We start from the raw sequence: 182,343 nt of genomic DNA, 5'->3' as shown, positions 1-182,343 counted from the left end.
AGTTCCAGTGCCACCTGCCGGCAGCTCACGCCTGGGTGGCGAGTCTGTTCCACGGCCTCATGCTTGAACTCGGGACTGTACTTTCTACGCTTACTCATAAACACTCCTTTGGCATAGTGTGCCTCTTTTTAGAAGTGTCCGCAGTAACGGGGTAGAACCCCTTGGGTAAACTGTCACCTTTTTCGTGCTGCGCAACAAAAAGCCGCTATTTAACCCAAGCCGCAACTACAGGCGTTAAAACTCTTATGAAAAAGTGCTGCAATAGATTTCTAATTCCTAATATTAAGTACAAGGCTAGTATCATTGATTCCATCGGCCTTACGATACTGCTCAGCTTCTTTTTAGGTATTGCTTTCCTTGTTGCTTGGCTTGGGGCTGCATCTCTAGTTTCATCAGTAGAGGATGGTTCTATTTCAGAGAGGGGGGTTTTACGTCGCCGTACTATTCCGGGCGGCGTAATCGTCTTAGTTTTCCTGTACTACCTTCTCCCCAAGTTTATAAATGCTTGTAGTTATCTGATTAGCTACAAGCTCAAAATTAGTTCGATATGTAAGTCCTGTGGAGAACAGCATGAACTTGCAAGTTACTCAAAATCAGATGATCCGTTTTAACAAGGCCAGTCATAATCGCCAGCAAGATGGCTGTGCCTCCGCTGCATTGCTTGGTTTGTGCTTTAACGCTAGGCTGGCACATCCCAAGCAACACAGCTCCGGCCTGTGCTGGGGGCGTTATGTTGAAGACTTACCCACGTTTAGTAGACACTCTGTATAGTTAGGTTTCGGCCCACCAAGTTGTTAACGTGACTGCATAAGCTCATTGGAGATGCTGCTGGCCTAAGCACTTGCCGGGTCATCCCGCCAGTAGTGTTTCTGGTATTTGATACGCAGTTCTTTGCATGCCTGCTGATAGCTATTGGCCCAGCATCTCTCCTGATTACGGATGACCTGTACCGCCCCGCGGGCGGGTGAGAGCCGGTGAATCATCAAGGGAAACTCGCGGTTCAGAATGGTGGGCGTCCTCGCCTCCCAGAGCATCTCCTGGCGGTGAAGCGGCAGCGCTGGGATGTCGGCAGCGTAGTCGATGCCCGTCCGGGAGCCGCTGTTCACGCTCAAATATGCGGGTAGCGTTTGGTCCAGTTTCTGCTGCAGTCGCTGTGCAGCATGGCCTGAGGATGCTCTTCATATCCAGCTACTCGAGCGGTTCCAGTTTGCCATATCGGTAAGGTGGGGCGGCAGCCACTCTTCTAATCTTTCCATCAGGTATTCATCCTGCCAACCCGGCAGGGCACCGTCATTGGCAGCTGAGGATATTCCCTGACTACCCGGTACCGGAACTGTATCCGCCGGCTCAGGGCATTCGTCTCTTTTTCTTCATGGCAGAATTTGCAGAGCTTTCCGGCAGAAGTTGCAGCCCTATCTGGTGGATGACACGGTGCAGGCCTTGATGGCATTCAAGTGCTATCGCAGCTTCTTACTCGAAACAGTAATTTTGAGATGTGCAGACGCTGTAATTTAACAATTCGGTTCGGTTACAATCCCCGGTCACGGATAAGTCAATCATCGGTAAGGGTTTCTACAGAAGCAATGAATTTTATCCAACGCTACTCCCGTGACGGTGGTTTCGCCATACGGGGGATCCTCGTTGCGGTGATCGCACTAAACATCCTGTTTGGTGGCTACGCGTTTATTTTGAACGAGTGGGAACGCTACCCCTTGTATTTGCTTACCCATCCTGCGTGGGCGATGTGCTTATTCTTATTTCTTTACCCAAGAATCAATGTAATGCCCATCATTACGGGATTGATGCTGTTGTCGCTGCCACAGGTGTCGGTGGTTTGCTATCAAGTCGTTGACTGGTTGATCGATTTTATTGTCCCCCATGACTCCGGCTACAGATTTAACCACTTAAGTGACCTGGTGCTCTCCAATGCCTATGCGCCTCTATGGGAGCAATTGGACTACTGGTCGATTGGCAGGCACTATGCTGGTGCGCCGGATTACGGGATGTTTATCTCCTTCCTCAATATTGCCATGCTTTTTGGTTGGTTATTTTTCTATGGGCTTTTGCCGCAGGAGGCCATAGAGTCACTGGCCGCTGATCGTGATATTGAATTCTCTTACGGCTTGCACTATATGGTGATCCGGTTGTTGACGATGGGTGGTTTTTTCTACATCGCCTTTCCGCTGTTTGAATTCACAACTGACCTGCCGCTTGGGGTTCAACAGCTGACCCTTTGGACACTGCTTTTGATCCCGTTGTATGGGACCAGCCTGTCAACGTTTAACTGGGCCAATACCGCCAAGGATAAAGTGGCTAAAGGTGCGATTCTCTTTGGCGCTCTGGTTTTGGGGGGCATCACTCTCTACTACACCGCCCTGCATACCCGTGAGTTAGCCCAGGCTCTTGTCGCGCTGACGCAAGGAGATTGGCTTCAGGCTCGGCCGTTGCTGTATCTGGGGAGTTTGCTGTTCGTGGCCTATATGCTGTTTGGATTGATGTATACCCCAAAGGGGGAAGGCCCTGTCATTGCGGATCAAAGGGCGGCGTGAAGCTGGGGCCAATACCCTGGGGAGAATAATCAACGGTTATGTGTGATCTTTTTGCGGCTTCACGGACACCAGAATCAAACGGGCAAGGTGTCCGTTAAGACGGAAGAAGATCATCAGTAGGCACCCTGTGCAGATAGGTTTCCAGATAGGGTTTCGACCTGCGGAGCCACTAACGGGATTCCATGCGTTTTTTGGTGGTACTGGTAGCCTGGGCGCTGGTCGGGTCATCCGGCCAGTAGTGTTTCTGATATTTGATGCGCAGTTCTTTGCGTACTTGCTGATAGGTATTGGCCCAGAAGCTCTGCAGGTCGCGGGTGACCTGTACTGGTCTGCGGGCCGGTGAGAGCAGGTGAATCATCAAGGGGAACTGGCCGTTGAGAATGCTGGGTGTCTGCGCCTGCCCAAACATCTCCTGCAGGCGCACTGGCAGCACCGGGATGTCCGCAGAGTAGTCAATGGCCACACGGGAACCGCTCGGTACTGTCAGATGGGCAGGTGCCAGTTGGTCCAGCTTCTGCTGCAGCGGCCAGTCCAGCATGGCCTGCAGGATACTCTCCATATCCAGCTGCCTGAGCTGTTCCAGCTTGCTTAGGCCGGTGAGGTGGGGGAGTAGCCACGCTTCCAATGTTTCCAGCAGGGTTTCATCCTGCCAGTCGGGCAGGGGGCAGTCATTGAGTAGCTGCGGATATTCCCCCGCTACCTGATACAGGAACTGTATTCGCTGGCGCAGTGCACTCGCTTCTTTACGCCATGGCAGAATTTGCAGACCTTTCTGACGGATGGCATCGAGCAAGGCGCGGCTCAGTAATTCCGGCGCTATGTTCTGGGCGGGCACCTCGCTCAGTACCAGCTTGCCGAGATGGGTGCGCGTGCTGGCGATGGCCCGCCCGCTGGCATCATCCCAGCGAACCTGAGTTTCCTCGCGGATGTGATCGGCAAAAGCCCGCCTTATGGCCTGCTCGGAGATGCGTGCCGCCAGTTGGATTCTGGCATCGCGCCCCTGGCCATCCAGTTCGGCAATGACCAGATAATTCTCCACCGCCAGGTCGTCATCGTGGCTGAATCGGGCGCCGCGGCCTCCCGCTAGCACGAAGCGGTGTTCCCGGTCGCGCCGGCTGCGGGCAATACGGTCTGGGTAGGCCAGCCCCAGCAGCACCCCGGTGTTGTCCAGAGTATCAAAACCAGGTTCTGTCAGCGCATTGCCAGTGACAATCCGCCCCAGCTGGCGCTGCCAGGTTGCGGCCTGCTGGCGGATGCGCTGCAGTGCACCGCGATCAGTACCTGTCGCTCCAGCCCGGCCACACAGAACATCCATACGGCGCTGAATGTCTCGATTCCAGCGGGCTTCACCACGAAATGGGTCACGCTCGGAAAGCAGCGCTGCCAGAAGGCAGGCGTCCTCACTCAAACCCCACCTGAGACTGTGAATCATCATATGGGCCAGCCGGGGATGGGTGCCAAGCGACAGCATGGCGCTGCCGTGATCGGTGATGCGTCCATCCGGGGTAATCGCATTCAGTTGCAACAGCAGCTCCTGTGCCTGGGCGACGGCACCCGGCGGTGGCAGATCCAGCCAGCGCAGTTCATTGACATCACGCACACCCCACTGCGCCAGTTCCAGTACCAGGGGCGCCAGATCACTGAGGAGGATTTCCGGCGTGTTTTTAGCGGCCAGCGTATCTTGCTGGGACTCGCTCCACAGCCGCACGCTGACCCCCTCACTCAGTCGCCCGGCGCGGCCGCTGCGCTGGGTGGCGGAAGCGCGGGAAATGCGCGTTGTTACCAGCCGGTTCATGCCGCTGCTCGGATCGAAGCGGGATTCCCGCATCAGGCCTGTGTCCACGACGATACGGATACCTTCGATGGTCAGGCTGGTCTCGGCCACATTGGTGGCCAGCACCACCTTGCGTTTGCCACTGGGGGCGGGGGCAATTGCGGCGTCCTGTTGCTCCCTCTTCAGGTCGCCGTAGAGGGGGGCGAGAACAATCTCGTCGTCATCAATGTGGTCATTGCCCAGCTTTTCCCGCAGCAGTGTTTCCACCTGCCTGATTTCACCGACCCCGGGCAGGAAGGCCAGCAGGCTGCCTTGTTCTTTCTGCAGCCACTGGACAATCTGCCGGGCGGTGAGGGCGGGCATCTGTCGATCATCCTGCGGTAACTGCTGTGGCGGCAGATAGTGGATATGCACCGGATAACTTCGGCCTTCGCTGGTCACTACCGGCGCGTTGCCAAGCAGCGCGGCCACGGCGTCGGTTTCCAGCGTTGCGGACATCACCAGCAGCTTGAGATCTTCGCGCAGGTACTCCTGCGACTGCAGGCAGAGCGCCAGTGACAGGTCGCCCTGCAGGTTGCGCTCGTGGAATTCGTCAAAGATCACCAGCGCGGTATCCGCCAGTTCCGGGTCCGACTGCAGCAGGCGGGTGAGGATACCTTCGGTGACGACCAGAATACGGGTGGTCTTACCCGATTTGCGCTCGGCGCGAATCTGGTAACCGACGGTCTCTCCAATCGGCTCTCCCAGTATGGCGGCCATGCGTGCGGCTGCACTGCGGGCGGCGAGCCGGCGCGGCTCCAGCATGATGATTTTCTTGCCGGCGAGCCAGTCGCAATCCACCAGCGCCAGCGGCACTGCGGTGGTTTTGCCGGCGCCCGGTGGCGCCTGCAGGACCACATTGCGGTCGCGGTTCAGTGCTTCTCGCAGCTCGGGCAGGATAGGGGTAATGGGTAACTCTGACATGGCGGGGATTATAGCGGCTTCGCTTTTGCGTGAGGATGCGTGTTGCGATGACGAACACAGGTGAGCTGGAATCGCAGGTGTGGCTGCGACCACATAGGCGGCTACTACGGCTACTAGCGGCTACTAACTAAATGTACCGATCATATGGCCGCCATTTGTGAGCGCGGGGGTGGCGGGGTAGGCGGCTCCGGAATGGGAACTGAGGCGATACGGTGAAGAGGTGAAGAGATGAGGGGGCGGAGGGCTGTGGAGGGAAGAGGGCAGAGGCGAGGGGCTTTCACCCCGCAACCGGGGTCAATACAGCCCATTACCGCAGTGATTAATTTCGGCTGAGGTACAGGATAGGGAGAGGCCAGGATAGGGAGAGACGCAGCATGGGGATAACTGCAGCGGTCTCAGGGGAGTGGCCCCTCGGCTTTTTGTCTTGCGCTGGCGCTCGTGCGGCACCCTGGGGTCTGTGTCGGGCCTGTCTCCTGCCTGTCCAGAGCCCTCAGCCCAGCGAAAACTGTCTGCCTGCGGGAATCCTCAGCTGAGGGTGGCCAATTGCTGGCTGAGCCATTGCTGGAACTGCTGTTTCGGCAGGGCGCCGGAGAGCCGCGTCACTTCCCGCCCCCGGTGGAACAGCATCAGTGTCGGAATCGAGCGAATCTGGTAACTGGCCGCAGCCTGCTGGTTGGCCTCGGTGTCCAGTTTCACAAATACCGCCCGGGGAGAAACCTCTCTGGCGACCTGCGCGAAAACCGGGGCAAACTGCTGGCAAGGGCCGCACCAGGGCGCCCAGAAATCCACAATAACCGGCAGGTCGGACTTTTGTATAAAGCGCATGAAATTCTGGTCGGTCGCACTGACAGGCTGCCCGTTCAGCAGGGGATTGCGGCATTTGCCGCAAACCGGGCCATCAGCGAGGCGGTGGCCGGGTACCCGGTTGATGGCGCTACACACTGGGCAGACCACCTGCAGTGGGGCTGTGTCGGTCATTGGCGGTTCTCTCTGATCGCGCTTGTTGCTACATAGAGGCAAGATAGAGGCTAGATGGTTGCGGCGGGCAGGTTTTTCAATTCCCCACTGAAAGAAAGCGTGAGCGGCAGATAGGTTTAGTCGCTACACAGCAGCCACACGTGTTGCGCCGCCGGTACCAGGCCTTTGAGACCGCCCGGCAGGGCTCTGCCTTCCAGCCTGCGCAGCTGATAGTCGCCTTGATAGTGGCGCTCGACTTCCTCGTCGGTTACGGAAAAGGGCGGCCCGGACATCAGCATCTGGGGGTAAACAAAGGTCACCAGCAATTGTGTGGCATGGCCGGTAATTGCCGTCAGATGCCTGCAGTAGCGCGCCCGTGTTGGCGCCGGCAGTGCCACCAGGGCGGCGCGGTCAAAAATGGCATCCACCGGCCCCAGCGCTTCGGCAGTCAGGTCGAAGATGTCCCCGCAGAAGATGTCGAGATTCTCCGCGCTGTAGCGTTTCTGCTGGCCCAGCTCCGTCACTTCCGGGGTGACGCCAAGTTCATCAAAGAGCTGCGCCACCGCCATTTCGCTGAGTTCTGCGCCCGCCACCCGGTAACCCTTCGACAGCAGCCAGCCAATATCGAGGGTCTTGCCGCACAGGGGTAAAAAGAAACGGCTGTGCGGGCGCAGGTTCAACAATTCGATATTGCGGATCAGCACCGGATTGGCCTTCGGCTCGTGAAAACCGATGGCATTGTTGCGCCAGATCTGTCGCCAGAATTCCGCTTCCATCTGTCCCGGGCCCTCTTCGGTTGGCGACTCTATTCGGTTGGAGACTCTATTTTGGCCGGAGTTTTCTTTTTTGGCTAAATTTCTGCTCTGGCCGAATCGCTGCGCGCCAGCGGTGGTGGAGCTGCGCCCGTGAGGTCTGCCGCTGCGGCTTGATGATGGACGTGGGCGTGGGCGTTGGAGTGGACGTGGGTTGTAGGCGTGGGTTGCAGCTGCGACCTGCGGGCGGGATCTTGCGGCGAGGGAAGGGGAACACAGAGGCCGGCTGGCCGGCCTCTGTGGTGGGCGGAATTCAGGATTCCCGGGCTGCCAGCACGTCGCGCAACTGCTCCGCCATGCCGAGCAGCAGTTTCTCGGTGGTGTCCCAGTCGATGCACTTGTCGGTTACCGACACGCCGTATGCCATCTGGCTGTGGTCGTCGAGAATCTTCTGGTTGCCGGCGCTCAGATTGCTCTCCACCATGATGCCGATGATGGACTGGTTGCCGTCCAGAATCTGGTGGGTGACGTTGTCGACCACAAGCGGCTGCAACTCATGATTCTTGTTGGAGTTGGCGTGGCTGCAGTCGATCATGATGTTCGGGTGCAGACCGGCCTGGCGCAGCTCCTGTTCGCACATGGCGACGCTGACGGAATCGTAGTTGGGCTTGTCGTTGCCGCCGCGCAATACCACATGGCCATAAGGGTTGCCGGCGGTGTGGATAATGGCAACCTGGCCTTCCTTGTTGATGCCGAGGAAGCGGTGCGGGTTGGCGGTGGACTGCAGGGCGTTGATGGCGACTTCCAGGCTGCCGTCGGTGCCGTTCTTGAAGCCCACGGCGGAGGAGAGGCCGCTGGCCATCTCGCGGTGGGTCTGCGACTCGGTGGTGCGCGCGCCAATGGCGGACCAGGAGATCAGGTCCTGCAGGTACTGGGGGGAGATCGGGTCCAGCGCCTCGGTGGCGGTGGGCAGGCCCAGCTCGGCGATATCCAGCAGCAGCTTGCGACCGATATGCAGACCGTCCTGAATCTTGAAAGAGTCGTTCAGGAAGGGGTCATTGATCAGGCCTTTCCATCCCACGGTGGTGCGCGGCTTTTCAAAATAAACGCGCATGACAATCAGCAGGGTATCGGATACCTGATCGGCGATCTTTTTCAGGCGGCGGGCATAGTCCATGGCCGCGTCCACGTCGTGCACGGAACAGGGGCCGATAACCACCATCAGGCGGTGATCCTTGCGATCCAGCACATCGCGCACCGCGGCGCGACCGGCGGCAACGGTGGCCTCTGCAGCCTCGCTGACCGGAAGCTCGGCCTTGAGTTGCTCTGGGCTGATCAGTACTTCTTGGGAGACGACATTCAAGTCGTCGAACTGCTGCTTGGTCATTTCTCTACGTCTTTCAGTTGTGCCTCAATGACGGTAAGTCAATGAATGGGAGGCGTTATCCTACTGGCCCCGGCAGATTGCGGCGAGCGTTTCATTTGAAACCATAATGCCGCTTGCGGCGAGCGGCGGTCAACCGCAAACCGGCTCCATCGATCGCGGGGATTTTAGGAGCCGCATTGCCAGCGGTTGCCTTTTCAGTCCCTTGGCGATGCCGGTGAACCGAATCCGTTCTTCTGTGGTTCTGCTCTGGTTGTGCTCTGGTTCAGCCTGAGCTGTGTCAGATTCCAGTCACAGCTCCACAAACTCCTGCACCAGCGGAAAGTAGAGGGCGCAGCGAATCTTTTTTTCCCCGCGCTCGAAAAACAGCCGGCGATAATTCTCCAGCTGCCCCCGGTAGTGTTCGACCTGCTCGGCAATAAACGCTTCACGACTCTGTCCGTCGGCGGGCTCCGCAGTTTTATAGTCGACGATCCAGCGCACGTTATTCTCGTCGATAAAGGTGCGGTCGATAATGAAGCGACGCAGCTGGCGGCCGCCGCTATGCAGTTCCAGTTCGCAGGCGGACTCCCGGTGACGGTTGTCGAGAAGCCATCGCCCATGTGGGCAATGGAGCGCATTGTGCACCGCCTGCTGAACTTGTTGCGTGGCCGATGCCAGTGCGCTGCCGGACAGGCCCAGCTGCCGCAGTCGCGCCTGCCAGAGTGGGACTTGCGCGGCGATGCGGTTGTTGTCCCACGGTTCAATTCCCCTGTCGGCGTCGCTTCCGGCAGCATTCACAGGGCTGCTCTCTGTGTGACTTTCAGCACCTCTCTCAGCACCACCCTGGGCAATGGTGGCCAGCGTTTCGTGGGCCACGGTACCGGCGTGGCGGAACCAGCGCTGGGCCACTTTGCCCAGCTCCGGCAGGTTCGGCTCCCCGGTGTCTTTTTGATCCTGCGCCTGGTAATCCGGCATACGGTAGGGAGCCAGCCGCTGCACTTCGGGCAGCTGTTGCGGCTGCCATTGATTGTCCAGGTGCAAAAAGTAATCCCTGCTTGCCTGGCTCGCCGCTGTGGTTGTCTCGATGGAGTCGTTTTCGTTTTCCAGCCAGTGGCACCAGTCGTGCTCTTCATGGATGGCAGGCCAGATGCCCGCCAGCAGTGAGGCGCTGCCGGGGCTCTTGAGACCGGGCTTTTTCTCCTCCCGTTCCAGGCACGCCAGCAGGTGCAGGGAGTGAATGGCGCGGGTGCAGCCCACATAGAGCAGCCGCGTGCCTTCGAGGCGCTCGCGCTCGTTGTTGTCGAACTTGAGGAAGTCAAACAGCGGGTCGCGGTCACCGCGGGCACTCTTGGGGGCGAGCAGGAAGCGGGTTTCGCCGCGGCTGTTGAGCCAGTCGGCCCAGCGCAGCAGCTGGTCGCCGCCGGGCTTGCCGCCCTGATCGAGGCCGGGGATCAGGACATGCTCGAACTCCAGCCCCTTGGATTTGTGAATGGTCATCACCTGCACCCGCGCCTCCTGTCCGGGGCGCGCAAACAGCTGCTCCAGCGCCAGTTGGAAAGCCGTCCAGTCGCTGATTTGGCCGCCCTGATCGTAGCGTTCGAGCAAACGCAGGTAATCGGTGACGTTGTCCAGCTCTTCTCTGGCCACACAGGCCGGCCCACCGAGGGCGAGCCACAGGCCCTCAATCCAGATCCGCAGCGGTTTGCGCCCGCGCCCATGCCAGGCATCCAGCAGCAGGGGCGCGATGCGATTGAGGCGCTCGCGACCATCTTCACTGAGGCCGGAAACCTGCTCGCGGTTTGCCAAGCTATGCAGCAGAGGGCGCACGGCGGCGTCACCGGCGTGCAGTTCGGCATTATCCCAGTTGGCCAGACAGTGCAGGTCGGCCCAGCAAAGTCCGCACCAGGGGGCGCGCAATACCGCCAGCCAGCTGAGGCGGTCGCTGGGGTCGAGCAATGCGCGGGTCAGGCTGAGCAGATCGATGATGGCCATCTTGCTTGCCAGCGGCGCCAGTTCCGGGGCCTGGTAGGCGAGGCCGGCGGCATCCAGAGCGGGCAGAATCTGTGCCAGGTGGCGTTTCTTGCGCACCAGAATGGCGATGCGCGCCTGCGGCTCCGCAGCACTCAGTTCCCGCACCAGGCGGGCGGCCTGCTCGGCTTCCCGGTGCCGCTCGGGATCGTCGATACAGCCGTAAAACTGCACCGCCGGGCCGCCCTGCGGTTTGCCTTCGCGAAAGGCGACCGACTCGAGATAGCGCACCGCGCCGCGACCGATATTGTCGCGGGCGGGAAAGGCCTGTTTGAAGGTGTGGTTGACCCAGTCAACCACCGCGCGATCCGAGCGGAAATTCACCTGCAGGTCCAGCGGCGTGAGGCGCACCTCGCCGATGCCGCGGGCGCGGGCATCGAGAAAAATGCCCACGTTGGCGTTGCGGAATCCGTAACAGGATTGCATGCCGTCGCCGACGATAAACAGGGTGCGGCCGTCACCGGGCTGCCAGCCGGCGGTGAGTTTTTCCAGTAACTGCAGCTGCAGCTGCGAGGTGTCCTGAAATTCGTCGACGAGAATATGCTGGATTTGAATATCCAGCTTCAGCGCCAGATCGGTGGGCGCGTCGCTGCTGCCGAGGGCGATCAGGGCGGCCTGGGCCACCTCGGTGTAATCGGTCGCCCCCAGTTGCTGGAACACCAGCTTCAGCTGTGCCACAAGCCTTGGCAGCACCTCGGCCATTGCCTGCAGCAGTTGCCACTGGCCTTCCTGCAGGGCTGAGGGCAGCTGGCGGACTTCCGTGATCGCGGTCAGCAGTTCGTCTTCTCCTGCCAGCTCTGCCAGAAGTGCTTTCATGCGCGCCTTGTATTCCTGGGCGCGGTCGTAGTCCGGGTCTTTCTTGGCCGGGGAGATAAACCCGAGCCGCTTGTTGAGGCCGCCGGCTTTGCGCAGGTCACCGGTACTGGTCACCAGCAGTTCCGTCAGGGCCAGCCAGTCCGGCAGGCCGGGGGAGGCGGTTGCCGGCAGTCCGCTGCGTTCCGCCCAGCGGCACAAGGGGTGGGCGGGGTTTTCGCGCTGCAGGTTTTGGCCGGCATAGGCGGCCAGTTCGCAGAGTTCTCCGGCGTAGCTGCCCAGGGCAGTTTGCAGCGCCTGCAGGTTCTCCGCCACCAGCTCATCGATGACCTGGTGGAAGTAGTCGCGGGATTCCTCGTGGCCGACTCCGAGCAGCTGCGCCAGCCATTGCTCGCGCTTTTCCAACAGCGTCTGCAGCAGCTTGTTGAGCTGGCCGAGGTCGTTGTCCAGATGCAGCAGCAGGCGGGCGAGGGCGGAGTCCGGCTGCTCCGCGTCCAGCCCCTCCAGCAGTTTGCTGACTGAGAGCTCGAAGGCGATGCTGGATTGCTCCAGTGGCTCGCCCGGAGCGCCGAGGCCGCTGTCGATGGGCAGCTGGCTGGCGAGGCTGCGGCACAAACCGTCGATAGTCTGGAAGCGCAGGCGCTGCGGCGCCTGCAGCAGTTGCCAGTTGTGGCGCTGATCCTGTTCCAGCAGTGCGCGCGCCAGGTCCCAGGTCACGGCATCGTGGGGGTTGTCGGGGCGCGGTTCGTCCCGCGCCTGCAAGAGTGCGTGCAGCAGGCGCTCGCGCATTTCCCCGGCGGCTTTGCGGGTAAAAGTGATGGCCAGCACTTCCTCCGGTTGCTGGCAGTGGGCGAGCAGTTTCAGTACGCGCTGGGTCAGCAGGCCGGTTTTGCCGGAGCCCGCCGGCGCCGAGACGGCGAAGCTGCGGCTGATATCCAGCGCTGTGGCGCGGGCCGCCGCGTCAACGGGGGAGGCGGTTTGTTTGATGCCGGCGTTTTCGATCACGGGTTCCTCAGTTGTCATTGGCCCGATTGCTCCTTCTCCGGCCAGCGGTTCAGGGGCCAGAGCTCCCGGTTATTGTCGGCGGGGCGGTCGAACTGCAGGCGGGCGTCACCGCTGCGATACTCCTCCGCCAACTGGCTAAGGCTGTGCTGCCAGTGTTCTGAGAGTTGCTGCCAGGTGGCAAAGGGACCGTCTTTCTGCAGGTCCGCCACCGCCTTGACGCCGTCGATCGGCTGCTCCAGATCGCCGGCGCCTTTCCACTTGCAATCCCCCCAGCGCACCTGGGCGAAAGCGGTGCCGCGCGCCTCGGCCTGGGTCAGGGCGTAGAGCGGTAGCTGTGGCTCCCGCACCCGTTCCTGCAGCCAGTCACTGACGCTGGCCTGGCCGGTTTTGTAATCGATCACGAGTTGCGAGCCATCGGCGAGGCGGTCGAGGCGGTCGAGTCGCAGCTGCATCTGCAGGCCGCCGATGCTGGCTTCCTGTGCCCACTCCACTTTTTCCACGGTGAAGGCGGGGCGCGAAAGCTCCAGTTCGAGCCACTGCTCCAGCAGCCTCTGCAGGCGCTGCTGCTCCAGCAGCCAGAAGCCCCGGGGCAGGTGGCTGTGGTAACGGCGCATGGATTCGATTGCCCCGGCACAGGCGCGACTGATTTCTGCGCTGCGCGCTTCGCTGGCGAGTGCGGCGAGGGCGGCGGAATTGCCGCAGTGTTGCCAGAACAGCGCCAGTGCCTCGTGCACCAGTTTGCCGCGCTCGGCGGGGTTCAGGCCGAGAGTTGGTTCGCTGTAGCGGGTGGCGCCGAGCCGGTAATGCAGCTGTGCATTGAGGGGGCTCAGTGCCTGGGCCTTGAGCACCCCCGAGCCGCCGCGCACCGGCTGGCACTCCTGTGGCTGCAGGGGCGGGAAGCACGGGTCGTCCTGACGCTTGAGCTTTCCCTGCCGCAATAAAGTTTCCCGGTGGGCCTCTAACGGGCCGGTGCCGGTGTCGGTGTCGGGATCGCTGTCGGGATCGCTGTCGGGATCGCTGTCGAATGTGGCCGCCGTGGTTTCAGGTTCAAACGCAGAAGCAAGCGCAGAATCAAACAGGCTGCTCAGGGTCTGTTCCACCCCGTCCGCTTCGCGGGCGAAGCTCACCACCACATCGCCGCTGGCATCCAGCAGGTCGCGGGTCAGCTGTCGCGCCAGTTCCAGTTCGCGCTCGGCGCTGGCGCGGGGCATTTGCCAGTGTTTTTGCCACTGTACCGGCAGCAGGGGGTTCGGAGCCGGTGCCGGCGGCCACTGCTGCTGGCCAAAGCCCACCAGGCGCAGGTGATCGAAGGACAGGCCGGCGGCCTCCAGTACGCCGAGTATCTGCAGCGGCCCGTCGCGGGTCTCCGCCTGGAAGGGCGTGCGGCTGGCAATACGGCGCAAGTGCTGCAGGGCCTGCGGCAGGGTGAGGTTGCCGGCATAGGGGGTCAGCGCGGCGAAATCCTCCAGCGCCTGCTCCCACAGCTTCAGCTGCTGGTACTCCTGACTGTCCGGGTTGCGGTTGCCGGGCCAGTGCAGGCTTGCCAGCGTCTGTGAGAACCTCTGCGCCCAGACTTCCGCAGGAGCCTTGCGCCAGCGCCGGGCGCGATCGCCCAGCAGTTCCAGCTGGCGGGGTAATTGCGGTGCCTCGCTGCCGATTCTGCTGGCGACTTTTTCCGCAGTGCTGCGCAATACATCGCCGCGTATGGTGCGCAGCTCCTTTTTTTCCAGCGTGCGGAACAGGGCGCTGCGCAGCCACAGTTCGTCCTGCACCTGGCCGGTTTCCGCCCCCGTGGACTGTGCCTGCCCCCAGAAGGGGCTGAACAGCAGGTTGCGCAGCTGGGGGTAATCCCATTCATCCTTGAGCAGTTCCAGCAATTGAAGGGCGCCCGCGCCGACCGGTGTCTGCGCCAGCGGGGTGCCGGCGGAAAAGTTGAAGGGCAGGGTGTAGCGGGCGCGGCGAGGATCGAGGGCCTGGGGCTCCAGCACTCGGGTGAACACGCTTTCCACTTCGGCGCGGCACTGGCCGAGATTGTTCACGACGATGCCGATGCTGGTGTGGGGGTCCTGTTCGAGCAGGCGTGACGCCCACCGCGCCGCCTGGTACAGCTCGCTCTCTAGATCGGCACAGGGGGCGCAGGCGATGCTGGCCCTGCGCTGAACCTGCCCGTGCTCCACAACCTTTGCCGCGGCCAGCTCGATAATATGGCGGGCCAGCGGGGGCATCTGGGCAAATCCCGCCAGATGGATTTCGCCGAGCGTTCCGCTGGCGCCGGAGCGAAATGCCTCGGCAATGAGCAGATCGCGCTGATCCGGGGTGATGGCATCTTGCGCCTTGAGTTCCGCGGCAAAGGCCCGGATCAGGTCGAACAGGGGGTAATCCTGCCGCGCCAGGCCGAACTGCTCCAGCGGCGCGGCGATGGCAGTGTCGAGCGCATCCAGGTCGTCCAGCAGTCGCCATTGAAACAGCTGTGTCAGTGCCCCATCGGCGTCGCGGCAGAGCTGCTGGCTGTTCAGCAGTTGCCGTTCCAGGGTCTGGTCGAGGGCGCGCTGCCACAGCAGCTGGCGCTGTTCCGCATTCAGCACCGGTTTCCAGGCCCGCTCCCAGCCGGTTTGCTGCAGTTGCTGCCAAACCAGATCCAGCCAGCCGCGCAGGGATTCCACTTCAGGCGGTGTCCAGTTGCCACGCTGGCCCTGCTCGTAGGCGTAGACCTGCTGACAGCGGTTGCGCAGGCGGTTGTTGGGGGTCAGCAGCAGGCTGTTTTGCGGCAGCTGCGCAAGAATCTCGAGAGCGGCGAATGCCGGTTGCAACATACTGTTTTCCCCTGGGGAGTGCGCTGTTTTTCTTGGTGTTGTTCTTGGCGTTGTTCTTGGTGTTGCTCTTGGCGTTGTTCTTGTAGGCCTGCCGATCAATCGCAGTCGATCGATCGCTATCGGCCGGTCGCTATCGGCCGGTCGCTATCGGCCGGTCGCAGAGGCCGCGTTAATCCGGGTCTGCGAGTGTATTCACACCCGGCGGGCAAGTGAGCAGGGTGCCCCCGCTGAGCGGGAACTCCGCAAAGGCCGCGCAGACCGTGCTCAGGCCATCTGCGGCGGTGCACAGCAACTGCCCGGTGGCTGCGGTTTGCGGCTGCACCAGTTGCAGTTCCTCGAGCCACCACTGTACGCGCCGGGCGATGGCGGCACCGGAGTCGAGCCACTGAATTGGTCGCGGCGCGAAGCGGGCCAGCTCATCCCGCAGCAGCGGGAAGTGGGTGCAGGCGAGCACGGCGGTGTCCACCCGTTCGCCGCCGGGTACAGCGAAGATGCGCGTGAGGACCGCTGCCAGCTGTTCCCCGGTGATCGTTTCACCGCGCAGCTTGGCTTCGGCGAGGGTCACCAGTTCCGGCGCGGGCACATTGATCACCTGGGTGCCGTTGGCAAACTGGCTGATCAGTTCGCGGGTATAGTGGCGGTTCACCGTGCCCTCGGTGGCGATCAGGGCGATAGTGCCGCTGTGGCTGGCGGCGGCGGCGGGCTTGACGGCAGGCACCACGCCGACGACTGGCTCTCGCAGACGTTCGCGCAGGGCGGGCAGGGCGAGGGTGCTTGCGGTATTGCAGCCCACCACAAGGATGTCGGCCCCGCAGGCCGCCAGCATGGCGGTGGCGCATTCCACGATGCGCGGGCGCAGGGCCTGTTCGGTTTTGTCGCCGTAGGGAAAAAAGCCGTTGTCGATGCCAAAGTGCAGGGTGAGGCCGGGCAGCCGCTGGCGGATCTCCCGGGCGATGCTGATGGCTCCGACACCAGAGTCGAAGATCAGTGCACTTGGGGACGGATTCCCGCCCTTGCTAGAATGCGCGCTCGTCAAAGCCACTACAAAACCACTACCCGCAGTTGTCCTGCGGAAAGGATACCAAAATCCCGCACACTTGAGGTTGCCGAATAGGCCCTCGGGGATTCCTACAGAGATAATTTATGGCCTATTTTCCGCTGCAGATCACTTTTGAAATCGCACTCGCCGGCGCGCTGGTACTTGTGGGGCTGCTGGTGGCGACCGCCGCACTGGCCCGCGGCCGGCTGGCGCGCGGGCTGCAGGAGTGTCGGGCCGAGCTGGGCGCGAATCAGGCGCGGCTGGAGAGCAGCCGCGAGCGGGAGGCGGCACTCTCGGCGGAGTTGGAGCGGCTGCGGGTGGAGCTGGCGCACAAGGCGCAGAAGCTGACCCGCAGTGAAGTGCTGGTCGAAAAGAATGAGGCCGCGCTGGCGGAGCAGCGCCAGCTCTTGGAGCAGACCCGCAAGAGCATGACCGAGCAATTCGAAAACCTCGCCAACCGCATCTTCGAGGAGAAACAGCAGGCCTTCGCCCGGCGCAGTGAGGACAACCTGCGCAAAACCCTCGACCCGCTGGAGCGTCAGCTGGGGGATTTCCGCAAGCGCGTGGAGCATGTCTACGACCGCGAAAACGCCGAGCGCAACAGCCTGCTGGGGCAGATCAAGGCACTGCGTGAGCAGACCCACCGCATCAGTGAAGAGGCATTGAATCTCACCTCGGCGCTGAAAGGGGATCGCAAAGTGCAGGGCAACTGGGGCGAGGTGGTGCTCGAACGCCTGCTGGAGGAATCCGGGCTGCAGCGCGGGCGCGAATACGATACCCAGGTCAGCTTCAGCAGCGATGGCCGCCGCCGACAGCCGGACGTGATTGTGCGCCTGCCGGAGAACAAGGACCTGATTGTCGATTCCAAGGTGTCGCTGGTGGATTACGAGCGCTACTGCTCGGCGCAAACCGATGAGGAGCGCGAGCTGGCCCTCAAGCAGCATGTGAACTCCCTGCGCGCGCATATCGCCGGCCTGAATAAAAAGGCCTACGAGCAGCTGGAGGGGGTGCGCACCCTGGATTTCGTGTTCATCTTCGTACCCATCGAGGCCGCCTATATGCTCGCCATGCAGGCGGACCCGGCACTGTTCCGGGATGCCTATGACAAGCACATTGTGCTGGTGAGCCCCACAACCCTGATGGCGACCCTGCGCACGGTGGAGAATATCTGGCGCTACGAAAAGCAGAACAAGAATGCGGAGAAGATCGCCGCCGAGGCGGGCAAGCTGCACGATCAGTTCGCCATGGTGCTGGAGTCTCTCGATGAGCTCGGCAACCGGCTGCGTCAGGCGGAAGAGGCCTACGACCAGACCTGCAAGCGCCTCGCCACCGGCCGCGGCAATGCGGTCAAACGCATCGACAGCCTGCGCAAGCTCGGCGCCAAGACGCGCCGGCAACTGGATGCGGACCTGCGGGAAAGGGCCAGTGAAAACCACAAGGCCGCGCTGCCGGAACCTGAAGCCGAGGCGGATACCGCCGTGGAGAGTGAATAAGCCCCATGGAGACTTTCGCTTTTGCGCTGTCGGTTACCGGCCCGATTTTTCTGACCCTGCTGATCGGCTACGTCCTCGCCCGGGTGGGCCTGCTCAGTGATTCCTTTGTCGATGATGCCTCGCGGCTGGTGTTTCTGATCACCCTGCCGGTGCTGCTCTTTATCAAGATATTCACCGCGCAGTCGTCACTGCTGGGCGAGTGGCCGCTGCTGCTGGCGGCGGCACTGGGTACCCTCGTCACCATACCGCTGGCCTGGCTGCTGGCGCGGCCGCTGAATTACGGGGACCGCAGCACGTTTATTCAGGGTGCCTTTCGCGGCAACCTCGGCATTATCGGTCTCGCCTGGGCGGCCAAGGCCTATGGCAGCAGTGGTCTCGCTCAGGGGGCGCTGCTGATGGCGGTGGTCACCATCATTTACAACCTGACCTCGGTGGTACTGTTTGCGGTGTACAGCCAGAGTCAGCGTTTCAGCTGGCGCAGGCTGCTGCGGGATATTGTCCAGAACCCATTGATTGTGGCCATCGTGCTGGCGCTGCTGGCAAAACAGCTGGGCCTGGTGGTGCCGGGTATTCTGCTGCAGACCGGCGATTATCTCGCCTCGATCACCCTGCCGCTGGCGCTGCTGTGTATCGGCGCCAGCCTGGACTTCAGCCTGCTGCGGCGCAGCTCCGCGGCGGCCTTTGCCGCGTCCGGGTTCAAGCTGATGCTGGTGCCGGTGGTGCTGGTCGGGTTCGGCTGGCTGCTGAATCTGCCCGCTCAATCCATGGGCGTTCTGTTTCTGATGGCCGCCGCGCCCACCGCCACGGTTTCGTTTATCATGGCGCGCGCCATGGGTGGCAACAGCCAGCTGGCCGCCAATATTGTGGCGCTCTCCACGCTGCTGTCTAGTGTCACCGCCAGTATTGGTCTGGCACTGCTGAAATAGGTTGTTTAGGTAGGTTTTTTCTATGTCCCAATTCCCCGTATGGCTGCTGGTTGTGGCGGCGCTGGTGATCTTTATTCTCGCCGCCATTGCGGGATTTTATCTGCGCAAATTACAGCTGCAGCAGCGCAGGCAGGCGCGCCAGCTACAGGAACTGGAAACCGCGGCGGCAGAGCAACGGCAGCGGGTCAACAACAGTATTCAGATTATTGCGCGCACGCTGCTGGATGAGGGACTGGGGCTCACGGAAGCCGCCATCCGTTTGCGGGTGCTTCTGGATGCCCTGCAGGTGGAGGACAGTGTGCGCGAGGAATTCGTGGTGTTTTACACCGTGGCGGACAAGGCCAGCCATATTCCGATCCTGAAAGAGTGGAAGGCCCTGTCTCGCAAGGAGCAGTTCAAGTTCGAAAAGGAAATGGCCAGCCTGGAGGTGGAATACCGGGACTTTGCCCTGGATGCGGCGCAAAGGCTGCTCGGCCGCCGTTTCTGATTCCGCACCGCTAGATCTCGCTCCAGCCCGGGGCCCTGCAAACTGAGTTTTCAGGGCGCCGTTTTCAGGGCACCGCTACTCCCCGTTATTTTCTCACCAGCAGCAGCCCCGACTCCGTGTGGTCCGTGTAGGGGAACTGGTCAAATAACGCAAAGCGCTCAATGCGGTGCGTCTTGGTGAGTTCTGCCAGGTTTTCCAGCTGCGTGTGCGGGTTGCAGGAAATATAGAGAATGCGCGAAAACCGGGCCACCATGGCGCAGGTGTCCGGGTCGAGGCCGGCCCGCGGCGGGTCCACCAGCACGGTGGAAAAGTCGTAACTGTCCAGATCGATATCCCCCAGGCGCCGGAAGGGTCGCACCTTGTCAATCGCCTGGGTGAATTCCTCGCTGGACAGGCGCACGATATCCAGGTTTTTCACCCCGTTCGCGCGGATGTTGTCCTGTGCCGAAGCCACGGACACCTTGGAGATCTCCGTCGCCAGCACCTTGCGGAATTGCCCCGCCAGGGGAATGGTGAAATTGCCATTGCCACAGTAGAGCTCCAGCAGGTCGCCCTCGTCGTCCGCGCACGCATCCATGGCCCAGCCGATCATGGCCCGGCAGATTTCTCCGTTCGGCTGGGTGAAACTGCCTTCCACCTGTTTGTACTGATAAGTCCGGCCGTGAATGTCGAGCTGCTCGGTGACATAGTCGCGCTCAAGCACGACTTTCTGCTTGCGCGAGCGGCCGAGGATGGGGAAACCGAGCTTTTCCTGCAGGGCCTGCGCCTCCGCCCGCCACTGCTCGTCGAGCTTCTTGTGGTAGATCAGGGTAATCAGCGCGTCCCCGCTCAGGGTGGTGAGAAACTCAGCCGAAAACAGGCGCTTTTTTAACACTTCACTGGCATTGACCGCTTCGAGCACCTTGGGCATCAGCTGGTTGATGAGTTCTGAGCCTACGGTGAATTCGTCGATCACAAAGGGCTTTTTATGCTCGCCCTCGCGGTACATGGCGTAGTGCGCGCGCCCCTGCTCGTGCCACACCTTGAACTCCGCCCGCAGCCGGTAGTGACTGGGCGGGGAGGGGAAGATTTCAGGCTCCAGATCGGTATAGGGACGATAGGCCTCCTGCAGGCGCTGCGCTTTTTCCGCAAGCTGCTGGCGATAGTCGTCGGTGTTTACGCGGTGTAGAGCCATATCAATGCGTCCAGTCTCGTTAACGGGCGGGCGCGGATTATAGCCGTCCCGGCCGTTTCCGTATAACGCCGTCATGCGCACTGTCAGCTTAGGAGCTCAGGGGGCGTCACTGCCGGTTGGGCAATTCGAAAGTCTAGTGCGCGGGCTGGGTGTGGGCGAATTCAACCCTCAGGCAGCCCATGCCTGACCTCCGATGTGGACCCTGACTCTAGTAGGGAAGCGCTAGCGAGGTGATAACAGGGGGCGTGTCATAGGGAGGGTGTGATAGGGAGGGTGTGATAGGGGTGGTGATAGGGGTGGTGATAGGGGGCGGGTGGGATAGGGCGATGTGATAAGGCGTCTGGCAGATGGCGCCGATCAGGGACAAGGCCGTAACCCGAAATCAACCGGCACACAGCGTCATCCCCCATGGTTGAGGGATTTCAGCATCCACAGCCACAGCTGATGAGCGGCTGAGCAGCAAAGCAGTAGAGCGTTTAGCGCAGCGGCTCAATCGTCACCAGATCACCGGGCTGTGCTGGCCCGCTGTCCTGCGGGAGGACGATAAAACAGTTGGCGGCGGCGAGACCTGAGAGAATGTGGCTGCCCTGTAATCCCACTGGATCCACCACCAGTCCGTTGGCAGCATCATTTTGAAAGATGCCACGCTGGAAATCCGTGCGCCCCGGTTTTTTCTTTAGCGGCTGCTGTAGCTTTGCCTGAAGGGTGGGAGGGGCTGTCCAGGTTTTGCCCTGAATGTGGGTCAACGCGGGTACCACCAGCTGGTAAAACGTCACCAGTGCGGATACCGGGTTGCCGGGCAGGCCAAAAAACGGCGTATTGCCCAGGCGCCCGAAGGCAAAGGGTTTGCCGGGCTTCATGGCAACTTTCCAGAAACTGATTTCACCCTGTTCCTCGAGGACTTCGCGGGTGTAATCCGCTTCCCCCACCGATACTCCGCCAGAGCTGATGATTGCGTCCGCCTCGCGGGCCGCCCGTTGCAGGGCTTCGGCAATGGCCGCTCGTGAGTCCGGCAGAGTGCCAAGGTCGAGAACTTCAAGATGCATTTCTGACAGTGCCGCCCTCAGCGCAGGGCGGTTGCTGTCGTAGATATCCCCGGCCCGCAAAGGTGTGCCGGGCTGGCGCAGTTCGTCGCCGGTTGAAAACAGGGCCACTTTGGGCCGTCTTTTAACGGTCACGGTGTGGACACCGGCAGCGGCCATCAGCGCGATGTGGGCGACCGTGATTCGGGTGCCGGGCGCCAGCAGTGCATCGCCATCGCGAATGTCCTCGCCGCGCTGGCGGATATGGTCGCCGACAGAGACCCGGCCGGATACGCGGATGAATCCGCCTTCCGCTTCGGCCTGTTCCTGCATCACCACCGTGTCGGCCCCGTCGGGCAGTACCGCCCCGGTCATGATGCGCACGCAGGTACCCGGATTGACGCTACCGGTAAACGGCGTGCCAGCGAATGCGCGGCCGATGACCTCCAGCGGCTTGCCGCTTTGCAGGTCGGCGAAACGTATCGCGTAGCCATCCATTGCGGAGTTGTCGCAGGGCGGCAGGTCGAGGGTGGAGGTGACAGGCTTTGCGACGATGCGTCCCGCCGCCATGGCTGTGTCCACACATTCCTCGTCAGACACTGGCTGCAGTGCATTGAGCAGTTTTTCGCGGGCTGTGGCGACCGGCAGGAGGCCGGGTTGACTGCAGCAATCGGACATTGGATGTACCTTTTTGAAGAAATTAAGCGCTTGCCGCTGAGCACTCAGGCGGAGGCTAAGCCCCGGGGAAGACATGGCCCCATGAGAAGACTTAGACCCATGAGAAGACCTAGACCCATGAGCAGACGCTGAGTTTTTGTCGGTACTTCACCTTATCTTCGTCGCATACCCCTGTGCGACATACATCAACGCAGCTTACAGCTGCGTAACTTACATCTACCTACATACATCGGTTCGACTTGTATCTGTGCGACCTGTGTCAGTGCGACCTGTGTCAGTGCGACCTGTGTCAGTGCGACCTGTGTCTGTGCGACTTGCGTTTGCCATTTGCGTGGCCTGATCAGGGCTGGCAGAAAGGCTGGCAGAAAATCAGCGCCATAACATGCCTGATTGCGCCAGTGCCCAAGGGAGACAACTGGCCCGGCGAAAAGCCAGGTAGGCGCCCCGGGGACAGGCGAACAAGTGCCGTGGAGAGAGTTTAGGTCAGCCCCTGAATTCTGGCGAACTTGCCGTGGTGGTGAATCACAATCGCTGGATTGACATTTCCGTTTCCATTTCCATTTACAGTTAACTCAGCGGGTTTTGGCTGGGCCGGCACAGGAACGGTGTCGGCTCGAAATTCTCAACGCCGGCATTGTCATGATTAAAGATAGGCTATTCACACTGGCGACAATTTCCGTGTCTGTCAGGCCGGCCGGGTGAATTTTTACCGCCTGTTATTCTGTCTTGCCCGGCTATGCGATGGCCGCTCAGATCAGCCCGTTGGCGGCAATGGCGCGGTGAATTTTCTGACACAGGCGGCCGAATTTATTCACCTCCCCAAGTGTCGGTACCTCGCCATTATCCAGCCTCTGCTCCCACTCCACGATCTCGCCGTCCAGATACTCCAGCAGTTTCTTTGAACAGCTGCCGCAGGGCCCCGCACACAGTTCTGCCGCAGGCATGCTGAATGGCAGGGTTTCACGGGCCTGGGCGATAATCTGGCGGATCGCGGTTCTGGTATCCGGTTTTTTATCGCCCTGGGCCGTAGGTCTTGAATCTGGCTTCATTAGCGAGTCCAGTGCGGTATCGAGCCTGGGGTGGTGGCTGGAGTGCGATGGTATCTGTCAAGGGAGCGCATCCCGCCGCCGCTGCAGGGGCGGGCGTTGGTACACGTGTGAAGCTGCCTGCGAATACCATCGTCAGCGTGTCATTCACAATTTTAGTGTCGGCTAATGAGTCGGGTAGGGTGCTGGGAGGAATCGGGTGGGATTTGGCTGATGAGTCAGCAGGTAGGAAATGGCACCCGTTAATTTGCGAGAGGTCTCTAAACCAGATCAGCCAGCAAGGCTAGTGTCAGTATGGCTAGCCACTAGGGGAACAGATGGACATGCAGCCGATACGGGTAATCATTGGTTGAGGTTAAGCGGAACCTTCCAGAGGCCGCCGCCGGTTGCTGTGGTGGTACAGCAACCGGCGGGGCTTGGCGGTCTGTTTGACTGTCGCCCTGTTTAATTGTCGGGCTATTTGATGTGAGGGCGGATCACTTCCAGTCAGTTCACTGGCTTCCGCGTGATCGCGCCCACTTTAAAAGCCGCACCCTACTGGATTTACGACTTCGTATTACCGCGCTCCACATCGTAGAGCAATCCGTTTCGTCCAGAATAGTAGTGCCAGGTGAGTACCAAGCAAATCACATAAAAGATCAGGAATCCCCACAGTGCCGCAAGGGGAGAACCGGTCAGTTCAATGGAGGTGCCGTAGCCCTTGGGAATAAAGAAGGCGCCGTAGGCTGCGATGGCACTGGTGAACGCAATAATGGCTGCGCTCTCCCGATCCACCTGGCGCTGGCGGTCGTCGCCTTTTAACCCGGGCATTAAGCGCGGCACTTCCTTGGACATGATGACCGGAATCATCTGGAAGGTGGAGGCATTGCCAACACCGGTGAGGAAGAACAGCGCAAGAAAGCAGGAGAAGAAGCCCCAGAAAGCGCCAGCAGCGTCACTGTTGGACAGGAAGTAAATGACTCCTAATACAGCAATGATCATGCCGATAAAGGTCCAGAAGGTCACTCTGGCACCGCCGTATTTGTCAGACATCCAGCCTGTGGCTGCGCGACTCAAGGCACCCACTAAAGGCCCGAGGAAAACCAGCTGCAGCGCGTTGACTTCCGGAAACTGCAGGCGGGTCAGCAGCGGGAAGCCGGCCGAGTAACCAATAAAGCTGCCGAAAGTGCCTGTGTACAGAATGCACATCAGCCAGTTTTGTTTGCGTTTGAAAATGACGGCCTGTTCGGCGAAGCTCGATTTCGCGTTTGCAATATCATGCATGCCAAACCAGGCTGCGGCGGCCGCGGCAATGATGAACGGCACCCAGATAAAGCCGGCGTTTTGCATCCACAGGAGCGTGCCATCGCTGGTCTCTTGTGGCGCACCACCGACCGCGCCAAAGATTCCGGCGGTAATAGCCAGCGGCACCAGGAACTGCATGGCTGAGACGCCGAGATTCCCGAGGCCGGCATTGAGGGCCAGCGCATTGCCTTTTTCCTTTTTGGGGAAAAAGAACGCAATATTGGCCATCGAGGAGGCGAAGTTACCGCCGCCCAGACCACATAGCAGTGCCAGCACCAGGAAAATAAGGAAGGGGGTATTGGGGTTCTGCACCGCATAGCCCATACCGATTGCCGGCACCAGTAGTGAGGCGGTCGACAGGGCCGTCCACATACGCCCACCAAAGATGGGCACCATGAAGCTGTAGAATATGCGCAAAGTGGCCCCGGACAGCCCCGGCAGCGCCGCCAGCCAGAACAGCTCCGCCGGGGTGAAATCGAAGCCGATGGCGGGCAGGCGCGCGACCACGATCGACCACACCATCCACACGGCAAACGACAGCAGCAGTGCGGGGATGGATATCCACAGGTTCTGTTTGGCGATGGCCCGGCCATGGCTCTCCCAGTAGGCTTCATCCTCCGGACGCCAGTCTTCCAGAACCCGATGTTTGGCTGCGGCCTCTTTTGTCTGTGGTGCCTGTTTCTTCGGCTGCTGTCCCTGTGCTGCGGCTTTTATATTTGCTGGGGCTGCTGTTGCGGCTGTTTCCGTTGCTGTTGCCTCAGCTGTTTGCGGATGCTCCTTTTGATGTTCCTTTTCCGCTTGAATCGACAGATGCATCCACACCAGTGAAAACACCACGATGATAAACAGCAGTACAAAGCAACTGGTGTAAATACCGGTAAGATCCAGCAGCACACCGAAAACAATCGGCAGGATAAAGCCGCCGAGGCCGCCGATCATGCCCACAAGCCCGCCCACAGCACCGATATGGTTGGGGTAATACACGGGAATGTGTTTGTAGATCGCCGCCTTGCCCAGGCTCATAAAGAAACCCAGCGTGAATAGCAGCACGACAAAGGGCCACAGGCTGACTTCGGTGCTGAAATTCAGTGTCCCGGTTTTTGTGGTAATCACGTATTCAGTGGGCGGGTAGGACAGCATGAACAGCAGCACCAGCGAAAAGCCGAATGTCCAGTACATGACCGCGCGCGCCCCGTAGCGGTCTGAAAGATGGCCGCCATAGGCGCGAAACAGCGAGGCTGACAACGAAAAGGCCGCAGCCGCCATGCCCGCCGTGCGCACATCCACGCCATAGACTTCGATCAGGTAGTGCGGTGCCCACAAGGCGAGGGCGACAAACCCACCAAACACAAAAAAGTAATACAGCGAGAAACGCCATACGCGAAGGTCATCGAGCGTCTCGAATTGTTGCTTGAAGGAGGGCATCGGCCTGCCGGATTCCTTCTGGGCCACCCACTGTGGATCATCCTTGGCGAATATGTAGAAGACGATGGCCATCACCACCAGTGCGGCTGCCCATACATAGGCCACCATATGCCAGCCAAAAGCCACCAGGATAAACGGTGCAATAAACTTGGTTACCGCAGCGCCGACGTTACCTGCGCCGAAAATTCCCAGCGCGGTGCCCTGTTTCTCCGGTTCAAACCACCGTGCGACATAGGTGACTCCAATAATGAACGAGCCTCCGGCAAGGCCAATGCCCAGTGCCGCCAACAGGTACATGGGATAGGTTGATGCGTAGGTGATCAGCCAGGTCGCCAGTGCGGTCAGCAGCATCTGTAGCGTAAAGACAAGCCGGCCGCCGTAGCGCTCAGTCCAGATACCGAGAACAATGCGGACCACGGAGCCCGTGAGGACAGGGGTAGCCACCAGCAGTCCAAACTCGAACTCACTGAGCCCGAGTTCTTTTTTGATGGCGATGCCGATGATCGAGAAAATCGTCCACACCGCAAAACACGCGGTGAAGGCGATGGTACTCAGGCTGAGTGCCCGGACCTGATCGGAGTGAGAGGCAACAGGTGATGAGGACATAATGGGCTTTCCTCTGTCCTTCGACTTAGGGGATCAAAAGAAAAATGGCAATGAGTATGCAGACGATGGTGACTATCGCCCAAACCCGTGGCCAGAAACGGTTTTTCGCGGGTGTGACGGAAACCGTTTCCATCGGGTCGTGCCCTTCCTGGTCCGGTCCGTAGGTGTCATCGTGTACCGCATGCAGGTCCGGGTTGAGGTGTGCGTCTTTTGGGGGAGTCTTCTCACTCATGATGCTGGGCTCTCACTGTCATGGGCCTTTGGAGAATATTCACTGGCTGCGCTCAAGGTAATAGGCGCATCAGGGTCATGTGTTGTGTCTGTCTGTTCTTCAGAACCGAAAGTGTCCAGCGGCGCCAGTTGCACGCCCTCGATCTGCGCAGTACGCGACAGTTCGGCAATATACTGTGATGCGGAGGTCACCCAGGCCCGGGCTTCCAGCATGTCGAGGATTTTTTCCCTGACCAGATCAAACGGCAGGGTCTTTCCCTCGATCCGTCGGTGTAGACGCACCACATGCCAGCCATAGCGGCTGCGCACCGGCTCCCGTGCTGTGCTGCCCTCTGTCAGCGCTTCCAGCGCCTGTTGTACAACCCGGTCAAGCTCGCCGCGGCGGACCTGTCCAAGTGATCCGTCCTGCTGGCCTGTGGGGCAACCGGAAAGCTCTCGTGCAGCGGTGGCAAATTGATCTTGATCATCCCCAATCTCGGTGGCGAGCGCCTGCGCCTGCTGTCTCGCTGCCTGCCAGGCTTCGTCGGTATCCTCTTCGGGTTCAATCAATATATGCGCAGCTTCGAAAAGCTCCGGTGTGTGGAAGCGATGCGTGTGGCCATCGTAATATCGGCGGCATTCCTGCTCGGAAATTGAAACTGCCGGCAGCTCGCGATCCAGCAGGGCGCGCACTTTTGCGTCCTCTTCTGTCTCGCTGCGCTCCCCGGCTTCGCTCTCTGCCTCGATATCGAGTGCCGTGGCTGTCTGCAATAAAAGCTCCCTAACCGCAAGTGCCCGCGCCGCCTGATGCCAGGCGGCTTCGCCATTTTCCGCCGGATGGTGCTGCATCTCGCGGGAGATATTTTCCTCGGCGATTTCCACCCCATTGACGAAAACCGGCGCAAATGCGGGCATGGGCACGACTGTGGAAGCCCCCCCGGTGCTGCAGCCGCAGCCACCTGTTTCGCAGGCGGAAGGCATCACCGGGTTGCTCGGGGTCGCGGCCGCGCCGTTGGGGGGCAGCTCGATAAACTGTATTGCCTTATCCTGGCTCATGATCAGGGCTCACTTTGTTGCCGGGCCAGTAGTCGGCGTGGGGCGGGGGGTTCTCGGTTCCGGCATCGGTGTAGTCGAGCGTCTGGCGAGTCTGCGTGATCTCACAATCTGATAACCGGGGCGCAACAGGTAAGCAAAGGGCGCGCTCCAGATATGCACAAGGCGTGTAAATGGGGTAATCAGGAACAGCGTCAGGCCGAGAACGATATGCACCTTGTAAACCAGCTGCGTATCAATAATCAGGTCGGCGGCTTCGGGGTTGAATGTCAGCACACCCTGTGCCCAGCCCATAAACAGCACCATGGCTTCACCATCCAGATGATCCACGGTCCAGACGGTGGTGGCCAAGCCGATCAGAATTTGCAGCCACAGCAATGCCAGTACCAGAATGTCTCCGATCGAAGAACTGTGGCGAATGCGCGGGTAGTAGAGCCTTCGATGCAGCAATATGGAGCAGCCGATAAACGCCAGCACCCCGGCGATACCGCCCACAACCAGCGCCATCAGCTGTTTGAAGCTGTGACTGATGCCGAAGAAGTCAAACACTCCGATGGGTGTGAGCAGTCCGACAAAATGGCCAACAAACAGGATCAGCACGCCAAGATGAAACAGGTTGGAGCCGATCATCATCTGTTTGCGTCGCAGAAACTGCGAAGACTGCGACCGCCAGCTGTACTGACCCTTGTCAAACCGGATGATGCTGCCAAGTATCAGGACGGTGAGAACCACATAGGGATACCAGCCAAATAGCAGGTAATTGATCACGCTGTTCATGGGGGTAACTCTCTAGTCTTTCCTAAATATTCCCAGTCTTTCTCTGGTCTTGTGAGCGCCGTGGGCCAACCCGCTCAGCTATCGCTGGAGGAGGAAATCAGTTTTCCCGCGGCCTTGAGGCGGTCGACGATGCCGCTGGTCCTGGTTTTCGGTGGGGTGGCCATGAAAGTGATCGGTTCCTCCTCCCACTCTTCATCAATGGATTTCTCCTCGGCCTTTTTATGGCGCGCGATGAGTTCCTGAACTGCCTTGGCATCAGGCTTGATGCCGGCGAACTTGAGCAGTAAGTGAAATAACCCCGCGTAGGCGGATTTGTGCTCATCGAGACGCTGCGCCAGTACAGCGAACACATGCGCCGGCTGTGACAGCCAGTCGCGGGCATCGGCATCTGGAAGGCAAGACACAAACTCGAGAAACATTGGAATGTAATCCGGTAACTCGTTTCTCTGCATGTAGTAGCCTTGCTGCATATATTCTTCGCCAAGATCCAGCATCGCCTGGCCGCGCTCACTGTTGTCGCCGTGAATGTGCTCGAACAAATTCAGTGACATGGTGCGTGAACTATCGAACACATCGCTGTATGTCACCTGTAGTTCAAGCAAGGTGTCCCTCTCGAAGCTGACCAGCAGCGGCTCAAGCATTGCCCGTTCCTTGGCGGACAGTGACGGATCGCTGTTCAGGTCCTCGCGGACCTCGCTGATATGGGTTTTCAGCTCTTCACTGGGGTAATCCAGTAGTAGCGCAATCGCGCGCAGGATTCTTTTCATCAGGGAGTGTCCGTGTAGCGTCTACTGGGCATGCGCTTGGGTCCACCAAACAGATCCTTGTGCTTGGTTCTTCCATTGTGCGGTTCGGTAAAGCTGAAACCGACGGCGCCGCGCAGGTGATAGGCATTTTCTTCCGTCTCGCGGTGGCTGGTGGGAACCACATAGCGATCTTCGTAGGCCGCCAGCGCCATATAGCGATACATGTCCTCGATATGCGACACACTCAGCCCGACGCTTTCGGCGATGCTTGCATCGGTGACGCCGTCGACGGTTTTAGCGCGCATAAAGGCCCGCATTGCCAGCATCCGCTCCAGCGCGCGGGCTACCGGAGCCTCGTCGCCAGCGGTCAGCAGGTTGGCCAGGTAACGCATGGGTATGCGCAGAGAACGGACGTCCGGCATGCCGTTGTTGACGGCAATTTTTCCGGCCTCCGCGGCGGATTGTATGGGTGACAGTGGCGGGATATACCAGACCATCGGCAGCGTGCGGTATTCCGGGTGTAGAGGGAAGGCCACCTCCCAGTCCATCACCATCTTGTACACCGGCGAATTCATTGCCGCGTCCAGCCAGGCCTCGGGTATGCCATCGCGGCGGGCCTGTTCCTGAATCTTCGGGTCGTGAGGATCGAGGAATATTTCCCGCTGGGCCGGGTAGAGGTCTTTTTCATTTTCTACCGAGGCGGCCTTCTCGATCTGTTCGGCGTCGTACAGCATCACGCCCAGGTAACGGATTCGTCCGACACAGGTTTCCGAGCATACGGTGGGCATGCCGGCTTCTATGCGCGGATAGCAGAATATGCACTTCTCGGATTTTCCGGTGGACCAGTTGTAATAAATTTTCTTGTAGGGGCAGCCGGAAACGCACATCCTCCAGCCACGGCACTTGTCCTGGTCGATCAATACGATGCCGTCTTCCTCGCGCTTGTAAATGGCGCCTGAAGGGCAGGACGCGACGCAGGCCGGATTCAGGCAGTGCTCGCAAAGCCGGGGGAGGTACATCAAAAAGGTCTGTTCGAACTGACCGTAAATTTCCTTCTCGATGCCGGAGAAGTTGTAGTCCTTTGAGCGCGCGCTGAATTCACCGCTCAGGTCATCTTCCCAGTTGCCACTCCATTCGATCTTGGTCATGGCGTCACCGGTAACCAGTGACCGGGGCTTGGCAGAGGGCTGTGCCTGCAGTTCAGGCGCTTTCTGCAGCCAGTCGTACTCGAAGGTATAAGGCTCGTAGAAATCGTCGATTTCCGGCAGGTCCGGGTTGGCAAAGATGTTAGCCAGCAGTCGCCATTTGGAGCCGGCCCGTGGCTGTAGCTTGCCGTTCGGCTTGCGAATCCAGCCGCCTTTCCAGCGGTCCTGATTTTCCCAGTCTTTGGGATAACCAACCCCTGGCTTGGACTCCACATTATTGAACCAAGCGTATTCAACACCCTCGCGATTGGTCCACACGTTCTTGCAGGTGATCGAGCAGGTATGGCAGCCGATACACTTATCGAGGTTCAGGACCATCCCCACCTGGGCACGGATTTTCATTGCAACTTCCTGTATTGTGCTTACGTCGATCAGTTCTCGGAGGCTTATACTTCCTTGTCGAACCAGTTGATTTCGTTCATCTTGCGAACTACGACAAACTGATCCCGGTTGGCGCCGACCGTGCCGTAGTAATTGAAACCGTAGGCCAGCTGACAGTAACCGCCGATCATATGGGTGGGCTTCATGTTCACCCGGGTGACCGAGTTGTGAATGCCGCCGCGTTGGCCGGTAATTTCAGAGCCCACGGTGTTGACGATTTTTTCCTGAGCGTGATACATGATGGCTGAGCCGGGCATGATGCGCTGGGAAACGATGGCGCGGGCAGTGAGGGCGCCATTGATATTGAACGCCTCAATCCAGTCGTTATCGTGGATACCGGCTTTTTCCGCATCCTCTTCACTGATCCATACCACCGGTCCGCCTCGGTTGAGGCTCAACATAATCAGGTTTTCGCTGTAGGTGGAATGGATGCCCCATTTCTGGTGCGGTGTCAGGATGTTGAGCTGAATTTCCTTATTGCCGTTGGGGATTTTTCCCAGCACCTGCTTTACTGAGCGGGTATCGATGGGCGGACGCCAGGTAACAAAGCCCTCGCCGAATGCCCGCATCCAGGCATGATCCTGATACAGCTGCTGACGGCCGGTGATGGTGCGCCAGGGGATCAGCTCGTGCACATTGGTCCAGTTGGAGGTGTAGGACACATGCTCACTCTCGATCCCGGACCAGGTGGGAGAAGAAATAATTTTGCGCGGTTGTGACACCACGTCGCGGAAGCGGATTTTTTCCTCTTCCTTGCCTTCGGCCAGATGGAGATGATCGAGCCCGGTACTTTGGCCCAGTGCCTCCCAGGCCTTAACGGCGACTTCGCCATTGGTTTCCGGGGCCAGCATCAGAATGGCCTCGCAGGCCTCGATGTCGGTTTCAATTTTCGGGCGCCCGGAGTACTCACCGGCTTTGACGGTGCCGTTCAGGCTTGCCAGGTTGCCGATTTCCGTTTCTGTGTTCCAGCTGATCCCCTTGCCGCCATTGCCTTTTTTATCCAGCTCGGGGCCAATTGCCGTGAATCGCTCGTAGGTGGCCGGGTAATTGCGCTCGAGCACCGCGATGCTGGGCATGGTGACACCCGGTACCGGATCGCATTCACCACTTTTCCAGTCCTTGGGTTCATAGGGCTGGGCAATCTCTCCAGGGCTGTCGTGCTGGATGGGTGTGAGCACGAGGTCCTGCTCAATACCGAGTACTTCGGGGCATACCTGGGAAAACTTCTTGGCGATGCTTTTGAAGATGTCCCAGTCGCTGCGGCATTCCCATACCGGGTCCACCGCCGCGGTGAGCGGGTGGATAAAGGGGTGCATGTCGGAAGTGTTGAGATCGTGCTTTTCATACCAGGTGGCAGTGGGCAGCACGATATCGCTGTACAGGCTGGTGGTCGACATGCGGAAGTCGAGATTCACCATCAGGTCCAGCTTGCCGGTGGGCGCTTCATCGTGCCACTTCACCTCGGTGGGGCGGCCGGCCTCGGCCGGGTTTTCTTCGCCCACCACGCCGTGCAGTGATCCGATAAAGTGCTTGAGGAAGTATTCGTGACCTTTGCCGCTGGCGCCCAGCACGTTGGATCGCCAGAAGAACATATTGCGCGGCCAGTTGCTTGGGTTGTCCGGATCTTCACAGGCAAATTGCAGTTCTCCGGATTTCAACTTCTTGGGAATCGCCTCCAGCGGGGACTCGCCAGATTCGACGACCTCTCGGGCCACATCGAGAGGGTTGCTGGACAGTTGTGGTGCGGATGGCAGCCAGCCCATGCGCTCTGCGCGCACGTTGTAGTCGATAATCTCCCGGTTCCAGTCCCCCTCCGGTGCCAGCGGTGAAAGAATGTCGGAGGTTTTCAGGGACTCATAGCGCCACTGATCGGTGTGCGCATAGTAGAACGAGGTACTGTTCATCTGGCGCGGAGGTCTGTTCCAGTCCAGTGCAAATGCCAGCGGCAACCAGCCGGTTTGCGGGCGCAGTTTTTCCTGACCCACATAGTGGGCCCAGCCGCCGCCGGATTTGCCCATGCAACCGCACATGATCAGCAGCGAGATAATGCCGCGGTAGCTCATGTCCATGTGGTACCAGTGATTGAGCCCTGCACCCAGTATCACCATGGAGCGGCCTTCGGTGACTTCGGCATTGGTGGCGAATTCCCGCGCGACATGGATGATGTCATTCCGCTTTACGCCGCAGACAGTTTCTGCCCACGCCGGGGTAAACGGCACATCGTCGTCGTAGTCCTTGGCCACGTTGTCGCCACCGAATCCGCGATCAACGCCGTAATTGGCGAGATACAGATCGAATGTGGAGGCCACGTGGCAGGGGCCATCTTTGAGGTCAATTTTCTTGACCGGTATGGTGCGTGTGAGGACGGTGTCGTGGCCGGTGGCGACAAAGGTATCCGGGGCGTCGGCACCGAAGTAGGGGAAGGCGACTGCTGCGCGTTCATCGGAGAGTTCTTCCAGGCTCAGCAACAGCCGTGTGTCGCGGCCCTCGCTGTCTTTTTCTTCCAGGTTCCAGTTACCCTTCTCACCCCAGCGGTGGCCGGCGGTACCATTGGGGCAGATGATTCCCCCGCTGATTTCATCGTAGGCCACCGGTTTCCAGTCGGGGTTGTTCTCCTCACCCAGAGCGTTCGCAAAGTCAGCCGCCCGCACCAAACGGTCCGGTACCAGGCGTCCATCTTTTTCCACCAGTTTGACCAGGAAGGGCAGGTCGGTGAACTGACGGGCATAGTCGAGGAAATAGGGGACCTGACGCTTTACGTAGTATTCACTCAGTACTACATGGCCGAGAGCCATGGCCAGGGCAGCGTCTGTACCCTGCTTGGGGTGCATCCACAGGTCAGCGAACTTGCAGGCTTCACTGTAGTCCGGTGAAACCACCACGCTTTTAGTGCCCTTGTAGCGCACCTCGGAATAAAAATGTGCATCCGGTGTGCGTGTCTGTGGGACATTGGAGCCCCACACCAGCAGATAGCCGGAGTTGTACCAGTCGGCGCTCTCGGGTACGTCGGTCTGCTCTCCCCAGGTCTGCGGGGAGGAGGGGGGCAGGTCACAGTACCAGTCGTAAAAACTCAGCAGTACGCCCCCGAGCAGTGACAGGTAGCGGCTGCCGGCCGCATAGGACACCATCGACATGGCGGGAATCGGCGAGAAACCAGCCACCCGGTCAGGTCCGTATTTCTTGATGGTATAGGCGTTGGCGGCTGCGATCAGTTCGGTGACTTCGTCCCAGCCGATCCGCACAAAACCGCCACGGCCACGCCGGGAAACCCAGCTCTTACGTGTTTCCGTGTCTTCTACAATGGATTTCCACGCCGCGACCGGAGAGTTGCCTGCACGCGCCTTGCGCCAGGCCTCCACCAGCCTTGCCCGCACCAGTGGGTATTTCACCCGTGTGCCGGAATAAAGATACCAGCTGTAGCTGGCGCCCCTTGGGCAGCCGCGCGGTTCGTGGTTGGGCAGGTCCGGACGGGTGCGCGGATAATCTGTCTGCTGGGTTTCCCAGGTGACAATTCCGCCCTTCACATAAATCTTCCAGGAGCAGGAGCCCGTGCAATTAACGCCATGGGTGGAGCGCACGATCTTGTCGGCGGCCCAGCGCTTGCGATAGGCATCTTCCCAGTCGCGGGATTCTCCTGTGACCATGCCATGGCCGTCGGAGAAGGTTTCGGTACGTTGACGAAAAAAAGTGAGGCGGTCTAGGAAATGACTCATTTGCAAGTATCCCTGAGCACATGAGCTGATTGACTGTAGAACTCAAACATAGTTAAGAATTGGGCGGCAGCAAGTAGAGGCGGTGGATTTGTACGCGAAGAAAAATTTTTTCTTCAGGCAGACTTTTCCCGCGCTGATACACTAATTTCAGTTTAAACACCGAGTCCCGTCGCCTAAACGGTCATCGCCGCAAGGCAACGGGACCGTGGCCGGACTGGCCACCGGGGTGGTGTGGGAAACCGTGCCGCCTCCCCAAACTGGAAAGGCGTTTAATGTTACAAGACCGTTATGGGCGCAGGTTTTATTACCTCCGTTTATCTGTGACCGACATTTGTAACTTCCGCTGTAACTACTGTCTGCCCGATGGTTATCAGTGCGAGAAGTCGCTGTCACGGGAAAACCCACTCAGTGTCACCGAGGCGGGTACAGTCGTGCGCGCCTTTGCTTCCCTTGGCACGGAAAAAATCCGCCTGACCGGTGGCGAGCCATCGTTGCGCAAGGATCTTGCACAGTTAATCGAAACGGCTAAGTCCATCAGCGGAATTCGTCGCGTCGCGATTACCACCAATGGCTATAAGCTCCCCGGGGAAATCGACAGTTGGCAGGGTGCCGGGCTGGACCAACTTAACGTCAGTATCGATAGTCTCGACCCGCAACAGTTCAGGGCGATCACGGGTCACGACAAGCTGCAAACCATTCTGCGTGGCATCGACCGAGCGCTTGAACTGAATATTCCCACCAAGGTGAACGCTGTTTTGCTGAGGGAGCACAACCTCGGTACGTTCAACGAGTTTCTTGAATGGATCAGGAGCACGCCGGTTAGCCTGCGTTTCATTGAGTTGATGCGCACCGGCGACAATCGCGAATTTTTTGCCAGCAACCATGTTGCCGGCAGCGATATCGAAAACCGATTGCTGCGGGATGGCTGGTCACTGGTAGAACGCGAGCGGGACGCCGGTCCGGCAAAAGAATTCGCACACCCTGACTTCGCTGGCCGCATCGGTCTGATCATGCCCTACAGCAAGGATTTCTGCGCAACCTGTAATCGCTTGCGTATTTCCGCACAGGGCGCGCTGCACCTGTGCCTGTTTGCGGAGCAGGGCGTTGACCTTAGAGCTGCGATCGCCGCTGGGGATCACCTGGCGCTGGCGGAAAAAATCCGCGAAGCCGTGTGCGGTAAAAATGCCAGCCATCAGCTGCAAGATGGTTTTACCGGCGGTACGCGCAATTTATCCATGCTGGGGGGATGACGGTGTCATTGCCGCATGCAAGCTTTGGAGTGGTATTGGCTGGGGGGCGCTCCAGCCGTATGGGGCGAGATAAATCCCGGTTGCCTTTGCCCGGCGGGGAGCTCTTTCTTGAGCGTGCTATCGGCCTGTTGCGTGCGCTGCCACTGGCTGAGGTATTTGTCAGCGGAAACCATGCCGACGGCATACCCGACCTGATCCCCGGTAGGGGCCCTCTCGGCGGGCTATATTCTGTCACCAGTGTGATCGATACCGGCGCAGTGCTGGTGATACCCGTGGATATGCCGCTATTGAATGCCGAGCTTTTAACGCGGCTGCTCAGGGAAGGCGAAAGTAGTGGGTGTGCCTGTTACTTCGGCGACTTCTATTTTCCGTTTTGGTTGCCGCTCTCGTCAGAGGTTCGTGTATTCCTGCGCGCGGTCGTGGAAGGGCGGGGGCCTCGTTCTGTCGGTGCTCTGCTGCGGCATGTGGGGGCCAGGCAACTGCCGATGCCAGCCTGCCAACAGGTCTTTAACAATATCAATACCCCCGCTGAATACACGGCGAACTATCCCCAGGTGAACTATCCCAAGGCGAACTAGCCCCGGGTGAACTAAACCAGCAGTAATCGTTAATAACACACAATGGATGGATGCATTATGACCGGACATGCTGCCCAGGAATTTGAACCTCTCAGTATCGCGGTGTTGACTGTATCTGATACCCGCACGGAAGCCACCGACACCTCAGGTCAATATCTGGTAGAAGCACTTAAAGCCGAGGGGCACAACTTGGCGGACAAGCGCATTGTGGCGGATGACGTATATCGATTGCGCGCCACCGTATCGTGGTGGATTGCGGATGACTCCATTCAGGTGGTTTTGGTTACCGGAGGCACTGGCTTTACTGATCGGGATTCCACCCCGGAGGCGCTTGAGCCCCTGTTCGACAAGACGGTCGATGGCTTTGGTGAACTGTTCCGGCAGGTTTCACATCTGGAGATCGGCAGTTCAACGGTGCAGTCACGGGCACTTGCCGGGCTTGCCAATCACACGCTCATTTGCTGTATGCCAGGCTCCACCGGCGCCTGTCGAACCGCGTGGGAAAGCATTTTGCGCGAGCAGCTGGACGCACGTCACAGGCCATGCAATTTCGTGCCGCATATTCGACGCTCACAAGCAGCCTGTGTATCCAGAGGTTGAGCATAATGACCGGGTTAACGCATCTCAACGACCGTGGCGAAGCCAATATGGTGGATGTCACGGAGAAGTCCGTCAGGGAACGCAGCGCTCGCGCTGCCAGTTGCGTACGCTTGAATGACGAGGCTTTTTCACTATTGGTTGCCGGAAATATCAAGAAGGGAGATGCGCTGGCAGTCGCGCGTATTGCCGGGATTCATGCGGCTAAAAAAACTGCGGAACTCATTCCACTGTGCCACCCGCTGGCTCTGACCAAAGTGGAAGTGGATTTTGATCTAGACCCCGATGAGGGCTGTGTACAGATACAGACGTTCTGTCGCCTGGCCGGCCGCACAGGTGTCGAGATGGAAGCGCTGACGGCGGCCTCCATCGCCGCGCTGACTATTTATGATATGTGCAAGGCTGTAGACCCGGGCATGGAAATCGGCCCCACGCGACTGCTGGAAAAATCTGGTGGCAAGCGGGGGTACTGGGAGAGCGGGGTGAGTACCAAAATGGAGGTTGACCCGTGATCAAAGTCCTGTTTTTTGCCAGCCTGAGGCAACAGCTGGATACCGCCGAATATCAGCTGCAGAATTTTTCCGGCTCTGTACAGGACTTGCGTGCACATCTCGCCGAGTTGTTTCCCAGCTGGGAAGTGCACCTGCAGGCGGATAATGTGCAGGCAGCGATTAATCAGGAGATGGTCACTGGCAATGCGGCGGTCGCAGATGGTGATGAGGTCGCGTTTTTTCCACCAGTCACCGGAGGCTGATATGCATGGATACCATTGAAGTGCGTACAGCGGCAATATCTGTTACAGATGAATTTCAGGCGCTGCGAGAAGGTAATCGCAGCGATGGTGCCACGGCGATGTTTGTTGGCTCGGTACGTGACTTCAATGCCGGCGCTGGCGTGGACGGGCTGACGCTGGAGCACTATCCGGGCATGACCGAAAAGAGTCTGCAGCGTATTGTAGATAGCGCACGCGCCCGTTGGGATCTGGGGCGGGTACGAGTTATACATCGTGTCGGCGCCATGCAGGTGGAAGACAGCATTGTCTTTGTAGGTGTGACCTGTGCTCACCGACAGGCCGCATTTTCCGCTTGCCAGTACCTTATGGACCGCCTTAAAACCGAGGCGCCATTCTGGAAGCTGGAATCCAGAGAGACGGGAAAAGCCTGGGTTGCCGCAAGAGACAGCGACAGGCTGGAGTTGCAAAAGTGGTCTTGAAAAGGCTGCTGCTGGCCTGCCTTTGTCTTGCACCTGCTGTGCAGGCTGCCGCCTGTGAACTGCGCGTGGCGGTCGCTGCAAGTTTTCGTCCGGCGCTGGAAGTTCTACTGCCGGACTTTGAGTCCAGCGCCCGCTGTTCCGTTCGCATAGCCAGCGGCAGCTCCGGCGCACTGTATCAGCAGGCGTTACACGGCGCGCCTTTTGATCTGTTTCTCTCCGCCGACCGTGCACGGCCTGAGCTGCTTGAACAGCAGGGCCGGGTGCTGGCGGAAAGCCGCCAGACCTATGCATTGGGGTTGCTGGCCCTGTGGATGCCGGATGCCAGCAGGAAACCCGAAGAACTGTTGCGGGAGTGGAATGAGCGCATTGTGGTTGCTGACCCCAGAGTTGCACCATTTGGCGTTGCTGCCAGGCAAGCACTCGAGGGGCTGGGGTTGTGGGAGGGGAAACAGCAGCAGATAGCCCGTGCCCATAACGCCGGCCAGGCCTATCTGATGCTGGATACGGGGAATGCGCAGGTAGGTTTTGTCGCCGCCAGTCAGATAGTTTCTGGCGGGCGGGCAAGCTACTGGCTGGTCCCGCAGTCACTCTACCAGCCTATCGAACAGCAACTGGTGATTCTGCGGCAGAGTCAGCGCCCCCGTGAAGCAAAAGCGCTGGCGAATTACCTGTTGAGCCGCGCCGTCGGCAGGCAGTTGGCCCGCCTGGGCTACGGCGCGCAGCCACAGCAGCCGGAGCAGCCGGAGCAGCCGGAGCAGCCGGAGCAGCCACAGCGTCCAGCGGAGGGTATGTGACTATTGGTGCGGGGGAGTTTGAAGCGCTGTGGCTGACGCTGCGCCTCGCAACGGTAACCACGTTAGTGCTCTTTGTTGTCGGTGTACCCCTGGCCTGGAAGCTTTGTCGTTGGCAAAGCCGCTGGCGTCACAGTGTTGAAATACTGATCACCCTGCCATTGGTATTGCCTCCTACGGTATTGGGCTTTTATTTGTTGCTGTTGTTCTCGCCTAATTTTGCCTTGGGAGGATGGATTGCAGAAACTTTAGGACAGCCACTGGTTTTTTCTTTTGCTGGTCTTGTGGTCGCCTCGGTAATTTCCTCCCTGCCATTCATGGTGCAACCACTGATGGCTTCATTTAGCCAGAACGGCAGCCGACTCGCGACTGCGGCTTTGTCTCTCGGTATGCCACCGGTAGTTGCGGTGTTACGGGTTGTGTTGCCGGCTAGCCGGACTGCCATCGTCAGCGCCTGCGCCCTGACCTTTGCGCATACGATGGGGGAATTCGGCGTAGTGTTAATGATCGGTGGGGCCATTCCGGGTGAGACAGAAGTGGTATCCATTGCCTTATTCCAGCATGTGGAAGTGGCAAACTACGGTGCCGCCAACCGGCTGGCATTGGTATTGATTATCGTGACAACGGGGTTGCTACTGCTTGCCCGCTGGCTGGGGGCCGCGAAAAGTTCATCCTCTACAGAGGCTCGAACACTGGGTGTGGCGAACACATGAATATCTCATTGCCGCTTCCGCGGGAATGTTCGCATGCGGCGCAAGGGGCGGGTGTGGAGTCTGGCCTGTCGGTCGGGTTGCTTCGCACGGCAGTCAACCCGGAGACACCCTGGCAATTCGAGCTGCCAAAAACCGGGATCTTTGGCTTAACTGGCCCCTCTGGTGGTGGCAAGAGCACCCTGCTTGAGGCTTTGTCGGGTCATCGTTGCTGCTCAGGAATCGTCAAATTTTCTGGAACTGTTTGGCAGGATGGCAAGAAGAAGATTCCCTCTTATAAAAGAAACCTGACGCTCGGCTTTCAGGATGCCAGGCTCTTCAACGGCCAGACAGTCTCTGCGAACCTGGCGCTTGCGCATCGTTTCAGCCGCCGGCCTCTGAGTACTGACAATCGGCAACAGCTGACGGACGCTTTTGAGATTAGTGATCTATTGGCGAAACCTGTAGAGACACTTTCCGGCGGCGAGAGCCAAAGGGTCGCATTAGTGCGCCAGTTGTTCAGCAATGCCGCAGTGCAGTTTTTTGATGAGCCATTATCAGCGGTCGACCGCCCCAGGGTGCTTAGAAGGCTGATCCCCGTATTGAAGGCCTTCTGGTCCCAGAATCCATCGCTGGTATTGTGGGTGAGCCATGATCTTGATGAGATCCAATTGCTTTCCGGGAAATGTCTTTATATGGAGGCCGGAAAGTTAGACGGGCCAGATTCCACCACAGAAAAAGTGCAAAACCTGCACTCCGCGGGTTTTGTACAGGGAGTCAGCTGTCGCCTGCAGGCAAGGGTGATTTCATGTGAACATGGAATATTGACTCTGGCTCTGGGGCAGCATCGGCTCTACGCAGATCGGTTCATCACATCCTACAAACCTGAAGATGATGCTACGTTCCTCATTAACTCTGGGGAAGTTAGCCTCAGCATAGAGCGGCCTGGCCTTTCCAGTATCTTGAATTGCCTGCCGGTAAAGCTGTTGGGCATGGTGCCGATTACAGAGGGCAGAGTCCGGCTCAGAATTTCAGTCGCTGAGCAGGAGTTTTGTTGCGATATATCTCGACTATCCCAGCAGAGGCTCAATTTGCGCATAGGTGATCATTACTATGCGCAGTTCAAGGCCGGTAGTCTGGTGGGGCTTTAGGTTGCCGCTGAGAAATAACCGTGGAGAAATAACCATGATCAGCCCCAAAGAACGCATTCGCTATAGCCGCCAGATCATGTTGCCGCAGATGGGGGAGGGTGCACAGGCTAAACTGGCGAAAGCCAGAGTCATGGTGGTTGGGGTTGGAGGGCTGGGATGTCCGGTGGCGCTGTACCTGGCAACTGCGGGGGTTGGGACGTTGCATCTGGTCGATGGTGACAGTGTCGAGCTCTCCAATTTACAGCGCCAGGTGCTCTATAAAACCAATCATGTACATAAGCCTAAAGTAGTGATGGCGGCTCAACAGCTTCAGGCTGCCAACCCGGAAATGCGCATTGTTCCCCATCAAAGGAATGCCAGTGAGAAATGGCTTGCCACCAACATGGCCAGTATCGATCTGGTACTGGATTGCACGGATAACCAGAAGATTCGCAAGGTCATCAACCGGGTTTGCCAGCAAAACAAAGTCCCAGTAATTATGGCCTCGGTGCAGGGGTTTTCCGGGCAGTTAATCACGCTGGACTATCGTCTCCCAGATTCACCTTGCTACTCCTGTATTTTTCCCAATGCTGAGCAGCAGCAAGGAACGAGCTGTAACTCATCAGGTGTTATTGGCCCCGCACTTGGCGTTATCGGCAGTGCCCAAGCGCTTGAAGCGATAAAGTTGCTGGCCGGTTTAGCCCTCGGCAGCCTGAATACCTTACAACTCTTTGAAGGCGAGACTCTTGAGTGGCGCCGGCTATCGCTGGGTAGCCGGCGGTGTGAGACTTGTGCGGACCAGAAAGAGGGGGTTCATTGATACTGCCATTTGATATTAGCCCGCAGTCTTCAGGTGACCTTACCCCGCAGCTTTCAGGTGGCCTTACCCCAATAAAACGGGCATCCACAAAGCCCTGAACTTGCTCAAGGCCGGGAGCCAGAATGTTAGGCCAGGCCACCACAACAATCCCGTCATTTTTTCGAGCAATATGAGCAATATGACAAAGGAAGCATGCCCAGGCTTGCTGAGCTTTCGTGATTCGACGAGCCTCCAGACAAGTCATCATCCAATCCAAAAAGCTTACCCAGAGCGGCCCATACAGCTAAGCCACTAGCTAAGCCACTTGGGGCATGCCCTGAGGGCGGTGTTCAATGAATCGGCAGGACCGGCAAATAACTCAATCTACACAATGGGCAGAGCCGTCAGAGGTCTAACCTGGCAGGTTCAGCAGCTGAGATAGCTTTCGCTCACAGGCAGTTGGTGGGTTTTGGCAGCCCGGCGATTTTACTGGCGATACGGGCCGGGCTGGGGGGGAAGAGTTGCATCAGGTAGATGCTGCGGCCTTTTTCTGCCCCCAGCTGCTGGCCTACGTATTTGACCAGCGGGCGCATGGCGGGGGAGAGTTCGAACTGTCGGTAAAAGTCCTGCAGCAGGTTCAGTACTTGCCAGTGGGCCTCGGTGAGTTCAATGCCTTCGGCATTGGCCATGTATTCGGCTACTGCCGGGCTCCAGTCGTCCAGACGGCGAAGATAGCCCTCCTTGTCCAGGGGGATCTCGCGGCCATCGATCTGTACAGTTTCACTCATGTTCAAAACCAGCTGACGATGGGTGTGTGCTGTACACAGAGGGTAACCCAGTGATCGTCATCAATCTGCGGGATCTTCTCGGACACTGATACGCCTCGCGCCTTTGCATCGGCCTTGAGGCAGTAGGTCTCGGCCGGTATGGGCTTTTCCATTGGCAATGCCGCAGGGGTCATGCCTGCGGCATAAACGGCGTCCTCGATCAGCAGCAGTGCATCGCCCCCGGCCATGGCGGCGAGGCAGTCGTTCAATGCGCTGGAGCGGTAGGGGGATTGATTGACGATATGCAGGGCCATAGGGGGAAACTCGCTCAGAAGCTCAGTACATGCTGGTAGCGGGCGATCAGGGCGCCGGTATCCTCCACCAGCGTCAGCTCCAATCCCGGCAGTGCGATAGCGTCAACACCGATACCGCGCCGGTTCAGGCTCTGCTGGCAGATATGGATACGCTCAACCCCGAACAGGGGCAGGGCCTGCAGGTTGCGCAACAGGCTCTTCTGCTGGATTTCTTCCGGTGCCTGGTTATCCAGCAATTGGAAGATGCCGTCGCCGCTAAACAGCAGGTCGGGTATCTGGTCCATGGCGGCGCTGGCAAGGGCCGCTTCCAGTCCTTCGCGGGCAAGGGCGCTGCCATAGGGGGCGCGACGGCAGAGGATCAGTGTTTGTAGGCTCACGCCGGGCCTCCAAACGTCACCAACCGGTCCGAGTGCGCGCTGGCATCCGCCAGCTGGCCGAGGCCGCCGAGTTCAAAGCCCTCGGCGAGGTTGGCCGCAGGGCGCTCCAGGCGCTTTGCCTCGCTCTGGCTCAATACGCCGCGCCGCTGGGCTGCGGCAATGCACACCACCAGCTCCACTCCGGTTTCCCTTTGCAGCAGCTGCCAGGGCCTCAGGAGGTTCTGCTCGTCCTGAGGTGGCGCCGGCAATGCGCTGCCGTTATGCACACCGTCGGCATAGAAGAATACCCGCAGAAGCTGATGGCCCTGGCGCGCCACTGCCTGCGCAAACCGAAGGGCCGTGGCAGCAGATTCGCCGGCATGGGGGGCTGAGTAGACGACGAGGGAGAACTTCATCGGAGTCCGTAAAATTTGGGGGCAAAAAACTAAAATGCCCCGCTGAGCGGGGCATTGAACGTTCCGTTCTCTGCTTGGGATCAGTCGTCGGAAGCGAAGCCGATGATGTGCAGCAGAGCGGTGAACAGGTTCAGAATGTCCAGGTACAGCGCGGTGGTGGCCATCAGGTAGTTGGTCTCACCGCCGTTGATGATGCGGCTGGTGTCATACAGGATAAACCCGGAGAACAGCAGGGCGATCGCGCCGCTCAGTGCCACCTGTGCAACGGGCATATACACGCCGAAGAAGCCGGCGATCATCATGCCAATGGCGCAGACCAGTACCGCGATCAGGCCCACGAACAGGAAGCCGCCCATAAAGCTGAAGTCTTTGCGGGTGGTCAGTACATAAGCGGAGAGGGCGAAGAAGACCAGTGCGGTGGTGCCCAGTGCCTGCATGATGATCTGGCCGCCGCTGGCCATACCCAGGTAATGGTTCAGCAATGGGCCGAGTGAGGCGCCCAGCAGGCCGGTGAAGGCGAATACCACACCCACGCCGGCGGCGGAGTTGGCGGTGCGCGGGAGTACGAACCACACCAGGACGATGGCGGCGAGCGAGCAAATCAGGCCCATTCCACGGCCCATGCCGATCGCCATGGCGATACCGGCGGTGAACGCGCTGAACAGAACTGTCATGGCCAGCAAGGCGTAGGTGTTACGCAGTACTTTTGCCGACTCCGAGCGATCCACTGCGCGGGACTGTGTATAAACTTGCGGCTGCATTATTAGCGACTCCTGCTATTGAACGATTGAGATGAATCATATAGCTGCTGGATTCGACCATCAAGCCAGATAAAGGTTCATGGCCTTTCTAATCCCACAAACGGGCTATTCTGTGCTGCCAGCGTCATTCCCCTGGTTTTCCTGTGGTTTTTTCCGCGGGGGCAGTTGGATGTCGGCGACCAGCGGCAGGTGATCGGACGCGACCCGGGTCAGCTGGGTGTTGGGCACCTGAATTTTCCTTACGCGCAGCTGGCGGCTGGCAAAGACATAATCGATCCGCGCCTTGGGCATGCGGCTGAAGTAGGTGCCCAGGGGCCTGTGGCGAGGTGAATGCAACTGGGTGTCGCGCAGCTGTGCGCACACTTTTTTGTACTCGGCGGAATTGGGCAGGGCATTGAAGTCCCCGACGAGAATTTTCGCCCCAGTGCAGTCCGGGTGTCCGAGCCATTCAGGCCCCAGTAGAGCCTCCACCTGCGCCAGCCGCTCGGCTTTCTGCAGCCCCAGGTGGGTATTGAGAAGCTGTATCTTCTCGCCGTTCAGGTCTATCTCCACCCACAGGGCCCCCCTTGGCTCGTCGACTCTGGGCAGGAAGCGGTTACCGCTGCCCTCGGGGGGACCGGGCAGAATATCCCGTTTTACCAGCCGCATGGGCAGGCGGGAGAGAATGGCATCGCCGTAGCGTTCTTCCTCCAGGTGCAGTGCCGGGTGGAAGTGGAATTCCATTTTCAGCAAGTGGGCGATCTGCCCGGCCTGATCGATACCGCCGCTGCGCGGGCGGCTGACGTCCAGTTCCTGCAGGGCGACCACATCCGGCTGGTAGCGGGCGATAACCCGTGCGATACGTTCCGGCGCATAGCGGCCATCGAGCCCGCGACAGCTGTGCACGTTGTAGGTCATAACGCGAATGGTGCGCTCGGCGACGGGGCGCGGCGGTGGCGAGAGGGGCTGTGCCCGCTGCAGAAACGCCAGGGCTGTCTCGCGCAGATCCTCGGCGCGCCAGTAGCCCTTGCGCGGGGTGCGAATGTCCCCGGGCAGCAGGGCGAAGGCATGGGTCTCGTTGGGGCCCGGCCCGCCGTGACTGCCATTTTCCACGGCGAAGGTCATCGGCTCTTCCCCCGCGCACCAGCCGGACATGAGAAAGTCTCCGGAGTCCGGGTGGCGGACCAGTTTTTCCAGGTCGGCGGCGGTTTCATCCGGGAAGGGGTGGGCGTCGCCCATCAGCCGGTGCCCGTCTTTGGGCAGTTCCACCGGTCCGCTGCGGTGCCAGCCACGCACCGGTGCATTTTCCCCCTCGCCATCCTGATACAACACCAGCGGTACAAAGGCTTTCTCAACGATCAGTCGCGCCACTTCGGCGCGCTGCGCGGGTTTTACCGGCAGGTTGTAGAGCATTGCCAGCGGCCCAAGTCCGGTCACGGCCATCGGCGACTGTTCCTCAGACTTGTCGTTGCCATCATCGGGGATCAGCTTTTGAATCCACTCGCTGCCAAACAGCCTTGCCCGCTGCAGCTGGTGGCCCTGTTTACCCGCGCTGCGGTAGTGGTCGGTATCCGCGGGCAGCTCCGCCAGAGCGGCGCTGACGGCCTCGCCGATACCCCTGCCGTAGCGCGACTCGTAGGGTTCCGCATGCTCCTGTCCGTGGTCGGAAATGATCCACACATCGTACTGGCGCCGCTCGGAGCGGTGCGCGGCCCGCCAGATGCGCGCAATGGCATCGTCGATGCCTTTCAGCGTCCAGTGGGCGAAGGCGGAACTGGGTCCACGCCGATGCGACTGTTCGTCGTAGCCAAGCAGGTTGATGTAGATAATGGGCAGGCCGCGGGCGATATCGATTTTTACCCCGAAGGTAGACAGCTCCCGCATCAATATCGTGACGGCCACGCGGGTGGGAACAAACATCAGTTCCCGCCACAGATCCTGCCCGCCAACCACGCCGCGGATCGAGTCGATCAGGGCCAGAAAGGTCTCCACCACCAGCAGTGTGCCGGTGCGCACCAGCCCCCACAGGTTGCTTAACAGCAGCACGATCACGGTCCAGGGGCTGGCTTGCCGAAGCGCCGGCCCCCAACCGCGGGAGGCGGGGCAAAAGTGGGCTTCGCCATCACTGGTGCCGGCGCGGAACAGACTCAGGTAACTGCTGCCGCCGCGAAGGAGCGGCCGCTGGCCGGAATTGTCCAGCCGCTCCTCCACCTTGATGGCGGTCGATGGCTCGTACATGCGCACCAGCTCATTGGTGTCGCGCATCATGAAGCCGAAAGCGGGCACTACAGCGCGGACGCCATAGAAGAGTTCCGCCTGCACCGCCGGGGTCGTCGAGGGAACGCCGGGAAACAGGTGATGAAGGGCGTAGTGCTCCTTGCGGATCAACCGGCGCAGAAAAGGCATTTTGCGTTTGGCCAGCGCTTTTTCCAGCTGCGGGTAGGCGAGGCCATCCACCTGGATGATGATCAGCCCGTAGTCGTTGGGGTGGCTGTCGCTTCTCGGCAGCTTGAGCAGCCTGGCCATCCACTCACTGCGGGAGAACTTTCGCCGCCAGCGTCGCAGTGTGGTCTCGATCCGCGTCATCATGGCGGGAAGGACCGGGGTTGCGTGGCGTTAAATGCCGCGCCGGCGGCGCTGGTGACGCCTTCGAGAATATCCCACTGCGCGCCGATGAGGTTGCGCAGGCGCATCCACTGGGCATAGAGGGAATCGTCGATCATCCACTGCTGTTTGAGTAGTGGCTGGTACAGGGCCAGAGCCCTGTCGGCACACTTCTCCATGGAGAAGGTTTTTGCGGTCTGCAGTGCTGCATCGCGCAGCGCCTGCCGCTGCTCGGGTCCCTGCTGGTGGAGCCAGGCGATTGCGTCAACAAATTCAGCGGCGTTGGCGCTTTTTACCAGGCAGCCATTGATGCGGTCCTCGACCACCTCGCGGGTGCCGTTGGCGTCTAGGGCGATCACCGGCGTACCGCCAGCCATGGCCTCGGTCAGCACCATCCCCTGTGTCTCGCTGGTTGAGGCAAAAACAAAAGCGTCCATCGCCCGGTAGGCATTGCGCTGGGCCTCCCCCTGAAGCGTTCCCGGCGTGTGCAGGCGTTCAGCCAGGCCACGGGACTGGAACAGACTTTTGACGGCCTGCTCACTGGGCCCGCTGCCCACCAGCAGGAAGTGGCTGTTTTCCTCCTTCAGCATAAATTCCACCACCGCGCCGGCGAGAAAATCGAGGTTCTTCTCCGCTGCCAGCCGCCCCAGATGGCCAAGCAGAAAAGCGTCTTCCGGGATGCCGTATTGTCGCCGCGCGGCAAGGCCATCCGCTGGCTGGAACTGTTCGGCAGAAACCCCGGTGGGCAGTTCGGCAAGAGGGGAGGTCACGCCGCGGGAGCGCAGGAGTTCGGCGATGCTGCGGCTGGGCGCGAACACCAGGCTCGACAGGTTGGCGTAGCGGGTCGCCAGCTCGATTACAAAGCGCTTCAGCACCTGTGAATCCGCCGGTACATAGTGGGTATAGCGCTCATACAGGGTGTGATGGGTAAACACCAGCGGCAACTCCCGCGAGCGGGCCAGGCGCAGCGCCGTCATGCCCAGCAGGAAGGGGTGGTGGGAGTGCACTATGTCTGGCCGGAATGCATCGAGCTGTTCGGTGAGGTCGCCGGAAAAAGGCAGGGCAACCGAAAAATCACTGCCATTGAAGTTCTGCAGGGCGTGAATACGCAGCACGTTTTTTTCGTCCGGGTCGACATGCGCGAACGTCGGCGCCACCACCAATACTTTGTGCCCACGCCTGCGGTACTCCTCACTGAATGCCGCGACCGAGCGGGCCACGCCACCCACATGGGGCAGGTAGGTATTGGTGAACATGATGATATTCACAGCGCAGTCAGCTCCACACTGGTTTGCCCGTGTCGTACCTCCACCGCAGCGTATCCGAGGGCTCGCACGACCATCAAGGGCTCGCCGCGATACCAGTTGGCCTGCCAGGAAACCCTCGGTGAATCCCCGGGCTGAATTTCCAGTGACACCACGCCGAAGCGTGTCAGCGCCGGCCCGAAGCGAATGGGCTGCTCCGCCCCAGTATCTGCCAGCCATGCCGGGGGCAGGCCACTGGCGAGAACCAGAAGATCACCCTCCTCACGCACGAAACAATTGCGCTGCATGGCCACCCATTCCGCCGCCGCCCAAGCGTGCTGGCCGTCACCCATACAGCCGCCGAAGGAGTGCGGGTGGATGGCCTCCGGCCACTGGCCGGTGGGGGAGGCCAGCTTGGCCACACTGCGCATCAGCTCTAAGCAGCGCGCATCACCGGCTCTGAGCAGGACCTGGGCGATATGCAGAGTCAGATAGGCATTGATGCCCGAGTGGATCATGTCCTGAAAAAAACCACCACTGACGAAGCATTTCTCCATCAGGAATTCCGCCAGGTCCAGCAGTCGCGGGTCATGTTCAGGATAGAGCTGCAGGGGGTAGCCGGCGGCAATGGAGCCGATGGCCCCGGCATCCAGTCGTCGGTTGGGGGAGGCGGGCATGGCGGCGCGGCCCAGGCGCTCGGCGCAGGCGGCCAGGCTTGCGTCAATGGTGTTCTGGAAGTCCTCCGCCTGTGCGGCGAAGGTACAGGCCTCGTCACTCAATCCGAGTCTGTCGCACATTGCCGCCGCCGCACGCTGGCCCGCCACGCCCCAGAAATCATCCCAGTAATAGCAGTCATTGGGGCCCAGATGTTCGGCACTGAAGCCGGCCGGCAGCAGGCCGCCACAGCGGGAGCCATCTTTTTCTTGCCGCTTGTTGTGGATCCAGCGGGCGCCGCGCAGTACGGGTTCTTGCCAGGCAACCTTGAGCGGTTTGTTGGTCAGTTGGCCGAAGAGATTAAAAATCCACAGCGCTTCGCCGTTGGAGTCCCACTCGCCGTCCTGGGAATGAAAAAAGCCATCGCGCTTCTGTCGCTTGGGGAACTGATCCAGAGCCCGCTCAGCCCGATCGCTGAGCCCGGCATACAGCAGGGACTGGATCATAAAGGCGGCGTCGCGGAACCAGAAGCGCTTGTAGGTGTAGGGGCCGGGGTAAACGTCTTTGGGCGAATGCAGAATCAGGGTGCGAATCGCCGCGTCGTACATAAACTGCAGCTGCGCATCCGGCACCTGCAACCGGCAGTGGTCCTGCAGGCTTTCGCGCCAGCCGGGTGGCCGCGGTGATTCTGGCTGGCTGGTATTACGATGTCCGAGCTTCTGATGCCCGAGATATCGGTGCCCGGCGTTTAAGGGAATACTGACCGAGAGATTCAGCGGCTGCCCGGGTTCGGTGCGGAACATCGCCGCCGCCGTGGCCATCCCCACTTCGCACTCGGCATGGGTCTTGCCGCCGCTATCGTTGAGGTCGAGGTAAACATCTCCCTGGTGATAGTCCGATGCCAGGTGATGCTCCACGGGCCGGTCAAATTCCACCGCGGGCTGGTCTTCCACCAGCCATTGCCTGCGATTTTCATCCAGGCGCACCTTGTGCAGGAAACTGACCCCCTCCGGGTTGTAGGGGCGCAGGGAAACCACCAGCCAGCCAGCGGTGGGGCACTGCCCCTGCAGGTGCAGCCGGCACACACTGCCGCTGTTTGCGCGCTCGACCAAAACCGTCTGCTTGAGCTGCATTTCCTCCATGGCGCTCTCGGTAGTGACAGCGATGTTGTCAGCGCGAATATCCAGCTGCTGCTGGCAGTCTTTCAGCTTGGACGGAATCAGGATCTGCCCGCTTTCGCTCATCAGCCAGACATCGATAGACCATCCGTCATAGTGGGGTGTCAGCAGCCCGCGGGGGTCGACTATAGGCATTTCCTCCACGTCCGGCATACCCACGGCCGTCCAGTTGCGGTGGCTGAGGTTGCAGTGGGTGATGGAAAAGGCACGGGGAATGAAGGATTCATCGGCCGGGTCGAACTGCCGCTCTACCCAGTAAGGCCAGACCCAGTCGAGGTTGTGCTGGATCACCTTGCTGTTCATCAGCGCCCGGGCATGGAAAATCACCCCGGCGCGGAGAAGCTCAATGGGCTCCGCCACCTCCGAGGGCTGCGCGAAGCGCTGCAGTCTCGCCATCACGGAAAGCGGGTCCAGAAATCCATGCGAAGTGGCAAACTTGCGCACGAAAAAACGCCAGGGTAGCCATTTCATCCAGGGCATCACAGGTCCTCTTGGTCAATTTTTTCTGCCAGCGCGCGCCGCGCCATACGCGCCAGGCCGATCAGGGCGAGTACCGCCAGTACAAACCCCGTTCCGTAAAGCACCCACTGCACCGGCGTTCGCTCCGACCCAGCCTGTCCGAGCGTTGTCAGGTCCGCGGCGATAGAACCCACATACACACTGTTAATGGTGAGCGGAATGATTCCGATAAAATTGCCGATCACGAAATCCTTGAGGCGCACCGGAGTCAAACCAAAGAAATAATTGGAGAGCTTGAAGGGGAACAGCGGCACCATCCGCGTCATCATGATCATGCGCCAGCCCTCGCGGCGCATCACCTCGCCAAGGTTGGACGGGCGCACATGGGACATCAGCCAGCGCGAGGGGCGCTCGCCAAAAAGATAGCGGGCGATGAGGAAGGCGAGGGTGGCCCCCAGAGTCGTGCCGATCACCACAAATAAGGTCCCCTTGACCACACCAAAAACGAACCCGGCCCCCATGGTGAAGATCACCCCCGGGGCCAGCACCACCACCGCCAGCGCCATGATCAGGATAAACACAAGGCTGGCCTGCCAGCCTTGGCTCTCCAGCCACTGCAGCAGCCCGATCAGCTGGTCGTCAAGGTCGAAATAGAGCAACAGCCCGACCGCCAGCGTCACAACCAGCACGCAGCCTGCGAGAAACAATATGTATCTATGCTTTGCGGTCATTATTCGGCTTTGGAATGAGTCCTGGCGCTGAGTGTTTCGGGGTTGCCAACTAATAGACTAGCCAACCAATCGCAGCTCGTTGTATGAGGCGCAAGGGGATTGCATGGCAGAGTAGGGCATTGAGAGGCAATGGCTTGTAGGGGGGTGACCGGCTTTATCAATGAAGCTGTCGGGGCATTAAGGAGGATTGCGCACTTTAAGCGGTGGGTAGGCCAGATAGGTTTGGAGGCTGTAGGCTGTGACGGGATTGCAGCGTGGAGCGTGGTGATGCCGTATCAGCTATTCAGGCAGTGTCTGGAACGTCACAGCGCTTGCTCATCACCAGATGGTGTAGACACTGTGCAGATAGTGATCTGCTTGATACTGAATTGGGTGTCAGAATTGTACTCTGACCACAGTTTTCCTTGTGCGCTTTATGTGCGAAAATTGTCGCGAAGCGACCACGCATAAAGTGCGCAAAGTTAGGCGTCAGTCTGCAGCGCATTGTTAGAGGTTTTTCTCAGCGCGCATTGGTAGACCTACCTCTCGGGCCACCTTTTCAGCGAAGCTCAAGGCTTCGCTCTTCCCAGCGCTAGACCTTGGATATATGGCCAACAACATATTAATATCAAAACCACCAGAATAATCGTTAGTTGTATTTTTTCCAACTAAGTTAACCTCATAAAATCCCCGCGAGTGATCATCAGCAGAAGGACCGTGAGAATTCTCGATTACTCTTACATACTTATATAAACTCAATGGAATCTGTGCTTCCAACTCAATAAAGAACCATTTTTTAAAATTTATAACAGCTTTTTTTTCTGTATCTATGAATTTTTCAGCCTTACCAAAAAATGTGATCACGCCAATTGAAGTGATTATTAACCCTGCAGTCAAAAATCCCACACTCCCCGACGTGATCCCAGGAAGAAGAAAGCCTACGCCTCCGAACAGGATTGCAAATACGCCTAAAAACTTTGGCATCGAATTCTTCGCGGGATGATAAATTTTCATTTTTTGACAATTACGATTTCTAACGACTCAAACACAGTCTTGGTGAAGTTGGCGGATTTTTTGGAAAAAAAGGACAGCTTCACCTCCCGTGTTAGGCCGAAACCTAACTATATAGACTGTCTACTAAACGTGGTTAAGTCTTAAATCTAAAGTTAGCAATAACCGGCATTTTGTAGTGGTGTTAAAGCTGCGCCAGGCTCTTTTAGCACAGCTCTAACACCGCGGAAAAATGTCTGTGTTTATTGCCATTGTTATATTTAATCTTTTTTCAGCCGATCTATCCGGGATTTTATTGAGGTGTTATTTCTTAACTCTAATGACATTTCATACTCGTGAATTGCATTTTCAATGTCTTCTAATCCTTCGTAAGCAAGTCCCTTGTTATAATGTGCTGATGCTCTTAATAGTTTTACTTTCCCATCACTAGGAGTGCAGTCTCCTTAATAGCAAGGATGTTTTTCTGTATCTTTAATTTCACCATCAGAATATTCTAAAAGCTTATCTAGAAGTTGAATAGCTTCGCTTTTTTTCCATTCTTCAGATAGGCTAAGGATAAATTATTTGCATCTGATAGTTTTCTTTCGCCATTCATGGCAAATGCGTTCCAGTAATATATTTCAGCCAGGGCGTAATCTTTCTTATCATATGCCTTTTTAGCCAAATCCATGTATCCCCCAGAACTATTGTCTTTGCAGAACTCGCACTCAAAAGAGCTTCCATCAAAATACAACACATTGGCCGTATAAATTATATTTGTTCTATGACCGCCCCAAGTGTAATTGATTAACCTGTAATATCCGTTTTTCTTCTCAGCAGATGTATTAATTGCACCTCCATTTAGATTTCCTATATTCTTAAACCCATTTTCTTTGGACGAAACTATTGTAGTGACGGAGGTGCACCGTCTCCCCCAGTCAGCGGTAACATAGAACTCGCATTTCATATCGCCATTCAGATCTACAGGTTTAATTTCAATTTCAGGAGAGCAGTCTGGATAACCAAAATATTTTTCATTGATTTTTGCGATTTCTTCATCAGAAGCTGTACAGCTAGTATCTACATTTACTATCTTGGGATATTGATACGGAGCTGCAACAACAGCTGAAGCGAATAATAGAAATGCTAAATAATATAATTTCACTTAAATTTTTCTCCTCTAAATATAACGCCGCCAGCAGGGGCAGCTTACCTTGTGCGTGTTTTGCGCGAAAATGGGAGCGCAGCGACCTGCGTAAAATGCGCACAATGTAAGCTGTCCCGCGGAGGGCCGAAGGCCCGGAGCTTTACTGCCTGGCATTGTTATAAGCGACCTCCATGATGCACTCATTGGTTTCACTGACTTGGAAACCGCACGAAGCCCCCTTCACGCTACATTTGTACCTGACAATGAACACTTCATAGCCATTTTTATTACACTTTTCCGTAGCAATCTCAACCACGTAATCTGCTTCCTTACGTGAGATTCTCCAGATTTTATCTCCTAACCCTTTGGGTAGTGCGCGCAGTGGAATACCCGAAACCGAAACAGTGGCACCTTTATTAAAGTACTCAATGAGTTCATCAGACTGCTCCTTGGTTACCTCTCCCCTATGTATTGGAGATGCCTGGCCGGAAACTGAGAGAAAAATAATTGCTACAAACAGTGCTAGTGACTTCATGGTTTATAACATTTGTATCGTAGTCGTCAGGACTGATATCCCACTGACTCATATCCCAAAATAGATTTCCCACCAGAATGCGCTGAAAGTCCCGCTTGGTCAAGGCAGGGGTGAATTACACACGATTACGCTGCTGGAAATAGCAGTCGTCACGACGTCTAGCCATATGCAGAGGGCTAGGGCATAACCATCTGATTTGCAGCTGGTTTTTATCGGGCGTAAGTGGTTAGTCAGGATAACAGTCGCTAGGATTATTTTGTCTGAGAAATTGGTGTCAGCACAGTAAGTTTTTAACAGCGCACCCCCTCGACCAATATCCGATTTCAGATCGTGTATCCATCTTTATAACAATGCTGCAGGGCGGGTCGCTAAGCTTAAGTCTGTTGCGCTACATGTGCCCTTGGGGCTGCAGGAAAGAGCTGTATAGGTTTAATTTGGCAGCTTGCATGGAGTGCAAGCAGGGCTTGGGTCACAGTGCTAGCGGGTTATTCGGACTTTGCCGCCTCCGGCTCGGCTGAGAGGCGTTTTGCGGGGCTGCTTAGTACCCATATAAAAAAACCCGGCAATGAGCCGGGTTCTGTATATGGCGGTGGGGCAGGGATTCGAACCCTGGGACCTGTTACAGTCAACGGTTTTCAAGACCGCCGCTTTCGACCACTCAGCCACCCCACCAGATTGTCCGGCGCATTATACCGGTCGCTGTGACCGGTACAAGTGCGTCGGGGATTTTTTTAATGAGTTCAATGGGTTAGCCGCTTTTTTGAGCAAAATAGCGGCTAACCCCGACGGTCAACTAACCTCTGCGTCACTGGCGCTGTCATTGGCCTGTTCGGCCTGGCGGGCGACGCGGGGGTCGTTGGCCGGGCGTTTCAGGGGCCGTGGCTGATGCTGGATGTTGGCAGGCTGTGCCGTGTCCAGCGGGCGCAGTTCGCCGAGATCTCGGTGCTCGGTAATGATAACGAGTTCGAGCAGGGGCTTGGGATTGACGCGGGGGTCGTTCTTCGGCCGTGTTACTTCGCCCGCAGTACTCTCAGCATTGGCTGCGCTCTCGCTGGTCAGGGGCATGGCCTCTTCTGCGGCGACGTCCAGGGCAAACTCTTCGGCTTTGGTGTCGGCGTAAGCTGCCTCAGCCGTAGTGGTCTGCTGGGCCTCGGTTTTGGCCTCGACAGATGTCTCCGCGATAGAGGGTTCTGCCTGAGAGGGTGCTTCAGTTTGCGAAACCTGAGCTGCCTCTTGGGACTCAGTGGCAGTGGCTGTGTCTTGACCTGCAGGCTCTACAGATTCGACAGGCTCAGTGCGCGGAGTTTCCTCGTTGGCCGCTGCGGCTTTTTCTGCCTTGGGCTCAGCTTTTGGCTCTGGTTTGTATTCAGTTTGCTCCTTTTGCGCAACTGGCTGCGCTTCCTCGGCGCCGGCGGTTACCTTCTTAGCTGCCTGCGCTACGTCTGAGGGCGCAGATTCGGCTGCTGCCTGTTGCCCGCCTTCGGCCTGTGCGGTTTTCGGGGATTCCGCGGCGCTTTGCTGGCTGTCGCTGCTGCCGAGTTCCTTTTCGGCGGAGACTTTGGCTTCACTTTCGGCCTCGTCAATCGCTTCATTTACCTCGCGGTTCAGCTCCTCCTGGCTTTGGGCAACTGCTGCGGCCGCTGCGTTGCCACCACGGCGGCCACGCCGGCGCGGCTGCGGGCGGCCGCGGGCATCCCTTGGGCGGCGGGCTGGGCGCTGCTCATCGGAAGCTTCCGCAGTATCCTGCTCGACCTCCGCCGGGCTGCTCTCCAGGGTTTCGGTTGTGACGGATTGCTGGTCCTCGCGGCGGCGACGGCCTTCGCCACCGCGACGGCGGCGACGGCGGCGCTGGCCCTGAGACCTGTCGGCGTTAGCCTCGGTGGACTCTTCGCGCTTGTCCTCTTTGCGCTCTTCCTGCTTTTCCCCGCGCTTGTCGTCGCGGGTCAGTTCGCGCTTGTCGCTGTCATCGCGCGCTTCGCCACGCCCTTCGCCACGGCTGCGATTGCCGCGGTTGCCGCGGCCTCCCCGGCGCTGGTTGCGGTTGCGCTGTTGCTGGTAGTTTTTGCCACGGGCGTTGGACTTGCTGTGTTTCTTGTCGCTTTCTTCTTCGGAGCCGAATAGGGCGGCGATAGCGTTGAGCAGGCGCTTAAGTAGCCCTGGCTCGGCCTTGGCCTTGCTCTTGCCTTTTGCCTTCTTCTCTTTCTTTTCTTTCTTCTCCACAGGGGTGGGAGCCGGAGCTGTGTGGGCAATCTGCTGCACCGCCGGCTGGGCGATGGGGCGCAGAGGCTCTTCTTCCGCCTTGGAGGTGTCTTCTATGGTGCCTGAAATCTTGTAGGACGTTTCCAGGGTGGAGGCGTCATCATCACGCAGGCGCAGCACTTCGAAGTGTGGTGTCTCCAGCTCCGCGTTGGGAACGACTACGACGCGGGTCTTGTTGCGGGACTCAATCTGGGTGATTGCAGCACGCTTCTCGTTAAGCAGGTAGGTGGCGACGTTCACCGGGCAGATGGCCCGAATCTCGGCGCTGCGCTCCTTCTTGGCTTCTTCTTCCACCAGGCGCAGGATGGACAGAGCCAGGGATTTGGTGCCGCGAATGGTGCCCTGGCCGCTACAGCGCGGGCACACCCGGAAGGTGGTTTCACCGAGGGACGGACGCAGGCGCTGGCGCGACATCTCCAGCAGGCCGAAGCGTGAGATTCGGCCAATCTGTACCCGGGCACGGTCCATGCTCAGGGCTTTGTCCATGCGCTTTTCAACTTCGCGCTGGTTGGACTTGTTCTGCATGTCGATGAAGTCGATAACGACCAGGCCACCCATGTCGCGCAGGCGCAGCTGGCGGGCGATTTCGTCGGCGGCCTCCAGGTTGATATTGCGGGCGGTCTCCTCAATGTCGCCGCCTTTGGTGGCGCGGGAGGAGTTGATGTCGATAGAAACCAGGGCCTCGGTCACATCGATGACGATGGAACCGCCGGAAGGCAGCTTCACTTCGCGCTCGAAGGCAGTTTCGATCTGGCTCTCGATCTGGTAGCGGTTGAAAAGGGGAATGCTGTCCTCGTAGTACTTCACCTTGTTGGCGTACTGCGGGATAACCTGGCGAGCAAACTCAGCGGCCAGCTGGTAGGCGGCTTTGTCATCAACGATGACTTCGCCGATGTCATCACGCATATAGTCGCGAATCGCGCGGATGATGACGTTGCTCTCCTGGAACAGGAAGTGGGGAGCTTTGGAGTCGTCGGCCTCCTGCTTGATCTTGTCCCAGAGCTGCAGCAGGTAGTTGAGGTCCCACTGCAGTTCTTCGCCACTACGGCCGACACCGGCGGTGCGAACGATAATGCCCATGCCGGAGGGTACATCCACCTCAGACAGCGCATCGCGAAGCTCGGAGCGCTCGTCACCTTCGATGCGGCGGGAGATACCGCCGGCCCGTGGGTTGTTCGGCATCAGCACCATGTAGCGGCCGGCCAGGCTGATAAAGGTGGTGAGCGCAGCTCCTTTATTGCCGCGCTCTTCCTTATCTACCTGGACGATGACTTCCATCCCCTCTTTGATCACGTCTTTGATTTTGACGCGACCGTCGATGTCTTTGGGCTGCTTAAGGAAGTATTCGCGGGAGATTTCCTTCAAAGGCAGGAAGCCGTGGCGCTCCTCGCCGTAATCCACGAAGGCGGCTTCGAGAGAGGGTTCTACGCGGGTGATTTTGCCTTTGTAGATGTTCGCCTTTTTCTGTTGGCGGGTGCGGTTCTCGATGTCCAGATCGTAGAGCCACTGGCCATCGACCAGGGCAACGCGCAACTCTTCTGGTTGAGTTGCGTTGATCAGCATTCTCTTCATGCGTGTCGTAAGTCCTTGCTTTGCGCCAAGGTAAGACACTGAAATTCGCAGGCTTCTTGTAACCCCGCACCAGGGGCGCGGGGCGGGCAGGGACAGGCCCGTTTCCGTCCTCGGCCAATGGCTGACGGAATCCTGGCAGTCTCACTGCTGTAACTCCGGGCGTGTGCGACATCGCTACGCCCTTGGGTACCTTTAGCACCAGTGTGTCAGTACTACCCGGTTTCGCTCCAACTTCTCGGAGGGGTTACTCCCGGGCGCCGCCCTTAAATCTTGGTAATCCGGGCGGCGAGGTTTACGTCCTTGCAAGGCTCTGTTCCGGCTGGCTTTGGGCCGGGGCTTCTGGTCCAGTATTTTGTGTCACCGGAAGGCGTGTTACCGATGCGTTCCGGGTTGCCAGTGCGGTCGCTGGCATCTGTCGACAGAGCGGGACGTAAGTAATTGAGTCTTTAATTCAAGCGCTGCGGGCTTCAGCCCGTCTTACCTTCGCATACTAACCCGCCGTAAAGCGGGGCCTTGTGGCCGGCGAGGTGCTCCGAAATCTTCTCGTCGGAGTGACCTGACCGGCAGAGTTTTGTTGATGACGCGCTATTGGCGCTCACCGGCCGATTGGCGGTATTTTCTCTGGAACGATGCCTGTGGCTAAACTCTTAATGCCGCACATCGCCGAAAACCAGCCCAATTCAGGCCGGCCGAATATAGCACGGGGCTGGGCGCGCTTCAATTAGGCGGCTGCTGCCGGTATCATTCCTCGATGAGAAGTAAACACCCCCCCAGTCGGTCCGCCAGGACCGCCGAGCCCCATACCCGTGCGGAACCCGCCACCTCCAGTGTCCAGTTATTGACTGTTCCAGAGGAGCTGGCCGGCCAGCGGATCGATAATTTCCTGCAGGCGCGCCTGAAAGGTGTGCCGCGCTCGCGCATTTACCGGATTCTCCGCAAGGGGGAGGTGCGTGTGAACAAAGGGCGCATTAAGGCCGAGTACAAGCTGCAGGCGGGCGATGTGGTGCGGGTGCCGCCGATCCGCACCGCTGAGCAGGCGCCAGCCCCTGTGGTGGGTGATCAGCTGCGCCGGCTGGTGGAGGCGTCCATACTCTATGACGATGGCGGCCTGCTGGTGATCAATAAGCCCGCCGGGCTTGCAGTTCATGGTGGCAGCGGTGTGCGCCTCGGGCTGATTGAGATTTTGCGCCAGATGTTTCCTTCCAGTCCATTTATGGAGCTGGTGCACCGGCTGGATCGGGATACCAGTGGGGCGATTTTTGTTGCCCGCAAGCGCTCCGTGTTAAAGCACGTGCAATCAGAGCTTCGGGCTGGGCGTATGGAGAAGTCCTACCTGGCTCTGGCGGCGGGGAAGTGGCCCCGGGGCAGGCGCACGGTGGAGGCGCCGCTAAAAAAGAACACCCTTAAAAGCGGCGAGCGCATGGTTTCCGTCAATCCGGAGGGCAAGGCGAGTGAAACCCGTTTTCAGGTTGTTGAGCGTTTTTCCGGTGCCACACTGGTGGCCGCTGAGCCAGTGACCGGTCGTACACATCAGATCCGGGTGCATGCGCAGTTTGTCGGCTGCCCGTTGGCGGGTGACGCCAAGTATGCAACCGATGAAATCAATCGGGCTTTTCGGGATGTGGGTCTGAAAAGGCTGTTTCTGCACTCCGCAGTTGTCGGCTGCTCCTTGCCTGACGGCAAGCGGGTCAGGGTGGAGGCTCCTCTCCCTGGGGACCTCGAGGCGGCGCTGTCGGCCCTGCGTGCCGGCGCGCAAGTGCAGGGGTAGGGTTTTGTGTGAGCGGGTGGGTGGCGCTGATTGGCGCTTGATACGCTGTCCCGGTGGGGGCAGCTTGGTGATGAGGTCAGGCAGATGCTGGTGATTCTCGACTGGGACGGTACCGTCTGTAATTCCGAAGCGCGTATCGTGTCGTGTATCCAGCGTGCGGCGGACCGTGTGGGGTTGCCGGTTCTTCACCCTGAAGTGATCGGAAACATTATCGGCCTGGGCTTGCCTGAAGCAATCAGCACGCTGTTCCCGGAGGCTTCCATGGGGCAGCGGGACAGCATGCGCCAGCTCTATGCGGAGGAGTGGATGGCTGCCCGCTCCGAGCCTCTGCCCCTGTTCGATGGTGTGCTGGAAACTCTGGACAGTCTGCAGACGGCCGGGCATCAGCTCGCAGTGGCAACTGGCAAGAGTCGGCGCGGCCTCAATCGGGAGTTTCTGGATCACGGGCTCGGCGGCCTGTTTGTCGCCAGTCGCTGTGCCGATGAGACGGCGTCTAAACCGCATCCGCGTATGTTGCAGGAGCTGCTTGGGGAAACGGGGGTGTCGGTGTCGGAAGCGGTCATGGTGGGGGATACCGTCTATGACCTGCAGATGGCCGCGGCTCTGGAAATGGCGGCCATTGGCGTGAGTTACGGAGTTCATCATCCGGAGCGCCTGGAGGCCTGCAAGCCACACGCTGTGATCGATCATTTCTCCGAGCTGCTGAACTGGCCGCCTCTGGTGCCCTGATGCCAGGCTGGCGGATGTCTGGCTGAATTGGCGGTCGGGCTTTTGGGGGCGAGGCTTGGATGCCCCTGACTGCGCTCAATGTCTTCGGCCTCCTTTAATGTCTTTTCAGTTCCCTTCCAGTGGGCTCACTCCAAATTCCTGCAGCAGGCTGATCAGTCGAATTAATGGGAGGCCTATTAATGAGTTGTAGTCTGATCCTTCCATTTTTTCGAAAAGAGTGATCCCCAGGCCTTCCACCTTGAAGGAGCCGGCACAGTCGAAGGGCTGCTCCCTCTGCAAATAATTCAGGATCTGTGACTGTGACAGCTTGCGGAAGAGTACGGTGAACGGCTCGACCTCCGTGCGCTGGGTGCCGCTTGCGGTGTCCAGCACGCTGACGCCTGTGTGGAAGGTTACCCGCTTGCCGCTGCAGGCGCTCAGCTGTGCCTGGGCATTGTGCAGGTTGCCGGGCTTGCCTTGTGCCTGGCCGTCGAGCTCCGCCACCTGGTCTGAACCGATAATCAGGGCATTCGGGAATTGGTCGCTGAGGGCGCGGGCCTTTTCGCTGGCGAGACGTCGGGCGAGAGCCGAGGGGGTCTCGCCGGGTTGTGCCCCTTCATTTATATGGGGGCTGGCTGATGTGAACGTCAGTCCTAGCTGCTGAAGCAGCTGGCGGCGGTAAGGGGAGCTGGAGGCTAGAATCAGGGAGCGGGGCATGGCGTTCTCTTGCTGTGGTTGCCGGAATCGGGCCATTTCGGGGGCAATGTAGCCGCGGATGAATTGTTTTGACAAGGGTATGGCGAGTCCATAGAATTGCGCGCTTATGTCGATACCCCCAGTGTTCGCGCTGTACCAAGAGGTGCTGCTGGCCACTCAGAGGGGCCCTTACCGCTGGTATTCAGGGAGGCTCTGAGAATGGTGCAAAGTAGTAGGCAGCAGGTGGATGCCATCCCCAAAATCGTGGACGCCCGCAAGCTGGTCCAGCGAGAGCAGCAGCTCTCGGGTTCGGTTCCCGCTGAGGCTCTCGAGAGATTGGCGGCGGTGGTTGAATCTGTTGATGATGGCGTTCAGGTCGAGCTGAGTTTTGGTCGCGACCTGAATAGGCACATGGTGGTTGAAGGTAGGGTGCGCTGCGATGTTCAGCTTCTCTGCCAGCGCTGCCTCAAGCCGATGCCTGAATCTGTTGATGCTGGTGTGCACTGGGGAATTGTTTGGTCCGAGGAGCAGGGCAAGTCACTCTCCAAGGATCTTGACCCTGTGATACAGGAAGGCGATGAGCTCAACCTGTACCAGGTTCTGGAAGATGAGATTTTGCTCAACCTGCCCATGGTGGCTTATCACGAAGAGGAGTGTGTCCCCCGGGACAAATTCCAGTTTGGTGATGCATCCATGGAGGAGGGAGAGCAGCGGGAAAACCCCTTTAAAGTGCTGGAACAGTTGAAGGGTTCGTCGGGTAAATCCTAGTGTTTGCCGACGGGTTGGGCTCGCCGGTAGGCGCCCCGGTTCCAGTGTAATTAGTTTATTTTAGGAGCAAGCCATGGCTGTTCAGCAAAACAAAAAGACTCGTTCCCGTCGCGGTATGCGTCGTTCCCACGATGCTCTGGGCGCGGGCGCGACTCTGTCCGTCGATCCGACTACCGGCGAAAAGCATCGTCGCCACCACGTGACCAAGGACGGTTTCTACCGTGGTCGCAAGGTGATCGATGTCGGCGGCTCTGAAGAAGAGTAAAGTTTGTCCAGCCAATTGCGATTGGCCGTGGATGCGATGGGCGGGGACTTAGGTCCCCGCTCTGTCGTTCCGGCCTGCATAAGATTTCTCCAGCGGTTCCCCCAGGCAACGCTGAAGCTTTTTGGTCCTCAGACCCAGCTTCAGGATCTGCTCCGTGAATTCCATTCCTCCCCTGTAATAGAGCGGCTCGAGGTCGTACCCTGCGAGCAGGTCGTGACCCAGCAATGTAATCCAGTGCAGGCCCTTCGCCGCAAGCGCGAATCCTCCATGGCGCGCGCCCTTCAGGCCGTTGCGGCGGGGGAGGCGGATGCCATGGTGACCGCCGGCAACACCGGCGCACTGCTGGCGCTCGGGCGCAGCATTCTCGGCACTGTCGAAGGGGTGCGCCGTCCAGCTTTGGGTAAATCCCTGCCGGCGGAAACCGGCTCCTGCTTCTTGCTTGATCTGGGCGCAAATATTGATTGCTCTGCCGAGGACCTGCTGCAGTTTGCCCGCATGGGTATCGAGGCCCAGCGGGTCCATACCGGCAAGCGGCAGCTTAAGGTTGCGCTGCTCAATATTGGCGCTGAGCCACACAAGGGGACCGAAGAGGTTCGGCGTGCCGCTGAACTCTTCAAGGCGCAGCCGGACATTGATTACTTCGGCTTCGTTGAGGGTCACGATATCTTCACCGGTGTGGTGGATGTTGTGGTCTGTGATGGATTGATGGGGAATGTGGCGATGAAATCCGCCGAGGGCGTGATTAGACTGATGGGTCAAAAAGCGTTCACCATTGAGAGAAAGAGTTCTTTTAAGCGGTTTTTTGGCCAATTGGCCATAAAATTGTTGCGAAAATGGCGTACACAGGTAGAACCCGCTCGCTATAATGGCGCCAGCTTTTTGGGGGTCAAAGGCAATGTGATCAAGAGCCATGGAGGCGCCAGCAGTGAGGCGTTTTACCGGGCCATGATCACCGCCAAAGAGTGTGCCGAAGCTGATCTCGCCAGCCGATTGAGTAAGGCCTTGGCGGTATCGCACGGTTAGCGTGAATAAGCCCCCGGTTTCGCCAATCAGGTTTAAGGATGTCCCATGACCAGTGCTCGGCTTGCATTTGTCTTTCCTGGCCAGGGTTCGCAGCAGATCGGCATGCTCGCGGATGCGGCCAAAGATTTTTCCGAAGTCTCGACTGCATTTGCAGAAGCTTCCGAGGTGCTGGGTTATGACCTCTGGGATCTCTGTCAGAATGGCCAGCAGCAGGATATCAATCTCACCGAGCGTACCCAGCCGCTATTGCTGACAGCCAGCGTCGCGCTCTATCGCGCGTGGGTTGCCCGGGCTGGCGCTGTACCGGCTCGGATGGCCGGGCACAGTCTGGGTGAGTGGTCTGCGCTGGTATGCTCCGGTACCCTGGCTTTTGCCGATGCCGTACGCCTTGTGCGTGAGCGCGGCCGCCTGATGCAGGAAGCGGTCCCGGCGGGTGAGGGGGCCATGGCCGCCGTCATCGGTCTCGATGACGCCGCCGTGGAAGCCGCCTGTGCGGATGCGGCGCAAGGTGAGGTGGTTGCCGCAGTCAATTACAACTCCCCCGGTCAGGTGGTGATCGCAGGCAGCGCGGCGGCTGTGGCTCGGGCAATTGATGGGTGCAAGGCGGCGGGCGCCAAGCGGGCGCTGCCATTGCCGGTCAGCGCACCTTTCCATACCGAGCTGATGCGCCCCGCGGCAGATAAACTTGCGCCGCAGATTGAGGCCACAGAGTTCAAATCCCCCGCTATCCCCGTTGTGCACAATGTGCATGCGAAAACCGAATCCGATCCCGTCGCAATCAAGCAGTTGATGGTCGAGCAGATCTACAGTCCCGTTCGCTGGACAGCTTGCGTGCAGGCGATGGTTGCCGACGGTGTTGATACGCTGGTCGAGTGTGGTCCCGGCAAGGTGCTTGCCGGACTGTCGAAGCGAATCGATCGCACGCTGACCACCTATAACATCGAATCACCGGAGCAGCTGCAGGAAGCGCTGCAGGCGACCGCAGAATAATTCCGCCTTAGCGGCAATGGGAGAAACAATGACGATGATGACCTCTTTGAAAGGCCGTGTAGCGCTGGTAACCGGCGCCAGCCGCGGTATTGGTGCCGCCATTGCCGATATGCTGGGCGAGCAGGGTGCCACGGTAATTGGTACCGCTACCAGCGAATCCGGTGCGGAAAAAATCACTCAGCGTTTTGCTGAGAAGGGTATTGCCGGTAGTGGTCGAGTGCTGGATGTGACCAGTGCCGAAAGCCTTGCGGACCTGCTGGGCGCGGTGAAAGGTGAGTTCGGTGCGCCAACCATCCTGGTCAACAATGCCGGCATCACCAAGGATAACCTGCTGATGCGCATGAAAGACGACGAGTGGGCATCGGTCCTTGAGACCAACCTGACCGCCGTTTATCGCGTGAGCAAAGCCTGCCTGCGGGATATGACCAAGGCGCGCTGGGGCCGCATTATTAATATCAGCTCGGTGGTAGGCAGCATGGGTAATGCGGGCCAAGCCAACTATGCGGCCACCAAAGCCGGTGTTGCCGGCTTCAGCCGCTCGCTGGCGGCAGAGATCGGCTCCCGTGGCATTACTGTCAATACGGTGGCTCCGGGCTTTATCGATACGGATATGACCAAGGTACTGCCGGAAGAGCAGCGTGAAGCCCTTATGGGCAAGATTCCCCTTGGCCGCCTCGGCGCGCCGGAGGAAATCGCCTCTGTTGTTGCTTTTTTGGCCAGCGATGCGGGCGGCTATGTCACCGGTGAGACCATTCATGTAAATGGTGGCATGTATATGGCTTGAGCCTCTCCCCGGAAAGGTTGCCTAAGTCATTGATGAGTAAGGTTTTTTAAGAGTTGCAGATGGCCGTGTGAGGCGATGCATTACATCCCGAAAAAATCAGGGTACAATGCCGCCTCGCATTATCCAGAAGCTGTGTGAGCCGGTCGTTAATTTTTTTGTCAAAAACATTAAGAAAGCATTGGCGACCAAAACAGATTTTTATCCACTAGGAGTTAAATTGAATCATGAGCAGCATTGAAGAGCGCGTAAAAAAGATCGTTGCTGAACAGCTGGGCGTTAAGGAAGAAGATGTAAAGCCTGAAGCCTCATTTGTTGAAGATCTTGGCGCTGACTCTCTCGACACAGTTGAGTTGGTAATGGCTCTCGAAGAGGAATTCGAAACCGAAATTCCCGATGAAGAAGCTGAAAAAATTACAACTGTCCAGCTGGCCATTGATTACATCAAGGAAAACCTTGGTTAATCCCCGCTGGGAAGTTCAGGCTGCGGGTTGATATATCGGATATAGCACCCGCAACCGAGTGTACTGCGAGAGCCGTCCTATGTTACATAGAACGGCTTTCGTTTTATTGGCGCCAAGCGAAAATTACTGCACTATGGCGCAAGGCCCGGCTCTGCCGGTAGTTATTATTGGTGTAGTGCATTGTAGATATTCGGGGGAAGACGAGTGTCGCGTAGAAGAGTAGTCGTTACCGGAATGGGAATGGTGAGCCCGCTGGGGAACACTGTAGAGGAGACCTGGTCCGGAATCCTCGCTGGCACCAGTGGTGCCGCGCCAATCGAATCGTTTGATGTGTCCGCTTTTTCCACGCGTTTTGCGGCCACGGTGAAGGGGTTTGACCCCACGCCGTATATGGCAGCCAAAGAAGCCCGCAAAATGGACATGTTCCTGCAGTATGGGATGGTGGCTGCCATTCAGGCGGTGGAAGACAGTGCGCTGCAGGTCACCGATGAAAATGCGCCCCGTGTCGGTGCCTGCATTGGTTCCGGCATGGGTGGTATTGCCGCGATCGAAGAGAATGCGATGCTGATCGCGGAAAAAGGCCCTCGCCGGGTGTCGCCGTTTTTTGTCCCCGGGGCCATTATCAATATGGTTTCCGGCAATATCTCGATCAAGTACGGTATGAAGGGCCCCAATCTCTCCACGACTACCGCCTGTACCACCGGTACCCATGCCATTGGCCTGGGTCTGCGCACTATCCAGTATGGCGATGCCGATGTGATGGTCTGCGGCGGTGCTGAAATGGTCACTACACCGGTTGGGCTGGGCGGCTTCTGTGCTGCTCGGGCACTCTCTACCCGCAACGATGATCCGCAAGCGGCCAGCCGTCCTTGGGACCGGGATCGGGATGGTTTCGTGCTGGGGGAGGGGGCTGCAGTGCTCGTTCTCGAGGAGTATGAACACGCGAAAGCCCGCGGCGCCAAGATTCTTGCCGAACTGAGCGGTTTCGGCATGAGCGGCGATGCCTACCATATGACTTCACCGCCAGAAAACGGCGCTGGCGCTGCGCTGTCGATGCGCAACGCCCTCAAGGATGCGCAGCTAGGGTCTGATGGTATCCAGTACATCAATGCGCACGGGACCTCGACCCCGCTCGGCGACAAGGCGGAAATCCAGGCTGTGCGTTCCGTGTTTGGAGCTGACCTGGAGGGGCTTGCAGTGAGTTCAACCAAGTCCATGACCGGCCATCTGCTGGGAGCGGCTGGTGCCATTGAGGCGATTTTCTCGGTGTTGGCGATTCGCGATCAGGTGGCGCCGCCCACCATCAACCTTGAAAATCCCGATGAAGCCTGTGCCGATGTCAACCTGGTGCCCGGTGAGGCCCAGAAGCGGACCATTGATGCCGTGCTGTCCAATTCTTTTGGCTTTGGTGGCACCAACGGCTCGCTGATCTTCAAGCGCGTCTGATCTGCAGTGCCCGCCTTTATGGGCGGGCGCTCTTTCCAGGTCCTTGCGCATGGATTTCCCCCTGTTGTTTGTTCGTGGCCAGAGTGTCCCGGTTCTTCTCCCGGATGCCGTGATAGATTCTGGCCCCACCCCCGGCCTCTTGGAAACCATGCGCGGAGCTGCCGGCAGGGTGCCCCTCTGGCCTTACCACCGTGCCCGTCTTTTACGCGCCGGGCGGGTGGCGGCGGCATTGCTGGAGGAGATCGAGTCTTTCCTCTCGGCGATTCTGCCCTCTCTCAACGAGCGCTGCCTGCGCCTGCGCCTGCGCTTGGGGCACCTGCAGTTTGACGAGCCCCCTCACTGGGATCTCTCTATCGAACCCTTGTCTGCACCTGTAGCCATGGATAACGGCATTACCCTGCATCTTTGCCAGACACGGTTGCCGAAAATGGATGGCCCCAATCCGGGCTGCAAAGAACTGGCTCGCTCGAGATATAATCGCGCCATGAGCGAGCTGCCAGTCAGCGACCTGCTGCACGATGGACTGTTGCTGGACGAGCAAGGTGATCTGGTGGAGACCTTGCGCTGCAATCTATTGCTCCGGTTCGCCGGGCGCTGGCACACGCCAGATTTGTCCCGCTGTGGTGTGCGGGGGGTGATGCGTGACTGGCTGGCCGAGCGAACCCCCATTGATGAGTGCCCTCTCAATCTCACTTCCCTGACATCTGCAGAGGAGGTGGCGGTCTGCAACAGTGTCAGGGGGGTGCTGCCAGTGCGCGCTCTTGCGGGTATAAAGGTCTGGCACCCGGGGCCGCAGGTTAAACATTTACAGAATTTGGTGGCTGAAGAGTTGTGGTAGAGAAGAAAAAAACCAAAGTGAATAAGCTCGGCAGGAAATTCCTGTTCGGAGGCTTGTTGTTATTTGTTGTCGCTACTGCTGTGGCCTTTATCGCCGTGCAAAAAAGTCTGCTTCAGCCACTTTCCGTTGAGGACGGCGGCCTGCGCTTCCAGGTGGAGAGCGGGGGCAACCTGTCGCGGGTTTTAAGGGATCTTGAGCAGCAAGGTGCTGTGAAATTGCCTCGTCTGGTACTGCTTTATGCCTATTGGCGCGAGCAGACAGCGATCCATGCCGGTGAGTATCTATTGCCGCAGGGCACCAATGCGATGGATCTGGTGGATCGCCTCCACCGTGGCGATGTGACCCGCTACCGCGTGACCCTCGTTGAGGGCTGGACCGCGCGCGAGGCTCTGGAGCAGATCCGCGCTGGGCGCAATATCGTGCAGACTGACGCTGGCAAGTCCATTGAGGCGGCAGCTGCCGCCTTGGGACTGGAGGCGACGAATCTCGAGGGCTGGATATTCCCGGATACCTATATTTACCGTTCGGGCACTACGGATATCGAACTGATGAAACAGGCCCATGAACGGATGCGCAATGTGCTCAACGAGGAATGGCAGCAGCGCAGCGAGCCGCTACCGTTCGATACGCCCGAGGAGGCGCTGGTTCTCGCCTCGCTGATTGAAAAGGAGACCGGTCAGCCTTCTGAACGCGATGAAATCGCCGGTGTGTTCGTACGCCGTCTCCGCAAAGGGATGCGGCTGCAGACGGACCCGACCGTGATTTATGGGCTTGGTGAGGGCTTTGACGGCAATCTTCGCCGCCATCACCTGCGTCAGGCCACTCCCTACAACACCTATGTGATCAAGGGGTTGCCGCCAACCCCGATAGCATTGCCGGGGCGCGAGGCGATTCGCGCAGCACTCAACCCCAAGGACGGCGATACGCTCTATTTTGTCGCCAAAGGCAATGGTTATCACCATTTCTCCGCGACTCTGGATGAGCACAACCGTGCGGTCAGGGAATACCAGTTGAAGCGCCGTGCGGATTACCGCTCCAGCCCCGCCGGAGGCAGAGAGTGAGTATGGCGCGGGGAAGATTTATTACTCTCGAGGGCGGGGAGGGCGTCGGCAAGTCCACTAATCTGCTTTTCATCACCGATTGGATGCGCTCCCGCGGTATCGAGTTTGTGCAGACCCGAGAGCCCGGTGGCACCCCCCTGGCGGAGCAGTTACGAGCCCTGCTGCTGGAACATCGCGAGGAAACGGTAGATCCAACGGCGGAGCTGCTGATGGTTTTTGCCGCCCGCGCCCAGCACCTGGCCGAGGTCATCCGTCCGGCACTGGCTCGTGGGGCCTGGGTCATCTGTGATCGTTTTACCGATGCCACCTACGCCTATCAGGGTGGCGGACGCGGCCTGGATCTCAGCCTCATTGCACAGCTGGAGCAGACCGTTCAGGGGCCACTGAGGCCCGATCGAGTGCTGCTACTGGATCTCGACCCCGCGCAGGGGCTCGCCAGGGCGGCGACCACCGGTGCCGCGGATCGGTTTGAGAGTGAGAGACTCGACTTTTTCCAAAAAGTCCGCGAAGCCTATCTGGCAAGGGCTGACGCAGATCCGGGTCGCTATGCGGTACTCGATGCGGCGCGCCCTCTTGCGGAGGTTCAGCAGCGCCTCGAGGTTGAACTGCAAAGCCTGCTCGGCTAGCGCCGGGCCAACCATATTTTTCAGTGCTGCCAATGGCAGTATTTTGCAACCCATAGGGCATTCAGTCTCGTGTCACAATCTGATCCTCTGCACGCTGCCATTCCTTCGCCACTGCCCTGGCAGCGCGAGGCGTGGACTCGCCTCGGCGGCCAGTGGCATGCCGGGCGCTGCCCTCATGCGCTGCTTCTGAGTGGCCAGCCGGGGCTGGGTAAGCGGCGCTTTGCCGAGGCGTTCGTGGCGATGGTGCTCTGTGATGCGCCCCGCCAGGGGCTCGCCTGTGGAGACTGCCGGGGTTGCAAGCTCTGGCGAGCCGGATCGCACCCGGACTTTCTGCGCGTTCAGCCGGAGAAGGACGGCGGGCCGCTGAAGGTGGAACAGATTCGTCAGCTCGGCGGCTTTGTCGGGCGAACCAGCGGCAGGGAGGGGGCCAGGGTGGTATGGCTGGCTCCGGCCGAGGCGATGAATGTCAATGCGGCCAACGCCTTGCTAAAGAACCTCGAAGAACCCGCATCGTCGGTTATTTTTCTGCTGATCAGTGATGCCCCCTCGGGTCTGTTGCCTACCATTCGCAGCCGCTGCCAGACGGTGGCGTTTCCGGCGCCCAGTGAAGAGTCCGCATTGCAGTGGCTGAAAGATGGCGGCTTGCAGGGCAGTGCCGCGCGCAGTGCCCTCACTGTAGCGGGCGGGGCGCCGCTCAGGGCGCTGGCTCTGGCGGAACCGGAATCCCTCGAGCTGCGGCAGCAGTTTCTCGCCGATCTCGCGCAGCTCTCGCAGGGGAGCAGCTCAGCGGTGACCCTGGCCGGGCGATGGGAGTCGCCGGGGGAGGGCTGTGACTTAACCGAACTGCTGCTGTACTGGCAGCAGTGGGTGGTACAGCTGCTTAAGGCCCGCAGCAGCGATACCGGGGTGGATGAGCAGGTTGGTGTCTTCCTGCAGAGATTACCCGGCGAGGGTGGGGAGGCGGTCAGGCCGTTATTTCTTTTCTACGACCAGCTGCTCCAGGCCCGCCAGGCCCTGTCCAGTGGTGCCAACCCGAACCGGCGCCTGCTGATCGAGGAGTTGTTAATACGCTGGTCACGGCTCTATCGGTGAGTCACCAGTGATCTCTGGCAGTCAGTCAGCTCTGGCAGTTCTGTGTCTGTGTCACTACAGAAGTCGCTATAAGAAGTGCTACAGAAGCCGCTATGCAAGTCGCTATAGCTATAGAGAGCGCGAGGTTGGCTTTCAGCTCAGCAGCCTGTGGCGATCGCGAGTACCTGAAGAGTACCTGAAGAGTATCTGAAGAGTGCCTGAAGAGTACCTCAAGGGCACCTCAAGTGCTGATGGCTACGCTGGCTTGCTGGCATGGTGACAGCTCAAGACCTGAAGTCCGCATCTGGACACGGTCTCTGCGCTCGGATAACTTAACGGCAATAACAAAACAACGAGGTCAGGCCATGAAAGGCATGGGGGGCGGAGCCCGAAACGGTATCCTATCGCTGAAGATTCAGGACAAGTCCGTGCTGTACGCGGCCTATATGCCGTTTGTGAAGAATGGTGGTCTTTTCATCAGCACTGACAAGGCCTATAACCTCGGTGACGAGGTGTTTCTCCTGCTCAGCCTGATGGACGAGCCTGACAAAGTGCCGATAGCCGGCAAAGTGGTCTGGATCACGCCCGCTGGAGCTCAGGGCAACCGCACACCGGGCATCGGCGTCCAGTTCGGCGATAAGGACAATATCGCCCAGGCCAAGATCGAGACTCTCCTGGCTGGCTCCCTGGAGTCCAGCCGGCCGACGCATACGCTGTAATTCTCTCCTGAAATTGAGGTAACCAAGTGTCATCTGATTCCAGCCAGCCGCAAGCTGACGTCCCATCGGCAGCAGGCGATAGGCCTCCGCAGCTTGTGGATTCTCACTGTCACCTGGACCGTTTAAAGCTGGATCAGTTTGATGGCGACCTGGATGCTGCCCTGGACTTCGCCAGGGGCCGGGGAGTCAGCAAGTTCCTGTGTGTGGGAATCAGTCTCGACAATGTGGATAGCGTTGTCTCCATTGCCGCCCGGCATAGCGATGTTGTCTGTTCCGTTGGGGTACACCCACTGGACGTGGATTCCGGCCTGGCGGATGTCGAAAAACTGCTGACTCTCGCCGATATGCCGGGAGTGGTTGCCCTCGGGGAAACCGGGCTCGATTACTACTACAGCACCGACTCCCGCGAAGTGCAGCAGCGGAGCTTTATCGCCCACCTGCAGGCCGCAGCCACAGCCGGTCTGCCGGTGATTGTGCATACCCGGGATGCCCGTGCAGACACCATCGACCTGATCCGTGCCCATGGCAGCCGAGAGCATGCCGGCGTGCTGCACTGCTTTACCGAGAGCTGGGAAATGGCCAAGGCTGCGCTGGACCTCAACTATTACATCTCGCTCTCCGGTATCGTCACCTTTAAAAACGCGCAGGAGCTGCGTGACGTGGCGAGTAAATTGCCTTTGGATCGGCTGCTGGTGGAAACCGATTCCCCCTATCTTGCCCCGGTGCCATACCGGGGCAAGCCGAACATTCCGGCCTACGTGCGCGAGGTGGCGGAGTTTATAGCCGAGCTGCGAGGCATCCCCTACGGGCAGCTCGCCGAAATCACAACTGAAAATTTCTATCGACTTTTCCCCCGCGCGAAGTGATGCGCGCACAGGTGTTCCCATGATGAAACAACAATTGCAGGTGATGCTGCAGCTGCAGGATGAGATTAACTCCGTGGTCAACAGCGACTGGCGCGGACAGCAGTTCCCCTGGTATCGCGCCATCTGGGTGGAGAGTGCCGAGCTGCTGGATCATTACGGCTGGAAGTGGTGGAAGAAGCAGAGCCCTGAAATGGACCAGGTCAAGCTGGAGCTGGTGGATATCTGGCATTTCGGCCTCAGTCTTGAGCTTCAGCATGGTGCTCCCGCTGCTGTTGCCGAGCGTATGCTGGCAGAGCTTGATACTGTGCCCCCGGCAGCCGGAGATTTCCGCGAGCACCTGGAGGCCTTCACACTGAACACGCTGGCAAGCCGCAGCTTCGACCTCGGCGGTTTTGCCCAGCTTATGGCCGATGTGGAGCTGAATTTTGCCGAGCTTTACCAGCGTTATGTAGGCAAGAATGTGCTCAACCGCTTCCGGCAGGATAACGGCTACAAAGATGGCAGCTATGTAAAAAACTGGCAGGGGCGGGAAGACAACGAACATCTGGCCGAACTTTCCCGCGCACTGGACAGTGCCGCCGCGGATTACAGCGAGCAACTGTATCTGGCACTTGAGGCACGATATCGGTCGATGGCAGTGGCCTGACAGCCCGACCAGCCCGGGTTTCCGCGTGTTCCCGGGCCTGTCTTCCGCACCACAAGACGCTAGGTGAAATTTGCCCGTAAGTCTCTATAATGCAGGCCGCTCACTAACTAGGGAGAACTAAAGTGAAAGCACCTGTTCGAGTTGCTGTTACCGGCGCCGCCGGCCAGATCAGTTATTCTCTGCTGTTTCGAATCGCATCTGGTGAGATGCTGGGTAAAGATCAGCCGGTTATCCTGCAGCTGCTGGAGATTACCCCGGCGCTGGAAGCTCTGAAAGGCGTGGCTATGGAGCTGGAGGACTGTGCCTTCCCGCTGCTCGCCGGAATCGTTCAGAGTGATGACGCCACTGTCGCATTCAAGGATGCGGATTATGCGTTGCTGGTTGGCGCCCGTCCTCGTGGCCCGGGCATGGAGCGTAAGGATCTGCTGGAAGCCAACGCGGCTATTTTCTCCGCGCAGGGCAAAGCTCTGAACGATGTCGCCTCCCGCGATGTGAAAGTCCTGGTAGTGGGCAACCCGGCCAATACCAACGCACTGATCGCCCAGCGCAATGCGCCGGACCTGGATCCCCGCAACTTCACCGCCATGACTCGCCTCGACCACAATCGTGCCCTGTCTCAGCTGGCCAACAAGACCGACTCCTCCGTCAATGACATTACCCACATGACCATTTGGGGTAACCACTCTTCCACCCAGTACCCAGACCTGCACCAGGTTAAGGTTAAGGGCGAAAGCGCGATGGGTAAGGTGGAGCAGGACTGGTACGAGAACGACTTTATCCCAACCGTGCAGCAGCGCGGAGCGGCAATCATCAAGGCTCGCGGTGCTTCTTCCGCTGCCTCTGCCGCTAATGCCGCCATTGACCATATGCGCGATTGGGCGCTGGGCACCGCCGAAGGTGACTGGACCAGCATGGCTGTATACAGCGACGGCTCCTATGGCATTCAGGAAGGTTTGATCTACTCCTTCCCTTGCACCTGCAAGGGTGGGGATTGGACCATCGTTCAGGGCGTGGACATCAATGACTTCTCCCGTGAGAAGATGGCCGCGACCGAGAAGGAACTGGCAGAAGAACGCGATGCGGTAGCTCACCTGCTGCCATAAGCGAAGTTCGCTGAAGCCGATGAAAACCCGCGCCTGCCGCGGGTTTTTTTATATCTGAAACCCCCGAGTTGTGCAGGCTGCCCCTGTATTACTCGCCCGTCTGGCGCTAAGCCTGGCCATAGACTGCAGCAGTTATCAGTATTCCGGCTTTCAATTAGGCGCTTTCAGCCCGGGCTCCCAGATAGGAGCCGTAGTTGGGAAAAGGCAGGAGTGGACCTAAGGGGGGGGGTAGGGAAGGGTAACGCCGATGCTCGGTTATGCCGCCCGGTCGTGCCTTGAGGAGGCGCCTCTCAAAAAACCCGGTGGCGCAATTTTTAACCAGCCTTGTGCCTGTCTACAATGAAGAAACCAGTCCACCGGGTTGCACTGTTATGGTTACCGAAGTCGGCCGCGTATCCCGCAAGAATGCCTGCATCCTGCTTGCTCCAAACCAGTCACTTTCGCTATCCGGGAATTTGTGGGTGTTTGTATCCCTGGTTGCTGTATCTCTGGGTATCAGTATCGCCTTCGCTTTCGCTGGTGCCTGGATGGTGTTGCCGTTTGCTGGTCTTGAGGTGCTGTTGCTTGGCATTCTCCTGGCTTATGTGTACATGCAGGGTACCCGGCGGGAGGTCATCCGTATCAGCGGTGAGCGCGTAGTACTGGACTGTTGCCGTGGCCACCGCCAGGAGAGCTTTTACCATCGCGAGTTCGCTCGCGACAGCCTTTCTGTGTTGGTGCGGATGGGCAGCAGTGCCACAGAACCCGCCTCTGTATGCCTCACCGGGCCTGAGGGTTGTTTGGAAGTTGGTGGTTTTCTGACCGATGGCGAGCGTGCCGCGCTGGTGCGGAAGCTTGGCGACTGTGGAATTATTGCGCGCCGTGAAGCCGGCTATAAGGTTCAGGATTTTTAGCCCGGTTCGTACAGGGCCAGCGTCTGCTTCGAATACCGGGGGCTGCAAGGGATTTTTCAGGGCGTTCCAGAGCTTCTTAGAGCTTCCCAGGGCGTAAAGTGAGCGAAGTTACCCTGAACAAGGGAAGCGGCTCAATAAGGAGGCTTTTAGGGCGAGGTTTAACTTATTTTTTAGCGTTAGCGTTAGCGATAGAGTTAGTTGTTAGCCTTTGTCCTTAGTCCGCATGTGCACTGCTTTTGGCTGCGATTCTGCGGGGTATTGATAAGCGCAGCAATGGTAACGGTAATAGCAATATCGAATACAGATCGGCAGAATGCCGGCCTTACGCATTAAAGTATCCAGAGGGGGTAATCATGTCATTTCCGAAGATTGGCAATCTCGCGCCGGCTTTCACGCTGACTAACCAGAAAGGTGAAAAAGTCAGCCTGAAAGAGTTTCGCGGCAGCAAAAATGTTGTGCTGTATTTCTATCCCAAGGCCTTAACCCCCGGTTGCACAACCCAGGCCTGTGGTATTCGCGATGCCGCCAAGGAATTCTCAGAACTCGATACCGTGGTTCTCGGGGTTAGCCCTGACCCCGAGGCCAAGCTGCAGAAGTTTATCGACAAGTATGAGCTGAATTTTGACCTTTTGTCCGATGAAGGTCACAAGATCGCCGACAAGTATGGTTGTTGGGGACTGAAGAAGTTCATGGGGCGCGAGTTCATGGGGTTGCTGCGCACGACTTTTATCATCGACAAGGAGGGGCGCCTGCGGCATATCATCGACAAGGTGAAGACCAAAACACACCATGATGATGTCTTGAACTGGATAGGTGAGAACCTGTCCTGATGCGGATAGTGCGCTATAGCGGCCTCATGGCCGCTTCGATGCGTTCAATGCAGCAGCTTCCATTTTTTGACGCGCTAGTCATTTTTCTGTCAAAATCCAAAAAAAATTTGCTGTCGTCCCTTGCATTATCGAATCTTAGTCTATACTCGGTGGTGTGAAGGAAAGGTGCGCCGATACAGAGTTGTATCCTCAGGGACGTGGTCGGCGTTATTTGTTTGAAAATCATACAGCTCTGTAGCAAGCATTCTATGTCGGTATTCGGTGTATCCCGGCACCCGGGTAGTAGCCCGCTCTACAAGAAGTAAACGGGGCAGGTTGAGGAAAAGGGGTTCGCAGGAAGCGGACAAAGAATAACAACTGCGGCTCATGGAACTTAAAAGGAGCAGCTCATGAACCAGATTCAGCCAGATCAGGATTCCCTCAAGGAAGATAAGCCTCTTCAGCAGGCGAGGCTCTCCGGCGATCCAAACATTCTTAACCAGTTGCTCGCGCCACCGGAAGCAACCAGTTTCGGCATCGCTGCGCGAGTAATCGATGTGCTAGAGCAGAGAATCGGCAAGGCGTCACTGGCCATTCGCCCGGTGGCATCGGACCTGAGTATGTCGACGCGCACACTGCAGCGTCGCTTACAGGAGCACAACCTCAGCTTCGCAGCTCTGCGGGACCACGTGCGCTTTCGTCACGCGGTGCACTTCCTCAAAGACACAGCCCTCAGCGTTGATGGCATCTCGCGTATCCTCGATTTTTCGGATCGCACCAGCTTCACCAGCGCCTTCAAGCGCTGGACCGGTATGTCTCCAACCGGTTATCGCCGGCAGGTACGTCAGCGCTTTTAATCTGAGGGGGCCGGTGCTGTAGTTCGCCGGCCCCATAGATTGCCTACGCCCTTTAAACCCGTTAGAGTTGGCCCCAATTTATTGGCTGACTTCTTGAGGTTTTGCATGAACTTTTTCATTCCCGCCGCAGTAGCACAGGAAGCCGCGCCGGCCCCTCAGGGTAACCCGATGGTTACACTGATAATGTTTGCCGGCCTGTTTGCTTTCATGTGGTTTTTCATTATTCGCCCGCAGCGTAAGCGTCAAAAAGAGCACCAGGAGCTGGTCGGCGCTCTGAAGAAGGGCGATGAGGTGGTGATGACCAGTGGAATGCTGGGCCGCATCGAAAAGGTGGATGACGATTACATCGTCCTTGAGGTGGCGGACAACACCCAGTTGCGTTTCCAGAAGGTCGCCGTGCACGCAATCCTTCCCAAGGGAACCATTAAAAAGATCTGATCAGGATCTGAGCAACCGGTAAGACCGGAAGCAGAGAAACCCGGCGACAGCCGGGTTTTTTATGTGCCATGAAATGACGGGCCTCTACTCCAAAAGGGAATCACGATGCCGATTGACTACCCCAGCAGAATCCCTCTCGCGAGACTGCCGACACCGCTGCAGCCACTTGATCGCCTTACGGAGAAATATTCCACCCCCCATGGGGGGCCGAGGCTGTGGGTAAAACGGGACGATCTCACCGAGTCGGGGATGTCGGGCAACAAGCTTCGCAAGCTGGAGTTTATTGCCGGGGCCGCACGCGAAGGGGGCTGCGACACGCTGATCACCTGTGGTGGCATTCAATCCAATCATTGTCGCACCACGGCGCTGGTGGGTGCCCGGCTGGGCATGCGCGTGCAGCTTATCCTGCGTGGCGAGCACAGTGGCACTTCTGACGGCAACCTGCTGGTCGATCAGCTCGCGGGCGCCTCCTGTGCATTTTACTCCCCGCGGGAGTACTTTTCGCGACAGGCTGAACTATTTGACTACTGGCGGGATTTTTACCAACAAAGGGGCCACCGCGCACTTTGTATCCCCACGGGGGCAAGCGATGGGCTCGGCATCTGGGGCTATATTTCCGGTGCCGAAGAATTGCTCGGCGATTGCCGCGAAGCCGGGTTTGAGCCGGGTCAGATTGTCTGTGCTACTGGCAGTGGGGGAACACAGGCTGGCCTGACCCTGGGTTGTTACCTGCTGGGAGCAAGCACTCGGGTCACAGGGTTTGCCGTCTGCGACAGCGCGGAATATTTTCAGGAAAAAGTCCGGCAGGATGTTGCCGAGTGGGCAGATGGCCGTGAGGGTGGCGTGGACCCAGCGGCACTGGACGTCAATGTCAACGCGGACTACATCGGACCGGGTTATGCCATTGCGGAAGAGCCGGTCTACCGCACCATCGCCGAGGTGGCGAACCTGGAGGGGATATTGCTGGACCCCGTCTATACTGGCAAGGCGTTCCATGGATTGCTGCAGGAGTTGCACCGCGGCAGCTACCAGGGTTGCGAAAACCTGGTGTTCGTTCATACCGGCGGGCACTTCGGCCTATTCCCCCATCGCGAGCATTTTGGGTTTCTGCAGTGAGGCTCAGCCTTACTGTTATAAATACCCTGAAGCTGCTAACCTGCGGCGCAAAATTGACAGGATTTTCTGTCTGTAAAACAAGCAAAATGAATAAAGGTAGTGGGGGTCAGCTTGGAATCCTTTAATAACATTCTTTTGTCGCTGGATGGGATGCTGGGGTCTGCCTGGTGGTTTCCCTATCTGCTGTTGGGTGTCGGTGTTTTCTTCACCCTGTACCTGGGCTTCCCGCAGCTGCGATATTTTGGTCATGCCATCAAAATTCTGCAGGGCAAGTATGACAAGCCCGGTGACCCCGGTGATACCTCCCATTTTCAAGCACTCTCTACCGCACTTTCCGGCACCGTCGGAACCGGCAATATCGGCGGTGTTGGCCTGGCAATCTTTCTGGGGGGGCCGGCGGCGCTCTTCTGGATGTGGGTGACAGCCTTCCTGGGCATGACAACCAAGTTTGTCGAGGTGACCCTGTCGCACAAGTACCGCATCAAGGCTGCCGATGGTTACTATGCGGGCGGGCCCATGTTTTATATGGAGCGCCGGCTGAATATGAAGTGGCTGGCGGTGATGTTCGCCATTGCCACCGTGATCTGTTCCTTTGGTACCGGCAGCCTGCCGCAGGTCAACAATATCGCTCAGGCGATGCACGATACTTTCGGCATCAATAAGGCATTGACCGGAGGTGTGCTCGCTATTCTGCTGGGTTTGGTGATTATTGGCGGCATTAGCCGAATTGCCAAGGTGACTTCCACGATCGTGCCAGTGATGGCGGTGATCTATGTTATCGGTGCCCTGGCGGTCATCCTGTATAACTACGAGAATATTATTCCGTCATTTGTGGCCGTTTTCAGTGATGCCTTCAATGGCTCCTCGGCGGTGGGCGGCTTCCTCGGTGCCAGCTTTGCCTATGCGTTTAACCGCGGTGTTAACCGTGGCCTTTTCTCCAATGAGGCAGGTCAGGGTTCAGCCCCGATCGCGCACGCCGCAGCCCGAGCCGATGAGCCGGTTTCAGAAGGTATGGTGTCTCTGCTGGAGCCGTTCATCGACACCATCATCATCTGTACGCTGACAGGCCTGGTGATTCTTTCCTCCGGTGCCTGGACCGAAAAGCACATGAACCGTTTCGAGCGTGCTGACTTGGTCGCGCTCGCTGGGGATTACACCGATGAAAATCCGGAGCACGTTGCTCAGCTGTTCAACTTCCTGAGCGGCGGTGAGAGCAAGATTGAACGCTTTACCGGCACTATTGTTGTTGCTGACGGCCGCGCCCTGAATGAGGATGAATACACCCTGATCAATGCGCGCTCTGTTGCTGAAGATGTCGTATACCGTGTTGCCGGTGATGATTTCAGCGGAACGCTCAAGGTGGTGGATGGTCGATTCCTCAATGAGGATATCAATATCTGGGGCAACTCTCTTGTCCACTCCGTGGCGCTGACCAACATCGCTTTCCAGCGCGGCTTCTTCGGTGATTACGGTAGCCTGATTGTGACGCTGGGCATCCTGATGTTTGCCTTCTCCACGGCAATTGCGTGGTCCTACTATGGTGACCGCTCGATGATCTATCTGTTTGGTCCCAAGTCGGTTATGCCGTACCGGTTGGTCTATGTGGTGGCGTTCTTCTGGGCGGCTATTGAGGACACGACTGTGATCTGGAACCTGTCCGCGGTTGCGATCGTGATTATGACTCTGCCCAACCTCTTTGGTATCACTATCCTCGCTCGTGAAATGAAAGACACGGTGAAGGAATATTGGAGCGATCCCAGCCACAAGTAATCTCCCGGCTGTATGCCGGTGGTTAACCGCCGGCACAGTTTATTGATAAAGCGTTTGGTGAGGTTTTCGAGATTGCCGAGCAATGTGCAGGCCCTGTTCCCAGCTCCATGCTGACCACGCAGGGAAGGGTTTAGTTGGCAACCCGGTTCGCGGGCTGGGTCCTCTCCAACTCTTTGCTCGTGAATGAGCCGGGAGGGCGGACATCCAATTATTGGCAAGGCGCTCGTGTTACCCGGTGAATAGGCCAAGCTGGTGGGATTGATCCCCTGCTTGAAAGAAGTGTCAAAGTACGATCCGCGAAAAATAAAAAAAGGCAGCCAGGGCTGCCTTTTTTATTTTTGAAAAGTTATTTGCCGATCAGACATTCAGCAGCAGGTATTCCCGCTCCCAGGAGCTGATCACGCGGTTGAACTCTTCATACTCATCGCGCTTGATGGCGCTCCATGCGCGTACGAACTTCGCGCCAAACATTTCCTCGGCCTCTTTGCATTCCAGAAGCAGGCTAAGGGCATGCTCCTGTGTGCGCGGCAGGCTGATGGGCTCGGAGGAGCAGTCGCCCTCGTAGGGAGGGGTGGGCTCGATTTCATTGATCATGCCCAGATAGCCGCAGGCGAGGGAGGTGGCAATGGCCAGGTAGGGGTTGCAGTCAGCACCTGGGAAGCGGTTCTCGAGCCGTTTTGCCTGTGGCGAACTGTCCGGCACGCGCAGCCCGGTGGTGCGGTTGTCGTAGCCCCAGTGCAGGCTCGTGGGTGCGGCAATCTCCGGTGTAAAACGCCGGTAGGAATTTACATTGGGCGCAAAGAAGCTGATAAAGCCCGGGGTGTACTTCTGCATGCCGCCGATAAAGTGCTTGAAGCGCTTATTCTCGCGGCCATCTTCATCGACAAAGATGTTTTTGCCAGTCTTGCTGTCAACGATGCTCTGGTGAATATGCAGGGCGCTGCCGGGCTCCTCCTCCATGGGTTTGGCCATGAAAGTGGCATAGATGCCATGCCGCAGTGCGGTCTCGCGCACTGTGCGCTTGAAGGTAAACACCTGGTCGGCAAGCTTGAGAGCGTCACCGTGCAGGAAGTTGATTTCCATCTGCGCAGTGCCGGACTCATGAATCAGGGTGTCTACGTCCAGGCCCTGTGCCTCGGAGAAGTCGTACATGTCCTCGATGATGGCTTCGTACTCGTTGGCCGCATCAATACTGTAGGACTGGCGTGTCTTTTCGGTACGGCCCGAGCGGCCAACCGGTGCGGACAGCTTTTCATCGGGATCCAGATTGCGCTTGATGAGATAGAACTCCACCTCAGGTGCGACAATCGGTGTCCAGCCCATGGCTTCATATTTTGCCAGTACAAACTTGAGAATGTTGCGTGTACTGATAGGGTGGGGCTGGCCATCCCGGGTATAGCAGTCGTGAATGATCTGCGCGGTCGGTTCGTTGGCCCACGGGTTGAGGCGGATGGAGTCCGGGTCGGGTACCAGCAGCATATCGGTATCTGCCGGGTCAACGAGTTCGTTGTGTTCGTCTACATAATCGCCGGTGACAGTCTGAACCAGGATGCTCTCGGGTAGCCGGCTGTCCTGGGTAAGGAACTTGTCGGTGGGGGTAAATTTGCCCCTCGCGTTGCCGGACATATCGGGCACCAGACACTCCACTTCGGAGATGTTATGTTCCGCGAGCCACTTTGTAATCTTGTCCATTTTACACCTTGGTGAAAGGAATCCCCCTTTTGGGGTGTTTGATTATACCTCCGGATCAGAAGGTGCCGTCGCTGCCGCCTTGCGGTGCCGACACCTATTTTTAGTGTGCATTGTGCCCGATCCGGGGGCAATCTAGTGCAGTAACCAGATTGCAGGCTTTGATTATGGCAATAAACCGAATTATTATTCAATTATAAATTGAACTATTATTCGGTTTTTAGGCCGCTATCTGAGCCTAATGCAGTTGGAGAAGAAATAATGAGAAACGACGGTACGGTCAGCAAACTGGTCGGGCACACCGACTCCTATTACGCAGTCAGTGCAAACGCCGCGCCGCTGCATCCCCAGCTTGAGGGCACGGTGGAGGCCGATGTCTGTGTGATTGGGGCCGGTTATACCGGTCTGTCGTCTGCGCTGCATCTGGCGGAGCGCGGCTACAAAGTCGTGGTGCTCGAGGCCGAGCGCGTTGGCTGGGGCGCATCCGGTCGCAATGGTGGCCACGTCGGTGTGGGCCAGCGCAAGGGGCAGGAAGACCTGGAGAAGATGCTGGGGTTCGATACCGCCAAGCAGCTCTGGGATATGGGTGTCGAGGCTGTACAGCTGGTGGAGTCTCTGATTGCAAAGCACGATATCCAGTGCGATCTAAAACGCGGCATCATGCACCTGGCAGCCAAGCGCAGCCATAACGGCGGCCTCGAGCGCGAGGTGGAGATGCTGCGCGAGCGTTATGGCTACGAGCAGATGCGCTATGCGGGTGAGGAGGAAGCCCGCAGTCTGGTGGGTTCCGATCGCTATTACGGCGCACAGATCGATAGCGGCTCCCTGCATCTTCACCCGCTGAACTACGCGCTGGGCCTCGCGGATGCCGCGGCGGCTGCCGGGGTTCAGTTCTACGAGCACAGCCGGGTCACCAGTTATCGCGGCGGTTCGCCCTGCGTGGTTGAAACGGCAAAAGGCCAGGTCAAGGCGGGTAGTGTGGTTCTGGCCTGCAACGGCTACCTGGGCAACCTCGAGCCTCGCATGGCCGGCAAGATCATGCCGATCAACAATTTCGTACTGGCCACCGAGCCATTGTCTGACAGCCTCGCCAAAGAACTGATTGCCAACGACCACGCCCTGCAGGACACTCTGTTCGTAATCGACTATTGGAAGCTGTCTGGAGATAACCGCTTGATCTTTGGTGGTGGCGAGAATTACACATCGCGCTTCCCGCAGGATATTCGCAGCTTTGTCCGCAAGTACATGTTGCGGGTTTACCCTCAGCTGGCGGATACCCGCATCGAATACGGGTGGGGCGGTACGCTGGCTATCACCCTGAATCGTATGCCGCACCTGGGGCGCTTGGAGCCGAATATCTATTACAGCCAGGGATACTCTGGTCACGGGGTGCCGACGGCCACATTTGCTGGTAAATTGATCGCCGAAGTGGTGGCGGGCACTGAAGAGCGCTTTGATGTGCTGGCAAAAATCCCAACGCCGAGCTTCCCTGGTGGCACACTCCTGCGCTGGCCGGGGCTCGTGGCGGGAATGCTCTACTACAGCATCAAGGACAAATTGGGTACCTGATCTGGAGGCAAACCGGTGTCAGGGCAACAGAATCCACTGAACCTTAAAGAGAATTTGAATAATCATTCGGTTTGTGGGATAACAAGGGTGCAAGTTTATCATTGGGTGCTGCCATCAGCGGTATCGGGTGAGCAACCCTGCATAAAAACAACACGGGGACGACCATGCCTGTAAACGAAAAAAACGTGTACACCAAAAAGAACGCCTTGGCCTCGGCTGTGGGTGCCGCAGTTATCGCGGTGAGCGCTGGCGCCAGTGCTGCGCAGATCGAGGAAGTGACGGTTACCGCGCAGATGCGCGCCGAGTCACTCAAGGATGTGCCGATGGCGGTTAGCGCCTTTACTGGTGAGACCATCAAAAACGGCAACATGAGCGACTTCAAGGATCTGTTCGCCCTCACGCCCGGTGTTTCCGGCGAGACCAATGACTCCTTCTTTGACGCCGTTTCTGTTCGCGGCGTCAACAACAATAGTTTCGGCAGCGGCAGCGACCCGGCACTGGGGATTTTCCTCGACGGCGTTTACCAGAGCCGTACCGGTGCTACCCCCAGCATGTACGATCTTGACCGCGTAGAAGTGGTCAAGGGCCCGCAGGGCACTCTGTTCGGTCGCAACACGGCTTCCGGTGCCATCTCCATGACCACCCGCAAGCCTGGCGATACCCTGGCCGGCGATATTTCCGTGGGTGCCGGCCAGTATGGTCGCACCGAGTTTGAAGGCGGGTTGGACTTGCCGCTCACAGAAGACCTCTCTGTGCGCTTTGCCGGCAAGCACTTCCAGGAAGATGGTCATGTAGAGAACCTGTTCGGTGGCCGCGATCTGGGCGCCAGTGAACTGAGCGCCATGCGCATCACCACTGTTTACGATGGCTTTGACAACACCACCGTCACCCTGATGGCCCAGTACGAAGACCGCGTCAGCGATGGCACCATCTATCGCGCTTTCGACAATGATGCAGGTTACAACTACGAAATTCGGGAAGGTGATTACGATCAGGTCTACAACGATCAGATTGGTAAGGACGAATCCGAGATCGGTGATGTAATCCTGACCATTGAGCACGAGCTGGCAAGTGGCGCCACCCTGGCCTCTATCACCGGTTACAAAACGCATAACTACACGTACATCGAAGATTTCGACGGGTCCGAGCATCCCATTGATACCTATGTGCGTGATCAGACCGGCAACTTGTTCAGCCAGGAGTTCCGCCTGACGTCCAACAACTCCGGTCCGTTTAACTACGTGCTGGGCGCCTCCTACTATAATGAGGAAGTCAATGCCGACTTCGCCGGCATCGACAACGAAGACTTTATCTGTGACGGCATTTACGCCGACGAGTATGATGGAGGGCTGGACAGCTTCGTTACCTGTGACGCCTTGCCCCAGGATGTACTGGATGATGCGTTCGGCTTCGAAGGCGATCCCTGGGAGTACGCCCCGGATGGCCTCTCCATTGAGGCTTCAGATACCGTAGGCGAGTATTCCGGCTGGGGTGTGTTTGCCAATACCACTTATGATCTGACTGAATCCACCAGCCTGGGCCTTGGTGTTCGCTACACCGAAGACGAAAAACAGTACAGTGTGGATTCTCCCTGGCCTGACACCTGGACCGGTGGCTGGAACTACCAGTCCATGTACACCAATGGCCCGATTGTGGCGGACAATACCTGGGACAACCTGTCCGGCCGTGCCACTCTGACCCATATCTTCAGTGACGAGCTGACCGCTTACGCCAGTGTTGCCACGGGTTACAAGTCCGGTGGTTTTGACTACCTGTCTTACCACATCACCGATCCGGCCTACGGTACGACGGAAGACAGCCAAGGCGACTGGCTGGACGAGCAGGGCTACGAGGTGGACTCCAGCAATGCCGAGCCTGCCCGCTTCGACGAGGAAACCGTGCTGTCTTACGAGCTGGGCCTGAAAGCTCGCCTGCTGGACAACCGTTTGGCGCTGAACGCGGCCGCTTTCCAGTACACCTACGAAGACCTGCAGCAGGCGTTTTTCGTCGGCGCGGCAGCCATTACCCGCAATGTGGGTGAGTCTCAGGGCCAGGGCCTCGAGCTGGATGCCCGCTGGCTGCTGACCGACAACCTGGACCTGTACCTGGGTATGGCCTGGCTGGATACCGAGTTTTCCGGCGCACCCGTGGAGTTCTGTGAATCCTGCGACGGCAACGAGATGGCGTTTTCGCCGGAATTCTCCTCTGCCGCCGTGCTGACCTACACCCGTTCTACCGGCCTGGGCGAGCTTTCTGTCTCCGGTGAGTACACCTATACAGGTGAGCAGTGGTCCGACCTTGAAAATACCGATGATGTGAAGCTGGATGCGCGCAATGTGGTCAATATGCGTGTGGCTCTCACCGCCCCGAGCGAAAGCTGGACTGCGGGTATCTATGCGGAAAACCTGACTGGCGAGGAGTACTACCACTGGGGTTACTCAGAGGCTCTGTACAATCTGCCGGCCACCAAGACTGATCCGTCCCGCGGGCGGGTGGTTGGTGTCAACCTGGACTACCGTTTCTAAAAATGGTTGCTTCCTGAAAAAAAACCGGTGCCCTGCGCCGGTTTTTTTTTGCTTTCAATTAATCCGCTACGCAGAGTAGTCAAAAACAATAATAGGTAGTGAATGATGATAAAATGGCGGAAACATGGAGGGGGAAGGGCATAATGGAAACCGGCCAGAAAAAACGTAAAAGCCAGCTGGCACCCCGGCGTGAGCCTGTGCAGGCGCGAGCCCGTGAGCGCACCCGGCAGATACTCGATACCACCGGACGGTTATTGGAAGAAGTGGGGCTCGACGATCTGACCACGATCCTGATCGCCAAGGAGATCGGTGTTTCCGTTGGGTCTCTTTATCATTATTTTCCCAATAAGCACGCCATTCTCTACGCAATGGGGGAGCAGTGGCTCTCCAGCATGACGGCAGCGCTTGAGGAACTCGCCGAAGCCGACCTCGAGAACATGACTTTGGAGGCATTTATTGCCGAGTTGCTGGAGCGCCTGCTTGGGGTGTATCGGGAGCAGCGCGGCCTTTTGCCGCTGGTGCAGGCCATGTGGGGCATCCCGGAATTGCACGAGCTGGATGCCCGCCATGATGAGCTGGTTATCCGGCACCTCACCAAGATGTTCCGCCGGCTCAAGTTCCTCTGCCCACCCAATGAGATGAATCGACTTGCGCGGGTAACCCTCGAGACTTTCCACGCTGTCTTCCTCGTCATCGTCAACCAGCAGGGTACCCGCGCACTGCGTTCCCGCGTCGACTTACAGCAAATGCTGCTGACGTTACTGGTTCGCAACCGCAATGAAGAAAAACCTTCCGGGCTTGATGACGTGGAGGCCCCCTGACATGCAGCTCGCCCATAAGCTGGTGATCGCCATTTCCTCACGCGCCCTGTTTGACCTCAGGGAAAGCCATCAGGTTTTCGAGGAGCAGGGGCTTGAGGCGTTCTCGTCTTACCAGATTGAGCGGGAAAATGATGTTCTACCGAAGGGGGATGCTTTCCCTCTGGTGGAGAAGTTTCTGCAGATCAACCAGCGCCTTGAAGGAGAACCCAAGGTCGAGGTCATACTGCTCTCTCGCAACAGTGCCGATACCGGCCTGCGGGTTTTTAATTCCATTGAACACTATGGACTGACAATTACCCGTGCGGCTTTCTGCAACGGTGAGAGCCCCTATCGCTACATTGCCCCGTTCGGCTGCGACCTGTTTCTATCCAGTGATGGCCGCGATGTTCGTCACGCGCTGGAGCAGGGCGTGGCAGCGGCGACCCTCATTGCTGGTGGTTCAAGGCAGCGGGCGGACGATACCCTGCGCTTTGCCTTCGATGGTGATGCGGTGCTGTTTTCCGATGAGGCGGAACAGGTCTTCAAGCGACAGGGCCTGGAGGCCTTCACCGCTTCCGAGCGCGCATCTGCCCAACAGCCCCTTGGGGGCGGACCCTTCAAGGGGTTTCTGGAGGCCTTGCAGCGTCTTCAGGCGGAATTTGACCCTGACAGTTGCCCGATCCGAACTGCCCTGGTCACCGCCCGCTCCGCTCCAGCCCATGAACGGGTGATTCGCACGCTCAGGGCGTGGAATATCCGCCTCGATGAATCCATCTTCCTTGGTGGTCTGCCGAAGGGGGAGTTTTTGCGGGCATTCGGTGCCGATGTTTTCTTTGACGATCAGCCCACCCACTGCGCTTCGGCGGCTGAACATGTGGCTACAGGCCATGTGCCCCACGGCATCGCCAACGAGGAGTCTGCCTGAGGCGGCCTAACCGTGATTTTGCTGGCGCAAAAATTCCTGAATCAGCCAATTCTTCTACTTGGCTCCCCTAAGCCCCGACTGCTATTCTGTTCTCGCATAACTTGATGGTGTTTTTATAACTCCGCACCCAGGTGCGGGTACCAGTTGCCGAAGAGACAGGGAGAATCCATGAAGCTGCAGCAGTTGCGTTATATCTGGGAGGTGGCACACCACGACCTTAATGTCTCGGCAACCGCACAGAGCCTGTTTACCTCCCAGCCAGGAATCAGCAAGCAGATCCGCCTGCTGGAGGATGAGCTCGGTGTCGAAATCTTCGCCCGCAGCGGCAAGCACCTCACCCGGGTAACGCCAGCCGGCGAGGCCATTCTGAAAACCGCCGGTGAAATTCTGCGCAAGGTGGATAACATCCGGCAGGTTGCCCAGGAGTTCAGTAACGATCAGAAGGGCAGTCTCTCCATTGCGACAACCCATACCCAGGCGCGCTATGCGCTGCCACCGGTCATCAAGTCTTTTATCAGCCGCTACCCGGAAGTTTCCCTGCATATGCACCAGGGCACGCCGATGCAGATATCCGAAATGGCCGCCGATGGTACCGCAGATTTTGCCATTGCCACCGAAGCGCTGGAGTTGTTCAGTGACTTGGTGATGATGCCGGTCTACCGCTGGAACCGCTGCTTACTGGTACCCAAGGATCACCCCCTGTGTCAGGTGAGCAAGCTGACTTTGGAAGAGGTAGCTCAATTCCCCATCGTCACCTATGTATTTGGTTTCACCGGTCGTTCGAAGCTGGATGAGGCTTTTCTGGAGCGCGGGCTGTCTCCCAAGGTGGTGTTCACGGCGGCGGATGCGGATGTGATCAAAACCTATGTGCGGCTTGGCCTTGGTATCGGTATTGTGGCAGACATGGCGGTGGACGAGGCGGATGAGGATCTCGTCGCGCTGGATGCCAGCAGCCTTTTCGAGTCCAGTGTTACCAAGATCGGCTTTCGCAAGGGGATATTCCTGCGCGGTTTTATGTACGAGTTTATTCAGCAATTCGCCCCACATCTCACCCGTGAACTGGTTGATCAGGCCGCTCACGTCTCGTCGCGGGCGGAACTTGACGAGCTTTTTGCCGGGCTGGAGCTTCCTGTTTACTGATGATGCAGGCTCATTGGCCGGGCTTGTGGGTTCACCGCGTAGAGCCGTGTGGAGGTTTCGGGGGGACTAAATCCAGCGGTGCAGCCCGTGGTGCAGGCCCGCTGCCTGCACCGGCTCTTTAGGGGGATCTGTGAGGGGAGTCTAAACGAGGGACTTAAGCGGAAAGCGGGCGCAACACCTCTTTCACAAACTTGAAATACACGGTGTATACCCGCGGCTCCTGGCCTTCTTCTTCAACCAGGAAGAAAGGCGCCCTGTTGACCTGATGCTCCCGCGCCAACGCAAGACCGGGACTGTCACTATCCCGCTCATCGGCGATGATGGTTTCATCGATCAGCCGCAGCTGATCATTCTCCCGCAGTTTCTCTTCCACATCCCGGCACTTGGCGCAGGGGCTGCCGTCCGCGAGAATCTTCTTGACCAGGGTAATGCGCATTTTTTAAATCCTTCAGCGACTACGGGGGCCGTCACGCTTTAGAGGCGGCTCCTCCTTTTGCGGCACAATCTAGCAAGGCTCAAGCCCGCCGTGAAATACCAATGGGGGATATTTCTATAACTGAAAGAGTGGTTGCGCGCTGCGGCGGTCGCACGCAGTTCACACAGCCCAAATAGGTATTACCCCGTGTGTTGCGTGGGGTTCTGATGAAAATTTTCCAGTGTTGAGAGCAGCAGGCCGACTTTGCTGAGACATTCTCGATACTCCGCAGCCGGGTTGGAATCTGCCACGATACCGCCACCTGCGGCGCAGGTCAGTTGCTCGCCGTCGGCGGAAAAAGTGCGGATGGCAATATTACTGTCCGCCCGCCCGCAGCTACTCAGGTAGCCGATACTGCCGCAGTAAAGGCCGCGGGGGCTGAGTTCCTGCTCGCGGATAATCTCCATCGCACGACGCTTGGGGGTTCCGGTGATTGAGCCGCCGGGAAAGCAGGCCTGCAGCAGTTCGGCAAATCCGCATTCTTCGGGCAGTTCGCCGGTGACGGTGCTGACCAGGTGGTGAACATTGGCAAAGCTTGCCAGCTCAAACAGATTGGGCACACGCACACTGCCTCGCTGGCAGCACTTGCCGAGATCGTTGCGCAAAAGGTCGACGATCATCAGGTTTTCTGCGCGGTCTTTCTCGCTTCGCTGCAGGGCGGCGGCAACTTGCCTGTCCTCGGCAGCATCGTCCACCCGCGGTGCGGTGCCCTTGATGGGCTGGGTCTGTACATGGCTGCCATCCGCGGAAATAAACCGCTCCGGAGACAGGCTCAGCACATGGCCGCCGTTGGGAATGCCCATGAATGCGGAGTAGGGGCCGGCGACGGTGCTGCGCAATGCCAGATAGGCCTGAAACAGGTCACCTTCGTAGCTGGCGGCAAAGCGCTGAGTGAAGTTGGCCTGGTAGATGTCTCCGGCTTTGATGTAGTCGAGTACACGCTCTACACGTTGCTCGTAATCCCCCTGGCTCATTTCGTGGGCAAAGGGTTTCAGCAGGCGAAATCTCGCCCCCCTGGGCGCAGTCTGCCAGCGAACGGCGGTGAAGCGTGCAATCAGGTCGGCAACCTGAACAGGGGTGGATGCAGGGTGAAAGACCAGGTGGGTCGCCTGCAACTGGTGATCCACGATCAGTGCCCAGGTATAGAGCCCAAAGAAACCGGCAGGCAGTGGCGTCGGGCGCACATCCGCTGGCAGGAAGTTGCCCGCCATACCCAGCTCATAGCCGGCATAGCCCATGACCCCGCCGCAAAAGGGTAATTGTGCATCGCGATCCACCTGGCTCAGCTCACACCACAAGTCGTCGATTGACTCAAAAGGGGCCGGGCTGTCGGCTGTCAGCTCCAGAGTGTTGATGGGATCGGCGCTGATAATATCGTAGCGGCCACCGGGCGCCACCGGGCGCCCGCTGTCAAGCCATACAGGCGCAGGAAGGTCCGCGATAGCCTGGAAGGCTGCCGGCGTGTTTAGGGAGTAGGGGAGGGATACGATCTGTAAAGACTTCATTCCAGCTTCGTTTACACCTGCCGCCGGCAACGGTTTACCGGCGGTTTTCCTGAGAAGGATAAAAGGCGGCTACTTTAACCGATACGGCGCTCAATACCAGCCTGTGACATCAATCGTGTCGCCAGCTCCTCCACAGAAAGCTGGGTTGCGTTCAGGCACGGGATCTGCGCCCGTCTCAGCATCTGTTCAACCTGCCGGACTTCAAATTCACACTGCTCCAAAGAAGCGTAGCGGCTATTGGCGCGGCGCTCCTGACGGATGCTCATCAGGCGCTCCGGGTCAATGGTGAGGCCGAACAGCTTGTGGCGATAGGGGCGCAGGATCTTCGGCAGTGTGGTGGAATCCATATCCTCTTCGGTGATGGGGTAATTCGCTGCGCGCAGGCCAAACTGCAATGCCAGGTAGAGACAGGTGGGTGTTTTTCCGGAGCGGGAAACGCCGACAAGTATGAGGTCGGCGCGGTCGAATTCCCTCACGCGGCGGCCGTCGTCATTATCCATGGCGAAATGTACGGCTTCTATGCGCTCGCTGTAGCGGCGATCATCGGCGATGCCATGGGAGACGTTGACACTCTGGGCGGGGTCGCGGCCGAAGAGATTCGCCAGTGGTGTCAGGTAATTCTCGAAGACATCCAGCATCAGTGCTGAACTCTGATGTAGCTGCCGGCGGATCTCGTTAGAGACAATACTGGTGATGATAATGGGCTGCAGCCCCGACTCCACTGCTGCCTGCTCGATGCGCTTTAACACCAGCTGCAGCTTTTCCGCCGAGTCGACATAGGGAATGGTGACCTGTTCTACCTGCTGATCCCGAAACTGTGCCAGCAGGCTGTGGCCAATGGCCTCTACCGTCAAGCCGGTGCCGTCTGAGATGAAAAATGCCGTGCGTTTGTCTTTTGCCATGATCCCGCTTTCCAATTTTGAACCCGGTCAGGCAGGCTGAAGAGCTGCGCCCACCTCTGTTGTAGAAAAACTACATTTTCAGCGATTTTTACCGGGTATTTTTTACAAAATGCATCCTTATAATCAGCGCCAGATTTCCAGCAGCTGAGGGCAACCGCGTGACGAACTTCACCATCGAATTCGCACAGTTGGGTATGGGCGACGTCGACAAGGTCGGCGGCAAGAACGCATCATTGGGTGAAATGATTTCTTCACTCGCCGGTGCCGGAGTTCATGTTCCCGGTGGCTTTGCCACCACCGCCGAGGCCTTCCGTGCCTTCCTGGCCCACGAGGGGCTCGAGCAGCGTATCGCCGACCGGTTGCAGACGCTCGATGTTGCCGATGTTACCGCATTGGCGGCCGCCGGACAGGAAATCCGCCAGTGGATTATCGATACTCCATTCCCCGAGGAGCTGGATAAAGAGATCCGGGCCGGCTACGAGGCGCTGGGTGGCGGTCAAACTGCGGTGGCAGTGCGATCCTCCGCAACCGCGGAAGACCTTCCCGATGCCTCATTTGCCGGTCAGCAGGAGACTTTCCTGAATATTCGCGGTATCGATGCGGTGCTGCAGGCGGTGAAAGAAGTCTTCGCCTCCCTCTATAACGATCGCGCCATTGCCTACCGGGTACACACCGGCTACGCCCATGCCGGCGTGGCACTTTCCGCGGGCATCCAGCACATGGTACGCAGCGAAACTGGTGCGGCAGGGGTCATGTTTACCCTGGATACCGAGAGCGGTTTCCGCGATGTGGTGTTCATTACCTCGTCCTATGGCTTGGGCGAGACAGTGGTGCAGGGCGCGGTTAACCCGGACGAATTCTACCTTTACAAGCCCGCCCTCGAGGCCGGCCGCCCCGCCATCCTGCGCCGCAATCGCGGCAGCAAGGCGATCAAGATGGTTTACGACGGCAACGGCGATTGCGGCCGTTCCGTTAAGACTGTGCCGGTGGCCGAGGAAGACTCCCAGCGTTTCTCCCTCACCGACGAGGAATTGACCAGCCTTGCCAAGCAGGCCTGCCTGATTGAGGCCCACTACGGCCGCCCCATGGATATTGAATGGGCCAAGGACGGTGACACCGGTGCACTGTTTATTGTGCAGGCGCGCCCGGAGACTGTGCGTTCCCGCGACCAGGGAACCAGCCTGGAGCGCTACCACCTGCGTGAGCGGGGCGAAGTGCTCTGTGAGGGCCGCGCCATTGGTCAGCGTATTGGCGCCGGCAAGGTGCGCGTGCTGGAGTCCGTGGAAGACATGGCCTCAATGCAGGACGGCGAGGTTCTGGTAACGGATATGACCGACCCGGACTGGGAGCCGGTACTGAAAAAGGCCAGCGCGATTGTCACCAACCGTGGCGGTCGCACCTGTCACGCCGCCATCATTGCCCGCGAGCTGGGCATCCCGGCGGTAGTGGGCTGCGGTGATGCCACCGACAAGCTCGCCACCGGCACTCCGGTAACCGTCTCCTGTGCCGAGGGCGATACCGGTTTTGTGATGGCCGGCGAACTGGACTTCGAGCGCGAAGAAACCGAAGTCAGCGACATGCCCGATCTGCCATTCAAGATCATGTTGAATGTGGGCAACCCCGATCGGGCGTTTGCGTTCAGTCACCTGCCCAACCAGGGTGTGGGGCTGGCGCGGTTGGAGTTCATCCTCAACCGCATGATCGGCATCCACCCCAAGGCATTGCTGGAACTGGACACACTGCCGGATGAACTGCAGCAGAGCATCCGCAAGCGTATCGGCGGTTACGCCTCTCCGGAGGACTTTATTGTCGAAAAGCTGGTTGAGGGAATCTCAACCCTGGCAGCGGCTTTTGCTCCCAATCGGGTCATTGTGCGTCTGTCCGATTTCAAATCTAACGAGTATGCGCACCTGCTGGGTGGCCAGCTGTATGAGCCCAGTGAAGAAAACCCCATGCTCGGTTTCCGCGGTGCGGCCCGTTACCGCTCCAAGGATTTCCGCCAGTGTTTCGCTCTGGAGTGCAAGGCGCTCAAGAAAGTGCGCGATGAGATGGGCCTGACCAATGTAGAAATCATGGTCCCGTTCGTGCGCACGCCGGATGAGGCCGCGGAGGTCATTCAGCTGCTGGCCGACAATGGCCTCAAGCGTGGCGAGGCCGGTCTCAAGATCATCATGATGTGCGAGCTGCCCTCCAATGCGTTGCTGGCCGAGGAGTTCCTGGAGCATTTCGATGGTTTCTCCATCGGCTCAAACGATCTCACCCAGTTGACTCTGGGGCTGGATCGGGATTCCGGCCTGGTTGCCGACCTGTTCGACGAGCGCAATCCAGCGGTCAAGGTGCTCCTCTCCCGGGCCATTCAGGCCTGCCGGAAAGCGGGCAAGTACGTGGGTATCTGCGGGCAAGGGCCCTCGGACCACAAGGACTTTGCGCGCTGGTTGATGGATGAGGGCATCGATAGTGTTTCACTGAACCCGGATACGGCAGTGGACACCTGGCTGTTCCTCGCCAACCAGGAAATCTGAGTCTGAAAAAGCGGCCCGCAGGGGCCGCTTTTTTTTGCCTGCTGCTCCCCGGGCATTGTTTACCGTGATCAACCCCTCACCAAAGTTCACTTTTCATCACCTCATCACCTCATCACCTCATCACCTCATCACCTCATCACCTCATCACGCCAAGTTCTGCCGAGCGCTTATCTCCCTCACTTTCGCACGCCAAGTGAATTTTTTACCTGATTAAGCTTTTGTCGGGTAAGAAGAATTTGGTCTAAGCGCGGGATTTTGTGGCCATAAAATCTAAAAAGCTCCTCCATGCCCAGGTTTTTATGGGAGCGGACTTAAGAGAACAGTAATGATTTTTCCACTGGAATTTCAGCTAGGACTGTTCAGGGAGACTTTCTGGTGTGCTCAAAGCTGAACCCGATACACAGTCATGCCCGAGACACAGCCGCGGCTGTTGCCCGGTAGAGAGAGCACTCATCATCCGCTACCGATTCTCTCCTGGGCCATTTTGGAGCCGTGCCCTGAGACGAGTGAGGTAGACCATGCAAGCGATCAGATTGAGTTTTCAGCAGTGGTATTTGACGGTTTTGATGTTCTGTCTGCTCGCTTTGCTCGCCTCCGAACGCGCCGAGGCCAACACCCGGGGCGTTAACTGGTTTGATGAGAATGCCGCTGCCAACACTTCCGGAGCGACTTCGATTCACATCAATCTCAGTGAGCAGCGCGCATACTTTTACAAGGGCGGAAGACTGGTCGGTGTTTCTAAGGTTTCTTCCGGAAAGCCGGGTTATAGCACCAGACCGGGACACTTTCGGGTGCTGTCGAAACACCCAAACCATCGCTCCAGCATCTACGGTAGCTTTGTCGACAGGCAGACCGGGCGCGTGGTGAAGGCCGATGTGAACACTCGCAGGGATCGGCGCCCCCCTGGCACCTATTATCGTGGCGCCAAGATGAATCACTATATCCGCTTCAACGGCGGCATAGGGTTGCACGCGTCCGGGCATGTGCCGGACTACCCGGCTTCCCACGGCTGCGTTCGCATGCCACCACATATGGCTGAAAAATTTTACCGTTATGCCCGCGTTGGCACACCGGTAAAGGTCAGCTGGTAAAGATGAGCTGCTAAAGATGAGCTGGTAATGGCTGGGCTGAATGATCAAACCGGATGGGTTTAACGGCCAAAGTTCAGCTGCTCAGGACAACCCCCCTTTACCGTCGCTGACGCTTTATCAATAGCGCCTCTCGCTGGCTTGACCTTCCGTTAGCGCTTAACGCCTTAGCGGCAGGATTATCAAAGTGGTGAATACCGGCCATTTCTTGCCAGCCAGTATTACAACGCTAGAATCAGCTTGGCTATATTTGGGCATATTGGCACGTATAAAATTGGCGTATTAGGCCGAATATTTACCTCGTTGCGGTTTAGGCCCACCTGCTTATGAAAGCAACAGCCGGTTGAAATATTTGTTTTTGATGGTTTCAACCGGACAAGAACAAATTAAGACGCAAGAACAATACCAGTAGCAGATAAAAGGCAGCAGAGATGATCAGCACTCCGGATATATGTGATGCCCATGGTGACAAGGTTCGGGTTCTCGAACCCATGATGATTAATTTTGGTGGCAGGGAGAGTTTCGGGGGCCAGATTGTCACCATCAAGTGCTTCGAGGATAACTCCTTGGTCCGCGAGCTGGTGGCGGAACCCGGACAGGGCAGGGTGCTGGTGGTGGATGCCGGAGGCTCCATGCGTCGAGCCTGCCTCGGGGATATGCTGGCAGAAAAGGCCTGTAAAAATGGCTGGGAGGGAATCCTGATGTACGGCTGTATTCGGGATGTTGACGAGATCGGCCAACTGGATATCGGTGTGCAGGCGCTGGGAGCGCACCCGATGAAGACCGAGAAGAAAGGCATTGGCGAGCGCGATATTGCCGTGCACTTCGGCGGCGTGACTTTTACGCCCGGTGAGTTCGTCTATGCGGACAACAACGGGGTCATCGTTGCCCGCGAATCACTAATCTAAAATGCCGCCTCCGATCATGGGGGCGCCCCCTTACCTAAAAGCGGTTACGAACCACCGGGTGGTGGTTTGTTTATTTTTAGTCTCCCCGCTGCGTTCCGCATGTCTTGTCTTCAGGCCCTCTCTTCACGCCCTGTCTCCCGGGTTTTGCCACTCCCAGGTATGGCTGTCCACGCCGGGCGGGCGCCCCCTGAGCAACCTAAGGCACTATTCCTGAGCGCTACCCGCAGTCTGCAGCGACGATGGGTTTATACGCCTCCGGCCGCTGTCAGCCGCCAGCGATGTACCGCCCCGAACCTCAGTACTGTTGGTGGGGAGGCTGCCCCGCCAATCCTCCACTCCGTGACCGGGCCGACGACCATTGCCCACCTCTGTCGCCTATTATTTGAGCTGAATACGATCTCTACTCTGTGACGATTTTGAGCCTGGTATTCATTGCCCGTCACTTCCCAGGCGGCACAAATCGCGCAACATACACACGCAACGCGGGGGCCTTGCATATGAGTGATCTGCGCAAAAGATGGCTGACCGGTCCGCTTCTAAATCTGATCAAAAAGGTTTTACCGCCCATTTCCGAGACTGAACGGGAAGCCATGGAGGCCGGTGAGGTCTGGTGGGATGCCCAGCTACTCTCAGGCAAGCCCGACTGGGACCAACTGCTCAATATGGGGCCGCCTCAGCTGACCGATGAGGAGCAGGCTTTTATCGGCGGTCCGGTGGAAAAGCTCTGCCAGATGATCGATGACTGGCAGATCAGCTTTGAAGATCGCTGTATACCCGACGAGGTGTGGGCATTCCTGAAGCAGGAGCGCTTCTTCGGCATCATCATCCCCAAGGAGTATGGCGGCCTCGGTTTTTCCCCCACCGCCCATGCGGATATCGTCACTAAAATCTCGACTCGCAGCACCAGTGTTGCCGTGACAGTCATGGTCCCCAATTCGCTTGGCCCGGGCGAGCTGCTGATGGCCCATGGCACCGATGAGCAGAAGAAACACTATCTGCCGCGCCTGGCCGATGGACGTGAGATTCCCTGCTTTGGCCTGACCGGTGTCGAAGCCGGTTCAGACGCCGCTTCCATGACCGATACCGGAGTCGTCTGTTATGGCGACTATAAAGGCGAGAAGACACTGGGTATGCGGGTCAACTGGCACAAGCGCTACATCACCCTCGGCCCGGTGGCGACGATTCTCGGTCTGGCTTTCAAACTCTACGACCCGGACCACCTGCTCGGTGAGCGGGAGGAACTCGGGTTCACCGTTGCCCTGGTGCCCACCGACACCGCAGGGGTAACCATCGGCCAGCGCCACCTGCCGGCCATGCAGGCATTCCAGAATGGCCCCAACTGGGGTAAGGATGTGTTTATTCCAATGGAGTGGATTATCGGCGGGCAGGAAAATGTCGGTCGTGGCTGGCATATGCTGATGAGCGCACTGGCGGCGGGGCGGGGGATTTCCCTGCCTTCACTCTCCACCGGTGGCGCCAAGATGGCGGCACGGATGACCGGAGCCTATGCCCGAATTCGCGAGCAATTCAGTATCCCGATTGGCCGCTTCGAGGGGGTGCAGCGACGGCTGGCAGAGATCGCCGGCATTGCCTATGTGCTCGACAGCGCCCACAAGACGACGACTCGCGCCCTGGATAAAGGGCACAAGCCAGCGGTGGTTTCGGCGATCATGAAGGCCCACGCCACCTATGGCCTCAGGGACGCCATTAACGATGCGATGGATATCCATGCCGGCAAGGCAATCATGGACGGGCCCCTGAATTACCTGGGTAACGTCTACCGGGCCGTGCCGGTTGCCATTACCGTGGAGGGGGCGAATATTCTCACCCGCAGCCTGATGATTTTCGGTCAGGGGGCTATTCGCTGCCACCCGTATCTTCTCGATGAAATGATGGCGGCGGAAAACCCCGACGCCGAAGCCGGCGTAGAAGCGCTGGACAAGCTGCTGCCCAAGCACCTGCTGTTTCAGATTAAAACGCTCCTGCGGGGTGTGTTCCATGGCTGGACCGTGGGTATTTTCGCCAGCAGCCCCAAGGGGGGCGGCCACGCCGCCAAGTACTATCGGCAGCTCAACCGCTACTCCGCCGTGCTGACCCTGGCGACGGAAATATCACTGATGTCCCTTGGCGGCGAGCTGAAGCGCAAGGAGCTGATCTCCGCACGCCTCGGCGACGTTCTCAGCCAGTTATACCTGTTGAGCTGTACCCTCAAACGCTTCAAGGATGATGGCGCCCCGGAGGGGGATCGTCCGCTGCTGGATTTTGCCATGCGGGCGGGCCTGCACAAGGTAGAGACCAGCCTGCTGGAGGTTTACCAGAACTTCCCGCGGCGTTTTCTCGGTCACCTGATGCACTTCCTCACCATGCCTTGGGGACACAGTGTACACACCGCATCAGACCGCCAGGCCAGGGAGTGCGCGGAACTGCTGATGAAGCCCTCCGAGAGTCGCGACCGTCTCACCAAGGGGGTATTTCTGGGCAATCCCGGTGATGGGGTCGACCTGGTCGAGCAGGCTTTTCGCAAGGTATGCGCCAGTGAGGCTGCGCGGGATAAGCTCAAAAAGGGCGGTATTCGCCTGTTGAGCCACGACACCATCAAGGAGGGGCTCGAGCGCAAGCTCATCAGTGATGAAGAGGCGGATGAACTGCGCGATGTGGCCGATGCGGTTTACATGGCAATTCAGGTAGACCACTTCGATGACCTTGGCAGCAAGTGTGCGGGCAAGGGCAAGTGAAACTGACTGAGGCAAGCAGCGATGGGAAATGGCGAGAGTGCGCAACCCCAGCGTTTTGACAGTGCGGAAGCCTGTGCAGATGCGGTGATCGCGGAGGTCGGCAAAAATATCGTTCTCGGCCTGCCGCTGGGCATTGGCAAGGCGAACCATTTTGCCAATGCTCTTTACGCCAGGGCAGAGCAGGACCCTTCGATATCTCTGACGATTTTCACTGCGCTGACTCTGGAACTGCCGCGAGGGCACAGCGCTATCGAGCGCCGCTTTATCCAGCCCCTGCTGGACCGGCTTTACCCCGACTACATCGACCTTGCCTATACGGCAGCCCGGCGCAATCACTGTCTGCCGGACAATATCGAGATTTGCGAGTTTTTCCTGCTCACCGGCGCGTACCTGAATAACCCGGTGGTGCAGCGGGATTATGTGAGCTCGAATTACACTCATGTGCCCCGCGACCTGATGGATCGTGGAGTCAATGTGATCGCGCAGGTGGTGTCTCCCGCTAAAGACGGCCAGCGCTTCAGCCTGAGCAGTAATCCCGACCTCACCTTGCCGCTGCTGAAGCTGGCCCGCGAGCAGTGCGATCAGCGGGTTTTTCTGGTCGGTGAGAGCAACCCGCAAATGCCATATATGCCGGGAGATTCGGAACTGGCGCGGGAGCAGTTCGACTTTCTGCTGGAGGGAAAAGATTTCGATACGGCATTGTTTGCCGCACCCTCTCCGCCAATCGGTTTAACTGAATACGCCCAGGCATTTCATATCGCCAGCCTGATCAGGGATGGCGGTACCTTGCAGGTGGGCATCGGCGCATTGAGTGATGCCATCTGCCATGTGCTCGGGTTGCGGCATAGCCACAATCCAGACTACCGGGAAATGCTGCGGGATCTCACCGCAGATGACTCGTTGCAGTTCCGCGAACGGCTTCCGCTGGAAGAGGGACGCTTCGAGCGTGGACTTTACGGGGCCAGCGAAATGGTTCCGCCGGGATTTTTACACCTGCGGCACCTCGATATTTTGCGGCGTGAGGTCTATGCGGACGCGGCGCTGCAAAAGCTGATCAACCAGGGGGAAATCACCACGAAGGTCACGGGGGACACCCTCCTTGCCCTTGCGCGCTGCGGCAGAATCAGCAGCCCCCTGACCCGTGAGGATACCGAGTTTTTACAGAAGTTCGGCATCATTGACCCCAGCTATTCATGGCGCGGTCACCGCCTGCTGAGCCCTGAAGGTGAACAGGAAGACTGTGACCTGAACAGCGAGAGCGGGCGCCGGCGGCTTTTGGGTGCCTGCGCCAACCAGCCTCTCGATGGCGGAATCTGGCTGCACGGGGGGTTTTATCTCGGCCCCGCGTTTATGTACCAGGAATTGCGCGAGATGCCAGCGGCAGAGCTTGCGGGCATCAATATGACGGCGATCGATTACATCAATGACCTGCAGGAAGAGCGGGAGCTGAAAGTCGCCCAACGTCAGGAGGCCCGTTTTGTGAACTCCGGAATGATGGTCACCCTTGGCGGTGCCGTGGTTTCGGATGGCCTTGGGCAGGGGCAGGTGGTCAGTGGCGTCGGTGGGCAATATAACTTTGTCGCCCAGGCCCATGAACTAAAAGACGGCCGCTCCATCATTGCCGTGCCCAGCACCCGCATCAGCGGCGGTGAGGTCCAGAGTAATATCGTCTGGGAATTCCCCCACACGACGATTCCCAGACACCTGCGGGATATTGTCGTCACCGAATACGGTGCAGCGGATCTGCGCGGCAAGACCGACCGCAATGTGATGGTGGCGATGCTGGCCATCTGCGACTCCCGTTTTCAGGAAGCGCTGCTGGCTAAAGCCAAGGCCGCCGGAAAAATCGAACCGGATTACACGATTCCGCCGGAGTTTACCCGCAATACCCCAACTCGCATCCATGCCGTGTTCAGTGACCGGCAGCGCCTATCCCTGCTGCCTTACTATCCGCTGGGCAGCGATTTCACCGATGAGGAGGCCATGCTGGCCATAGCCCTGAAGCGGCTCAAGGGCCACAGCCGCAAGTGGTGGAAGATGTTGCCGTTGATTCTGGCGGGGCGAGCTGCCTACCGGGATCGCTCGGAGCGTGCGGCCTATGTCCATCGCTGCCTGCAAAGAATGGGCTTTGAGGGTACCGACACCTTCGAGCATCGCCTCGAAAGCTATGCCGTGGCCGGCGCCGTAAGGAAATTCGTAGACCTGCGCAGGCCCCTTCGCCCCCTTCGCGGGAGTTGCCCCGGCAAATGAATTGGCGCCGCGCAGATCGAAATGATTGAGACCAGCGAGGCTCAGAAAACTCAGTCAAATCGGAAAGCGCAATAGCCGGGGCTGTGTGAAACCCGTTTAGTGCGAAGCCTGAATCGCCGTGAGGGCGATGGTGTAGACGATATCGTCCACCAGCGCGCCGCGGGAGAGGTCATTCACCGGTTTACTCAGCCCCTGCAGCATGGGGCCGATGCTGACCAGTTCGGCGCTGCGCTGCACCGCCTTGTAGGTGGTATTGCCGGTGTTGAGGTCGGGGAAGATGAACACGGTTGCGCGGCCGGCAACCGGGCTGCCCGGCGCCTTGGCCTCGGCCACGGTTTCCATGATCGCGGCGTCATACTGTAACGGCCCATCAATGACCAGGTCGGGCCTCTTTTCCTTGGCGATGCGCGTGGCTTCCCGCACTTTCTCCACGTCCGAGCCCGAACCGGAACTGCCGGTGGAATAACTGATCATTGCCACCCGCGGCTCTATGCCGAAGGCCTGTGCGGAATCCGCAGACTGAATGGCAATGGCCGCGAGCTCCTCTGCGTTGGGATCGGGATTGATGGCGCAATCCCCATAGACCAGCACCTGATCGGGAAGAAGCATGAAAAACACCGAGGAAACCAGCGGGCTTCCCGGTGCCGTGCGGATAAGCTGCAGGGCGGGGCGGATGGTGTTGGCGGTGGTGTGTACCGCGCCGGAAACCAGTCCATCGACTTCCCCCTCGGCAAGCATCATGGTGCCGAGTACCACATTGTCCTGCAGCTGCTCCCGGGCAACCACCTCGGTCAGCCCCTTTTTCTGGCGCAGCGTCACCATTGGTTGCACGTAGCTTTCCCGCACATCTTTCGGCTCGATAATTTCGACTTTATCGGTCAGGTGTACACCCTGCTGCTCCGCGACCCGGCGTATGTCCTGCGGGTCTCCCAGCAACACCGGCCGGGCGATGCCTCTTTCGGCGCAGATCATCGCCGCGCGAATAGTGCGCGGTTCGTCGCCTTCCGGCAGGACGATGCGCTTGTTGGCCTGTCGGGCCAGTTCGGTGAGCTGGTAACGGAATGCCGGTGGCGAGAGACGTTTCGGTCGCGCTGAAGCGACACTGAGGGATTGCACCCACTGATGGTCCAGATGCCCGGCGATAAAGTCCTGCACCCGCTCGATACGTTCGCGATCGTCGGTGGGGGTTCTGGTATTGAAAGTTTGCAGGCGCATGGCTGTCTGCCAGGTATTGCTCTGCACCAGAATCACCGGCAGGCCGGTTTCCAGCGCCGGAGTACAGAGCTTGCGTACCATCGGCTGCAGGCTGTAACCACCGGTCAGCAGCAGGCAGCCAATCTTGACGCCGTTCATCGCCGCCAGGCAGGCGGCGACAATCACATCGGAGCGGTCTCCCGAGGTGACCAGCATGGCGCCAGGCTCGAAACGGTAGACCATATTGCCCAGAGAGCGGGAGCAGAAGGTGATGCTGTGCAGCCGGCGACTCTCCAGCTCTCCCTCGCTGATGATCTCTGCATTGAAGTGCCGGGCCAGGTCGACCGCGCGGGGGGACAGTAAATCCGCATTCCAGGGAATACAGCCCACAATACGCAGCGGACTTCTGCCATAGAGTGACAGAATATCCAGCTGGCTGTTGCGTCGCGAGGCATGGGCGAAGACCCCGTTGATATCCGCACCCGGCGCATCGGGCATCTCCGCTGGCGCACCGACTTTGTTGATGATGCAACCAACGATCTGCGAGGACTTGTCGCCACCAAAGACCGCCTTGGCAAACTCCAGGCGTTCGCGCAGTTGCTGGGTTGAATCGCGGTTTGGGCAGACGACGAACACCACTTCCGCATCCAGTGTCTTGGCAACCTGATGGTTCAACTGGTTGACGAACTGGCTGTCGGTTGCCGGCAGCACTCCCTCGATGAGTACCACGTCGGCGGTTTTTGACCCTTCTCGATACCGCGCCAGGATTTCCTCCAGCAGCTCCGAAAACTTGCCGCTGGAAATCATCGAGTCGGCATACTCGGGGCTGAAGCTGTCGAGAATATCCAGGTCGGAAGCATTGCGGAGCATCTCGGTAGATCGCTCGCTGCCGCCATCGGTAATGGCGGGCTCAGTCACGGGCTTGAAAAATGTCACGCTCACCCCGTTGCGTTCCAGGGCCCGAATAATACCCAGGCTCACAGAGGTGATGCCGACCTGTGCACTGAGTGGAACCAGCATAATGGTGCGGGACATCAGCGAAGTCCTCCGGTAACAATGGCCGCGGCATCCCGGGCGATGATCCATTCCTCATTGGTGGGAACCACCAGCGCCACTGGGGTTCCAGAGCGGCTGATAGGCCCCTCGGCCCCGAAGCGCGTTGCTTCGTTTTGCTCACGGTCGAGCTCATAGGACAGGGCGCCGAGCCAGTGCATGGTCCGCTCGCGTATCCAGCTGGAGTTTTCGCCGATGCCGCCGGTAAACACCAGCGCGTGTACATGCCGAAGGGGCAGGGTGTAGGCGGCGATATACTTGGCCAGGCGGTAACAGAAGATTTCCAGCGCCAGCTTTGCGCCGTGATGGCCTTGCGCCGCCGCCTGTTCCAGTTCCCGGCAGTCGTTACTGAGTTCGGATATCCCCAGCAGGCCGCTTTCCCGGTTTAATAAATTCTTGAGCTTGTCAGTTGAGTGATTGAGGCTCTCGGCAAGGTGAATCAATACGCCCGGGTCCAGGTCTCCGCAGCGCGTCCCCATCACCAGCCCCTCGAGCGGGGTCATCCCCATACTGGTATCCACACTGGCTCCGCCTTGCACCGCTGTGATCGATGCCCCATTGCCCAGATGCGCGGTGATGGTGTTGGTCTCAGCCAGAGGGCGCCCCAGCAACAGTGCGGCGCGCTCGCTGACAAACTGATGACTGGTGCCGTGCATGCCATAGCGACGAATGCGCTGGTCGCGGTAGAGCGAATAGGGCAATGCATAGAGATAGGCGTGCTCCGGCAGGCTCTGGTGAAATGCGGTATCGAATACGGCGACCTGTGGCAGTTGTGGGAATTCATCCATGGCCGCCCGAATGCCTTTCAGTGCCGGTGGGTTATGCAATGGGGCGAGAGAGGCGCATTGGTCGATTGTGTTGATGACCTGCTGATCTATCAGCACGGAGCTGGAAAAGTATTCCCCTCCGTGTACCACGCGATGTCCTACGGCAATCAGCTCCTCGCTCAGTACCGGTAGCTCGCCAAGAATCTGCTCCACCAGTATCTCGATCACGCTGTGGTGCGAAGCACCGGCATCCAGGCGGCAATCCTGCTCAACCCCGTCGTGTACCCACTCCATCCGCGGTGAGGCGCTGCCGAGTGCCTCGCCGATTCCGCTCAGCTGCTCTTTGCCGCTTAGCGGATCGACGATGGCAAATTTCAACGAGGAGCTGCCGGTGTTGATAATCAGAACTTGACTGCTATGGCTCATGGTTACCGCTGTTTAACAGACCCATGTCATAAGGCTAGACGCTTTAACACGATTGCAGTGGATGCGAATGGGAAGTTGCTCTGGGCCGTTGATATACGCTTTTGATATGGGCGCAGGGAGAGGGTCGCAGGGAGAGGGTCGCAGGGAGAGGGTCGCAGGGAGAGGGTCGCAGGGAGAGGGGAGAGAAACGGGGACTAGAGCGCGAAAAAAAGGCCGCGGTGCGGCCTGAAAGCGTGAAGTGAATTGTCTGAGGTGGTCGAGGCAGCCCCTGGTGCTGGCTTGCTTCGACCACCGGATAAGGCGGATTGTGCTTCGCCTTATCCTCTCAGCGGCTGATGAGACAGTGGATCAGCCGAACTGGTTCATGGTGTTGTCTTTGCCCGCGGCTTTCAGTGCGGCCTCACCGGCAAAGTATTCCTTGTGGTCATCGCCCATGTCGGAGCCAGCCATGTTCTGGTGCTTGACGCAGGCAATCCCCTGACGGATTTCCTTGCGCTGTACGCCCTCAACGTAGCCGAGCATGCCCTTATCGCCGAAGTACTCCTTGGCCAGGTTGTCGGTAGACAGGGCCGCGGTGTGGTAGGTCGGCAGGGTGATGAGGTGGTGGAAGATTCCCGCATCGCGGGCCGCGTCCATCTGGAAGGTACGGATCTTGTCATCCGCAGCCTTGGACAGCTCGGAATCGTCGTACTCGGCACTCATCAGGTTGTCGCGGTCGTATGCGGAAACATCCTTGCCTTCTTCCTTCCAGGCATCGAATACCTGCTGGCGGAAGTTCAGGGTCCAGTTGAAGGACGGGCTGTTGTTGTACACCAGCTTGGCGTCGGGAACCTGCTTGCGGATTTCGTTCATCATTCCGCCGATCTGGCCAACGTGCGGCTTCTCGGTTTCAATCCAGATCAGGTCGGCGCCATTCTGCAGGGAGGTGACGCTGTCGAGTACGCAGCGCGCTTCACCGGTACCCTTGCGGAACTGGAACAGGTTGGAAGCCAGGCGCTTGGGACGCAGCAGCTTGCCATCGCGATTGATGATGACATCGCCGTTGGCGAGATCGCCCGGGGCCACTTCCTCGCAATCCAGGAAGGAGTTGTACTGGTCGCCCAGGTCGCCCGGCTCTTTGGTGACGGCGATCTGCTTGGTCAGGCCGGCGCCGAGGGAGTCGGTACGCGCAACGATCACGCCGTTATCAACTCCCAGCTCGAGGAAGGCATAGCGCACCGCGCGAATCTTGGCCAGGAAGTCTTCATGGGGAACGGTTACTTTACCGTCCTGGTGGCCACACTGCTTCTCGTCGGAAACCTGGTTTTCGATCTGGATACAGCAGGCACCGGCTTCGATCATTTTTTTGGCCAGCAGGTAAGTCGCTTCCGCGTTGCCGAAACCGGCATCAATATCGGCGATGATCGGCACGATATGGGTGACATGGTTGTCGATTTTGTCGATCACGGCGGCTTCAGCGGCCTTGTCGCCAGCTTCGCGGGCGGCATCCAGCTCGCGGAACAGGCCACCCAGCTCGCGGGCATCCGCCTGGCGCAGGAAGGTGTACAGCTCTTCAATCAGGCCGGAAACCGCGGTTTTTTCGTGCATGGACTGATCGGGCAGGGGACCGAACTCGCTGCGCAGGGCGGCAACCATCCAGCCGGACAGGTACAGGTAGCGGCGATCGGTTTTACCCTCGAAATGCTTTTTGATGGAGATCATCTTCTGCTGGCCGATAAAACCGTGCCAGCAACCCAGGGACTGGGTGTACTTGCTGCTGTCCTGATCGTAGGCCGCCATGTCCTTGCGCATAATATCGGCGGTGTACTTGGCGATATCCAGACCGTTCTTGAACTTGTTCTGCAGGCGCATGCGCGCAACAGACTCAGGGTTGATGGCGTTCCATGAGCTGCCGTTGGCCTTGCAGAGCTCCGCTGCTTTTTCGATTTCCTGGGCGTAGGTTGACATGACTGGTTTCCTCGAAAAGGTTACTGCATTTATGTGTTGAGAATCCTAATGTGGATGGCATAATTTGGCTAATTTATTGCCATTATTTCCGCTATCAGTCAGATGAATAACAAATGAACCTAGAAAGAGCCGATCTGAACCTGCTGGTCTACCTCGATGTGCTTCTGCGGGAGCGCAACGTGACCCGGGCCGCAAACTATCTGGGGCTGTCACAGCCCGCCATGAGTAACGGCCTGAAGCGCTTGCGCGAACTGTTTGACGATCCACTGCTGGTGCGCACCCGCGAGGGCATGATGCCCACTGAGCGCGCGCTGGAGTTACAGCCGATGGTGCGCGAGGCCCTGGCCTCTATTGATCGCGTGATCCAGCCCAATCGGGATTTCAAGCCAGCAGATACGCGGCGAACCTTTCGCATCATGGCCAGCGACTACGCCGAGTCCACCCTGATTCCTCCGCTGCTGAAGCAGTTGCGGGAGCAGGCTCCCGGTATCAGTCTCGACATCATGACACCAAGCGATGTGAGCTTTGTTGATGTAGAACAGGGAAAGGTGGATATGGTCATCAACCGCTTTGACAGCATGCCGCAAAGCTTTCACCAGGCCACCGTGTGGCGGGACAGCTTTTCCTGCGTGATGCGGGCGGACAACCCCATCCTCACAGACTACAGCCTGGCCAGCTATCTGCGCGCCCAGCATATCTGGGTCAGCAAGACCGGCATGGGGGTCGGTGTCGGGGTAAACCCGGAGGATGTGCAGCGGCTCGGCTGGGTGGATGAGGCCATCGGGCGCCTGGGGGAGAAGCGCGATATCTCCGTTTTCACACGCCACTATCAGGTGGCCATGCTGCTGGCAGAGCAGAGCGACTTGATTGTCACAGTGCCCACCCGCCTGGCACAGCTGGCCGAGGGTAACGCCCGCATCGTGCGCCGTGACCCGCCCCTGGAGATTCCGCCACTGGAACTTAAGATGGCCTGGAGCCCGCTGCTGCAGCAGAGCGCGCCGCACCGCTGGCTGCGCCGGCTGATCCTGGATATCGGGCGCCAACTTTAATGCGTGAACCTTGACTGCCACGGCTTCAGGGAACGCTTTGCCGTGAGCCGCGAGCTCAACACTCATTGGGAACAGAGCTTGGGCATATAGAGAGCGGCAATGCGCGGGGATATTCTGGAGTGTATCGCCATATTTTCAGGCTGCACCAGTATATTTTCTGTGAATGCTGGAAATAGCGCCTATAGATTGGTGTTATGATCCGGCGACCGTTTAAAATCCCGCAACAAGATTTAACAACCTATTCAGCAAGAGGCTTGGATATGACGGAGCGAGTCCAAATCGGAAAACTGCAGGTGGCCAAAGTTCTGCAGGAACTGGTCAACAAGGAAATCATTCCGGGGACCGGTGTTAGCGAAGAGCGCTTCTGGAGCGAATTTGAAAGCATTGTCTCCGATCTGGCACCCATCAACCGCCAGCTGCTGGAAAAGCGCGACCAGATCCAGGCCCGCATCGATGAGTGGCACCGGCAGAACCCGGGGGCCTACCGCGACCTCGACCGCTACAAGTCATTTCTGAAAGAAATTGGCTACCTGCTGGACGCGCCGGAAGATTTCACCGTGGAAACGCAAAACGTCGACGAGGAGATCGCCACTATGGCCGGACCACAATTGGTGGTGCCGGTTATGAATGCCCGTTACGCCCTCAATGCCGCCAATGCCCGCTGGGGCAGCCTTTATGATGCGCTGTATGGCACCGACGTCATCAGCGAGGAGGGCGGTGCGGAGAAGGGTTCCGGCTACAACCCCGCCCGCGGCGCCAAGGTGATTGCCTTCGCCCGTCAGTTCCTGGACGAGGCTGCTCCACTTACCCAGGGCAGCCATGTGGATGCGGAGGAGTACCGGGTCAACGGTCAGCTGGTGGAAGTGCAGCTGAACAACGGCAAGATCGCCACCCTCAAGAGCCGCGGCCAGTTCCTCGGTTTTCGTGGCGACAACTGCAACCCGGAAGCCATCCTCCTGCAGAACAACGGCCTGCGCTTTGAGGTTCAGATTGATCGTGAGAGCCCGATTGGCAAAACCGATGGCGCCGGAGTCAAAGACATTCTGATGGAAGCGGCACTGACCACCATCATGGACTGCGAGGATTCGGTTGCAGCGGTGGACGCCGAGGACAAGGTGCTGGTGTACCGCAACTGGCTCGGCCTGATGAAGGGTGACCTGCAGGAGTCGCTGGAGAAGGGCGGTAAAACCGTGATCCGCACGCTCAATGCAGACCGCACCTATATCGACCGGGAGGGCGAGCCGCTGACCTTGCCGGGGCGCAGTCTGATGTTCGTGCGCAACGTCGGTCACCTGATGACCAATGAGGCGGTTCTGGATGCGCAGGGCAATGAGGTCCCGGAGGGGATTCTCGACGGCATGATCACCAGTCTTATCGCGCTGCATGACCTGCGCGCCAGTGGCGACATCCGCAATTCCCGCGCCGGCAGCGTGTATATCGTCAAGCCAAAGATGCACGGGCCAGAGGAAGTGGCCTTCGCCAATACACTGTTCGATCGCATCGAAGATGCCCTGGGCATGGACCGCAACACCCTGAAAATGGGCATCATGGATGAGGAACGCCGTACCACCGTGAACCTGAAAGGCTGTATCGAGGCGGCCAAAGCGCGGGTGGTGTTTATCAATACCGGCTTCCTGGATCGCACCGGCGATGAGATTCACACCTCCATGCTGGCGGGCCCGATGATTCGTAAGGGTGAAATGAAACAATCCGCCTGGATCAGCGCCTATGAAAACTGGAATGTGGATGTAGGCCTGGCGGCGGGACTCAAGGGGCGCGCCCAGATTGGCAAAGGCATGTGGCCGATGCCCGACCGCATGGCGGAAATGATGGAGGCCAAGATCGGTCACCCCATGGCGGGCGCCAATACCGCCTGGGTGCCATCACCCACGGCCGCCACCCTGCACGCGCTGCATTACCATAAAGTGAATGTAGCCGAGCGGCAGGACCAGTTGGCGGGCCGCGAACCGGCAAAACTCGATGACATTCTGACGGTGCCGGTGGCCGAGAAGCCGCAGTGGACCGCCGAGGAAATCCAGTGGGAACTGGACAACAATGCTCAGGGAATCCTCGGCTATGTGGTGCGCTGGGTGGAGCAGGGCGTGGGTTGCTCCAAGGTGCCGGATATCAATGATGTCGGGCTGATGGAAGATCGCGCCACCCTGCGTATCTCCTCGCAGCATATTGCCAACTGGCTGCAGCAGGGCATCGTCACTCGAGAGCAGGTGATGGAAACCCTGCAGCGCATGGCAGCGGTGGTTGACCGGCAAAACGCGGGCGATGCGGCGTATCGGCCGATGGCGCCGGACTTTGACAGCAGTATCGCGTTCCAGGCCGCCTGCGAACTGGTGTTCGAGGGCGCGGCACAGCCGAATGGTTACACCGAGCCGGTGCTCCACCGCCGCCGCCGCGAGTTCAAGGCCAGGCAAGCCGGTTAGGAGTCAGCTCCCTGGGAGCAGGGGGCCCGGTGACAAGCACCTGAGGACAAGCGACCCGGGGACAAGCGACCCGGGGACAAGCGATCCGGGGACAAGCGATCTAGCGGCAAGGCATCCGGGCCTGAGGCACTTGAAAGCGAGAGGCCCGGGCCTCCGCTGCTCTAGCGCAAAAGGCTGGGGGCGGGGGTCAGACCACCAGCCGGCGCAGGCTGGCATCCCGCACCGCGAGGGGCCAGTCCTCCTCGAAGGCGTCCCGCAACTGCCTGACTCGCACGCGATCATCGACATGATAGAAGCCGAGCCACTGCTCCCGGTCTTCCCGCAGCAGCGACAATCGATCGTCACCGATGACGAATTCATTGCTGGGTGTGTGCGGCGTTGGCTGCAATTTTTTGAGCTCTATATGGGAGGCCAGGCGCTGAATCAGCGGCAGCAGACGGTGGTGCTGCCGCAGCATCGGTTCGCTGTCACGGATCAAGATGCGCACGCGGGTATTGCGGCTGCGCCTGGCAAACTGAGACACCGCCTCCACAACGGCTTGCCGGTGATAGAGATCCCTGTCCAGCTGATGGGAGAAGATACACACTTCCCGCCTGGCATTTGCGAACAGATCGAGCAGTGCTTTTTCAAACCCGTCCAATTGCTCCAGAGGCAGGCGCAATCCGCTAGCCGGCTCACCACTCTCATTGATCTCGTGGTCAATTTCCATCAAATCGACGCTCCATCTTGATGTGCGGGATCCCCGCCTCCTCAAATTCATCGCCGACAACCTGAAATCCGCACCTGACGTAAAAATCGCGGGCGTGACACTGTGCGTGCAGGTACACCTGCCGAAGGCCTATTGAGCGGGCATGTGCGCAGAGGGTTTCCAGCAGTTTTTTGCCGATTCCCCGGCCGCGATAAGGACTCAGGACCGCCATGCGACCAATCTTGCCGCTGCGGGTCAGCCGCCCGGTGGCAACCGGCTCTCCCTGCAGTCTCACAAGAAAATGCGTCGCACTGGTTTCCTGATCATCCCACTCGATGGCGGGGTCAACCTTCTGTTCACGGATGAATACGGCCTCGCGCACCCGGCGGATTGAAGTCCGCTCCCGCTCCCAGTCTGCGATGGCAATGTCTACGGGCTCCATTCAACAGGTCCCTCAAAAAACCCTCAAAAACTTTCTAACATACTCTGTCAAAAATTCTCTCAGAAGTCCTCGGGTGGATAGATCAGTGTGCCCTGGCTGACCAGCGTATCGATAAGCCCGTTTTCGGCGGCGATTTCCGGGTAGGCTTCCACATCCTCCAGCGTCAGGCAGCGCTCGGCGCAGAAGTCCATGGCGAAGCCGGTATTGACAGGCAGTGCCTCACCGTCGACAAACAAGGTGCCCGGGTCGCTGGTGAACGCACAGCGGGAGGCCGGATTGAGAACCAGCGTCGCGCCCTGATCCAACTGCTCACGCCAATCGGATGCCTCGCCCGCATCCAGCTCAACGGTTTCCGGATACTTGGCTTCGGTCATTACCGCGCCCAGCCACTGGGCTATGTGCTGCGGCTGGTCGATCCATGTGCGCAGCTGTTCCCGCAGGCGGTTGACGGCTTCCGGGTCTATTTCGTCCGGGTTGGCCACCGGCGACAGGCCGGCATCGGTGTAACGGGTATGCTCGGGAAGGTTTGCGGCCAGTTCCGAGGCCAGGTCTTCGAGGATATGCCTGGCGGACGGCGCCCGGAAACCCACGGAAATAGTGGTGCAGGCCCCATCGGCGACACCCCAGTGACTGTACTGGGGTGGCAGATAGAGCATGTCGCCCGGCTCCAGCAGCCAGCTGTTTTCCGCTTCAAACTCACGCAGGATATTCAGCCGGGTTCCCTCCAGGCGGGGGCTGTCGTCATTGGCTTTGGGCCCCTGCTGCCAGAGGCGCTTGCCCTCGGCCTGCAGCAGGAATACGTCGTAGTGATCGAAATGCGGCCCGACGCTGCCCTGATCGGCTGCGTAACTGATCATCACGTCATCCAGGCGCCACTCCGGCAGGAAGCGGAAGTAACGCTTCAGGTCGGCGATCTCACCCACCCACTGATCGACAGCCTGCACCAGCAGTGTCCAGTGGCTGGCGGGCAGGGCGAGAAACTCCTCTTCAGTAAAGGGCCCCTGGCGCAGCTCCCAGGGCCCCTCGTCTCCGTGCTCCAGCACCAGTCGGGATTCCACAGCTTCCTCCAGTGCCATTCCCGCCAGTTCCTCACCGGAAATCGGCGCGACGAAATCGGGAAAGGCGTTACGGATCAGCAGTGGCTTCTGTTGCCAGTACTCCTTGAGAAATTGCTCGATCGGCATTTCCCCGAGGTGAGTGAGAGGTCTGTTCATGTGGTTGACGGTGCTCACAGCGTTGAGAAAAAGGGTGAAAAGGATTTGGGGCCCGTATCAGGTCAAGGCAGCCAGCCAATAACAGCGTAGACCGAAGCAGATGGCCGTAGGCTTAGGCTCTTCAGGCCAAAAAAGATTGGCAGCAACCCTAACAGACGCAGAGGGAGAGGGTGGGAAAGAAGGCGGGGCCTTGCGGCCGCCGCCCTGCGCACTCGGGCGCCACTCAGATGTTCTGGGCCTGCTCCACGGCATTGCCAATGTAGGAGGCGGGCGTCAGGGCGTGAAGCGCTTTCTTCGCCGCCTCCGGGATTTCCAGGCCATCGATAAATGTTTTCAGGGTTTCCTGGTTGATACCCTGTCCGCGGGTGAGGGCCTTCAGCTTTTCGTAAGGCTCCTCGATGTTATAGCGGCGCATTACCGTCTGAATCGGTTCCGCCAGTACTTCCCAGGCGTTGTCCAGGTCTTCGCTTAGGCGGGCGCGGTTAATCTCAAGTTTGCTCAGGCCCTTCAGCGTGGCCGCGTAAGCGATTACGGAATAGCCGGCGCCGACCCCCATGTTACGCAGCACGGTGGAGTCGGTAAGGTCGCGCTGCCAGCGGGAAACCGGCAGTTTAGCGGCCAGGTGCTGGAATACCGCATTGGCCAGGCCCAGGTTGCCTTCGGAGTTCTCGAAGTCGATGGGGTTGACCTTGTGGGGCATGGTTGAGGAGCCTACTTCACCGGCAATGACTTTCTGCTTGAAGTAGCCGAGAGAAATGTAGCCCCAGATATCCCGGTCGAAATCGATCAGGATGGTATTGAAGCGGGCGATGGCATCGAACAGTTCGGCAATGTAATCGTGCGGTTCTATCTGGGTAGTGTAGGGGTTCCAGCTCAGGCCCAGGGAGGTAACGAAGGCTTCGGCATTGGCAGCCCAGTCGACCTCCGGGTAGGCGGAAAGATGCGCGTTGTAGTTGCCGACCGCACCATTGATTTTACCCAGCAGCTCAACCTCGTGAATCTGCTTTACCTGCCGGCGCAGACGCGCCACCACGTTGGCCAGCTCTTTGCCCACGGTGGTGGGGCTGGCGGTCTGGCCGTGGGTGCGGGACAGCATCGGCACGTCCGCGAAACTTTTTGCCAGTTCGGCGATTTCGCTGATGATCTGATTCATCGCCGGCAACAACACCTGGTCGCGGCCGGAGCGCAGCATCAGGGCGTGTGACAGGTTGTTGATATCCTCGGAGGTGCAGGCGAAGTGGATAAACTCACTGACTGCGGCCAGCTGTGCATTGCCGCTGACTTTTTCCTTGAGGAAATATTCCACCGCCTTCACATCGTGGTTGGTGGTGCGCTCGATATCCTTGATGCGCTGGGCATCCTCCAGTGAGAACTTTGCCACGATATCGTCCAGCAGCTGGCTGGCGCCGGCATCGAATGCGGGCACCTCGGTAATTTCAGGATGCTTGGAGAGTTTTTGCAGCCAGCGCACCTCCACCTCGACGCGGGCCCGGATCAGGCCGTACTCGCTGAAGATTTCACGCAGCGGTGCGGTTTTGCTCTCATAACGCCCATCAATTGGGGAAACCGCGGTGAGGGCGGATAGCTCGACAGTCATGGATATTCTCCGAAAATCAGATATTGGGTGATTCTAGTTCCGCGATGAGCGCCTCAGTCGCGGCCAGTAGTTTCTTGCGCTGGAAGATCAGGTGCAGCCGACTGCCTCCCAGTTGCCGCCAGAGGGTCGCAGCACGCACTCCTGCGAAAAGCATGGTGCGGATCTGGTTCGCGATCCGCTGCTGCTGCAGAAAATTGAAGTCACCGAGCACCTGAATGCGGAAACGGAAGGTGCTCAGCGTATCGCTGTAAATGCTGGCGAGGTTGGAAAATACATTCTCGTGGGTAGGGGAGAAGTGCTCCGCCTGTACTCTGGCCTTTTCCAGCCGCGCACCGATAATCGCAAGCAGATCGGCGCTCTTGCCCAGCTGCCGCTGCAGGTAAATGATGGAGAGTACGTAGCGCAGACAGTCGGCGTACTCCGGGTGGCGGCGGGTCTTCAACAGTTGCCGGGCGACTCGCAATCCGGGCAAAACTTTCTCGGCCCCGCCAAACACATCCTCTGTTCGCGCAGGGTTCAGCTGGAAGAGGCTGTGTATTGCGGTCTCCAGCTCATCCTGCGGAGCCGTTCCAGTTTTGGCCAGGCGCTCAACCAGCACAGCTGCCTGGAATATGCCCGCGAGGGCTAATGCCTGTTCCCGCCACTTGCTCAAGCTGTCTCCTTATCTTCTCGCTCGGGTTTAGCCGGTTTTGGCTGTTTCCGGTTTGCGGAGCTGCCGCTGTCGTTCAGCGGTTAACTTCAACACCGACGCCAGTGGCCCGCTCAATCACTGCGCCACCGAGGCACACTTCACCATCGTAGAGCACCAGCGACTGGCCTGGCGTTATGGCCCGCTGTGGATCATCGAAGGACACCGTAAGGCTTCCATCGGTAGCAACCTGAACTTCGCAGTCCTGGTCCGCTTGCCGGTAGCGCGTCTTGGCGCGGGCGCGGAACCGCTCGCCGGGTACGGCCCCATTGATCCAGTGGGTCTGGCTCGCTTCCAGTCCGGTGGCGTAGAGCAGGGGGTGGTGAGCGCCCTGGGCGACTATCAGCACGTTGCGCGCCAGGTCCTTGCCCACCACATACCAGGGCTGATCGCCGGCACCTTTGACTCCGCCGATTCCAAGCCCCTGCCGCTGGCCGATGGTGTGGTACATCAAGCCGGCATGGCGCCCCATCACTTCACCTTCCGGGGTTTCCATATCCCCAGGCTGGGCGGGCAGGTACTGCTCGAGGAAGTCCTTGAAGCGGCGTTCGCCGATAAAGCAGATCCCGGTACTGTCTTTCTTGTCGTGGGTGATAAAGCCGTTTTCACCGGCGATACGGCGCACTTCCGGCTTTTCCAGCTCACCCAGAGGGAAAAGCGAGCGCGCGAATTCGGCCTCGCCCACCGCATGCAGGAAGTAGCTCTGATCCTTGTTGTTATCGAGCCCCTTCAATAAATAGGTGTGGCCGTCCATATCCCTGCGCCGGGCATAATGCCCGGTGGCAATCAGGTCGGCACCGAGCATCTCCGCATATTCGAGGAAGACCTTGAATTTGATTTCCCGGTTGCAGAGGATGTCGGGGTTCGGAGTGCGTCCGGCTTTATATTCCGCCAAAAAGTACTCGAAGACATGATCCCAGTACTCGGCGGCGAAATTGGCGGTATGCAGCTTGATCCCCAGCCGCTTGCAAACCGCTTCCGCATCGGCAAGATCGGCCTTGGCGGTGCAGTATTCCGTGCCGTCGTCCTCGTCCCAGTTCTTCATAAACAGCCCTTCCACCTGGTAGCCCTGCTGGATCAGCAACAGAGCGGCAACGGAAGAGTCGACACCGCCGGACATACCGACGATGACACGCTTTTCACTGGGGTTGGAATTGGTAGCTGACATAAAGAGAGTCAATCGGGATTGGCACAACTATAAAAATGGGGGCGAATTTTACCCGTGATTGGCCTCCGGCACCAACTTATCCGGCCGCCTAACCGCCCGATCATTCATTCGAGCGTTATCAGGCCCGAAATTGGCGCCAGGTTCGAAGTTGCGAGTTGACTACCTGGGACGCGAGCGCCTTCGGCCGCCGGCGGGCTTCCTGGGCGCCAGCGGGGAATGCACCTCGGTGACTGAATAACTGCCGGGCATGAGCTCACCGAGACGCCAGTTACCGATGGAGACTCTGATCAGCCGCAGGGTGGGGAGGCCCACAGCCGCAGTCATGCGTCGAACCTGGCGGTTGCGCCCCTCTGTAATGCTCAGCTGCAACCAGGAAGTGGGCACATTCTTGCGCTCCCGGATAGGTGGGTGTCGAGGCCAGAGCTTCGGAGCGGCAAGAGTGCCAGCTTTGGCCGGTGCGGTTCTTCCATCCTTGAGGTCAACACCGGCGCGCAACTTTGCCAGCGCCTCCCCGTGGATCTCCCCCTCTACCTGCACCCAATAGGTCTTTGCCAGCTTCTGGCTGGGATGGCTGATCTGGTGTTGCAGGCGACCGTCGTCGGTGAGGAGGAGGAGCCCTTCGGAGTCGAAGTCGAGCCTGCCCGCGGGGTAGACGCCGGGGATGTCGATAAACTCGGCGAGGGTGGGGCGGCCATCACCATCAGTAAATTGGCTCAACACGCCATAAGGCTTATTGAAGAGGATGATTTTGCTCAAAAAGGCTCCGCTCGATGGTGGCTGGGGGACAGAATCCACGTGCGTGAAGCGGTTTTCGCGAGGCTTCAGCAGGGTCGGCATTGTAATGCAACTACAAAAACGGGTGGATGCTGTTATAATCCCGCCGTTTTTCATCCCGCCCCGCTGGATTTGGGGTAGGGTCAGGCAACAGCAAACCTAAATAAGACACAGGTTTTGGGAGTTTAAGCAATATGGGTCATATCCAGGTGCCGGCAGACGGCCAGAAAGTCACAGTCAATTCCGACGGTTCGCTGACCGTTCCTAATCGCCCCATCATACCCTTCATCGAGGGTGATGGTATCGGCGTGGATATCACTCCTGTAATGCGCAAGGTTATCGACGCTGCTGTTGAAAAAGCTTTCGGCGGTGAAAAAGCCATCTCCTGGATGGAAGTCTACTGCGGTGAGAAGGCGGCCGAGACCTACGCTGGCGACTGGTTCCCGGCAGAAACTCTGGAAGCCCTGAAAGAGTACTCCGTCGGCATCAAGGGCCCGCTGACCACCCCGGTGGGCGGTGGCTTCCGCTCCCTGAACGTGGCCCTGCGCCAGGAGCTCGACCTCTATGTATGTCAGCGCCCGGTGCGCTGGTTCACCGGCGTTCCCTCCCCGGTCAAAGAGCCGAACAAGGTGGACATGGTGATCTTCCGTGAGAACTCCGAAGACATCTACGCCGGCATCGAGTGGAAAGCGGATACTGATGATGCCAAGAAAGTCATCAAGTTCCTGCAGGAGGAAATGGGTGTTAAGAAGATCCGTTTCCCGGAGCACTGCGGTATCGGCATCAAGCCGGTTTCCGAAGAGGGCACCAAGCGCCTGGTTCGCAAGGCCATTCAGTATGCCGTAGATCAGGATCGCGACTCTGTGACCCTGGTGCACAAGGGCAACATCATGAAGTTCACCGAAGGCGCATTCGCAGACTGGGGTTATGAGCTGGCTCGTGACGAGTTCGGCGCTCAGCCTCTGGACGGCGGCCCCTGGCACAGCTTCAAGAATCCGAACACCGGCAAAGAGATCATCATCAAGGATGTTATCGCCGATGCCATGCTGCAGCAGGTACTGTTGCGCGCAGACGAGTACGACGTTATTGCCACTCTGAACCTGAATGGCGACTACCTGTCCGACGCTCTGGCTGCACAGGTTGGCGGTATTGGTATCGCGCCGGGCGCGAACATTTCCGACGAGGTTGCCCTGTTTGAGGCTACTCACGGTACTGCACCCAAGTATGCGGGCCAGAACAAGGTAAACCCGGGCTCCCTGATCCTCTCCGCCGAAATGATGCTCCGCCATCTGGGCTGGAACGAAGCGGCAGACCTGGTTATCAAGGGTATGGAAGGCGCCATTGAGGCCAAGACCGTAACCTACGATTTCGAGCGCCTGATGGATGGTGCCGAGCTGAAATCCTGCTCTGAGTTTGGCGACGAAGTTATCAAGCACATGGCCTGATAATCTCGCACAGGGAGGGGGTCCCCTCCCGAGCCAACAAAAAAGCCCCGCCAATTGGCGGGGCTTTTTTGTTGGCTTTACTGGCCTTGCTGGCTGATGCCAGGCCTGTTGGCATCAGCGGCGCTGCAGAGGTATTCGCCCGCGCGGAACGCTGAAGCCGAGGTGTCAGTAGAGGCCTTGTCACAGTTAAGAGCGAACTCTTATTTAGCCTCGGTGACCCGAGCCAGGGCAGCCATGCTTCAGCCGACTATGACGCTATGTCACCATAAAGAAAGCAGCTGATAACAAGTCGCTGCAAGCAGTCCTGTCTCGGGCAAAACCGCAAAAAGCGGACAGGTGTGCAGAACCAGGCGCCGAATGCAGGGTGGGGGCGTACAGAAACGCAAGGCTTCCGCTCAGCAGAGGTATCACCGCTTGATGCGTGGCTATTCAGTGATTTAAGCGGGAAAGCGCCATGGTGGCTGCCTCCCCAATCAGCGAAACCCGCTACTCTAGGACTTCGGCTTCACGCTCTCGCTGGGAGGTCTGCTCGCTGTGCTCGGGGCTGGAGGTGTCGGAGCGGCTTTCACTGTCACTTAAGCTGATATTCGCAGCGTGAAAACCCTTGTCTCCCTTGATGATATCGAAAGAGACCTGTTGGCCAGCTTTCAGGGTGCGGTACCCCTCCATCTGGATAGCCGAGTAGTGGGCAAAAAGGTCTTCTCCCCCCTCGTCGGCCAAGATGAAACCATATCCCTTGGCGTTATTGAACCATTTGACGGTACCGGTAGGCATTGCGAAATCCCTCTAATTGCCCGGGCGACTGCAGGCCGCCTTACAGAGTCTGCTTTTATAGTTATCCAATCAGGGCACCCGGCTGCTTCCTGCCGGCGAGTGAACCTGACACTTAGTTACTATCCTCTTGTAGCCAAGTGCTCTGTGAATGTCAAGTCATGCTGCGCCACGCTGTGCGGCAACGCAAATGGGGTTACAATGAGCGCCCGCTAAACCCTGAGCCCCCTGGCGGGCATATTGCCCTCCAAGCTCCGGGTCTCCGCTAGCACTTCAGGTAATTCTCGATAGAGCTTCACTATGAGTATCTCTCTGGCTATTAAAGTACACTCCAGCGGATCTGAAGATGACTCATATCCGTACGACATGGAAGGAGACCTCGCTCTCCAGGAGGCCGCTCCCAAGCTTAAGCCGCCCCCCATGTATAAGGTCGTAATGCTGAATGACGACTACACGCCGATGGATTTTGTTGTTGAGGTACTGGAGACCTTCTTTGGGGTTACCCGGGAGCACGCCACTCAGCTAATGTTGCAGGTGCACACAGAGGGAAAAGCCATCTGTGGTGTCTATACTCGAGATATAGCGGAAACAAAGGCCGCGCAGGTCAATCAATTCGCCAGAGAACACCAGCACCCCCTGCTGTGTGAAATCGAAGCGGACGACAGAGAGAGCGATTGACACCAAGGGTCCCGTCGCCTGAAAGGAATCAGGTACACGCAAGACGCCGTCGTCCGGCGTTCGCCCCGTGGAACTGGCGGGTGATTTTGGCGAATACGTTTTGAGGTTCAGATGCTCAGCAAGGATTTAGAGGTAACGCTCAATCTGGCGTTCAAGGGTGCGCGAGCCAAGCGACACGAGTTTATGACCGTGGAGCACCTGCTGCTGGCACTTTTGGATAACGAGTCCGCCGCCGACGTGCTACATGCATGCGGCGCTGATCTCAGCGCACTGCGCAGGGAGCTTCTCGAATTCGTCGATTCCACAACACCCTTAATACCCGAAGCCGATACGGAGCGGGAGACCCAGCCGACGCTCGGTTTTCAGCGTGTGCTGCAGCGTGCGGTGTTTCACGTCCAATCCTCCGGCAAGAAGGAGGTTACCGGTGCCAATGTGCTGGTTGCCATCTTCTGCGAGCAGGAGAGTCAGGCGGTCTATTACCTCAAGCAGCAAAGTGTTGCGCGCATTGATGTTGTCAACTACATCACCCACGGCATCTCCCGGGTGGGTTCCAGCGGCAACAACCATCACAACCCCGAGCCCTCAACGGAGCAGACCGACGAGGAGATCGGGACCGGCACAGAGTCCGGCGGTTCCGATCCGCTGGAAAGCTATGCCACAAACCTCAATCAGGAAGCCATCCTCGGGCGTATCGACCCGCTGGTAGGGCGCGCCCCGGAGGTAGAGCGAGTTACCCAGGTGCTGGCCCGCCGGCGCAAGAACAATCCGCTTCTGGTCGGCGAATCCGGTGTCGGCAAGACAGCCATCGCCGAGGGTTTGGCGCGGCGTATTGTGGATGAGGATGTCCCCGAACCGCTGCGGCAGAGCACCATTTACTCCCTCGACCTGGGGTCCCTGCTCGCCGGCACCAAATATCGGGGCGACTTTGAGAAAAGGTTCAAGGCACTGCTGGCCGAGCTGAAGAAGCGCGAACATGCAGTACTGTTTATTGATGAGATTCACACCATCATCGGTGCGGGCGCAGCCTCAGGCGGCGTCATGGACGCATCCAATCTGCTCAAACCGCTGCTTTCCAGTGGTCAGCTGCGCTGCATCGGCTCCACCACTTTCTCGGAGTACCGCGGCATCTTCGAGAAGGACCGCGCACTGTCGAGGCGGTTCCAGAAGATCGACGTCAATGAACCCAGTATTGAGGAAACGGTGCAGATCCTGCAGGGCCTGAAGACCTGCTTCGAGGATCACCACAAGGTCCGCTATACCGATGCTGCCCTGGAAGCTGCCGCGCAGCTGTCGAGCCGACACATTACTGAGCGCTTCCTGCCAGACAAAGCCATTGATGTGATCGATGAAGCCGGGGCCTACCAGGCACTGTTGAGCCCGGAAGATCGCAAAGATGTGATCGGTATCCACGAGATCGAGAATGTCATCGCCAAAATGGCGAGAATCCCCGCCAAGAGCGTTTCCGCTTCCGACAAGGAGCAGCTGGCCAAACTGGAAGATAACCTGCAAATGCTGGTGTTTGGGCAGGACAAGGCGATAGGCGCGCTCAGCACCGCCATCAAGCTGAGCCGTGCCGGTCTGGGCTCAGAGGAGAAGCCGATCGGTTCCTTCCTGTTTGCCGGCCCCACTGGCGTCGGTAAGACCGAGCTCTGCCGCCAGCTGGCGAAAGTGATGGGTATCGAGCTGATCCGCTTTGATATGTCGGAGTATATGGAGCGGCACACCGTCTCGCGCCTGATCGGAGCCCCCCCAGGCTACGTGGGCTTTGACCAGGGTGGCCTACTCACCGATGCGGTGACTAAACATCCTCACAGCGTGGTATTGCTCGATGAGATCGAAAAGGCCCACCCGGAAGTCTTTAACCTTCTGCTGCAGGTTATGGATCACGGCACCCTCACGGACAACAACGGCCGCAAGGCGGACTTCCGCAATGTCATCCTGATCATGACCACCAATGCCGGTGCCGAAATGATGAGCCGGCGCTCCATTGGCTTCACCAGTCAGGATCACTCCAGCGACGGCATGGAGGAGATCAAGAAAATGTTCACGCCGGAGTTCCGCAACCGTCTGGATAGTATTATCCAGTTTGGCGCGCTGGACCTGGATGTGGTCAAGACGGTGGTCGATAAGTTTATCGTCGAACTGCAGTCACAGCTTGATGACTCCCGCGTGACTCTGGATGTAGATGACGAGGCCCGCGAATGGCTTGCCGTTCACGGTTACGACGAGAAAATGGGGGCGCGCCCCATGGCCCGATTGATTCGCGACAAGCTGCGCAAACCACTGGCCGAGGCCGTGCTCTTTGGAGAGCTTGCGGAGGAGGGGGGCAGAGTCGAGGTCTGCGTTGAGAATGACGAGCTGGTAATCCGCACCGCGGTGACCGCCAGCGCCTGAGCTGAAGCATGCGGGAAGCGAGCTGCGGCTCGCGCCCCGGGCCGCCGCTCAGAATCGCCCTGAGTCAATTTGACCACACCCCCCCACCAGAGCCCAAACGAAAAAAGCCACCCTGGGGTGGCTTTTTGCTTTCCGGCTTGCGGGCAGAGCTTGGGATCCAGTCAATTCGACTTGTCACCTGGCCTCTGGAGAGGGCGGTGAACTGCCCGGAGACCGATCAGCGCGCTCGGTAGGTGATGCGACCCTTGCTCAGGTCGTAGGGGGTCAATTCTACCTTGACCTTGTCACCAGTGAGGATGCGGATATAGTTTTTGCGCATCTTTCCGGAGATATGGGCGATGACCACATGTCCGTTTTCAAGCTTTACGCGGAAAGTCGTGTTCGGCAGGGTGTCGATCACCTCGCCTTCCATTTCAATGTAATCGTCTTTTGCCATGCGGCAGTAACCTTTACCAATGCTTTGTTCATGCTTCCGCGCCGGCACGGCCGCGGTACGACGGGCGTGCATTTTGCACGAAAAGCCGCGATAGAGCAAAGCCTCCCGCAGTGAATCAGGATGCGCCGAGGGACCAGCGGTTATCACGCAGGAATTCCGCAGGCTCAAACTGACGCTTGTAAGACATTTTATGGCATTCCTCGATCCAGTAGCCGAGATAAAGACTGGAAAGCCCAAGCCTTTTCGCACACTCGATTTCATAGAGGATGCAGTAACTGCCAAGGCCTCGATGAGACTCATCCGGGTCGAAGAAAGTATAGATAGCCGAAATACCCGCTGTCAGAACATCCGCCACCGCGGTTGCCACCAACCTGCCTGACACGCGCAATTCGATATAGCTGGTACTGCCCCAGGCGGGAGTCAGAAAGCTTTGGAACTGGTCGCGGCTGGGCGGATACATCTCCCCATCCTGGTGCCTGTGCTCTATATAGCGGGCATAGAGATCGTAATGCTCATCCGTATTGATGCTGTCCACGTGGAAGACTTCCAGGTCCCGGTTGCGCTTCCAGCAGCGGCGCTGGCTGCGACTGGGGCGAAACAGGCCAACCGGCACGCGCACAGGCACACAGGCCCGGCAGTTCGCGCATTGCGGGCGGTACAGGTAGGTGCCGCTGCGGCGAAAACCGAGGTCTGAAAGCTGACTGTACAGCCGCTGGTCAATCGGGGTTTGAGGGTCCACGAACACCGTGGTCGCCTCCTCATCGGGGAGATAACCACAGGGGTGAGGCAAAGTGGCCAGCAGTCGCACGGAATCCAGCTTGGAATAATTACTCATGATTCCAGGTCAGGGTCCAGGGCTTGGGGAACGGGGGCATCTTGAGTCCGGATTCGAGATTGCTCTCGAAAATCTCACGAGTCACCTCTACCGCTCCGAGGCTTAACAGGTGTGGATTGCTCACCTGGCAGTCGATCATCGCGCAGCCCCACAAGTCTAATTGCCCAGCCAGGCAGGCAAAAGCGACTTTTGACGCATCCGTGACCCGGTGAAACATGGATTCACCAAAAAATATCCTGCCGATGGCTACACCATAAAGACCGCCGACCAGCGAGCCTTCCTGCCAGACCTCAACAGAGTGAGCGTGTCCGAGCTGGTGCAGAGTGCAATACGCCTCGGCCATTGCGTCGGTAATCCAGGTTTCGTCGGCATAGGCCCGCGGTGCTCTGCAGGCTGCAACAACCTCCGCAAAGGCCCGATCCAAAGTGATTACAAAGCCGCCTCTGCGCAGGGATTTGCGCAGACTTCGACTCATTCGAAAATTCTTTGGGAAAACGACGCAGCGGGGAGAAGGGCTCCACCACAGAATGGGCTGCCCCTCGGAAAACCACGGGAAAATCCCCCGGCGATAGGCCGCCAGCAGCCACTCTGGCGTCAACTGCCCGCCAATGGCAAGAAGCCCGTTGGGGTCATTCAGGGCGTTTGCCGTTGCCGGAAACTCGATCTGGTGCTTGTCGAGAAGGGTGAGTCGCCCCTGGGCGTTTCCGCTCATTGTATGTCTCCGTGGCGCGATCGAGACAGGGGTAGGGCGCCGCCGTTAAAACGCCGCCCTTGCGGGCGGCGCTGATGGGAATGGGCGATCAGTCGGAAAGCGAGTCGAGGTAGCGCTCCGCATCCAGTGCCGCCATACAGCCGGTGCCTGCGGAAGTCACCGCCTGGCGATAGATATGGTCGGACACATCACCGGCAGCAAAAACACCCGGGATGGAGGTTTGGGTGGCGTTTCCGTCAAGACCGCTCTGGACAACGATATATCCACCGTTCATTTCAAGCTGGCCCTGGAAGATGTCGGTATTCGGCTTGTGACCAATGGCGATAAACACACCGGAAACATCCAGCTCCTTTGTGGAATCGTCCTGGGTGCTGCGCAGGCGCACGCCGGTCACGCCGTTGTCATCTCCCAGCACTTCGTCCAGGTTCTGGTGCCAGCACACATTGATGTTGCCATTTTCAACCTTGTCCATCAGCCGGTCCTGCAGGATCTTCTCGGCGCGCAGCTCGTCGCGGCGATGGATCAGGGTGACTTCACTGGCGATATTGGACAGGTAGAGTGCTTCCTCGACGGCGGTGTTGCCGCCACCAACCACAGCAACCTTCTGGTCGCGGTAGAAGAAACCATCACAAGTGGCACAGGCGCTGACACCACGCCCCTGGAATGCCTCCTCTGAGGGCAGCCCAAGGTACTGGGCGGAGGCACCGGTGGCGATAATCAGGGCGTCGCAGGTGTAGGTTTCATTGCCCTTCAGCACGAAGGGGCGCTGCTTGAGGTCGACGGAATCGATGTGATCGAAAATGATCTCGGTCTCAAAGCGCTCCGCATGCTGCTGCATCTGCACCATCAGATCGGGACCCTGGAGGTCAGCAACACCACCAGGCCAGTTCTCAATCTCAGTGGTGGTGGTCAACTGGCCACCCTGTTGCATGCCCGTAATAACGACGGGCTTCAGGTTGGCTCGTGCGGCGTAGATGGCCGCAGTGTAACCGGCAGGGCCAGAGCCCAGGATGACGAGTCGGTGATGGTTATTGCTCATGAAACACTCTTCAACAAACTGATGAACACAGTGTACGCGCAATCGGCGTACCCGGCTCGCGTAGCAGCCTCTGCCCAGCCCCTCCGTTCAGTCAAGGACTGACAGTTTGCTCAACGCAGTTTAGTTCGAGTGCGTCTGAGCAGGCTGGGATGGGCGGACTGACAACAGCCTGGCGCGAGCCTACGGAGTCAGCGCGTATCATAGGGGATAGCGAGGGGGCGACGAAATAGTTTGACTCTATATCGCTGATTGTCTGTGCAGACATCTCCCTGCGCAAAATTCGACGCACCTGAAGCCGCCTTATAGATCACATTAGGAGTGAGCGCTAGAGGATTGATTCTAAAAGATATATTTCACAATTCCTGGGGGCGCGGCGGGCTCTGCGGTAGCATTTCCTCCGGCGCTGTAGTACACAGTCGCCTGTTGTTGCCAGCCCAACACTTATAGGCTGTGGTCCTGTAGAATCGCGTAATCCTGTAAAACTCCGGCTGACAACTGAGTCAACCGGCGGTAAACCGCATTCTGGCAGAGCCCCGCCGCCTTGAGCCGGGCCAGAACGATAACTAGAGGTAAGCCATTGAAGGCCGACAGCCCAAGCGCTCAGTCTAACCGGGATGCCGGGTCTGAGCCGGAATCCCTGATTGCCAGATTTCTCCGCGAGGGAGCCCTCATCTCACTGCTCGCGGGGGCGCTGCTGCTCGCCATCAGCCTCCTCAGCTATGACGCTCAGGACCCGGGCTGGTCGCATACTGGCTTTGGCGGTGACATCCACAACGCCATCGGCCCCGCCGGAGCCTGGCTTGCGGATATCTGCCTCTCTCTCGTGGGCTGGATGGCCTACCTGTTCCCGGCCCTGATTGGCTGGCGTGCTGTGGCCATGTTGCGGGATCGCAATTCGCGCTTTCACGGCCCCCTGTTCGCCCTTCGTATCGCCGGCCTGATGGTGCTGCTGGTTACCGGCGCCGGCCTTGCCACGCTCTGTTTTGCCGAGATGGATCAGCCCCTGCCATTCTCCAATGGCGGCATCATCGGCGCCGCACTGGCCACTGCCGGTGAGGGCAGCCTCGGATATGTGGGAGCCACCATTCTTCTGCTGGCCCTGTTTGCCATTGGCGTGACGGTGTTTACCGGTCTTTCCTGGCTGCGACTGGCAGACAGCATTGGCCAGAACCTGCTCGGATTGATCAGCTGGCTGGGCAGCAGGATTCAACGGGCGCGCCAGCGCCGCGCAGAGGCACGTGCGGCACGCGAAGCGCTGGTAGTCCGCAAGGCCGCCGTGCAGGAGGAAAAACAGCGCACCGCAAAGCGCATTCCGCCCAAGATAGAGCCGGCAGCGCCAGCCCCCAAGCCGAGCCCCCGCGCAGCCAAGGAAAAGCAGGGCGAACTCTTCGTCAACGGCCCGGTCACTGGAAAGTTGCCGCCCCTTGAGTTGCTCGATCCGGCTGATCAGAACAAGAAAGCGGGCTTTTCCCGCGAGTCCCTTGAGGCCCTGTCGCGCCTGCTGGAGCTCAAGCTCAAGGATTTCGGCGTAATTGCCGAGGTGGTTTCCGTACTGCCGGGCCCGGTGGTGACCCGCTTTGAAATCCAGCCCGCTCCCGGGGTCAAAGTCAGCAAGATCAGCAACCTGGCCAAAGACCTGGCCCGCTCGCTGGCGGTGATCAGCGTGCGCGTGGTGGAGGTGATTCCCGGGAAGTCGGTGGTTGGGATCGAAATCCCCAATGAAAACCGCCAGATGGTGCGCCTGACCGAGGTGCTGTCGGCGGATGTCTACGAAAACAGCAAGTCCCGCCTGACTCTCGCGCTCGGCCATGACATCTCCGGCCAGCCGGTTGTCGCCGATCTCGCCAAGATGCCGCACCTGCTGGTGGCCGGCACCACCGGCTCCGGCAAATCGGTCGGCATCAACGTCATGCTGCTGAGTCTGCTGTATAAATCCACACCGGAGGAGGTTCGCCTCATCCTCGTCGACCCCAAGATGCTGGAACTGTCTGTTTATGAGGGCATTCCCCATCTGCTCACCCCGGTCATCACCGACATGAACGACGCCGCCAACGGGCTGCGCTGGTGCGTGGGTGAGATGGAGCGGCGCTACAAGCTGATGGCGGCGATGGGCGTGCGCAACCTGACGGGCTTCAACCGCAAGGTGCGTGAGGCCGAGGAAGCGGGTACCCCGCTGACCGACCCAACCTGGCAGCCAGATCCGCTTTCGAGCGTGCCGGAGTCGGAGCAGACCGCACCGAATCTGAAGACACTGCCGGCCATCGTCGTGGTGATCGACGAGTTTGCCGACATGATGATGATCGTCGGCAAGAAGGTTGAGCAGCTGATCGCGCGCATCGCTCAGAAAGCGCGGGCAGCCGGCATTCATCTGCTGCTGGCAACCCAGCGCCCGTCCGTGGATGTCATCACCGGCCTGATCAAGGCCAATGTTCCCACCCGCATCGCTTTCCAGGTGTCCTCCAAAGTGGATTCGCGCACAATCCTGGATCAGGGCGGGGCGGAGCAGCTGCTCGGGCATGGTGACATGCTCTATCTGCCGCCGGGCAGTGGTGTCCCGGTACGGGTGCACGGCGCCTTTGTTGATGATCACGAGGTGCACAAGGTGGTGGCGGACTGGTGTCGCCGCGGCGAACCCGACTATATCGATGGCATCGTTGACGACAGCAACAACAGCATCCCGGTACCGGGCATGCAAACCGAAGGCGGCGAGGGCGACGATCCCGAGTCGGACGCGCTTTACGATGAGGCGGTGGCGTTTGTCACCAAGTCCCGCAAAGCCTCCATCTCTTCGGTGCAGCGTCAGCTGCGCATCGGCTATAACCGCGCGGCGCGGATTATCGACGCCATGGAGGCGGCGGGTGTCGTCTCCGCCGCGGGTCACAACGGCAACCGCGAGGTGCTCGCGCCGCCACCGGCCTGATCATGCAGGCGCAGCGACATTCAGGAGGAGTTCACCGGCCTCCGCCTAGTCTGTAGTGACAGTCCCGAAATGGATATCTGAGATGAAAAACCTTTTACGTAACACCCTGCTGGCCTTGAGCCTGATTTCCACCGGGGTACTGGCCGATGCAACCGATGATCTCAGCGGCCTGCTGCAGCCCCTCGGCTCTATCTCGGGGGCATTCCAGCAGAGCCTGACCGACGAGCGTGGCGAAGTACTGCAGAACAGTAGCGGCACCTTCTCCGTGCAGCGCCCGGGCAAGCTCCGCTGGGAGACCGGCGAACCCTTTCCCCAGCTGCTGGTAACCAACAACCGGGAACTGTGGCTCTACGATCCCGATCTGGAGCAGGTGACCATCCGCCCGGTAGACGATCGCCTCAAGGAGACGCCGGCGCTCCTGCTGGGTGGCAAAGTCGAGGAAATCCGCAGCTCCTTCGAGGTCAGCAGCAAGAACGGCAGCTACCATCTCAAGCCCAGGCGAGCCGATGCGCCCTTCAAGGCGATGGAGATTCGCTTCACCGAGCGGGGACTGCCGGCGGCAATGACCGTGCGCGACGGCATGGGCCAGACCACCAGCATTCAGTTCTCCAAGGTACAGGCGAACCCGAAGCTCTCGGACCTGCTGTTCAATTTCAAACCGCCAGCGGGGACGGACATCATTCGCGATGAGTGATCTGTTTTCCAGCAATTCCCGACATCAGCCACTTGCCGCCCGTATGCGGCCCGACTCACTGGCCCAGTACGTGGGCCAGACACATTTATTGGGTGCCGGGAAGCCGCTGCGCGAAGCGGTAGAGCGGGGACAGCTGCATTCCATGATCCTGTGGGGGCCTCCGGGAGTGGGCAAGACAACCTTTGCCCGCCTGCTGGCACATGAGTGCGATGCCCGATTCTCGACCCTCTCGGCGGTGCTCGCCGGCGTCAAGGAAATCCGACAGGCGGTGGCGGAAGCCCAGCAGCACAGCGCCCAATATGGACGTGGCACCATCCTGTTTGTGGACGAGGTGCACCGGTTCAACAAGGCCCAGCAGGATGCTTTTCTCCCATACGTGGAGGAGGGCACGGTCACATTTGTCGGTGCAACCACGGAAAACCCGTCTTTTGAACTCAACAACGCACTGCTTTCCCGCTGCCGCGTTTACCTGCTGCGCAACCTTGCCGAAGACGAACTGCTCGGACTGCTCCACCGCGCACTGGAGCAGGATGAACTGCTTTCGGCACGCAATATCACCGTCACGGGGGAAACCCTGGAGAAACTGGCGCGGGCCGCAGATGGCGATGCCCGCAGTGCCCTGAACCTGCTGGAGATCGCCTGCGACCTCGCCATTGAAACAGACGGTCAGTGGTGCATTGACGAAACGGTGCTCGCGGAAGTGCTCAGCGCCGATGTGCGGCGCTTTGACAAGGGTGGAGACCATTTCTACGACCAGATCTCCGCTCTGCACAAGTCGGTGCGGGGGTCAGACCCCGACGCCGCCCTCTACTGGTTTGCGCGCATGATCGATGGCGGCTGCGACCCGCTTTACATCGCCCGCCGCGCTGTTCGCATGGCCAGTGAGGATATTGGCAATGCAGACCCGCGCGCACTGCAGATTGCCCTCAGCGCCTGGGATGTCCAGGAGCGGCTCGGCAGCCCCGAGGGGGAGCTGGCGATTGCGCAAGCCATTGCCTACCTGGCGGTGGCACCGAAGAGTAACGCCGTTTACAGCGCCTACAAGCGTGTGTTGGCGGATGTGCGCAGGGACCCCAGTTACGAGGTGCCGATCCACCTGCGCAATGCGCCCACAAAACTGGCCAAAAGCCTCTCCCATGGGGCGGAATACCGCTACGCCCACGACGAGCCGGATGCCTTCGCGGCCGGTGAGAACTATTTGCCCGAGCCAATCGCGGCGCGCACTTATTACCAGCCGGTACCGCGGGGCCTGGAACTCAAGATCAGCGACAAACTGGATAATCTGCGCAGGCTGAACCGGGAGAGCTCCAAACAGCGCTACCCGACCAATAAAGACTCATAAAAAACACTTAAAAATCCTGACGCGGCATTAGTCGCGCTGGGCAGGGGGATACCAACATATGCAGTTGGCAGCAATTGCTTTGGGTGGCGCCATCGGCGCCATCCTGCGACATCTGGTCGCGGTCTGGACTTACCCGGTCTTCAACGGCAAGTTCCCGCTGGGCACTCTGCTCGTCAACCTCGCTGGCTCTTTTCTTATCGGCGTGGTCTATGTCTTGATCGTGGAGCGGTCAATGCTCTCGGAAGAGTGGCGGTTGCTGCTGATGACGGGGCTGTTCGGCGCTCTCACAACCTTCTCCACCTTCTCGCTGGAAAGCCTGTTGTTGTGGCACAATGGCCAGCCTCTCACGGCACTGGCCTATGTGATCAGCAGCCTGGTGCTGTGCCTGGGTGCCACTGCCGCCGCATTGGCACTCAGTATGAAATACCTCTGAACCCGCAAGATTAACGAAGTAGCAGGAGCCTGCACGCAGGCAAACGAAAACGATGCTGGACCCCAAACTGATTCGCACCGAAATGCAACAGGTCGCCGAGACCTTGAAGAAACGCGGCGTGGCACTGGACACCGACCACCTGCAAAGCCTCGAGGAGCGCCGCAAGGAGCTCCAGGTGCGCACCGAGAGCCTGCAGAACGAGCGCAACAGCAAATCCAAGAACATCGGCCGTGCCAAAGCGGCTGGCGAAGATATCGCCCCGCTACTGAAGGAAGTCGAGTCCCTGGGTGGCGAGCTGAATGAAGCCAAGCAGGCACTGACCGAGCTGCAGGCCGAGCTCGACAGTATTCTCTCGGCGATTCCCAACCTGCCCGATGCATCGGTGCCGGAAGGTCTGAGCGAAGATGACAACGTTGAGGTGCGCAGCTGGGGCCAGCCACGCAGCTTCGATTTCCCGGTGAAAGATCACGTGGATCTGGGGGCAGAACTCGGCGGTCTGGACTTCGAGGTCGCCACCAAACTGACCGGCTCCCGCTTTGCGGTGATGACCGGCCAGGTGGCCAAGCTGCACCGCGCCCTGGCGCAGTTCATGCTCGACGTGCACATCGAAGAACACGGTTATCGCGAAGCCAATGTGCCGGTCATCGTCAATGCAGACTCGCTGTACGGCACTTCACAGCTGCCCAAATTCTCCGAAGATCTCTTCAAGCTGGAAGACGAGCGCGGCTTCTACCTGATCCCCACTGCGGAAGTGCCGCTGACCAACCTGTACCGGGATGAGATCGTCGAGGACGCGGAATCACTGCCGCACAAGTATGTGGCCCACACCACCTGCTTCCGCTCCGAGGCGGGCTCCCACGGCCGCGATACCCGAGGCATGATTCGCCAGCACCAGTTCGAGAAAGTCGAGCTGGTGTGGTTTGCCCGCCCGGACCAGTCCGAGGAGGCGCTGGAGATCCTGACCGGCAATGCGGAAACCATTCTGCAAAAGCTCGAGCTGCCGTATCGCACGGTCATTCTCTGTGGTGGTGATATCGGCTTCTCTGCTCGCAAGACCTACGACATCGAAGTGTGGCTGCCCTCACAGGAAAAATATCGCGAGATCTCCTCCTGCTCCCTGGTTGGGGACTTCCAGGCCCGTCGCATGAAGGCGCGCTTCCGCAACCCGGAAACCGGCAAACCGGAACTGCTGCACACCCTCAACGGCTCCGGTCTCGCCGTCGGACGAACGCTGATCGCCGTGCTGGAAAATTACCAGCGCGAAGATGGCAGCATCGAGATTCCGCAGGCCCTGCGCCCGTATATGGGTGGCAAAGAGTCCATCGAGCCGCAGAAGAACTGAGCCACCCCATCCATTTTTACAACCTGCATGCCGTTACCGGCTGGCGCTGGCATTCTCCCTGCTTAGGGTTGAATGCCGGGGCTTGCCGGTTTTTGCGCAAAAAGTTCCGGGCCGCCCACCGCGACCACGTTACGGAGATTTCGCTCGGTGCGATACCTGCCGCTCGCCTTCGATGTCCACAATCGCCCCTGTTTAATCATCGGTGGCGGCACTATCGCCACCCGCAAGGCCCGGCTGCTGAGAAAAGGCGGCGCGCGCCTGATCGTCGTTGCGCCGGAAATTGGCGAGGAGTTGCGCGTCCTTGTGGCTGAAAGCGGCGGCCAATTGTTCGAGGCCGAGTACCAACAGGAGTTACTGGCAAGCGGAGACCTTGTGATCGCGGCCACCTCTGATCCCGCAGTCAACGCCCGGGTCTCGGCGGACGCCCAGGCCCGACGACTGCCGGTGAATGCGGTGGATGCCCCGGATCTTTGCACTTTCACCTTCCCCTCGATTGTCGAGCGCGGCCCCATTTCCATTGGCATCAGCACTGGTGGCGCCGCGCCGGTGCTGGCTCGCGGTATTCGCGCACAGCTGGAGGCACTGCTGTCACCGAGGCTCGGCGACCTCGCTAATATGGCCGCCGCCATGCGCGATGCCGTCAAACAGGCCATGCCCGAAAAGGCCCGGCGGGCTTTCTGGGAGTGGGTTTTTTCCGGACCGGTGGCCGCCGAGGTTGAGGCGGGCAGGTTAGGGGAGGGCGAGCGCCTGCTTGCGGAGGCCCTGCAACGCCCGAGCTCGCAGCCGGCCAGTCGCGGTGAGGTTTACCTGGTCGGAGGCGGCCCCGGTGACCCCGATCTGCTGACATTCCGCGCCCTGCGATTGATGCAGCAGGCTGATGTGGTGCTTTATGACCGGCTGGTGTCCGACCAGGTCCTTGAGCTGGTGCGCCGGGACGCGGAACGGATTTACGTCGGCAAAAAGAAGCAGTTTCACTCGCTACCCCAGGATGACATCAATCAGCGCCTGGTGGATCTGGCCCGCGAAGGCAAGAGAGTACTGCGTCTCAAGGGTGGAGACCCGTTTATCTTTGGTCGCGGCGGCGAGGAAATCGACCAGCTCGCTGATGCCGGTATTCCGTTTCAGGTTGTTCCCGGCATCACTGCAGCCTCCGGTTGCGCCAGTTATGCCGGAATCCCCCTCACTCACCGCGATTACGCCCAATCTGTGCGCTTTATCACCGGCCACCTGAAAGAAGGTGAGCTGTATTTACCCTGGAACGAGCTGGCCAGCCCGGGACAGACCCTGGTGTTCTATATGGGCCTGACGGGCCTTGCCACCATCTGCCGGGAGCTCTGCGAGCACGGCCTGCCAGCATCCACACCGGCGGCGCTGGTGGAGAAGGGCACAACCAGCGCGCAGCGAGTGGTGGTGGGTGACCTGAATTCACTGCCGCGGCTCGCGGAGGAAAAATCCGTTGAAGCACCCGCATTGACGATTGTCGGTGGAGTGGTTGGCCTGCACAAAAAATTGAACTGGTACAAACCCTGACGGCTGCCTTCCGGGTCCGCATCTATACTGCAATTGAAGTGAGAAAGCGGTGTGGATTATGTGGCTGGCCTGGATCCGGTTTTATTGCACACTTTTAGTGCGCACCTTCCTCCCCCGGGAGAGTGAGATCTGTTTGCCCGACCCGGAGGACTCTCATGCGCGGCGCTACACTCGCCGCTACCGCCACAAACGTGGCTGGGTGAAGAACCTCTGGATTGCTGCTGGCGTACTGATGGTGTGCTTTCCGCTGCTGCCCGTGGTATTGCCCCTGGGAATCCTGACCTCATTCCTCTCGTTTGCGCTCCTCGACGAGACCACCTAGAGATGCGGGCAACCAGGAATCCCGAGCGCCCAGAAACTTGAGCGGATAGAGACAGGGGCGATTAGAGGCAGGAGCACCTAGAAGCGGGAGATTCTGGAAACGCCGCCCTGACGGGCAAATAGCCGGGAGCATAACCGGCTATTTGCCTGCCATCTATTTGCCCCCCTATTGATGCGCCTCTCAGCGTCCTGCCATCTAGAGCTTGTAGAGCTTGCCGGTCTATACAGAGCTATACAATACAACCCGTACCTAGTGTACCGGAGCGGCTGGACCGCTCCGGAGAAGGACTTTATTGAAGAATCAGGCGATAGCTTGCAGCCTGCTCCTTCAGCGGTGAAGGCCGCCCCTCAACCCAGTCCCGGTGTCCATTGCCGAAAAACGGCGACAGCGGGTGCGCGCTTTGTCCGGTAGCCATATGGAAGATCGCCGCATCGGTTCTGCCCGGGGAAACCACCAGCCGCTGTGACGCTCCGTGGGTAGGGGACTGGAAACGCGGCATATGGGTGTCTCCACTGAGCTGGTCCTGCGGCATGGCGATAAACCAGTTCACCAGTTCCACCGCTTTGCCAAGGGGGTGCTGGATACGGGCGGTGTTCTGCACGCCCCAGGTCTGCTGCTCCAGTGGCAACCCGCTCTCCGCCATTTCCGCCAGCGTCTGCTCGAGTGCGGCGCGCTTCAGAGTCTGCCAGGATTCGAAATCCGGGTTTAACAGGTGCGCCGGCTCGCGGGTCGCCATTTCCCAGAGGCTGTATTCAAACTGGCGCTTGGTCGGCCCGAAGGAAAAATCCGGCTGGAAGCGGCGCATATAGGTCAGGATTGGGGCGGTGGTCAGCTCCATAAACTTGAGGCGGTAATTGCGCACGATACGGTACCCGACTGAGTCGGCGGCCGCGTGGGCGCCCCAGTCGGCCACCAGCTGATAGACGTCCTGATACTGATCATCCCCCTCGAGAAGGTTCAACAGCTGCTGCTGCCAGCGAGCGAGGAACAGGGCGCGATCATCCAGCTGAATGTCCAGCAGGTCCTGTTCGTCAAAGTCGCTGCGCGCCATCAGGGCATCGCGGATTTGCTGTTGGCGGGCGCCGAGAGCGTAGCCGTGGTCGCCCATCAGTCGCAGGAATTCCCCGTCCATGGTGCGCGCATTGGCGGTCCAGATCCGGTGGGTGGGTGGATTGTAGATGCGCGGGTGCTCCTCCAGCGGCAGGTAACCATCCCAATAGGCATCGCCATCTGCCCAGGACACAGAGCGGTCACCGGCCAGACCTACACGGCGTGGCACAGCGCCGCCGACAGTCCAGCCAATGTTGCCGTCACTATCACCCACCACCAGATTCTGGTGCGGAATGCCCAGCTGCGGGCCGAGATCCAGAGCCTCTTCGGCGGAGCCTGCCAGCTCCATCTGCAGCAGGTTCAGGTTGCCACCGCGCACATCATGGGCAACCCAGCGGTAGGCGAGGGGAGTTCCACGGTGGTTTTCCGCCACCACCGGACCCCAGATCGTTTTGCGTACTTCGATCGTCTCGGCTGGCGCGCCCTTGACCACAAGCTGCTCGCTGGCGATCTCGAATTCCCGCCAGCCCTCCGGGGTGCGATAGCGCAGCCCATCGTCGCTGACCTCAAGGGGAATCAGGTCGCCCCAGTCCGCCGTCGTATTGGTAAAGCCCCACGCCACCACACCATTGGTGCCAACCACGGCAATGGGGCCGCCGGGCAGGGTGGCGCCGCGCATGAACCGGGAGGTGCCGGGAATGGTCCAGCCGGCCCGGTACCAGATATTCGGCACATTGAGACCCAGATGCATATCGTCGGCGAGAATGGCACCACCGTGTTCGGTAAGCGCACCGCCAACCACCCAGTTGTTGCTGCCGTAAATCTTGTCTTCGCTTTCGCTGGGCTCATAGGCGAGGGAGTCTCCCTCATTGAGCAGCGAGGCTATATGGGTTTCCGGGAGGGTCACAGGACCGCGGGCATCCCCAACAAGAGGCGCATCCCACTCGCCGCCATCGGGAAAATAAAACGCATAAATGTCCGCCGGCAGCAGTTCGGCCAAAGCCGTGTCGCGCAGCTCGTACTTGCCGATAGGGCTCTGTAGCGTGAGGTACATGCTGAAAATGGTCAGCATGCTGTCGGCCTCTTGCCAGGGCTCTGGCTCAGTGCCCAGCAATGCGTACTCCCAGGGCGCGCTGCCAAGCTGCGCCAGTCCAGTATTGACTCCCTCTACGTAGCTGCTGAGTACGCGGCGATGCTCCTCAGACATAGCCGCCACATTGCGCTCGGCGCGGGCGCGGAACTGGTGCACACGCACTTCCCGGTCGTGCTTGAGGGCAGCTTCGCCTACCAGCGCGGCGAGCTCGCCGGCGGAGTTGCGGCGCAACAGGTCCATCTGGAAAAAGCGCTCCTGGGCGTGCAGGAAGCCCAGCGCAAAGGCGATATCCGACCGGTTCTCGCCGCTGATGAGCGGGATGCCCTGGGCATCGCGAACGATCTCCACCGGAGCGGATACGCCCCCGGCGTCCATTTTCCCATCGAGAATCGGCAGGCTCTGGCGCAGCCAGATCCACAGCGCAGCAAATAAAACAGCGGCAAGGGCCGCTAACCCAAGCAGCAGGCGCATGGTGCCGCGTGCGCTAAACAGTTGACGAAGCATAGGAGGTTCCACCGCTAAGTTATTCATTTTCATACAAATTACATCGAATCACTGGCGCATATTAACAAGTGCCCAGGGCGCGAAATAGTTACTCTGGGACAAAGAACAGTCACAGATAATCGTTTAAAGATGAATTTAATGCCATTAAAGTTCACGGGACTCTTGGGTCATCGGGCCGAACTGAACAAGAACTGACCAGTCACAACAAAAAAGTCACAAAGCCTTTTAAAAATGAAAATAGCGCCGTAAGATGGCGCGGAATAACAAAAATACGAAAACATCACGCTTTTCTGATAACAACAAACGCGAGGACGCGATGATGCACAACGCCGATCAGACAACTAAAACCCGGCAATTCAGCCTGTCCGCACTCTCCGGTGCCATTGCCATTGCCACTGCCATCAGCAGCGGTACCGCCTACAGCGCGGAAATCGAGGAGGTGGTGGTAACCGCGCAGAAGCGCGCGGAAAACCTGCAGGATGTTCCCATTGCCATTTCAGCCTTCACCGGCGACAACATCAAGAAAATGGGTGCCCAAAACCTGACCGACCTGGGTAAATCCACCCCCGGCGTCGAGATGAACAACGACACCGCCCTGCAGCCGACCTATAACATCCGCGGCATCCAGACGTCCGACTTCACCGTGGGCTCCGACCCCGCGGTTGCCGTCTACGTGGATGACGTTTACACCGGCCGCGGCGCCGGCGCCGAAGTGCCGCTGGCAGACATCGAGCGGGTAGAGGTGCTCAAGGGCCCGCAGGGAACCCTGTTCGGCCGCAACGCCACCGGCGGCGCCATCCATATCGTTACCAAGCGCCCCCTGAACGAGGACCAGACCGAGGTCTCTCTGACGGCTGGTAACTACGGCCGCATGTCCTCAGACGTGATCATCAACCGTGCCATTAACGACAAGGCTGCGGTGCGCCTCACCGCCTCCACCAACAAGCGTGATGGCTACTACCCCAATGCCGAAGACGGCGCCGACTGGGGCGGCCAGGACACTCAAACCCTGCGTGCATCCTTGTCCCTGATGCCCAACGATGACACCGAGATTCTGTGGCGCGCCGAATACAGCCGCCTGGATCAGAACGGCGCCACCCGCGCCTCCGTCAATGAAAACATCTCCGTTGGCGACGGCACCGTTTTCAGTGACCAGGCTTTTGATACCGGCAACCATGAAGAGCGTGACCTGTACGCCACCTCATTGAAGATCACCCACGACTTCAATGACATGACCCTGACCTCCATCACGGCTTACCGCACATTCGAGTCCTATCTGCTGCAGGACGAGGATGGCACCAACAACCCCGACTTCTATTTCGCCTCGGCCAACTTCGACGACCAGAAGTTCTTCTCCCAGGAGTTCCGCCTCAACGGTGAAACCGACAGCCTGAAATGGACCCTCGGCGCCTCCTACTCCCAGGAAGAGCTGGTACACGATACCGAAGCGTTCTTCACTCCGAGCACCTTCGAGACCTTTGCCCTTTACACCGTGATGAAGGAAAGTCCGGAGCAGCTGGCCGCTCTGGGTGTATCGCAGGGGCAAATCGATGCGCTGGCCGCCATGAGCGACCTTGAGGTTTCCAAGCAGGTACCGGGGTTCCGTGAGCTGCTGCGCAACACTTCGATCCCGCTGGCCCCAGGCCTGAATGCCAGTGGTGACGGCCTGATGGTCGCCAATTTCTACGGCAACTATCTGCTGCCCAGTCTGGTGGAAAATGTCATGCAGTCCTCACCGGAAGCGCAACAAGCATTCTTCAGCAACTTCAACTGCTCATCGCAACTTCAGACTTATATGGGCAGCGGCGATGACAGCCAGCTTAACGCGTGCCTTCTGTTAGGTGCCAATGCCTTCGTACAGGGCAAAGAGGGCAACTGGCGCGAGAACGTGCTGAACACCGGCGATTACCGCTCCGCCGCCATCTACGGTGATGCCACCTGGGCGGTCACCGATCGCATGAACCTGACCTTCGGCGCCCGTTACACCCAGGATGACAAAGACTTCACCATCGACACCGCCTATCAGAATGAGCTGTACGGCATCCCGTTCGGCATGGCCTTCTTCAGCGGCGGCAACCCGGCGATTTCCCAGTCTTCCTCTGACAGCTGGTCCGACCTGTCCGGCCGTGTGGTACTGGACTACCAGTGGAATGACGACGTCATGACCTATGCGTCCATTTCCAATGGCTTCAAGGCTGGCGGCTTCAACAGCCTGAACTACGGCGACGACATCGATAACTCCTTCGACCAGGAGACGGTGGTCAACTTCGAGGCGGGCATCAAGTCCAACCTGCTCGACAACCGCATGCAGCTGAACGCCTCCGTATACGCCTACGAGTACGACAACCTGCAGGAACTGAGCCTGATCGGCTTCCCGATCCCCAGCTACAACCTGCGGAACGCCGATGCTGAAGGCCAGGGTGCGGAAGTGGAAATGCTGTTCGCCGCCAGCGACAACCTGCTGATCGGTGGCAACTACTCCCACCTGAAGACCGAGTACACCCGCTACCAAGTCATTGAAGCGGCGGGCGAGACCGCTGAGGATGATCGCACCGGCGATCCTCGCGTGGGCACCCCGGAGAACAAGATCAATCTGATGGCGGAATACACCATCGGCCTGAACTCCGGTGCAGACATCGTGCTGCGCGGTGACTACAACTGGACCGATGAGCGCGTTGGCACCATCTCCGATCCCTCCCTGGTGGTTCCGGATTACAACCTGCTGAACGCTCGCGTTGCCTTCAACAGCGCCAGCGACACTTACACCGTGTCAGCCTGGGTCCAGAACCTGACCGACGAGGAGATCGTAGGCGATTTCGGTGGCCCGGGTAATGCCATCGGCGCCGAGACCGGCTGGCGCTTCCAGCCGCGCATGTTCGGTGCGGATTTCACCATGCGCTTCTGATCATCACCTGTGACGATCTGCGCAGAAAAGGCCGGCTTTTGCCGGCCTTTTTTTTGCTTAGTGCAAACATAAAAAATCTGGCGACAGAGCAGGGGATTAGAACGCCAAATTCATGGGGTTGCCGCCAAAACTGCGTATGATCTTTTGAAGTCTGACGCGGATAACAGGGCATGACACTTCCAGCGCCTGAGGTACCCAAAGAAACCCAGTTCGACCTCCTCAGCCGCTACCGAAGTGTTCGCGCAGAAACCGAACAACTGGCGACCCCGCTCTCCGCCGAGGATATGCAAATCCAGTCCATGGCGGATGCGAGCCCCACCAAATGGCACCTGGCTCACACCACCTGGTTCTACGAAACCTTCATCCTGCGTGAGTTAAACCCGCAATACCGGGTGTTCGACCCGCGCTATCACGAGATCTTCAATTCCTATTACCACTCACTTGGCCAACCCTTCAGCCGCCCCCTGCGCGGGCTGCTCTCACGGCCCTCGATTGACGAGATCTACGCTTACCGCGCCTATGTCGATAGGGCCATCAGTACGGTTTTGCAGGGAGGAGGGGAGGAGCGCAGGCTCAACAACCTTGTGCTTCTGGGATTGAACCACGAACAGCAACACCAGGAATTGCTGCTGACCGACATCAAGCACGCACTCTCCATCAACCCCTTGCTGCCGGCCTATATAAACAATGCGGATGCTGGCAGCGGGGAAAACGGCCAAAAGGTGGAAGCATTGGAGTGGATCGCGGTCAATGGCGGCATCTTTAATATCGGCGCCAGCGCAGGCGGCGATCAGGCTAACGAGGGTGACAACTTCTGCTTCGATAACGAAACCCCCTCACACCCCCTGCTGGTGCAGGATTTCAGAATCGCCTCACGGCTTGTGACCAACGGTGAATTCCTTGAATTCATCGAGGATGGCGGATATCGCCAGCACCGCCTCTGGCTCTCTGACGGCTGGAGTTGGGTGAATACACATTCTGTGCAGCATCCACACTACTGGCGGCGGGTTGACGGCAGCTGGCAGCAATTCACCCTCTGCGGCCTGCAGCCTCTCGCCTACGCCGAACCCGTATGTCACCTGAACTTCTATGAGGCGGACGCCTTCGCCACCTGGGCGGGCTTTCGACTTCCGACGGAATTCGAGTGGGAGGTGGCGGCCTGCCAACTTTGCACCCCCGATGACCTCGCGGCTGCCAACCTGCTGGAAAAGCGCCACTGGCACCCAGCCGCCAGCCATCAGCAGCGACAATTACTTGGCGATGTCTGGGAGTGGACATCCAGCGCCTACCAGCCCTATCCCGGTTTCCGGGCCAGCGGCGATGCCGTGGGGGAATACAACGGCAAGTTTATGTGTAACCAAAAGGTGCTGCGCGGCGGCTCCTGTGTCACACCGTCGAGCCACATCCGCAGCAGCTACCGCAATTTTTTCTATCCGCACCAGTTCTGGCAATTTACCGGCATCCGGCTGGCAGGAGACGCACTGTGAATATGGCCGCACAACCGCCCGCTGATAAACGCGATGAGAGTGACAGGGGTGAGAGTGACCGGAATGAGGGGTGCCGGCGCGGTTTTCTTGAGGATGTAATCCGGGGCCTAAGCGAGCTGCAGAAAACCCTGCCCTGCAAGTATCTTTACGACGAGGCCGGCTCGGAGCTGTTCGAGCAGATCTGTAAACTTGAGGACTACTACCTCACCCGTACAGAGGCGCAAATTTTTTCCGACCACCTGGCAGAAATGGCGCAGGCTATTGGCCCCGATGCCGTGATTATCGAGCCGGGCGCGGGCAATTGCGCCAAAGCCGAACCGCTGCTGGCGAGCCTTGAGCGGCCAGCGGCCTATCTGCCAATGGATATCTCCCCGGAAATATTGCTGGCTGCCCGACGGCGCATTCATACGCACCTGCCGAACCTCGATATCCACGCTGGGGTAGGGGACTTCACAGAGGACGAGACCTGGGCGGCACAGCCGCCAATGGAGGCGCGGCGCCGGGTGATTTTCTTTCCGGGCTCAACCATCGGCAACTTCGACCCCGATCAGGCCCGGGGCTTGTTGCGTGCCTTCGCCAGCAGGCTGAACAAGGGGGATGGCATGCTGATCGGCACCGATCTCGACAAGGACCCGGTGATTCTCGAGCGCGCCTACAATGACAGCGAGCAGGTCACAGCGCGCTTCAACAAAAACCTGCTGACACGCATCAATAATGAACTGGGAGCGGACTTCGATCTCTCGCGCTTCGCGCATCGCTCCTTCTATCACCCCCTCAGGTGCCGTGTGGAGATGCATCTGGTCAGCCTCACCCGGCAATCGGTGTCAGTGGCTGGCAGGGCGTTTGCCTTCCTTGAAGGCGAAACCATTCACACCGAGAACAGCCACAAGTACAGCCTGGCGGGCTTCCGGGATACCCTGCGCAGCACGGGCTTTGTGCCCATCCGCCACTGGAGCGATTCGAGCAGCCACTATGCGATACATTTTGCTGAAGTGCACTGAGCCTGCACGGCGCTTACTGAGCTTAAGCCTATCGGCACTGCTGGTTTTACTGCCACCCGGCCATGCCATCGGCGCAGAGGCGGATCAAGCCGCTGCCCAGAAGGTGACTTTCACCGAAGCCGACATGACGGTGTTCAAGCATCGCCTGTGTTTTTGCTGCAAGGACTGGATCAAGCATCTGCAGCGCGCGGGGATGAACCCCGCGATCATCAACCGTCGTGATATGGCCACGGTGAAATCACAGTGGGCGATCCCAGAGGGGTTCGGCAGTTGCCATACCGCCGTATGGCGTGATCGCTACGTGTTCGAGGGGCACATACCCGCGCGCATTATCCGGCAGTTTTTGAGCCGCCCGCCGCAAAACGCCATCGGCCTTTCCGTGCCGGGCATGCCCAAAGGCAGCCCCGGCATGTACAAAGGTGGCGACTTCGAGCCCTACAATGTCTACGTTTTGCTGCTTGGCGGCGACTACCGCTTGTACGCCCGCCTCAGTCAAGCCGAGGTTGATAGCGAGATTGAGGCCAAGACTGATGATTTAGCGCAACAGAAAGAGGGCGGCGGCTAGGCGGAAGGCGAATCGCCGCAGGAGAGCGGGCAGGGGGCCAATACCACTTCCCGCCTTTCCTATTTGCAGTGTCGGCGCTATGGTATGCCGCCACCCAGTCAGATAAGCAACATGTCAGAGCAGTTTATTCCCGCCACCGGCTTAGGCAATTGCCACCTGCAGACACTGTTCCCCCGCTTCCATCGCCCTGCGCCATGGATTCAGACACAGGTGCAGTGGTTTGATACCGACGATGGTGACAGGCTTGCCGTCCATACCCCCAAGCCACTGTTCGATTCCACCCGGCACCCCCTGGTGATACTGCTCCATGGGCTGGAGGGCTCGGTTGCCTCCTCCTATATTCAGGGCATGATGCAGGCGTTACAGCAGAGAGAATTTCAGGTTGCCGTGATGCATTTCCGCGGTTGCGGCGGCATCCCCAACCGACTGCCGCGGGCCTATCACAGCGGTGACAGCGAGGACCCCCGCTGGCTGGCTCAGCAGTTGCGTCAGCGCATGCCCAATACACCGCTGTTGGCGGTAGGGTATTCGCTCGGTGGCAATGTGTTGCTTAAATGGCTCGCGGAGGATGGTGAGCGCAGCCCACTGCAAGCCGCCGCCGCCGTCTCGCCCCCCATGGACCTGCACGCCTGCAGCCGGCGCATCAACACCGGTCTGTCCCGTGTTTACCAGCGGCACCTTCTGCAAAGCCTGCGGAAAAGCCTACAGCACAAAGGACAGGACCCTCACTTGCGCGCCGCGCTGCCGGATCTCGCCGACCCGAAGCTTTTTAGCAATTTCCGCCGTTTTGATGACGTCTTTACAGCGCCACTGCATGGCTTTCAGGGTGTTGACGACTACTACAACCGCGCCTCCAGCAAGCCACTGCTGAAAAAAATACGCCGTCCGACCCTGATTATTCACGCAGAGGATGACCCGTTTATCTGCTCTTCGGCCATTCCCGCCCAGCCGGAAGTCAGCGACACGGTGGAGCTGGCCATCAGTCGCCACGGCGGGCATGTGGGGTTTATCGCCGGGAGCCTCTGGCAACCCCGTTATTGGCTCGAAGAGCGTATTCCGAAATACTTACTTCTGCGACAGGGGGCAAGTTGAGATCCTGACGTAGAGCAGGGAGCCCAGGAATTTATCCTCGAATGGAGCGTAAAGGCGACTCGAATAAGGAGGAAAAAGGGCACCCGACAGGTGATAGTGACCCGCGTTAATTGGTTGGATTTTTACAGGCGAAAGCAACTTGCAACACCTCCTTATAGTTGACCTGGAAGCTACCTGCTGGGATGACCGCCCACAAACCGTACAGGAAATGGAGGTCATCGAGTTCGGCTGCGCACACGCCTCTACTCATGGGGTTGTCTCCCGCACTTTTAGCCAACTGGTCAGGCCGGTATTCAACCCGGAAATCAGCGAGTTCTGTCAATCTTTGACCGGTATAACACAAGGCATGGTGGGTGAAGCGCCTGACTACCCTGAAGCAGTTCGGCGGCTGGATGCCATCACAGCTGAACTGGAGATTGATGCCTGGGCAAGCTGGGGGCAATACGACCGCAATCAGATTGCAGTTGAGCTAGAAAGGCATGGGATTGCTCCGGCATTTTTCACCGCGCCACACATCAACCTCAAGGCCCTGTGGCAGGATCGCAAAGGCAGTAAACGTCGTGCGGGTCTTGGCTCCGCACTCAGGTCATTAGGGATGCAGTTTGAAGGCCGCCAGCATCGCGGCGAGGACGATGCAAAAAATATCGCGCGCATTCTGCCTTACCTAGACCTTTAACATTTTCAATCAAACGAACTTAGGAATCGCAATACCAGCAGTGCTCGCCCCCTCCATGCATAGAATTTAACATAATCTATATTATGCGAACTGAGTATTGGATGCGGAGCATAACTAGTTATGGGTTGCTCAGTGTGCGCCCAGTGCGCACGGCGCAGCTCCGCCTGCGCCTGTATGCACACCTGTGCTGGCATCTTTCCTAATGAATAAGTGGCTCGCCAGTAACTGCTGAGTACCGGTGGAATTTGTATTCGTAATTTATGTACAGCGGCGACGAGGTTCAGTTGTTTACTGGCCTGGCCTGCGCTCTTGCTGCCGAGGGCGCCGGATTTGCTGCTGGAGGCTCTGGTGATGTCGCGCCCGTCCAGGGCGATATCGCCGTTTTCCTGTTTCGATGAGGCTAAAGCGGGGCAAAGACGCAATAAAGCGTCAAAATGTTACTCTGACCCCAATTATTCGAAGGCATAAAAAAGCCCAGCTCAATGGCTGGGCTAAAACAAAACATCATCCTCTATCAGCTACTGCAATACTAGAGTAATCACCGAACTCTGGGTACTGCTCATAATTACCAGACACATCGCCTTGCGTATCACTAACTTCTAAATTGTGAGGGTTAAAAGATTCCTTCCTTATTTGGATAGATCCATCTTGACCAAACATATAAGAGGTTCCACTTTTAACTGTGTCTGTAGCGCCATCGAAATCTCGGTACGTCGCCATAGACAAAAACAACCTTCCTTTTTCAATCTCTTGAAATTGATAAGTTAAGTTTTCCCTCAAATTATCATCCAGAAAGCATACACCAACAAAATCATTGTTAATTTCGATAAAGCAATGTGGGCGATCAGGATCACCCACTAACACAGTATAAGGCTTTCGTGATTCATGAGCTTCTCTGGCAGTATTGTTATCCCAGATTTGGGTCGCACTTTTTTTAGCTCTAAACCACGATTTACAGTAAGTCACATTATTCATTTTTAATAAATCTTCCCATCTATATCTCTAATTAAAACACCAGCGTCATTTGCGGCATCAATCACAGATTGAGGTACAGGATTATTCTGAACAGGGACTTCAAGAATATATTGACCTTGGAGCCTTTGACCAACTAACCCATTTTGAACATTGGTTGGAACGTCAGCAATGTTTGCCCCAACAGGATACTTTTTCTGAATTTCGTTAATGTAATTAAACGCAGTGTTCTCTTGAATATCAGAGAACTGAGTAAATTTACGAGAAACTATTTCATTCGTACTTGGATTATAAGAATCTAGCCTGAAGTACCCGTTTCCATCTGGCTTATTAACGTAAACCTCATTGTAGGGGTAATTCGGTGCCTGGGCCCTGTTGAAGTCATTACCTTCATCAAGACGACGCTACCATTCTGGCTTGCTACTGACTCTCGCTGCATCATCTATATTGTTTGGAACAGCATCATCTAGCGCATTATTACTGCCACTCTTCTTAGCAGACCTCGCTACATACCCAGCAGCATCAGTCGCCATTCTGACTACTTTACCCACTGCGCCAAGCGCTACATCTAAGCCGACCGCAACAGCTAAATCACCCGCCGGATTAGATGAGTCTTGATAGGTCTCCGGACGAAAGTTATTGAATACTTCTTCGCCAAAGCTACTCTGATATTCTCCGGTCGCCTGCCTGTAGCCATCTAATGTTGCTACGGCTGAAAGCGCCGTAAGTGACGCAGTCCCGGCTGTTGCAATACAACCAACACCCGTTGCCACACATAGCGGCGCGGAGACAACCGTGGCCGCGGCACTGCCTGCTGTATCTAAACCGCCTCGAACAGCCTGGGTGCCGCCCTGTACACGCGCTATGACTTCACCATTAGCTCTCAGGGCATCTTGAGCACCATCAACCCGATCGTATTCTAACAGCCCCTCTTCACTATCACCCAGAAGGTTCTGCCCCCCTGCTATCAGTGCCTCCCCCGAGGCTTGCAGGTCTTTGAGGGCCTGGTAATGGGGGTCGGATTCCGGCACACCTTCTGCGCAGTGGGTTTTTGCACAGGTTTCCGCGATGGCATTGGCCATCAGTTGTGCCCGGGTTTCCAGGTTGTAGGGAGCACGCTCGATCTGCCAGATCACGCTGTCCAGGGCTTCCGTTTCTTTTTGCCTGAGAGGGCGGTATTCGACCAGATGCGGGTTGTTTTCAATTTGTGTGACAAGCTGGCCGGTGTTTTGGGCAATTAATTCCGAGCTGGTATTGCCCACATGGCTGTTAGTCAGCCCAGTATTGACGGTACCCAGGCCATTGTTGGCGAAGCTGAAGTCGTAGTTGTCCGCAGTAGCGAGATGGAACCATTTATGTGCCACCAGGGCGCAGAAGCGGGCAGCGGTTTCACATAGATAATCATGTGGATACGGATACGGATACGGATACGGATACGGATACGGGTGCGGGTCGGTTGGCGACAAGCGCCTGCCCCGACCGTTTAGCCCCCTGCCCGGTCACGGCTTGATTTAGATCAAGCCGCCTTGGGTGTCGACCGGGAAAATGGCGCGCCAGCCCGAACTGTCTGACCCCGGTATCCACTATGAGCACTGAGCTTCTCTCACCCGCCGGCACGCTGAAGAGCATGCGTTACGCCTTCGCCTATGGCGCCGATGCTGTCTATGCCGGCCAGCCTCGCTACAGCCTGCGAGTGCGCAACAACGAATTCAACAAGCTCGACAATCTGGCCGCGGCCATTGATGAGGCTCACGGCCTGGGCAAACAGTTTTACCTCGCCAGTAACATTGCCCCCCATAACGACAAGGTCCGCAGCTACCTTCGCGACCTGGAGCCGGTCATCGGGATGCAGCCTGACGCGCTGATTATGTCCGACCCCGGGTTGATTATGCTGGTGCGCGAACGCTGGCCGGATCAGGAGGTGCACCTTTCGGTGCAGGCCAATGCGGTCAACTGGGCCAGCGTAAAGTTCTGGGCACGCCAGGGCATCAGCCGGGTGATTCTGTCCCGCGAACTGTCCATCGATGAGATCGAGGAAATCCGCCAGCAGTGTCCGGAGGTGGAGCTGGAGGTCTTTGTGCACGGGGCGCTGTGTATTGCCTATTCCGGCCGCTGCCTGCTGTCCGGCTATATGACGCACCGGGATTCCAATCAGGGCGCCTGCACCAACTCCTGTCGCTGGCAGTACAACGCCCACCCGGCAACGGAAAACGAAGTCGGCGACCTGATTGCGGTGGATAGCCCCGCACAGCTGTTCGACCCGACCCAGGCGGAGATACCGCCGGTCCTGCTGCAGGAGCGCAGCCGTCCCGGAGAATACCTGCCCGCCTACGAGGATGAACACGGCACCTACATCATGAACTCCAAAGATCTGCGCGCCGTACAGCATGTGGAAAGACTGGTGAAGATGGGGATTCACTCCCTCAAAATCGAAGGGCGAACCAAGAGCCACTATTATGTGGCCCGCACCGCGCAGGCCTATCGGCGCGCTATTGACGATGCCGAGGCGGGCCGCAGCTTTGACATGAGCCTGATGGGGGAACTGGAGCATCTCGCCAACCGCGGCTACACCGAGGGCTTCTACCGGCGCCACCTGCCCAGCGAGTTTCAGAATTACGAGCAGGGCAGCTCGACCAATTCCGGGCAGCAGTTTGTCGCCGAGGTGTGTGAGCAGAACGGCGAATGGCTGACACTTGAGGTCAAGAACCGTTTTGAAGCCGGGGATATCGTCGAACTGATCACGCCGCAGGGCAATCAGCGCTTCAAGTTACCGGCGATAGAAAGCCTGACCGGCCAGAGCCTTGAGGCGGCCCCCGGCTCCGGACATAGGGTCCGGATTCCCAAGCCGGAAACCTTGTCGATGGATCTCGGCACCGATGGTGGCTTCGCCATGCTGATGCGCCACCTGCCCTAGGCCAGAACTTTAGGCGCGGAAATCCAGGTGCATCCACTTGCCCCGCCGCTGTCTCGCCCGCCCAAGCTGACGCGAATGCCCGCAGGTGCGGTCATTCGCCACCCCAGCGCCTAAAATGCAGGCTCACCCCACTTCCTTCTACCCTCCATCCGCTGGAAGCCTGAGCCATGAAAGCATTTACCGTTCGCACACCCGGAGGTCTGGATAAGCTCGAAATAGGCGACATTGCCGATCCAGGCGCGCCCGCTCCAGGCCAGATCAGAGTGGCGATACACGCCACCTCGCTGAATTTCCACGATTTTCTCGTCGCTTCGGGTCTGATTCCCACCGAAGATGGGCGCGTGCTGATGTCCGATGGCGCCGGCGTGGTGGAGGCGGTTGGCGCGGGAGTCACGGAATTCAAGCGCGGAGATCATGTGGTTTCCTGCTTCTTCCCTCAGTGGCATAACGGCGCTGCCTTCCCCGCCGTCAGCAACTTCGCCCTCACCCCGGGGGACGGGGTTGATGGCTTTGCCCTGCCCTATGTCACCCGCGACGCCAATGCCTTCACCCATGCTCCGCAAGGCTGGAGTCATACGGAAGCGGCGACCATTACCACCGCCGGGCTGACGGCGTGGAGGGGACTGGTTGTAGACGGCAAACTCAAGGCTGGCGACAGCGTTCTGGTGCTCGGCACCGGGGGCGTTTCCATCTCGGCATTGCAGATTGCCAAGGCCATGGGGGCGTCGGTAATCGTGACCTCCTCTTCTGACGACAAGCTCGAGCATGCCCGGGCGCTGGGGGCGGATGCCACCATCAATTACCGCGAACAGGAAAACTGGGGCGACAAGGTGCTGGAGCTCACCGATGGCAGAGGTGTGGACCACGTGATCGAGGTTGGCGGTCCGGGGACCCTGGCCCAGTCCATTACCGCTGTGCGCGTCGGCGGGCATATTGCCCTGATCGGCGTCCTCACCGGCCGGGCCGGCGAGGTACCCACGGCGGCACTGATGGCAAAGCAGGCCCGCCTGCAGGGGCTCATCGTCGGCAGCCGCCGCAATCAGCAGGATTATGTTGAGGCGCTGAACCAGACGGGCATTCGGCCCATTATCGACAGCACCTTCGACTTTGAACAGCTGCCGGAAGCCTTCCACCTGCAAGAGAGAGGCGGTCATTTCGGCAAGATCTGCGTTGAGTGGTGACGCTATCGCCCCCTGACCAGCCAGTGCGTGAGTGGGGCGGAAGTGGGGCGGGAGCACCCCCTGCGCTTGGGCTGCTGCAGGTTTCCGTACTCCACGCCCCATCCGCCCTCTGCCCCTCTGCCCCATCATCCGATCCTCCGCCCCTCCGAGCCCGGCTTCTGCACCCCGGGATTATTTGCCTTTAGCGTGCACTTGCGGGTGTGCTCACGCCTTCGGCATGTCTATAATTGGCGCTTTTTTCGACTATTGGCGCGAGATCTAAGCGGTAGCGACTGAATGCTGGCTCAATTACTAGACAATAAACTCTTCCTTTCGGCACTGCTGATCGCCGGCATGCTTCTACTGCGGGTGGTGCTGATACTACTGTTTGCCCGTGTCACTACCTGGGCGAAGCAGGATCGGCGCCGTCGCATCAACACGGTTCGCAACATCTGCAACCTGCTGATCGTGATCGGCCTGGCTGGGATATGGGTGTCAGAGCTGCGGGAGTTCGCCCTGTCTATTGCCGCATTCTCTGTGGCGATTGTGCTCGCCCTGCGGGAACTGGTGCAGAGCCTGGTGGGCAAGCTGTACCAGGCCAACATGCGCTCCTTTCAGGTGGGCGACTGGATCATGGTGGGTGAGCAGTTTGGTGAAGTGATCGACAGCGACTGGCTCAGCACCACGCTGCTGGAGATCGATCCTCACGGGCTCGGCAGCGGCTATACCGGTACCACCCTGTACATCCCCAACAATGTGTTTTTCACCAAGCCGGTGAAAAACCTCAACTTCATGCGCCGCTATATAGAGCATTCGTTTTCTATTACCCGGGAGAACAAAGGCGGCAACCCCTTTGCGGCCAAACACTTTCTACTGGAGCGCATCCGCGAGCACAGCGAAGCTTTTCGCGAAGTGGCGGCGCGTTACTGCCAGATGATTGAGCATCGCACCGGTGTCGAGCTGGTTGGCACCGAGCCCAAGATCAGGTTTTCCACCAATGAGCTGGGTCACGATGTGGTGACCATCACCCTGTTCTGTCCACGCGAGGAGGCGCATGAGATCGAGCAGCGGGTCACCGAGGACTTCTACAACTTCTGGTATCCGGGCCCCAATAGCGGCAACGACAAAGCCCTGCTGCCCAGTAAGGCGCTGGAGCCTTGCGAGGCCAACTGATCGAATTATTAGGCATTCACGACCAACTTTTTGCTGTTTTCCGCCAATTAAATCGATGATTCAATCTCCGGCCAGAAAAACCGTATCGTGTGGAGTATCCCTATGCGCAAATTACTTCAACTCAACACCAGCCTCTTTCACGGCGATGGGCAGTCAAGCCAGCTGGGGGAAGCCTTTATAAAACATTGGCTGCGGGATAACCCCGGTGCGGAAGTGACGCGCCGAGATCTGGCCGCCGAGGCGGTTCCGCACCTGAACCTGGCTCGCTTTCAACACCCCCGAAGACCAGCGCACCCCGGAGCAGCGTGAAATCGTCGCCTACTCGGACAGCCTGATCCGTGAACTGCAGGACGCGGACGTGATCGTGCTGGGGATACCGATGTACAACTTCAATATACCCTCAACACTGAGCAGCTACTTTGACCATATTGCCCGTGCCGGCATTACCTTCCGCTATACGGCCAACGGGCCAGAGGGCCTGCTGCAGAACAAGAAAGCCGTGGTGTTTATTACACGTGGCGGCAGCTATGGCTCGGACCACCCGCAAACCGCCTATGTTCGCCAGTTCCTCGGCTTCCTCGGTATCGAGGATGTGGAATTCGTGCATGCGGAAGGCCTCGCTATTGATGAGGCTTCCCGCGCGGCGGCCCTGGAAAGCGCCCGCGAGCAAATTGCCCGGTTGGGCCGCCAGGCTGACTAGAAAGAAACTGCAGAAGGCTGAGGCTTTTCGCAGCCGCTCAGGATTCGCCCACAAAATCACCCTTGCCAGACGGCGGCCCCAATGACTCTCGGGGTCGCCACTCTCCTTACCAGAACCCGGCGGGAGATGCCGGGCCAATGGCCCAACACTCATACCCCCCCATACGCCCGCCATACGCCCGCCATAACCCACACATAACGAATGACCGATGACCAGCCATGGGCCCCCAAAGGGAAGCGGGGAGCACGGTCAGCTCTGGCGCCAGCTTCAAGTCCTGAGGCCTTTCTCCGTGGCCTTTCTCCGTGGCCTTTCTCCGTGGCCTTTCTCCGTGGCCTTTCTCTTTGGCCTCTCTCTTTGGCTTTTTTGGGGTGGGGAGGTCCCCAGCCCTCCCCTTCCTTACCCGCTTGCCGCAATACCCTCCGCCCCCTAACTGCCTAATAGGCGGCACTGTGGCCACAAGCGATCACAACCGGTAACTCAGGCTCAGATCCCAGTAGCGGGGAAGCTCCGGGAAGACCAGCGTTGAGCCGAAATATCCGCCCTCGAACACCGGCGCCCAGTTTTCCTCGTCGGTGAGGTTGAACACATCCAACCGCAGGCTGGTTCGCTGGTCGGCAAACTGATAGCGCAAATTGCTATTCAGGGTGAACTGCGCCGGTATCTCAACCGTCTGCAGAAAATCCAGAGGGTAACTGCCGCTGGCCACCAGACTGGCGCCCGCCGACCACTGATCGCTGAACTGATAGCCCAGCGCCACCGAACCACTCAAGCGGGGAATCCCCGGCAGGCGGGAATCGGAGGCGGGAAACACGGTGAAGTTCGGCGCCCCCACTCCCGTGCCTTCGACGAGGTCCGGCCGGGAATCATCGAAAGCGTCAACCACCTGGCGGGCATCCTGGAAGGCCGCGGAGTCGTCAAAACGGGCGTCCAGATAACTGGCGCCGGCGTTTACCCACAGGCGCTCTCCCCGGTATTGGGCCTGTATTTCAAGGCCGCGGGTGCGGATCCCGGAATTACTGCCGTCGCGATTGCGCAGGCTGCGGGTTTGCTCGAACACGGCGGCGTCCCAGTACCAGGCCGACCCCGCTGGGGCATATTTGTACCCCAGCTCGGCCAGACGGTTCTCGGTGGCGAAATTGAGCGGGTTGATGCGGTTGTCAGCCCCGAGAGTGGTGCCGCCGCCCAGACTGTTGGAGGTGGATTCCTGATAGGCCAGAGTGGCGTAAGCCATGCCTGCGCCTGCGGTTTGGTACTGCAGGCTCAGATTGCCGGATTTGAGCAGCTCGCTGTGTTTGTCCTCGGCGGCGGCAACCCCCTCTGGAGCAAGCGGGTCCCTGGCTTCCACCCGGTACCAGTCACCGCGCGCACCGAGAGTCATGGACCAGCGTTCGGTGAATGGTTGGCGATGCTCCACGAATACGCCGGCTTGCAGGCTGGTGGAGTCGGTGGTGTCGGAAAGGTTGAAGTCCCCGGCGCCATCACCATTCAGGTCGTACTGGCCGCCGGGGGAGACATAGAGCCCCGGGCGCAGCTCCACCAGCCGCGCCTTCTGCGCGTCACTGAGGGGGATGCGCCGGTTACTGAGCGGGCCGGTCAAATCGATGGGAAGGTCGGCTTCGGTGGTGAACTGGCTGTAGCCGAGCACATCGTTGTAGCGCAAAGCAATTCCCGCCACCGTATCCTCAAAATGCCATTCGCTGCGGTTTTCCAGCGTATTGGCGCCATCGATGATTTCCACAAAGCTGTTCTGCGCCACCTCTTCCCGGTTCAGGTGCTCGAAGTAAGTGCGGTTCACAAAACGCAGGGTATCACTGAGGGTCGTTTCATAAGTGGAGTGCAGTAACAGCGTATCGGCACCGTTGATATCCCGGGGGTCGGTCAGCACCCGGCTGCGGTCGATACGCACCAGCCCAGTGGGACTGATAACCGCACCGGCGCCGGGCACTGTCGAGCCATCAGGGCGCTCGCCCTGCCCCTGCACGTAGAGGCCGTCGTCGATAAGCGCCTGCGTCGGCCGATTGATGCCGGCGTTGTCGGTCCAGCTGATATCGTAGTATTCCAGCGACAGGTTCCACTCCGCGCCCTCTGAGGGCCGCACGCGATAAGCGGCAAACAGATTGTTGCTGTCCAGCCCGCTGAAATCATAAAAGCTGCCCTCATTGCGATGCTCAACACTGAAGCGCACGCCGCTGCGGGATGGCTCAAGGGCATGTGAGTAATCCACCTGTGAGCGATACCTGTCCCACTGGCCTGCGCGCATTTGCGCACTGCCGGAGGAGTTTTCGAGGTCCGGCTGCTTGGGGGCGAGGTTGATAAAGCCCCCGCTGCGCTGGGTTGAACCCAGGATCACCGAAGGCATGCCCCGCACCACATCCACCTGCCCCACGGCATTGAAAGAGAGCGGGATTCCCAGCCCGTTGTTGCCCACCTGGCGGCGCATACCCGCCTCGAACACCTCGCCCAACTGCCCCCGCATGGTGGGCAGGCTGGGCGCTCCGAAGCCGGTTGCCGAGTAGGTATTGGGCGCCAGCCGCTGCAGATCCCGCAGGTCTGTCACTGCGGCTTCATTCAGCAACCACTCGCCCACTGGCGTGATCGAGCGGGCGATTTCCGCCGCAGACAGGTCGCCGCCAAAAGCGCCATCGGCAGCAGTGCTGCGAAGCCCCGCCCGGTTTTCTTGCAGTTGCTCCCCCATCACCTCCACCAACTCCGGGGAGGCTTCAGGTTCCGGTGTGGATGGCGATTGTGCATCGGCCTTTGCGACGACCTTTGCGCTGAACAACGCACTGGCCGCGACACTGAAAAGGAGCCTGCCGAGCGCGGTGGCCAGGGGCCTGCGGGGGAACCTGGGGTGGGTATGCATGAGTTCTCTTCCTTGTATTCTCTGAGGGCTTAATCCGTTAAGTCGTTAGTCGTTAGTCGTTAGTCGTTAGTCGTTAGTCGTTAGGATTGTTATTCCTGTGGGGCGGCGGCAATCACTGAGGGGCCGCCCGAGGTACTGCCTGATCCCAGGGCTGTCATATCAGAAATCCAATTCGAGTTCGGCATAAATGGCGCGGGGCTCGCCGGGGAAATAGCGGTCCCCAGAGAAGCTGCTGAAATCCGCCCGCTCTGCGTATCGTTCATCCAGCAGGTTGAGCACTCGCAGCGCCAGTGCCCAGCCCTCGTCGAAGCTGCGGCGGGCGCGCACATTGAGCAGATCGTGGCCTGGGTAACTGTGCAGGTTGAGCGGGTCGGTGTAATAGCGCCCCTGATGCAGCCACTCAAGTTCCAGCTGGCTACGCTCATCCGGCTGCCAGTTAAGCCGGGCACTGCCGAAGGCCCGCGGAGCGGAGTCGACAAGGTTGCCATCCAGGGGAATGCCATCCAGCAAGCGCTTGTCGCGATAGCGGTGCTCGGCGTAGCTGGCGGCCAGATCCAGCGACCAGCGCCGGCCCAATGCATAGCCGAGGGCAAGCTCGGCTCCCCGGTGGCTGGTGGCGCCACCGGAGCGGTTGAAGAAGTCGGTATCACGGAAAATCACGTTGCGCTTCTCCATGGCATAAGTCACCAGTTCATAGCCAAGGGGGCCCTGGCGGCCGCGCAGGCCCACCTCAAGACTGCGCAATGCTTCCGAATCGAGATCGGCGACATTCTGCTCGCGCTGCAGGCGATAAAGCTCGGTGGCCTGGGGGGCGCGGAAACCGTGGGCCAGGTTGGCGAACACCTGATGCTGAGGCGCCCAGTCATAGAAAAGGCCAACACTGGGGGACCAGTTCTCGAAGTCGTCGGCCCGATCGGCGGGGCGACTATAGCGACAGCCTCCGAATCCGCAGGGGCTGCCATCCTCACGGGTGCGCCCGGCAAGCATGCGGTTGTCGTACTCGTAGCGCTGGGCTTGCAGACGCAGGCCGGCCTCCAGCGACAGCTGCGCGCTGGGGCTGTAGGCCATCAGCAAAAAGGGGGACAGCAGAACAGAGCGAACCTCGTAGTCATACTGCAAACCCTGCGGCAATGTTTCCTGCAGAAAGGCCGAACCGGTCGCCTCTTCAACCTGGAACTGACGCAGGGAGGCGTGGGTCAGCTCACCATCCAGCCCGGCGCTAACGGCGAGGCTCGCGCCCACATTCCCGTAACCATGAGAGCGGAACCCGACGCTCACATGCTCGGTTTCCTCCAGTGGCTGGCCCGGCAGAAAGTGTTGCAGCAGCGCCATCTCGCCCCAGCGGGCATAGGGGGTGACGGTGACCGTATGGCCGCCCTGTGTGATATGCGTCAGGCTGTGGGAAAGCCGGGCCGTGCGAACATCGCGATAAGCTTCCGGGTTGGGGTTGGAACGGCGCAGCGATGGGTCGCGCCAGGCATCTTCGCCAACCACATAGCCGGCGGTTTCCTGCTCAAGGTTGGTAACGCTAAAGCGGGTTTCGGCGTCAGGACCGCCCGCTGCCGGGCGGAAAACCAGGCTGAACTTCTGCTGGTCGAAGCCGGATTGCGCGCGGTAGCCGCCGTCCTGAGCCAGAGACAGGGCGGAGGCAAGGGTTGCCCCCGAGCCGCGCAGCAGATTGCCGCGCAGGTTCAGCTTCCAGCGGTCCTCGGGGCCGCCGCCGATGCGGACCTGCGCGGGGGCGTCCGCATCGGCGGAAATGCCGACAACATTGATCACCCCGTGCATGGCGCCAGCGCCGTGCAGGGTGCCCGCGGGCCCACGGATCACCTCAAGCCGCTGTGCCTGCTCGCTGTGAGCGGCAAAAAGTTCGTTGATATTGCAGAATCCGACGGGGAAAAGCGGAATGTTGTCCTGCATTGTCAGAATACTGCCACAGGCTCCGGCACCGCTCAGCACCGGTGAGCGCAGCGCAGGCAGGTATTCCTGGCCATTGCCGCGACTGACATTGGCACCCGGTATGCGCGCCAGGCTTTGCTGGATATGCTCGTGACTGATGAGCGCGAGATCCCCGTCTTTGAGAATCGACAGGCTGCCGGAATACTCGCCCCGGTCCTTTGCCTGGGGGCTGGCGGTGACCACGATGGCCTCCAGCCGATCCGCGCCCCGTGAACTCTGCGAAGCCTGTGACGCCAGTGAGGTCTGAGTAACCTGAGAGCTCAGAGGGCCCTGCTGGCTGTTCAGGGCGGGCGCACCACTGCCATCGCCTGCGGCATTCACGCTTTCCTCAGCGAGGACACTGGCGCTCAACAGCAGCGACAACGACAATAAGGTCGCGATTTTCCGCATGATTCCCCCCTCCAACGCTAACCGCTCAGGTTCAGCAGCCCGGCTTTAATTGCTCTAATTTCTTTATCTGTTCTGTGGCGCCATTCTAGCGGAACGGCCCCAGAATGAAGAACGCCGGCATATGCCGGCGCTCATGGTTAAGGGTGTGATGTTTACGTCGGCAGCTGCACTGGCAGACCACCGCAGGCTGCCGATACCCTTTCGAAACGCTTGCGCGCTATGCCTGCTGCAGGGGCTCCGCCTGCATCTGGCTGTCAGTCTTCGCTGCCGCTCTCTCTGGCTGGGCATGAGCGCTGTCGCCGCCGTCTGTGGCCGTTGTGCGGCCAAACAGTCGCTGCACAACCACAAAGAACAGCGGAATAAAGAAGAGCCCCAACAGGGTGCCGACCAGCATGCCGCCGAGAACACCGGTGCCGATGGCCCGCTGGGCGCCGGAACCGGCACCGGAGGCGATGGCCAGCGGCAATACGCCCAGGCCAAATGCCAGCGAGGTCATCAGGATCGGGCGCAGGCGGTCGCGCACGGCGCGCATGGTGGCCTGTATCAGTTCCATGCCCTCTTCCAGGTTTTGCTTGGCGAACTCCACAATCAGAATGGCGTTCTTGCTGGTCAGCCCCACGGTGGTGAGCATGGCCACCTGGAAATAGATATCCCGCTCCATACCGCGCAGCGTATTGGCCAGTACCGCACCGAGAATCCCCAGAGGCGCCACCAGCAGCACGGCGGTGGGCACGGTCCAGCTCTCATACAGTGCCGCCAGGCACAGGAAAACAATCAGCAGCGAGAGCGTATACAGCAGCGGTGTCTGCGCACCGGCCTGCCGCTCTTGATAAGACAGACCCGTCCACTCCAGACCGATCCCCGCGGGCAGCTGGCCGACGAGGCGCTCCACCTCGGCCATGGCCTCGCCGGAGCTGACGCCGGGCGCCGCGGCACCATTGATCTGCATCGCCGGCACGCCGTTATAGCGCTCCAGGCGCGGCGAGCCGTACTCCCAGCGGAAGCTGGCAAACGAGGACAGCGGCACCATCTCGCCGGCGCGATTGCGCACCGACCACTGACTGAAGTCCTCCGGCACCATGCGGAAAGGGGCATCCGCCTGCACGTAGACTTTTTTCACCCGCCCGCGATCAATGAAATCATCGATATAACGGCCACCCCAGGCTGTACCGATGGTGGTGTTGATCTCGTCGATAGAAAGCCCAAGCGCGGCGGCCTTTTCTGTATCGATGTCGAGCCGGAACTGCGGCGTATCTTCCTGACCGTTGGGACGCACATTCACCAGCAGCGGGCTCTGCGCCGCGGCACCCAGCAGCTGATTGCGGGCGGCAGTCAGGGCCTCATGGCCAAGGTTGGCATTGTCCTTGAGGTAGAAGTCAAACCCGCCGGAATTGCCCAGCCCCGGCAAAGGCGGCGGCGAGAAAGCGAATGCCATTGCGTCCTTGATTTGCATCAGGGCGCCCATGGCGCGCATGGCCACCGAGCCGGAGTCCTGCCCCGGCGCATCGCGCTCACCCCAGTCGTGCATATTGACGAAGGCGATGCCGTTGTTCTGACCGCTGCCGGCAAAGCTGAAACCCTGCACACTGAACACCGAGGCAACCGTGTCCTGCTCGTTGTCGAGGTAGTAGTCCTCCACCTTTTTAATGGATTCCATGGTGCGCTCCTGGGTGGCGCCGACGGGGGTCTTGATCATGGAAAAGAGCACCCCCTGGTCCTCGTTCGGCAGGAAGGAGCTGGGCAGGCGCAGGAACAGCACAACCATCACGGCACCAAGGGCGGCAAAAACCAGCATAAACCGACCTGAACGGCCCAGAACACCGCGCACACTGCGCTGGTAGCTGCTGCTGCCGCGGTCAAAATTGCGGTTGAACCAACCGAAGAAGCCCTTATTGGCATGGCCCTGGCCTTTTGCCACCGGCTTCAAAAGGGTCGCGCAAAGCGCGGGGGTGAGGACGATGGCCACCAGTACCGACAGCACCATGGCGGCAACGATGGTGGCCGAAAACTGCCGGTAGATGACCCCGGTGGAGCCATCGAGGAAGGCCATGGGCACAAACACCGCCGACAGCACCACGCCGATGCCCACCAGCGCGCCGGTGATCTGCTTCATCGACTTGCGGGTGGCCTCGCGGGGGGAAAGCCCCTCCTCACTCATCACCCGCTCGACGTTTTCCACCACCACAATGGCGTCATCCACCAGCAGGCCGATGGCGAGCACCATGGCGAACATGGTGAGCATGTTGATGGAAAAACCCAGCGCTGCCAGCGTGCCGAAGGTGCCCAGCAATACCACGGGTACCGCAATGGTGGGGATAAGCGTGGCGCGGAAATTCTGCAGAAACAGGTACATCACCAGAAATACCAGGATGACCGCTTCGACGAGGGTCTGCACTACGCCTTCGATAGAGACTTTAACGAAGGGGGTGGAATCGAAAGGCACCACCGTCTTGATGCCCTCGGGGTAAAAGGGTTCCAGCTCCGCCAGCTTTTTCCGCACGCCATCGGCGGTTTCCAGCGCGTTGGCACCGGTGGCGAGGGTCACCGCCACGCCAGTGGCGGGCTGGCGATTGTAGCGGCTGATAAAGTCGTAGTTTTCCGCGCCGATCTCCACCCGGGCGATATCCGCCAGCTTCAGTACCGAGCCATCCGCATTGGAGCGGATCACGATATCGCGAAACTCTGCCGGGGTTTCCAGGCGGCCCTGAGAGACCACGTTGGCATTGAGCTGCTGTCCGTCGATGGCCGGTGTGCCGCCGAGACTGCCCACTGCGACCTGCTGGTTCTGCGACCGCACGGCGGCGATCACATCGCTCGGCATCAGCTTGTAGGTTTCCAGCTTGTTGGGGTCGAGCCAGATGCGCATCGCATACTGGGAGCCGAATACCTGGATACCGCCGACACCGGGCACCCTGCTGACGGGGTCGACAATATTGGCATTGACGAAGTCGGCAATATCGGAGCGGTTCATGCGCCCATCTTCCGAAACAAAGCCCACCACCATCAAAAAGCCACTGCGGCCCTTGCCCACCCTGACACCCTGGCGCTGTACGGCATCAGGGAGCAGGGGCAAGGCCAGCTGCAATTTATTCTGCACCTGAACCTGGGCGATATCCGGGTCGGTGCCGTTGGCAAAGGTGAGGCTGATGCTCACCTGGCCAATGGATTCGCTGGTGGCCGACATATAGAGCAGGCCGTCGAGGCCGGTCATGTTCTGCTCGATCACCTGGGTGACCGAGTCCTCCACCACCTTGGCGGAGGCGCCGGGATAACTGGCGCTGATGGTGACGGTGGGCGGCGCGATATCGGGGTACTGCTCAATGGGGAGTTTGCTGATTGCCAGCCCGCCGCCGAGCATCACGATGATTGCGATTACCCAGGCGAAGATGGGCCGGTCGATAAAGAATGCTGCCATGATGCGACCTCAGGAATCCGCTGCGGCGGTGGCTTCGGGAGATGCCGCCCGCTGTTGGCTGTTTGGCGCTGTGCGCTCGGACTCGACAACTGTCACGGTGGCGCCGGGGCGCACTTTCTGCAGGCCGGCGACGATCACCCGCTCGCCGGCTTTCAGCCCCTCTTCCACCAGCCAGCTGTCGCCCACGGTCTGGCTTACGGTGATCGGGCGCACCTCCACCTGGCCTTCAGCATTGACCACCATGGCATTGGTGTTGCCCTTGGGATCGCGGCTCACGCCCTGCTGGGGCACAAGGATGGCCTCTTCGCGCACGCCACTGCCAATGACCGCGCGCACATACATGCCGGGCAGGAGCAGGTGTTCGGGATTCGGAACCACCACACGCAGCAGTACACTGCCGGTACTCGGGTCAACACGGGCCTCGGCAAATTCCAGCTGTCCGCGGTGTTCATAGGCGGAGCCGTCGTCCAGCAGAATCGTTACCGGCAGATCGCGGGCATCCTGCACCCGGCCGGCATCAACGGCACGGCGAAGGTTCAGCAGTTCACTGGTGGATTGGTTCAGATCCACATAGATGGGGTCAAGCTGCTGGATGGTGGCCAGGGCCCCCGCCTGATTGGCGGTAACCAGGGCGCCCTGAGTCACACTGGATTTACCGATCCGACCGGCGATGGGGGCGCTGATGCGGGCATAGTCCAGGCTGACCCTGACACGCTCTACCGCGGCGCTGGCTTTCGCAACCGCCGCTTCGGCCTGCTGCAGCGCCGCCTGGGCTCTGTCATTATCCTGTGCGCTGACCGCACCACTCTCGACCAGGCTGCCAATACGCTCCGCATTCAGCCGCGCCACATTCTGTTCGGCACGGGCACTCTGCAGTTCAGCCAGGGCGCTTTTGTAGTCAGCCTGATAAGTGGCGTCATCCAACTGGTAGAGCGGTTGACCGGCATCCACCAGGCCACCTTCACGGAACAGCTGCTCCTCCACAATGCCGTGCACCTGCGGGCGCACCTCGGCCACCCTGAAGGGGTTGGTTCGCCCGGGGAGTTCGCGGGTCAGGGTAACGGGCTGGTGCGCAAGCGTGACCACTTCAACTTCGGGCACCATGGCCGGCCTTTGGCCCCGCTCCTGGCCGCATGCCGTCATCAGTGACAGGGCGGCCAGCAGGCCCGGGATCAGATACCATTTCCGCATGATTACCTCTCTGTAACCGGTGACCCGGTGTGTACCCGCCATGAATGCTCTGTTCTTTTAGACAGGTTTGAATGGTTGATTTTGCACGCATTCTATCTGTGCGCCTGTCATCCCTGCAAGTATTCATTCATGCATGAATATGGATTAGACTGCCGCCCCGATCGCCTGCGGCAAGCGCAGCGCGGGAGCGGCACAACGCTGCGGCCACTGCTGCCGCCGGCCGTGTGCCAGGGAGCCTGGTGAGTTAAGAGGGGAAATTGTCCAAGTGGTGAGACGCAGAAAAGAAGACGCACTCGAGACCCGTGAACGCATTCTGGATGCGGCCATCACGGTATTTCACCAGCAGGGTGTCGCCCGCCCCTCGCTGACTGAGGTGGCCGAACTCGCCGGCGTTACCCGCGGTGCGATTTACGGGCACTTCCGCAATAAAGCCGACCTGTTTAACGCACTGGCGGAGCGGGTACAGCTGCCCGGCGAACAGCTCTGCGAGGGTGCCGGTGCCAGTGACGACCCCTGTCTCAATCCCCTCGGGATTCTGCGCACTCGCTGGCTGTGGCTGTTTCAGGAAGTGGCCAGCAACCGGCAGTGGCAACAGATTCTCGACATCATCATGCACCGCTGTGAACTGGTGACCGAAAGCGGCGAGATTCGCCAACGCATGCTCGATTGCCGCCAGGATGCCGTGGCACGTATGCGCCAGCTATTGAGTGACGCGGTTGCCCGGGAGCAACTGCCGGCAGACCTGGATGTGCATTTGGCGGCCACCATACTGCACGGGGCATTTCTCGGCCTTTTGGATGATTGGCTTCTGCAGCCGGATGAGCGGGACCTGGCCCAGCTGGGCGAGCGCTGTATGGATACCCTGATCGAGATGCTTATGTACTCCCCAAGCCTGCGCCTGCCGAAAGTGGCTCAATAGTCATGAAGCCGGGGCGGGTAAAGCCCCTGCCCGCTGTGCAAATTATGGTCAGCCAAGTCTGCTGCGCGCACCCTGTAGCACGCACATCACAGCAAGGCGGTTGGAAAACAAATTTACAAACCGCAGTCAGCGTGCAAGTTTGTTTTTCTTAACACGCGCCCCTGACACCATTCATCTCGTATTCGTGGCAATTCATGCCCTTTGGAGCTTTCAGCCTTTATACTTGTCCTAAGCTATAAGTCGCCATGGCTATGCCCTCTGGGTATACAGTCATTGGGCGCAATGAAGAAGTAGGACGTATAAAGAGACTCCTTATGCTGACCAACCGGATCGCCACGTTTTTTTCAGGATTGCTGCTGACAGCCCTGACGGCCCTGCCCTTTGGTGCCCTGGCCGCAGAGGACGCGCTACAGCCAGAAGACGACCACGGCGGCACCGCCCGTGAGATCGTCGGCAAACTGGAAATGCTGCATTACAACAAGCTGAAAGTCGGCGACGAGATGTCCGCCGATCTGTGGGATGAGTACATCGACACACTCGACCCCACGCGCAGTTATTTTCTCGCCTCGGATATCGCCGAGTTCCGCCAATGGCGCGACAAGCTGGACGATCAGCTGCGCGCCGGCCAGGTCACTGCGGGTTTCAACATCTATAACCGCTACCGGCTGCGTATGTCGGACCGGCTGGAAAACATCCTCTCCCAGTTGGAGAAGGGCCTGCCCAAGTTCGATTTCACCCGCGACGAGAACCTGCTGCTGGACCGTGAGGACAGCGCCTGGCCAGCCTCCATCAGCGAGGCAGACGAACTGTGGCGCAAGCGCCTCAAGTCCAGCGTGCTGAACCTGCGCCTCACCGGCAAGACAGACGAGGAGATTCAGGATCTGCTGACCCGCCGCTACCAGGGGCAGGTCAAGCGAATCGGCCAGCAGAACAGCGACGATGTGTTCGAGCTGTATATGAACTCGCTGACCCGCCTGTACGACCCGCACAGCAACTACCTGTCGCCGAGGTCGCTGGAAAACTTCAATATGAGCATGTCCCTCTCCCTCGAGGGCATCGGCGCGGTTCTGCAGATGGAAGACGAATACACCAAAGTCGCCCGTCTGGTGGCCGGTGGGCCCGCCGATCGCAATGGCAAGGTCAAGCCGAATGACAAGATCGTCGCCGTTGGCCAGGACAAGGAAGGTGAAATGGTCGATGTCGTGGGCTGGCGCCTCGACGATGTGGTGGATCTGATCCGCGGCTCCGCCGGCACCTATGTCCGCCTGGAAACCATACCCGCCGGCGGTGACGGCAGCCACCGTACGGTTCTGATCAAGCGCAGCAAGGTCAAGCTGGAAGACCAGGCAGCGAAAAAAGCCACCTTCGAGTTCTCTGATGGCGACCAGACCTTCAAGATCGGCGTGATCAACCTGCCCACGTTTTATATCGATTTTGAGGCCTATCGCCGCCGCGACCCCAACTACAAAAGCACCACGCGCGACGTGGCGCGCCTGCTTAACGAGCTGAAAGAAGAAGGGGTCGACGGCATTATCCTCGACCTGCGCAACAATGGCGGCGGCTCCCTGCAGGAGGCCACCATGCTCACCGACCTGTTTATTGACCAGGGCCCGGTGGTGCAGATTCGCCATGCCAACGAGCAGATCTCGCGACACAATCGCTCCCGCTCCCGGGCCATGTACCGCGGGCCGCTGATGGTGCTGATTAACCGTCTGTCCGCCTCGGCGTCGGAGATCTTTGCCGGCGCCATTCAGGATTACAATCGCGGCCTGGTGGTGGGCAACCAGTCATTCGGAAAGGGTACCGTTCAGACCATGGCGCCGCTCAAAGAGGGGCAGCTGAAAATTACCCAGTCCAAATTCTACCGGGTGTCCGGCGACAGCACGCAGCATGCCGGGGTAACACCTGACATTCCCATGCCCCAGCTGATTGATGCGGAAAGTGTCGGCGAGAGCGCCTACGACTCCGCCCTGCCCTGGGATCGTATCCACGCAGTGCCGCACGCCAAATACTTCAACCTGAAGGACCTGCTGCCGGACCTGATCAGCAAGCATACCCAGCGCACCGCCGTCGATCCGGACTTTGTATTCCTGCGCGAGCATTTCCGCCTGGACAGCGAACGCGCCGACCGTAAATTCGTATCGCTCAATGAAATGGCCCGCGAGCAGGAGCGTGAGGACCTCAACCAGCAGATGCTGGTGCTGGAAAACCGCCGCCGTATCGCCAAGGGACTCGAGCCGTATGAAAACTTCGAGGCCTACGAGAAGAGCGAGTCCGAAGACACCACTGCCATTGGTGGCCCGGTGGAGATCAAGCTGGAGAGCGATCCCATCCTCAACGAGGCAGGCTACATCATGGCCGACTTTATTGGCCTGTCCGAGAAGATCGCCAAGACGCCGCCACAGGTTGCCAACTTCTGATCTTCATTCCCCGGCTGGTCGGTGAAATCCCGGCCAGCCGGGGGAAATTTCCGTATAATTCGCACACTTGAACGCCACACAGGCTGGGTACACCCGGCCTTTTTTATTTTTGGGGGAGAGAAGTGAAAGTCGTTTCCTTTAACGTCAACAGCATTCGCGCGCGCCTGCACCAGCTGGAGGCGCTGGTCGAGAATCATGCGCCGGACATCATCGGCCTGCAGGAGACCAAAGTGACCGACGAGGAGTTCCCCGTGGACGCGGTACGGGACCTCGGCTACGAGGTGATCTTCTTTGGTCAGAAGACACACTACGGCGTCGCCATGCTGTCCAGGCTGCCTTTTCTCGAACGGCAGTACGGTTTTCCCGGTGACGACGCCGAGGCTCAGCGACGACTGGTGGCCGGCAAGTTCGACATTGGCGCCAGTGAGCCCCTGACTGTGATCAACGGTTACTTCCCCCAGGGGGAAAACCGGGAGCATCCAACCAAGTTTCCGGCCAAGCGCAAGTATTACGCCGACCTGAGCCAATACCTGGACCAGCACTGCAAGCCCGAAGCCCCAGTACTGGTGATCGGCGACATGAACATCTCGCCCACAGACCTGGATATCGGCATCGGCGAGCCCAACCGCAAACGCTGGCTGCGGGACGGCAAGTGCAGTTTCCTGCCCGAGGAGCGGGAGTGGCTGCAGAAGGTCGAGGGCTGGGGACTGGTCGACACATTCCGCCAGCTGCACCCCGAAACCAGCGACATCTTCAGCTGGTTCGATTATCGCAGCCGCGGCTTCGACCGGGAACCGAAGCGCGGACTGCGCATCGACCTGATTCTCGCCAGCCAGCCCCTGGCGGGATGCTGTATCGATGCCGGCGTTGATTACGATATCCGCGGCATGGAGCGCCCCAGCGACCACGCCCCGGTGTGGGCGAAATTCCAGCTCTAATTCCAGCTCTAAAGCCTCGGCAGCGGAGCCGTATGCGGGCGCCATAACGGCGCCCGCCCGTCTTTCCAGTTATTGGGCTGGAGTTTTCACCGCAGTAAACTCGCAGCACTACACTTCAGCGCAATAGGCTCCACCGCAGCCTCCAGCGGCTGCCATCTCCCCCCACCTGTCCCACATATCTGGTTAGATATTTTTCGATTCATCGCTACCTGCGGGCCATATCGCGTTCGCCTGTTTGCTCTTCCATACATACGCGAAGACGCATATGATCCCGCTTGGTCACATTATCCCCGGCGATCCATTCCATGGAGCCCATCGAGCTTTATAAACATCTTGGCGAGGAGACGCGCCTTAGAATCCTGATGCTTGTCGCCGCAGAGGGAGAGCTGTGCGTCTGCGAATTGACAGCGGCCCTTGCGGAAAGCCAGCCCAAGGTTTCCCGCCACCTGGCCCTGCTGCGCGCCGCGGAATTACTCGATGATGAGAGAAGGGGGAAATGGGTCTTCTACCGGCTTGCCAGCGGCCTCGACGACTGGGCCAGATCAGTTTTGGCAGCCACCCTTGAGTCAGCGTCCAATACCTTTGCGCATGACCGACAGCGGCTCGCACGCATGGGGGCGCGGCCCGAGCGGGCGCGGCTTTGCAGCAACACACGATTTGGGTAACGGTCACGATTGCGTGACAGCGCATGGTGCGGCACACCCACATTCGCGCTGGATACACAAACACTGATTAGAGCAGAGAGGAACTCATGGCGATCAAGATCGGCATCAACGGCTTCGGGCGTATCGGGAGGCTGGCGCTTCGCGCCGGCATCGACAACCCGGCACTGCAGTTTGTGCATATCAACGATCCGGCGGCGGATGCCGCCACCCTCGCCCACCTGCTCAATTTTGATTCCGTTCACGGCCGCAGCCCCCGGGAAGCGATCGCCGATGGGGACACCATTGCGGTGGCCGGCCACCGCATCAGTTGCTCGCGAAACCTCACCATTGAGGATACAGACTGGTCCAGCTGTGATCTGGTTATCGAGGCCTCGGGCAAAATGCGCGAGCGGCAGCTGCTGGAGTCCTATCTTGAGCAGGGCGTCAAACGCGTGGTGGTGACGGCGCCGGTTAAGGCCCCGGATGTATTGAATATCGTTCTGGGTGTCAACGACGACCTCTATGACCCCACGCAGCACAGGGTTGTGACCGCCGCTTCCTGCACCACCAACTGCCTGGCACCAGTGGTCAAGGTGCTGCACGAGCGGCTGGGCATCCGCCATGGCTCCATGACCACCATCCACGACATCACCAACACCCAGGTGATTCTGGATGCGCCGCACAAGGATTTACGCCGCGCCCGAGCCTGCGGAATGAGTCTGATTCCGACCACCACCGGCAGCGCCACCGCGATCACGGAGATATTCCCCGAACTAAAGGGGCGGCTGAATGGCCATGCGGTGCGGGTGCCCCTGGCAAACGCTTCGCTGACCGATTGCGTCTTCGAAGTAGAGAGAGAAACCTCTGTCAGTGAGGTGAACGCGATGCTGCAGGAGGCCGCGGCGGGCGAGCTCTGCGGCATCCTTGGGTACGAAGAGCGGCCACTGGTGAGCATCGATTACCGCACCGACCCGCGCTCCGGTATTGTCGATGCACCCTCCACCATGGTGGTGAATGGCACCCAGGTAAAACTCTACGTCTGGTATGACAATGAGTGGGGTTATGCCAACCGCACTATTGAGCTGGCGCAGCGAGTGGCCAGCGCCTAGCCTGCCCACCGCTGACACCGGAGTGCCTGTTGGGGGCGGATATCGGCGGTCCCTGAGAGTGCCTGTGGCGGCTGCCTGGCGAAAACTTCCTGCCGGTATCGTCACGCATTGCCAGCGGCAATTTTGCGCTTTTCCAGCCGGTGATTGCCGCCTGACGCCAGTCACCCGCCATAACCGATTAAAACCACTTTCGCCACTATCTCCACCACTATGCCCTCCAATATGCCCGCCAATATGCCCACGACTATGCTCGCTAATCTGCCCTCCGCGCTTCGCCAGTATCTCGTTGTTACCGCAAACTACTGGGCCTTTACGCTGACCGACGGCGCCCTGCGTATGCTGGTGGTGCTGTATTTTCACGGCCTTGGTTACAGCCCGCTGCAGATCGCCCTGCTGTTTGTTTTCTACGAGGCGTTCGGCGTGGTGACCAACTTGCTCGGCGGCTGGCTCGGCGCCAGGGTCGGTCTCAATCGCACCATGAATATCGGCCTCGGCCTGCAGGTATTGGCGCTGGCGATGCTGCTGGTGCCGCAACCACTCCTTGCTGTGCCGTGGGTAATGTTCGCCCAGGCGCTATCCGGCATCGCCAAGGACCTCAACAAGATGAGCGCCAAGAGCGCGATCAAATTGCTGGTGCCGGGTGACCAGCCGGGGCGGCTGTATCACTGGGTTTCGCTGCTCACCGGCTCCAAGAATGCCCTTAAGGGCATTGGCTTTTTCCTCGGCGGCCTGCTGCTGGCAACAATGGGTTTTGAGGGGGCGATCGCATCGATGGCGGCGGCCCTGAGCCTGGTGTGGGTCGCCAGTCTGTTGCTGCTGAAACGCGACCTTGGCCGGGCCAAAGTAAAGCAGAAATTCCGAGATGTGTTTTCCAGCAGCCGCGGGGTCAACCTGCTTGCCGCAGCGCGGGTTTTCCTGTTTGCCGCCCGAGATGTCTGGTTTGTGGTGGCGCTGCCGGTTTATCTGAGCAGCCAGTTTGACTGGAGCCACTGGCAAGTGGGGGGATTTCTCGCCTTGTGGATTGTGGGCTATGGCATTGTGCAGTCCCAGGCACCACGGCTGACCGGCACGGCGCCCGACGGCCGCAGCGCCTTCCACTGGGCGCTACTGCTGAGCGCAATTCCGGCCTCAATGGCACTGCTGCTGGCCAGTGAACTGCCGGCACAGCTGACAATCATTGTGGGGCTTTTGCTGTTCGGGATGCTGTTTGCGGTGAACTCGGGTCTGCACAGTTTCCTGATTGTGCATTTCGCCCGCGAGGACGGCGTGTCGATGGATGTGGGGTTTTATTACATGGCCAATGCGGCCGGACGACTCGCGGGCACCGTCCTCTCCGGCTGGCTGTTCCAGGCTTATGGCCTGTCAGCCTGCCTGTGGGTTTCCGCCCTGTTCCTCGTTGTGGCGGCCGCAATTTCCCTTGGGCTGCCCCGCAACGAAAGCGACAAGCAAATTGGTCCCGGCTAGAGGTTGCCCTTTGAGTAAATAGTTTACTAAATGGTCAACCAGATAGCCGGTTCAGTCACCGGCTCAGTCGTCGCCGAGCCAGCGCTCGAGGGTTTCCCGCAAGGGGTCCTTGGCCAGCGGTTTGGTCAGGTAATCGTCCATGCCGGCGGCCAGGCAGCGGCCTTCAAACTGCTCTTCCGTGGTGCTGGTCAGGGCAATAATCGGCACCCGGTCCTCCGGGGTATGCTCTGACTCCCAGTGCCGCAGGCTTTCAATAATTTCCGCACTGTGCTCGGTATTCTGCTGGCAATCCACCAGTACCATGTCGTAAGCACCTTCGGGCAGCTGCTCCAGGGCATTCTCCACCGAGGAGGCAACATCCACCCGGTAACCCAGTGCCTGCAGCATCTCTTCGGTGACACCCTGGTGCTGGCGGGACTCCTCGATCAGCAGCAGGTTGCGCTGTCGCGGTGATACGCCACTGCTGGAAACAATGCGCCGGCTCGGTTTCTTGGCGGCACCAAACAGGCGATTAATCAGCGCGTCATGCAGTTCCTTGCGGGTCACTGGCCGGCCCAGATAAACCGCCCCGGGGACCGCCTGCATCAGAGGCGCAAACTGCGGTTTATGCCCGTAGCCACCCAGACAGATCAGCGGGCAACCCTCAACGTCGACGCCATCGCGGCCGAAGATGCCGGCGATGTCTGTCAGCAGGGAGTCGTCACCCATCGCCGGGGCCAGCAGGATAAGCTGGCGCCTATCAATAGCGCGAACGACTTTGTCCTCTTCTTCCTGCAAACAACCTGGCAGCCACTTCAGACAGGTAACCTCCATACCGAAGGAGCGCAGCACCTGAGCCAGCCCCGAAACAAACAGGCCCTTCTGGTGCAACAGCAGCACCTCGCAGTCCTGCAGTCGGCGGTCGGGGGTGAGATAGACCCGCTGATTGGGCTCCATCTCGAGCTTGATTTCCACGTGGTAGCGGTTGCCATCCGCAGAGGAGTGCAATTGCAGATAGCCACCCATGGCTTCAGCCAGGCCTTTGGCGATCGAAAGCCCCAGCCCCGTGGTGACCTGGGTGGTGTCGAGTCGTGAGAAGGCGCCGAAAAGTTCGCTTTCGTCCGGCAGAATCTCGCCGCGGCCATCATCCACCAGACTGATGGTCAGCTGGCCTTCCCCCTGGGTAATGGGGCGGAAACTCACCTGCCCCAAAAGCTCACCAACCTGGGCGATAGCGGTGGCGGAGTCCACCAGGTTGCGGATCAGCTGGGCGGTCTTGCGATTATCCCCAATCGCCATCACCGGCAGGTTGTCGTCTATCTGGAAATTGAACTCCAAACGCTGCCGATGAGCAGCTCGCGCGGCAAATTTGAACGACTTTTCGATGGTTTTAACCAGATTGAAGGAACCGTGGCGCAGGCGGATATCCTTGCGCGCAACACGGGTGAACAGTCCCACGTTGTCGACCAGCTTGAGCTGTTGGCTGCCCGCATTTTTCGACAACTGCACCCACTCACGCTGACGCTGCGACAGCGGTTCGGCCTCCAGCAGCGCCAGAGCGCCGAGGGAGTCCGACAGCTGACTGCGAAACTCCTGACCGATATTGGTGACGAATTCATTGGTCAGCTCAACCGCTGCCTCGGAGTGCTTTCGCGCCGCCGCCAGGTTGCTGGCCCGAGTCTGCAGGTTCTGCATTGCCGACAGCCGATCCCAGTAGTTTTCGGAATCCCGTCGCCCCTGGTGCACCGTCAGCCATACAAAGGCAACCGTCAGGAAGCCGTAGATGGCGCCGAGAACATCACCGGAGATAAAGGCCATCAGCGATGCCGGCAGCAGTGAGGCGCCGATAAACCAGCCCAGAAAACGGTAGTAGGGAGAGAAAACCGAGGTGACACTGGAGCAGAAAATCACCGTATAGAGCCACAGGAAGTGGGTCTCAGGGGCGAAACCCAGCAGCCACACATGGCAGAGAAGAATCAGTCCCCACCAGAGCGCACCGGCGGTAGTGGCGAGGAAATAGCGGTGACGCCAGCGATTGGGGCCGGTGGCGTAAAGGGCGGCAAAGCGAAACACATAATAGCCGCGCCACAGTGTGAGCAGCACCAGGCCAATGCCCAGCATAAGCAGCAGTCGCGGCGCCACAATGCGCAGGTCGCCAATGGCGATTGCAACCACAAACGCAATCAGGGAAAGCAGCATTCCCCGGCGGCTGTACTTGGCGATACGCGTATCTGTCACACGGCAGACACGACGATCTTTTTGAACCTTTAGCTCGGGACGATCAAATATGGGCATGAATCCCTTCCCAATGCGCAGTTTACCCCGTTCCGCCGTCGCGGAAGCTCTTCAGGGAGACCCGCAACAGTGCGATGTGAGTTTCCCACACCCACTATCTCGGGGCGGTAAACCGCGGTGGTTGATTAGCCGATACCCATCGCTTCGACGAGGACGGTCTTGATAACGAAACCGAGCAGACCGAAACCCAGGGCAATAAAAAGAATAAAGGTGCCAAAACGCCCCGCTTCAGACTCTTTTGCCAGATTCCAGACAATAAAGACCATAAAGAGCATCAACCCGCCAACCCCAAGCCAGAGGGAATACTCTTCAAACTGCTCAAACGACATGTAACTGCCCGCTTAAAAATTGGCGCGCATTTTACAGGGATATTCATGAGGTGAACAGCGCCAGTGCCCGACTGCCCTTCAGCCCGATGCTGTCACCGCCCAGATCTCCCCCGTGAGCAAGGGGCAGATTCAAATTACCAATGTTTGGGCCAACCGGTTTCGGCCCACCCGGTTTCAGCCACCCGGGCTTGAACTTTCTTCAGTGAATCAAGCCCTTGCTTCGGGCTTAAAGTCTCCTGGCCCCGGTCACCGGGTTCGAGCCTCCCGGCTTCAGGCGCCCTGGTAGTAGTCGCTGTCTTCCGCCGCCCTTGTGCCGCAGCGCAGGCGGCGCACTTCCCGGTCGCGGTAGCGGCTGTCATGCCAACAGCGCGGCAGCGCCTCTCCCGACAGAAAGCTAAGCTGGGTCTTGTCGAACACTTCCGGATCCTGAATCTCTTCGCCCCAGAGATAGCGGCCCACAACCGTCAACTCATAGGGATTGGAGAGTGTGACGATATCGGCGACTTCGACCAAGTGGCTGGTGGCGGTATCTTTAAAGAGCATATTGGCACCTATTTCTTCAAGCTACCTTGAGTATAGGGCCCTTCGGGGCAATTTATGCCAGATACGCGCAGGACAATCACTGAGCGCCAAGACACGCGCCCAGCGAAAAAAGTTCTAGAAATTAGATCAACCTAAAGCCTTATACAGATCAAAGGTCAATTAAATCGAATTATCGGGCAAAAAACCGGCTCAAAAATCGCTACCGACCGATCCGTATGCCGGTAGCCATGGGGATCTGTGATCACGGGCTGCTAGCGGCGGGAATTACTGTGCAATCAACCTTCCAGTGCCAGCCGGGCGGATACCACCCCCTCCTCACCGACGCTATCCAGATTCACCGTATGGATACTGATGCCCTGCTGCAGAAGGCTGTTCATCCACAGCTGCAGATCCTGATAGCGCGCCCGCTCGATCCACAGGCGAACGCGCCCTTCACCTTCCGGCTCAAAACGCTTGATGGCGATTTTGCTGCGGCCGGCTTCCGCAGTGACTCTCTGCAGCAGGGTGCCACCAGGGCCGGCCGGCTCACGAGATGCGCCAATTTGCATCAGTAATGGACGCTTGCTCTCCATCCACTGCAGCAGTTCCTGGGCGCCCTCTGCGCGCATCTGGGCCCCATCAAAATAGTGCTTGGCGGGTAAAAAGAGTCCATAGATGATAAAGAGACCACCGAGGAAGATACCCAAAAGACCCAGCGCCTTTTGATCACCCGGAGGCAGGCTTTTCCATTTCTGCTCTAACTGCTCTAACTGCGGCTTCATCATTGTTTTACTGTTTTATTTATCGACTTCGCTCTATCGAGCGGACATTCGCCTTCAGCGCAGACGGATCCGGCCGGAAACGCCCTCTTCCAACTCGTTAGCGGCCAGCAGTTCCGCTCGTACCTTGCCGGCAGAAAGTTTGCCGACGGCGTTATCCAGATCGGTCAGATTTTTGGCTTGCAGCTGCAACACCATATCGCCGCGATTGCCATCAAACCGCAGGGACTGCAGCCTCAGTCCTGTGGGCCCCTGGCTCCAGACCCGGCCGAGCTCCTGCATCATACCGACAAAAGCATCGCCATTGCCGGCAGACTGGCGAAGGTACCCCTCCACCTGCCGGCGAATATCTGCACCGGGCGTATCGTTGGGGAACAGCTGGCTAAACAGGGCCTCCGCCTCACTCTCCACACTGGCGGCGCGCCAATGAAAATAGCTGCCGGCAACCACAAAGCCGAGTAATTGCAGCACAAAGCAGGCCGCCGCCACTCTTGCGGGCCAGCGCCACCAGTCCGCGGCGGCTGCGCTCTCGTCTGGCTTGAATTCACCGGTCAGCAGGTTGGCGAGTTTCGCGGACTTGAGATTGGAAAGCAGCAACGCCTCCGGCGCCCCCTCGAGGAATGCAACGCGGTCATCAAACAGTGTCTGAAGCTCGGCCTCGAGCATCCCCGCCGCATCGCCGAGCACTTCGAGCGCGGGGGTCACTGGTACATCCGCGCCGGCATCGGCAGCGGCGGGGCTGGTCGCCAGCCCCTCAACAACAGGGTTCAGGTACTCCCTGCGCATCGAGACGCCACGCCCTTCGCCGAGCCAGAGGTGGGCGTGGTCGCCGTCCAGCCACAGCCGATTGACACTCTCGTCTCCTCGATCCAGAAGCTGGTATTCCGGAATCACCGCGTGCATGGGCCAGCCGAGCGCACCAACAGCCTCATGTATGAATGCCATGCGCTCACGATCCACCGCATAAACCGTGCATTGCCCGGCGCGACGGGGCAGGCAGACAAAGTGCAGATCCTCGACATCACCAGCAAGGCGCTCTTCCACCATATAGCCTACGGCGCGAGGCTGGCGACGGGCAGCTTTGGGGATGCTCTCGACACCACTCCAAACCCAATGGCCCGGCAGCAGCAATATGACTTTGTCACCCTGTGCTATTGCCGGATTCTGCAGTGCCTCCGCCGAATCAGCAGTGGCCTCGGAGTTGGCCTCGGAGTTGGCCTGAGAGCCACCGGCTTCTGGCTCCTCCAGGTTAAGTTGCCGGCCAAAAGCTTCCGGCAGGACACACTCTCGCCAACCAGCACCCTGCCACTGCTGTAGTCGCAAATCGCTGGCGGCCCCGGTATCCACGAGTCGCAGCAACCGAATCTGCCCCTGGGCGGCGGTTACAGAACTGGAAGATGACTTGGAATTTTTTCTTATAACCATCTGATTTAATACACTTATATGGAGCTGCCGGAAACATCATCGGCCAATAATTCACTCATCTGCACCGTCGCGAAAGCGCGCCGCTGCCGCTGAACGACCCGCACTTCGCCACTGCCCTCATCCAACTGCAGCAGGGATTCCCAATATTGCTGATGGTCCCCCTCGCCCCCCAACTGTACGGCAATCCGGGCCAGAAAGTAGCGGCTGTGGAAATCCAGACCACCGGTACTGCCAAGCCCATAGGGCGCCAGTTGGCTAACATCGGTAAAAACTCCGCCCGTTTCACGGAAACTCACCAGCTTCGAAGCAGAAGCTCCCGGCTCCATGGCCGAAAGCAGTTCCTCCGGTGCAAAATTCACATTCACTGCCGTGCCGCTTTCCGGGAGAGCACAGAGGAATGGGCGCAGCGACTGCCAATCCTCGGGTTCCATACCGGCCACTAGCGCCAGTTCCGAGATGTCGGTGATCGGCACGTCTGGCGTGCGGTGCGCCAGCTCGCGGCCCAAATAACCGTCATCTTCCGTACCCGGCGCGAGCGGGGTATCTCCGCTATCCACCCAGTCCTCGATGGCGCGGGCAAGGTCACTCTTGCCGGTAAGGCTGCCCACCAGCCGCGCCAACACTTTGCTATGGTCCGCATGACCGCCGCCCCCCGCGAGATTATTCACATTAAAGCAGGAGTTTAAGTCTTTGATATTAATGCGGATTTTTCCGTTTTCCGGATTAAAGGACAGCGCTGGCGCCGCCCAGTCCTCCAGCCCGGTATCCGCGGAAACCGCCAGAGCCTTATCCTGTTTAAAATCCTGCTCCAGCGCTATCCGCGCCCAGGCCTCGGCGCCGGCAACGAACTCCGCCAACTGCGCATTGGCCAGCAGCGCGCTGGTCCTGGCCACCGCCATGCGGTTGCGGGTGATGGTATGGGTGAGTGCCGCTACCGCGATGACCAGCACCAGCAAGACCGTCACGAGTGCAACGCCACGCTGGTTGGGCAGGCGAGAGAATGTGCCAACTGAACTCACTGCTGCCCCCCTGTCGTCCCGCCAGTGGTCTGCTGCTGCCCAGCCCCCTGGCCACCATTACTGTTATTTGCGCCCTGCCCAGTACCAATACCAGTACCGCTACCAGCACCAGCACCCGGTATCGGGTAACGATTCAGGGGAAAGACCCGGCGCACTTCGCTGTCGCCGGTGCGCAATGTGAATTCCACTGCGGCGGGGATGCGAGTATCTGCGCTTCCTGCCACAGAAGTACTCCCTAATGGGGGCCACTCGGCCAGCCAGACCTTGGTATTCGGTTCGTAATAGCGAAACCCCAGCACCTGAACACCCAGCAACAGTGGCTCCGAGACTGGCTCGGAGTCCGGGGCGCGGTCCAGTACCCGCCATCGATTGCGCAACAGCAGCCCGCCATTATCGGCATCGCCATCTTTGGCAAAACCGAGGCTGTAGCTGAGTCGAAGCAGCTCGCCGCGCGGCTCTGCTGTCAGATTGGCGGCGCCCAGGCGGGTGAATTCCACCTCATTGACGTCACCGCGCAGGGCCGGCTCGAAACCGCTGTAGGCATTCTTTACCGGTCGAGCGGTCAGCTGGCGCAAGTCATCCTCGATCCGGTAGAGGGCCATGGAGAGCCGCCGCATCTGCTCGGAGCGCTCGGTCAGCGTGCGGTCTGTACCGTTCAGGGTATCCATCAGGCTGTAAGAGCCAATGCCAATGATCGAGACGATGACGAGCACCACCATCATCTCGACCAGCGTGAATCCACTATGACGAATCACGGCAGTTCCTCGGCGGCCCAGGCATCGAGGCTGAAGGTGGGGTTATCCGCATCGGGTCTCGCCACCTCGATGGTGATATGGCGCAGGCGGGGCTCACTGGTACCTTCCACCGTTGCCTTTACCAGCCACTCACCCTGCCCTTGAGTGATGCGCTCGGACTTTTCCCCCAAGGGCGGCCATGGGCTCTGTACACGGATTTCCGCCAGGGCCTGTTGCGCCACAGAACTGGCGGCCAGCCGCTCTTCAAGTAAAAACTGGGTGCGAACGCTGCCCTGCATGGTCCGCAACACACTGGTGGCGATCACACCAAAGATGGTCAACGCCACCAGCACCTCAATCAGGGTAAACCCCCGCCGCTTCTTGTGGCGGCGCAGGGTGGCCCGGTATAAACAACTCCCCCGGCACAAACAACTGTCTCGGTAATGATCGTTAGCGGGGGCACCATGGGCGGGACGCGCGCTTTGTGGGCTAGCCCCTTCCGTCAGCGCAGGGAACTCAGGTACCTCAATCATCGCTAGCGCTCCAGTTCAATTCCAGGCCGTAAAGGCTGCTGTAGGCCAGGTGCGCCTCGCGCTGGACCCGGTCACCGTCAAGCAGCTGCACAGCCAGTTCCGCCGGCAAAATCTCGCCGCTGGAGAGTGACACAAACTGGGGCTGGGGGCTGTCATCATCGCGCCCGGCGGCAAATTCGGCGGCGTCTGATGAGGGTATTTCCGCCTCGCTGAGCACCTCAAGGCGAATATTCTCCGGCAACTGGTGCGCCAGGAAACGCGCAGACGAGCGGCCCCCTGCACCACTCTCGGGCGCCAGCCACTGCATGCTGGCGGGATCGAACTGCACCACGGTGTAGCTGTCGCGCTTGAACACCACGCCATAGTGGGTTTTATCGATTAAGGCCCGATCTGCAACCAGCTGCAGGAGGTTGGCGAGTCGCTGAACCTCACTGCTCCAGGCGCGGCCTCCGGCGCTGCCGAGCGAAACCACCGCCATGCCGGCGAGAACGGCGATGATCACGATCACCACCAGCAATTCGATCAGTGTGAAGCCGCCCGCGCGACCCGGCGCCGCCCTCATGGTTTCAACCGCAATCAGGGCTTGGAAGCAAACAGGTCGGCCGCTTCACCCTCGCCACCCGGTTTGCCGTCGGCGCCGAAGCTGAAGAGATCGTAGGGGCCCTCACTGCCCGGGCTGATGTACTGGTAGGCATTGCCCCATGGGTCCTTGGGCTCGCGTTTCAGGTAGGGTTGAGTCCAGTTCTTGGCTTCCGGGAAACCGGCAGGTTTGCTCACCAGGGCCTGCAGGCCCTGCTCTGTACTCGGAAAAACGTAATTGTCCATGCGGTACAGGTCCAGTTGCGTTTCGATAGCGCGCAAGTCAGACATTGCCGCCTTGACCCGTGCCTCACCGGTCCGGCCCATGATATTGGGGACAACCAGGGCGCCCAGTACCCCGAGGATCACGATCACCACCATGATCTCAATCAGCGTAAAACCACCGCTCTTGCGCAGATTTTTCATAAAGACTCTCTCTATCAGGGTTCTGTCTAGTAATTTTCTTTTTGTGCGTTTTATCAATCAGGAGCTATTTATATCGCGCCATACACCGAAGACATTGACAAGACGTTCTTGGCACGGTTTTCCCGACCACACTCCCCCTTGGTCAGCGGTCAACCGGGGTCAAATAACCGCCTGATTCATACTCATAATCGGCATCATGATCGCCATCACGATAAACAGCACAATGGCCGCCATCAGCAGCAACATTACCGGCTCGAACAGACTGACAAAAGCGGTGACCGCGCTCTGCAGATCCTCCTCCTGGGACGCCGCGGCGCGGCCGAGCATGTCATCGAGGCTGCCGGAAGACTCACCGCTGGCGATCATGTAGATCATCATCGGCGGGAAGTACTCCACATCCTCAAGAGCCTTGCGCAGGCTGCCACCCTCGCGCACCGATTTCTGCGCCGCCAGTAAACGCTCCTTCAAGAAATCGTTGCTCATTACGCCGCTGGCGATGCCCATCGCCTGCACCAGCGGGACACTACTGCCGGTGAGAATCGCCAAAGTGCCGACGTAGCGGGCACTTTGTGCCCCGCGCACCAGCCAGCCGATCACAGGCAGCTCCAGCAGACGATGATGAAAGCGATAGCGGATAGCGGGCTGGCGCAGCATCATGACCACGCCGATCGCCAGCACAATCAGTAGCGGTGGTACCAGCCAGCCCCAGGCGGCAATAAAATCGCTTAACGAGACCAGAATTCGGGTTGGCAGTGGAAGAACCTGTCCGGTACCGGTGAAAACCTCGATCACATCCGGCACCACATAAATCATCAGGCCGGTCACCACCAGCACGCAGACCAGCACCAGCACCATGGGATAGATCAGCGCCAGCTGCACCTTCTGGCGAAATTTCTGCTGGTTCTCCACATATTCACTCAGGCGCTCCAGCACACCGTCCAGATGACCGGAGTGCTCGCCCGCCTCAACGGTGGCCCGATAGAGTTTGGGGAAAGCTCGCGGAAAACTGCCAAGGGCGAGGGCAAAGCTGTGCCCCTCGAGAATCTTGCCGCGCACCGCCAGCACGATGCGGCGAATCTTGGCATTGCGGGTCTGGTTGGCGATTGCACCGAGAGACTCCTCAAGGGGAATGCCGGCCCGCAACAGGGTGGCGATCTGGCGGGTCAGCAGCGCCAGGTTTTTGACACTGAGGCCCGGGCTGCCGGACAGCAAAGAAGCGCCGCTGGTGGAGGCGGTTTCCGTCGCCGGCCCCACCTCCAGTGGCACCAGCCCCCGGCCGCGCAATTGCTGCCGCGCCGCCTTGGCACTGTCTGCCTCCAGCGTGCCGCGGCTCTTGCGGCCGGCCTCTGTGAGTGCGATGTACTCGAAAGCGGCCACTGTCAGGACTCCTGCGTGACGCGCAAGACTTCCTCAAGGGAAGTGATTCCGGCCAACACCTTGGCAATGCCATCTTCGCGGATACTCGGCGATACTTTGCGGGCCTCAAGTACCAGGGCGCTTTCGGAAGCGCGGTCATGGATCAGCTGGCGCATGGTTTCATTCACCGGTACCAGCTCGTAAATCCCAACCCGCCCAACATAACCACTGTGCTTGCACTGTTCACAGCCACCGGGGCGGAAAATCGTTGTCTCGCCCGGGCCATCAAGGTTGAGCAGGCGCCGCTCGGAGGGGTCTGCGGCATGGGGCTGCCGGCACTCGGGACAGAGCACACGCACCAGCCTCTGCGCCAGCACGCCGATAAGACTGGAGGAAAGCAAAAACGGTTCGATGCCCATATCTACAAGCCGGGTAACGGCCCCGAGGGCGGTATTGGTGTGCAGGGTGGAAAGTACCAGATGCCCGGTCAGGGAGGCCTGAATGGCGATCTGCATGGTTTCCAGATCGCGAATTTCCCCCACCATCACCACATCCGGGTCCTGCCGCAGAATGGCCCGTAAGCCGCGGGCAAAGGTCATATCCGCCTTGGTATTGACCTGGGTCTGCCCGACCCCCTCAAGGTTGTACTCCACCGGGTCCTCAACCGTGAGAATGTTCTTCTCGCGGTTGTTGATGCTGGCGAGCCCCGCGTAAAGAGTGGTGGTTTTACCCGAGCCGGTGGGGCCGGTTACCAGCAGGATGCCGTGGGGGCGGGCCAGCAGCTCGGTCATTACCTCCAGGTCGCTGGCGGCCATGCCGAGCCTGGTCAGATCCATCTTGCCGGCCTGCTTGTCCAGAAGGCGCATCACCACCCGCTCACCGGCACTGGAGGGCATGGTCGAAACCCGCACATCCACCTCGCGTCCGGCCATCAGCAGCGAGATGCGGCCATCCTGGGGTACGCGCTTTTCGGCGATATCCAGCTTGGCCATCACCTTGATACGCGAAACCAAAAGCGGCGCCAGTGCGCGACGGGGCTGTAATACTTCCCGCAGCACACCGTCGACTCGAAAGCGCACCACCAGTTTTTTCTCGAAGGTCTCGATGTGGATGTCAGAGGCCCCCTGCTTCAGGGACTCGGCGAAGATGGCGTTGATGAGGCGGACAATGGGCGCGTCGTCTTCCTGCTCCAGCAGATCCTCGGTCTCCGGCAGTGAATCCACCACCGCTGCCAGGTCCATATCCTCGCCAAGCCCCTCGACGTCGGAAAGGTTGCCGCCCTCGCGGTTTTCATATTGCTGCTGCAGGGAGGACTGGAAAGCCTCCTCGGCCACGGCCTCGATCTGCAGCGGAAACCCGCACAGGCGCTGAACTTCAGCGAGCACGCTGGGGTCGAGCGGTGCCACAAACTGTACGCTCGGCTCTCCATCAGCATTACCAGCTACCAACAGCACCTTGTGCCGTTTGGCAAACGCGTAGGGAAGCCGTTTTATCGTGGCTTCTGACAGAGCCGTTTCTGCGGTCATTTCTCTACCTCAGGTACCTCAACCGGTGCGCCCTCCCCGTCGTAATTCCCTGTCGGCGGCATCAAGTCGGGCAGCACATCGCCGCGGTGCCAGTCCCAGATCACGCTGGTCTTGTCGCGCACATCCAGTTGCTGTTGCTGCAGATACTGGTAGCGCTCCCGGGTTTCCTCGTAGCCGGCGATCTGTGTGCTGAGGATTTTCGGGCGCAGGAATACCATCAGGTTGGTTTTGGTGACGCCCTTATTGGAAGAGCGGAACAGGCGGCCGATTCCCGGCAAGTCTCCCAGCAGGGGAACCTTGCTGGCGGTTTCATTCACCTGATCCTCGATCAGGCCACCCAGCACCAGAATGGCACCATCATCGATCAGCACCCGGGTGCGGATTTCCCGCTTGCTGGTGACGATGTCCGATGCGCCCTCGTTGGTCGGCAGGACATTTTCCACCTTTTGTTCGATGTCCAGTGTGACGGAGTTATTGTTGTTCACCCGCGGCGTTACCTTAAGGGTGGTACCGATATCCTGGCGCTGAATCGTAGTGAACGGATCGTTGTTGCTGCCGGACAGCAACTGCTCCCCGGTGATGAAGGGCACGTTCTGGCCCACCAGAATTTCGGCTTCCTCGTTATCCAGTGCCATGATCGTGGGCGTGGAAAGGATATTGGAATTCCGTGTAGTGGCGATGGCATTGATCACCGCACGCACATCGGTTCCGCTCAGGTAACCCAGGTTCAGCCCCTGCCCCAGCAGATTGACGGGGTTCAGGGATGCCGGGTTGAACTCCGACAGGACATTGCCCTCCCCATCGACGACCGGGTTGGGTGAGGCATCGTTATTGAAGCCCGCCACCACATTGTCATTGGCACCGGTAACCCAGCGAATACCGAGGTCGCTGCCCGCGTCTTCGGTGACCTCGACGATAATGGCTTCAATCAGCACCTGCGCGCGGCGCACGTCCAGCTTGGCGATCACCCCTTTCATGGTTTCCAGCAGTGCCGGCGGCGCGGTCAGTACCAGCGAATTCAGCGATTCATTGACTTGAATACTGACCTCGACATCCGCCGCCAGCTGGTCTTTTTCGGTCTTCTGGATACTACCGCTCATACCCTCGAGAATCGGCTTCAGGTCAGCGGCGTTGGCATACTGAACATAAATAACCGCGGTGTTGCCCTCGCCATCCAAGGGTTGGTCCAGACGGCGAATCACATTCTTGAGCTGCTGGCGGGTCACCGGGTCGCCGGTGAGCAGGATCGAATTGGATCGCTCATCGACGGCGATGCGCAGCGGCTGCACATCGGTACCAGCCTGTTTGCCACCGGATTGCAGCAACTCGTTAAGCACCTGCTTGACCTCTTTGGCAGAGGCAAACTGCAGCGGCACCAGCTCAATATCAATGGCCCCGGCTCGATCGAGTTGTTTTACCAGTCGCACAATCTGTTCAATGTTCGCCGCGCGGTCAGCGATGACCAGCGTATTGGTGTCGGCATAGGCCGCCAGATGGCCGGTCTGCGGAATCAGTGGCCGCAACATGGCGATCAGCTGCGCTGCGGAGATGTTTTCGACTCGCACGGTACGCACCACCAGAGACTCCGCCGGGGTCCGCGCGCTGTCATCCACAACAGGGATAGCCTGCTGCTTGGCAAGCGCATCCGGCACCACTTTCCAGGTGCCGCCCTGCTCTACCAGGCTGAAGCCATTGACCTGCAGCACAGACATGAACACCTCGAAGGCTTCATCATGGCTCATGGGGTCACCGGCAACCACCGTGACCTTCCCCTTCACGTTGGGGTGCATAATGATGCTCTTACCGGTGAAATCCGCCGCCCAGTTAATCAGGTCGCGGATATCGGCGTTATCGAGGGAGAGCGTAACCCGCTCCGCAGATTGAGCCAGCGCCACAGTGGACAAAAGCAATCCCAGCCCGACAGCGAGCAGCCGCTGAATAAACATCCTCTTCATTATTGTTCTGGCTCTTTCTCAAATGGTCTTGGTCAAAAAACAGTACCAGTCCGAAACCGGCGACTTCTCAATCTCTCCGCTCAGTCCTCTCCGCGGCGCTCGCGCGCAATGCTGCGCATAAACTCCAGGCGCTCCTGCATAGACTGTTCGCTCGCTACAGGCTCTTCTCGGTTCCCAGCGCTAAATGCTTCTATCTGCTCGCGGAGCGTCAGGCCACTGCCAATCCCTCTGTTGTTCAGGCCTCCATTACTGAGCCCGCCGGTGCTGAAACGATTAACCGGAACACTGGGGCGACCATCTGCATCGGGATAGGTCAGTTTTTCCATCTTGCCATTGCGCTGCAAGATGATGTGGTCTGTGGCAACCGAATAAAGCTCTGCCCCACCCGGCAGCCTTTCGCCAACAAACAGACGCTGGGCGGGTTTGCCCCGCTCGGCAACGAGGGCACTGGCTCTGTTCTCGTTGCTGCTGTCAAGCACGCCGGAAAGGACGAGATTCAACTGGGTAATGGGGATATTGGCAAGGTCTAGTGCGGGCGGTTCCTCGACGGGTTCTACAGCGGCCACCCCAAAGAAAGGCGTGTCGGGCAGGCTCGCGTCGCCCCGCGAGGGCACTGCGGCAGGATCCCGCTGGACGATCAATGAGTTCCCCAATGACTCCTCCGCGGAGGATGGGAAGATACTGCCACCATAAGCCAGCACATTGATAGTGAGCCAGGCACCAAGGACACTGGCGGAGGCACCAAGACTGCGCGAAAGAGGTCGGCCTGCTGCCCCCGAGGGCAATGCCTGAATTAATCGCTGTAATGCCGACATGTACAACCCTGAGGTCAGCCAGTAACTGACCGATATTATTGATCTTTGACGCTTATTTTCATTCTTCGCTGCCAGAAAGGCAATCATCCATCACCGCGGGTATGCCAGGCCAAAACAGCTGCTGGCTGTCAGCTCTGACACTATTTGCAACAAATACCAGTCCGAGATAGATATGACAGATAGCAAAAAGGCGGCAAATGCCGCCTTTTTGTTCACTGATAGATTCAGCGCGACTTACAGTTTTTCTTCCAGCTCCGGCACCGCCTGGAAAAGATCCGCGACGAGGCCGTAGTCGGCAACGGAGAAGATCGGCGCCTCCTCGTCCTTGTTGATCGCGACGATCACCTTGGAATCCTTCATACCTGCCAAGTGCTGAATGGCTCCGGAGATACCCACGGCAACGTAGAGGTCGGGAGCAACGATTTTACCGGTCTGACCAACCTGCATATCGTTGGGGACGAAACCTGCATCAACGGCCGCACGGGATGCACCAACCGCAGCACCGAGCTTGTCGGCGAGCTTGTACAGCATCTCGAAGTTGTCGCCGTTCTGCATGCCGCGGCCACCGGAAATCACGATTTTTGCAGCGGTCAGCTCTGGGCGATCAGACTTTGCCAGTTCCTCGCCAACAAAAGAGGAAATACCGGCATCATCGGCGATATCCACAGTCTCAACCGAGGCGCTGCCGCCCTCCGCCGCAACTGCGTCAAACGCAGTGGTGCGTACCGAGATCACCTTGATGGCGTCGGAGCTCTGCACGGTGGCGATAACGTTACCGGCGTAAATCGGACGCTTGAAAGTATCGGCGCCCTCTACCGCAATGATGTCGGAGATAGGCTGCACGTCCAGCAGTGCGGCTGCGCGAGGCAACATGTTCTTGCCGGAGGTGGTCGCTGGCGCGAGGATGTGGCTGTAGCCCTTGCCCAGATCAGCAACCAGCTGGGCCACGTTTTCGGCCAACTGGTGTCCGTAGGCTGGATTGTCGGCCAGCAGCACTTTGGCAACGCCGTCAATCTTGGCGGCGGCTTCCGCAACCGGACCACAACCGGCACCGGCCACCAGAACGTCAATATCACCGCCAATGGCTTTGGCCGCTGC

150 protein-coding genes, 1 tRNA gene and 1 riboswitch (1 of these 152 running past the window's edge) are annotated in these 182,343 nt (G+C 59.0%); of the genes, 76 read left to right on the top strand and 75 right to left on the bottom strand.

From position 1 onward, the window contains the following. Positions 1-98 (bottom strand): transposase (locus ABEA58_RS01200; protein ID WP_345548059.1); only part of this gene is annotated, 98 nt, incomplete at its 3' end. 63 nt (positions 99-161) lie between these two features. Here ABEA58_RS01200 and ABEA58_RS01195 point away from each other — a divergent pair. Continuing rightward, a complete protein-coding gene (locus ABEA58_RS01195; protein WP_345548038.1) occupies positions 162-611 on the top strand; it encodes a hypothetical protein in 450 nt (149 codons plus the stop codon). A 222-nt stretch (positions 612-833) separates the two neighbouring features. Here ABEA58_RS01195 and ABEA58_RS14380 read toward each other — a convergent pair whose 3' ends face one another. Next, positions 834-1,148, bottom strand: coding sequence for an ATP-dependent helicase C-terminal domain-containing protein (locus ABEA58_RS14380; protein ID WP_425563502.1), 315 nt, complete (start codon positions 1,146-1,148; stop codon positions 834-836). Positions 1,149-1,583: 435 nt separating this feature from the next. On the opposite strand from ABEA58_RS14380, the gene ABEA58_RS01190 reads away from it, so the two are divergent. Next, positions 1,584-2,549, top strand: coding sequence for a hypothetical protein (locus ABEA58_RS01190; protein WP_345548036.1), 966 nt, complete (start codon positions 1,584-1,586; stop codon positions 2,547-2,549). A 169-nt stretch (positions 2,550-2,718) separates the two neighbouring features. On the opposite strand, the gene hrpB is transcribed toward ABEA58_RS01190, so the two are convergent. The 7 genes from hrpB to murI all read right to left on the bottom strand — a co-directional run bounded on the left by hrpB (position 2,719) and on the right by murI (position 16,062). After that, the gene (gene hrpB, locus ABEA58_RS01185; protein WP_345548035.1) at positions 2,719-5,286 is read right to left on the bottom strand and encodes an ATP-dependent helicase HrpB; all 2,568 of its coding nucleotides are present in this window, start codon (positions 5,284-5,286) and stop codon (positions 2,719-2,721) included. A 525-nt stretch (positions 5,287-5,811) separates the two neighbouring features. Next, entirely contained in the window at positions 5,812-6,264 is a 453-nt protein-coding gene (gene trxC, locus ABEA58_RS01180) for a thioredoxin TrxC (protein WP_345548033.1), read from the bottom strand. A 116-nt stretch (positions 6,265-6,380) separates the two neighbouring features. Continuing rightward, positions 6,381-7,019 (bottom strand): thiopurine S-methyltransferase, encoded by a 639-nt coding sequence (tmpT, locus tag ABEA58_RS01175; protein ID WP_345548031.1) that lies wholly within the window; start codon positions 7,017-7,019, stop codon positions 6,381-6,383. A 289-nt stretch (positions 7,020-7,308) separates the two neighbouring features. After that, on the bottom strand, positions 7,309-8,382 hold the full coding sequence (locus ABEA58_RS01170) for a 3-deoxy-7-phosphoheptulonate synthase (RefSeq protein ID WP_345548029.1): 1,074 nt from the start codon (positions 8,380-8,382) through the stop codon (positions 7,309-7,311). 288 nt (positions 8,383-8,670) lie between these two features. Further along, positions 8,671-12,225, bottom strand: coding sequence for a UvrD-helicase domain-containing protein (locus tag ABEA58_RS01165; RefSeq protein WP_345548027.1), 3,555 nt, complete (start codon positions 12,223-12,225; stop codon positions 8,671-8,673). Next, entirely contained in the window at positions 12,222-15,020 is a 2,799-nt protein-coding gene (locus ABEA58_RS01160) for a PD-(D/E)XK nuclease family protein (protein ID WP_345548025.1), read from the bottom strand. The genes ABEA58_RS01165 and ABEA58_RS01160 overlap by 4 nt, the downstream gene beginning before the upstream one ends. Before the next feature lie 169 nt (positions 15,021-15,189). Next, complete coding sequence (gene murI, locus ABEA58_RS01155) at positions 15,190-16,062, bottom strand: glutamate racemase (protein ID WP_345548023.1); 873 nt, start codon at positions 16,060-16,062, stop codon at positions 15,190-15,192. A 101-nt stretch (positions 16,063-16,163) separates the two neighbouring features. Between murI and ABEA58_RS01150 the strand changes: the two genes are divergently transcribed. From ABEA58_RS01150 to ABEA58_RS01140, 3 genes are read left to right on the top strand one after another with little or no spacing between them, the layout of a single operon-like run. Continuing rightward, entirely contained in the window at positions 16,164-17,552 is a 1,389-nt protein-coding gene (locus ABEA58_RS01150; RefSeq protein WP_345548021.1) for a DNA recombination protein RmuC, read from the top strand. A gap of 5 nt (positions 17,553-17,557) precedes the next feature. Continuing rightward, complete coding sequence (locus ABEA58_RS01145; protein WP_345548019.1) at positions 17,558-18,478, top strand: AEC family transporter; 921 nt, start codon at positions 17,558-17,560, stop codon at positions 18,476-18,478. A gap of 22 nt (positions 18,479-18,500) precedes the next feature. Further along, positions 18,501-18,965, top strand: coding sequence for a DUF2489 domain-containing protein (locus ABEA58_RS01140; protein WP_345548017.1), 465 nt, complete (start codon positions 18,501-18,503; stop codon positions 18,963-18,965). Positions 18,966-19,050: 85 nt separating this feature from the next. Here ABEA58_RS01140 and trmA read toward each other — a convergent pair whose 3' ends face one another. The 10 genes from trmA to ABEA58_RS01090 form a co-directional block, all read right to left on the bottom strand. Further along, positions 19,051-20,139 (bottom strand): tRNA (uridine(54)-C5)-methyltransferase TrmA, encoded by a 1,089-nt coding sequence (gene trmA / locus ABEA58_RS01135; RefSeq protein WP_345548015.1) that lies wholly within the window; start codon positions 20,137-20,139, stop codon positions 19,051-19,053. Between the two features lie 476 nt (positions 20,140-20,615). Beyond that, entirely contained in the window at positions 20,616-21,839 is a 1,224-nt protein-coding gene (gene moeA, locus ABEA58_RS01130) for a molybdopterin molybdotransferase MoeA (protein WP_345548013.1), read from the bottom strand. 749 nt (positions 21,840-22,588) lie between these two features. Further along, entirely contained in the window at positions 22,589-22,888 is a 300-nt protein-coding gene (locus ABEA58_RS01125; protein WP_345548011.1) for a hypothetical protein, read from the bottom strand. A 540-nt stretch (positions 22,889-23,428) separates the two neighbouring features. Next, the gene (locus ABEA58_RS01120; protein WP_345548009.1) at positions 23,429-26,200 is read right to left on the bottom strand and encodes a nitrate/nitrite transporter; all 2,772 of its coding nucleotides are present in this window, start codon (positions 26,198-26,200) and stop codon (positions 23,429-23,431) included. A gap of 25 nt (positions 26,201-26,225) precedes the next feature. Further along, positions 26,226-26,432 carry a hypothetical protein gene (locus tag ABEA58_RS01115; RefSeq protein WP_345548007.1) on the bottom strand — a complete coding sequence of 69 codons (207 nt, stop codon included), beginning with the start codon at positions 26,430-26,432 and terminating at the stop codon, positions 26,226-26,228. Next, positions 26,429-27,466 (bottom strand): peptidylprolyl isomerase, encoded by a 1,038-nt coding sequence (locus ABEA58_RS01110; RefSeq protein WP_345548004.1) that lies wholly within the window; start codon positions 27,464-27,466, stop codon positions 26,429-26,431. Before ABEA58_RS01110 ends, ABEA58_RS01115 begins: the two co-directional genes overlap by 4 nt. Before the next feature lie 9 nt (positions 27,467-27,475). Beyond that, positions 27,476-28,240: a respiratory nitrate reductase subunit gamma gene (narI, locus tag ABEA58_RS01105; RefSeq protein WP_345548003.1), complete on the bottom strand. Its 765-nt coding sequence runs from the start codon at positions 28,238-28,240 to the stop codon at positions 27,476-27,478. A 74-nt stretch (positions 28,241-28,314) separates the two neighbouring features. Beyond that, on the bottom strand, positions 28,315-29,007 hold the full coding sequence (gene narJ / locus ABEA58_RS01100) for a nitrate reductase molybdenum cofactor assembly chaperone (RefSeq protein ID WP_345548002.1): 693 nt from the start codon (positions 29,005-29,007) through the stop codon (positions 28,315-28,317). Then, complete coding sequence (gene narH, locus ABEA58_RS01095; protein ID WP_345548000.1) at positions 29,007-30,533, bottom strand: nitrate reductase subunit beta; 1,527 nt, start codon at positions 30,531-30,533, stop codon at positions 29,007-29,009. Before narH ends, narJ begins: the two co-directional genes overlap by 1 nt. Before the next feature lie 44 nt (positions 30,534-30,577). Next, complete coding sequence (locus ABEA58_RS01090) at positions 30,578-34,285, bottom strand: nitrate reductase subunit alpha (protein WP_345547998.1); 3,708 nt, start codon at positions 34,283-34,285, stop codon at positions 30,578-30,580. Positions 34,286-34,430: 145 nt separating this feature from the next. Continuing rightward, positions 34,431-34,569: riboswitch (molybdenum cofactor riboswitch) on the top strand. Positions 34,570-34,605: 36 nt separating this feature from the next. On the opposite strand from ABEA58_RS01090, the gene moaA reads away from it, so the two are divergent. The 10 genes from moaA to ABEA58_RS01040 are packed head-to-tail and all read left to right on the top strand — an operon-like array spanning position 34,606 to position 41,352. Continuing rightward, the gene (gene moaA / locus ABEA58_RS01085) at positions 34,606-35,535 is read left to right on the top strand and encodes a GTP 3',8-cyclase MoaA (protein WP_345547997.1); all 930 of its coding nucleotides are present in this window, start codon (positions 34,606-34,608) and stop codon (positions 35,533-35,535) included. Then, positions 35,532-36,113 carry a molybdenum cofactor guanylyltransferase gene (gene mobA, locus ABEA58_RS01080; RefSeq protein WP_345547995.1) on the top strand — a complete coding sequence of 194 codons (582 nt, stop codon included), beginning with the start codon at positions 35,532-35,534 and terminating at the stop codon, positions 36,111-36,113. Before moaA ends, mobA begins: the two co-directional genes overlap by 4 nt. A 57-nt stretch (positions 36,114-36,170) precedes the next feature. Then, the gene (gene moaB / locus ABEA58_RS01075; protein WP_345547993.1) at positions 36,171-36,713 is read left to right on the top strand and encodes a molybdenum cofactor biosynthesis protein B; all 543 of its coding nucleotides are present in this window, start codon (positions 36,171-36,173) and stop codon (positions 36,711-36,713) included. Positions 36,714-36,718: 5 nt separating this feature from the next. Further along, entirely contained in the window at positions 36,719-37,222 is a 504-nt protein-coding gene (gene moaC, locus ABEA58_RS01070) for a cyclic pyranopterin monophosphate synthase MoaC (protein WP_345547991.1), read from the top strand. Further along, complete coding sequence (gene moaD, locus ABEA58_RS01065; RefSeq protein ID WP_345547989.1) at positions 37,219-37,464, top strand: molybdopterin converting factor subunit 1; 246 nt, start codon at positions 37,219-37,221, stop codon at positions 37,462-37,464. The genes moaC and moaD overlap by 4 nt, the downstream gene beginning before the upstream one ends. Before the next feature lie 5 nt (positions 37,465-37,469). Then, positions 37,470-37,922 (top strand): molybdopterin synthase catalytic subunit MoaE, encoded by a 453-nt coding sequence (gene moaE / locus ABEA58_RS01060; RefSeq protein WP_345547987.1) that lies wholly within the window; start codon positions 37,470-37,472, stop codon positions 37,920-37,922. Beyond that, positions 37,913-38,716: a molybdate ABC transporter substrate-binding protein gene (gene modA, locus ABEA58_RS01055; protein WP_345547985.1), complete on the top strand. Its 804-nt coding sequence runs from the start codon at positions 37,913-37,915 to the stop codon at positions 38,714-38,716. Before moaE ends, modA begins: the two co-directional genes overlap by 10 nt. Then, positions 38,713-39,426, top strand: coding sequence for a molybdate ABC transporter permease subunit (gene modB, locus ABEA58_RS01050; protein WP_345547984.1), 714 nt, complete (start codon positions 38,713-38,715; stop codon positions 39,424-39,426). The genes modA and modB overlap by 4 nt, the downstream gene beginning before the upstream one ends. Then, the gene (locus tag ABEA58_RS01045; RefSeq protein ID WP_345547982.1) at positions 39,423-40,553 is read left to right on the top strand and encodes an ATP-binding cassette domain-containing protein; all 1,131 of its coding nucleotides are present in this window, start codon (positions 39,423-39,425) and stop codon (positions 40,551-40,553) included. The genes modB and ABEA58_RS01045 overlap by 4 nt, the downstream gene beginning before the upstream one ends. Before the next feature lie 34 nt (positions 40,554-40,587). Beyond that, on the top strand, positions 40,588-41,352 hold the full coding sequence (locus tag ABEA58_RS01040; RefSeq protein WP_345547980.1) for a HesA/MoeB/ThiF family protein: 765 nt from the start codon (positions 40,588-40,590) through the stop codon (positions 41,350-41,352). Between the two features lie 428 nt (positions 41,353-41,780). Here ABEA58_RS01040 and ABEA58_RS01035 read toward each other — a convergent pair whose 3' ends face one another. The 14 genes from ABEA58_RS01035 to rne all read right to left on the bottom strand — a co-directional run bounded on the left by ABEA58_RS01035 (position 41,781) and on the right by rne (position 57,276). Then, complete coding sequence (locus tag ABEA58_RS01035) at positions 41,781-42,119, bottom strand: TusE/DsrC/DsvC family sulfur relay protein (protein ID WP_345547978.1); 339 nt, start codon at positions 42,117-42,119, stop codon at positions 41,781-41,783. Positions 42,120-42,121: 2 nt separating this feature from the next. Beyond that, entirely contained in the window at positions 42,122-42,412 is a 291-nt protein-coding gene (gene tusB, locus ABEA58_RS01030; RefSeq protein ID WP_345547976.1) for a sulfurtransferase complex subunit TusB, read from the bottom strand. Positions 42,413-42,426: 14 nt separating this feature from the next. Then, positions 42,427-42,789, bottom strand: coding sequence for a sulfurtransferase complex subunit TusC (gene tusC / locus ABEA58_RS01025; protein WP_345547974.1), 363 nt, complete (start codon positions 42,787-42,789; stop codon positions 42,427-42,429). Next, a complete protein-coding gene (tusD, locus tag ABEA58_RS01020; protein WP_345547973.1) occupies positions 42,786-43,184 on the bottom strand; it encodes a sulfurtransferase complex subunit TusD in 399 nt (132 codons plus the stop codon). Before tusD ends, tusC begins: the two co-directional genes overlap by 4 nt. Before the next feature lie 80 nt (positions 43,185-43,264). Further along, a complete protein-coding gene (locus tag ABEA58_RS01015; protein ID WP_345547972.1) occupies positions 43,265-43,945 on the bottom strand; it encodes a Bax inhibitor-1/YccA family protein in 681 nt (226 codons plus the stop codon). Between the two features lie 105 nt (positions 43,946-44,050). Then, on the bottom strand, positions 44,051-46,513 hold the full coding sequence (locus ABEA58_RS01010) for an endonuclease/exonuclease/phosphatase family protein (RefSeq protein WP_345547970.1): 2,463 nt from the start codon (positions 46,511-46,513) through the stop codon (positions 44,051-44,053). Next, entirely contained in the window at positions 46,510-47,796 is a 1,287-nt protein-coding gene (locus tag ABEA58_RS01005; RefSeq protein ID WP_345547968.1) for a glycosyltransferase, read from the bottom strand. Before ABEA58_RS01005 ends, ABEA58_RS01010 begins: the two co-directional genes overlap by 4 nt. After that, positions 47,793-50,084 (bottom strand): hypothetical protein, encoded by a 2,292-nt coding sequence (locus ABEA58_RS01000; RefSeq protein WP_345547966.1) that lies wholly within the window; start codon positions 50,082-50,084, stop codon positions 47,793-47,795. The genes ABEA58_RS01005 and ABEA58_RS01000 overlap by 4 nt, the downstream gene beginning before the upstream one ends. Beyond that, positions 50,084-50,770 (bottom strand): TVP38/TMEM64 family protein, encoded by a 687-nt coding sequence (locus tag ABEA58_RS00995; protein ID WP_345547964.1) that lies wholly within the window; start codon positions 50,768-50,770, stop codon positions 50,084-50,086. Before ABEA58_RS00995 ends, ABEA58_RS01000 begins: the two co-directional genes overlap by 1 nt. 510 nt (positions 50,771-51,280) lie before the next feature. Further along, entirely contained in the window at positions 51,281-51,757 is a 477-nt protein-coding gene (locus tag ABEA58_RS00990; RefSeq protein WP_345547962.1) for a hypothetical protein, read from the bottom strand. Between the two features lie 532 nt (positions 51,758-52,289). Continuing rightward, complete coding sequence (locus ABEA58_RS00985; protein ID WP_345547960.1) at positions 52,290-52,928, bottom strand: hypothetical protein; 639 nt, start codon at positions 52,926-52,928, stop codon at positions 52,290-52,292. Positions 52,929-53,070: 142 nt separating this feature from the next. Next, complete coding sequence (locus ABEA58_RS00980; RefSeq protein WP_345547959.1) at positions 53,071-53,445, bottom strand: hypothetical protein; 375 nt, start codon at positions 53,443-53,445, stop codon at positions 53,071-53,073. A 584-nt stretch (positions 53,446-54,029) separates the two neighbouring features. Continuing rightward, positions 54,030-54,117 (bottom strand) — tRNA-Ser (locus tag ABEA58_RS00975). Positions 54,118-54,234: 117 nt separating this feature from the next. Beyond that, positions 54,235-57,276 (bottom strand): ribonuclease E, encoded by a 3,042-nt coding sequence (rne, locus tag ABEA58_RS00970; protein ID WP_345547957.1) that lies wholly within the window; start codon positions 57,274-57,276, stop codon positions 54,235-54,237. A gap of 751 nt (positions 57,277-58,027) precedes the next feature. On the opposite strand from rne, the gene rluC reads away from it, so the two are divergent. After that, the gene (rluC, locus tag ABEA58_RS00965) at positions 58,028-59,044 is read left to right on the top strand and encodes a 23S rRNA pseudouridine(955/2504/2580) synthase RluC (RefSeq protein ID WP_345547956.1); all 1,017 of its coding nucleotides are present in this window, start codon (positions 58,028-58,030) and stop codon (positions 59,042-59,044) included. Between the two features lie 84 nt (positions 59,045-59,128). After that, entirely contained in the window at positions 59,129-59,773 is a 645-nt protein-coding gene (locus ABEA58_RS00960) for an HAD-IA family hydrolase (RefSeq protein ID WP_345548058.1), read from the top strand. A 105-nt stretch (positions 59,774-59,878) separates the two neighbouring features. Here the strand turns inward: ABEA58_RS00960 and ABEA58_RS00955 are convergent, their stop codons facing one another. Continuing rightward, positions 59,879-60,544, bottom strand: a complete 666-nt coding sequence (locus ABEA58_RS00955) for a Maf family protein (protein ID WP_345547954.1) — start codon at positions 60,542-60,544, stop codon at positions 59,879-59,881. A 123-nt stretch (positions 60,545-60,667) separates the two neighbouring features. Between ABEA58_RS00955 and ABEA58_RS00950 the strand changes: the two genes are divergently transcribed. The 21 genes from ABEA58_RS00950 to ABEA58_RS00850 all read left to right on the top strand — a co-directional run bounded on the left by ABEA58_RS00950 (position 60,668) and on the right by ABEA58_RS00850 (position 78,998). Continuing rightward, positions 60,668-61,216: a YceD family protein gene (locus ABEA58_RS00950; RefSeq protein WP_345547952.1), complete on the top strand. Its 549-nt coding sequence runs from the start codon at positions 60,668-60,670 to the stop codon at positions 61,214-61,216. Between the two features lie 73 nt (positions 61,217-61,289). Continuing rightward, positions 61,290-61,481 (top strand): 50S ribosomal protein L32, encoded by a 192-nt coding sequence (gene rpmF / locus ABEA58_RS00945; protein ID WP_067080852.1) that lies wholly within the window; start codon positions 61,290-61,292, stop codon positions 61,479-61,481. A gap of 3 nt (positions 61,482-61,484) precedes the next feature. After that, on the top strand, positions 61,485-62,504 hold the full coding sequence (gene plsX, locus ABEA58_RS00940; RefSeq protein ID WP_345547949.1) for a phosphate acyltransferase PlsX: 1,020 nt from the start codon (positions 61,485-61,487) through the stop codon (positions 62,502-62,504). Positions 62,505-62,549: 45 nt separating this feature from the next. Continuing rightward, complete coding sequence (fabD, locus tag ABEA58_RS00935) at positions 62,550-63,494, top strand: ACP S-malonyltransferase (protein ID WP_345547947.1); 945 nt, start codon at positions 62,550-62,552, stop codon at positions 63,492-63,494. A gap of 28 nt (positions 63,495-63,522) precedes the next feature. Beyond that, positions 63,523-64,278 carry a 3-oxoacyl-ACP reductase FabG gene (gene fabG / locus ABEA58_RS00930; protein WP_345547945.1) on the top strand — a complete coding sequence of 252 codons (756 nt, stop codon included), beginning with the start codon at positions 63,523-63,525 and terminating at the stop codon, positions 64,276-64,278. A 224-nt stretch (positions 64,279-64,502) separates the two neighbouring features. Further along, complete coding sequence (gene acpP / locus ABEA58_RS00925) at positions 64,503-64,739, top strand: acyl carrier protein (RefSeq protein WP_067080870.1); 237 nt, start codon at positions 64,503-64,505, stop codon at positions 64,737-64,739. 204 nt (positions 64,740-64,943) lie between these two features. Continuing rightward, positions 64,944-66,185, top strand: a complete 1,242-nt coding sequence (gene fabF / locus ABEA58_RS00920; protein WP_345547938.1) for a beta-ketoacyl-ACP synthase II — start codon at positions 64,944-64,946, stop codon at positions 66,183-66,185. Between the two features lie 49 nt (positions 66,186-66,234). Then, positions 66,235-67,023 (top strand): aminotransferase class IV, encoded by a 789-nt coding sequence (locus ABEA58_RS00915; RefSeq protein ID WP_345547937.1) that lies wholly within the window; start codon positions 66,235-66,237, stop codon positions 67,021-67,023. 17 nt (positions 67,024-67,040) lie between these two features. Further along, positions 67,041-68,084, top strand: a complete 1,044-nt coding sequence (gene mltG, locus ABEA58_RS00910) for an endolytic transglycosylase MltG (RefSeq protein WP_345547935.1) — start codon at positions 67,041-67,043, stop codon at positions 68,082-68,084. Positions 68,085-68,086: 2 nt separating this feature from the next. Continuing rightward, positions 68,087-68,710, top strand: coding sequence for a dTMP kinase (gene tmk, locus ABEA58_RS00905; protein WP_345547934.1), 624 nt, complete (start codon positions 68,087-68,089; stop codon positions 68,708-68,710). Positions 68,711-68,779: 69 nt separating this feature from the next. Then, entirely contained in the window at positions 68,780-69,802 is a 1,023-nt protein-coding gene (locus tag ABEA58_RS00900) for a DNA polymerase III subunit delta' (protein WP_345547932.1), read from the top strand. A gap of 344 nt (positions 69,803-70,146) precedes the next feature. Beyond that, positions 70,147-70,500 carry a PilZ domain-containing protein gene (locus ABEA58_RS00895; protein ID WP_345547930.1) on the top strand — a complete coding sequence of 118 codons (354 nt, stop codon included), beginning with the start codon at positions 70,147-70,149 and terminating at the stop codon, positions 70,498-70,500. 95 nt (positions 70,501-70,595) lie between these two features. Next, the gene (locus ABEA58_RS00890; protein WP_345547928.1) at positions 70,596-71,366 is read left to right on the top strand and encodes a TatD family hydrolase; all 771 of its coding nucleotides are present in this window, start codon (positions 70,596-70,598) and stop codon (positions 71,364-71,366) included. 19 nt (positions 71,367-71,385) lie between these two features. Next, positions 71,386-72,012: a dUTP diphosphatase gene (locus ABEA58_RS00885; protein ID WP_345547926.1), complete on the top strand. Its 627-nt coding sequence runs from the start codon at positions 71,386-71,388 to the stop codon at positions 72,010-72,012. A 122-nt stretch (positions 72,013-72,134) separates the two neighbouring features. Then, entirely contained in the window at positions 72,135-73,115 is a 981-nt protein-coding gene (locus ABEA58_RS00880; RefSeq protein ID WP_345547924.1) for a malate dehydrogenase, read from the top strand. Between the two features lie 302 nt (positions 73,116-73,417). After that, positions 73,418-74,008 (top strand): DUF2244 domain-containing protein, encoded by a 591-nt coding sequence (locus ABEA58_RS00875; protein ID WP_345547922.1) that lies wholly within the window; start codon positions 73,418-73,420, stop codon positions 74,006-74,008. 353 nt (positions 74,009-74,361) lie between these two features. Beyond that, positions 74,362-74,838 (top strand): thioredoxin-dependent thiol peroxidase, encoded by a 477-nt coding sequence (bcp, locus tag ABEA58_RS00870; RefSeq protein ID WP_345548056.1) that lies wholly within the window; start codon positions 74,362-74,364, stop codon positions 74,836-74,838. Positions 74,839-75,227: 389 nt separating this feature from the next. Next, complete coding sequence (locus ABEA58_RS00865; protein WP_345547920.1) at positions 75,228-75,674, top strand: helix-turn-helix domain-containing protein; 447 nt, start codon at positions 75,228-75,230, stop codon at positions 75,672-75,674. A gap of 105 nt (positions 75,675-75,779) precedes the next feature. Next, the gene (gene yajC / locus ABEA58_RS00860) at positions 75,780-76,112 is read left to right on the top strand and encodes a preprotein translocase subunit YajC (protein WP_345547918.1); all 333 of its coding nucleotides are present in this window, start codon (positions 75,780-75,782) and stop codon (positions 76,110-76,112) included. Between the two features lie 105 nt (positions 76,113-76,217). Beyond that, entirely contained in the window at positions 76,218-77,228 is a 1,011-nt protein-coding gene (locus tag ABEA58_RS00855) for a 1-aminocyclopropane-1-carboxylate deaminase/D-cysteine desulfhydrase (protein ID WP_345547916.1), read from the top strand. Positions 77,229-77,339: 111 nt separating this feature from the next. Continuing rightward, a complete protein-coding gene (locus ABEA58_RS00850) occupies positions 77,340-78,998 on the top strand; it encodes an alanine/glycine:cation symporter family protein (RefSeq protein ID WP_345547915.1) in 1,659 nt (552 codons plus the stop codon). 357 nt (positions 78,999-79,355) lie between these two features. On the opposite strand, the gene ABEA58_RS00845 is transcribed toward ABEA58_RS00850, so the two are convergent. Then, positions 79,356-80,690 carry a glutamine synthetase family protein gene (locus ABEA58_RS00845; protein WP_345547913.1) on the bottom strand — a complete coding sequence of 445 codons (1,335 nt, stop codon included), beginning with the start codon at positions 80,688-80,690 and terminating at the stop codon, positions 79,356-79,358. Positions 80,691-80,948: 258 nt separating this feature from the next. Here ABEA58_RS00845 and ABEA58_RS00840 point away from each other — a divergent pair, with 258 nt between their 5' ends. From ABEA58_RS00840 to cysB, 5 genes are all read left to right on the top strand, one after another. Continuing rightward, a complete protein-coding gene (locus ABEA58_RS00840; protein WP_345547912.1) occupies positions 80,949-82,256 on the top strand; it encodes an NAD(P)/FAD-dependent oxidoreductase in 1,308 nt (435 codons plus the stop codon). A gap of 164 nt (positions 82,257-82,420) precedes the next feature. Then, positions 82,421-84,781 carry a TonB-dependent receptor gene (locus ABEA58_RS00835; protein ID WP_345547910.1) on the top strand — a complete coding sequence of 787 codons (2,361 nt, stop codon included), beginning with the start codon at positions 82,421-82,423 and terminating at the stop codon, positions 84,779-84,781. Between the two features lie 143 nt (positions 84,782-84,924). Further along, on the top strand, positions 84,925-85,602 hold the full coding sequence (locus tag ABEA58_RS00830) for a TetR/AcrR family transcriptional regulator (RefSeq protein WP_345547908.1): 678 nt from the start codon (positions 84,925-84,927) through the stop codon (positions 85,600-85,602). Between the two features lies 1 nt (position 85,603). Continuing rightward, positions 85,604-86,506: a 5'-nucleotidase gene (locus ABEA58_RS00825; RefSeq protein WP_345547906.1), complete on the top strand. Its 903-nt coding sequence runs from the start codon at positions 85,604-85,606 to the stop codon at positions 86,504-86,506. A 168-nt stretch (positions 86,507-86,674) separates the two neighbouring features. Beyond that, positions 86,675-87,646: an HTH-type transcriptional regulator CysB gene (gene cysB / locus ABEA58_RS00820; protein ID WP_345547904.1), complete on the top strand. Its 972-nt coding sequence runs from the start codon at positions 86,675-86,677 to the stop codon at positions 87,644-87,646. A gap of 154 nt (positions 87,647-87,800) precedes the next feature. Here cysB and ABEA58_RS00815 read toward each other — a convergent pair whose 3' ends face one another. The 3 genes from ABEA58_RS00815 to ppsR all read right to left on the bottom strand — a co-directional run bounded on the left by ABEA58_RS00815 (position 87,801) and on the right by ppsR (position 90,528). After that, on the bottom strand, positions 87,801-88,082 hold the full coding sequence (locus tag ABEA58_RS00815; RefSeq protein WP_345547902.1) for a hypothetical protein: 282 nt from the start codon (positions 88,080-88,082) through the stop codon (positions 87,801-87,803). Between the two features lie 179 nt (positions 88,083-88,261). After that, positions 88,262-89,626 carry an aminodeoxychorismate synthase component I gene (gene pabB, locus ABEA58_RS00810; protein WP_345547900.1) on the bottom strand — a complete coding sequence of 455 codons (1,365 nt, stop codon included), beginning with the start codon at positions 89,624-89,626 and terminating at the stop codon, positions 88,262-88,264. Between the two features lie 74 nt (positions 89,627-89,700). Further along, positions 89,701-90,528 carry a posphoenolpyruvate synthetase regulatory kinase/phosphorylase PpsR gene (gene ppsR, locus ABEA58_RS00805; RefSeq protein WP_345547898.1) on the bottom strand — a complete coding sequence of 276 codons (828 nt, stop codon included), beginning with the start codon at positions 90,526-90,528 and terminating at the stop codon, positions 89,701-89,703. A gap of 158 nt (positions 90,529-90,686) precedes the next feature. Here ppsR and ppsA point away from each other — a divergent pair, with 158 nt between their 5' ends. The 5 genes from ppsA (at position 90,687) to ABEA58_RS00780 (ending at position 100,031) form a co-directional block, all read left to right on the top strand. Next, on the top strand, positions 90,687-93,050 hold the full coding sequence (ppsA, locus tag ABEA58_RS00800) for a phosphoenolpyruvate synthase (RefSeq protein ID WP_345547897.1): 2,364 nt from the start codon (positions 90,687-90,689) through the stop codon (positions 93,048-93,050). 518 nt (positions 93,051-93,568) lie between these two features. After that, complete coding sequence (locus ABEA58_RS00795; RefSeq protein WP_345547895.1) at positions 93,569-94,141, top strand: L,D-transpeptidase; 573 nt, start codon at positions 93,569-93,571, stop codon at positions 94,139-94,141. Between the two features lie 428 nt (positions 94,142-94,569). Further along, the gene (gene rraA, locus ABEA58_RS00790) at positions 94,570-95,046 is read left to right on the top strand and encodes a ribonuclease E activity regulator RraA (protein ID WP_345547893.1); all 477 of its coding nucleotides are present in this window, start codon (positions 94,570-94,572) and stop codon (positions 95,044-95,046) included. Between the two features lie 497 nt (positions 95,047-95,543). Then, positions 95,544-97,781: an acyl-CoA dehydrogenase gene (locus ABEA58_RS00785; RefSeq protein ID WP_345547891.1), complete on the top strand. Its 2,238-nt coding sequence runs from the start codon at positions 95,544-95,546 to the stop codon at positions 97,779-97,781. Between the two features lie 21 nt (positions 97,782-97,802). After that, positions 97,803-100,031, top strand: coding sequence for an acetyl-CoA hydrolase/transferase C-terminal domain-containing protein (locus ABEA58_RS00780; protein ID WP_345547889.1), 2,229 nt, complete (start codon positions 97,803-97,805; stop codon positions 100,029-100,031). A 96-nt stretch (positions 100,032-100,127) separates the two neighbouring features. On the opposite strand, the gene pta is transcribed toward ABEA58_RS00780, so the two are convergent. The 3 genes from pta to ABEA58_RS00765 all read right to left on the bottom strand — a co-directional run bounded on the left by pta (position 100,128) and on the right by ABEA58_RS00765 (position 105,418). Beyond that, positions 100,128-102,260, bottom strand: coding sequence for a phosphate acetyltransferase (gene pta / locus ABEA58_RS00775; RefSeq protein ID WP_345547888.1), 2,133 nt, complete (start codon positions 102,258-102,260; stop codon positions 100,128-100,130). Beyond that, positions 102,260-103,471 (bottom strand): acetate kinase, encoded by a 1,212-nt coding sequence (locus tag ABEA58_RS00770; RefSeq protein WP_345547887.1) that lies wholly within the window; start codon positions 103,469-103,471, stop codon positions 102,260-102,262. Before ABEA58_RS00770 ends, pta begins: the two co-directional genes overlap by 1 nt. Before the next feature lie 348 nt (positions 103,472-103,819). Next, positions 103,820-105,418 carry an isocitrate lyase gene (locus tag ABEA58_RS00765; RefSeq protein WP_345547885.1) on the bottom strand — a complete coding sequence of 533 codons (1,599 nt, stop codon included), beginning with the start codon at positions 105,416-105,418 and terminating at the stop codon, positions 103,820-103,822. A 113-nt stretch (positions 105,419-105,531) separates the two neighbouring features. Here ABEA58_RS00765 and ABEA58_RS00760 point away from each other — a divergent pair, with 113 nt between their 5' ends. Both ABEA58_RS00760 and ABEA58_RS00755 read left to right on the top strand, forming a co-directional pair. Beyond that, positions 105,532-106,467, top strand: a complete 936-nt coding sequence (locus tag ABEA58_RS00760; protein WP_345547883.1) for a LysR family transcriptional regulator — start codon at positions 105,532-105,534, stop codon at positions 106,465-106,467. A 260-nt stretch (positions 106,468-106,727) separates the two neighbouring features. Then, positions 106,728-108,905 carry a malate synthase G gene (locus ABEA58_RS00755; RefSeq protein ID WP_345547881.1) on the top strand — a complete coding sequence of 726 codons (2,178 nt, stop codon included), beginning with the start codon at positions 106,728-106,730 and terminating at the stop codon, positions 108,903-108,905. 187 nt (positions 108,906-109,092) lie between these two features. Here ABEA58_RS00755 and ABEA58_RS00750 read toward each other — a convergent pair whose 3' ends face one another. The 7 genes from ABEA58_RS00750 to ABEA58_RS00720 all read right to left on the bottom strand — a co-directional run bounded on the left by ABEA58_RS00750 (position 109,093) and on the right by ABEA58_RS00720 (position 115,458). Continuing rightward, on the bottom strand, positions 109,093-109,614 hold the full coding sequence (locus tag ABEA58_RS00750) for a DUF7931 domain-containing protein (protein ID WP_486348256.1): 522 nt from the start codon (positions 109,612-109,614) through the stop codon (positions 109,093-109,095). Continuing rightward, the gene (locus ABEA58_RS00745) at positions 109,604-110,035 is read right to left on the bottom strand and encodes a GNAT family N-acetyltransferase (RefSeq protein ID WP_345547877.1); all 432 of its coding nucleotides are present in this window, start codon (positions 110,033-110,035) and stop codon (positions 109,604-109,606) included. Before ABEA58_RS00745 ends, ABEA58_RS00750 begins: the two co-directional genes overlap by 11 nt. Before the next feature lie 59 nt (positions 110,036-110,094). Beyond that, positions 110,095-111,249 (bottom strand): JmjC domain-containing protein, encoded by a 1,155-nt coding sequence (locus ABEA58_RS00740; RefSeq protein ID WP_345547875.1) that lies wholly within the window; start codon positions 111,247-111,249, stop codon positions 110,095-110,097. A 223-nt stretch (positions 111,250-111,472) separates the two neighbouring features. Next, entirely contained in the window at positions 111,473-112,846 is a 1,374-nt protein-coding gene (gene purB, locus ABEA58_RS00735; RefSeq protein ID WP_345547873.1) for an adenylosuccinate lyase, read from the bottom strand. A 16-nt stretch (positions 112,847-112,862) separates the two neighbouring features. Then, positions 112,863-113,498 carry a high frequency lysogenization protein HflD gene (gene hflD / locus ABEA58_RS00730; RefSeq protein ID WP_345547871.1) on the bottom strand — a complete coding sequence of 212 codons (636 nt, stop codon included), beginning with the start codon at positions 113,496-113,498 and terminating at the stop codon, positions 112,863-112,865. A 73-nt stretch (positions 113,499-113,571) separates the two neighbouring features. Beyond that, complete coding sequence (mnmA, locus tag ABEA58_RS00725; protein WP_345547869.1) at positions 113,572-114,702, bottom strand: tRNA 2-thiouridine(34) synthase MnmA; 1,131 nt, start codon at positions 114,700-114,702, stop codon at positions 113,572-113,574. A gap of 159 nt (positions 114,703-114,861) precedes the next feature. Beyond that, positions 114,862-115,458, bottom strand: a complete 597-nt coding sequence (locus tag ABEA58_RS00720) for an rRNA large subunit pseudouridine synthase E (protein WP_345547867.1) — start codon at positions 115,456-115,458, stop codon at positions 114,862-114,864. A 212-nt stretch (positions 115,459-115,670) separates the two neighbouring features. On the opposite strand from ABEA58_RS00720, the gene icd reads away from it, so the two are divergent. Continuing rightward, positions 115,671-116,921 carry an NADP-dependent isocitrate dehydrogenase gene (icd, locus tag ABEA58_RS00715; protein ID WP_345547865.1) on the top strand — a complete coding sequence of 417 codons (1,251 nt, stop codon included), beginning with the start codon at positions 115,671-115,673 and terminating at the stop codon, positions 116,919-116,921. A gap of 486 nt (positions 116,922-117,407) precedes the next feature. Here icd and cspD read toward each other — a convergent pair whose 3' ends face one another. Next, complete coding sequence (cspD, locus tag ABEA58_RS00710; RefSeq protein ID WP_345547864.1) at positions 117,408-117,695, bottom strand: cold shock domain-containing protein CspD; 288 nt, start codon at positions 117,693-117,695, stop codon at positions 117,408-117,410. Positions 117,696-118,058: 363 nt separating this feature from the next. Between cspD and clpS the strand changes: the two genes are divergently transcribed. Both clpS and clpA read left to right on the top strand, forming a co-directional pair. Then, positions 118,059-118,370 carry an ATP-dependent Clp protease adapter ClpS gene (gene clpS, locus ABEA58_RS00705; protein WP_345548054.1) on the top strand — a complete coding sequence of 104 codons (312 nt, stop codon included), beginning with the start codon at positions 118,059-118,061 and terminating at the stop codon, positions 118,368-118,370. Positions 118,371-118,481: 111 nt separating this feature from the next. Continuing rightward, positions 118,482-120,764 (top strand): ATP-dependent Clp protease ATP-binding subunit ClpA, encoded by a 2,283-nt coding sequence (gene clpA, locus ABEA58_RS00700; RefSeq protein ID WP_345547862.1) that lies wholly within the window; start codon positions 118,482-118,484, stop codon positions 120,762-120,764. 217 nt (positions 120,765-120,981) lie between these two features. Here the strand turns inward: clpA and infA are convergent, their stop codons facing one another. The 4 genes from infA to trxB form a co-directional block, all read right to left on the bottom strand. Continuing rightward, positions 120,982-121,200 carry a translation initiation factor IF-1 gene (infA, locus tag ABEA58_RS00695; RefSeq protein ID WP_010130378.1) on the bottom strand — a complete coding sequence of 73 codons (219 nt, stop codon included), beginning with the start codon at positions 121,198-121,200 and terminating at the stop codon, positions 120,982-120,984. A 115-nt stretch (positions 121,201-121,315) separates the two neighbouring features. Then, a complete protein-coding gene (locus ABEA58_RS00690) occupies positions 121,316-122,035 on the bottom strand; it encodes an arginyltransferase (RefSeq protein WP_345547841.1) in 720 nt (239 codons plus the stop codon). Beyond that, positions 122,028-122,747, bottom strand: coding sequence for a leucyl/phenylalanyl-tRNA--protein transferase (aat, locus tag ABEA58_RS00685; RefSeq protein WP_345547839.1), 720 nt, complete (start codon positions 122,745-122,747; stop codon positions 122,028-122,030). Before aat ends, ABEA58_RS00690 begins: the two co-directional genes overlap by 8 nt. Positions 122,748-122,835: 88 nt before the next feature. Next, positions 122,836-123,786 (bottom strand): thioredoxin-disulfide reductase, encoded by a 951-nt coding sequence (gene trxB / locus ABEA58_RS00680; RefSeq protein WP_345547837.1) that lies wholly within the window; start codon positions 123,784-123,786, stop codon positions 122,836-122,838. Between the two features lie 577 nt (positions 123,787-124,363). Here trxB and ABEA58_RS00675 point away from each other — a divergent pair. From ABEA58_RS00675 to ABEA58_RS00645, 7 genes are all read left to right on the top strand, one after another. Continuing rightward, complete coding sequence (locus ABEA58_RS00675; protein ID WP_345547835.1) at positions 124,364-126,706, top strand: DNA translocase FtsK; 2,343 nt, start codon at positions 124,364-124,366, stop codon at positions 126,704-126,706. Positions 126,707-126,788: 82 nt separating this feature from the next. Continuing rightward, positions 126,789-127,400: an outer membrane lipoprotein periplasmic chaperone LolA gene (gene lolA, locus ABEA58_RS00670; protein WP_345547833.1), complete on the top strand. Its 612-nt coding sequence runs from the start codon at positions 126,789-126,791 to the stop codon at positions 127,398-127,400. After that, positions 127,393-128,742 (top strand): replication-associated recombination protein A, encoded by a 1,350-nt coding sequence (locus ABEA58_RS00665; protein ID WP_345547830.1) that lies wholly within the window; start codon positions 127,393-127,395, stop codon positions 128,740-128,742. The genes lolA and ABEA58_RS00665 overlap by 8 nt, the downstream gene beginning before the upstream one ends. A 58-nt stretch (positions 128,743-128,800) precedes the next feature. Next, positions 128,801-129,175 (top strand): fluoride efflux transporter CrcB, encoded by a 375-nt coding sequence (crcB, locus tag ABEA58_RS00660; RefSeq protein WP_345547828.1) that lies wholly within the window; start codon positions 128,801-128,803, stop codon positions 129,173-129,175. Between the two features lie 52 nt (positions 129,176-129,227). Next, positions 129,228-130,517: a serine--tRNA ligase gene (gene serS, locus ABEA58_RS00655; RefSeq protein WP_345547827.1), complete on the top strand. Its 1,290-nt coding sequence runs from the start codon at positions 129,228-129,230 to the stop codon at positions 130,515-130,517. Positions 130,518-130,664: 147 nt separating this feature from the next. Continuing rightward, positions 130,665-132,047 carry a siroheme synthase CysG gene (gene cysG, locus ABEA58_RS00650; RefSeq protein ID WP_345547826.1) on the top strand — a complete coding sequence of 461 codons (1,383 nt, stop codon included), beginning with the start codon at positions 130,665-130,667 and terminating at the stop codon, positions 132,045-132,047. A 58-nt stretch (positions 132,048-132,105) separates the two neighbouring features. Next, positions 132,106-132,369, top strand: coding sequence for a hypothetical protein (locus tag ABEA58_RS00645; protein ID WP_345547825.1), 264 nt, complete (start codon positions 132,106-132,108; stop codon positions 132,367-132,369). A gap of 289 nt (positions 132,370-132,658) precedes the next feature. Here ABEA58_RS00645 and ABEA58_RS00640 read toward each other — a convergent pair whose 3' ends face one another. After that, positions 132,659-135,016 (bottom strand): penicillin acylase family protein, encoded by a 2,358-nt coding sequence (locus tag ABEA58_RS00640; RefSeq protein WP_345547824.1) that lies wholly within the window; start codon positions 135,014-135,016, stop codon positions 132,659-132,661. Between the two features lie 319 nt (positions 135,017-135,335). Between ABEA58_RS00640 and ABEA58_RS00635 the strand changes: the two genes are divergently transcribed. From ABEA58_RS00635 to ABEA58_RS00610, 6 genes are all read left to right on the top strand, one after another. Beyond that, entirely contained in the window at positions 135,336-137,921 is a 2,586-nt protein-coding gene (locus tag ABEA58_RS00635) for a TonB-dependent receptor (protein WP_345547823.1), read from the top strand. 170 nt (positions 137,922-138,091) lie between these two features. Beyond that, the gene (gene egtB / locus ABEA58_RS00630; RefSeq protein WP_345547820.1) at positions 138,092-139,408 is read left to right on the top strand and encodes an ergothioneine biosynthesis protein EgtB; all 1,317 of its coding nucleotides are present in this window, start codon (positions 138,092-138,094) and stop codon (positions 139,406-139,408) included. 2 nt (positions 139,409-139,410) lie between these two features. Then, positions 139,411-140,409, top strand: coding sequence for an L-histidine N(alpha)-methyltransferase (egtD, locus tag ABEA58_RS00625; protein ID WP_345547819.1), 999 nt, complete (start codon positions 139,411-139,413; stop codon positions 140,407-140,409). Next, positions 140,381-140,974, top strand: coding sequence for a DUF411 domain-containing protein (locus tag ABEA58_RS00620; RefSeq protein ID WP_345547818.1), 594 nt, complete (start codon positions 140,381-140,383; stop codon positions 140,972-140,974). Before egtD ends, ABEA58_RS00620 begins: the two co-directional genes overlap by 29 nt. A 111-nt stretch (positions 140,975-141,085) precedes the next feature. Further along, a complete protein-coding gene (locus tag ABEA58_RS00615; protein ID WP_345547816.1) occupies positions 141,086-142,066 on the top strand; it encodes a hydrolase in 981 nt (326 codons plus the stop codon). A gap of 139 nt (positions 142,067-142,205) precedes the next feature. After that, entirely contained in the window at positions 142,206-142,742 is a 537-nt protein-coding gene (locus ABEA58_RS00610; protein WP_345547814.1) for a 3'-5' exonuclease, read from the top strand. A gap of 504 nt (positions 142,743-143,246) precedes the next feature. On the opposite strand, the gene ABEA58_RS00605 is transcribed toward ABEA58_RS00610, so the two are convergent. Both ABEA58_RS00605 and ABEA58_RS00600 read right to left on the bottom strand, forming a co-directional pair. Continuing rightward, positions 143,247-143,717 (bottom strand): hypothetical protein, encoded by a 471-nt coding sequence (locus ABEA58_RS00605; protein ID WP_345547812.1) that lies wholly within the window; start codon positions 143,715-143,717, stop codon positions 143,247-143,249. A 401-nt stretch (positions 143,718-144,118) separates the two neighbouring features. Further along, positions 144,119-145,180, bottom strand: a complete 1,062-nt coding sequence (locus tag ABEA58_RS00600) for a hypothetical protein (RefSeq protein WP_345547810.1) — start codon at positions 145,178-145,180, stop codon at positions 144,119-144,121. A 119-nt stretch (positions 145,181-145,299) separates the two neighbouring features. On the opposite strand from ABEA58_RS00600, the gene trhP reads away from it, so the two are divergent. The 4 genes from trhP to ABEA58_RS00580 all read left to right on the top strand — a co-directional run bounded on the left by trhP (position 145,300) and on the right by ABEA58_RS00580 (position 149,661). Next, a complete protein-coding gene (trhP, locus tag ABEA58_RS00595) occupies positions 145,300-146,628 on the top strand; it encodes a prephenate-dependent tRNA uridine(34) hydroxylase TrhP (RefSeq protein WP_345547808.1) in 1,329 nt (442 codons plus the stop codon). A gap of 167 nt (positions 146,629-146,795) precedes the next feature. Then, the gene (locus tag ABEA58_RS00590) at positions 146,796-147,809 is read left to right on the top strand and encodes a zinc-dependent alcohol dehydrogenase family protein (protein WP_345547806.1); all 1,014 of its coding nucleotides are present in this window, start codon (positions 146,796-146,798) and stop codon (positions 147,807-147,809) included. A 276-nt stretch (positions 147,810-148,085) separates the two neighbouring features. Next, positions 148,086-148,961, top strand: a complete 876-nt coding sequence (locus ABEA58_RS00585; RefSeq protein ID WP_345547804.1) for a mechanosensitive ion channel family protein — start codon at positions 148,086-148,088, stop codon at positions 148,959-148,961. 310 nt (positions 148,962-149,271) lie between these two features. Further along, positions 149,272-149,661, top strand: coding sequence for an FMN-dependent NADH-azoreductase (locus tag ABEA58_RS00580; RefSeq protein WP_345548052.1), 390 nt, complete (start codon positions 149,272-149,274; stop codon positions 149,659-149,661). Positions 149,662-150,124: 463 nt separating this feature from the next. Here ABEA58_RS00580 and ABEA58_RS00575 read toward each other — a convergent pair whose 3' ends face one another. The 4 genes from ABEA58_RS00575 to ABEA58_RS00560 all read right to left on the bottom strand — a co-directional run bounded on the left by ABEA58_RS00575 (position 150,125) and on the right by ABEA58_RS00560 (position 159,479). Then, a complete protein-coding gene (locus ABEA58_RS00575; RefSeq protein ID WP_345547802.1) occupies positions 150,125-152,524 on the bottom strand; it encodes a TonB-dependent receptor in 2,400 nt (799 codons plus the stop codon). 159 nt (positions 152,525-152,683) lie between these two features. Beyond that, a complete protein-coding gene (locus tag ABEA58_RS00570) occupies positions 152,684-154,873 on the bottom strand; it encodes a TonB-dependent receptor (RefSeq protein ID WP_345547800.1) in 2,190 nt (729 codons plus the stop codon). A 217-nt stretch (positions 154,874-155,090) separates the two neighbouring features. After that, positions 155,091-158,288: an efflux RND transporter permease subunit gene (locus ABEA58_RS00565; RefSeq protein ID WP_345547798.1), complete on the bottom strand. Its 3,198-nt coding sequence runs from the start codon at positions 158,286-158,288 to the stop codon at positions 155,091-155,093. 9 nt (positions 158,289-158,297) lie between these two features. Further along, positions 158,298-159,479: an efflux RND transporter periplasmic adaptor subunit gene (locus tag ABEA58_RS00560; RefSeq protein ID WP_345547797.1), complete on the bottom strand. Its 1,182-nt coding sequence runs from the start codon at positions 159,477-159,479 to the stop codon at positions 158,298-158,300. Positions 159,480-159,747: 268 nt separating this feature from the next. Between ABEA58_RS00560 and ABEA58_RS00555 the strand changes: the two genes are divergently transcribed. The 6 genes from ABEA58_RS00555 to arsJ all read left to right on the top strand — a co-directional run bounded on the left by ABEA58_RS00555 (position 159,748) and on the right by arsJ (position 166,973). Next, complete coding sequence (locus tag ABEA58_RS00555) at positions 159,748-160,398, top strand: TetR family transcriptional regulator (protein ID WP_345547795.1); 651 nt, start codon at positions 159,748-159,750, stop codon at positions 160,396-160,398. A 314-nt stretch (positions 160,399-160,712) separates the two neighbouring features. Then, on the top strand, positions 160,713-162,818 hold the full coding sequence (locus tag ABEA58_RS00550; RefSeq protein ID WP_345547793.1) for a carboxy terminal-processing peptidase: 2,106 nt from the start codon (positions 160,713-160,715) through the stop codon (positions 162,816-162,818). Positions 162,819-162,940: 122 nt separating this feature from the next. After that, the gene (gene xthA / locus ABEA58_RS00545; protein WP_345547792.1) at positions 162,941-163,756 is read left to right on the top strand and encodes an exodeoxyribonuclease III; all 816 of its coding nucleotides are present in this window, start codon (positions 162,941-162,943) and stop codon (positions 163,754-163,756) included. Positions 163,757-164,061: 305 nt separating this feature from the next. Then, positions 164,062-164,421: a metalloregulator ArsR/SmtB family transcription factor gene (locus tag ABEA58_RS00540; protein ID WP_345547790.1), complete on the top strand. Its 360-nt coding sequence runs from the start codon at positions 164,062-164,064 to the stop codon at positions 164,419-164,421. 86 nt (positions 164,422-164,507) lie between these two features. After that, entirely contained in the window at positions 164,508-165,509 is a 1,002-nt protein-coding gene (locus ABEA58_RS00535) for an ArsJ-associated glyceraldehyde-3-phosphate dehydrogenase (protein ID WP_345547788.1), read from the top strand. Positions 165,510-165,743: 234 nt separating this feature from the next. After that, the gene (gene arsJ, locus ABEA58_RS00530) at positions 165,744-166,973 is read left to right on the top strand and encodes an organoarsenical effux MFS transporter ArsJ (protein ID WP_345547786.1); all 1,230 of its coding nucleotides are present in this window, start codon (positions 165,744-165,746) and stop codon (positions 166,971-166,973) included. Positions 166,974-167,036: 63 nt separating this feature from the next. On the opposite strand, the gene ABEA58_RS00525 is transcribed toward arsJ, so the two are convergent. The 15 genes from ABEA58_RS00525 to ABEA58_RS00455 form a co-directional block, all read right to left on the bottom strand. Beyond that, the gene (locus tag ABEA58_RS00525; protein WP_345547784.1) at positions 167,037-169,190 is read right to left on the bottom strand and encodes a hybrid sensor histidine kinase/response regulator; all 2,154 of its coding nucleotides are present in this window, start codon (positions 169,188-169,190) and stop codon (positions 167,037-167,039) included. 182 nt (positions 169,191-169,372) lie between these two features. Then, positions 169,373-169,576, bottom strand: a complete 204-nt coding sequence (locus tag ABEA58_RS00520; protein WP_345547783.1) for a DUF2788 domain-containing protein — start codon at positions 169,574-169,576, stop codon at positions 169,373-169,375. Positions 169,577-169,846: 270 nt separating this feature from the next. Beyond that, a complete protein-coding gene (locus ABEA58_RS00515) occupies positions 169,847-170,119 on the bottom strand; it encodes an acetyltransferase (protein ID WP_345547781.1) in 273 nt (90 codons plus the stop codon). Positions 170,120-170,394: 275 nt separating this feature from the next. Then, positions 170,395-170,883: a type II secretion system protein GspM gene (gene gspM, locus ABEA58_RS00510; protein WP_345547779.1), complete on the bottom strand. Its 489-nt coding sequence runs from the start codon at positions 170,881-170,883 to the stop codon at positions 170,395-170,397. Between the two features lie 51 nt (positions 170,884-170,934). After that, positions 170,935-172,302 (bottom strand): type II secretion system protein GspL, encoded by a 1,368-nt coding sequence (gene gspL / locus ABEA58_RS00505; protein WP_345547777.1) that lies wholly within the window; start codon positions 172,300-172,302, stop codon positions 170,935-170,937. Between the two features lie 14 nt (positions 172,303-172,316). After that, positions 172,317-173,321, bottom strand: a complete 1,005-nt coding sequence (gene gspK / locus ABEA58_RS00500; RefSeq protein WP_345547776.1) for a type II secretion system minor pseudopilin GspK — start codon at positions 173,319-173,321, stop codon at positions 172,317-172,319. Beyond that, positions 173,318-174,076 (bottom strand): type II secretion system minor pseudopilin GspJ, encoded by a 759-nt coding sequence (gene gspJ / locus ABEA58_RS00495; RefSeq protein ID WP_345547774.1) that lies wholly within the window; start codon positions 174,074-174,076, stop codon positions 173,318-173,320. Before gspJ ends, gspK begins: the two co-directional genes overlap by 4 nt. Next, entirely contained in the window at positions 174,073-174,483 is a 411-nt protein-coding gene (gspI, locus tag ABEA58_RS00490; RefSeq protein WP_345548050.1) for a type II secretion system minor pseudopilin GspI, read from the bottom strand. The genes gspJ and gspI overlap by 4 nt, the downstream gene beginning before the upstream one ends. 97 nt (positions 174,484-174,580) lie before the next feature. Further along, positions 174,581-175,150, bottom strand: a complete 570-nt coding sequence (gspH, locus tag ABEA58_RS00485; protein WP_345547772.1) for a type II secretion system minor pseudopilin GspH — start codon at positions 175,148-175,150, stop codon at positions 174,581-174,583. 14 nt (positions 175,151-175,164) lie between these two features. Then, a complete protein-coding gene (gene gspG / locus ABEA58_RS00480; protein WP_345547770.1) occupies positions 175,165-175,593 on the bottom strand; it encodes a type II secretion system major pseudopilin GspG in 429 nt (142 codons plus the stop codon). Between the two features lie 159 nt (positions 175,594-175,752). After that, a complete protein-coding gene (gene gspF / locus ABEA58_RS00475) occupies positions 175,753-176,970 on the bottom strand; it encodes a type II secretion system inner membrane protein GspF (RefSeq protein ID WP_345547768.1) in 1,218 nt (405 codons plus the stop codon). Positions 176,971-176,972: 2 nt separating this feature from the next. Continuing rightward, positions 176,973-178,475, bottom strand: a complete 1,503-nt coding sequence (gene gspE / locus ABEA58_RS00470) for a type II secretion system ATPase GspE (RefSeq protein WP_345547766.1) — start codon at positions 178,473-178,475, stop codon at positions 176,973-176,975. Continuing rightward, positions 178,472-180,430 carry a type II secretion system secretin GspD gene (gene gspD, locus ABEA58_RS00465; RefSeq protein ID WP_345547764.1) on the bottom strand — a complete coding sequence of 653 codons (1,959 nt, stop codon included), beginning with the start codon at positions 180,428-180,430 and terminating at the stop codon, positions 178,472-178,474. The genes gspE and gspD overlap by 4 nt, the downstream gene beginning before the upstream one ends. 80 nt (positions 180,431-180,510) lie before the next feature. Beyond that, positions 180,511-181,332, bottom strand: coding sequence for a type II secretion system protein N (locus ABEA58_RS00460; protein ID WP_345547762.1), 822 nt, complete (start codon positions 181,330-181,332; stop codon positions 180,511-180,513). A 147-nt stretch (positions 181,333-181,479) separates the two neighbouring features. Further along, on the bottom strand, positions 181,480-182,343 hold the 3' portion of the coding sequence (locus ABEA58_RS00455) for an electron transfer flavoprotein subunit alpha/FixB family protein (protein WP_345547760.1). Its footprint extends 66 nt past the window's final position; 864 of the gene's 930 nt are visible here — the last part of the coding sequence; its start codon lies off the right edge, out of view — the gene reads right to left on this strand; it ends in the stop codon at positions 181,480-181,482.

The organism is Microbulbifer aestuariivivens (assembly GCF_039545115.1).
GTDB classification, from domain to species: domain Bacteria; phylum Pseudomonadota; class Gammaproteobacteria; order Pseudomonadales; family Cellvibrionaceae; genus Microbulbifer; species Microbulbifer aestuariivivens.
This window is presented reverse-complemented; position numbering and strand designations above follow the sequence as displayed.

Coding starts and splice junctions, on each gene's coding strand:
- ABEA58_RS01090 (WP_345547998.1), bottom strand. CDS start 34,285: ATGAGTCATTTCCTAGACCGCCTCACTTTTTTTCGTCAACGTACCGAA.
- ppsR (WP_345547898.1), bottom strand. CDS start 90,528: ATGGCAAAAGACAAACGCACGGCATTTTTCATCTCAGACGGCACCGGC.
- ABEA58_RS00855 (WP_345547916.1), top strand. CDS start 76,218: ATGCCGATTGACTACCCCAGCAGAATCCCTCTCGCGAGACTGCCGACA.
- moaB (WP_345547993.1), top strand. CDS start 36,171: ATGACCGGACATGCTGCCCAGGAATTTGAACCTCTCAGTATCGCGGTG.
- ABEA58_RS00605 (WP_345547812.1), bottom strand. CDS start 143,717: ATGAATAATGTGACTTACTGTAAATCGTGGTTTAGAGCTAAAAAAAGT.
- ABEA58_RS00840 (WP_345547912.1), top strand. CDS start 80,949: ATGAGAAACGACGGTACGGTCAGCAAACTGGTCGGGCACACCGACTCC.
- ABEA58_RS01035 (WP_345547978.1), bottom strand. CDS start 42,119: ATGAGTGAAACTGTACAGATCGATGGCCGCGAGATCCCCCTGGACAAG.
- ABEA58_RS00950 (WP_345547952.1), top strand. CDS start 60,668: ATGGTGCAAAGTAGTAGGCAGCAGGTGGATGCCATCCCCAAAATCGTG.
- gspE (WP_345547766.1), bottom strand. CDS start 178,475: ATGACCGCAGAAACGGCTCTGTCAGAAGCCACGATAAAACGGCTTCCC.
- ABEA58_RS01165 (WP_345548027.1), bottom strand. CDS start 12,225: ATGACAACTGAGGAACCCGTGATCGAAAACGCCGGCATCAAACAAACC.
- crcB (WP_345547828.1), top strand. CDS start 128,801: ATGCAGTTGGCAGCAATTGCTTTGGGTGGCGCCATCGGCGCCATCCTG.
- ABEA58_RS01120 (WP_345548009.1), bottom strand. CDS start 26,200: ATGTCCTCATCACCTGTTGCCTCTCACTCCGATCAGGTCCGGGCACTC.
- ABEA58_RS00520 (WP_345547783.1), bottom strand. CDS start 169,576: ATGTCGTTTGAGCAGTTTGAAGAGTATTCCCTCTGGCTTGGGGTTGGC.
- ABEA58_RS00540 (WP_345547790.1), top strand. CDS start 164,062: ATGGAGCCCATCGAGCTTTATAAACATCTTGGCGAGGAGACGCGCCTT.
- ABEA58_RS01000 (WP_345547966.1), bottom strand. CDS start 50,084: ATGCCCTGGATGAAATGGCTACCCTGGCGTTTTTTCGTGCGCAAGTTT.
- narH (WP_345548000.1), bottom strand. CDS start 30,533: ATGAAAATCCGTGCCCAGGTGGGGATGGTCCTGAACCTCGATAAGTGT.
- fabD (WP_345547947.1), top strand. CDS start 62,550: ATGACCAGTGCTCGGCTTGCATTTGTCTTTCCTGGCCAGGGTTCGCAG.
- pta (WP_345547888.1), bottom strand. CDS start 102,260: ATGTCCCGCACCATTATGCTGGTTCCACTCAGTGCACAGGTCGGCATC.
- ABEA58_RS01115 (WP_345548007.1), bottom strand. CDS start 26,432: ATGAGTGAGAAGACTCCCCCAAAAGACGCACACCTCAACCCGGACCTG.
- ABEA58_RS00780 (WP_345547889.1), top strand. CDS start 97,803: ATGGGAAATGGCGAGAGTGCGCAACCCCAGCGTTTTGACAGTGCGGAA.
- moaE (WP_345547987.1), top strand. CDS start 37,470: ATGGATACCATTGAAGTGCGTACAGCGGCAATATCTGTTACAGATGAA.
- ABEA58_RS00535 (WP_345547788.1), top strand. CDS start 164,508: ATGGCGATCAAGATCGGCATCAACGGCTTCGGGCGTATCGGGAGGCTG.
- icd (WP_345547865.1), top strand. CDS start 115,671: ATGGGTCATATCCAGGTGCCGGCAGACGGCCAGAAAGTCACAGTCAAT.
- clpS (WP_345548054.1), top strand. CDS start 118,059: ATGGAAGGAGACCTCGCTCTCCAGGAGGCCGCTCCCAAGCTTAAGCCG.
- bcp (WP_345548056.1), top strand. CDS start 74,362: ATGTCATTTCCGAAGATTGGCAATCTCGCGCCGGCTTTCACGCTGACT.
- narJ (WP_345548002.1), bottom strand. CDS start 29,007: ATGAAAAGAATCCTGCGCGCGATTGCGCTACTACTGGATTACCCCAGT.
- ABEA58_RS00460 (WP_345547762.1), bottom strand. CDS start 181,332: ATGATTGCCTTTCTGGCAGCGAAGAATGAAAATAAGCGTCAAAGATCA.
- pabB (WP_345547900.1), bottom strand. CDS start 89,626: ATGAAGTCTTTACAGATCGTATCCCTCCCCTACTCCCTAAACACGCCG.
- ABEA58_RS00585 (WP_345547804.1), top strand. CDS start 148,086: ATGCTGGCTCAATTACTAGACAATAAACTCTTCCTTTCGGCACTGCTG.
- ABEA58_RS01110 (WP_345548004.1), bottom strand. CDS start 27,466: ATGAGCCAGGATAAGGCAATACAGTTTATCGAGCTGCCCCCCAACGGC.
- ABEA58_RS00770 (WP_345547887.1), bottom strand. CDS start 103,471: ATGAGCCATAGCAGTCAAGTTCTGATTATCAACACCGGCAGCTCCTCG.
- rraA (WP_345547893.1), top strand. CDS start 94,570: ATGATCAGCACTCCGGATATATGTGATGCCCATGGTGACAAGGTTCGG.
- purB (WP_345547873.1), bottom strand. CDS start 112,846: ATGACTGTCGAGCTATCCGCCCTCACCGCGGTTTCCCCAATTGATGGG.
- mobA (WP_345547995.1), top strand. CDS start 35,532: ATGACGGTGTCATTGCCGCATGCAAGCTTTGGAGTGGTATTGGCTGGG.
- rne (WP_345547957.1), bottom strand. CDS start 57,276: ATGAAGAGAATGCTGATCAACGCAACTCAACCAGAAGAGTTGCGCGTT.
- ABEA58_RS00645 (WP_345547825.1), top strand. CDS start 132,106: ATGTGGCTGGCCTGGATCCGGTTTTATTGCACACTTTTAGTGCGCACC.
- ABEA58_RS01160 (WP_345548025.1), bottom strand. CDS start 15,020: ATGTTGCAACCGGCATTCGCCGCTCTCGAGATTCTTGCGCAGCTGCCG.
- ABEA58_RS00980 (WP_345547959.1), bottom strand. CDS start 53,445: ATGAAGTCACTAGCACTGTTTGTAGCAATTATTTTTCTCTCAGTTTCC.
- ABEA58_RS00565 (WP_345547798.1), bottom strand. CDS start 158,288: ATGGCAGCATTCTTTATCGACCGGCCCATCTTCGCCTGGGTAATCGCA.
- ABEA58_RS01015 (WP_345547972.1), bottom strand. CDS start 43,945: ATGCAGCCGCAAGTTTATACACAGTCCCGCGCAGTGGATCGCTCGGAG.
- narI (WP_345548003.1), bottom strand. CDS start 28,240: ATGAACAGCGTGATCAATTACCTGCTATTTGGCTGGTATCCCTATGTG.
- ABEA58_RS00815 (WP_345547902.1), bottom strand. CDS start 88,082: ATGCGCATTACCCTGGTCAAGAAGATTCTCGCGGACGGCAGCCCCTGC.
- ABEA58_RS00830 (WP_345547908.1), top strand. CDS start 84,925: ATGGAAACCGGCCAGAAAAAACGTAAAAGCCAGCTGGCACCCCGGCGT.
- ABEA58_RS00590 (WP_345547806.1), top strand. CDS start 146,796: ATGAAAGCATTTACCGTTCGCACACCCGGAGGTCTGGATAAGCTCGAA.
- ABEA58_RS00575 (WP_345547802.1), bottom strand. CDS start 152,524: ATGCATACCCACCCCAGGTTCCCCCGCAGGCCCCTGGCCACCGCGCTC.
- rluC (WP_345547956.1), top strand. CDS start 58,028: ATGAGAAGTAAACACCCCCCCAGTCGGTCCGCCAGGACCGCCGAGCCC.
- ABEA58_RS00550 (WP_345547793.1), top strand. CDS start 160,713: ATGCTGACCAACCGGATCGCCACGTTTTTTTCAGGATTGCTGCTGACA.
- gspL (WP_345547777.1), bottom strand. CDS start 172,302: ATGGTTATAAGAAAAAATTCCAAGTCATCTTCCAGTTCTGTAACCGCC.
- ABEA58_RS00845 (WP_345547913.1), bottom strand. CDS start 80,690: ATGGACAAGATTACAAAGTGGCTCGCGGAACATAACATCTCCGAAGTG.
- yajC (WP_345547918.1), top strand. CDS start 75,780: ATGAACTTTTTCATTCCCGCCGCAGTAGCACAGGAAGCCGCGCCGGCC.
- trhP (WP_345547808.1), top strand. CDS start 145,300: ATGAGCACTGAGCTTCTCTCACCCGCCGGCACGCTGAAGAGCATGCGT.
- ABEA58_RS00640 (WP_345547824.1), bottom strand. CDS start 135,016: ATGCTTCGTCAACTGTTTAGCGCACGCGGCACCATGCGCCTGCTGCTT.
- tusD (WP_345547973.1), bottom strand. CDS start 43,184: ATGAAGTTCTCCCTCGTCGTCTACTCAGCCCCCCATGCCGGCGAATCT.
- egtB (WP_345547820.1), top strand. CDS start 138,092: ATGACACTTCCAGCGCCTGAGGTACCCAAAGAAACCCAGTTCGACCTC.
- ABEA58_RS00760 (WP_345547883.1), top strand. CDS start 105,532: ATGAACCTAGAAAGAGCCGATCTGAACCTGCTGGTCTACCTCGATGTG.
- ABEA58_RS00665 (WP_345547830.1), top strand. CDS start 127,393: ATGAGTGATCTGTTTTCCAGCAATTCCCGACATCAGCCACTTGCCGCC.
- cysB (WP_345547904.1), top strand. CDS start 86,675: ATGAAGCTGCAGCAGTTGCGTTATATCTGGGAGGTGGCACACCACGAC.
- moaC (WP_345547991.1), top strand. CDS start 36,719: ATGACCGGGTTAACGCATCTCAACGACCGTGGCGAAGCCAATATGGTG.
- ABEA58_RS00835 (WP_345547910.1), top strand. CDS start 82,421: ATGCCTGTAAACGAAAAAAACGTGTACACCAAAAAGAACGCCTTGGCC.
- ABEA58_RS01045 (WP_345547982.1), top strand. CDS start 39,423: ATGAATATCTCATTGCCGCTTCCGCGGGAATGTTCGCATGCGGCGCAA.
- ABEA58_RS00785 (WP_345547891.1), top strand. CDS start 95,544: ATGAGTGATCTGCGCAAAAGATGGCTGACCGGTCCGCTTCTAAATCTG.
- gspH (WP_345547772.1), bottom strand. CDS start 175,150: ATGAGGGCGGCGCCGGGTCGCGCGGGCGGCTTCACACTGATCGAATTG.
- gspG (WP_345547770.1), bottom strand. CDS start 175,593: ATGAAAAATCTGCGCAAGAGCGGTGGTTTTACGCTGATTGAGATCATG.
- ABEA58_RS00795 (WP_345547895.1), top strand. CDS start 93,569: ATGCAAGCGATCAGATTGAGTTTTCAGCAGTGGTATTTGACGGTTTTG.
- ABEA58_RS00740 (WP_345547875.1), bottom strand. CDS start 111,249: ATGAACAGACCTCTCACTCACCTCGGGGAAATGCCGATCGAGCAATTT.
- mnmA (WP_345547869.1), bottom strand. CDS start 114,702: ATGTCAGCTACCAATTCCAACCCCAGTGAAAAGCGTGTCATCGTCGGT.
- ABEA58_RS00865 (WP_345547920.1), top strand. CDS start 75,228: ATGAACCAGATTCAGCCAGATCAGGATTCCCTCAAGGAAGATAAGCCT.
- ABEA58_RS00745 (WP_345547877.1), bottom strand. CDS start 110,035: ATGGAGCCCGTAGACATTGCCATCGCAGACTGGGAGCGGGAGCGGACT.
- ABEA58_RS00885 (WP_345547926.1), top strand. CDS start 71,386: ATGATGAAACAACAATTGCAGGTGATGCTGCAGCTGCAGGATGAGATT.
- aat (WP_345547839.1), bottom strand. CDS start 122,747: ATGAGCGGAAACGCCCAGGGGCGACTCACCCTTCTCGACAAGCACCAG.
- moeA (WP_345548013.1), bottom strand. CDS start 21,839: ATGTCCGATTGCTGCAGTCAACCCGGCCTCCTGCCGGTCGCCACAGCC.
- ABEA58_RS01150 (WP_345548021.1), top strand. CDS start 16,164: ATGGCCTATTTTCCGCTGCAGATCACTTTTGAAATCGCACTCGCCGGC.
- clpA (WP_345547862.1), top strand. CDS start 118,482: ATGCTCAGCAAGGATTTAGAGGTAACGCTCAATCTGGCGTTCAAGGGT.
- ABEA58_RS01125 (WP_345548011.1), bottom strand. CDS start 22,888: ATGAAGCCAGATTCAAGACCTACGGCCCAGGGCGATAAAAAACCGGAT.
- gspM (WP_345547779.1), bottom strand. CDS start 170,883: ATGATGAAGCCGCAGTTAGAGCAGTTAGAGCAGAAATGGAAAAGCCTG.
- ABEA58_RS00895 (WP_345547930.1), top strand. CDS start 70,147: ATGAAAGGCATGGGGGGCGGAGCCCGAAACGGTATCCTATCGCTGAAG.
- tmk (WP_345547934.1), top strand. CDS start 68,087: ATGGCGCGGGGAAGATTTATTACTCTCGAGGGCGGGGAGGGCGTCGGC.
- infA (WP_010130378.1), bottom strand. CDS start 121,200: ATGGCAAAAGACGATTACATTGAAATGGAAGGCGAGGTGATCGACACC.
- gspD (WP_345547764.1), bottom strand. CDS start 180,430: ATGAAGAGGATGTTTATTCAGCGGCTGCTCGCTGTCGGGCTGGGATTG.
- ABEA58_RS00515 (WP_345547781.1), bottom strand. CDS start 170,119: ATGCTCTTTAAAGATACCGCCACCAGCCACTTGGTCGAAGTCGCCGAT.
- ABEA58_RS00690 (WP_345547841.1), bottom strand. CDS start 122,035: ATGAGTAATTATTCCAAGCTGGATTCCGTGCGACTGCTGGCCACTTTG.
- trxC (WP_345548033.1), bottom strand. CDS start 6,264: ATGACCGACACAGCCCCACTGCAGGTGGTCTGCCCAGTGTGTAGCGCC.
- cspD (WP_345547864.1), bottom strand. CDS start 117,695: ATGCCTACCGGTACCGTCAAATGGTTCAATAACGCCAAGGGATATGGT.
- tusB (WP_345547976.1), bottom strand. CDS start 42,412: ATGGCCCTGCATATCGTCAATCAATCCCCCTACCGCTCCAGCGCATTG.
- tmpT (WP_345548031.1), bottom strand. CDS start 7,019: ATGGAAGCGGAATTCTGGCGACAGATCTGGCGCAACAATGCCATCGGT.
- serS (WP_345547827.1), top strand. CDS start 129,228: ATGCTGGACCCCAAACTGATTCGCACCGAAATGCAACAGGTCGCCGAG.
- ABEA58_RS00915 (WP_345547937.1), top strand. CDS start 66,235: ATGGATTTCCCCCTGTTGTTTGTTCGTGGCCAGAGTGTCCCGGTTCTT.
- ABEA58_RS00635 (WP_345547823.1), top strand. CDS start 135,336: ATGCACAACGCCGATCAGACAACTAAAACCCGGCAATTCAGCCTGTCC.
- ABEA58_RS01170 (WP_345548029.1), bottom strand. CDS start 8,382: ATGACCAAGCAGCAGTTCGACGACTTGAATGTCGTCTCCCAAGAAGTA.
- fabG (WP_345547945.1), top strand. CDS start 63,523: ATGACGATGATGACCTCTTTGAAAGGCCGTGTAGCGCTGGTAACCGGC.
- trxB (WP_345547837.1), bottom strand. CDS start 123,786: ATGAGCAATAACCATCACCGACTCGTCATCCTGGGCTCTGGCCCTGCC.
- acpP (WP_067080870.1), top strand. CDS start 64,503: ATGAGCAGCATTGAAGAGCGCGTAAAAAAGATCGTTGCTGAACAGCTG.
- ABEA58_RS00825 (WP_345547906.1), top strand. CDS start 85,604: ATGCAGCTCGCCCATAAGCTGGTGATCGCCATTTCCTCACGCGCCCTG.
- lolA (WP_345547833.1), top strand. CDS start 126,789: ATGAAAAACCTTTTACGTAACACCCTGCTGGCCTTGAGCCTGATTTCC.
- ABEA58_RS01190 (WP_345548036.1), top strand. CDS start 1,584: ATGAATTTTATCCAACGCTACTCCCGTGACGGTGGTTTCGCCATACGG.
- ABEA58_RS00990 (WP_345547962.1), bottom strand. CDS start 51,757: ATGCCAAAGTTTTTAGGCGTATTTGCAATCCTGTTCGGAGGCGTAGGC.
- ABEA58_RS00750 (WP_486348256.1), bottom strand. CDS start 109,614: ATGGAAATTGACCACGAGATCAATGAGAGTGGTGAGCCGGCTAGCGGA.
- ABEA58_RS01145 (WP_345548019.1), top strand. CDS start 17,558: ATGGAGACTTTCGCTTTTGCGCTGTCGGTTACCGGCCCGATTTTTCTG.
- ABEA58_RS01040 (WP_345547980.1), top strand. CDS start 40,588: ATGATCAGCCCCAAAGAACGCATTCGCTATAGCCGCCAGATCATGTTG.
- ABEA58_RS00615 (WP_345547816.1), top strand. CDS start 141,086: ATGTCAGAGCAGTTTATTCCCGCCACCGGCTTAGGCAATTGCCACCTG.
- ABEA58_RS00560 (WP_345547797.1), bottom strand. CDS start 159,479: ATGCGGAAATGGTATCTGATCCCGGGCCTGCTGGCCGCCCTGTCACTG.
- ABEA58_RS00755 (WP_345547881.1), top strand. CDS start 106,728: ATGACGGAGCGAGTCCAAATCGGAAAACTGCAGGTGGCCAAAGTTCTG.
- ABEA58_RS00620 (WP_345547818.1), top strand. CDS start 140,381: ATGCGATACATTTTGCTGAAGTGCACTGAGCCTGCACGGCGCTTACTG.
- ABEA58_RS01010 (WP_345547970.1), bottom strand. CDS start 46,513: ATGATGACGCGGATCGAGACCACACTGCGACGCTGGCGGCGAAAGTTC.
- rpmF (WP_067080852.1), top strand. CDS start 61,290: ATGGCTGTTCAGCAAAACAAAAAGACTCGTTCCCGTCGCGGTATGCGT.
- egtD (WP_345547819.1), top strand. CDS start 139,411: ATGGCCGCACAACCGCCCGCTGATAAACGCGATGAGAGTGACAGGGGT.
- ABEA58_RS01140 (WP_345548017.1), top strand. CDS start 18,501: ATGTCCCAATTCCCCGTATGGCTGCTGGTTGTGGCGGCGCTGGTGATC.
- ABEA58_RS00570 (WP_345547800.1), bottom strand. CDS start 154,873: ATGCGGAAAATCGCGACCTTATTGTCGTTGTCGCTGCTGTTGAGCGCC.
- ABEA58_RS00960 (WP_345548058.1), top strand. CDS start 59,129: ATGCTGGTGATTCTCGACTGGGACGGTACCGTCTGTAATTCCGAAGCG.
- ABEA58_RS00765 (WP_345547885.1), bottom strand. CDS start 105,418: ATGTCAACCTACGCCCAGGAAATCGAAAAAGCAGCGGAGCTCTGCAAG.
- trmA (WP_345548015.1), bottom strand. CDS start 20,139: ATGGCTCTACACCGCGTAAACACCGACGACTATCGCCAGCAGCTTGCG.
- arsJ (WP_345547786.1), top strand. CDS start 165,744: ATGCCCACGACTATGCTCGCTAATCTGCCCTCCGCGCTTCGCCAGTAT.
- hrpB (WP_345548035.1), bottom strand. CDS start 5,286: ATGTCAGAGTTACCCATTACCCCTATCCTGCCCGAGCTGCGAGAAGCA.